Origin of the sequence: Rhizobium sp. 9140, assembly GCF_900067135.1 — a bacterium.
Taxonomy (GTDB): Bacteria; Pseudomonadota; Alphaproteobacteria; order Rhizobiales; family Rhizobiaceae; genus Ferranicluibacter.
This window is the reverse complement of record NZ_FJUR01000001.1, coordinates 2,268,427-2,496,732: the sequence shown is the minus strand read 5'-3', so window position 1 is coordinate 2,496,732 and position 228,306 is coordinate 2,268,427. Positions and strand designations below refer to the sequence as shown.

At 62.1% G+C, this 228,306-nt stretch carries 204 protein-coding genes, 10 tRNA genes, 3 pseudogenes and 2 riboswitches (2 of these 219 cut by a window edge); of the genes and pseudogenes, 102 read left to right on the top strand and 115 right to left on the bottom strand.

Translation table 11 applies throughout. The features are described 5' to 3' along the window. The 7 genes from GA0004734_RS11770 to GA0004734_RS11740 all read right to left on the bottom strand — a co-directional run. Positions 1-766, bottom strand: the 5' portion of a protein-coding gene (locus tag GA0004734_RS11770; RefSeq protein ID WP_175386327.1) for a multidrug effflux MFS transporter. The gene continues 476 nt to the left of window position 1, outside the view; 766 of the gene's 1,242 nt are visible here — the first part of the coding sequence; its start codon is at positions 764-766; its stop codon lies off the left edge, out of view. Between the two features lie 419 nt (positions 767-1,185). Continuing rightward, on the bottom strand, positions 1,186-1,521 hold the full coding sequence (gene grxD, locus GA0004734_RS11765; RefSeq protein ID WP_092933899.1) for a Grx4 family monothiol glutaredoxin: 336 nt from the start codon (positions 1,519-1,521) through the stop codon (positions 1,186-1,188). 167 nt (positions 1,522-1,688) lie between these two features. Continuing rightward, entirely contained in the window at positions 1,689-1,919 is a 231-nt protein-coding gene (locus GA0004734_RS11760; RefSeq protein WP_092933897.1) for a hypothetical protein, read from the bottom strand. A gap of 4 nt (positions 1,920-1,923) precedes the next feature. Next, positions 1,924-2,157, bottom strand: coding sequence for a BolA/IbaG family iron-sulfur metabolism protein (locus GA0004734_RS11755; protein ID WP_062593005.1), 234 nt, complete (start codon positions 2,155-2,157; stop codon positions 1,924-1,926). A gap of 59 nt (positions 2,158-2,216) precedes the next feature. Then, entirely contained in the window at positions 2,217-4,448 is a 2,232-nt protein-coding gene (gene purL, locus GA0004734_RS11750; protein WP_092933896.1) for a phosphoribosylformylglycinamidine synthase subunit PurL, read from the bottom strand. Positions 4,449-4,551: 103 nt separating this feature from the next. Continuing rightward, positions 4,552-5,145 (bottom strand): acyloxyacyl hydrolase, encoded by a 594-nt coding sequence (locus tag GA0004734_RS11745; protein WP_092933894.1) that lies wholly within the window; start codon positions 5,143-5,145, stop codon positions 4,552-4,554. A gap of 66 nt (positions 5,146-5,211) precedes the next feature. Next, positions 5,212-6,621 (bottom strand): aminotransferase-like domain-containing protein, encoded by a 1,410-nt coding sequence (locus GA0004734_RS11740; protein ID WP_092933892.1) that lies wholly within the window; start codon positions 6,619-6,621, stop codon positions 5,212-5,214. A gap of 218 nt (positions 6,622-6,839) precedes the next feature. Here GA0004734_RS11740 and GA0004734_RS26770 point away from each other — a divergent pair, with 218 nt between their 5' ends. Then, positions 6,840-6,983, top strand: a complete 144-nt coding sequence (locus GA0004734_RS26770) for a DUF1127 domain-containing protein (RefSeq protein ID WP_348626089.1) — start codon at positions 6,840-6,842, stop codon at positions 6,981-6,983. Between the two features lie 64 nt (positions 6,984-7,047). On the opposite strand, the gene GA0004734_RS11730 is transcribed toward GA0004734_RS26770, so the two are convergent. From GA0004734_RS11730 to GA0004734_RS26285, 6 genes are all read right to left on the bottom strand, one after another. Next, positions 7,048-7,437 carry a hypothetical protein gene (locus GA0004734_RS11730; RefSeq protein WP_092933889.1) on the bottom strand — a complete coding sequence of 130 codons (390 nt, stop codon included), beginning with the start codon at positions 7,435-7,437 and terminating at the stop codon, positions 7,048-7,050. A gap of 82 nt (positions 7,438-7,519) precedes the next feature. Next, positions 7,520-8,191, bottom strand: coding sequence for a phosphoribosylformylglycinamidine synthase subunit PurQ (gene purQ, locus GA0004734_RS11725; protein ID WP_092933887.1), 672 nt, complete (start codon positions 8,189-8,191; stop codon positions 7,520-7,522). Continuing rightward, a complete protein-coding gene (locus GA0004734_RS11720) occupies positions 8,188-8,445 on the bottom strand; it encodes a hypothetical protein (RefSeq protein ID WP_092933885.1) in 258 nt (85 codons plus the stop codon). Before GA0004734_RS11720 ends, purQ begins: the two co-directional genes overlap by 4 nt. Before the next feature lie 18 nt (positions 8,446-8,463). Then, a complete protein-coding gene (purS, locus tag GA0004734_RS11715; RefSeq protein WP_092933883.1) occupies positions 8,464-8,706 on the bottom strand; it encodes a phosphoribosylformylglycinamidine synthase subunit PurS in 243 nt (80 codons plus the stop codon). A 43-nt stretch (positions 8,707-8,749) separates the two neighbouring features. Then, positions 8,750-9,514 (bottom strand): phosphoribosylaminoimidazolesuccinocarboxamide synthase, encoded by a 765-nt coding sequence (purC, locus tag GA0004734_RS11710; RefSeq protein WP_092933881.1) that lies wholly within the window; start codon positions 9,512-9,514, stop codon positions 8,750-8,752. Between the two features lie 189 nt (positions 9,515-9,703). After that, positions 9,704-10,924 carry a putative bifunctional diguanylate cyclase/phosphodiesterase gene (locus tag GA0004734_RS26285; RefSeq protein ID WP_280949514.1) on the bottom strand — a complete coding sequence of 407 codons (1,221 nt, stop codon included), beginning with the start codon at positions 10,922-10,924 and terminating at the stop codon, positions 9,704-9,706. A 65-nt stretch (positions 10,925-10,989) separates the two neighbouring features. Between GA0004734_RS26285 and GA0004734_RS26400 the strand changes: the two genes are divergently transcribed. Beyond that, on the top strand, positions 10,990-11,442 hold the full coding sequence (locus GA0004734_RS26400; RefSeq protein WP_175386127.1) for a hypothetical protein: 453 nt from the start codon (positions 10,990-10,992) through the stop codon (positions 11,440-11,442). Positions 11,443-11,632: 190 nt separating this feature from the next. Here GA0004734_RS26400 and GA0004734_RS11695 read toward each other — a convergent pair whose 3' ends face one another. The 7 genes from GA0004734_RS11695 to GA0004734_RS11665 form a co-directional block, all read right to left on the bottom strand. Next, positions 11,633-12,190 carry an RBBP9/YdeN family alpha/beta hydrolase gene (locus GA0004734_RS11695; RefSeq protein ID WP_092933875.1) on the bottom strand — a complete coding sequence of 186 codons (558 nt, stop codon included), beginning with the start codon at positions 12,188-12,190 and terminating at the stop codon, positions 11,633-11,635. An 84-nt stretch (positions 12,191-12,274) separates the two neighbouring features. Continuing rightward, positions 12,275-12,577: a PilZ domain-containing protein gene (locus GA0004734_RS11690; RefSeq protein WP_092933873.1), complete on the bottom strand. Its 303-nt coding sequence runs from the start codon at positions 12,575-12,577 to the stop codon at positions 12,275-12,277. Positions 12,578-12,719: 142 nt separating this feature from the next. Further along, positions 12,720-14,021, bottom strand: coding sequence for an adenylosuccinate lyase (purB, locus tag GA0004734_RS11685; protein ID WP_092933871.1), 1,302 nt, complete (start codon positions 14,019-14,021; stop codon positions 12,720-12,722). Between the two features lie 61 nt (positions 14,022-14,082). After that, positions 14,083-14,664 (bottom strand): hypothetical protein, encoded by a 582-nt coding sequence (locus GA0004734_RS11680; protein ID WP_175386325.1) that lies wholly within the window; start codon positions 14,662-14,664, stop codon positions 14,083-14,085. After that, the gene (gene rpe / locus GA0004734_RS11675; protein WP_092933869.1) at positions 14,661-15,338 is read right to left on the bottom strand and encodes a ribulose-phosphate 3-epimerase; all 678 of its coding nucleotides are present in this window, start codon (positions 15,336-15,338) and stop codon (positions 14,661-14,663) included. The genes GA0004734_RS11680 and rpe overlap by 4 nt, the downstream gene beginning before the upstream one ends. Positions 15,339-15,470: 132 nt before the next feature. Then, positions 15,471-16,490, bottom strand: a complete 1,020-nt coding sequence (locus GA0004734_RS11670) for a P1 family peptidase (RefSeq protein WP_175386323.1) — start codon at positions 16,488-16,490, stop codon at positions 15,471-15,473. Between the two features lie 10 nt (positions 16,491-16,500). Beyond that, positions 16,501-17,586 (bottom strand): ABC transporter substrate-binding protein, encoded by a 1,086-nt coding sequence (locus GA0004734_RS11665; protein ID WP_092933867.1) that lies wholly within the window; start codon positions 17,584-17,586, stop codon positions 16,501-16,503. A 318-nt stretch (positions 17,587-17,904) separates the two neighbouring features. Here GA0004734_RS11665 and GA0004734_RS11660 point away from each other — a divergent pair, with 318 nt between their 5' ends. Genes GA0004734_RS11660 through GA0004734_RS11650 form a run of 3 tightly spaced genes read left to right on the top strand, consistent with a single transcriptional unit; the run spans position 17,905 to position 20,912 of the window. Next, complete coding sequence (locus tag GA0004734_RS11660; protein WP_092936230.1) at positions 17,905-18,939, top strand: XdhC family protein; 1,035 nt, start codon at positions 17,905-17,907, stop codon at positions 18,937-18,939. Then, complete coding sequence (locus tag GA0004734_RS11655) at positions 18,936-20,585, top strand: NTP transferase domain-containing protein (protein WP_092933865.1); 1,650 nt, start codon at positions 18,936-18,938, stop codon at positions 20,583-20,585. Before GA0004734_RS11660 ends, GA0004734_RS11655 begins: the two co-directional genes overlap by 4 nt. A 3-nt stretch (positions 20,586-20,588) precedes the next feature. Further along, positions 20,589-20,912 carry a TfoX/Sxy family protein gene (locus tag GA0004734_RS11650; protein WP_092933864.1) on the top strand — a complete coding sequence of 108 codons (324 nt, stop codon included), beginning with the start codon at positions 20,589-20,591 and terminating at the stop codon, positions 20,910-20,912. Here the strand turns inward: GA0004734_RS11650 and GA0004734_RS11645 are convergent. From GA0004734_RS11645 to GA0004734_RS11625, 5 genes are all read right to left on the bottom strand, one after another. Continuing rightward, positions 20,901-21,344, bottom strand: coding sequence for an NUDIX domain-containing protein (locus tag GA0004734_RS11645; RefSeq protein ID WP_092933862.1), 444 nt, complete (start codon positions 21,342-21,344; stop codon positions 20,901-20,903). The genes GA0004734_RS11650 and GA0004734_RS11645 overlap by 12 nt on opposite strands. Positions 21,345-21,459: 115 nt before the next feature. Then, positions 21,460-23,076 carry a DEAD/DEAH box helicase gene (locus tag GA0004734_RS11640; protein ID WP_092933860.1) on the bottom strand — a complete coding sequence of 539 codons (1,617 nt, stop codon included), beginning with the start codon at positions 23,074-23,076 and terminating at the stop codon, positions 21,460-21,462. Between the two features lie 200 nt (positions 23,077-23,276). After that, positions 23,277-24,605, bottom strand: coding sequence for a M23 family metallopeptidase (locus GA0004734_RS11635; RefSeq protein WP_245292404.1), 1,329 nt, complete (start codon positions 24,603-24,605; stop codon positions 23,277-23,279). 91 nt (positions 24,606-24,696) lie between these two features. Continuing rightward, entirely contained in the window at positions 24,697-25,506 is an 810-nt protein-coding gene (locus GA0004734_RS11630) for a ferritin-like domain-containing protein (protein WP_092936228.1), read from the bottom strand. 71 nt (positions 25,507-25,577) lie between these two features. After that, positions 25,578-26,051 (bottom strand): peroxiredoxin, encoded by a 474-nt coding sequence (locus GA0004734_RS11625; RefSeq protein WP_092933856.1) that lies wholly within the window; start codon positions 26,049-26,051, stop codon positions 25,578-25,580. Between the two features lie 354 nt (positions 26,052-26,405). Between GA0004734_RS11625 and GA0004734_RS11620 the strand changes: the two genes are divergently transcribed. Next, on the top strand, positions 26,406-29,870 hold the full coding sequence (locus GA0004734_RS11620) for a YhdP family protein (protein WP_092933854.1): 3,465 nt from the start codon (positions 26,406-26,408) through the stop codon (positions 29,868-29,870). A 100-nt stretch (positions 29,871-29,970) separates the two neighbouring features. Here GA0004734_RS11620 and tyrS read toward each other — a convergent pair whose 3' ends face one another. Next, the gene (gene tyrS / locus GA0004734_RS11615; RefSeq protein WP_092933852.1) at positions 29,971-31,224 is read right to left on the bottom strand and encodes a tyrosine--tRNA ligase; all 1,254 of its coding nucleotides are present in this window, start codon (positions 31,222-31,224) and stop codon (positions 29,971-29,973) included. A gap of 125 nt (positions 31,225-31,349) precedes the next feature. Between tyrS and GA0004734_RS11610 the strand changes: the two genes are divergently transcribed. Then, on the top strand, positions 31,350-32,474 hold the full coding sequence (locus tag GA0004734_RS11610) for an anhydro-N-acetylmuramic acid kinase (RefSeq protein WP_092933850.1): 1,125 nt from the start codon (positions 31,350-31,352) through the stop codon (positions 32,472-32,474). A 9-nt stretch (positions 32,475-32,483) separates the two neighbouring features. Here GA0004734_RS11610 and GA0004734_RS11605 read toward each other — a convergent pair whose 3' ends face one another. From GA0004734_RS11605 to GA0004734_RS11595, 3 genes are read right to left on the bottom strand one after another with little or no spacing between them, the layout of a single operon-like run. Then, positions 32,484-32,693 carry a hypothetical protein gene (locus GA0004734_RS11605; protein ID WP_092933848.1) on the bottom strand — a complete coding sequence of 70 codons (210 nt, stop codon included), beginning with the start codon at positions 32,691-32,693 and terminating at the stop codon, positions 32,484-32,486. Beyond that, positions 32,690-33,115 carry a putative toxin-antitoxin system toxin component, PIN family gene (locus tag GA0004734_RS11600; RefSeq protein ID WP_092933846.1) on the bottom strand — a complete coding sequence of 142 codons (426 nt, stop codon included), beginning with the start codon at positions 33,113-33,115 and terminating at the stop codon, positions 32,690-32,692. Before GA0004734_RS11600 ends, GA0004734_RS11605 begins: the two co-directional genes overlap by 4 nt. A 5-nt stretch (positions 33,116-33,120) precedes the next feature. Beyond that, positions 33,121-33,798 carry an alpha/beta hydrolase gene (locus GA0004734_RS11595; RefSeq protein ID WP_092933844.1) on the bottom strand — a complete coding sequence of 226 codons (678 nt, stop codon included), beginning with the start codon at positions 33,796-33,798 and terminating at the stop codon, positions 33,121-33,123. A gap of 266 nt (positions 33,799-34,064) precedes the next feature. Between GA0004734_RS11595 and GA0004734_RS11590 the strand changes: the two genes are divergently transcribed. The 8 genes from GA0004734_RS11590 to GA0004734_RS11555 all read left to right on the top strand — a co-directional run bounded on the left by GA0004734_RS11590 (position 34,065) and on the right by GA0004734_RS11555 (position 43,151). After that, positions 34,065-35,231, top strand: coding sequence for a cysteine desulfurase family protein (locus GA0004734_RS11590; RefSeq protein WP_092933842.1), 1,167 nt, complete (start codon positions 34,065-34,067; stop codon positions 35,229-35,231). 137 nt (positions 35,232-35,368) lie between these two features. Further along, on the top strand, positions 35,369-36,838 hold the full coding sequence (sufB, locus tag GA0004734_RS11585) for a Fe-S cluster assembly protein SufB (RefSeq protein ID WP_062593059.1): 1,470 nt from the start codon (positions 35,369-35,371) through the stop codon (positions 36,836-36,838). A gap of 134 nt (positions 36,839-36,972) precedes the next feature. Continuing rightward, entirely contained in the window at positions 36,973-37,728 is a 756-nt protein-coding gene (gene sufC / locus GA0004734_RS11580) for a Fe-S cluster assembly ATPase SufC (RefSeq protein ID WP_092933840.1), read from the top strand. A 14-nt stretch (positions 37,729-37,742) separates the two neighbouring features. Beyond that, positions 37,743-39,017, top strand: coding sequence for a Fe-S cluster assembly protein SufD (gene sufD, locus GA0004734_RS11575; protein ID WP_092933838.1), 1,275 nt, complete (start codon positions 37,743-37,745; stop codon positions 39,015-39,017). 43 nt (positions 39,018-39,060) lie between these two features. Then, a complete protein-coding gene (locus tag GA0004734_RS11570) occupies positions 39,061-40,302 on the top strand; it encodes a cysteine desulfurase (protein WP_092933836.1) in 1,242 nt (413 codons plus the stop codon). Positions 40,303-40,312: 10 nt separating this feature from the next. Beyond that, positions 40,313-40,705 carry an SUF system Fe-S cluster assembly protein gene (locus GA0004734_RS11565; RefSeq protein ID WP_092933834.1) on the top strand — a complete coding sequence of 131 codons (393 nt, stop codon included), beginning with the start codon at positions 40,313-40,315 and terminating at the stop codon, positions 40,703-40,705. A gap of 75 nt (positions 40,706-40,780) precedes the next feature. Beyond that, positions 40,781-41,173 carry a Fe-S cluster assembly scaffold SufA gene (gene sufA / locus GA0004734_RS11560; protein ID WP_092933832.1) on the top strand — a complete coding sequence of 131 codons (393 nt, stop codon included), beginning with the start codon at positions 40,781-40,783 and terminating at the stop codon, positions 41,171-41,173. Positions 41,174-41,345: 172 nt separating this feature from the next. Continuing rightward, positions 41,346-43,151: a sensor histidine kinase gene (locus tag GA0004734_RS11555; protein ID WP_092933830.1), complete on the top strand. Its 1,806-nt coding sequence runs from the start codon at positions 41,346-41,348 to the stop codon at positions 43,149-43,151. Between the two features lie 78 nt (positions 43,152-43,229). On the opposite strand, the gene gcvP is transcribed toward GA0004734_RS11555, so the two are convergent. From gcvP to gcvT, 3 genes are read right to left on the bottom strand one after another with little or no spacing between them, the layout of a single operon-like run. Then, complete coding sequence (gene gcvP / locus GA0004734_RS11550) at positions 43,230-46,100, bottom strand: aminomethyl-transferring glycine dehydrogenase (protein WP_092936226.1); 2,871 nt, start codon at positions 46,098-46,100, stop codon at positions 43,230-43,232. An 11-nt stretch (positions 46,101-46,111) separates the two neighbouring features. Next, a complete protein-coding gene (gene gcvH, locus GA0004734_RS11545) occupies positions 46,112-46,474 on the bottom strand; it encodes a glycine cleavage system protein GcvH (protein WP_092933828.1) in 363 nt (120 codons plus the stop codon). Positions 46,475-46,489: 15 nt separating this feature from the next. Next, positions 46,490-47,626 (bottom strand): glycine cleavage system aminomethyltransferase GcvT, encoded by a 1,137-nt coding sequence (gcvT, locus tag GA0004734_RS11540; protein WP_245292508.1) that lies wholly within the window; start codon positions 47,624-47,626, stop codon positions 46,490-46,492. Positions 47,627-47,711: 85 nt separating this feature from the next. Next, positions 47,712-47,786, bottom strand: a riboswitch (glycine riboswitch). A 3-nt stretch (positions 47,787-47,789) separates the two neighbouring features. Then, a riboswitch (glycine riboswitch) is annotated at positions 47,790-47,874 on the bottom strand. 311 nt (positions 47,875-48,185) lie between these two features. On the opposite strand from gcvT, the pseudogene GA0004734_RS11535 reads away from it, so the two are divergent. After that, positions 48,186-48,557, top strand: a pseudogene (locus GA0004734_RS11535) (copper chaperone PCu(A)C); the annotation flags it as partial. Positions 48,558-48,566: 9 nt separating this feature from the next. Here the strand turns inward: GA0004734_RS11535 and GA0004734_RS11530 are convergent. Continuing rightward, positions 48,567-49,685 carry a mechanosensitive ion channel family protein gene (locus tag GA0004734_RS11530; RefSeq protein ID WP_092933822.1) on the bottom strand — a complete coding sequence of 373 codons (1,119 nt, stop codon included), beginning with the start codon at positions 49,683-49,685 and terminating at the stop codon, positions 48,567-48,569. Between the two features lie 177 nt (positions 49,686-49,862). Between GA0004734_RS11530 and GA0004734_RS11525 the strand changes: the two genes are divergently transcribed. Further along, positions 49,863-50,891 (top strand): L,D-transpeptidase family protein, encoded by a 1,029-nt coding sequence (locus GA0004734_RS11525; protein ID WP_092933820.1) that lies wholly within the window; start codon positions 49,863-49,865, stop codon positions 50,889-50,891. 69 nt (positions 50,892-50,960) lie between these two features. Here GA0004734_RS11525 and GA0004734_RS11520 read toward each other — a convergent pair whose 3' ends face one another. After that, a complete protein-coding gene (locus GA0004734_RS11520; RefSeq protein WP_092933818.1) occupies positions 50,961-51,140 on the bottom strand; it encodes a DUF1508 domain-containing protein in 180 nt (59 codons plus the stop codon). Positions 51,141-51,404: 264 nt separating this feature from the next. Between GA0004734_RS11520 and GA0004734_RS11515 the strand changes: the two genes are divergently transcribed. Beyond that, entirely contained in the window at positions 51,405-51,764 is a 360-nt protein-coding gene (locus GA0004734_RS11515) for a DUF4189 domain-containing protein (protein WP_092933816.1), read from the top strand. A 571-nt stretch (positions 51,765-52,335) separates the two neighbouring features. Here GA0004734_RS11515 and GA0004734_RS25965 read toward each other — a convergent pair. Then, positions 52,336-52,476, bottom strand: coding sequence for a hypothetical protein (locus GA0004734_RS25965; RefSeq protein ID WP_175386320.1), 141 nt, complete (start codon positions 52,474-52,476; stop codon positions 52,336-52,338). A gap of 180 nt (positions 52,477-52,656) precedes the next feature. Between GA0004734_RS25965 and GA0004734_RS11510 the strand changes: the two genes are divergently transcribed. After that, entirely contained in the window at positions 52,657-53,754 is a 1,098-nt protein-coding gene (locus GA0004734_RS11510) for an IS630 family transposase (protein WP_092933812.1), read from the top strand. Here the strand turns inward: GA0004734_RS11510 and GA0004734_RS11505 are convergent. Both GA0004734_RS11505 and GA0004734_RS11500 read right to left on the bottom strand, forming a co-directional pair. Continuing rightward, positions 53,751-53,978, bottom strand: a complete 228-nt coding sequence (locus GA0004734_RS11505; RefSeq protein WP_348626088.1) for a hypothetical protein — start codon at positions 53,976-53,978, stop codon at positions 53,751-53,753. The genes GA0004734_RS11510 and GA0004734_RS11505 overlap by 4 nt on opposite strands. A gap of 111 nt (positions 53,979-54,089) precedes the next feature. After that, positions 54,090-54,165 (bottom strand) — tRNA-Lys (locus GA0004734_RS11500). 318 nt (positions 54,166-54,483) lie between these two features. On the opposite strand from GA0004734_RS11500, the gene GA0004734_RS11495 reads away from it, so the two are divergent. Both GA0004734_RS11495 and GA0004734_RS11490 read left to right on the top strand, forming a co-directional pair. Further along, a complete protein-coding gene (locus tag GA0004734_RS11495) occupies positions 54,484-55,230 on the top strand; it encodes a cytochrome c biogenesis CcdA family protein (protein WP_092936222.1) in 747 nt (248 codons plus the stop codon). Between the two features lie 30 nt (positions 55,231-55,260). Further along, complete coding sequence (locus GA0004734_RS11490; RefSeq protein WP_092933810.1) at positions 55,261-56,250, top strand: AEC family transporter; 990 nt, start codon at positions 55,261-55,263, stop codon at positions 56,248-56,250. Here the strand turns inward: GA0004734_RS11490 and GA0004734_RS11485 are convergent. Further along, positions 56,218-57,420, bottom strand: a complete 1,203-nt coding sequence (locus GA0004734_RS11485) for a UbiH/UbiF family hydroxylase (protein ID WP_092933808.1) — start codon at positions 57,418-57,420, stop codon at positions 56,218-56,220. The genes GA0004734_RS11490 and GA0004734_RS11485 overlap by 33 nt on opposite strands. Positions 57,421-57,707: 287 nt before the next feature. Between GA0004734_RS11485 and pcsA the strand changes: the two genes are divergently transcribed. From pcsA to GA0004734_RS11445, 8 genes are all read left to right on the top strand, one after another. Further along, positions 57,708-58,433 carry a phosphatidylcholine synthase gene (gene pcsA, locus GA0004734_RS11480; protein ID WP_092936220.1) on the top strand — a complete coding sequence of 242 codons (726 nt, stop codon included), beginning with the start codon at positions 57,708-57,710 and terminating at the stop codon, positions 58,431-58,433. A gap of 11 nt (positions 58,434-58,444) precedes the next feature. Further along, the gene (locus GA0004734_RS11475) at positions 58,445-59,419 is read left to right on the top strand and encodes a quinone oxidoreductase family protein (RefSeq protein WP_092933806.1); all 975 of its coding nucleotides are present in this window, start codon (positions 58,445-58,447) and stop codon (positions 59,417-59,419) included. Between the two features lie 50 nt (positions 59,420-59,469). Further along, positions 59,470-61,068 (top strand): ABC transporter ATP-binding protein, encoded by a 1,599-nt coding sequence (locus GA0004734_RS11470; RefSeq protein WP_092933804.1) that lies wholly within the window; start codon positions 59,470-59,472, stop codon positions 61,066-61,068. Continuing rightward, a complete protein-coding gene (locus GA0004734_RS11465) occupies positions 61,058-62,167 on the top strand; it encodes an ABC transporter permease (protein WP_092933802.1) in 1,110 nt (369 codons plus the stop codon). The genes GA0004734_RS11470 and GA0004734_RS11465 overlap by 11 nt, the downstream gene beginning before the upstream one ends. 1 nt (position 62,168) lies before the next feature. Beyond that, entirely contained in the window at positions 62,169-63,089 is a 921-nt protein-coding gene (locus GA0004734_RS11460) for an ABC transporter permease (protein ID WP_092933800.1), read from the top strand. 45 nt (positions 63,090-63,134) lie between these two features. Next, on the top strand, positions 63,135-64,205 hold the full coding sequence (locus GA0004734_RS11455) for a BMP family ABC transporter substrate-binding protein (RefSeq protein ID WP_092933798.1): 1,071 nt from the start codon (positions 63,135-63,137) through the stop codon (positions 64,203-64,205). A 266-nt stretch (positions 64,206-64,471) separates the two neighbouring features. Then, positions 64,472-65,230, top strand: a complete 759-nt coding sequence (locus GA0004734_RS11450; RefSeq protein ID WP_092933796.1) for a FadR/GntR family transcriptional regulator — start codon at positions 64,472-64,474, stop codon at positions 65,228-65,230. 144 nt (positions 65,231-65,374) lie between these two features. After that, positions 65,375-66,670 carry a hemolysin family protein gene (locus GA0004734_RS11445; RefSeq protein ID WP_092933794.1) on the top strand — a complete coding sequence of 432 codons (1,296 nt, stop codon included), beginning with the start codon at positions 65,375-65,377 and terminating at the stop codon, positions 66,668-66,670. 184 nt (positions 66,671-66,854) lie between these two features. On the opposite strand, the gene GA0004734_RS25960 is transcribed toward GA0004734_RS11445, so the two are convergent. The 7 genes from GA0004734_RS25960 to GA0004734_RS11415 form a co-directional block, all read right to left on the bottom strand. Next, entirely contained in the window at positions 66,855-67,001 is a 147-nt protein-coding gene (locus GA0004734_RS25960) for a hypothetical protein (protein ID WP_092933792.1), read from the bottom strand. A 100-nt stretch (positions 67,002-67,101) separates the two neighbouring features. Next, complete coding sequence (gene glp, locus GA0004734_RS11440) at positions 67,102-68,319, bottom strand: molybdopterin molybdotransferase MoeA (RefSeq protein ID WP_092933789.1); 1,218 nt, start codon at positions 68,317-68,319, stop codon at positions 67,102-67,104. Then, on the bottom strand, positions 68,316-68,825 hold the full coding sequence (gene moaC / locus GA0004734_RS11435; protein WP_092933787.1) for a cyclic pyranopterin monophosphate synthase MoaC: 510 nt from the start codon (positions 68,823-68,825) through the stop codon (positions 68,316-68,318). The genes glp and moaC overlap by 4 nt, the downstream gene beginning before the upstream one ends. Further along, a complete protein-coding gene (trpC, locus tag GA0004734_RS11430) occupies positions 68,825-69,640 on the bottom strand; it encodes an indole-3-glycerol phosphate synthase TrpC (RefSeq protein WP_092933785.1) in 816 nt (271 codons plus the stop codon). The genes moaC and trpC overlap by 1 nt, the downstream gene beginning before the upstream one ends. A gap of 1 nt (position 69,641) precedes the next feature. After that, positions 69,642-70,661 carry an anthranilate phosphoribosyltransferase gene (gene trpD / locus GA0004734_RS11425; RefSeq protein ID WP_092933784.1) on the bottom strand — a complete coding sequence of 340 codons (1,020 nt, stop codon included), beginning with the start codon at positions 70,659-70,661 and terminating at the stop codon, positions 69,642-69,644. Positions 70,662-70,675: 14 nt separating this feature from the next. Next, on the bottom strand, positions 70,676-72,565 hold the full coding sequence (locus GA0004734_RS11420) for a peptidylprolyl isomerase (RefSeq protein WP_092933782.1): 1,890 nt from the start codon (positions 72,563-72,565) through the stop codon (positions 70,676-70,678). Between the two features lie 116 nt (positions 72,566-72,681). After that, the gene (locus GA0004734_RS11415; protein ID WP_245292403.1) at positions 72,682-74,448 is read right to left on the bottom strand and encodes a hypothetical protein; all 1,767 of its coding nucleotides are present in this window, start codon (positions 74,446-74,448) and stop codon (positions 72,682-72,684) included. A 220-nt stretch (positions 74,449-74,668) separates the two neighbouring features. Here GA0004734_RS11415 and glmU point away from each other — a divergent pair, with 220 nt between their 5' ends. The 3 genes from glmU (at position 74,669) to GA0004734_RS11400 (ending at position 78,832) form a co-directional block, all read left to right on the top strand. Further along, on the top strand, positions 74,669-76,048 hold the full coding sequence (glmU, locus tag GA0004734_RS11410) for a bifunctional UDP-N-acetylglucosamine diphosphorylase/glucosamine-1-phosphate N-acetyltransferase GlmU (protein ID WP_092933781.1): 1,380 nt from the start codon (positions 74,669-74,671) through the stop codon (positions 76,046-76,048). A gap of 128 nt (positions 76,049-76,176) precedes the next feature. After that, positions 76,177-78,003, top strand: coding sequence for a glutamine--fructose-6-phosphate transaminase (isomerizing) (gene glmS, locus GA0004734_RS11405; RefSeq protein ID WP_092933779.1), 1,827 nt, complete (start codon positions 76,177-76,179; stop codon positions 78,001-78,003). Between the two features lie 118 nt (positions 78,004-78,121). Continuing rightward, on the top strand, positions 78,122-78,832 hold the full coding sequence (locus GA0004734_RS11400) for a DUF502 domain-containing protein (protein ID WP_092933777.1): 711 nt from the start codon (positions 78,122-78,124) through the stop codon (positions 78,830-78,832). Between the two features lie 3 nt (positions 78,833-78,835). Here the strand turns inward: GA0004734_RS11400 and recG are convergent, their stop codons facing one another. Next, positions 78,836-80,941: an ATP-dependent DNA helicase RecG gene (recG, locus tag GA0004734_RS11395; RefSeq protein WP_092933775.1), complete on the bottom strand. Its 2,106-nt coding sequence runs from the start codon at positions 80,939-80,941 to the stop codon at positions 78,836-78,838. A gap of 155 nt (positions 80,942-81,096) precedes the next feature. Between recG and GA0004734_RS11390 the strand changes: the two genes are divergently transcribed. The 3 genes from GA0004734_RS11390 (at position 81,097) to GA0004734_RS11380 (ending at position 85,663) form a co-directional block, all read left to right on the top strand. Next, positions 81,097-81,417 (top strand): FAD assembly factor SdhE, encoded by a 321-nt coding sequence (locus tag GA0004734_RS11390; protein ID WP_092933774.1) that lies wholly within the window; start codon positions 81,097-81,099, stop codon positions 81,415-81,417. Further along, positions 81,414-84,920 carry a transcription-repair coupling factor gene (mfd, locus tag GA0004734_RS11385; protein WP_092933772.1) on the top strand — a complete coding sequence of 1,169 codons (3,507 nt, stop codon included), beginning with the start codon at positions 81,414-81,416 and terminating at the stop codon, positions 84,918-84,920. The genes GA0004734_RS11390 and mfd overlap by 4 nt, the downstream gene beginning before the upstream one ends. Positions 84,921-85,009: 89 nt before the next feature. Further along, entirely contained in the window at positions 85,010-85,663 is a 654-nt protein-coding gene (locus GA0004734_RS11380) for a hypothetical protein (RefSeq protein WP_092933770.1), read from the top strand. A 276-nt stretch (positions 85,664-85,939) separates the two neighbouring features. Here GA0004734_RS11380 and GA0004734_RS11375 read toward each other — a convergent pair whose 3' ends face one another. Continuing rightward, positions 85,940-86,605 carry a DsbA family oxidoreductase gene (locus GA0004734_RS11375; RefSeq protein ID WP_092933768.1) on the bottom strand — a complete coding sequence of 222 codons (666 nt, stop codon included), beginning with the start codon at positions 86,603-86,605 and terminating at the stop codon, positions 85,940-85,942. Positions 86,606-86,678: 73 nt separating this feature from the next. Next, positions 86,679-88,478: pseudogene (locus GA0004734_RS11370) on the bottom strand (extracellular solute-binding protein); the annotation flags it as partial. 445 nt (positions 88,479-88,923) lie between these two features. Between GA0004734_RS11370 and GA0004734_RS11365 the strand changes: the two are divergent. After that, positions 88,924-89,553, top strand: coding sequence for an invasion associated locus B family protein (locus tag GA0004734_RS11365; protein ID WP_092933764.1), 630 nt, complete (start codon positions 88,924-88,926; stop codon positions 89,551-89,553). Positions 89,554-89,637: 84 nt separating this feature from the next. Here the strand turns inward: GA0004734_RS11365 and hspQ are convergent, their stop codons facing one another. The 3 genes from hspQ to GA0004734_RS11350 all read right to left on the bottom strand — a co-directional run bounded on the left by hspQ (position 89,638) and on the right by GA0004734_RS11350 (position 91,968). Further along, a complete protein-coding gene (gene hspQ / locus GA0004734_RS11360) occupies positions 89,638-89,967 on the bottom strand; it encodes a heat shock protein HspQ (protein ID WP_092936216.1) in 330 nt (109 codons plus the stop codon). Positions 89,968-90,161: 194 nt separating this feature from the next. Beyond that, on the bottom strand, positions 90,162-91,571 hold the full coding sequence (gene glnA / locus GA0004734_RS11355; protein ID WP_092933762.1) for a type I glutamate--ammonia ligase: 1,410 nt from the start codon (positions 91,569-91,571) through the stop codon (positions 90,162-90,164). Between the two features lie 58 nt (positions 91,572-91,629). Next, on the bottom strand, positions 91,630-91,968 hold the full coding sequence (locus GA0004734_RS11350) for a P-II family nitrogen regulator (protein ID WP_092933760.1): 339 nt from the start codon (positions 91,966-91,968) through the stop codon (positions 91,630-91,632). Between the two features lie 367 nt (positions 91,969-92,335). Here GA0004734_RS11350 and GA0004734_RS11345 point away from each other — a divergent pair, with 367 nt between their 5' ends. Beyond that, on the top strand, positions 92,336-93,871 hold the full coding sequence (locus tag GA0004734_RS11345) for an NAD(P)H-hydrate dehydratase (protein WP_245292402.1): 1,536 nt from the start codon (positions 92,336-92,338) through the stop codon (positions 93,869-93,871). Positions 93,872-93,971: 100 nt separating this feature from the next. Here the strand turns inward: GA0004734_RS11345 and GA0004734_RS11340 are convergent, their stop codons facing one another. Together GA0004734_RS11340 and uvrA are read right to left on the bottom strand one after the other, a co-directional pair. Further along, the gene (locus GA0004734_RS11340; RefSeq protein ID WP_092933758.1) at positions 93,972-94,769 is read right to left on the bottom strand and encodes a DUF72 domain-containing protein; all 798 of its coding nucleotides are present in this window, start codon (positions 94,767-94,769) and stop codon (positions 93,972-93,974) included. A 49-nt stretch (positions 94,770-94,818) separates the two neighbouring features. Next, positions 94,819-97,740 (bottom strand): excinuclease ABC subunit UvrA, encoded by a 2,922-nt coding sequence (uvrA, locus tag GA0004734_RS11335; protein ID WP_092933756.1) that lies wholly within the window; start codon positions 97,738-97,740, stop codon positions 94,819-94,821. Positions 97,741-98,059: 319 nt separating this feature from the next. On the opposite strand from uvrA, the gene GA0004734_RS11330 reads away from it, so the two are divergent. Continuing rightward, positions 98,060-98,596: a single-stranded DNA-binding protein gene (locus tag GA0004734_RS11330; protein ID WP_092933754.1), complete on the top strand. Its 537-nt coding sequence runs from the start codon at positions 98,060-98,062 to the stop codon at positions 98,594-98,596. A gap of 272 nt (positions 98,597-98,868) precedes the next feature. Continuing rightward, positions 98,869-99,585 (top strand): transcriptional repressor LexA, encoded by a 717-nt coding sequence (lexA, locus tag GA0004734_RS11325; protein ID WP_092933752.1) that lies wholly within the window; start codon positions 98,869-98,871, stop codon positions 99,583-99,585. Between the two features lie 1,040 nt (positions 99,586-100,625). On the opposite strand, the gene GA0004734_RS11320 is transcribed toward lexA, so the two are convergent. The 3 genes from GA0004734_RS11320 to GA0004734_RS11310 all read right to left on the bottom strand — a co-directional run bounded on the left by GA0004734_RS11320 (position 100,626) and on the right by GA0004734_RS11310 (position 101,923). Further along, on the bottom strand, positions 100,626-100,958 hold the full coding sequence (locus GA0004734_RS11320; RefSeq protein WP_092933750.1) for a hypothetical protein: 333 nt from the start codon (positions 100,956-100,958) through the stop codon (positions 100,626-100,628). A gap of 675 nt (positions 100,959-101,633) precedes the next feature. Next, positions 101,634-101,707, bottom strand: a tRNA-Cys gene (locus tag GA0004734_RS11315). Between the two features lie 126 nt (positions 101,708-101,833). Next, positions 101,834-101,923: transfer RNA gene (locus GA0004734_RS11310), tRNA-Ser, on the bottom strand. A gap of 202 nt (positions 101,924-102,125) precedes the next feature. On the opposite strand from GA0004734_RS11310, the gene GA0004734_RS11305 reads away from it, so the two are divergent. The 8 genes from GA0004734_RS11305 to GA0004734_RS11270 all read left to right on the top strand — a co-directional run bounded on the left by GA0004734_RS11305 (position 102,126) and on the right by GA0004734_RS11270 (position 110,108). Further along, positions 102,126-102,395 (top strand): hypothetical protein, encoded by a 270-nt coding sequence (locus tag GA0004734_RS11305; RefSeq protein WP_092933749.1) that lies wholly within the window; start codon positions 102,126-102,128, stop codon positions 102,393-102,395. A 199-nt stretch (positions 102,396-102,594) separates the two neighbouring features. After that, entirely contained in the window at positions 102,595-103,692 is a 1,098-nt protein-coding gene (locus GA0004734_RS11300) for a septal ring lytic transglycosylase RlpA family protein (RefSeq protein ID WP_092933747.1), read from the top strand. A gap of 36 nt (positions 103,693-103,728) precedes the next feature. After that, positions 103,729-104,886 (top strand): D-alanyl-D-alanine carboxypeptidase family protein, encoded by a 1,158-nt coding sequence (locus GA0004734_RS11295; protein WP_245292401.1) that lies wholly within the window; start codon positions 103,729-103,731, stop codon positions 104,884-104,886. Positions 104,887-105,089: 203 nt separating this feature from the next. Next, positions 105,090-105,755, top strand: coding sequence for a dTMP kinase (gene tmk / locus GA0004734_RS11290; protein ID WP_092936211.1), 666 nt, complete (start codon positions 105,090-105,092; stop codon positions 105,753-105,755). After that, positions 105,752-106,795 carry a DNA polymerase III subunit delta' gene (locus tag GA0004734_RS11285; protein WP_092933745.1) on the top strand — a complete coding sequence of 348 codons (1,044 nt, stop codon included), beginning with the start codon at positions 105,752-105,754 and terminating at the stop codon, positions 106,793-106,795. Before tmk ends, GA0004734_RS11285 begins: the two co-directional genes overlap by 4 nt. A gap of 142 nt (positions 106,796-106,937) precedes the next feature. After that, positions 106,938-108,488, top strand: a complete 1,551-nt coding sequence (gene metG, locus GA0004734_RS11280; RefSeq protein WP_092933743.1) for a methionine--tRNA ligase — start codon at positions 106,938-106,940, stop codon at positions 108,486-108,488. Between the two features lie 14 nt (positions 108,489-108,502). Continuing rightward, entirely contained in the window at positions 108,503-109,282 is a 780-nt protein-coding gene (locus GA0004734_RS11275) for a TatD family hydrolase (protein ID WP_092936209.1), read from the top strand. Between the two features lie 13 nt (positions 109,283-109,295). After that, on the top strand, positions 109,296-110,108 hold the full coding sequence (locus GA0004734_RS11270) for an MBL fold metallo-hydrolase (RefSeq protein ID WP_092933741.1): 813 nt from the start codon (positions 109,296-109,298) through the stop codon (positions 110,106-110,108). Between the two features lie 7 nt (positions 110,109-110,115). On the opposite strand, the gene GA0004734_RS11265 is transcribed toward GA0004734_RS11270, so the two are convergent. From GA0004734_RS11265 to istA, 3 genes are all read right to left on the bottom strand, one after another. Beyond that, complete coding sequence (locus tag GA0004734_RS11265; RefSeq protein ID WP_348626087.1) at positions 110,116-111,075, bottom strand: phosphoribosylaminoimidazolesuccinocarboxamide synthase; 960 nt, start codon at positions 111,073-111,075, stop codon at positions 110,116-110,118. A gap of 531 nt (positions 111,076-111,606) precedes the next feature. Continuing rightward, positions 111,607-112,365, bottom strand: coding sequence for an IS21-like element helper ATPase IstB (istB, locus tag GA0004734_RS11260; RefSeq protein WP_092930036.1), 759 nt, complete (start codon positions 112,363-112,365; stop codon positions 111,607-111,609). Beyond that, positions 112,362-113,858 (bottom strand): IS21 family transposase, encoded by a 1,497-nt coding sequence (istA, locus tag GA0004734_RS11255; protein ID WP_139056207.1) that lies wholly within the window; start codon positions 113,856-113,858, stop codon positions 112,362-112,364. The genes istB and istA overlap by 4 nt, the downstream gene beginning before the upstream one ends. A gap of 141 nt (positions 113,859-113,999) precedes the next feature. Between istA and GA0004734_RS11250 the strand changes: the two genes are divergently transcribed. Together GA0004734_RS11250 and GA0004734_RS11245 are read left to right on the top strand one after the other, a co-directional pair. After that, complete coding sequence (locus tag GA0004734_RS11250) at positions 114,000-114,386, top strand: DUF4864 domain-containing protein (protein ID WP_092933737.1); 387 nt, start codon at positions 114,000-114,002, stop codon at positions 114,384-114,386. Positions 114,387-114,452: 66 nt separating this feature from the next. Further along, positions 114,453-115,643: a class I SAM-dependent methyltransferase gene (locus GA0004734_RS11245; protein ID WP_092933735.1), complete on the top strand. Its 1,191-nt coding sequence runs from the start codon at positions 114,453-114,455 to the stop codon at positions 115,641-115,643. Between the two features lie 97 nt (positions 115,644-115,740). Here the strand turns inward: GA0004734_RS11245 and tgt are convergent, their stop codons facing one another. The 5 genes from tgt to coaD all read right to left on the bottom strand — a co-directional run bounded on the left by tgt (position 115,741) and on the right by coaD (position 119,694). Then, positions 115,741-116,871 (bottom strand): tRNA guanosine(34) transglycosylase Tgt, encoded by a 1,131-nt coding sequence (gene tgt, locus GA0004734_RS11240; RefSeq protein ID WP_092933733.1) that lies wholly within the window; start codon positions 116,869-116,871, stop codon positions 115,741-115,743. Then, a complete protein-coding gene (queA, locus tag GA0004734_RS11235) occupies positions 116,868-117,947 on the bottom strand; it encodes a tRNA preQ1(34) S-adenosylmethionine ribosyltransferase-isomerase QueA (RefSeq protein ID WP_092933731.1) in 1,080 nt (359 codons plus the stop codon). Before queA ends, tgt begins: the two co-directional genes overlap by 4 nt. A gap of 78 nt (positions 117,948-118,025) precedes the next feature. Next, positions 118,026-118,535 (bottom strand): peptidylprolyl isomerase, encoded by a 510-nt coding sequence (locus GA0004734_RS11230; protein WP_092933730.1) that lies wholly within the window; start codon positions 118,533-118,535, stop codon positions 118,026-118,028. Positions 118,536-118,562: 27 nt separating this feature from the next. Beyond that, a complete protein-coding gene (locus tag GA0004734_RS11225) occupies positions 118,563-119,129 on the bottom strand; it encodes a peptidylprolyl isomerase (protein ID WP_092933728.1) in 567 nt (188 codons plus the stop codon). 67 nt (positions 119,130-119,196) lie between these two features. Then, positions 119,197-119,694 carry a pantetheine-phosphate adenylyltransferase gene (coaD, locus tag GA0004734_RS11220; protein WP_092933726.1) on the bottom strand — a complete coding sequence of 166 codons (498 nt, stop codon included), beginning with the start codon at positions 119,692-119,694 and terminating at the stop codon, positions 119,197-119,199. Positions 119,695-120,008: 314 nt separating this feature from the next. On the opposite strand from coaD, the gene GA0004734_RS25955 reads away from it, so the two are divergent. Next, the gene (locus GA0004734_RS25955) at positions 120,009-120,149 is read left to right on the top strand and encodes a hypothetical protein (RefSeq protein WP_162743107.1); all 141 of its coding nucleotides are present in this window, start codon (positions 120,009-120,011) and stop codon (positions 120,147-120,149) included. A 124-nt stretch (positions 120,150-120,273) separates the two neighbouring features. Here the strand turns inward: GA0004734_RS25955 and gyrA are convergent, their stop codons facing one another. Beyond that, the gene (gene gyrA, locus GA0004734_RS11215; RefSeq protein WP_092933724.1) at positions 120,274-123,099 is read right to left on the bottom strand and encodes a DNA gyrase subunit A; all 2,826 of its coding nucleotides are present in this window, start codon (positions 123,097-123,099) and stop codon (positions 120,274-120,276) included. Between the two features lie 220 nt (positions 123,100-123,319). Here gyrA and GA0004734_RS11210 point away from each other — a divergent pair, with 220 nt between their 5' ends. Next, positions 123,320-123,955 (top strand): MarC family protein, encoded by a 636-nt coding sequence (locus GA0004734_RS11210; RefSeq protein ID WP_092933722.1) that lies wholly within the window; start codon positions 123,320-123,322, stop codon positions 123,953-123,955. Positions 123,956-123,992: 37 nt separating this feature from the next. Here the strand turns inward: GA0004734_RS11210 and GA0004734_RS11205 are convergent, their stop codons facing one another. Further along, a complete protein-coding gene (locus tag GA0004734_RS11205) occupies positions 123,993-124,211 on the bottom strand; it encodes a hypothetical protein (RefSeq protein ID WP_092933720.1) in 219 nt (72 codons plus the stop codon). Positions 124,212-124,398: 187 nt separating this feature from the next. Between GA0004734_RS11205 and GA0004734_RS11200 the strand changes: the two genes are divergently transcribed. Then, a complete protein-coding gene (locus GA0004734_RS11200; protein ID WP_092933719.1) occupies positions 124,399-124,752 on the top strand; it encodes a hypothetical protein in 354 nt (117 codons plus the stop codon). 45 nt (positions 124,753-124,797) lie between these two features. Here GA0004734_RS11200 and GA0004734_RS11195 read toward each other — a convergent pair whose 3' ends face one another. Next, complete coding sequence (locus GA0004734_RS11195; protein ID WP_245292400.1) at positions 124,798-125,157, bottom strand: hypothetical protein; 360 nt, start codon at positions 125,155-125,157, stop codon at positions 124,798-124,800. A gap of 168 nt (positions 125,158-125,325) precedes the next feature. Here GA0004734_RS11195 and GA0004734_RS11190 point away from each other — a divergent pair. The 10 genes from GA0004734_RS11190 (at position 125,326) to GA0004734_RS11145 (ending at position 133,192) form a co-directional block, all read left to right on the top strand. Then, positions 125,326-125,400, top strand: a tRNA-Asn gene (locus GA0004734_RS11190). A 137-nt stretch (positions 125,401-125,537) separates the two neighbouring features. Continuing rightward, on the top strand, positions 125,538-125,720 hold the full coding sequence (locus GA0004734_RS11185; protein WP_092933717.1) for a hypothetical protein: 183 nt from the start codon (positions 125,538-125,540) through the stop codon (positions 125,718-125,720). A gap of 14 nt (positions 125,721-125,734) precedes the next feature. After that, positions 125,735-126,010, top strand: coding sequence for a hypothetical protein (locus GA0004734_RS11180; protein WP_092936204.1), 276 nt, complete (start codon positions 125,735-125,737; stop codon positions 126,008-126,010). Positions 126,011-126,133: 123 nt separating this feature from the next. After that, positions 126,134-127,585, top strand: coding sequence for a cryptochrome/photolyase family protein (locus tag GA0004734_RS11175; RefSeq protein ID WP_092933715.1), 1,452 nt, complete (start codon positions 126,134-126,136; stop codon positions 127,583-127,585). Further along, the gene (locus tag GA0004734_RS11170) at positions 127,582-128,922 is read left to right on the top strand and encodes an NAD(P)/FAD-dependent oxidoreductase (RefSeq protein WP_092933713.1); all 1,341 of its coding nucleotides are present in this window, start codon (positions 127,582-127,584) and stop codon (positions 128,920-128,922) included. Before GA0004734_RS11175 ends, GA0004734_RS11170 begins: the two co-directional genes overlap by 4 nt. Then, complete coding sequence (locus tag GA0004734_RS11165) at positions 128,919-129,818, top strand: DUF1365 domain-containing protein (protein ID WP_092933711.1); 900 nt, start codon at positions 128,919-128,921, stop codon at positions 129,816-129,818. The genes GA0004734_RS11170 and GA0004734_RS11165 overlap by 4 nt, the downstream gene beginning before the upstream one ends. A gap of 42 nt (positions 129,819-129,860) precedes the next feature. Further along, the gene (locus GA0004734_RS11160; protein ID WP_092933709.1) at positions 129,861-131,114 is read left to right on the top strand and encodes an SAM-dependent methyltransferase; all 1,254 of its coding nucleotides are present in this window, start codon (positions 129,861-129,863) and stop codon (positions 131,112-131,114) included. Then, a complete protein-coding gene (locus tag GA0004734_RS11155) occupies positions 131,107-132,468 on the top strand; it encodes an MFS transporter (protein ID WP_092933707.1) in 1,362 nt (453 codons plus the stop codon). Before GA0004734_RS11160 ends, GA0004734_RS11155 begins: the two co-directional genes overlap by 8 nt. 6 nt (positions 132,469-132,474) lie before the next feature. Continuing rightward, positions 132,475-132,879 carry an SMR family transporter gene (locus GA0004734_RS11150; protein ID WP_092933705.1) on the top strand — a complete coding sequence of 135 codons (405 nt, stop codon included), beginning with the start codon at positions 132,475-132,477 and terminating at the stop codon, positions 132,877-132,879. After that, entirely contained in the window at positions 132,866-133,192 is a 327-nt protein-coding gene (locus tag GA0004734_RS11145; RefSeq protein WP_092933703.1) for a DMT family transporter, read from the top strand. Before GA0004734_RS11150 ends, GA0004734_RS11145 begins: the two co-directional genes overlap by 14 nt. Here GA0004734_RS11145 and GA0004734_RS11140 read toward each other — a convergent pair. After that, positions 133,180-134,019, bottom strand: a complete 840-nt coding sequence (locus GA0004734_RS11140) for an SDR family NAD(P)-dependent oxidoreductase (RefSeq protein ID WP_092933701.1) — start codon at positions 134,017-134,019, stop codon at positions 133,180-133,182. The genes GA0004734_RS11145 and GA0004734_RS11140 overlap by 13 nt on opposite strands. A gap of 99 nt (positions 134,020-134,118) precedes the next feature. Further along, positions 134,119-134,769 carry a ChrR family anti-sigma-E factor gene (locus tag GA0004734_RS11135; protein ID WP_092933699.1) on the bottom strand — a complete coding sequence of 217 codons (651 nt, stop codon included), beginning with the start codon at positions 134,767-134,769 and terminating at the stop codon, positions 134,119-134,121. Positions 134,770-135,072: 303 nt separating this feature from the next. Between GA0004734_RS11135 and GA0004734_RS11130 the strand changes: the two genes are divergently transcribed. The 5 genes from GA0004734_RS11130 (at position 135,073) to GA0004734_RS11110 (ending at position 138,976) form a co-directional block, all read left to right on the top strand. After that, positions 135,073-136,116: a cysteine synthase A gene (locus GA0004734_RS11130; protein WP_092936202.1), complete on the top strand. Its 1,044-nt coding sequence runs from the start codon at positions 135,073-135,075 to the stop codon at positions 136,114-136,116. A gap of 10 nt (positions 136,117-136,126) precedes the next feature. Further along, on the top strand, positions 136,127-136,873 hold the full coding sequence (locus GA0004734_RS11125) for an alanyl-tRNA editing protein (RefSeq protein ID WP_092933697.1): 747 nt from the start codon (positions 136,127-136,129) through the stop codon (positions 136,871-136,873). Positions 136,874-136,924: 51 nt separating this feature from the next. Continuing rightward, entirely contained in the window at positions 136,925-137,779 is an 855-nt protein-coding gene (gene sseA / locus GA0004734_RS11120; RefSeq protein WP_092933695.1) for a 3-mercaptopyruvate sulfurtransferase, read from the top strand. A 134-nt stretch (positions 137,780-137,913) separates the two neighbouring features. Beyond that, entirely contained in the window at positions 137,914-138,426 is a 513-nt protein-coding gene (locus GA0004734_RS11115; RefSeq protein ID WP_092936201.1) for a GNAT family N-acetyltransferase, read from the top strand. Positions 138,427-138,502: 76 nt separating this feature from the next. Continuing rightward, positions 138,503-138,976: a DUF1203 domain-containing protein gene (locus tag GA0004734_RS11110; RefSeq protein WP_092936200.1), complete on the top strand. Its 474-nt coding sequence runs from the start codon at positions 138,503-138,505 to the stop codon at positions 138,974-138,976. Between the two features lie 4 nt (positions 138,977-138,980). Here the strand turns inward: GA0004734_RS11110 and GA0004734_RS11105 are convergent, their stop codons facing one another. Both GA0004734_RS11105 and ilvA read right to left on the bottom strand, forming a co-directional pair. Next, complete coding sequence (locus GA0004734_RS11105; protein WP_092933693.1) at positions 138,981-139,295, bottom strand: HlyU family transcriptional regulator; 315 nt, start codon at positions 139,293-139,295, stop codon at positions 138,981-138,983. 48 nt (positions 139,296-139,343) lie between these two features. After that, positions 139,344-140,597, bottom strand: coding sequence for a threonine ammonia-lyase (gene ilvA / locus GA0004734_RS11100; RefSeq protein ID WP_092933691.1), 1,254 nt, complete (start codon positions 140,595-140,597; stop codon positions 139,344-139,346). A 231-nt stretch (positions 140,598-140,828) separates the two neighbouring features. Here ilvA and GA0004734_RS11095 point away from each other — a divergent pair, with 231 nt between their 5' ends. Both GA0004734_RS11095 and GA0004734_RS11090 read left to right on the top strand, forming a co-directional pair. Next, positions 140,829-141,431, top strand: a complete 603-nt coding sequence (locus GA0004734_RS11095; RefSeq protein WP_092933689.1) for a hypothetical protein — start codon at positions 140,829-140,831, stop codon at positions 141,429-141,431. After that, on the top strand, positions 141,428-142,156 hold the full coding sequence (locus GA0004734_RS11090) for an HAD family hydrolase (RefSeq protein WP_245292399.1): 729 nt from the start codon (positions 141,428-141,430) through the stop codon (positions 142,154-142,156). Before GA0004734_RS11095 ends, GA0004734_RS11090 begins: the two co-directional genes overlap by 4 nt. A gap of 60 nt (positions 142,157-142,216) precedes the next feature. Here GA0004734_RS11090 and GA0004734_RS11085 read toward each other — a convergent pair whose 3' ends face one another. Continuing rightward, entirely contained in the window at positions 142,217-142,969 is a 753-nt protein-coding gene (locus tag GA0004734_RS11085; RefSeq protein ID WP_092933687.1) for a competence/damage-inducible protein A, read from the bottom strand. Between the two features lie 153 nt (positions 142,970-143,122). Here GA0004734_RS11085 and wrbA point away from each other — a divergent pair, with 153 nt between their 5' ends. The 3 genes from wrbA (at position 143,123) to GA0004734_RS11070 (ending at position 144,795) form a co-directional block, all read left to right on the top strand. Then, positions 143,123-143,722 (top strand): NAD(P)H:quinone oxidoreductase, encoded by a 600-nt coding sequence (gene wrbA / locus GA0004734_RS11080; RefSeq protein ID WP_062467978.1) that lies wholly within the window; start codon positions 143,123-143,125, stop codon positions 143,720-143,722. A gap of 126 nt (positions 143,723-143,848) precedes the next feature. Then, on the top strand, positions 143,849-144,370 hold the full coding sequence (locus GA0004734_RS11075; protein ID WP_245292398.1) for a DMT family transporter: 522 nt from the start codon (positions 143,849-143,851) through the stop codon (positions 144,368-144,370). Beyond that, positions 144,367-144,795, top strand: coding sequence for a DMT family transporter (locus GA0004734_RS11070; RefSeq protein WP_092933685.1), 429 nt, complete (start codon positions 144,367-144,369; stop codon positions 144,793-144,795). Before GA0004734_RS11075 ends, GA0004734_RS11070 begins: the two co-directional genes overlap by 4 nt. A gap of 12 nt (positions 144,796-144,807) precedes the next feature. On the opposite strand, the gene GA0004734_RS11065 is transcribed toward GA0004734_RS11070, so the two are convergent. Then, the gene (locus tag GA0004734_RS11065) at positions 144,808-145,857 is read right to left on the bottom strand and encodes a metallophosphoesterase (protein WP_245292397.1); all 1,050 of its coding nucleotides are present in this window, start codon (positions 145,855-145,857) and stop codon (positions 144,808-144,810) included. 234 nt (positions 145,858-146,091) lie between these two features. Here GA0004734_RS11065 and GA0004734_RS11060 point away from each other — a divergent pair, with 234 nt between their 5' ends. The 6 genes from GA0004734_RS11060 (at position 146,092) to GA0004734_RS11035 (ending at position 154,235) form a co-directional block, all read left to right on the top strand. Beyond that, on the top strand, positions 146,092-146,337 hold the full coding sequence (locus GA0004734_RS11060; RefSeq protein ID WP_092933683.1) for a DUF2188 domain-containing protein: 246 nt from the start codon (positions 146,092-146,094) through the stop codon (positions 146,335-146,337). Positions 146,338-146,548: 211 nt separating this feature from the next. Further along, positions 146,549-146,633: transfer RNA gene (locus tag GA0004734_RS11055), tRNA-Leu, on the top strand. A gap of 103 nt (positions 146,634-146,736) precedes the next feature. Next, entirely contained in the window at positions 146,737-147,234 is a 498-nt protein-coding gene (gpt, locus tag GA0004734_RS11050; protein WP_092933679.1) for a xanthine phosphoribosyltransferase, read from the top strand. 652 nt (positions 147,235-147,886) lie between these two features. After that, positions 147,887-151,714, top strand: coding sequence for a vitamin B12-dependent ribonucleotide reductase (locus GA0004734_RS11045; RefSeq protein ID WP_092933677.1), 3,828 nt, complete (start codon positions 147,887-147,889; stop codon positions 151,712-151,714). Between the two features lie 173 nt (positions 151,715-151,887). Continuing rightward, the gene (locus GA0004734_RS11040) at positions 151,888-152,202 is read left to right on the top strand and encodes a hypothetical protein (protein ID WP_092933675.1); all 315 of its coding nucleotides are present in this window, start codon (positions 151,888-151,890) and stop codon (positions 152,200-152,202) included. Positions 152,203-152,414: 212 nt separating this feature from the next. Further along, a complete protein-coding gene (locus tag GA0004734_RS11035) occupies positions 152,415-154,235 on the top strand; it encodes a methyl-accepting chemotaxis protein (protein ID WP_092936192.1) in 1,821 nt (606 codons plus the stop codon). Positions 154,236-154,242: 7 nt separating this feature from the next. On the opposite strand, the gene GA0004734_RS11030 is transcribed toward GA0004734_RS11035, so the two are convergent. Next, a complete protein-coding gene (locus GA0004734_RS11030) occupies positions 154,243-155,106 on the bottom strand; it encodes a DMT family transporter (RefSeq protein WP_092933673.1) in 864 nt (287 codons plus the stop codon). Between the two features lie 124 nt (positions 155,107-155,230). Between GA0004734_RS11030 and GA0004734_RS11025 the strand changes: the two genes are divergently transcribed. Next, the gene (locus GA0004734_RS11025; protein ID WP_092933671.1) at positions 155,231-156,658 is read left to right on the top strand and encodes an aminotransferase-like domain-containing protein; all 1,428 of its coding nucleotides are present in this window, start codon (positions 155,231-155,233) and stop codon (positions 156,656-156,658) included. A gap of 30 nt (positions 156,659-156,688) precedes the next feature. Here GA0004734_RS11025 and GA0004734_RS11020 read toward each other — a convergent pair whose 3' ends face one another. Then, positions 156,689-157,783 carry a hypothetical protein gene (locus GA0004734_RS11020; protein WP_092933669.1) on the bottom strand — a complete coding sequence of 365 codons (1,095 nt, stop codon included), beginning with the start codon at positions 157,781-157,783 and terminating at the stop codon, positions 156,689-156,691. Positions 157,784-158,005: 222 nt separating this feature from the next. Between GA0004734_RS11020 and GA0004734_RS11015 the strand changes: the two genes are divergently transcribed. From GA0004734_RS11015 to GA0004734_RS10995, 5 genes are all read left to right on the top strand, one after another. Continuing rightward, positions 158,006-159,466 carry a sensor histidine kinase gene (locus tag GA0004734_RS11015; protein ID WP_092933667.1) on the top strand — a complete coding sequence of 487 codons (1,461 nt, stop codon included), beginning with the start codon at positions 158,006-158,008 and terminating at the stop codon, positions 159,464-159,466. Beyond that, positions 159,466-159,855, top strand: a complete 390-nt coding sequence (locus tag GA0004734_RS11010) for a response regulator (protein WP_092933665.1) — start codon at positions 159,466-159,468, stop codon at positions 159,853-159,855. Before GA0004734_RS11015 ends, GA0004734_RS11010 begins: the two co-directional genes overlap by 1 nt. Before the next feature lie 155 nt (positions 159,856-160,010). After that, a tRNA-Pro gene (locus GA0004734_RS11005) sits at positions 160,011-160,087 on the top strand. 196 nt (positions 160,088-160,283) lie between these two features. Beyond that, on the top strand, positions 160,284-160,589 hold the full coding sequence (locus GA0004734_RS11000) for an ETC complex I subunit (protein ID WP_092933663.1): 306 nt from the start codon (positions 160,284-160,286) through the stop codon (positions 160,587-160,589). A 31-nt stretch (positions 160,590-160,620) separates the two neighbouring features. After that, a tRNA-Arg gene (locus GA0004734_RS10995) sits at positions 160,621-160,697 on the top strand. Between the two features lie 143 nt (positions 160,698-160,840). Here GA0004734_RS10995 and GA0004734_RS10990 read toward each other — a convergent pair. Both GA0004734_RS10990 and GA0004734_RS10985 read right to left on the bottom strand, forming a co-directional pair. Continuing rightward, positions 160,841-161,329 (bottom strand): DUF192 domain-containing protein, encoded by a 489-nt coding sequence (locus GA0004734_RS10990; protein ID WP_092933661.1) that lies wholly within the window; start codon positions 161,327-161,329, stop codon positions 160,841-160,843. Between the two features lie 10 nt (positions 161,330-161,339). Further along, positions 161,340-161,918 (bottom strand): cold-shock protein, encoded by a 579-nt coding sequence (locus tag GA0004734_RS10985; RefSeq protein ID WP_092933659.1) that lies wholly within the window; start codon positions 161,916-161,918, stop codon positions 161,340-161,342. A gap of 196 nt (positions 161,919-162,114) precedes the next feature. On the opposite strand from GA0004734_RS10985, the gene GA0004734_RS10980 reads away from it, so the two are divergent. The 4 genes from GA0004734_RS10980 (at position 162,115) to GA0004734_RS10965 (ending at position 164,393) form a co-directional block, all read left to right on the top strand. After that, positions 162,115-162,555: a VOC family protein gene (locus GA0004734_RS10980; protein WP_092933657.1), complete on the top strand. Its 441-nt coding sequence runs from the start codon at positions 162,115-162,117 to the stop codon at positions 162,553-162,555. 286 nt (positions 162,556-162,841) lie between these two features. Continuing rightward, positions 162,842-163,933, top strand: a complete 1,092-nt coding sequence (locus GA0004734_RS10975; RefSeq protein WP_245292396.1) for a D-Ala-D-Ala carboxypeptidase family metallohydrolase — start codon at positions 162,842-162,844, stop codon at positions 163,931-163,933. A gap of 134 nt (positions 163,934-164,067) precedes the next feature. Continuing rightward, positions 164,068-164,142: transfer RNA gene (locus tag GA0004734_RS10970), tRNA-Glu, on the top strand. A 176-nt stretch (positions 164,143-164,318) separates the two neighbouring features. Beyond that, positions 164,319-164,393 (top strand) — tRNA-Glu (locus GA0004734_RS10965). A gap of 152 nt (positions 164,394-164,545) precedes the next feature. On the opposite strand, the gene recJ is transcribed toward GA0004734_RS10965, so the two are convergent. From recJ to GA0004734_RS10945, 4 genes are all read right to left on the bottom strand, one after another. Continuing rightward, complete coding sequence (recJ, locus tag GA0004734_RS10960) at positions 164,546-166,348, bottom strand: single-stranded-DNA-specific exonuclease RecJ (RefSeq protein WP_092933653.1); 1,803 nt, start codon at positions 166,346-166,348, stop codon at positions 164,546-164,548. Between the two features lie 63 nt (positions 166,349-166,411). Beyond that, positions 166,412-167,737, bottom strand: a complete 1,326-nt coding sequence (locus GA0004734_RS10955) for a homoserine dehydrogenase (RefSeq protein WP_092933651.1) — start codon at positions 167,735-167,737, stop codon at positions 166,412-166,414. Between the two features lie 86 nt (positions 167,738-167,823). Then, positions 167,824-169,041, bottom strand: coding sequence for an LL-diaminopimelate aminotransferase (locus GA0004734_RS10950; protein ID WP_092936191.1), 1,218 nt, complete (start codon positions 169,039-169,041; stop codon positions 167,824-167,826). 311 nt (positions 169,042-169,352) lie between these two features. Continuing rightward, positions 169,353-169,703: an SHOCT domain-containing protein gene (locus GA0004734_RS10945; RefSeq protein WP_245292395.1), complete on the bottom strand. Its 351-nt coding sequence runs from the start codon at positions 169,701-169,703 to the stop codon at positions 169,353-169,355. Positions 169,704-169,849: 146 nt separating this feature from the next. Between GA0004734_RS10945 and phaC the strand changes: the two genes are divergently transcribed. The 4 genes from phaC (at position 169,850) to sthA (ending at position 175,130) form a co-directional block, all read left to right on the top strand. Then, positions 169,850-171,700, top strand: a complete 1,851-nt coding sequence (gene phaC, locus GA0004734_RS10940; RefSeq protein ID WP_245292394.1) for a PHA/PHB synthase family protein — start codon at positions 169,850-169,852, stop codon at positions 171,698-171,700. 206 nt (positions 171,701-171,906) lie between these two features. Beyond that, positions 171,907-172,737, top strand: coding sequence for a type I methionyl aminopeptidase (map, locus tag GA0004734_RS10935; protein WP_092933646.1), 831 nt, complete (start codon positions 171,907-171,909; stop codon positions 172,735-172,737). Beyond that, positions 172,737-173,555: a RadC family protein gene (gene radC, locus GA0004734_RS10930; protein ID WP_092933645.1), complete on the top strand. Its 819-nt coding sequence runs from the start codon at positions 172,737-172,739 to the stop codon at positions 173,553-173,555. Before map ends, radC begins: the two co-directional genes overlap by 1 nt. Positions 173,556-173,720: 165 nt before the next feature. Next, a complete protein-coding gene (gene sthA / locus GA0004734_RS10925) occupies positions 173,721-175,130 on the top strand; it encodes a Si-specific NAD(P)(+) transhydrogenase (protein ID WP_092933643.1) in 1,410 nt (469 codons plus the stop codon). 307 nt (positions 175,131-175,437) lie between these two features. Here the strand turns inward: sthA and tig are convergent, their stop codons facing one another. Continuing rightward, positions 175,438-176,925 (bottom strand): trigger factor, encoded by a 1,488-nt coding sequence (gene tig, locus GA0004734_RS10920; RefSeq protein WP_092933641.1) that lies wholly within the window; start codon positions 176,923-176,925, stop codon positions 175,438-175,440. A gap of 152 nt (positions 176,926-177,077) precedes the next feature. Continuing rightward, positions 177,078-177,162: transfer RNA gene (locus GA0004734_RS10915), tRNA-Leu, on the bottom strand. A gap of 338 nt (positions 177,163-177,500) precedes the next feature. Here GA0004734_RS10915 and GA0004734_RS10910 point away from each other — a divergent pair. From GA0004734_RS10910 to trmFO, 3 genes are all read left to right on the top strand, one after another. Further along, positions 177,501-177,644, top strand: coding sequence for a DUF1127 domain-containing protein (locus GA0004734_RS10910; protein ID WP_092933639.1), 144 nt, complete (start codon positions 177,501-177,503; stop codon positions 177,642-177,644). A 299-nt stretch (positions 177,645-177,943) separates the two neighbouring features. Then, positions 177,944-178,087 (top strand): DUF1127 domain-containing protein, encoded by a 144-nt coding sequence (locus GA0004734_RS10905; RefSeq protein WP_082477357.1) that lies wholly within the window; start codon positions 177,944-177,946, stop codon positions 178,085-178,087. 136 nt (positions 178,088-178,223) lie between these two features. Next, the gene (trmFO, locus tag GA0004734_RS10900) at positions 178,224-179,657 is read left to right on the top strand and encodes a methylenetetrahydrofolate--tRNA-(uracil(54)-C(5))-methyltransferase (FADH(2)-oxidizing) TrmFO (RefSeq protein ID WP_092933637.1); all 1,434 of its coding nucleotides are present in this window, start codon (positions 178,224-178,226) and stop codon (positions 179,655-179,657) included. A gap of 20 nt (positions 179,658-179,677) precedes the next feature. Here the strand turns inward: trmFO and GA0004734_RS10895 are convergent, their stop codons facing one another. From GA0004734_RS10895 to yajC, 5 genes are all read right to left on the bottom strand, one after another. After that, positions 179,678-180,031, bottom strand: a complete 354-nt coding sequence (locus tag GA0004734_RS10895) for a hypothetical protein (protein WP_245292507.1) — start codon at positions 180,029-180,031, stop codon at positions 179,678-179,680. 213 nt (positions 180,032-180,244) lie between these two features. Then, complete coding sequence (locus GA0004734_RS10890) at positions 180,245-181,123, bottom strand: phytoene/squalene synthase family protein (protein WP_092933635.1); 879 nt, start codon at positions 181,121-181,123, stop codon at positions 180,245-180,247. Positions 181,124-181,137: 14 nt separating this feature from the next. After that, positions 181,138-181,524 (bottom strand): Mth938-like domain-containing protein, encoded by a 387-nt coding sequence (locus GA0004734_RS10885; protein WP_092933633.1) that lies wholly within the window; start codon positions 181,522-181,524, stop codon positions 181,138-181,140. Then, a complete protein-coding gene (gene secD, locus GA0004734_RS10880; protein WP_092933631.1) occupies positions 181,524-184,052 on the bottom strand; it encodes a protein translocase subunit SecD in 2,529 nt (842 codons plus the stop codon). The genes GA0004734_RS10885 and secD overlap by 1 nt, the downstream gene beginning before the upstream one ends. A gap of 59 nt (positions 184,053-184,111) precedes the next feature. Continuing rightward, positions 184,112-184,447: a preprotein translocase subunit YajC gene (gene yajC / locus GA0004734_RS10875; protein WP_092933629.1), complete on the bottom strand. Its 336-nt coding sequence runs from the start codon at positions 184,445-184,447 to the stop codon at positions 184,112-184,114. Between the two features lie 244 nt (positions 184,448-184,691). Here yajC and GA0004734_RS10870 point away from each other — a divergent pair, with 244 nt between their 5' ends. Then, a complete protein-coding gene (locus tag GA0004734_RS10870) occupies positions 184,692-185,585 on the top strand; it encodes an ATP-binding protein (RefSeq protein ID WP_092933627.1) in 894 nt (297 codons plus the stop codon). 76 nt (positions 185,586-185,661) lie between these two features. Here the strand turns inward: GA0004734_RS10870 and GA0004734_RS10865 are convergent, their stop codons facing one another. The 13 genes from GA0004734_RS10865 to GA0004734_RS10805 all read right to left on the bottom strand — a co-directional run bounded on the left by GA0004734_RS10865 (position 185,662) and on the right by GA0004734_RS10805 (position 200,871). Next, positions 185,662-187,236: a peptidoglycan DD-metalloendopeptidase family protein gene (locus GA0004734_RS10865; RefSeq protein ID WP_092933625.1), complete on the bottom strand. Its 1,575-nt coding sequence runs from the start codon at positions 187,234-187,236 to the stop codon at positions 185,662-185,664. A gap of 139 nt (positions 187,237-187,375) precedes the next feature. Further along, positions 187,376-188,032 carry a biotin biosynthesis protein BioC gene (locus GA0004734_RS10860; protein WP_245292393.1) on the bottom strand — a complete coding sequence of 219 codons (657 nt, stop codon included), beginning with the start codon at positions 188,030-188,032 and terminating at the stop codon, positions 187,376-187,378. 208 nt (positions 188,033-188,240) lie between these two features. Beyond that, a complete protein-coding gene (locus GA0004734_RS10855) occupies positions 188,241-188,894 on the bottom strand; it encodes a protein-L-isoaspartate(D-aspartate) O-methyltransferase (protein WP_092933623.1) in 654 nt (217 codons plus the stop codon). A 60-nt stretch (positions 188,895-188,954) separates the two neighbouring features. After that, positions 188,955-190,238, bottom strand: coding sequence for a serine--tRNA ligase (gene serS / locus GA0004734_RS10850; RefSeq protein ID WP_092933621.1), 1,284 nt, complete (start codon positions 190,236-190,238; stop codon positions 188,955-188,957). 107 nt (positions 190,239-190,345) lie between these two features. After that, on the bottom strand, positions 190,346-191,164 hold the full coding sequence (gene tatC / locus GA0004734_RS10845) for a twin-arginine translocase subunit TatC (protein WP_092933619.1): 819 nt from the start codon (positions 191,162-191,164) through the stop codon (positions 190,346-190,348). Further along, positions 191,161-191,949, bottom strand: coding sequence for a Sec-independent protein translocase protein TatB (gene tatB, locus GA0004734_RS10840; protein ID WP_092933617.1), 789 nt, complete (start codon positions 191,947-191,949; stop codon positions 191,161-191,163). The genes tatC and tatB overlap by 4 nt, the downstream gene beginning before the upstream one ends. 63 nt (positions 191,950-192,012) lie before the next feature. Continuing rightward, a complete protein-coding gene (locus GA0004734_RS10835; RefSeq protein ID WP_092933615.1) occupies positions 192,013-192,270 on the bottom strand; it encodes a twin-arginine translocase TatA/TatE family subunit in 258 nt (85 codons plus the stop codon). A gap of 249 nt (positions 192,271-192,519) precedes the next feature. After that, positions 192,520-193,215 (bottom strand): SMC-Scp complex subunit ScpB, encoded by a 696-nt coding sequence (scpB, locus tag GA0004734_RS10830; protein ID WP_245292506.1) that lies wholly within the window; start codon positions 193,213-193,215, stop codon positions 192,520-192,522. A 1-nt stretch (position 193,216) separates the two neighbouring features. After that, the gene (locus GA0004734_RS10825) at positions 193,217-194,074 is read right to left on the bottom strand and encodes a segregation and condensation protein A (protein ID WP_175386312.1); all 858 of its coding nucleotides are present in this window, start codon (positions 194,072-194,074) and stop codon (positions 193,217-193,219) included. 39 nt (positions 194,075-194,113) lie between these two features. After that, the gene (gene nagZ, locus GA0004734_RS10820) at positions 194,114-195,130 is read right to left on the bottom strand and encodes a beta-N-acetylhexosaminidase (RefSeq protein WP_092933610.1); all 1,017 of its coding nucleotides are present in this window, start codon (positions 195,128-195,130) and stop codon (positions 194,114-194,116) included. A 162-nt stretch (positions 195,131-195,292) separates the two neighbouring features. Next, the gene (locus GA0004734_RS10815; protein ID WP_092933608.1) at positions 195,293-197,728 is read right to left on the bottom strand and encodes an SPOR domain-containing protein; all 2,436 of its coding nucleotides are present in this window, start codon (positions 197,726-197,728) and stop codon (positions 195,293-195,295) included. A gap of 61 nt (positions 197,729-197,789) precedes the next feature. Further along, on the bottom strand, positions 197,790-199,550 hold the full coding sequence (gene argS / locus GA0004734_RS10810; protein WP_092936187.1) for an arginine--tRNA ligase: 1,761 nt from the start codon (positions 199,548-199,550) through the stop codon (positions 197,790-197,792). Between the two features lie 103 nt (positions 199,551-199,653). Continuing rightward, complete coding sequence (locus tag GA0004734_RS10805) at positions 199,654-200,871, bottom strand: deoxyguanosinetriphosphate triphosphohydrolase (RefSeq protein WP_092933606.1); 1,218 nt, start codon at positions 200,869-200,871, stop codon at positions 199,654-199,656. Positions 200,872-201,070: 199 nt separating this feature from the next. Between GA0004734_RS10805 and erpA the strand changes: the two genes are divergently transcribed. Next, positions 201,071-201,403, top strand: coding sequence for an iron-sulfur cluster insertion protein ErpA (erpA, locus tag GA0004734_RS10800; RefSeq protein ID WP_092933604.1), 333 nt, complete (start codon positions 201,071-201,073; stop codon positions 201,401-201,403). Positions 201,404-201,475: 72 nt separating this feature from the next. Here erpA and GA0004734_RS10795 read toward each other — a convergent pair whose 3' ends face one another. After that, positions 201,476-202,939, bottom strand: coding sequence for a phospholipase D-like domain-containing protein (locus GA0004734_RS10795; RefSeq protein WP_092933603.1), 1,464 nt, complete (start codon positions 202,937-202,939; stop codon positions 201,476-201,478). A 232-nt stretch (positions 202,940-203,171) separates the two neighbouring features. Here GA0004734_RS10795 and xth point away from each other — a divergent pair, with 232 nt between their 5' ends. Next, positions 203,172-203,978: an exodeoxyribonuclease III gene (gene xth / locus GA0004734_RS10790; RefSeq protein WP_092933602.1), complete on the top strand. Its 807-nt coding sequence runs from the start codon at positions 203,172-203,174 to the stop codon at positions 203,976-203,978. A gap of 92 nt (positions 203,979-204,070) precedes the next feature. On the opposite strand, the gene exoR is transcribed toward xth, so the two are convergent. The 9 genes and pseudogenes from exoR to GA0004734_RS10745 all read right to left on the bottom strand — a co-directional run bounded on the left by exoR (position 204,071) and on the right by GA0004734_RS10745 (position 218,212). Continuing rightward, positions 204,071-204,868, bottom strand: a complete 798-nt coding sequence (gene exoR / locus GA0004734_RS10785) for an exopolysaccharide production regulator ExoR (RefSeq protein ID WP_092936185.1) — start codon at positions 204,866-204,868, stop codon at positions 204,071-204,073. 775 nt (positions 204,869-205,643) lie between these two features. After that, complete coding sequence (locus tag GA0004734_RS10780) at positions 205,644-206,900, bottom strand: OmpP1/FadL family transporter (RefSeq protein WP_092933600.1); 1,257 nt, start codon at positions 206,898-206,900, stop codon at positions 205,644-205,646. A 450-nt stretch (positions 206,901-207,350) separates the two neighbouring features. After that, the gene (locus GA0004734_RS10775; RefSeq protein ID WP_092933598.1) at positions 207,351-210,188 is read right to left on the bottom strand and encodes a valine--tRNA ligase; all 2,838 of its coding nucleotides are present in this window, start codon (positions 210,186-210,188) and stop codon (positions 207,351-207,353) included. Between the two features lie 236 nt (positions 210,189-210,424). Next, positions 210,425-211,390 (bottom strand): PopZ family protein, encoded by a 966-nt coding sequence (locus GA0004734_RS10770; RefSeq protein ID WP_092933596.1) that lies wholly within the window; start codon positions 211,388-211,390, stop codon positions 210,425-210,427. A 166-nt stretch (positions 211,391-211,556) separates the two neighbouring features. Then, positions 211,557-212,858: pseudogene (locus tag GA0004734_RS10765) on the bottom strand (TolC family outer membrane protein); the annotation flags it as partial. A 435-nt stretch (positions 212,859-213,293) separates the two neighbouring features. Beyond that, the gene (locus GA0004734_RS10760; protein WP_092933592.1) at positions 213,294-213,953 is read right to left on the bottom strand and encodes a protein-L-isoaspartate O-methyltransferase family protein; all 660 of its coding nucleotides are present in this window, start codon (positions 213,951-213,953) and stop codon (positions 213,294-213,296) included. A gap of 176 nt (positions 213,954-214,129) precedes the next feature. Beyond that, the gene (gene exbD, locus GA0004734_RS10755; RefSeq protein WP_092933590.1) at positions 214,130-214,564 is read right to left on the bottom strand and encodes a TonB system transport protein ExbD; all 435 of its coding nucleotides are present in this window, start codon (positions 214,562-214,564) and stop codon (positions 214,130-214,132) included. 3 nt (positions 214,565-214,567) lie between these two features. Beyond that, complete coding sequence (gene exbB, locus GA0004734_RS10750) at positions 214,568-215,530, bottom strand: tonB-system energizer ExbB (RefSeq protein ID WP_245292505.1); 963 nt, start codon at positions 215,528-215,530, stop codon at positions 214,568-214,570. A gap of 216 nt (positions 215,531-215,746) precedes the next feature. Further along, a complete protein-coding gene (locus GA0004734_RS10745; RefSeq protein ID WP_092936181.1) occupies positions 215,747-218,212 on the bottom strand; it encodes a ComEC/Rec2 family competence protein in 2,466 nt (821 codons plus the stop codon). A 331-nt stretch (positions 218,213-218,543) separates the two neighbouring features. Between GA0004734_RS10745 and gltA the strand changes: the two genes are divergently transcribed. Next, positions 218,544-219,833 carry a citrate synthase gene (gltA, locus tag GA0004734_RS10740; protein WP_092936179.1) on the top strand — a complete coding sequence of 430 codons (1,290 nt, stop codon included), beginning with the start codon at positions 218,544-218,546 and terminating at the stop codon, positions 219,831-219,833. A gap of 155 nt (positions 219,834-219,988) precedes the next feature. Here the strand turns inward: gltA and GA0004734_RS10735 are convergent, their stop codons facing one another. Then, positions 219,989-221,884, bottom strand: a complete 1,896-nt coding sequence (locus GA0004734_RS10735; protein ID WP_092933588.1) for a L,D-transpeptidase family protein — start codon at positions 221,882-221,884, stop codon at positions 219,989-219,991. A gap of 508 nt (positions 221,885-222,392) precedes the next feature. On the opposite strand from GA0004734_RS10735, the gene fumC reads away from it, so the two are divergent. Both fumC and GA0004734_RS10725 read left to right on the top strand, forming a co-directional pair. Then, positions 222,393-223,784, top strand: coding sequence for a class II fumarate hydratase (gene fumC / locus GA0004734_RS10730; RefSeq protein WP_092933586.1), 1,392 nt, complete (start codon positions 222,393-222,395; stop codon positions 223,782-223,784). Positions 223,785-224,097: 313 nt separating this feature from the next. Then, positions 224,098-225,168 (top strand): GGDEF domain-containing protein, encoded by a 1,071-nt coding sequence (locus GA0004734_RS10725; RefSeq protein WP_092933584.1) that lies wholly within the window; start codon positions 224,098-224,100, stop codon positions 225,166-225,168. A gap of 49 nt (positions 225,169-225,217) precedes the next feature. On the opposite strand, the gene GA0004734_RS10720 is transcribed toward GA0004734_RS10725, so the two are convergent. Genes GA0004734_RS10720 through GA0004734_RS10710 form a run of 3 tightly spaced genes read right to left on the bottom strand, consistent with a single transcriptional unit; the run spans position 225,218 to position 227,416 of the window. Continuing rightward, on the bottom strand, positions 225,218-225,796 hold the full coding sequence (locus GA0004734_RS10720; protein ID WP_092933582.1) for a nucleoside 2-deoxyribosyltransferase: 579 nt from the start codon (positions 225,794-225,796) through the stop codon (positions 225,218-225,220). Positions 225,797-225,830: 34 nt separating this feature from the next. Then, the gene (locus GA0004734_RS10715) at positions 225,831-226,976 is read right to left on the bottom strand and encodes a low temperature requirement protein A (protein WP_092936177.1); all 1,146 of its coding nucleotides are present in this window, start codon (positions 226,974-226,976) and stop codon (positions 225,831-225,833) included. Positions 226,977-227,014: 38 nt separating this feature from the next. Next, the gene (locus tag GA0004734_RS10710) at positions 227,015-227,416 is read right to left on the bottom strand and encodes a gamma-butyrobetaine hydroxylase-like domain-containing protein (protein WP_092933580.1); all 402 of its coding nucleotides are present in this window, start codon (positions 227,414-227,416) and stop codon (positions 227,015-227,017) included. 208 nt (positions 227,417-227,624) lie between these two features. On the opposite strand from GA0004734_RS10710, the gene moaA reads away from it, so the two are divergent. Continuing rightward, a protein-coding gene (moaA, locus tag GA0004734_RS10705; RefSeq protein ID WP_175386485.1) for a GTP 3',8-cyclase MoaA crosses the window boundary here: on the top strand, positions 227,625-228,306 show its 5' portion. 368 nt of this gene lie beyond the right edge of the window; the window shows 682 of its 1,050 coding nt (coding positions 1-682); its start codon is at positions 227,625-227,627; its stop codon lies off the right edge, out of view.

The window sequence follows — 228,306 nt, the reverse complement described above, 5'->3', positions numbered from 1 at the left end:
TGCCGAGGCCGAACACGCCGACCATGACCTGCTGGGCCGAATTGATGAAGCCGAACAGCGCGCCGAAGATGAAGGAGATCGACAATGCGTAACAGAGCGCCGTGCGATTGCCGAGAACGATGGCGAAGGAGGTAGAGATACCCTTGATCGTGAAGGGGCGGCGATTCTCCGGCGCAAGCGTTTCCGGCAGGTAGAGCACGACGAGCACGGTCGCGAATAACGCGTAGATGGAGATGACCAGGAAGATCATGTGCCATTCGGCAAACAGCATGACCAGCTGACCGATGCTCGGTGCGATGACGGGCACGACCATGAAGACCATCATGACAAGCGACATGACCTCGGCCATCATGCGCCCGCCATAGATATCGCGGACGATGGAGACGCTGATGACGCGGGTGGCGGCAGCGCCGAGGCCCTGAACGAAGCGCAGAGCGAGCAATGCGCCGAAGCTCGGCACGAAGACGATGGCGAAGGCGCAGAGCGCATAGATCACCAGTCCGGCGATTAGCGGCATCTTGCGCCCGAATCTGTCGGACAGCGGCCCGAAGAAGAGCTGGGCGCTGCCCATGCCGATCAGGTAGGACGTGATCACGAACTGGCGGCTGTTCTCGTCGGCAACGCCGAGGCTCTGGCCGATCTCCTGCAGGCCCGGCAGCATCATGTCGATCGACAGGGCGTTGATCGACATCAGCATGGCCATGATGGCGATGAACTGACCTTTCGACAACGGCATCGCGATAGCGGGTTCCGTGGTGGACGTCATTTTCAAAAGTCCTTCCATCCCGCCGCTTTGCGGCAGGCGATCCGACGGAAGCACGCGGCAGCGCCGCGCATCGGCCGGACGTTCAGCCATAGGTCGTAGCCGAGCCCGAGATCGAGTGATCCTAGGATCATTGGCCCATAGCGCTTTTCAACGAAATCTGCCGGGAACCGGCCATGATGGGAGGCATCACTGCTGTCCCGGTCTGTTTGTGAGAGGACGGATCACCGCATGATTCGCAACCCGAATCAAACATATCGCGGTGCCCGCTGCTTCGGTAGCGCAATCCGGCAACAGCTGCGTGACGACATATCGATCGGCAACTGCCACGGGTTCGCTTTTCGGCCGCTTGTGATGTCGACCCTGAAAACAACGACCCCGGCGCGAGGCCGGGGACCAGATATCTTGCAGAGGAAGCCGGATCAGGCTGAAGCTTTGACCTCGACGCCGTTTTCCTGCAGATGCGTCTGAAGCTCGCCGGCCTGGAACATCTCGCGGACGATATCGCAGCCGCCGATGAACTCGCCCTTGATATAGAGCTGGGGAACCGTCGGCCAGTTCGAATAGTCCTTGATGCCCTGGCGCAGATCCGCATCGGCGAGAATGTTGACGCCTTTGTAGTCGACGCCGAGGTAATCGAGGATCTGCACGACCTGCCCGGAGAAGCCGCACTGCGGAAACTGCGGGGTACCCTTCATGAAGAGCACGATGTCGTTGGTCTTCACCTCGTTGTCGATGAAATCGTGGATGCCGGTCATACTTGAATTCCTTCTCTGTCCCGCTTCAAGGACGGGTGTCGATAACCGTCACATAGCATGGCGCAACGCAGTTTTCACCCATCCTGCTTGAAAAAAGGGCCGGCTTAAAAAAAGGATGGGACCTCCGCATGAAGCGGAAGAAAGGGTGTGACGCCGGAAGATGTGGCTCAGACGCGTTTCTGCTTGCTGCGCGCCGCAGCCGTGCGCTTGCGGCTGACTTGCTTCTTCGGCGCCACCACCTTGATGATGGCATCCTTGACGAGCCCGGTGACGACGCCGGTCGGGGTGCGTGCCTGCCGTCGCGTCCGCTTCGTCGTGCCGGTGCCGCTCTTCTTCAGGATCTCTTTCAAGACCCCGTCTACGACGCCCGACACGAGCATCTTCAACAGACCGGCCATTTGCTCACTCCGGAACCGAGGTTTGAAGGGCAAGGGCGTGAAGCACGCCGCCCATGTTGCCCTGAAGCGCATTGTAGACCATCTGATGCTGCTGCACCCGGCTCTTGCCACGGAAGGCTTCCGCGACGACCTCGGCCGCGTAATGATCCCCGTCTCCGGCGAGATCGCGGATGGTCACCTGCGCGCCGGGAATACCGGTCTTGATCATGTCCTCGATATCGCCCGGTTTCATGGCCATGCGGTGTCCTCCTTGTTCCCGTTAACCCGGTCGGCCGGGGTCCGGTTCATTCTGTGGCTTTATTCGGTCGCGGGCAATTCGCCGGACATGAAGTCAGGGAACCATGATTCATACGCCTTTTGCAATCTCTCGATCGGGACGGGACGGGCCGAGCCGAGCGTGACGGTTGCGCCGCCCGTCTTGCCGATGACGGGGGCGTAAACGCCGCGGATTTCCGCAATATTCTGGATCTCCTCGACATCGTCCGTCTTGACCGTGACGACGTAGCGGGCCTGATCCTCGCCAAAGAAGACGGGAATGGGGTCGCGGCCTTCGACCGGGTCGATCGTGGCGCCGATGTCGGAAGCGATGGCCATTTCGGCGATGGCCAGGGCGAGACCGCCCGATGAACAATCGTGGACCGATGTGACAAGGCGATCACGGATCAACTCGCGGACGAAGTCGCCGGACTTGCGTTCCAGCGCCAGATCCACATGCGGCGGCGGGCCATCGGTGCGGCCGTGAATGTCGCGCATGTAGACGGACTGGGCGAGGTGGGTGCCGAGTTCGACCGGTGCGCCGACGAGCAGGATCGTCTGGCCTTCGCCGGCAAAACGGATACGGGCCATCTTCGACCAGTCGTCGATGAGGCCGACGCCGGCAATGGTCGGGGTCGGCAAGATCGCCTGGCCGTGCGTCTCGTTGTAGAGCGAGACATTGCCCGACACGATCGGGAAGTCGAGCGCGAGGCAGGCTTCGCCGATGCCCTTGATGGCGTGAACCAGCTGGCTCATGATCTCCGGCTTCTCCGGGTTGCCGAAATTCAGGTTGTCGGTGGCGGCCAGCGGCAGGGCACCGGTCGCGGTCATGTTGCGCCAGCATTCTGCGACAGCCTGCTTGCCGCCTTCGAAAGCATCGGCCTCGACATAGCGGGGCGTGACGTCGGAGGAGAAGGCGAGCGCCTTCGTCGCATGGCCCTCGACGCGCACGACGCCGGCATCGCCGCCCGGCAGCTGCAACGAGTTGCCCTGGATCAGCGTATCGTACTGCTCGTAGACCCAGCGGCGCGACGCGTTGTTCGGGGATCCCACAAGCTTCAGCAGCGCGTCGGCAATGTCGGCCTGGGGAATGTCATCCGCCGCGAGGGCAGCCGGTACCTTGGCCGGCGTCCAGGGGCGATCATATTCCGGGGCTTCGTCGCCGAGTTCCTTGATCGGAAGGTTGGCGACCTCCTCGCCCTGATGGAGAACGCGGAAGCGCAGGTCGTCCGTGGTCTTGCCGACGATGGCGAAGTCGAGCCCCCATTTGACGAAGATCGCCTTGGCGACCTCTTCCTTGGAGGGCTCGAGAACCATGAGCATGCGCTCCTGGCTTTCCGACAGCATCATTTCATAGGCCGTCATGCGCTCTTCGCGCACCGGTACCTGATCGAGAATCAGCTCGATGCCGAGTCCGCCCTTGGCGCCCATCTCCACGGCCGAGCAGGTAAGGCCGGCGGCACCCATGTCCTGAATGGCGATGACGGCGCCCGTCTTCATCAGTTCGAGGCAGGCCTCCAGCAGGCATTTCTCGGTGAAGGGATCGCCGACCTGGACGGTCGGACGCTTCTCCTCGATCGATTCATCGAATTCCGCCGAGGCCATCGTCGCGCCGCCGACACCGTCGCGACCGGTCTTCGCGCCGAGATAGACGACCGGAAGGCCAACGCCCTTGGCTTCCGACAGGAAGATCGCATCGGTCTTCGCAAGGCCCGCCGCAAACGCGTTGACGAGGATGTTGCCGTTGTAGCGGGCATCGAACTCGACCTCGCCGCCGACCGTGGGAACGCCGAAGGAATTGCCGTAGCCACCGACGCCGGCGACGACGCCCGAGACGAGGTGGCGGGTCTTCGGATGATCCGGTGCACCGAAGCGCAGCGCATTCATGGCTGCGATCGGTCGTGCACCCATGGTGAAGACATCCCGCAGGATTCCGCCGACCCCGGTTGCCGCGCCCTGATAGGGCTCGATGAAGGAAGGGTGATTGTGGCTTTCCATCTTGAAGACGACGCAGTCGCCATCATCGATATCCACCACACCCGCGTTTTCGCCCGGGCCTTGAATAACGCGCGGACCCTTGGTCGGCAGCGTCTTCAGCCACTTCTTGGAGGATTTGTACGAGCAGTGCTCGTTCCACATGGCCGAGAAGATGCCGAGTTCGGTAAAGCTCGGCTCGCGGCCGATCAGATCCAGGATGCGCTGGTATTCGTCCGGCTTCAGGCCGTGGGAGGCGATGAGGTCCGGCGTGATCGGGCGGGCATTTGAGATGGCCATGTGAAGGTTCCCTGAGACGTTGGGCGGTTCTTAGCCGAAGCCCGCCTGTCGCGCGACAGGAAAATGCCCTGGGAATGTTGCCGAATGACGGGAAAATTCGTTTTCAGAATTGATAACCGACCATCAGGCCTGCCCGCGTGAAGCCGCCGTTCGGGCCGTCGCAGAGCTTTGCGTGAGAGGCGTGTTCAACCTGACCGACGAGGCTCCATTTTTCATCGAGGCGATAGCCGACGGCCGCGTATTCATGGAACAGCAACCGGCATCCGAGACGGGGGCCATCCTCACGTGAACTATCGAGATTGCCATCATGCACAAGGCCGCCGAAGCCGGCGTCGAGAAAGAGCTGGGGGCTGACGTCGAAGGTCCAGTTCAGGCCGGCAAAAGCCAAGTTGGCGCCGCTGCCCGTGCCGATCTCCCCGCCGACATGGACTCGCGGGCGGGCCAGCGCATCCCGCCAACCGGTGGCCGTGTCGCGGTCGAACGGATCGAAGAACAGGGTGGCCGCGGGGAAGGCGCCGTCTTCGTGCAGGTTGCCATCGGCAATGGAAGCCGTTGCGCCAAAGCGCAACTCATCGAAGGTGCCGTCACCGGCGGAGGCCGGCAGTGCAAAGCCAAGCTGCCCGCTGACGAGAAGAAGACGGGCCAGCGCCACGGGGCGGCGGCTCGGCTTCGGCTGGGTGTTGCCGGCAGGAATCATTTTGGTATCCACGCTTACGAAGGTCGTCCGTGGACTGAAGCAGGTCTGTCTTGCGGGAAGCTTGCCTCAGCTGGCGCTGTCGTAGCCGGCAAGGCCGCCGTCGAGAACGTTCCGGAGTTGGTGGAACCCCCGACGGACATCCTCACGTCCGTGATTCGAAAAAGCGATTCGGACCCGGTGGTGCACCTTGTCGGAGCGTCCCGCCTTGAACTCGTCCTCGCCGTCGATCAACACGCCGGCCTCGAAGGCGGCTGCCTTGAACGTGCCCGCCAGCCAAGGCTCGGGCAATTGCAGCCAGAGGAAGGGGATCTGGGGGAGGGACCGGAAATCGTGTCCGCTGAGGATGTCGCGGGCGAGAGCCTCCCGTGCCTCCAGTTCCGCAACGACGCGGCCGAGGATGCCTTTCGCCTCGCCTGACAGAACCAGCCTTGCGGCGCATTCCGCGAGCAGGAAGGCGGTGCCGCCTGTCAGCATCTTGTGGGCGATCTTCACGCGGGCGGCGAAATGCTGCGGGCAGGAAACCCAGCCGCCGCGAACGCCGGGTGCGACGGACTTCGACAGGCCGGACACGACGAAGGTTCGCTCTGGCGCGAGGGCAGCGAGCATCGGCTGGGTATCGTTCGTGAGAATACCGTAGATGTCGTCCTCTATGAGGAGGACATTGTGCCGGCGCGCGATGGCGGCGATCGCCTGACGGCGCGTACGGTCCATCGTGGCCAGCGTGGGATTTTGCAGGGTCGGCATCAGGAAGACGACCGCCGGATGCTGCTGCTGGCAGATCCGCTCGAAATCCTCCGGCACAAGGCCCTGCGCATCGGTTTCCCCGGCGAGGATGCGCCGGCCCATGAGGCTGAGGGCACGGGCGACCTGGCTGTAGGTCATGTTTTCGAACAGGATCCGGTCACCCGGAGCCGTGACCGCGGTAACGACGGAGACGATGGCGGCATGGGCGCCCTGCGTAACGACGATACCCTCGACATCCGGCGCCCAGCCGGCGCGTGCCATCCACGCAGCGCCCGCCTCCTGCCAGTGCGTCAGCGCCGAGCGGGTGTAATCGGCAACATCCGTCGGATGGTCGGCCACGACCTGCGCCAGGATCTCCTGAATAACGTTTGCCTGCCCGACATGGGGTGCGCCGGTCGCATCGAATCGCAGCTTTCCTGTCGGCGCCTCGAAGGGGCGTGTGCCGGCTAAGGATTTCATCGAATCGGACGTCGTGTCGGTCGTGGTTTTCCGTTCGCGAACATAGGTGCCGCGTCCGACCTCGCCGGCCACCAGCCCGCGTTCGTGCACGAGGGCATAGGCACGGCTGACGGTGCCGAGGGTTACGCCGATGTCGAAGGCAAGGTTGCGCTGTGCCGGCAGCTTTTCACCGGGCGGCAAGGCGCCGCTGTCGATCGCAGCCTCGATGGATTGCGCGAGCTTGAGATAGAGCGGTCCGTCGCCGGCCGAGAGATCAGGAAGCCAATTTGTCATGGTGACAATAATGACATTGCTCGATTGTCTTTGTCAATTGTACCCATTGATTTAAAGCTACTTTGCAGCACTTGGAGACGATCATCATGTCGATCAGTCAGTATAATGATACAATCGGAACAATTTATCCCGATGGTTTCGAACGAGAACGGTTGTTCCGGTCGAGTGGCGACATGGTTTCGCCGCCGAGCCCGATCAGGTGCGGCTTTTTCGGACGGATGACGGAAAGATTTGCCGAATGGCGGATGAAGCGTGCGGGACGGCTCGTGCTCAGGGATCTGACGGACGATCAGCTGAACGATATCGGCCTGACGCGCTGGGAGGTTCGTGAGGAGCTTGGCAAGTCGTATTTCATCGAGTGAGTGCCGGCGGCCGTATCGTCAGTCAGCACGTCGCTCGATGCATGAGGGCCGGCGCGCGACGGGATCAGCAGCCTTTGTCGCCGGCCATCCAGCGCTTGATGTCGCTTGTCATGCGTGTGCCGACCGGTTCGCTGAACAGAGGACCGAAGGCGTCGACCTTGGCCGGATGGCCTTCGGCCTGGATGACGGCGAGCGGGCGGGCTTCAGGATTGTTGCGCTTGACGAGCAGGATGCGCGGGCGACCGGAGAAGGAATTGAGTTCCGGCGCCAGGCGGTAGGACTTGAACGCGGCGTCCCCCGACTTGAACCAGCAGGCATTGGCGCTGAGCGCGATGCGCTCCATCGTCGGCAGCGCCGCGACGTTGCGGACCGGTGCTGGTTCCGGTGCCGACTGGCAGCCGGACAGGAGAGCCGCAATGGCGGCAGCGATGGAGGACAGGCAGGCAGGATTCATCGCTGGATCTCGATACGGGGCTGGATCTCGATATGGGTCCGGCTACGCCGGAAGCTGTGTCGGAAAGAATCGCGGCCGATGTTCAGGCCGCGATGACGTCGAGAGCCGAGGCGAACAGGGCGCGACCGTCCGAGCCGCCATGCGCGGCTTCGATCAGGTTTTCCGGATGCGGCATCATGCCGAGGACATTGCCACGGGCATTGGTAACGGCCGCGATGTCGTTCATCGAGCCGTTGGGATTGGTGCCGGCGGCATAGCGGAAGACGACCTGCCCACTGCCTTCGATCTCCTTCAGCGTTTCCGTATCGGCGAAGTAGTTGCCGTCGTGATGGGCGACCGGGCAGCGGATGATCTGACCTTCCGCGTAGGCGCGGGTGAAGTCCGTCGAAGCGTTGACAACTTCGAGCTTGATCTCCTTGCAGACAAACTTCAGCGAGGCATTGCGCATCAGCGCCCCTGGCAGCAGGCCGGCTTCGAGCAGGATCTGGAAGCCGTTGCAGACGCCGAGCACGCGGACGCCCTGTTCGGCCTTCGCCTTGATCGCCTGCATGACGGGCATGCGGGCGGCAATGGCGCCGCAGCGGAGGTAATCGCCATAAGAGAAACCGCCGGGAATGACGATCAGATCGACATCCGGAATTTCGGTTTCCGTCTGCCAGATGGTCACCGGCGGCTTGCCGGAAATCATGGTCAGGGCGGTGATCATGTCACGGTCGCGGTTGAGACCGGGGAGCTGAACGACGGCGGACTTCATGGATGCGGATCGAACCTTGCCTGTGCCTCGGCAAGCTCGCGCAGCTCGAGGCGGTTTTCAATGCGGTCGAGACGGGTCTCGTGGCGTCCGAGGACGCCGTAGATGTTGTGAATGTCCTGCTGAACGGAAACGAGCGTGCCACGCATGCTTTGCATTTCGCTCTTCAGTTCCGTCACGGCGTGCCTGATGTGCGATATATCGCCATTCATCCGCTTGAGGAGTTCATACATCAGTTCGTTCGTGACGTTCGTCATGCCACTCTCCCGCAACCTTCAGTCGAGGGAGATAGTATAGTTCTCGATCACGGTGTTTGCCAACAGCTTATCGCACATGGCCTTTACGTCGGTTTCGGCTTTCGCGCGGTCGTCGGTATCGACCTTGAGGTCGAACACTTTGCCTTGGCGAACCTGGCCGATACCTTGAAAACCGAGGGCGCCGAGGGCGCCTTCGATGGCCTTGCCTTGCGGGTCGAGAACGCCGTTCTTGAGCGTTACGGTTACGCGTGCGGTGATCACTTGTTGTTTTCCTCGAAACTGGATGCTCTCGGGTTCTGGCGGCTTACTTGACCAGAACCGGACCGGAACCGCGCGGCGGCTCGTTTTCGTTCATGATGCCGAGACGGCGGGCGACCTCCTGATAGGCTTCGACCAAGCCGCCCATGTCGCGGCGGAACCGGTCCTTGTCCATCTTTTCCTTCGTCACGACGTCCCAGAGGCGGCAGCTGTCGGGCGAAATCTCATCCGCCAGGATGATCCGCATCATGTCGCCTTCGAACAGGCGGCCGCATTCGATCTTGAAATCGACCAGCTGGATGCCGACGCCAAGAAACAGGCCTGTCAGGAAGTCGTTGACGCGGATAGCGAGCGCCATCACGTCGTCGAGCTCCTGCGGGCTTGCCCAGCCGAAGGCCGTGATGTGCTCTTCGGAGACCATGGGGTCATCGAGCGCGTCGGCCTTGTAGTAGAATTCGATGATCGAGCGCGGCAGCACGGTGCCTTCCTCGATGCCAAGGCGCTTGGACAGCGATCCGGCCGCGACATTGCGCACGACGATCTCGAGCGGGATGATCTCGACTTCCTTGATCAACTGCTCGCGCATGTTGAGGCGGCGGATGAAGTGGGTCGGGATGCCGATGCGGTTCAGATGCGTGAAGATATATTCGGAGATGCGGTTGTTCAGTACGCCCTTGCCATCGATGACGTCATGCTTCTTCTTGTTGAAAGCGGTAGCATCGTCCTTGAAGAACTGTATCAGCGTGCCCGGCTCGGGGCCCTCATAGAGGATCTTGGCCTTGCCTTCATAGATTCGGCGGCGACGGTTCATAGACTCTGTCTCATATTGTTGTGGGCGCTGGGAGATGCGCCTTTTCGTTGGTGCAGTCGGGCATGTTTTTCTCCCGGGTCCATAGCGGAAAAGAAAACATTTCACAATCGGCGTCTGATCTCTCCTCTGGAAACACGAGGGTCTATCGGCGCATTGCAGGCCTGCGCCGGCCTCATGGTGGCGGCGGGATCATTCCGCGGCAGGGGGAGAACCTTCCGATGCAAGACCCGTATCAGCGGTTGCCGGCAGGCGCGCGCGCAGGAAGGCTTCTATGTCCCGTGTCGCCATGGGGCGGGCGAGGGCATACCCCTGCAGGACGTCACACCCCATCGTCCGGAGCAGAACGATCTGCGCCTGCGTTTCGACGCCCTCCGCAACGATCTCGATATCGAGCGCGTGGCCCATTTCGATGATCGCGGCAACCAGGCGACGATGGCGTTCGCCGCGCGTCAGCGGGGCGATGAGCGCCCGATCGATCTTCAGTCGCTTCGGGTGAAGGGTGGTCAGCCCGAGGACGGAGGCGTGGCCGGTGCCGAAGTCGTCGATCTCGATGGCGATACCGGCTTTGCGGATGCGATCGATCGCTTTGGACATCTCGTCGTCGAGGGCGTCGAGGAAGATCGATTCGAGCATTTCGAAAACGAAGGTGCCCTTCGGGAAACTCTGAGTCGGGAAGGAAGCGAGCAACTCGGGATCGAGCAGGCGGCGAGCGGAGATGTTGACGGACATACGGGGGACAGCGAGCCCTTCGAGCCTCCAGCGCAGAAAGTCCCCGCAGGCTTTTTCCGCCAGCGACCGGTCGATGCGCCACATCACGTCGATATCTTCGGCAATCTTTAGAAATCGGTCCGGCGCGAGGACCCCGTGCTTCGGATGCTGCCAGCGCGCGAGGGTTTCGACACCGCTGACCTCAAGCGTCTTTGCATCGAACTGCAGCTGGTAGAACGGCAGGAAAGCGTCGTCGTCCAGCCCGCGCAGGATGTCGTCGGCCGTCTGTTTGATCGCGCGGTTTCGATTTTCCAGCTCTGCCGTGAAGAGAACGGTGCGGCTGCCCTTCTGCGCCTTGGCAGAGGATAGGGCAATCGCGGCGTTGATCAGCGCCTGGCGTCCGTCCACATCGTCGCCGGTTCGGGAAAGCCCGATGCTGACGCCGCAGCGACAAAGGTGACCGTCGCAGGGAATGGGTGCTTCGAGGATGCGTATGACCTCCTCTGCGATCCGGGCTGCATTCTCCGAGCGCTCGCCGGCGCCGAGCACGAATGCGAACTCGTCGCCTCCGATGCGCGCGAGCCACTCGTCCTGACGACGCAAAGCCTCGAGCAGGCCGGCGACGTGAACGATGGCGGCGTCGCCCGCCCTATGGCCGAGCGTATCGTTGATCTCCTTGAAGCGGGAGAGGTCGATATGCAGGATGGCGTGGGCGGGACGGGGACCGTCCGGGGGGCCGGGAGGCTATCCAGCCAACGCAGGAGAGCGTGCCGGTTCGCAAGTCCCGTCAGTTGGTCCTTCAGGGCGCGACGCTCGATCTCGCGCCAAGCACTCTCCAGCGCCTCGTAGCGGGTTTCCGACAGCGTGCGGGCCTGTTCGAGGCTCTGCCGCAGCATGACGTCTTCCGTCACATCCCAATTGGCGCCGAGCAGCCGGAGGTGGCCTTTACCGTCGCGGAAGGTCACCGAGCGGGAGTGGATGTGCCGAACCTCGCCATCGGGCCGGATGATCCGGAAGGCGTTGAAGAAGGGTTCCCCGGAGGCTATTCCCGCATCGATCGTCGCCCAGGTTCGATCGCGGTCTTCGGGATGGACGGTCTTTTCGAGAAGATCACCCTCGCCTTCGTCGGGCCGGTCGCCGTAGCCGAAGATATGTCTGAGGACGGCATCGCGCGTGACGTGGCCGGTCTCCAGATCCGCATCGAACACGCCGATCTTTGAAACATCGAGTGCGAGCCTTAAGCGGCGGGAAACGTCGTCCGGCGGAACCGTGTCGAGGGGAGCGCTGTCGCTCTGGCTGCCAGGTTCGCTCGTCACATCCACGTCCGCCCAGCCCGGAGAGTATCGCCCGAGACAGGTTCGTCTTCAGGCACTTTCCATCTATCAGGATTCACCCAGATATACGGGCAAGTCAAGGCTTTAGGCGGCTGAGAAACTGGGCGAAGACCATCGTGCCCTCGGGCCATGGGCCGTGGCCCGATTCGGCGTTGAGATGACCCGACTCGCCGGCATCCACGAGGGTGGAGCCCCAGGCATTGGCGATGTCGCCCGCATGCTCGTAAGAGCCGAAATGATCGTTGCGGCTGGCGACGATAATGGAAGGAAAGGGAAGCGGGTCGCGCGGGTAAGGTCCGAACGTCATCAGATGCTTCGGGCGAATCTTCGGGTTTTCGACATCCGGTGGAGCGACGAAGAAGGCGCCGGCGATCTTGTGCTGGTTTTCCTTGGAGATGGCATGAACGGCCGTGGCGACGCCGAGGGAATGCGCGACGATGACCACCGGCTTGGTTGCCGCCTCGATCTCCTCGTTCATCCGGGCGACCCAGTCCTCGCGCACAGGCTTCACCCACTCCGCCTGTTCGACGCGGCGGGCCGAGGCGAGCTTGCTTTCCCAGCGGGACTGCCAGTGACCGGGACCGGAGTTGGTATATCCGGGAACGATGAGGATGTCTGCTTCCGAGGCTTTCATGATGTCGCGATGTGCGGCGGCAAACCTTCGTTGTCAAGACCTGAGGGCGTCAGGCATCGCGTTTGGGCATGCCCCGAGCGTCACCTATCGAAAAAATTTATAGTAGGAAGCAATCTTGGCGCTGGTGTTCGACGAGGTCATCAGGCGAACGCCGATCTGATCACCGCGGACCCACTGCACCATGCCGTTCAAGCGTCCGAGCTCTTCGGTGTCCATGATGATCGCCTGGCCCTGCGTTGCCTTGATGTCGTAGGCCAGTTGCAGGCTCATGCCCGCATCCGAGAGATCGACCACGGTTCCGGTGCTCGTCTTGTCCCGGCAGGTGACACGCCCGGTGAGCTTGACGCGGGGCCGCGCTTCTCGTTCCATACCCATTTGTGCCGGCATATTGGTTTTGCTCCCCTCGTCTGCATGTTAGCTGCAGTTTACAAAGTATCGGGAAGCATTCACCAAAGTCTTGCGCAGAACGGTCGCATTCTAGCGAATGCGGCCGTTCCGACAGTTTCGGCACGGATCAGCGTGAGACGGATCAGCCGAAGACGCGGCGGAAGATCGTGTCGACGTGTTTGGTGTGATAGCCGAGGTCGAACTTCTCGCGGATGTCGGCTTCCGGCAGGTAACCCCGGACCTCTTCGTCGGCGAGCAGTTCTTCCAGGAAGTCTTTCCCCTGTTCCCACACACGCATCGCATTGCGCTGGACGAGGCGATAGGCGTCCTCGCGCGAAGCACCGGCCTGGGTGAGGGCGAGGAGGACGCGCTGCGAATGAACAAGGCCCCGGAACTTGTTGAGGTTTCCCATCATGTTGTCCGGGTAGATCAGCAGCTTATCGATGACGTTGGTCAGGCGGGCAAGGGCGAAATCGAGCGTCACCGTCGCGTCCGGGCCGATCATGCGCTCGACGGAGGAGTGCGAGATGTCGCGCTCGTGCCAGAGGGCGACGTTTTCCATGGCGGGAATCGAGAAGGCACGGACCATGCGGGCGAGGCCCGTGAGGTTCTCGGTGAGTACCGGATTGCGCTTGTGCGGCATGGCCGACGAGCCCTTCTGGCCCGGCGAGAAATACTCTTCGGCTTCCAGAACTTCCGTGCGCTGCAGATGGCGGATTTCGGTCGCGACGCGCTCGACTGAGGACGCGATGACGCCGAGGATGGCGAAGTACATAGCGTGGCGATCGCGCGGGATGACCTGCGTGGAGACCGGCTCCGGCTTAAGGCCGAGGGCGGCGGCGACGTGTTCCTCGACGCGCGGGTCGATGTTGGCGAAGGTGCCGACGGCGCCCGAGATGGCGCAGGTGGCGATCTCCTCGCGGGCGGCGACGAGGCGTGCACGGCAGCGCTCGAACTCGGCATAGGCCAGCGCAAGCTTGACGCCGAAGGTCGTGGGCTCCGCATGGATGCCGTGCGAGCGGCCGATGGTGACCGTGTCCTTGTGCTCGAATGCGCGGCGCTTCAGGGCCTCCAGCAGGCGGTCCATATCGGCCAGCAGCAGGTCGGTCGCCTTGACGAGCTGGACGCTGAAACAGGTGTCGAGCACGTCGGACGATGTCATGCCCTGGTGGACGAAGCGGGCGTCCGGGCCGACGATTTCGGCGAGATGCGTGAGGAAGGCAATGACGTCGTGCTTGGTGACGGCTTCGATCTCATCGATCCGGTCGACGTCGAAGATGGCGGCCCCGCCTTTTTCCCAGATGGTGCGCGCGGCTTCCTTGGGAATGACCCCGAGTTCGGCGAGCGCGTCGCAGGCGTGCGCCTCGATTTCGAACCAGATGCGGAACTTGGTTTCGGGCGACCAGATGGCGACCATTTCCGGACGGGAATAGCGGGGGATCATCGGCTGTCAGCTTTCTCTCGGATATCGTTGGCCGAGCGTCTATCAAAGATGTCCGGCAAGCTCAACGCCGAAGGGTGGTTCGACGCCCGCGCTCATCGTCCCGTGTCAGCCAGAAGCTCATGCCGAAAAGTGCGGGAAGACCTATCGGCAGATAGAGCCGGACGCCCATGACGATGAACTGGTAGACGGCGCCCGCACTGGTGAAGGCGAACTGGTAGAACCAGACACGCGTGGCGAAGGGTGCGTGCCAGCGGGAGAAGAACAGGCGATATTGCATGGCGAACAGAAAAGCCGTCATGCCGATTGTCAGAAGCGTCAGGCAGAGGAAGGTGCAGGCAAAGCGTGTTTCGGCGCGGCGGCCGAGCGAAAGTGCCCGCGAGACGAAAATACTGATTGGCCAGGCGAGCATGCCGCCGCCGAAATAGAGGACCAGAACCGACGCCGTGTGGCCGGTGCCGGCGCGCCCGTGCAGGAACAAGGAGGCGAGGGCGCAGAGCGACATCAGGAGCCCCCAGACCGGTGCGAGGAGAAAGTGGCGTCGCATACCCTGCCAGCCGGCGCGCAACCGGTCTGCGACCGTTCTGCCGAGGCTCGGACGTGGGGCGACTGTCGGCAGCCGCGTCGGGCCGCCGTCGCGGGTCATCCGCGACCGCCCTCCGCAAGCGCGCGGAGCTTGTCGATCGCCGTGCGATAGGCCTCCGGAGAGCCGCCGCCATAGATCGCGGATCCCGCGACGAAAACGTTTGCGCCGGCGGCGGCTGCGGTGGCGATCGTCGCCTCGGTGATGCCGCCATCGACCTGGATGTCGATCGGCCGGTCGCCGATCAGGCTGCGGACCCGGCGGATCTTGTCGAGGGTCGGCTCCACGAATTTCTGGCCGCCAAAGCCGGGATTGACGGTCATCACCAGCACGAGATCCACCGTATCGAGCAGGTATTCGACGGTGGCTTCCGGCGTTGCCGGGTTGATGGCGACGCCGGCCTTCTTGCCGAGGTTGCGGATCGTCTGGAGCGAGCGGTGCAGGTGGGGACCTGCTTCGGCATGCACGGTGATGCTGTCGCATCCGGCCCTGGCGAAGGCTTCGAGATAGGGATCGGCGGGGGAAATCATCAGATGGCAGTCGAAAGGAGCATCCGTGGTGGGACGCAGAGCCTTCACGACATCCGGGCCGAACGTGATGTTGGGCACGAAATGGCCGTCCATCACATCGAGATGCACCCAATCAGCACCGGCGGCCACGACGTCACGCACCTCTTCGCCGAGCCGCGAGAAATCGGAGGCGAGAATGGACGGGGCGATACGAATGGGAAGCGGCATGCTCAAATCTCCGGGACGCGTTTCCGTCGCTTCGACGCAAGGAAAACGGCTGCATCATCTCTCCCTGAACCGATTCCGGTCCGAGTGCTGATGCAGTAGCATTGGTGGACGGGAGCGGCAATGTCGGGGCTCTCAGGGCGATGTGGGCTGAAGGTCGCGCCAGCACGGCTTGGTGTCGCCTTCGGCCGGTGTCGCATCATGCACGCCCCGCGCGATCGCCCGCGCCATTGTGGAAGCCGCCGCTGCGCAGAGGCTGAGGAAATCCGCTGGGCTGAGATTGCCGGGCTGTCGGCCCGTTGAGATGGCAAAGACCAGATCGCCATCGAGAGGGGTATGCGACGGCCAGAGCGCGCGGGAAAACCCGTCATGCGCCGCGACGGCGAGGCGCTTGGCTTCGGCTTTCGTCAGGGAAACATCCGTCGCGATGACGGCGATCGTCGTATTCGCCATCGGCGTGACGGCGTCGAGCTTCGTGCGGATGGCCGTGGCGTTTGCCGGCAAGGGCGCGGGTAGGCCCAGCCCGCCAAACTCGTCGTCCAGCTCGAAGGGTGCCGCCCAGAAGCAGGCGGTGTCGCCGATGGTTGCGGAGCCGAGCGGGTTGACGGCGGCGAGCGCGCCGACGGTGATGCCGTTCGCAAGAACGGTCGACGCCGTGCCGAGGCCGCCCTTGACGGTGGCGGTGTTTGCGCCCGTGCCCGCGCCGATGGTCCCTGTCGCGACCTCAGCCGTGGCGGACATGGCGGCGGTGTAGCCGAGGTCGCGATAGGGCGCATAGGTGCCCCAGTTCTTGTCGCCACCATTGTTGAGGTCGAACAGGATGGCCGCCGGGACGATCGGCACGATGGCGGGACCGACTTTCAGCCCGCGGCCCATGGCGCGGAGGGCCGCCTGCACGCCCGATGCGGCATCGAGGCCGAAGGCGGAGCCGCCGGCAAGGCAGACTGCATCGACGGTCTGCACGCTGTTATGAGGCTCCAGCAGGTCGGTTTCGCGCGTGCCGGGCGCGCCGCCAATGATCGAGACGGCGGCAACGGCCGGGGGATCACAGAGGATGACGGTCACGCCGGATTTCAGCCGTTCGTCCTGCGCATGGCCGACCGTGAGCCCGGCAACATCGGTCAGCGCATTTCGTGGCCCAGGTTGCACCGTCATGTCGCGGCCCTCATTCGCCCGGCGGTGGCGCATTCACAAAGCGGCCCTGGCGCCATTCCATCAGCCTGTAGGGATTGTCGGCGAGTTCATGGCCGGCATCGAACCGGATGGTTCCGACGACGGTGGGATAGGGCGCCTTTGGTAGCGCATCGGCCAGCGGCGTACCGTCCTTCAGCGCGCGGTCCTTCGCCTGCTCAGCCAAGGTCATCGCGGCGAAGGCGGGCAGGACATAGCCATCGGGCACGATATTGGCGGCGCGCATCGCCGCCGCAGTGGCGGTCGCCTCCGGCAGGGTCGCGGCTTCCGGCAATGTGACGGCGAGGACGCCGTCCGCCAACGGAACCGGCTGGTCGGCCGCATCCAGCGCTTCGCCACCCAGGAGCGTCAGCGGGATCTTTTCGCTGCGGGCGTCTCTGGCGATGATCGCTGCATCGCTCCGGTCGCCACCGATCAGAACATGAGTTGCCCCGCTGCGGGCGAGGCGGCGCACGAGGCTGATCTGCTGCTCCTGCGCCGGGCGGTAGGTATCGGTGAAAACAGGCGTCAGGCCCGTCTCGGCCAGAGCCGCACGCACGCCTTCCACGAGGTCGCGCCCATGGATCGTGCCGTCGTCGATCAGAGCGAGAGGCTCGCTTTTCCAGCGCTCGATGATGACGCTCGCAATCTTTTCGGCTTCCTTGCGGGCGTTGGGCACCAGACGGTAGAACGGCCAGCCGTTCTTGCGTGCATCTTCCATGAGGATATCGGAGCGGACGCTCAAGGTGACGGCGGGGATGCCAGTACCGGCAAGCGTCGGCAGGACGGCTTCAAGGCTCTCGGTGCAGAGGAAGCCGACCAGCGCTTCTGCGCTCGCCGCAGCGACGGCGGCCTTCAAGGCCTCGGCGTCGGCCGCCTCGCAGGTTTCGGGAATGGCGACGACCTCGGAGCCGCGGGCTTCCGCCTGGAACCGCGCGCCTTCCAGAACCTGCCGGCCGAGCAGAGCGAGCGGCCCTTCGACGGGGGCGACGACGCCGACCTTCAGCCCGGCAGCGGCGGCACCGGATGCCATGCCGGCGGCGAGTGCGAAAGCAGGAATGAGAACGAGGACGCGGGACATGGATCTTTCAGAGCTCGGAGCTGACCGGACGGGTTGGCACTGTTTGCGACGGGACGCCGGTCCTGCATGTTCGGCAATCCGGGGACGCGCGTCAAAGGAAAACGGTCGGTTCTTCCGGAGATGCCCATCTTTCGACTTTGAGAACAGGGTGGAAGACAGCCTCCGGCTGCCTGGAGCGAAAGGACGATGGCGCAAAGCGGTCGCGGAAAATCCGCGGGCGGCATGGCTGAAAACCAGTGGCCCACGCACTATATCGGTCGTCGTGCGGCAACCGCCGGGCTCATGGCCTGTTCCGGTGGCACGATCAGGGATATTTCCATGACGAACGATGCAGATGCGCATGACCCCCTCCTGCTTGCACAGGCCTGGAGCCAGCAGGGCCGGGCGGTTGCTCTTGCCACGGTGATCGAGACGTGGGGGTCTGCACCGCGGCCGGTCGGCAGCCACCTTGTTATTGACGAAGACGGGAATTTCGACGGTTCCGTTTCCGGCGGATGCGTGGAAGGGGCGGTGGTGACGGAAGCGGTGGAGGTGATCGCTTCGGGCGAGGCGCGCGTGTTCTCCTTCGGCGTGGCCGACGAGACGGCCTGGCAGGTCGGCCTGTCCTGCGGCGGGCAGATCCGGGTCCTCGTGCAGACGGTCGGTGCCGGGCTGGACCTGACGTCTCTTAGCCGGCTCAACGAATTGCGCGCCGGCCGACGCGCCGTGGCTTGCCTGACCGATCTTGCGACGGGTCGAACGCGCGTTTTCACCGAGGGCGAAGAAGGGCCTGACGATGTCAAGGCTGCCTTCGTGACCGGCGTGTCGCGGCTGGCTGCCGACGGGCGCTGTTTCGTCAACATCTACCGTCCGCCGCCGCGGCTCGTGATCATCGGCGCCGTGCATATCGCCCAGGCTCTGGTGCCGATGGCGGAGATCGCACGGTTTTCCACCGTCGTCATCGATCCCCGGACGGCCTTTGCGACGCCGGAGCGGTTCGGCGGCGTCGATCTCATTGCGGACTGGCCGGAAGACGTGCTGCCGCAACGGCCGCTCGATGCCTACACGGCGCTTGCGGCCATTACACATGATCCGAAGATCGACGATGCCGCATTGAAGGCAGCGCTGGTGGCCGGATGCTTCTACGTGGGTGCTCTCGGCAGCCGGAAGACGCATGGCAAGCGCGTCGAGCGCCTTCAGGCTCTGGGGCTGACGCCGGATGCCATCGCGCGTATCTCCGCGCCCATCGGGCTCTCCATCGGGGCGGCGACGCCTGCGGAAATCGCGGTATCGATTCTGGCCGATATCATCCAGTCGCTTCGAACGCGGCCTGTTGTGGAGACTGTTTTCGCTCCCGGGGCGGGCGACGTATGAGGTTCGGTCCGGTGCCGCTTGGCGACGCGGAAGGGGGCATTCTGGCGCATGCCGTAGCGCTTCCGGAGGGACGGCTTGCCAAGGGAACGCGCCTTGGCGCCGTCGATGTTGCGGCCCTTGCTGCTATTGGCATGGATCAGGTTGTCGTTGCGCGTCTCGGACCTGATGATATCGGCGAGGACGAAGCGGCGACGTTGATTGCGGCTGGAATCGCGCGGGATACCCTGACATTCTCACCAGCCTCGACCGGTCGCTTGAACCTGCACGCGGCCGTGGATGGCCTCTTCGTCGCGACGCGCGACCGTGTTGACCGTTTCAACCGCATCGACTCCGCGATCACACTCGCTTGTCTTGCCGATCATGTGGCGGTGCGGGCCGGCGACATGGTGGCGACGATCAAAATCATTCCGCTTGCTGTGGATCGGCGACGTGCAGAGCAGGCTGCCTCGGTTCTCTCGGAAGCACCGGCCTTTGCCGTCAAGCCATTCATCCCGCGCGACGTGACGCTCGTCTCGACCTTGCTCCCGTCGCTGAAGGTGCAGGTGATGGACAAGACGCGGCGCGTGCTTGAGGATCGGTTGCGGCGCTCGGGAAGCCGTCTGACGGGTGAAGTGCGCGTGGCGCACGGGCAGGATGCGGTAGCTGCGGCAATCCGCAGCGCCGTGGCGAAACCCTGCAACCGGTCGCGTCTGGTGATCGTGTTCGGCGCTTCGGCTGTGACGGATCGGGACGATGTCATCCCGGCTGCAATCCGTGCGGCCGGCGGCGAGGTCGATCACGTCGGCATGCCGGTCGATCCGGGCAATCTTCTCGTGCTCGGTAGCCTCGACAATGTCAGGATCATCGGCGCGCCGGGTTGCGCGCGCAGCCCGAAGGAGAACGGGTTCGATTGGGTGCTGGACCGGATCCTTGCGGGCGAGACGGTGGGGGCGCAGGAGATCGCGGGCATGGGCGTCGGCGGGCTGCTGGCGGAAATTCCGACGCGTCCGCGTCCACGCGCTCGCAATGAGGTGGATGGGGACGGTGGTCAGGCGATGCGGCCGCTGATCGTGCGCTTGGTGGTGCTTGCGGCCGGTCAGGCAAGCCGCATGGGTGCGGCGGGGCATCACAAGCTTCTGGCGGAATTCGACGGCGTGCCGTTGGTGCGCCGGACGACGGCGGTGGCGCAAGCCGCGAGCCGCGAGCCGGTGACCATCGTGACCGGACATCGAGCGAACGAAATCCGGACGGCGCTGTCCGGGCTTGATCTGGTATTCACGCACAATGACGACTTTGCCTCGGGCATGGCGTCGTCGCTGATCGCGGGCCTCGACGGTATCGGACCTGAGGCGGATGGGATGCTGGTGCTGCTGGCGGACATGCCCGGAGTGACGGCCGGGGATGTCCGGCGGTTGATTGCGGCTTTTGAAGAACAGGGTGGACAGGCGGTCGTGCGCGCCGTCTGTGGTGGCAAGCGGGGCAACCCGGTGATCCTGCCGCGCGCATTGTTTCCGGCGCTCCGCAAGCTCGAAGGCGATGTCGGCGCGCGCCATGTGATCGAAACGGGCGGACTGCCGGTCGTCGATGTTGATATAGGCCCTGCCGCACATCTCGATCTCGACACGCCGGAGGCGATTGCGGCAGTCGGTGGTGTGCTGAAGGGATAGAAAATGGATATCGAAGCGATCGAGGATCTGTTTTCCGGACTTGGCCCGGTGACCATCAAACGCATGTTCGGCGGCAAGGGCGTCTATCGCAACGGGCTGATCGTGGCGATCGATCTCAAAAGCGAGTTGATGCTGAAGGCCGATCACGAGAGCGCGCCCCTCTTCGAGGCGGCCGGTGCCCACCAGTGGAGCTATGAGGGAAAGGCGGGCAAGAAGCCGGTTTTCATGCCTTACTGGTCGATCCCCGACGCAGCGCTCGATGATCCTGATGAAATGACTCGCTGGGCGCTGCTTGCCTATGAGGCGGCGGTTCGCTCAGCCAAGTAGGCTCTGGGTACGGATAGCCGTGATTGCATCCGCCGCAAAACGGGAGAGCGGCGCGGGCAGAGCGTCGAGATCGTACCATCCGATATCCGCGAGCTTGTCCGGCTCCGTTTCCAGAGGATCGCCTTGGGTATCGCGCGTGACGTAGATCAGCGAGATCCAGTGCTGCCGGTCTCCCTCGAAAACATGCTCGCTGACGCAGAGAAAGTCGATGGCGTCGCCGATCGCGAGCCCGCTTTCTTCCTTGCCCTCGCGACGTGCTGCGGAACGGCTGTCCTCCATCATGTCGACCTTGCCGCCCGTGATGGTCCAGTGTCCCCGTTCCGGCGCTTTCAGCCGGCGGCAGAGGAGGATTTGGTTGTTCCGCAGGATAGCGAGGCCGCAGCCAACGCCTGGGAAATCGATACCGGGAGCGGCAGGCTTCGATGGTGTCAAGAGGAACCTCCACTGTCAGGCACGACAACGCAGAGCATTCTGCCTGTACAGCACAACGCAAGAAGCGCAGCGGTCCATGGAACACACTGCGCTCGAGCTGTCTCAGAAAGTCGAATTAAGCCTTGCCGGCAACCAGCATGAAAGCCGGAATTTCGTCGCCGAAACCAACCGGTGTCGGGCCGTCGTCATGGTCGCGACGGTAACGATTGCGGCGGTCGCGATTGTCGTCGTTGGCAGGCGACGCCGGGCGATGGTTCCGGGGGCCGGCGTTCTGCGGCTTCGGGTCTGCCTTGCGTTCTGCTCTCACGGGTTCAATCCTTGGCTGCACCGATTCGGTCTGGAGATGAGTATCGTCTGTCTTGATGTCAGGCTTGTGACCGGGGGCCTTGATGGCTTCCGCCTTCACCGCATCCGGCTTGTAGCTCTCGGCGCTGTAGCCATCCGGCTTCGTACCGTAGGGGCGCTGCGCGTCGGGATTGTGGTCCACGACGTGGCGCGGAGCATGATCGCGCTCCCGTCCGCGTCCGCCGCGCTTGCCGTCACGCCCGCCCTTCTTCTCGGAACGACCGCTGTCGGTGCTCTCCATCGGCGCCGGCAGATCGTCGAGACCGCCATTGTGCCATTCGATCTTCTGGTCGATGAGCTTTTCGATCGCATCCGCCGCTTTCACATCGCGACGGCTCACCAGCGTGAAGGCAGCGCCCGAGCGTCCGGCACGGCCCGTGCGGCCGATGCGGTGGACGTAATCCTCGGCATGGATCGGAACGTCGAAGTTGAACACGTGGCTCACATCCGGAATGTCGAGGCCGCGGGCGGCCACGTCGGAGGCGACGAGCAGCGTGATTGCATTGTCCTTGAAGCCCGCAAGCATCTTGGTGCGCGAGCTCTGGTCCATGTCGCCATGCAGCGCGCCGACGGAAAAGCCGTGGCGGGTCAGCGAGCGGAAGAGTTCGGCGACATCGAGCTTGCGGTTGCAGAAGATGATCGCGTTCTTCAACTCGTCCTGCGAGCGGATGAGATCGCGCAGGATGGCGCGCTTCTCGTAATCCTTGCCGTGGGTGGCGACGAAGCGCTGCGTCACGGTCTTGGCGGTCGAGGAAGGCGGGGCAACCTCAATACGCTCGGGGTTCTGCAGGAAGCGGTCTGCCAGCTTCTGGATCTCCGGCGGCATGGTGGCCGAGAAGAACAGCGTCTGACGCGTGAACGGGATAAGCTTGGCGATGCGCTCGATATCGGGGATGAAGCCCATGTCCAGCATGCGGTCGGCTTCGTCGATGACAAGGATCTCGACGCCGGTCATCAGCAGCTTGCCGCGCTCGCAATGGTCGAGCAGGCGGCCGGGCGTGCAGATCAGCACATCGGCGCCACGTTCCAACTTGCGATCCTGCTCGTCGAACGAGACGCCGCCGATGAGAAGCGCAATGTTGAGCTTGTGATTCTTGCCGTATTTCTCGAAGTTCTCGGCGACCTGCGCGGCGAGTTCGCGCGTCGGTTCCATGATCAGCGTGCGCGGCATGCGCGCCCGGGCGCGGCCCTTTTCGAGCAGCGTCAGCATGGGCAGCACGAAGGAGGCCGTCTTGCCCGTTCCCGTCTGCGCGATCCCGAGAATATCGCGGCGCATCAGCGCCGGCGGAATGGCGTTCGCCTGGATGGGCGTCGGGATCGTATAGCCCGCATCGGTGACGGCGGAGAGAACTTTTTGGCTCAGGCCAAGATCAGCAAACGTTGTCAAAGGGAAATCTGTTTCCGTTCCGGTTCTAACGAACTCTGGTGCCGCGGGCCGCGCTCTCGAGGTCCGTCGTGGGCGCTCATAGGCCCAAGCTTGCGGAAAGTCAAGAAAACTGGCGCTTTGCGGCGATCGAGACGCGTCAAGTCGGGGAATCCGGCTCGAACACCCTGAATATGGGACGGAATTTCTCTTTGGGAAGCGCTTTACTTGATATAGCTGCTGAGCTTCATCCCCGCATTCAGAAAGCGCATCGGATCGACAGCATCGCCGTGGAGCCGGACTTCGTAATGGAGGTGCGGGCCGGTGGAGCGGCCGGTGCTGCCGGAGCGCGCAATCGCGTCCCCCGCCTTCACGACGTCGCCCACATTGACGAGAATGGTCGAGAGATGCCCGTAGCGCGTGCTGACGCCGTTGCCATGATCGATCTCAACCATATTGCCATAGCCTCCGTTGCGCCCGGCAACGACGACCTTGCCGGGCGCCGTCGAGCGGACGCTCGTGCCCGTGGCGACCCGGAAATCGATGCCGGCGTGCAGCGCAAGGCGTCCGAGGAAGGGGTCCATGCGGTTGCCGAACTGGCTGGTGATGTCGCTCTGCGGCGCCGGGTTGCTGAAGGGCAGCTTGCGGACTTCGCCACGCACCTGTTCGAGGCGCACGAGCGCGGTATCGAGTTCGACCAGCTGACGGTCGAAGACGTCTTTCGTTTCCGGCTCGACATAGGGGCCGCCCATGGCGGTATCCGTGCCGCCTTCGCCGCTTCGCACCCGCGCCTCGTCGGCGTCCGCCGGATCAGGCGTGACGGAGAGGCCCGTGCGGGCGACGATGGTCTCGATGGCATCGGTCGCGCTGATGGCGCCGGACGTGAGCGTCGCGATCCTGTCCTTCTGCGAGCGCTCGATATCCTTCAGAGAGTGCGTGACGCGCGAGAAGAGGCGGTCGGCGCGATCGGTGATCGTATCGCCGCCGCGCATGTCGGTGCGGGTGAAGGGGGCGGCGTAGGCAAGCGCCGGCCCCTTGGGGGCGGTCTTTGCGGCAAGGCCCATCAGGCGTTCGATGGCCTGGATCCCACCTGTGGCGTCCGCATGCTTTTCGGTCTCGACCTTGTCGGTGCCGGGATCGGCAAGACCGGATTCCTCGGCGCGCTCGATGAGGGAGCCAAGCTTGCCGTGGCGCGAGGTGAGGGCCTGTTGCTGCTGGAGAAGTTTCTCCACCTTTTCCTCCACCACCTGCTGGTCGAGAAGCTGCCGGCTGGTGACGCGATCGACCTGCGCGCGCAGCGCCGAGATACGATCCTCATAATCGTGCTGCATGCGCGCCTGACGCGCCATGGTGCCGCCGATCAGGTCGTCGCGCAGGACGAGATAGGAGGTCGAGGCGAGGTAGCCGATGGCAAAGAGGGCGCCGAGCGAGACGCCGACGGCGGTCATCCACGGGCGCACCGTCATATGGTGGACGTTTTCACCACGGGCGAGGATCAGGATCGGCTGTTCCTTGCGCTTGCCGAATATCGGGCTTCCCGAACTCTGAGACACAATTTACTCCCGCAGCATGCCCTTAATCCATGCGCGGAGTAGACCTTGTTAAGGTTAATATTTGCTTGATGCTGCCCGGTGAATGCAGGTCTCAGATGTTCACCGAGGCCGTCATCGAGCGGTAGAAGGACGGCGTCAGTCCGGCTTCGGCGCGGGCGACGTCGTTGAACGGCGCCTTCAACGGCCCGCGGAAATTGGCACGAACGAGATCCTGAAAGGCACGGGCCGGATCCTTTCCCTCGCGGGCGCAGAGAAAGCGAAACCATTTCGCACCGACGGCCACATGGCCCTTCTCGTCCTCGTAAATGATGTCGAGAATGGCGGCACTGGCGTCGTCGCCGGATTGGCGCATCTTTTCCTGCAAAGCGGGCGTCACGTCGAGGCCACGAGCTTCGAGGATGAGGGGAACGACGGCAAGGCGCGCGGTCAGGTCGTTGCGGGTGTCGTGCGCCGCCTGCCAAAGCCCGTCATGGGCCGGAAGGTCTCCGTAATCGGCGCCGAGATCGCGTAGACGGTTGCGCACCAGCCGGAAATGCTTCGCCTCCTCGAAGGCGACCCGCATCCAGCCATCGAAGAACGAGTTCGGCATACGCTCCGTCGCAAACCGCGCGACGATGTCGAGCGCGAGATCGACGGCGTTCAGCTCGATATGGGCAATGGCGTGGAGGAGGGCGACGCGCCCGCGCAGGGTCGTCAGCGCGCGACGCGGGACACGCTGGGGCGGGATCAATTCCGGCTTGTCCGGGCGGCCGGGGCGGACGGGTACGGCCGTGTCGAGCGGCGAGCGCAGCGACAGGCGCCGCTCGCTCCACCGGCAGGCAGCCTCCTGGGCGAGATCGGCTTTGAGGTCGAGATCGGAGGCACGAATGGCGAGCGCAGCACCATCGCGCAGCGATCGCATCGCGAGTGATCCCGTGCCTGCGTTGCCGGAAGACAGGGCCTCCGGCGAGCCTCCCGCCATCGCCCCGTCCCTCACGCGGCTGCGGCCTGTACGGCGGCGAGGACCTCTTCGACGTGGCCGGGAACCTTCACCTTCTCCCACACGCGGGTGACGACGCCGTCCGGTCCGATGAGGACGGTGGTCCGCTCCACGCCCATGTACTTCTTGCCGTACATGCTTTTCTCAGCCCAGACGCCGTAGGCTTCGAGGGTCGTCTTATCCTCGTCCGCCGCGAGAATCACGGCAAGTCCGTGCTTGGCGACGAACTTGTCATGCTTTTTCGCCGAATCGGGCGACATGCCGATCACGACCGCGCCGGCGGCCTCGAACGCCGCGATATTCGCCGTGAACGCGATCGATTCGGCCGTGCAGCCAGTGGTGTCGTCCTTCGGATAGAAGAAGAGCACGACCTGATGGCCCGCCTGCTCGGCGAGCGAGACGGTTCCGCCGCCGTCCCGCGGCAGAGTGAAGTCCGGCGCCTTGGCGCCTGTGGCGATGACGGTCATGTTGGCTCCTGTTTTCTGTACGGTGTGTCGGGGGAGATTGATGAAATACGCCGTTCCGACCATTTGTCGCCTCACTTATATGGTGCAAAGCGGTACGCCGTCATCCCCGCCGGGAGAATGCCGATCATGGACGGTGGTTTGACGGCTTGTGTCCTCCATCCTGGTCATGGGCATCATCGTCATGGACGCACACGGTTTTCGTGTTGCAAGACCTAACGCCGGTTGCCGCATCGTTTGCCGAAAGGCAGGATGGGTAGATGGCCTCATTGATTTGTTAAATAGGGCTTACGCCTCGAGCCACGGGATATTGCCGAGACATGCATTTTTCGACCTTCGCAGAGGCCGACACCGCTCATGAGTGAGATCCGGGGTGAAAAGACCGTCTTCCGCAAGGAGGACATCGTCGCGTTGCATTCGCTGCCTTCGGCCCAGGCGCACGATCCCTGCATCCTGCATGGGACCACACGTCGCCGGTGGCCGCGCCGTTGCGTCAAGGGTGTTCTCGGGCTCGTTTCCGTCCTGATCCTGCTTGCCGCCGGCCTCGTCGTCGCCGTGGAAGCCGGCGGGGTCGACCGCATTTTGAACACGCGCGCCCAGGCGGCGCTGAACAATGCGCTCGGCGATGCCTATCATGTCGATGTCGGTAGCACCGTGGTGCGCCTGACCGGTGATGGCGCGCTGGCGCTGAAAGCGCAGGATGTCTCGCTGAAGCGCAATGCTTCCGACGAGCAGCTGCTGACGACCGAATCGGTCTTCATCGAGCTTGATCCGCTTTCGCTCCTGTCCGGCAAGATTTCCGTCTCCCGCATCGAGGCGGAAGGTGCGCGTCTCGCCCCCGCCATCCTGCCGCAAGGCAAGCCTCTCGACCTCACCCGCATCCGTATTGCAGATGTCAGCGGGGCGATGGAGGCGGTCTTTGCGCAGATGGATACGATTTCCAGCCTGATCGCCCGCAGCGGCACGCAGGTGGTGCGGATCGCCGACGTGATGCTGCCGCTTTCCGGGCCACGCAACCGCGTGGTGAAGCTCGACGTTCACTCGCTCGACTTTGCCCGTGCCGAGAACGGGTCCATGACAATCCGCGGCGATGCCGCGATCGACGGGACATCGACGGCGCTGCACCTGACGGCCGACAGCGACAAGGGACGCATCGTCCGCCTCGGCGGCGCCGTGACCGGCCTGCCCACCTCAGCCCTTCTCTACCGCGCGGAGACGGCGACCGAGCCGCCGTTCGGTCTCGATACCAAGGCCTCGATCAACCTGTCTGCCGTGCGGGCCGGGGAAGGCGTTGCGCCCGAACTGACGATGTCGGGCGCTCTCGACCAGGGCGTCTTCGTCGCCAGCGGTCTGCAATCCGATCTCCTGCCCTCCGACGTCAATCTCGCCTATGATTTCGATCGCGGCAGCATCGAGGTGAACACCTCGACAGTCCGGCTCGGCAAGTCGGTGTTCCCGTTCAGCGGCTCCGTCCGCGATATCGATTCGGCGAGCGCGGCATCCATGGCGCCGGCCGCGACGCTTTCGCCGGCAACGCCGCCCCCGGACCCGATGTCGCTGGCCCTGCCGAAGGGTTTCAGTATCGACGTGCTGGTAAAGGGTGGAACATCCGCCCCGATCGATGTCAACGAGCCGCCGCTGGCCTTCGATGCGAAGGTCGCGGGCGACTTCCAGTCCGAGCGGCATGCCATGCTGTTTCGCGAGCTTTCCGTCGCCAGCAACCTCGGCACATTCGCCGGCTCCCTTTCGATCGCGTTTTCGAACACGTCGCCGCAGATCAATTTTGCGGGCCTGACCACGGACATGCAGACGGCCGGCATCAAGCAGCTCTGGCCCTGGTGGGTCGGCAAGAAGGCCCGTGCCTGGGTGATCTCGAATATTTTTGGCGGCACCGTCAACAACGGCAAGATCCAGCTGGCAATCGAGGAAGGGCGTCTGGCGGAGACCGCTGGCCCGGTCGAGTTCGGCGCAGATGAATTGACGATCGATTTCGACATCGACGGTGCGCGGGTCAATATTGCCGGCGACATACCGCCGCTGCGCGACGCGACGGGGCATTTCACGCTGCGGGGCGAGCGCGCCCAGGTGGATATCAACAGTGGTACGGCCTATTTCCCGTCCGGGCGGACAGTGACACTGAATGGGGGAAACCTCATCCTTCCGAATACCTATGCCAAGCCGTTGATGGCGGAACTGAAGCTGCAGGTGACCGGCGAGGCGGATGCGATCGCCGAACTCGTGAGCTATAGGCCTCTGGAAGCTCTGCAGAAGACTCCGTTCAAGGCGGAGGACTTCTCCGGCCCCATGACGGCGGATGTCGGCGCCCGGTTCGGGCTTGCCCGCGACCAGCACCCGCCGCCGCCGGAATGGCAGGCGGAAATGCGGCTGAACGGCGTTTCGCTCAAGACGCCGATGGCCGGCCGGGAGATCTCCGACATCGACGGAACGTTGCGCATCGACCCGCAGCATGCCGTTCTCGACGCAAAAGCCGCGGTCGACGGCGTCACGATGAAGCTCGACGCGGTGGAACCGATCGGAGCGAACAGCCCGGTCAAGCGCAGCCGCACCGTCTCCGGCACCTTGCCCGACGGCGCGCTCGCCAAGTTTGCACCGGGGCTCTCCGGCATCGTCGATGGACCCGTCGGTCTCGACGTGGACCTGCAGGAGGGTGACCGGCAGGTGGTCAAGGTCGATCTGGAAGGTGCAACCCTGTCCCTGCCATGGATCGGCTGGAGCAAGGGGCGCGGCGTGCCGGCGACCTCCAGCCTTTCGGCCGTGACGAAGGACGGGGTAACGTCGATCAGCGACTTCAAGATCTCGGGCGAGAGCTTTGGAGCCGGCGGATCGATCACCATCGACAAGGCCGGCCTGGCCGCCGCCGACCTCACTTCCGTGCGGCTTGCGGCCGGCGACAACTATGCTGTCTCGGTGAAGCGGCAAAAGAGCGGCTACGGCGTGACCGTCAACGGCACTTCCGCGGATATTCGCTCGGTCATCGACAGCCTGAAATCGCCGGGCGCGAAGGGCGACGTTTCCCAGGCCGTGGCCAAGCGCGTCTCGATCGATGCCTCGCTGGAAAGCGTACAGGGTTTTCACTCGGAAACGCTCTCCAACGTCAACCTGACATACACCGCCCGCGGAAAGGCGATCGAGGGACTGAAGCTGAAGGCGGTCACCTCCACCGGACAGGCCGTGGTCGGCGATCTCGTGGCGTCCGGCGCCGACAATATCGTGCAGCTGACGAGCGGTGACGCAGGTGCTCTCGCCCGGTTCGCCGATATCTACGCCAACATGCGCGGTGGCCTTTTGAACCTGAAGCTCCGGGACCGTGGCGGCAATTCCTGGCGTGGAACGCTCGATATCCGCAAATTCGCGCTCGTCAACGAGCAGCGGCTGCAATCCATGGTCTCCTCTCCCTCGACATCCGATGGGCGAAGCCTGAACCAGGCGGTCAAGAAGGATATCGACATGAGCTCGGCGAAGTTCGAGCGCGGCTTTGCCAATCTGGCGCTTGACGGCGGGCAGATCGCCCTCGACAATGGCGTCGTGCGCGGCAGCGACGTCGGTGCGACGTTTCAAGGCGTGGTGCGCGACCCGAACGGCAAGATCGACATGACCGGCACCTTCATGCCGGCCTACGGCCTCAACCGCCTCTTCAGCGAACTACCGCTGATCGGCACCCTTCTCGGCAACGGCCGCGACCGCGGCCTGCTCGGCATCACCTTCAAGCTGACAGGCTCCTTCACCAAACCGAATCTGACGATCAACCCGTTGTCGATCATTGCCCCGGGCGTGTTCCGGAATATCTTCGAGTTCAACTAAGGACGGGGCGTGTGCAGGCGGCTGAACGACAAAGGCATCGGGCAGTAGTTGCTGCCCGATGCCTCTGCGTAGGTCTCGATAAGAATGTTTGTCGCTCGTCTTAAGCCGGCCGAACGAGAATGTGTTTCTTCTTTCCGAGGGAGAGCTTGATCACGCCGTCGGCCGTGAGTTCGCTCGAGCCGATGGCTTTGCGCTCGTCGGAGATCGCGACGTCGTTGATGCGGACGGCGCCGCCCTGGATGTGGCGGCGGGCTTCGCCGTTGGAGGCGGCGAGGCCGGAGCGGACGATCAGGGTCAGCAGACCGAGGCCGGCGTCGAGTTCGGCTGCGGGGATGGAGATCGACGGCAGGTCTTCGGCGAGCGCGCCTTCCTCGAAGGTCTTGCGCGCCGTCTCGGCAGCCGCCTCAGCAGCGGCACGGCCGTGCAGGATCGCGGTTACCTCGGTTGCCAGCGTCTTCTTGGCCTCGTTGATCTCGGCGCCGCCGAGAGCCGTCAGCTTTGCGATGTCGTCCATCGGCAGCGTGGTGAAGAGCTTGAGGAAGCGGCCGACATCTGCGTCTTCCGTGTTGCGCCAATACTGCCAGAAATCATAGACCGGCAGCAGTTCGGCGTTCAGCCAGATCGCGCCGGAGGCCGATTTGCCCATCTTCGCGCCCGACGACGTGGTGAGCAGCGGCGAGGTGAGCGCATAGAGCTGTTGCGTGCCCATGCGGTGGCCGAGGTCGATGCCGTTGACGATGTTGCCCCACTGGTCGGAGCCGCCCATCTGGAGGCGGCAGTCGTAGCGCTTGGCCAGTTCCACAAAATCGTAGGCCTGAAGGATCATGTAGTTGAATTCGAGGAACGACAGCGACTGCTCGCGGTCGAGCCGGGTCTTGACGCTGTCGAAAGAGAGCATGCGATTGACGGAGAAGTGCCGGCCGACGTCGCGCAGAAATTCGAGGTAGTTCAGCGGGCGCAGCCATTCGGCATTGTTGACCATCAGCGCGGCGTTGGCCGGCCTGTCATAGTCGAGGTAATTGGCAAAGCAGCGCTTGATCGAGGCGATGTTCTCCTCGATCGTTTCCACCGTCATCAGCTTGCGGGCTTCTTCCTTGAAGGAGGGATCGCCCACCATGCCGGTGCCGCCGCCCATCAGAGAGAGCGGCCGATGGCCGGTTTCCTGCAGCCAATGCAGCATCATGATCTGCGTGAGATGGCCCACATGCAGGCTCGATGCGGTCGGATCATAGCCGATATAGGCCGTCACGACCTCCTTCTGGAACAGCGCGTCCAGCCCGCTCTCGTCGGAGAGCTGGTGGAGAAAGCCGCGCTCGTCGAGCGTGCGAAGGAAATCGGACTTGAACCTGGACATGGACCTGAACTCTTCAATCTGGCGGAAGCCGGGCCTTTAGCATTGTTTTTTGCGAAGTGCATCCGTCTCGGTCATGAATGTTGCGGACAGGGATCGCGCGCGCGATTCGGCGGGAGTGACACGAGATGACGGCGGTGAAGACGGCGATCGGGCTGATGAGCGGCACCAGCATGGACGGTATTGACATCGCGCTGGTGGAGACCGACGGCGAAGCGATCGTCAGGCGCGGCCCGTCGCATGGGCTTGCCTATGACAGCGGCTTTCGCGCACGGCTGAAGGCAGCGCTTGTGATGGCCGGTGCGATCGGGGTTCGTTCCGAGCGCCCGGGAGACCTCGCGCGCATCGAACGCGACCTGACGCTGCTGCATGCCGTCGCCGTTCACGATTTTCTCCATGCGCACGGGCTGACGGCATCCGATATCGATGTGATCGGTTTCCACGGGCAGACGGTGCTGCACAGGCCAGACGCAGACCTCACCGTGCAGATCGGCGACGGGCCTCTTCTGGCGGCGGAAACGGGCATCGACGTCATCCATGACATGCGGGCCGCCGACATGGTGGCCGGCGGGCAGGGGGCACCGCTCATCCCCGTCTATCATCAGGCGCTTGCCGCCAATCTGCCGGGCGATCTCGAAGGTCCCGTCGTCTTCGTCAACATCGGCGGCATCTCCAATCTGACCTTCGTCGGTGAAGATGGACACCTCTCGGCCTTCGACAGCGGCCCCGGAAACATGCTGATCGACCAATGGATCGAGGCCCATGGCGGCGGCGCGTTCGATGCCGGCGGTGCCATTGCCGCGTCGGGCAAGGTCGTGCCTCGTCTGGCAGCGCGGTATCTGGATCATGCGTTCTTCGCGGGCAATCATCGCCGGTCCCTTGATCGCGGCGATTTCGTGCCGCCGGTCAAGGGCGAGGTCTCGCTCGAAGACGGCGCTCGGACGCTCGCCCATGTCACCGGTGCCGCAATCCTGCGCTGCGCAACCCATCTGCCGGCCCGGCCGAAGACCTATATCGTCTCGGGTGGCGGCCGGCTCAATCCGGTCATCATGGATGAGTTTTCCGCGCTGGCTGCCGAGAGCGGCGCCCGCGTCGTATCGTCCGATGCCGTGGGGCTGGATGGCGGGGCCATGGAGGCGGAAGCCTGGGCCTATCTCGCGGTGCGGTCTCTGCGCGGACTTCCTCTGACGTTTCCGGGGACGACGGGCGTGCGGGAGCCGGTGAGCGGGGGGATCCGTTCATCGTGGCGCTGATTCTGGCTATCAGGGGCGCTTGAGAAGCCCCAGAGCTTGATCGACTTCATGGCGTCCGCGTTCGGCCTGCTCACGGTAGAGCTCGTAAGTTTCGAACTGCTTGGCCATATGGATCGCCACATCCGACATCAGCGCCTCGACGGTAACGCCACGTTCATCTGCTATGCGCGCAACTTTCTCGGCCGTTTCGGAGGATACCGGAATGACGATCGCGTTCATGGCATCATCCTTTGCAGCACGGACTGAGGCGTCTCGATAAGGATATCCGGGAACTTAAGATGCATAGACCGGAAATCGCGGACATTGTTCGTTATGACTGTAGCGCCGTTTGCTGCCACCGCCAATTCGAAAACATGATTATCGGCCTCATCAACGAGGTTAGGACGCCAGTTAAAGTATACGTCTTGCCATCTGCATGTCGAAACGAAGGCACGTAGAAGCAGATCGCGCTCCGGGCCATCCAGACGCGCTCTGCGAAAAATTGTCGCTCGGGACAACACGTCACGGTATTCGAGAAAGAGCGAAGCCGAAAGAACAGGTGTTATTTTCTTCAGCAGGCAGAACTCGACGATCTTTGACGAGGCGCCGCTACCGATACAGGCACTTGTCAGCACATTCGTATCGATAACGACGTTCGCCATCGTCCTTATCGAATACGCTTCGCCGCCGGCTCCGGCGTCAGTTCGCCGTTCAGGCGGCGATCGAGGTAGTCTTCGCACTCGGCCATCAGCGTATCCACCTGCCCGTTGAAGAAGTGGTTGGCGCCGGGGATGGTGCGGTGCGTGATCAGGATGCCCTTCTGGGTCTTCAGCTTCTCGACCAGCGTGTTGACGTCCTTTTCCGGCGCGACCTTGTCGACATCGCCGTTGATGATCAGGCCGGAGGACGGGCAGGGTGCCAGGAACGAGAAGTCGTAGGTGTTTGGCTGCGGAGCGACCGAGATGAAGCCTTCGATTTCGGGGCGGCGCATCAGAAGCTGCATGCCGATCCACGAGCCGAAAGAATAGCCTGCAACCCAGCAGCTCTTGCTGTCGGGATGCATGCTCTGCACCCAGTCGAGCGCGGATGCGGCATCGGACAGTTCGCCGGCGCCGTGATCGAACTCGCCCTGGCTGCGGCCGATGGAGCGGAAGTTGAATCGTAGCGTGGTAAAGCCGCGCTTCTGGAACATATAGAAGAGCTGGTAGACGATCTGGTTGTTCATCGTCCCGCCGAACTGGGGATGGGGGTGCAGAACGATCGCAATCGGGGCATTCTTCTGCTTGGAAGGCTGATAGCGGCCTTCCAGTCGGCCAGCGGGTCCGTTGAAAATGACTTCGGGCATTGGGTCTCCGGCGTGAGCATGGTTCCGATAAGCGGATAAGACGGCCGAGCAGTCTTGACGAAAGCACTCAGCTTTTCTAAAACCAGTTTAGAACCATTCAAAACTTGGCACGGCGTGCGTGCAGGTGTCGTCTCTTACGGCAAGCGACGCGAAAACTTCAAGGAAAATGCGGTGCCTGCTCCGGTTTAGATGGGCCGGCAGGCGCTTTTGGCAAGAACAGATCACCTGACGCATCATGCGTGAGGGAGAGGATACGGACGGTCGATATGGCCATGGCACGGATCTACATGGACTGGAATGCGACGGCGCCGATCTCGGCTGCCGCGCGTGACGCGTTCCTGTCCGCGTTCGACCTGACGGGCAATGGTTCCTCCGTTCACGCGGAAGGCCGGCGGTTGAAGACGGTGATCGAGGCTGCACGCCGCGATGTGGCGGCGCTCTGCGATGCCGATGCCGCCTGCGTCACCTTTACCAGTGGTGCGACGGAAGCTGCCAATATGGTGCTGACCCCGGATTTCCACATGGGCCGGACACCGCTCAGTATCGGGCGGCTTTATGTATCCGCCATCGAGCATCCCGCCGTGCGCGAGGGTGGGCGTTTTCCGAGAGATCGGGTCGAGGAATTGCCGGTAACACAGGCAGGCACGATCGATCTCGATGCGCTCGACGGCGCGCTGGCGGCGCATCCGCGGGAAGAGGGCATTCCGATGGTTGCGGTGATGCTCGTCAACAATGAGACGGGTGTCCTTCAGCCGGTCGCTGAGGTTTCCGAGCGGGTGAAGGCTGCGGGCGGCTTGCTGGTCGTGGATGCCGTTCAGGCGGTCGGGCGCATGCCGGTATCGGTATCGGCGCTCGGTGCGGATTTTCTGATCCTCGCCTCGCACAAGATCGGCGGGCCCAAAGGCGCTGGCGCCCTCGTCGCGCGCGGCGAAGTGCTGATGCCCCGCCCGCTCATCCACGGCGGCGGACAGGAAAAGGGACATCGTTCCGGCACCGAAAATCCGGCAGCCCTTGCCGGTTTCGGAGCGGCTGCACGTGCGGTAAAGGATGCGCTCGATGTTTATCCGTCGCAGGTGACGACCTTGCGCGACAGGCTAGAAGCCGGCATGCGGGAAGCTGCGCCGGATGTTCTGATTCATGGCGCGGATGCCCTGCGGGTCGGGAATACGACCTTTTTCAGTCTACCCGGCCTGAAGGCGGAGACGGGACAGATCGCGTTCGATCTGGAGGGGGTTGCCCTCTCTGCCGGATCGGCCTGCTCCTCGGGCAAGGTGGGGCAGAGCCACGTGCTGATGGCGATGGGGCAAGATCCGTCGCTTGGGGCATTGCGTATCTCGATGGGACCCACGACGACGGTCGAGGAGATCGACCGTGTCATCGACATTTTCGCCCGGATCGCTGGGCGGCGTCGGCTGCATATTGCGGCGGCGTGAAGAAAGCGTGTGAAAGCTGCGTTTCCGCGGCCGAAAAAGGGTGAAACTGCCCGCTCGGCCCATTACATAGACGGCACGACACAATCGTGCCTCACAGAGGGCCGGATCCTTGACATCCGGCAAGACGGGAGAATGACATGGCTGCCGTGCAGGAAACAATCGATCAGGTGAAGCTGATCGACGTTGACCAGTACAAGTATGGTTTTGAATCGATGATCGAGATGGACAAGGCCCCGAACGGTCTGTCCGAAGAGATCATCCGGTTCATTTCCGCGAAGAAGGACGAGCCCGACTGGATGCTCGAATGGCGTCTGGAGGCTTATCGCCGCTGGCTCACGCTGACCGAGCCGGACTGGGCGCGCGTCAACTATCCGAAGATCGATTTCAACGCGATCTCCTACTATGCCGCGCCGAAGAGCACGCCCGGCCCGACCTCCATCGATGATGTCGATCCGGAAATTCTCAAGATCTATGAGAAGCTCGGCATTCCCCTGCGCGAGCAGGAATTGCTGGCTGGTGTGAAGACCTCGAAGATCGCGGTCGATGCCGTGTTCGATTCGGTCTCTGTCGTCACGACCTTCAAGGAAGAGCTGAAGAAGGCCGGCGTGATTTTCATGTCGATTTCGGAAGCCATCCGCGAGCATCCCGATCTCGTGAAGAAATATCTCGGCACCGTGGTGCCGACGACCGACAATTACTATGCGACACTGAATTCGGCCGTCTTCACAGATGGCTCCTTCGTGTTCGTTCCCAAGGGCGTTCGCTGCCCGATGGAACTGTCCACCTATTTCCGTATCAACGAGAAGGGCACCGGTCAGTTCGAACGCACGCTGATCATCGCGGAAGAGGGCGCCTACGTCTCCTACCTCGAGGGCTGCACGGCACCCCAGCGCGACGAGAACCAGCTTCATGCGGCGGTGGTCGAACTCGTGGCGCTCGACGATGCCGAAATCAAGTATTCGACGGTGCAGAACTGGTATCCGGGCGACAAGGACGGCAAGGGCGGCATCTACAACTTCGTCACCAAGCGCGGCGATTGCCGCGGCGACCGGTCGAAGATTTCGTGGACGCAGGTGGAAACCGGCTCTGCGATCACGTGGAAGTACCCCTCCTGCATTCTGCGCGGCGACGACAGCCGCGGCGAGTTCTATTCGATCGCGGTGTCGAACGGCCATCAGCAGATCGACAGTGGCACGAAGATGATCCATCTCGGCAAGAACACCTCGAGCCGCATCATCTCCAAGGGCATCGCCGCGGGTGTCAGCCAAAACACCTATCGCGGTCAGGTTTCTGCCCACCGCAAGGCAACGAACGCGCGCAACTTCACCCAGTGCGATTCGCTGCTGATCGGCGATCGCTGCGGCGCGCACACCGTACCCTACATCGAGGCGAAGAACTCGACGGCCCAGTTCGAGCACGAGGCGACGACCTCCAAGATCTCCGAGGACCAGCTGTTCTACTGCCTTCAGCGCGGCATCCCGGAAGAAGCCGCGATCGCCCTGATCGTCAACGGCTTCGTCAAGGAGGTCATCCAGGAACTGCCAATGGAATTCGCGGTCGAAGCGCAGAAGCTGATCGGGATTTCGCTGGAAGGGTCTGTGGGCTGATTGTCCTGACGTCCGGCAGCTACGATCTGGCTGGCCCGTATGAGGGCCGGCCTCCATCGCTGCGAACATGAATGGAACCGAACGACTGACCCTCTGCACGACAGGTCGGTACCGTTGTACGAAAGAGTGAACCAATGCTTGAAATCAGAAACCTCCATGCCCGGATCGCCGAGGATGGTACCGAGATCATTCGCGGATTGAACCTGACCGTGAAGGCTGGCGAAGTCGCAGCGATCATGGGGCCGAACGGTTCCGGGAAATCGACGCTGTCGTATATTCTCTCGGGCCGCGAAGACTATGAGGTCACCGAGGGTGACATTCTCTACAATGGTGAAAGCATTCTCGAGCTGGACGCGTCGGAGCGGGCGGCGAAAGGTATCTTTCTTGCCTTCCAGTACCCGGTCGAAATTCCGGGCGTTGCCACCATGCAGTTCCTGAAGGTGGCGATGAACGAGCAGCGGAAGTATCGCGGCGAGGATGAGCTGAAGACCCCTGACTTTATCCGTCGGGTCAAGGAAGCCGCAGCCGAGCTGAAGATCAACCCGGATATGCTGAAGCGGCCGCTCAATGTCGGCTTCTCCGGCGGTGAGAAGAAGCGCGCCGAGATCTTGCAGATGGCGCTGCTCGCGCCGAACCTCTGCATTCTCGACGAAACCGATTCGGGCCTTGATATCGATGCCCTGAAGATCGTGTCGGATGGCGTCAACGCTCTTCGTTCGCCCGATCGGGCCGTGATCGTCATCACCCACTACCAGCGCCTGCTGGAATACATCGTGCCGGATACGGTCCACGTCCTCTACAAGGGGCAGGTGATCAAGACCGGCGACAAGTCGCTGGCGCTTGATCTGGAAGCCAACGGCTATGCCGATATCATCGGCGCGGCGGCTTGAAGGAGCGTTTGCTCATGAACATTCAAAACACGATCACGCGGACAGCTGCCGAAACGGCGCTGCTGGAAGCGTATAACCATCAGCTGAGCGACCTGCCCGGCGACGGCGCCGTTCTCTCGGCACGCGACCTGCTCTTGTCCGACCTGAAGGATGCCGGACTGCCGACGCGGCGGCTGGAAGCCTGGCACTATACCGATCTGCGCGCATTGCTGCGCAATGTTCCCGCATTCGACGGCGCTGCCTTTGCGGAAGCCGTCGCACCCCTGGCTGTCGGCTCGTCTGTGCTCACGGTCCTTAACGGCCGGGCGGACGCCGGAGATGCGCCGCAGGGCGTCGTCGTCAAACGGTACGGCGAGAGCCTGCTCGATGGCACGGCTGCCGGCGATCTGGTCGAGCGGAATGCTGAAGACGCCATCGGTCGTATCAACGGCACCTTCGTTCGCGATGGTTTCGAGATCGAAATTCCGGAAGACACAGTCCTCTTGCAGCCGCTGGAACTTCAGATCGTCCAGAGCGCCGGGCAGAGCCACAGCCGCTTTCCGGTGACGTTCGGCCCCGGTTCCAAGGCGACCGTGATCGAGCGGCATCTGTCGGTCGATGGTCGGCAGAGCCTCGTCTCGTCCGTCTCCGATCTCATCATCGAGGCGGGCGCCGAGGTGACGTGGATCCTGCTGCAGCAGCAGGGCGATGACGATACGCATCTCGGCCAGCTCAATTTCGAGCTGGGCGAAAACGCCTCGTTCCGCCTGTTCGTCATCAATGCCGGTGGCAAGCTGGTGCGTCAGGAAGTGCATGGCGTGGTGACGGGCGAAGGTTCGGACTTCAAGCTGCGCGGCATCAACCTGATGGGCGGCGACACCCTGACGGACGTAACGTTCACGCTCGGCCATGACGTTGCCAACACAACCTCGACCGAGATCATCCGCAATGTGCTCTTCGACCGGGCGCGCGGCGTGTTCCAGGGACAGATCCGTGTGGCGCAGGATGCGCAGAAGACGGATGCGAAGATGGCGTGCAACACGCTGCTCCTGTCGGACGATGCGGATTTCTCCGCAAAGCCGGAGCTGGAAATCTTCGCCGACGACGTCCAGTGCGGCCACGGCGCGACCGTGATCGACCTGAACCCGACGCATCTCTACTATCTCCAGGCTCGCGGCATTCCGGAGAACCGGGCGCGCGCCATGCTGGTCAACGCCTTCGTGGACGAGATCGTCGAGGAACTGGAGAGTGAAACGCTGATCGAGCCACTGGAGTTCATCATCTCCGAATGGCTGGCGCGACACGCCTGATCAGATCAGGTACGCGCTCGGACAAGGCAGAAAGCAGGGCATCATGGACCAGACGGTCTCAACACAGGCATATGACGTCGAGCGGATACGGCAGGATTTCCCGATCCTGTCGCGGACCGTTTATGGCAAGCCGCTCGTCTATCTTGACAATGGCGCCTCGGCCCAGAAGCCGCAGGTCGTCATTGACGCGATCAGCCATGCCTATGCCAACGAATATGCCAATGTCCATCGCGGCCTGCATTTCCTGTCGAATGCCGCGACGGACGCCTACGAGCTGTCGCGCGAGAAGGTGCGGCGGTTCCTGAACGCGCCCTCCGTCGATGACATCGTGTTTACCAAATCCTCGACCGAGGCGATCAACACGGTCGCCTATGGCTGGGGCATGCCGAAGCTCGACGCGGATGACGAGATCCTGATCTCGATCATGGAGCACCATTCCAATATCGTGCCCTGGCACTTTATCCGCGAGCGGCAGGGCGCCAAGCTCGTCTGGGCGCCGGTGGACGATCAGGGCGTGTTCCACATCGACGATTTCGTCAAATGCCTGACGCCGAAGACGAAGCTCGTCGCGATCACGCATATGTCGAACGCGCTCGGCACGATCGTCGACGTCAAGGAAATTTGCCGCATCGCGCATGAGCGTGGCATTCCCGTTCTGGTCGATGGCAGCCAGGCGGCGGTGCACATGCCGGTCGATGTGCAGGACATCGATTGCGACTGGTATGTCATGACCGGTCACAAGCTCTACGGTCCCTCGGGTATCGGTGTGCTTTACGGCAAGAAGGAACGGCTGGCCGAAATGCGCCCCTTCATGGGCGGCGGCGAGATGATCATCGACGTCAGCGAGGACGCGATCAGCTACAACGAGCCGCCGCATCGTTTCGAGGCGGGAACGCCGCCGATCGTTCAGGCGATCGGGCTCGGTGTTGCGCTCGATTATATGGACGGGATCGGCCGCGACAAAATCGCGCGGCACGAGGCGGATCTTGCCACCTATGCGGCCGAGCGCCTGCAGGCCGTCAACGCGTTGCGGGTGATCGGGCAGGCGCCGGGCAAGGGCGGTATCTTTTCCTTCGAGATCGAAGGCGTCCATGCCCATGATATTTCCACGGTCATCGACCGGGCAGGCGTTGCGGTGCGGGCCGGCACACACTGCGCCATGCCGCTTCTCAAGAGGTTCGGCGTGACGTCCACCTGCCGGGCCTCGTTCGGGCTTTACAACACGCGCGCCGAAGTCGACGTGCTGGTCGCTGCGCTGGAACAGGCGCGGAAATTCTTTGCGTGAGGATACGAGCATGACTCTAGAGACCCCGGCCGACGCCACAGGCGAAACGACGGATGCCCGTAACGGCATTGTCCAGTCGGCTATCCCGCCGGAAGAGCTGGCGCGGCTGTCGGACGACGTGATCTCCGCGCTGAAGACCGTTTACGACCCGGAAATCCCGGCGGACATCTACGAGCTCGGCCTGATCTACAAGATCGATATCGAGGACGATCGCATGGTGAAGATTGCCATGACACTCACGGCGCCCGGCTGCCCGGTGGCCGGCGAAATGCCGGGCTGGGTCGAGAATGCGGTTGGCACTGTCGAAGGCGTTTCCGGGGTCGAGGTGTCCATGACCTTCGATCCGCCATGGACCCCGGACCGGATGTCCGAGGAAGCGCAAGTCGCCGTCGGCTGGTATTGATCACTGGGCGATAGGGTCTTACATTCGAACGCGAAGCACCGGGCCTTGAACCCGGTTGTTGCAAGGAGAGTTTCCATGGGTTTTGCGGTCATGAGCCTGTCCGACGCGGCGGCACAGCGCGTCAACGCCATCGTCGATAACGCGGGTGGCGACACGAAGGGCATCCGGCTCTCCATCAAGAAGGGCGGATGCGCCGGCATGGAATATGCCGTCGATCTCGTGAGCGAACCGAATGCCAAGGACGACCTGATCGAGCATGCGGGCGCCCGTGTGTGGGTCGCACCGGAGGCCGTGCTCTATCTGCTCGGCACGCGTATGGATTTCGAAGTGACCAAGATGCGGTCGGGCTTCACCTTCAACAACCCCAACCAAACATCGGCCTGTGGTTGCGGTGAATCGGTCGAACTGAAGCCTGCGGATCTCGCAGCCCTTGCCGCCAAGGGCGATGCAGTGGTGCGGGTCGGCTGACGGGCAACCGCGGCGATCCGGCCGACGCCGGGTCCATCCCCTTTCGCGGCGCCGATAGCGCATTGGAGCCTTTCAGGGCTGTCGGCGACTTTATTTTTATCTGGCAGCAAGCGGCCGGACCGTTTGTCCAGATGGTATTATCGATACGCACCGAAGTGGCAGAGGCGCTGACTTGCCCAATCTGGACCGGACGATCCTTGAGACTCTGTATAACGAACATCCCGACGCCGTTATCGTGACGGCGCCGGAAGGCGCGATCCTTTCGGCAAATGCGGCCGCGGCCAGCTTATTCGGGTTCGACGCGCGCCTGATGGTCGGCCGACCTTTCTCGCCGCTGCTCGATGAAGCCTTTCCGGATAGCGCGCGCAGTGCGCATGACGCCTCCGTTCTTTACAAACGCGCAGACGGCACGCGCTTTATCGGCATGACACGCACAATCGCGGTTCCCGCTGGCGATGTGTCGGGAATATCCATCCGGATCATTCGTGCCGAACATCTGCGCGACACCACGGACGAGGTACCGTCGATCCGCACCGTGGATATGGCCCTCGACGTGATCGCAGAGGGCATAGCGATCTACGACAAGGACGAACGGCTGATCCTTTGCAATAGGGCCTATCGCCAGCTGTTCGGCCGTGTCGGAGCGCGGTTGCAGATTGGCATGTCAGCGGCCGATTTCGCGCTGCAACTGCTGTCGGAAGAGGGGATGGCGCTGGGATCGGCCGAGGCCGAAGCCTGGATCCGGCCTCAGATCGAGCTGTTCCGAAGAGCGGATGGGATGCCGCAGATCTTCCCTTACAACAACGGGCGATGGCTGAGAGCCGAGAATACGCTGACCGCCGACGGCAATACCGTTGCCATCCGGGTCGATGTGACCGACCTGAAGCGTGTCGAACAAGAGCTGGATCGGCAGCGGCAGGACTATGCGACGCTGGTCGAAACGATACCCGACTTCATCACCCGCCTGTCGCCCGACCTTGTCTATACCTTCGTCAACCAGCGTTTCGCCGCCTGCATCGGCTTGTCTGCGGACGCAATCATCGGCCGAAGCTGCCTCGATTTCTTCGTCGAGGACGATCCGCTGGTGGATATATTTCGCGGCCTGACGCCGGAAGAGCCGGCCACGGCGAAGGAGCAGTGCCGCGTGTCCGCGAATGGCGTGGAGATCTGGATGCTGTGGTCGAACCTGGCGGTCTTCGACGGTCGGCGCCTTGTCGAATATGTCACGGTGGGCCGCGATATCACCGAGATGAAGCGCCAGCAGATGCGCATTGCCGAGCAGCGTTCGGAGCTGCAGCGGAAGAACGAGGCGCTAGGGCAATTCACCAGCAGCGTCTCGCACGACCTGAAGGCACCGATGCGGCAGATTTCCATGTTCGCGGAGATGATCGCCGACGACATTGCGACGGGCAAACTGGAAGACGTGCCAGTTTACGCAACGCAGCTGCGGAATAAATCGCGACGCCTGATACAATTGGTCGACAGTTTGCTCGACTACGCGCGGATCGCGGACCGGATTTCGAACCCCCAGCGTGTAGGCTTGCGCGATGTGGTCGAGGATGCGCTCGGCAATCTCCAGAACGATATCGTCGAGAGTGACGCGCAGATGACGATCGAGGTTCTTCCCGATGTGATCGGGGATTCGGAGCTCCTGAAGCGCCTCTTTCAGAACATCATCGGCAACGCCATAAAGTACCGCCGGACGGGTGTGGCGCCGGAACTGACGATTACGGGATGGCGAGACGGGCGGTTTGCACAGATCGCCTTTTCAGACAATGGCGTTGGCATCGATCCGCAACATGCCGACAGGATCTTCGACATCTTCCAGCGGCTCCACCGGGATGAAAGCATCTTCCCAGGCACCGGCGTCGGCCTATCGCTCGCTAGGCGCATCGCGGAAAGCCATGGGGGCACGATCGTGCTCGACCCCGACTACCGCGAAGGCGCTTGCTTTATCGTCAGCCTGCCGGCTGCGTGACGGGACGAAAAACCGACGATCGGTCTCCGACTGCTCAACGCGAAAGGCCCGCTCCGGAGAGCGGGCCTTTCTTCATGCTTACTCTGCGGCTTCGGCGTAATCCTCGAGCGGCGGGCAGGTGCAGACGAGGTTTCGGTCGCCATAGACGTTGTCGACGCGGTTGACCGGCGACCAGTATTTGTCGACCCGGAAGGCGCCGGGCGGGAAGCAGGCCTGTTCGCGGGAGTAAGGGCGGTCCCAGTCTCCGACAAGGTCTTCCACCGTGTGCGGGGCGTTCTTCAGCGGGTTGTTGGTCCGGTCGAGACGGCCTTCCTCAATGGCGCGGGCTTCCTCGCGGATGGCCAGCATCGCATCGCAGAAGCGATCGATCTCAGCTTTGGTTTCCGACTCGGTCGGCTCGACCATCAGCGTGCCGGCAACGGGCCAGCTCATGGTCGGGGCGTGGAAACCGCAGTCGATCAGCCGCTTTGCGACATCGTCCACGGTCACGCCGGCGCTTTCGGCCAGCGGGCGCGTATCGATGATGCACTCATGCGCCACACGCCCCTTTTCCGACTTGTAGAGGACGTCATACGCGCCCTTCAGGCGGGCGGCGATGTAGTTGGCGTTGAGGATGGCGACCTTGGTCGCCTGCGTCAGGCCTTCCCCGCCCATCATCAGGCAGTAGCTCCACGAGATCGGCAGGATCGAGGCCGAGCCGAAAGGCGCGGCCGAGACCGCGCCCGTGCCGGCGCTCTCGGGGTTCGAGGGATCACGGGGCAGGTATGGCGCGAGATGCGCCTTGACGCCGATCGGCCCCATGCCCGGACCGCCGCCGCCATGCGGGATGCAGAAGGTCTTGTGCAGGTTGAGGTGGCTGACATCGGAGCCGATATCGCCCGGGCGGGACAGGCCGACCATGGCGTTCATGTTGGCCCCGTCGAGATAGACCTGGCCGCCATGCTTGTGAACGATCTCGCAGACCTCGCGCACGCTTTCCTCGAACACGCCATGCGTCGAGGGATAGGTGATCATGCAGCAGGAGAGCGTGTCGGCATACTGCTCGGCTTTCGCACGGAAATCATCCATGTCGATATCGCCATTGGCGCTGACCTTGACCACCACCACCTTCATGCCGACCATCTGGGCGGATGCTGGATTGGTGCCATGCGCCGAGGTCGGGATCAGGCAGATATCGCGGTGCCCCTCGTTGTTGGCGAGGTGGTAGGCGCGGATCGTCAGGAGGCCGGCATATTCCCCCTGCGCGCCCGAGTTCGGCTGCATCGAAATCGCGTCGTAGCCGGTGACGGCGCACAGCTTTTCGGAAAGATCGTCGATCATCGCCTTGTAGCCGAGCGCCTGATCGGCGGGGACGAAAGGATGAATCTCGGCGAATTCCGGCCAGGTGATCGGCAGCATTTCAGCTGTCGCATTGAGCTTCATCGTGCACGAACCGAGCGGAATCATGGCCCGGTCGAGCGCGAGGTCCCGATCCGACAGCCGGCGGATATAGCGGGTCATCTCGCTTTCCGCGCGGTTCATGTGAAAAATCGGATGGGTGAGGTAGGCGCTGCGGCGCAGCAGCGCCGAAGGCAGGCGGTAGTCCGGCTCGAACTGCGCCACTTGGAAATCGCCGCCGAAGGCGCGCCAGACGGATTCGAGTGTGATCGGGCGCGAGCGCTCGTCGAGGCTGATGCCGATGCGGGTCTCGCCGATCTTGCGCAGGTTGACACCGTCCGCCACGGCCGCCTTCATGATGACGGACTGCAGCTTGCCGACCTCGACGGTCACCGTGTCGAAGAAGGTTTCCGGCTCGACGGCGTAACCGAGAGCCTCAAGCCCCTTTGCAAGCCGAACCGTTTTCTGATGGATGCTCTGCGCGATGGCTTTGATGCCTTCCGGCCCGTGAAACACGGCATACATCGACGCCATGACGGCCAGCAGCACCTGCGCCGTGCAGATGTTGGACGTGGCCTTTTCGCGGCGGATATGCTGTTCGCGGGTCTGGAGCGACAGGCGATAGGCGCGATTGCCGCGGCTGTCGACCGAAACGCCGACGAGGCGGCCGGGCATGGAGCGCTTATGCGTGTCCTTGACGGCCATGTAGGCCGCGTGCGGGCCGCCATAGCCGACGGGAACGCCGAAACGCTGCGTCGAGCCGATGGCGATGTCCGCACCCATTTCGCCGGGCGACTTCAACAGCGCCAGCGCCATCGGATCGGCAGCGACGACGGCAATCGCACCGGTCTGGTGCAGACGCGAGATCAGCCCCGTGAAATCGCTGACATGGCCGTAGGTGCCGGGATATTGGAAGATCGCGCCGAAGACGTCGGCCGACTGCATATCCTCGAACGGATTGCCGACGAGGATCGTCCAGCCGAGCGGCTCGGCGCGCGTCTTCAGAAGCGCGATTGTCTGTGGATGGCAGTTCTCGTCCACGAAGAAGGTCTTCTGCTTGGACTTGGAGACACGCTCCGCCATCGCCATGGCTTCGGCGGCAGCCGTGGCTTCATCCAGCAGCGAGGAATTGGCGACGTCGAGGCCCGTGAGGTCGCAGACCATGGTCTGGTAGTTCAACAGTGCTTCGAGGCGCCCCTGGCTGATCTCCGGCTGGTAGGGCGTATAGGCCGTGTACCAGGCAGGGTTTTCCAGAATATTGCGCTGGACGACCGGCGGCGTGATCGTGCCGTAGTAGCCTTGGCCGATCAGCGACACGAGCGGCTTGTTCATGTTCGCCGTCTCGCGCAGCGTATCAAGCGCTTCACGTTCGGTCAGCGCCGCACCCCAAGCGAGCGGCACTTTCTGGCGGATGGACGCGGGAACGGTGTCGTCGATCAGGGCGTCCAGCGTGGGGTAGCCGATCACCTTCAGCATCGCATCCATTTCGGATGGCGAGGGGCCGATATGGCGGCGGTTGGCAAAATCGTAGGGCTGATAATCCGTAAAGGTGAAATCGGCCGGCGTTGTCACAGGCGTCGTCATCAGGCGATCAGCTCCTTGTAGGCGTCCTCGTCCAGCAGCGCATTGGCGGCGGAGGGGTCCGAAAGTTTCAGCTTGAAGAACCAGCCGGCGCCCTGCGGGTCGCCATTGACGAGGGCCGGGTCCTCGACGATGGCCGGGTTCGTCTCCACAATCTCGCCGTCGAGCGGACAATAGACGTCGGAAGCAGCCTTGACGGATTCGACGGTCGCCGCGCTCTCGCCCTTGGTGAGCGCCGTGCCGGTTTCGGGCAGTTCCACGAAAACGAGGTCGCCGAGCTGGTCGGCGGCGTGCTGGGTGATGCCGACCGTGGCGATGTCGCCGTCGATCTGCAGCCACTCATGTTCGTCGGTGAATTTCAGCATGGGATCGGCTCCTGATCAGCGCTTGTAGGTGGGGGTGATGAAAGGAAGGGCGGAAACGGTCATCGGCAGATACTTGCCGCGCAGTTCCGCAAAAACGGTGGTGCCGGGCGTCGCGAGAGGGGTATCGACATAGCCCATGGCCACAGGATGGCCGACGCTCGGGCCGAAGCTGCCCGAAGTGACCGTGCCGATTTCGGTTGTACCGGTCGCGTCGGAATAGAGGGTAGCGCCACCACGGACCGGCGCCTTGCCGTCCGGCTTCAGGCCAACGCGGCGGATCGCCGTTCCGTTCGTCTGCGCGTCCAGAATGGCGCCGGCGCCCGGAAAGCCACCGCTGCGGGTGCCGCCCGTGCGGCGGGATTTCTGGATGGCCCATTCGAGCGCCGCCTCAATGGGGCAGGTCGTCGTATCGATGTCGTTGCCGTAGAGGCAGAGACCGGCTTCCAGCCGCAGACTGTCGCGCGCACCGAGGCCGATCGGCAGAACGTCGGGATGATCGAGCAGGCGGCGGGCGACATCCTCGGCCTTGTCGGCCGGAATGGAGATCTCGAAGCCGTCCTCCCCGGTGTAGCCAGAGCGGGATACGATGCAGGGAACATCATGGATCAGCGCTTCCGCCACATCCATGAAGCGCATGGCGGCGACATCGGCCCAGAGTTCGGCCAGAACGTCTTCCGCGCGGGGACCCTGCAACGCCAGGAGCGCACGATCTTCGAGCAGGGTGAGTTCGAAGCGGTCGCCGAGATGGGCTTTCAGATGTGCGAAGTCTGCATCCTTGCAGGCCGCGTTGACCACGATCATAAACCGGCCGGGGAGCCGAGCAATCATCAGGTCATCGAGGATACCGCCAGTATCGTCCGTGAAGAGGGCATAGCGCTGGCGGCCTTCGGCGATGCCGAGCACATCGACGGGCACCAGGCCTTCCAGTGCAAGAGCCGCGTCCTCCAGCGTGCCGGAGGTCGCACGCAGTTCCACCTGACCCATATGGGACACGTCGAACAGGCCGGCGGCGGCGCGGGTGTGAAGATGTTCCTTCAGGACACCGGCGGGATACTGAACCGGCATGTCGTATCCGGCGAAGGGCACCATGCGGGCGCCAAGCGAGAGATGCAGGGCGTGCAACGGCGTCTGCTTCAGCGGGGCGTCGTTCAAGGCTGTGTGATCGTCCAAATCCGGTCTCCAGGTTGGCGCCATGCGCGCCGGCTCGTGTCAACGCACACGGATTCGTGACGTCGATTGAGCCCCCTCTGTTCCTGTGCCTGAGATTGTTATCCCTTCGGCGAGCGAAATGCTTCTCTCCAGAGTCCTGCCGGCATCCTGCTGGTTCGTGGGCCTGAGAGTTTCCGGGGCGGTTGCTCCTTCGGCACCAGCTCGAGGCTGGATTCTCCCAACAAGATCGGGTTCAGATAAGAAGGATAGGGCGCCCTTGGCAAGCAGAAAATGTCGCAACGACCAAGATTTTCGTCGCCGCTGGCATGGTGCGAAAGATATGACCGAAGCGCCCGCATGCCTGTTTCGACTTTGCTTTATCACGAGCTCGCGATAGCAATGCGGGCGGATCCACTGCTATCGCGCGGACGCGCATGGAGACGACGACATGCCATCGCTGAAGACCATCATCATAGCCGCTCTGGCGACGGCGCTGCCCTTGGGGGGCGCCACGCCGGCCGCGTCTGCCGAAACCGCCACGAGCGGCGGGCAGGTCGTCGCCGGCGCGCTGACGCTTTCCGACGGAACGGCCAAGCCGATGCCGCCGGGCGCGAAGGTCGGGGGCGGCGGGCTGACGATCGTCAATGCGGGGCCGGCAGACGACAGGCTTGTCGCCGTCGAGAGCCCCGTGGCCGGTCGTGTCGAACTGCATGAGATGACGATGGAAAACGACGTGATGCGGATGCGCAAGCTCGATGGCATCCCCGTTCCGGCCGGACAGACTGTGACGCTTGCCGGCGGCGGCCTGCACCTGATGTTCATGGACGTCGCCGAGCCGTTTCGCCAGGGCGACACGATCCCGCTCACCTTGACCTTCGAGCGCGCGGGAAAGATGGCCTACGATCTTCCGGTGGGAACGCTCGCAGGACAATAATTCGCCGTCTCATACCTGCGCGCGCCACGGTGTCGTGACCGCGACATTGCCGACGGTCTCTGCCGTCTTCAGTTCCGCGCGCAGGTGCGGAAGGGCGGTGGGATAAGTCTGCGCAATGAAGCCGATGATCTTCTCGCGCATCTCGCAACGCAGGTCGAAGGCGCGCGCGGCATTGGATGCCGAGCAGAGAATGCGGATCTCAACCGTCTCCGGCTTGAGGTCCGTCACCGCGATATTGATCACCTGCCCATCCCAGAGCGGAGACGCCGCGGCGATCTTCTCGGCCTCCTTTCTGATGGCATCGACGGGTACGCTGTAGTCGAGATAGACCATCACGGTCCCGATCAGGGCAGCGGTCTCGCGTGTCCAGTTCTGGAACGGCTTTTCGATGAAGTAGCTGAGCGGCAGGACGAGACGGCGCCAGTCCCAGATCTTGACGACGACATATGTCGCGGTGATCTCCTCCACATTCCCCCATTCGCCTTCGATCAGCAGTGCATCGTCCAAACGGATGGGTTGGGTGATGGCGAGCTGAATGCCGGCGAAGAGGTTCTTGAGAACCGGCTGGAGGGCGAGGCCGAGAACGATACCGGCAACGCCCGCGGAGGCGAGAAGGCTGACCCCGTATTGCTGCACGGCCGGAAATGTCATCAGGCAGGCGGCAACGCCGAAGATGATGATGACGAAGCCGGCGATGCGCTCCATGATTCGCGATTGTGTGACGTGCTTGCGGGCGAGGAGATTGTCTTCCGCATCGAGCTTGAAGCGGCGCAGATAGACCGTCGTCCAGATGTGCAGCGTGACCTTGGCAATCCAGGCGAAGACAAGGATGAAGCCGAGCAGCAGGATGTGATGCAGGTTGTCCGCCTGATTGGAGGTCAGCGGCGCGATAGAGACGCCGAAGGAGAGGGCGACCATGATGGCCACCAGCCGGGTCGGGCGCTCCGAGCGCGCCACCAGCGACCGCCAGAACAGATCGTACTTCGCCGCAATCCGCGTCGCGATCTCAAAGAGGATCCTGTGGACGAAGATGCCGACGCCGAACAGCAGCGCGAGAAGAATGACGCTGACGGCCCATGCGGGCACCCAGCGTAGGGATTGGTCCAGCCATGTGATCATATCGCTCATGCGAAGAGGTTAGGGTGCGCTGCAGCATTGTGTAGGCCCGCCGAGGGCTTTTTTGGCGCGCGTGCTCTGGTAGGCGGGGTTCAGGAAAGATTAACCATGTAAGGCAAGTGTGTTAGCGGTGCGCTTCACGCGCCGCTGCGACACAACTTCGTCGCGATTGTGATCGATAGAGGCCGCATGCCAGCATTTCCTCGCCTGAATGCCCTTCGCAAGGCCTGCCTCCGGACTGCCGCTATCGCCGCGCTCGGCATAGCGCTCAGCGGCTGCATGGCGCTCGATATGACGGAAGCGCCGCCGAAGCTGTCGTCGAAGATGGTCGCGGAGATGACGCGCAAGGGCATGAAGGCGGAGAGCCCGGTGCTCGTGCGCATCTTCAAGCAGGAAAGCGAACTGGAGATCTGGAAGGTCGATCGCAGTGGCAAGTACGCCCTATTGAAAACCTACCCGATCTGCCGCTGGTCGGGAGATCTCGGGCCGAAGCGGAAATCGGGCGACCGGCATGCCCCGGAAGGTTTTTACCATGTTACCAAGGGGATGCTGAACCCGAACTCCCAGTTCTACGTATCGTTCAACCTTGGCTATCCCAACCGGCTGGAAAGCGCACTCGGCTATACGGGTGAGGCGCTGATGGTGCATGGCGCCTGCTCGTCGTCCGGCTGCTACGCAATGACCGATCAGGGCATCGGCGAAATCTACGCGATCGTCGCGCGGGCGCTCGAAGGCGGGCAGGCGAGCTTTCAGGTGCAGGCCTTTCCTTTCCGTATGACGGCCGAGAACATGGCGGCACATCGAGGCGATGTCAATCTTGCCTTCTGGCGGGTGCTCAAGGAAGGCTATGATGCCTTCGCCATCACCCGCCGGCAGCCGAAGGTGTCTGCCTGCGGCGGACGCTATGTGTTCGACAAGACGTTCCTGAATGGCGAGCCGGCGGATCCGCTGGCGCCATGCCCGGAAGCCACGCCCGGCATCGAGCCGCAGGCACTTGCCAAGATCGCAGAAGAGAGCCGCGCGATCGATGCTCTCATCGGCGGGCCGGTACCGATCGCCACCTCCATGAGCGCCTATGTCGATGGCGGTATGCATCCGGTTTTCCGCACGCTCCTGAAACAGACGGGCGCAAAGGGGATGGCGGCGAAAGTGTCCGGTACGAAATATCCGATCAGCCGGCCGGACGCGGCTCTCGCCGATCCGTTCGCCGGGAGATAGGGCAACAGCCGGCGCTGGCGCGCCGACCGTCTTGGTCTCAGTGGACGCAACCGCGACAGACCGTGAAGATCAGACCGGCGTGCATGTCATGCCATGGCGCTGGGCGTTCGCCACGCAATCCGACTTATTGACGTAGCTTTCTGTCGATGCGCCGACGATAACGCCGTTGCTGGCCGTGCGGCGCCAACGCCAACCACTGGATGCGTAAATCTCCCACTTGTCGCCGTTGCTGTCCTTGCATTCTGCCATCGTCATCTCCTTGGTTGTGACGATGATGTCTTTAGGTAACCTGCATACCGTTCTCCACCAATCGACCGCTCGCATAGGCTGCATGGGACGCGATCGCGCGTCGTTCACCATGCGCATTAGCTATGCTCGATATTAAAAAGCCGCCGGCTATCACGCCTATATTGTCGAGTCTCATTACCTCCTGTAGCAATCTTTCCCGTGCCCTCGCCATTCCGGCAGGGACGCCCGATGACAATCGGGACATTCGATCTCGGGGGAGATTTCATGAAGACCTTACTTCGTATTGCCTTTGCAACGACCATCCTTCTCGCCGGCCCTGTCAGTTCAGCCTTCGCCTTCGGCGCGATCGCCGTCAACGATGAACAGGGCATGGCCGCCGACGAAGCCGGCTATGGAATGGGCTGGGGAAGCTCCCGCAAGGAAGCAGAACGCAACGCCGTCCAAGAGTGCAAGTCTGCCGGAAATGATGACTGCAAGGTTGCCGTGTGGTTCGAACAATGCGGCGCCTATGCCGGCGATCGCGTCAATTACGGCATTGGCTACGGCTCGACCCAGAAGGCGGCTGAGACGATGGCGACGAAGGATTGCCCGAACTGCAAGATCGTCGTCTCAGATTGTCAGTAGGCTAACCCAACTCTCGTCTTGTTTCGGAGCCTAAAGGCGCTGAATGGACTCAATGTTCGCCCGGGGCGCCGCGGTGCCCCGGTGCGGAACGAGAACGATGGTCAGGACCGTCGCGACGAGCGAGGCTATCAGTATGACGCCGAGGGGGAGGGAAGTGGGTCTCATCATGGCAGCGTCCGATTGGTCGATTGAAGGCGATCGCGCGGCGCTGGGCATCGCCGGATTCGCTTCAAAACATTGATCTCATGCACGCTTTGAGCCCGGTGAGCCGGACGCCTGCGCAGTGATATCATTGTGCCGGGAGAAACTGTCCGCAAGCTGTCCACCGAATGGGCAGGCGCGCGAAGGCCATGCGGAAATCACGAAATGTTGCGCTTGGAATGCTTGCGTGACATTTTTTCGATCTTACATCGGCGCAAATGAAGGATCGTGCGCCATGTACAAGTTCATGATGAAGGAATTGATCGTCGTCATAGCCGCTCTGTGCGCCATATCAGGCCTGACGTTCGCCATGCTTGCCGTGTCGGTATGATACCGGGCGTTATGATACCGTCCGATAAAGCCCACGTTGTTAGAGAACAAACATGCCGATGACCATTGCGATCGGGACGGGAACACCCACCAGCCAAACGAGAAGCTCGCGAATCATAAAAGCACTGTAGTCGTTATGATCTGTGCCTCTTCGCGGCTGTTGTTTTAACGCTTTCAGCATCGCGATCTCCTATTTCAGCCCGCTTACTGCCGCTTCAACCAGGAATACGCGTTTTCGTTCCGCTTCGGATAACACGACGTGAGATGGCTCGTTTCCCAGGATCTACGATCGTCTAGTCACGTGGAACTAAAGTAAGTATCATTTTATTACGCTTCTTTAGCAACGGCAGGAGTGTGATTGATGGTCGGCAGGCAAGCGGACCTTGTCGCTCTGAGCGACGAGGATAGAAATTTTCTTGAATCTCATGTGCGTCGGCACAAGACGCCGCGCTCGTTGTCGGATCGATGCCGGATAGTTTTGTTGTGCGCACAGGGCCTGCAGAGCAAAGATGTTGCCGAACGCCTTGGCGTCCACGAGCACACGGTTGGCAAGTGGCGCCGCCGGTTCGTGCAGGATGGCATTGACGGACTGACCGACGAATATCGCGCAGGTCGGCCACGAACCGTCTCTGACGCGCAGGTAGCTGAGGTGGTCGAACGGACATTGAACACCACCCCCAGGGATGCCACACACTGGTCTATCCGTTCGATGGCAGCCGACCGCGGGCTGTCGCACACCACCATCCGTCGGATATGGACTGCGTTTGGTTTGCAGCCGCACCGTTCGGAGACATTCAAGCTCTCTTCCGATCCGCTGTTCGTTGATAAGGTGCAAGACATAGTCGGCCTTTACATGTCGCCACCGGACCGGGCAGTCGTGCTATGCGTGGATGAGAAATCGCAAATCCAGGCACTGGATCGCGAGCAGCCGGTTCTGCCCATGGCGCCGGGCATCGCCGAGCGGCGCACCCATACCTATGTCCGCAACGGCACGACATCCCTGTTCGCCGCGCTCGACGTTGCGACTGGCGCGGTAATCGGCCAGTGCTACAAACGTCACCGGGCGACCGAATTTCTCGACTTCTTGAAGCGGATTGACGCCGAGATGCCCAAGGGGCCGGACGTGCATTTGGTGATGGACAACTATGCGACCCACAAGACGCCGAGGATCAAGGCCTGGCTCGCACGCCGCCCGCATTGGCATGTTCACTTCACGCCAACGTCAGCCTCCTGGATCAATCAAGTCGAGCGGTGGTTTGCAGAGCTGACGCGCAAGCAGTTGCAACGCGGTGTCCATCGTTCCACCGCCGAACTGGAAGCCGACATCGACGTGTTTATCGCAACACACAACGAAAATCCCAAGCCATACAAATGGGTGAAATCCGCCGACCAAATCCTCGCCTCCGTCAAGCGATTCTGCCAAAAAACAATGAGCCGAACTTCAGATTCGGGTGACTAGGTCTTCGATGACGGAGAGTATCCCCCGGGGATCGCCGTCTCCGTTACGGAGACCGGGTCGCTGGCCGGGAACGTGTCTTCGAACCCTTCCTCCAATGCATCGTCGCCCTTGCCGGAAGCCTTGTCCTGCCGCAAGGACCGAACCGCGGGAGATTCTTCGTCTTCGGTAGGCCGGAAATCCCCGTTCTCGCCGCCCGTCATCGGCACCTTCTTGAACTCGATCATGCTGCCGCCTCCCGTGTCTTCAGGTTTTTCGGAAACGACGTCTGTGACAGAATGTTCCTGGCACGGAACTCCGGTGGGTATGATGTAGAACTGGCTGTCCGAAGGGGAGAGTGGTGAGCGCGCAGGGATTCGAACCCTGGACCTACAGATTAAAAGTCCGTTGCTCTACCAACTGAGCTACGCGCTCCCGCGCCGATCACCAAGGCGGCCGGCGAAAGTTGGCGGAGATATGCATAGGCGCGCGGTTGCGGTCAACCCATAAATCCGAGGATCCCCGATTTCGCGGCGACGGGCAACCCATGGCGCGGGATACAGGGAGGATCGGCATGCCTTCAGGACGTGCGCAAGCCGGATGATGTTCGATGGCGGGTTCGTCCTCGACGCGCGTCACGTCTCCGGCATGCGGCGTCTGGAACCATTGCTGGCGACGCGCTCGCGCGGTAACACCGTCACCAGCCGTGCGGCGCTGTCCTGCCCGCCCGCAATCGTCTCTGAGGAACTGGTTTTGTCGATAGCCGATATCTCGATCTGGACCGCCGTGCTTGCGGGGGCGTTGTCATTCCTGTCTCCTTGCGTGCTGCCTCTCGTGCCGCCTTATCTCTGTTATATGGCGGGCGTCTCCGTGGATCAGTTCCGGGTGACAAACGGCACGGCTGCGGTTGCGACGCGGCGGGCCGTTCTGCCGTCGGCGCTTCTGTTCACGCTCGGCTTTTCCACCGTCTTCATCGCGCTTGGCATCGGCGCCTCGTCGGTCGGTCTTCTTCTGCGGCAGCATATGGACCTCTTTTCGCGCATCGGCGGCATCGTGGTCATCATCATGGGGCTGCATTTCCTCGGCGTGCTGCGCGTAGGCCTGCTCGGACGCGAGGCGCGCTTTCAGGGCGGGGGGAAGCCGGCGACGCTGTCAGGTGCCTATATCATGGGCCTTGCCTTCGGCTTCGGCTGGACGCCCTGCATCGGCCCCGTGCTGGGCACGATCCTCGGCGTCGCGGCAGCGCGCGATACGGTGTCGGAGGGCGCCGTCCTTCTTGCGGTCTACTCGCTCGGCCTTGCCATCCCCTTCTGGATCGCAGCCGCCTTTTCCGGGGCGTTCATGGGGTTCCTGTCGCGCTTCCGCCGCCATCTCGGGCTGGTGGAAAAGATCATGGGCGGCCTGCTCGTCGTGGCGGGTCTCGCCTTCCTGTTCGGTCTCGTCAGCACGGTATCCATCTGGTTCCAGCAGACCTTTCCGGTTCTGATGCAGATTGGTTGAACAGACGGGCGCCGCCTGCGGGATCACGACATGACCAATATTTTCAGCCTCGTGGCACCGTTCTTCGGCCTCATCCTTCTCGGTTATGGAGCGGCGCACCTGTTGGGCCGACGAGACGGAGCGGGTCCGGCGAGGCCCGGCCTCGAAGGCATGAGCTGGCTCAACGTCTACATTCTCTATCTCGCGCTGCCGTCGCTGTTCTTCACCCTCATTTCCCGCACGCCGATACACGAACTGACCCGGTTCGATTTTATCCTCGCCGATGTCGCCGCGACCTATTCCGTCTTCACTCTCATCTTCGTGGTGGCCCTCTGGTTTCGCCGTGCGCCTCTCGCGGAAGCGACGGTGCAGGGGCTGGCGGCCGCCTATGGCAATATCGGCTATATGGGGCCGGGGCTTGCGCTGCTTGCACTCGGGGACCGCGCGGCCGTGCCGGTCGCACTGATCTTCTCCGTCGAGAACGTCGCGCACTTCATCATGGCGCCAGCGCTGATGGCGATTGCGGGAAGCGAGAAGCAGAATCCGGCGAGGCTCGCTCTGTCCGTCCTGCGAAAGATCCTGCTGCATCCCTTCATTCTCGCGACGACAATCGGGGTCGCCGCGGCCGCGTTTCAGGTGCAGCCGCCACTCGCGATCCGCCGGCTGATCGAGGCGCTGGCGCCCACAGCCGCGCCTTGTGCGCTGTTTGCGATGGGCGTGACGCTCGGGCTTCGGCCATTGAAGCGGGCACCGGTGGAGCTGACCTATATCGTTCCAGCCAAGCTGCTGCTGCACCCGGCCGTCATGTACCTCGTGCTGAGCGCTGCCGGGAATTTCGAGCCGATCTGGGTGCAGGCGGCCGTACTGCTCGCGGCGCTGCCGACGGCGACGAACGTGTTCGTCATTGCCGAGCAATACGGCGTCTGGCAGGAGCGGGCCTCCGCGACCATCCTCATCACGACAGCGCTGTCCATGCTCAGCGTCACGGGTCTTCTCTATCTGATCGGATCAGGCGGAGTGCCGGCCGATCTTTTCCCGTAAGTCCCCCAGCATGGACCGGATCGCGCTGCCCGGCCGCAGGCCTTCCTGCATGACGAGGCTGCGCAGGGCGCCAGCCGATGACAGCGCCTGCAGCCCGCCTGTCCGCAGCATCTGTACCGGCAGAAAGCCGGTGAGCAAAGAGCGGTTGAGCAGGTCCACGCTGACGGTACGACTGAGAATATCGGCGCGCCTGCGCCGATCGTAGCGGTCGCCAAGATCCGCCGGGATGACCGGCAGCTCGGCGAGCATGGCGACCAGCGTCATGACGTCGCGAAGACTGAGGTTCAGGCCCTGTGCGCCAATGGGCGGGAAGGCATGGGCGGCCTCGCCCACGAGGATCACGCGGCCCTTGCCGAAGCGTGTGGCGGCCATGCCGGAGAGCGGGAAGGCTTGAGGTTCGGTGTCGACCGTGACCTTGCCAAGCATGGACTGCATCCGCTGCTCCACCGCGCTCGACAGTGCGGCCCTCTCCCGCATCAACACTTCCGCTGCGGCATCGGGCGTCATCACCCAGACGAGGCTGGAGCGGTTGCCGGGAAGCGGAACCTGCGTGAACGGACCCTGACGTGTGTGAAACTCCGTCGAGATGTTTTCATGCGGACGCTCATGGGCGAAATTCAGCACGACCGCCGTCTGCGGATAGCTCCAGTTGCGCGTCTCGATACGGCGCGCCTCGCGAACGAGCGAGCGTCTTCCGTCCGCGCCGATCACCAACGACGCCGTCAGCGAACGGCCGTCGGCCATCGTCAGAGTGCAGCCAGTTGCGGTCTCCTCGAGACGTTCCAGTCTTGAGTCGATGCGAGTGATGGATGGTGCGCTCTCGATGCGGCGGTTCAGCACATCGAGGAACGGTGCGTTCGGGAGATTGTAGCCGAAGGCGTCGAGGCCGATTTCAGCCGCCCGGAAGGTAACAACCGGCGCGCGCAGAAGGCGGTTCGTCCCGTCGATGATGCGCAACGTGGCCAGCGGCGCGCCGAGCGCGCTGACCTCTTCTCCGAGGTCGAGCCTCCTCAGAAAGCCGATCGCCTCGTCCATCAGGGCCGTCGTGCGACGGTCATGCGGGGCGGTCGGCGCAATGAGCGCGACGGTGCGCCCGTCACGGGACAAAGCAAGGGCGGCGAGTGCGCCTGCGAGGCCAGCGCCGATGACGGCGATATCGGTGTGATCCATGATTCGGTTCTCTTCCTTCGCCTCGGGCCGTCTGAGCCCATATCTAGCGCCGACCGCGTCTTTTTGGAATGGTCGCCGTTGCCGCACGTGGTGCGTAAGTCCACAGCGGATTACATACCGAGGACGGCAATCGCTTGTTTTTGCTGGCAGGGCAGGGCAAACGATGCATATTACGGACATGCCGGCAGCGACACTGTCGCGGCGGAGGAGGCGGTGCGGCATGACCTGGCAATATCCGGGTCGCGCACCGGATTTACGCGAAGCGTCAGCACAGGATGCGTCTGCCGATGAAGTTCTTCAATTACAAGCCGGTTCCCTACGCCGAGATCCGGGCCTTCTCGGTTCATGTTCTCACGGCTTCCGGATCGTTTCTCGCGTTCCTCGGCGTCGTGGCCGCAGCGGAACATCGCTTCGTGGATATGTTCTGGTGGTTGGGTCTGGCGCTCGCCGTCGATGGCATCGACGGGCCGATCGCGCGCAAGGTCCGTGTCAAGGAGGTGCTGCCCAACTGGTCGGGCGATACGCTCGACAACGTCATCGACTATGTGACCTATGTGCTGCTGCCGGCTTTTGCGCTCTACCAGAGCGGCATGATCGGCGAGCCCTGGTCGTTCGTCGCGGCAGGCGCCATCGTTATGTCCAGCGCCATCTATTATGCCGATATGGGCATGAAGACCGACGAATACTTCTTTTCAGGCTTCCCGGTCGTCTGGAACATGGTGGTGTTCACGCTCTTCGTCGTGCAGGCGAGCGAGCTTGCGGCGTCCATCGTCGTTTTCGTCTCGGTGCTTCTCACCTTCATGCCGATCAGCTTTCTCCATCCGGTGCGCGTGCGGCGGTTGCGGCCGCTCAACCTCGCGGTCTTCACCGCTTGGTCGGTCCTCAGCGCCTATGCGCTGCTGATGCATTTCGAGACCCCGGCCTGGGTGGTCTGGGGCGTCGTCGGCACCGGCGTCTATCTCTACGTCATCGGGTTCATTCTGCAGATCTTCCCCAATCTCGGACGCGAATAAAGGAACAGGCCATGGCAAGAGCAATCATGATCCGGGAGCTGGGTGGCCCCGACGTCCTGAAGATCGAGGGCGTGACCGTTCCGCCGCCGTCGCGTGGCGAGGTGCAGATCCGCCAGGAGGCGATCGGCGTCAACTTTATCGACGTCTATTTCCGGACAGGTCTCTACAAGGCGGCGAGCCTGCCCTTCATTCCGGGCAAGGAGGGTGCCGGCATCGTGACCGCGGTCGGCGATGGCGTGACATTGTTCTCACCGGGCGACAGGGTCGCCTATGCCGGCGCGGACGGGGCCTATGCCAGCGAGCGCAACATCGACGAGCAGCAGCTGATCAAGGTGCCCGACGACATTCCACTGGAAACGGCCGCCGCGATGATGCTGAAGGGCATGACCGCGCAGTACCTGCTCAACCAGACCTTTGCCGTCGGTCCCGACACGGTTCTCCTGTTCCATGCGGCTGCCGGCGGTGTCGGGCAGATTGCCGGGCAATGGGCCAAGGCGCTGGGCGCCACGGTGATTGGGACGGCAGGATCACCCGAGAAGATCGCGATGGCGCTGGAGCATGGCTACGACCACGTCATCGACTACCGCTCGGAGGATTTCGTCGCGCGGGTAAAGGACATCACCAAAGGCAAGGGCGTCGATGTGGTGTACGATTCCGTCGGCAAGGATACGTATCCCGCCTCGCTCGACTGCCTGAAGCCGCGGGGGCTGTGGGTCAGCTTCGGCAACTCGTCCGGAGCCGTGGAGGCCTTTAATATCGGCGTACTATCCCAGAAGGGATCGCTGTTCGCCACGCGTCCGACGCTCTACACATACACCTCGACACGGCCGGAGCTTGAGGCGTGTGCAAACGCGTTGTTTGATGTTGTGCGGAGCCATAAAGTGCGTATCAATATCAACCAGACCTATGCGCTTGATAATGCCAGCCAGGCTCATGCGGATCTGGAAGCCAGAAAGACGAGCGGAACAACTTTGCTGATTCCCTGAGAAGCCGAAAACGGCGCCCGGGCATCTGCGGCTTGAAAGAGAGGGATGGCGTGGCGGTTGAAGGACCCAGCGCTGACAGCACCCTGCTGTCGGTCAGCAAGCTGACGAAAATTTTTGGGACATTTGCAGCCTGCAACGGGATCGATCTCGATATACGGCCGGGCGAAATCCATGCGCTTCTCGGTGAGAACGGCGCGGGTAAGTCTACCCTCGTCAAAATGCTCTTCGGCGTCCTCGGACCCACGAGCGGGCAGATCAAATGGCGCGGTCAGCCGGTGCGCATCGCGAGCCCCGGTGCAGCGCGGCGCCTCGGCATCGGTATGGTGTTCCAGCATTTCTCCCTGTTCGAGGCATTGACGGTCGCGGAGAACATCGCACTCTCGATGGATCCCGGTGTTTCGCTCAACAAGATCTCGGAAGAAGCCGCCGCCCTGTCGGTCAGCTATGGCCTGCCGCTCGATCCGAAGGCGCATGTCGCGGACCTCTCGGTCGGCGAACGCCAGAGGATCGAGATCGTGCGCGCGCTCCTGCAGAACCCGCAGCTTATTATTCTCGACGAACCCACCTCCGTGCTCACGCCGCAGGAGGCCGACCGGCTGTTCGAAACGCTGGCGAAGCTGAGAGCCGAGGGACGCTCGGTTCTTTATATCAGCCACAGGCTGGAAGAGGTACAGCGCATCTGCGACCGGGCGACCGTGCTGCGCCATGGCAAGGTGACCGGCGCCTGCGACCCGCGGCAGGAAACACCGGCGTCTCTCGCCCGCATGATGGTGGGCAGCGATGTCGCGCATGTAAGCGCGTCGAGTACGTCGGCCAAGGGCAAGGTCCAGCTCGAGGCACGGCACCTCCAGGCTGCGGCCCGTACGCCGTTCGCCGTGTCGCTGAAGGACATCTGTCTGAAGGTTCATGCCGGCGAAGTGCTGGCGATTGCCGGCGTCGCCGGCAACGGACAGGGCGAACTGTTCGATGCCCTCTCGGGCGAATACCCGACCGCCGACAACGACGCCGTCTTGATCCGCGAGAAACCGGTCGGCCGACAGGGCATCAACCAGCGGCGTACGCTGGGTGCCGGCTTCGTGCCGGAAGAGCGTCACGGACATGCCGCCGTCTCCGCTCTGCCGCTGTCGGACAATCTGGTGCTGGCGCGCTACTATTCGGACCGCAAGGCCTTCATCGGTGGTGGTGCGCTCGGTCTCATCCGCAACGGTGCCGTGAAGCGGGCCGCAAAGCGGATTTCCGAGGCCATGGACGTGCGCAAGAGCGGGGAGGATCCACCGGCAGGCTCGCTGTCGGGTGGCAACCTGCAAAAATTCATCGTCGGACGCGAACTCGACCGCCAGCCTTCGGTTCTGATCGTGAACCAGCCGACCTGGGGTGTGGACGCGGGTGCCGCGAGCCGTATCCGCCAGGCGCTGGTGGATCTCGCCAAGGCCGGCTCCGCCGTGCTGATCATCAGCCAGGATCTCGACGAGATCTTCGAGGTGGCAACCGAGATCGCCGTCATCAACGACGGCAAGCTTTCTGAAATGTATCCTGCTGCCTCCCTGTCGCGTGAAAAGATCGGGCTTCTGATGGGTGGCATGCATGGGACGACGGCGTCCGAAGCGGCCGCTGCCGCGACTGTGAAAGAGACGGCCCATGCGCATTGAGCTTGAAAAGCGGCCGAAGGTCTCTCTTCTCTATGCTTTCCTGTCCCCCGTCATCGCGCTCTGCCTGACCATCGTGGCCGGCGCCATCATGTTCGTGTTCCTTGGCAAGGACCCCGGACTGGCGCTTTACAGTTTCTTCATCGAGCCGCTGACGGAAGTCTGGTCACTGCACGAACTGGCAATCAAGGCGGCGCCGCTGATCCTGATCGCGGTTGGTCTCTCCATCTGCTACCGGTCGAACAACTGGAATATCGGCGCGGAGGGCCAGTTCATCATGGGCGCGGTGACGGGCTCCATCGTTCCCGTCGTCTTCCACGAATGGCATTCGGCGCTCGTCCTGCCGCTGATGCTCGTCATGGGTATGATCGGCGGCGCGCTCTATGCCGGCATTCCGGCCTTCCTCAAGGCCCGGATGAACACGAACGAGATCCTGACGAGCCTGATGCTCGTCTATGTCGCCCAGCTGTTCCTGGACTGGCTGGTGCGCGGCCCATGGCGCGATCCGGGCGGCTTCAACTTTCCGGTGACGCGGGAGTTCGCGCCCGAAGCGATCCTGCCGGAGATGCTGGCCTCCGGCCGCGCCAATTACGGCTTCGCCTTCGCGATCCTTGCCGCGCTCGCGATCTGGTTCATGATGCGCTTCACGCTCAAGGGCTTCGAAATCAACGTTCTCGGCCAGTCCGAGCGGGCAGGTCGGTTCGCCGGCTTCTCCTCGCGGCGGATGATCTGGTTTTCCATGCTGCTGTCGGGCGCTTTTGCCGGGCTTGCCGGCATCTCCGAGGTGTCTGGCGCCATCGGCAAGCTCCAGCCGGTGATCTCGCCGGGCTACGGCTTTACCGCGATCATCGTTGCCTTCCTCGGCCGGTTGAACCCGCTCGCCATCATCGTCGCCGGTCTCGTTCTCGGCCTGACATACCTTGGCGGCGAGGCGGCGCAGATCTCTCTCGGGCTGTCGGACAAGGTGGTGCGCGTGTTCCAGGGATTGCTGCTCTTCTTCGTGCTCTCCTGCGACACGCTGATCCAGTACCGCATCCGCATCGTCTGGCGCCGGATGGCTGGCCACGTGACAGAAAGCGCGGCAGCGGAAGGAGCGCATTGACATGGGTATCGTCGAAGCCATTCTCTTGACGGTCATCACCGCAGCGACGCCGCTGGCTATCGCTGCGGCTGGCGAACTGGTGACCGAACGGTCGGGCGTGCTCAACCTCGGCGTCGAGGGCATGATGATCATCGGCGCCGTCTGCGCCTTCGCCGCGACACAGGCGACCGGCTCGCCCTATATCGGCATTCTCGCGGGCATTCTGTCCGGCATGCTGTTTTCCCTGCTCTTCGGCTTCCTGACGCTGACGCTGGTGGCAAACCAGGTTGCGACCGGGCTGGCGCTGACCATTCTCGGCCTCGGGCTCTCGGGGCAGATCGGCGAGCCCTATGCGGGACAGTCGGGTATCAAGCTGCCACAGATCGTCTTTCCCGTCCTCAGCGACATCCCGGTCATCGGCCGGCTGCTGTTCCAGCAGGACCTGATCTTCTACCTGTCGATCGCGCTCATTGCCGGCATCCACTGGTTCCTGTTCCGCAGCCGCGCCGGGCTCAAGCTGCGCTCGGTCGGCGACAGCCATACGTCGGCCCATGCGCTGGGGATCAACGTCATCCGCACGCGCTATCTCGCCGTCATGTTCGGCGGTGCCTGTGCCGGGCTTGCCGGCGCGCAACTTTCGCTCGTCTACACGCCGCAATGGGTGGAGAACATGTCGGCGGGGCGTGGCTGGATCGCGCTCGCGCTGGTGGTCTTTGCCTCCTGGCGACCATGGCGCATCGTTGCCGGCGGCTATCTCTTCGGCGCCGTATCGATTAGCCAGCTTTATGCACAGGGGAACGGCTTCAATGTGCCGTCGCAGCTCCTGTCAGCGCTGCCGTACCTTGCAACGATCGTCGTCCTCGTGCTCATCTCGCAGAACCGCAGAATGACGATGATCAACACGCCGGCTTCGCTCGGCAAACCGTTCGTGCCGGATCGCTGATCCGATCGGCCAAAGACATCTATTCGACAACATGAGAGGTCCAAAATGAAGAAACTTATCCTCGCTCTCGTCGCCACGACGGCGGCCATCGGCTTCGCCGCCTCGGCAAGCGCCCAGGAAAAGGCAAAGATCTGCTTCGTCTATGTCGGCTCCAAATCGGACGGCGGCTGGACGCAGGCGCACGACATCGGTCGTCAGGAGCTGGAAAAGGCGCTCGGCGACAAGATCGAGACGCAGTTCCTCGAAAACGTCCCAGAAGGCCCGGATGCCGAACGCGCCATCGAACGCCTGTCGCGCTCGGGCTGCGGCCTGATCTATACGACGTCGTTCGGCTTCATGGACGCCACAGTAAAGGTTGCCGCCAAGTTCCCGAAGGTGATGTACGAGCACGCAACCGGCTACAAGACCGCACCGAACGTCGCAACCTATAACAGCCGCTTCTACGAAGGCCGCTATATCCAAGGCCAGATCGCTGCCAAGATTTCCGAGAAGGGCGTGGCCGGCTACATCGCCTCCTTCCCGATCCCGGAAGTCGTCATGGGCATCGACGCGTTCCTGATCGGCGCGCGTTCGATCAACCCGGACTTCAAGATCAAGGTCGTATGGGCGAATACCTGGTTCGACCCGGGCAAGGAAGCGGACGCGGCCAAGGCGTTGATCGACCAAGGCGTCGACGTGCTGACACAGCACACCGACACCACCGCACCGATGCAGGTTGCGGCAGAACGCGGCATCAAGGCTTTTGGCCAGGCCTCGGACATGATCGCCGCCGGCCCGAAGACCCAGCTGACCGCGATCAAGGACACCTGGGGCGCCTACTACATCAAGCGCACGCAGGCTTTCCTCGATGGCAAGTGGGCAACGACGTCGAGCTGGGACGGCCTGAAAGACGGCATCCTGACCATGGCGCCCTACACCAACATGCCTGACGACGTGAAGGCGATGGCGGAAGCGACGCAGGCAAAGATCGAGTCGGGTGAATTGAAGCCGTTCACCGGCCCGCTGAAGAAGCAGGACGGCAGCGTCTGGCTGAAGGAGGGCGAGACCGCCGAAGACGGCGTTCTGCTTGGCCTCAACTTCTACGTCGAGGGCGTGGACGACAAGCTGCCGCAATAAGCCGTTGCGAACGGGTCGCCGCGTGGCCCAGTCGCTTCAACGTGCTCCAGCAGGGCCGTCCAAATCGGCCCTGCTGTTTAAGCGACGTGTTGACAAGCGCCGCCCTTTTCCTTCATGCTTCCCAATTTTGTTCCATTCCGTTCAAAAATGAAATGAAAATTCCATCTCTCTCTCCGAGACACGGATATTGTCATATGATATGATTTTTCTGTTGTCTGGGAGGGATCTGGCGACAGAACGTGTATCGAGTCCGACGAGGGGGAAGCATGAAGAGGGGTCCGCTGGAGACGCTGATCACAGGCGTCGATACGCGCACGAGCCATTCGCAGGTCGTGGATGTCCTCGGCCGGGCCATCATTTCCGGAGAGTTTCCCGTCGGCACGATCCTGCCGGGCGATCAGGAGTTGGCCATGCGCTTCAAGGTGTCCCGCACCGTGCTGCGCGAGGCCATGAAGACATTGGCTGCCAAGGGCCTGATCGTGCCGCGTGCGCGGATCGGAACGCGGGTGACCGCCCGCAGCCAGTGGAACCTGTTCGACAGCGACATCCTCACCTGGCACTTCCACAACGGCATCGACGAGGACTTCCTGACGCATATCAGTGAGGTCCGCATGGCCTTCGAGCCGCATGCCGCGGCACTGGCTGCCATCCATGCGACCGAAGCAGAGATCAGCCATATGATGCGGTTGGCCGTCGCTATGGGCGATCCCATGCATACGCCCGAATCGCTGGCCGTCGCGGATCTGCGCTTTCACCTCGCCGTGGCCGAGGCGTCGGCCAATCCTTTCATGCGCAGCGTCGGCAGCCTGATCGAGGCGGCTCTGGTCGGCATTTTCAAGCTCAGCTCGCCCGCAGCCGATCGTGAGGGCATCGAGGACGTCTCGCGCAATCATATCCGCATCGTGGAGCAGATCAGCCGTCGCGACGAGGCGGGAGCCCGCGCGGCGATGGAGGTGGTCATTCGGGTCGGCCGCGCACGTGTTCGTGTGGCCATGGATGACGCGCCCGAAACGGTCGCTGGCTGACAATCGTCGGTCCGTGACGGCAAGAATGGTGAAACTTGCCGTATCGCGCCTTGCTGCATTGCGCGGTTCCGCCTATTTCATGAAAACGATGATATCGCGTGCTGTGAAACCTGCACGGCGCGGAACATCGGTTTTCGAGGATCCATGTCCGAACTGCTCGTCATTTTCGTTCTTCTTCTGATCAATGCCTTCTTTGCCATGTCGGAAATGGCGCTCGTCTCCGTCAGCCGGCCGATGTTGCGGCAAATGGCCCGGCAGGGAAACGTCCGTGCGGAGATGGCGCTGAACCTTGCGGAAGATCCGGGCAAGTTCCTCTCGACCGTGCAGGTCGGCATCACGCTCGTGGGTACGCTGGCCGGCGCCTATGGTGGCGCGACGATCGCCGACAAGCTGGCGCCGGTCCTCAACGATATCAGCTGGATCAACCCCTATGGCAGCACCGTCTCGGTCGCCCTGGTCGTCACGCTCATCACCTATCTCTCTGTGGTTATCGGCGAGCTCATTCCCAAACAGCTGGCACTGCGCAATTCCGAAGGCATCGCCATGTTTGTGGCGCGGCCGATGTCGATCCTGTCCAAGGTCGTCTCGCCGGTCGTGTACCTGTTTGAAGGTTCCGCCAAGGTTTTCATGCATGTCTTCGGCGTGACCAGCAACAAGGATGCGGTGACGGAAGAGGAAGTGCAGGCGATCATGGCGGAGGGCGTCGAGAGCGGCGCCATCGAAAAATCCGAGCATGAAATGCTGCGCCGCATCATTCGGCTCGGCGATCGCAACGTCAAATCCATCATGACTCACCGGACCGAGGTGAGCTTCATCGACGCGAACGACACGCTGGAGGCTGTGCGCGCGAAGATCGAGCAGACCTCGCATTCGCGTTATCCTGTCATGGACACGTCCACGGGAGAGATTCTCGGTGCCGTGCTTGTGAAAGAGGTGCTGAACGTCAGCGACCGCGGGGCTTTCGACATCCGCGTCTTCGTGAAGGAACTGCACGCGCTGCCGGAGACAGCCTCGTGCCTCAAGGCGCTGGAGGCCTTTAAGTCCTCGCGCATCAACATGGCCATGATCGTCGACGAGTATGGCAGCATCGAAGGCATCATCACGATCGCCGATATTCTCGAGGCGATTGTCGGCGTTCTCCCATCGAACTACGACGATATCGAGCACGCGCTGATCCGCCTGCGCGAGGACGGGTCCTATCTCGTGGATGGACGCACGCCGATCGACGAAATCCACCTGACCATCGGCATCGACGAAATCGATTCGGATGGCAGTTATGAGACCATTGCCGGCTTCCTCGTGCAGGAACTGCGCAAGTCCCCCGAAGAGGGCGATGTGGCCGAGGCATTCGGGTACCGGTTTGAAGTGGTGGACATGGACAGCCGCCGGATCGACAAGATCCTGGTGTCGAAACTCGACGTCGCATCGACGGAGCGTTGAGGCAGAGTTTGCCGGATCGCAGCAGGCTCGAGACAAACAAAAAGGCCGGGGGTTGCCCGACCTTCCGTTTTCAGAGTTTCTGTAACCTGCTAGTTCATCCGTAGTCAGATCACCTGACCCTCAGTATCTGCTGGAATGGTTAATAAAGAGTTAACGTGTCCGTTTTACGTCACCCTTCAAATTTTCAGTTTTCCTCAACCGAAATGCCGTTTTCGCCGATCTTGAGTTCTACGCCCTGCGGTTCTTTCTCGCGGTCGTAGATGTAGACGCCCATGACGATGACCAGGACAACCAATGCGCCCAACAGCGCGTAAAGTCCGTTTCGGTTCATGCTGATATCCCCTTCGTTACCGATACTTACCGCTAGACGAGATAGGGCGGGCCGCGGATTTGTGAAGATCGCGGACGGTGCCAAGAGATAGGCGATCGGCCTAAGCGTCGCGGAGAATAAGGACGGTGCAGGCCGATCCTGCTTCAAGCGCTGGTGCGCCCGGTGCTCGAACGATGAGGGCATCCGACTGCGCGAATGTCTGCATCATCGAGGAATCCTGCCGCTCGAAGGCTGTCGCCGACAGGCTGCCATCCGCCAGACGCTCGAGCTTTGCGCGGATATAGTCCTGACGCTTGTCGTTGGCGGCAAGCGGCCCGGCGGTGGTGGCGGCCGCGAGGCGGTTGCGGGCCTTCAGATGAGCGAGGGTGCGGACAAGGGGCTCCAGGAAGAGGAGACCGCAGACGAGGCTCGACACGGGGTTGCCGGGAAGGCCGAGCACCTGCATGTCGCCGAGACGGCCGACCATCAGCGGTTTACCGGGGCGCATGGCGATGCGCCAGAAATCGAGTTCCATTCCCGCACCGACGAGGGTCGACTGGACGAGATCATGATCGCCGACGGAAGCACCGCCGAGCGTGATGAGGATGTCGGCGCCTGTTTCTTGCGCGGTCGCCAATCGCTCCTTGATGCTCGACCTCCTGTCGGGAGCGATGCCGAGGTCGATGATCTCCGCGCCATTCTCCCGTGCGATGGCGGCGATGCCGAGCGTGTTCGATGCGATGATCTGGTCGGGTCCGAGTGTACTCCCGGGTGGCAGAAGTTCGTCTCCTGTTGCGAGAATAGCAACACGGACGGGCCGGAAGACGTCGAGACGGGCATGGTTCATGCCGGCTGCCACCGTCAGGCGACCTGAATCAAGCTGATCGCCGGCGTGGAGAACGACATCACCTTCGTGAAAATCCTGGCCCCGCGGCCGAATATGGCGGCCTTTGGCGGGTACGAACCGGGTCTGGATGCGATGGCCGTCGAGCCGTTCGGCATCTTCCTGTATCAGCACCGTATCAGCGCCTTCCGGCACGGGCGCACCGGTGAAGATGCGCACGGCCTGTCCCGGGAGCACCGTCCCCATGAAGCGATTACCGGCCGCTGATTCGCCAATGACAGTGACGATGGCGCCGATCTCCGCAATATCCTCGGCACGCAGCGCGTAGCCGTCCATGGCGGACGAGTCGAACGGCGGATGGGTGAGGCGGGATGCGAGATCGAAGGCGAGGACGCGGCCATGCGCTTCACCGATGGCGGCCACCTCCGTTTCCGTCACGGGGCGAGCGGCGGCCAGCAGGCGCGCCAGTGCGTCTTCGACGGGAAGCAGGCTCATGGCGATAAGGTCTCGCGGGTCGTCGCTTCGCGCACGTAGTCGCCGGAGCGTCCGCCGGACTTTTTCAGAAGGCGGATGCCGCCGATTTCCATTTCGCGATCGACGGCCTTCGCCATGTCGTAGATCGTCAGGCAGGCGACGCTTGCGGCCGTCAGTGCCTCCATCTCGACGCCGGTGCGGCCGCTGAGCTTTGCCAGTGTCTCGACGCGCAGACCGGGCAGGGTCTCGTCGGGCACGATATCGACCGAGACCTTGGTCAGCATCAGCGGGTGACAGAGCGGGATGAGGCTGGCCGTCTGCTTGGCCGCCATGATGCCGGCGAGGCGGGCGGTTCCAATGACGTCGCCCTTCTTGGCGTCGCCCGCAAGGATGATGCGCAGCGTTTCCGGCTGCATTCGGACATAGCCCTCGGCGACGGCGACCCGCACCGTCTCGCTCTTGTCGCCGACATCGACCATGCTGGCCTCGCCGGTTTCGCCGAGATGGGTCAGCGGCGCCCTCGACATCACTCAGCTGCCTGCGTCGTGGCGGAATCCGATAGCAGGAGCCGGGTTGCGGCCGCCACATCCTCCTGCCGCATCAGGCTCTCGCCGACGAGGAAGGTGCCGATGCTTGCGGCTTTCATGCGGGCGCAGTCGGCCGGGGTAAAGATGCCGCTCTCGCCGACGAGATGCCGGTCGTCCGGCACCATCGGCGCAAGACGTTCGGAGACGGCGAGATCGACTGCGAAGGTCTTCAGGTTGCGGTTGTTGATACCGAGCAGGGGTGACGACAGGCGGAGCGCGCGCTCCATTTCCGGCTCGTCATGCACTTCGACCAGGACGTCCATGCCGAGGTTAAATGCGCAGTCTTCCAGCCGGCGCGCGTCGTCGTCGGCAAGCGAGGCCATGATCAGTAGAATGCAATCGGCGCCCCAGGCGCGGGCCTCATGCACCTGATAGGTTTCGAACATGAAATCCTTGCGCAGTGCCGGCAGATCGCAGGCGGCGCGGGCGGCCGTCAGAAATTCCGGTGCGCCCTGAAAGCTCGGTCCATCTGTCAGCACCGACAGGCAGGCCGCGCCGCCAAGCTCATAGGCCTTGGCGAGTGCCGGCGGATCGAAGTCCGGCCGGATCAGGCCCTTGCTGGGGGACGCCTTCTTGATCTCGGCGATCAGGCCATATTTGCCTGCCGCGCGCTTGGCCTCCAGCGTCTTCAGGAACCCGCGCGGGGCTTCCTGTCCGGCGCTCATGGCCTTGAGGTCATCGAGAGAAACACGCGCCTTGGCGGCGGCGATCTCCTCGCGCTTGTAGAGTTCGATGCGGTGCAGAATGTCGCTCATGTCAGGCCTCCTCTGCATTCGATACGCGTATCAACGCTTCGAGCGCGGTGCGGGCGGCGCCTGTTTCCACAGCCTCGCGTGCCATCGCCATGCCATCCATCAACGAGCCTGCACGGCCGGAGATGACCAGTGCGGCAGCGGCATTGGCCAGCGAAATGTCGCGATAGGGCGTGACGTCGCCATCGAGCACGCCGCTGAGCGCCTTCGCATTGTGCGCGCCGTCGCCGCCCTTGAGGGCTGCGAGATCAACGGTGGGCAGACCGAAATCTTGCGGCGTCAGGTCGAAGGTGCGAATCGCGCCGTTCTCAATGGCGGCAACGTAAGTCGTGCCAGTGGTGGTGATCTCGTCCAGGCCTTCGCCGTGGACGACCCAGACGCTGGCGGAGCCGAGGTCGCGGAGGACTTCTGCCACAGGCACCACCCATTGCGGCGAGAACACGCCGACCAGCTGGCGGCTGACGCCCGCAGGGTTGGAGAGCGGGCCGAGCAGGTTGAAGATGGTGCGCGTGCCGAGTTCGACCCGGGTGGGGCCGACATGGCGCATGGCCGAATGGTGTTGCTGGGCGAACATGAAGCCGACGCCGGCCTCGCGGATGCAGCGGGCGATCGCGTCCGGCCCGATATCGAGCTTGACGCCGAGGCAGGAGAGCGCATCCGCCGTGCCGGACTTGGAACTCAGGGCGCGGTTGCCGTGCTTGGCGACGGGAACGCCAGCACCTGCAACGATCAGCGAGGCGAGCGTGGAGATGTTGTAGGTGCCCGCACCGTCCCCACCGGTGCCCACGATATCGATGGCGTCCGCAGGCGCGTCCACCGTCAGCATGCGGGCGCGCATGGCGCCGACGGCGCCGACGATCTCGTCGACCGTTTCTCCGCGCACGCGGAGCGCCATCAGGAAGCCGCCGATCTGCGACGGGGTCGCGGCGCCCGACATGATGATCTCGAAGGCGGCCCGCGCCTCTTCCCGGTCAAGAGACTGGCCAAGGGCCGCCTTGGCGATGAAAGGTTTGAGGTCCGCCATACGATACCGTCCGCCTACTGCTGTGCCAGCGCCGTTTCGGCCACCTGCTGATTGATCGAAACGCCGTAGCGGGTCTGCAACTCGGTCACCATCTGGTCGAGAATGTCGTCGCCGCTTGCCTGGGCGATGGCGTCGACCTGACGGCTGTCCTGATCCAGCGCATCGCCGGCTGCATTTTCGACGGCCGTCACCTTGAGCAGGATCTGTCCTTCGCCATCGGTGCCGGGCGCGTTCGTCACGAGGCCGTTCGGGCCGCTGAAGGCAGCCGTTACGGCAGCGGGAGAGAGCGCCGCATCCTGTGCCGTGCGGCGGAGACCTGTCTTGGTCTCGACGGCGATGCCCAGTTCCGTCGCAATCGTCTGAAGAGTTTCGCCCTTTTCGACACGTGCCTTCAGGTCCGCGGCGCGCTTGGCCAGTTCGGCACGTTGCTGCTCGGCCGTCCAGTCGGCGACGACCTTTTCACGCGATTCGTCCAGCGTGCGATCGCGGGCGGGCATGACGTCCTCGACCTCGAACCAGACATAGCCGTCGCGGCCGAGATTGATCGGCAGGGTATCGCTGCCTGGGTCGGCCTTGAAGACTTCGGCCAGCAGTTCCTGCGGCTGCGGCAGGTCGGCGATCCTTTCGCCCTGCGCATCGTTACCGCGCGCATCGACGGCGGGAATGGAGACGGCCTTCAGGTTGCTTTCCGTCGCCGCGTCCTGAAGCGTAGCGCCGGAAATACGCGCATCCTCGAACTTGTCGTGGATCGCCGTGATCTCGTTGCTCGCATTGGCAAGGGCGACCTCCTGGCGGAGCTCTTCCTTGACCTCGTCGAAGGACCGCGTGGTCGCGGGACGAATGTTGGTGACCCGCAGAACGACCGGGCCGAAGGCGCCATCGACAACGGGCGTCGTGCCGCCATCGGCGGCCACCGCAAAGGCGGCATCGCCAAGCTTCGCATCCGGGACGCGCTCGCGGGTGAAGTCGCCGAGAAGAACATCGCCGGAGGTCTTGCCCTGCTCGGAAACGAGCGCATCGAAGGTGGTGCCGGCAGCGAGTTTTGCCGCTGCGGCATCCGCGTCCGTGCGGCTGGCAAAGGTGAGCTGCTCGATCGTGCGCGTTTCCGGCGTGCTGAAGGTTGCCTTGCGCTTCTCGTAGTCGGCGCGCAGTTCGTCCTCGGTGACCCCGGCCGGGTTGGCGATATCGGTCGGCTCAAGCTTCACATAGGAGATCTTGCGAAATTCGGGGGCGCGATACTCGGCCTTGTGCTCCTCGAACCAGGGCGCAAGCACGTCGTCGGCCGGTGCCTTGATGGGATCAACATTGGCATTCGAAAGAAGCAGGTAGTCGAGCGAGCGCGTTTCGTTCTGGTAGGTCTTCAGCGCGTCCTTCAGGACCGTCGGCGCCTTGAAACCATCCGACAGGGCCTCGACGATCTGCGAGCGCACCGCAACCTGGCTGCGATTCGTGATGTAATCGACCTCGCGAAGACCAGCATTGCGCAGAACGCTGGAGAAGACGGTGCGATCGAACTGGCCGTTCACGGCGCGGAAAGCCGGGTCCTGGCTGATCAGCGTCGCGAGGCGATCCTGCGACAGGCCGAGGTTCATGTCGCTCGACAGCTGGTCGAGCGTCGCGCCCGCCACAAGCTGCGAATAGACCTGCGCCTCGACTCCGAAGGCGCGGGCCTGATCGCGCGACAGGCGGGTGCCGAACTGGCGGGAAAGCTGGGCCAGCTGCCGCTCATAGGCAAGCCGGAAGTCTGCCGGGGATACCTTGACGTCACCGACGGTCACAACGGCCGTCGACGCACTCGGCGCGATGGAAGACGAGACGCCCCAGACTGCGAACGAGGCGACGAGAACGATCAACAGGCCTTTGACGACCCAGGTCTGGGCGCCTCTCCTCAGCATTTCCAACATAAGACTGCGCACCTCAACCGACAAAACACGCGTTCGCCCCGTGGCAAACCGTGTCGTTCCTTACTGCATAAATTTCCAAATCGGAATCAATTTAAGGAGAAATTGCAATGGCCGTCTTATGGACGCTGCGATCCGTCGGACGTGGGCAGCAGGCCATTGCGGATGAAAGCATCGTAGCAGGGCGTGAGGGAGACCCTGACATGGGTGGGGAGAAGGGCCGGCGCATAGAGGGCGAGCAGGTCGGTCTGCGTCGGCGTGGCGGGACATGTCGGCATCAGCGCGAGATCGACAGCACGGATGGCATCGTTTTCCGCATTGCCCGGAGGCGGTACGGCCCGCGTCGGATCGGCGCCGATGGCGATGTGCCGTGGCGCCTGCCGATCCATCAACCACGGGAACGGATTGACGAAGTCGATGGACATAACGGTTTCGAATCGGATGCCCTGACGGGCTTCATAAGCGCGGACGGCGGAAATGGCGCGATCAGCGTTCTCAAGCCAGGCCCACTGGAAATCGAAGTCACTGAACAGGAGGACGGAGAAGGGTTCGCCGGCAACCGCCAGCGCATCGAAAGCCCTCCGGTTCTCCACGAACATGGCCTCCATACGCCGTGCCCGCTCTGCAAAGGTCGGCCGGATGGCAAACGCGCCCATCGTCTTCAGGTTCTGGTGACCGAGGCGCACCGTTCCCAACATGCCCACCCAGGCGCGACTGGCCTTCTGTATGACGGCGACCGCCGGGGGAATGACGACGGCGAGAGCGAGCACCGCGACAACACCGGAGCGCACCGTGTTGCCGTGGCGGCGGTAATGATCGAGGCCGGTGGCGAGTAGCAGCGGGTAGAGAAAGATCAGAGCTTGGCTGCCGGTATTCTGGCTTTCGAAAAACAGGCCGGCGAGAAGAAAGACAGAAATCCAGACGACGGGAAGATCGAGGAATGCCGAAACCGTCTTCGGCGACGGTGAGGACGCCGCTTTGCGCAAATGCTGGCGGATGAGATCGAGATCGGTGAGAACAAGTGCGAGGCAGAGCCCGGCTGTCGCGAGCGACACGCCGATGTTCATCGAGGCTGCCTTCAGGAGGCGCGGCAGAAGCGTTTCATCGTTGAGCAGGAGGAGGGCGAGGATGTCTCCGATATAGGCCGACACGACGCCGGTCGCCAACTCCAGGCCGATGAGGATCGCAGTGAAGATGCTTGCCGCGATCACGGAGCGCTTCAGGCTCAGCCGTCCGGCGGCAAGCGCCATCCCGCACATCAGTGTGCCGGCAACGACACCGGTGATCTTGATGAAGAAGAGCGCCAGCATGCTGGCCACGACGACGCCGCAGAGCTTTCGACCGTCCTTCATAAAGACCAGGGCCGCAGCGAGGACATAGAGGAGCTGGCAGACCTGGCGGTTGTAGATGCCGAAGCCTTCGGAACCGGGATAGGGATAGAAGTTGCCGATGTTGAACGGCAGCAGGGAATAGAGGAGGAACGGCGCGAGGAGCGCGAAGGCGAGGGCGGTCGAGCGGCGCTGGACGTCGATCAGGACCATCGCCATCAGGGGCGCAGTGACGACGAGGAGCGACCATGCCGACAGGAAAAGCGGATGTCCGTTCGGGAAAAGCCAGCTCACACCGGCAAAGAGGTAGTAGCCGAGAGCACCGACAGGCGCGAAGAAATCGATGGATGGGATCTGCCCGCCCGCGATCCGGTTGGTGGCGTCAAGATAGATGTAGAGGTCCCATATCATCGCGCCCATCGGCTGATGGAGGGTGGTGAGAAGCGCCAAGGGCAACGCGAGCACGACGGCGGCAAGTGCAAGGACCGGCGCAGACGGCTTCAGCCGGAAATAGCGGCCTTCCGGCGCTGCGCGTAGGTCATTCGCGACGGATGCCATGGAACGCCTCACAGCGGCTGAATTTCGAACGGACTTGCTTATCGCATTGTGATCTTTTCATTGCGTTAACGTCGGGTTCGCAGGGCTGCTGCGGAACGGCTTCGTCACCCGGGCCGCCAACGTGCTCCTCCTCAAATCTGCTTCGCAAATCCATCCCTTTTGCTCTATGAGGCTGAAGCAACGTCTGGCGGCCCGGCCGGACGAGACAGGGAGAGACGCCATGAGCACCACCATCACCGACGCCCGTACCTGCCTCGCCGTGGTCCTTGCCGCCGGCGAGAGCACGCGGATGAAGTCCTCGATGTCGAAGGTGCTGCATCCGGTCGCGGGCCGGGCGATGATCGCGCATGTGATGGAGTCGCTTTCCGGGGCCGGCATTCAAGCGGCCGCTCTCGTGGTGGGGCGCGACGCCGAGGCGGTGGCAGCCGCCGCACGCCGCGACGATCTGGCTTTGACGACGCACCTGCAGACGGAGCGGCTGGGCACCGGGCATGCCGTGCTTGCAGCGCGCGCGGCGATCTTGCGCGGTTATGACGATGTGATCGTCGTCTTCGGGGATACGCCGCTCGTCACCGCCGAGCCGTTGAAGGCCGCGCGCGCGCGGCTGGCCGCCGGCGACGACGTCGTGGTCATCGGCTTTCACACCGACCGCCCGACAGGCTATGGCCGTCTCATCATCGAAAACGATGCTTTGCTGGCGATCCGAGAGGAAAAAGACGCCTCGGAGGCGGAGCGGGCGATCACCTATTGCAATGGCGGGCTGATGGCCATGAAGGGCGCGCGGGCGCTCGAATTTCTCGACGCGATCGGGAATGCGAACGCCAAGGGCGAATATTACCTGACGGATGTGGTGGAAGTCGCGCGCGCCGCCGGCGCCCGCACAATCGCCATCGAAGCGCCCGAGACCGAGCTGATGGGCTGCAACAATCGGGCGGAACTGGCGGCCATCGAAGCCGTCTGGCAGGCGCGGCGGCGCCATGCGCTGATGGTCTCCGGCGTTTCGATGATCGCTCCTGAAACCGTGTTTCTCTCCTACGACACGCAACTCGCGCAGGACGTGCTGGTCGAGCCGAATGTCGTGTTCGGCCCCGGCGTGACCGTGGAGCGCGACGCCGTCATCCACGCGTTCTCGCATCTGGAAGGCGCGCATGTCTCGGCCGGCGCCACCGTCGGCCCCTATGCGCGGCTTCGTCCGGGCGCCCATCTTGGTGAGAATGCCAAGGTCGGCAATTTCTGCGAGGTCAAGAAGGCCGAGATCGGCGAGGGGGCCAAGATCAACCATCTGACCTATATCGGCGACGCTTTCGTGGGCGCGGGCACCAATATCGGCGCCGGCACCATCACCTGTAACTATGACGGTGTGAACAAGCATGTCACACGCATCGGCGCGCAGGCCTTCATCGGCTCGAATTCCTCGCTGGTCGCACCCGTCTCCATCGGTGACGGCGCGCTGGTCGCATCCGGCAGCGTCATTACCGAAGACGTGCCGGCCGATGCAGCGGCGTTTGGACGGGCTCGGCAGACGGTGAAGCCCGGACGCGCGAAGCTGCTGCGCGAGCGGTACTTGGTCGAGAAGGCCGCCAAGAGCGGAAAGGCCTGACCCGGCCGGCCGCGGCTGGCGGCGTTACCGGCTGATACCGAAAGTGACGATATGCCGGTTGCTCCCGGCGCAAAAAACAGTAGTCAGCTTGAGGCTCAAGGTCTGGGCTCGAAATATCGGAGAAGTTCATGTGCGGCATCGTCGGCATCGTCGGGGCACGGCCCGTTTCGGAGAGGCTGGTCGATGCCCTCAAGCGGCTCGAATATCGCGGCTATGATTCGGCCGGTGTGGCGACGATCCATGACGGCGAGCTGGACCGTCGGCGCGCCGAAGGCAAGTTGTTCAATCTTGAAACGAAGCTCGTCGGCGATCCGCTTCCTGGCCTGATCGGCATCGCGCACACGCGCTGGGCGACGCATGGCGCACCGACGGAGAACAACGCCCATCCGCATTTCACCGATGGTGTCGCCGTCGTGCACAACGGGATCATCGAGAATTTCTCGGAGATCAAGGACGCTCTGATCGCGGACGGCGCGACGTTCTCGACGCAGACGGACACAGAGGTCGTCGCGCAGCTTCTTGCCAAGCTTCGGCGGGACGGGCTCGACGGAAGACAAGCCATGCAGGCGATGCTGCGGTCCGTTACCGGTGCCTACGCGCTGGCAGTCCTGTTCGCCGATATGCCGGGCACGATCCTCGCAGCTCGTTCCGGTCCGCCGCTTGCGGTCGGCTACGGCGAGCAAGAGATGTTTCTCGGCTCGGACGCCATCGCGCTTGCGCCCTTTACCAATGAGATCACCTATCTGAACGATGGCGACTGGGCCGTGCTGACGGCGGATAGCGTCGAAATTCTCGACCATGACGGCAACTCTGTGACGCGTCCGCGACAGGTGTCGATCGCCGCCGCCTACATGGTGGACAAGGGCAACCACCGGCACTTCATGGAAAAGGAGATCTACGAGCAGCCCGAGGTCATCTCGCATGCACTCGGCCACTACGTCGATTTCACGGAAAACCGTGTCAGCGCCGCTGCCTCAGCCATCGATTTCGCCGGGATACCGAGCCTTGCCATCTCGGCCTGCGGCACGGCCTATCTTGCCGGGCTGATCGGCAAATACTGGTTCGAGCGCTATGCGCGGCTGCCGGTGGAGATCGATGTCGCTTCCGAGTTCCGCTACCGCGATATTCCCCTCTCGCCCGATGCTGCCGCGCTGTTCATCTCCCAATCCGGTGAGACGGCGGACACGCTGGCGTCGCTGCGCTACTGCAAGGATCTCGGCCTGACGATCGGCGCGGTCGTCAACGCAAGTGAATCGACCATCGCCCGCTCGTCGGATGCCATCTTCCCGATTCTCGCCGGTCCTGAGATCGGCGTCGCCTCCACCAAGGCCTTCACGTGCCAGCTGGCCGTGCTGGCGGCGCTTGCGGTCGGGGCAGGGCGCGCGCGCGGCACCATTTCCATTGAAGAAGAGCGCGTTCTCGTGCGGCATCTCGCCGAGATGCCGCGGATCATGGCGAGCGTGCTGAACGCCATTCAGCCTAAGATGGAAAGCCTTGCGCGAGAGCTCTCCAAGTGCCGAGACGTTCTCTATCTCGGCCGTGGCACCAGTTTCCCACTCGCCATGGAAGGCGCGCTGAAGCTGAAGGAGATTTCCTACATCCATGCCGAAGGCTATGCCGCCGGCGAACTGAAGCATGGGCCGATCGCCCTCATCGACGAAAACATGCCGGTGATCGTGATCGCGCCGCACGACCGGTTTTTCGAGAAGACCATTTCGAACATGCAGGAGGTCGCAGCCCGCGGCGGCCGGATCATCTTCATCACCGATGAGCGGGGCGCGGCCGCTTCCAAGTTGGAGACCATGAGCACGATCGTGCTGCCGAACGTGGACGAACTGATCGCGCCGATGATCTTCTCGCTGCCGATCCAGCTTCTGGCCTATCATACCGCCGTGTTCATGGGTACGGACGTGGATCAGCCAAGAAATCTCGCAAAGTCCGTCACGGTCGAATAGCGGCATTGCCGCGCAGCTGCAGCATGCACGGTTGCAGTGCAGCTTTTGCCATTGTCCGCCCGACGGCAACGCCATATCATTCGTTTGCGGCCGCGAACCGAGTGCCGATGGAATCAGCATGACCGAAGCTCCGACGCGCATCTCCCTTGCCACCCGTCTGCGAAACAACTTTCTCGCGGGGCTGGTGATCTGCGCGCCGATCGCCATCACGCTCTGGCTGACATGGAGCTTTGTCCGCTGGGCCGACAGCTGGGTGAAGCCCTATATTCCCGCGCGCTACAACCCGGACAGCTATCTGAATTTCGCCGTGCCGGGTTTCGGTCTTCTGATCGCGCTGATCGTCATCACCATCATCGGCTTTCTCGGCAAAAACCTGATCGGGCGATCGGTCGTCAACCTCGGAGAACAGGTGCTGAACCGCACGCCGCTCGTACGTGGTCTCTACAAAAGCCTGAAGCAGATTTTCGAGACGGTGCTGAAGGAACAGGGCACGCCGTTCAACAAGGCGGCGCTGATCGAGTATCCGAGCGCCGGGCTCTGGTCGCTGGTGTTCATAGCCACGGATGCCAAGGGCGAGATCGCCTCGAAGTTCGACGCGATGGGGCGTGATATGGTGGCCTGCTTCATGCCGCCGACCCCGGTGCCGACGGCCGGATTTCTCGTCTTCGTGCAGCGCGAGAAGATCGTACCGCTCGACATGAGCGCCGAGGATGCCGCGAAGATCGTCATTTCCGTCGGGCTGGTCACGCCGCCGGAAGGCGGGCCTGTGACGACGACGCGCAAAGGCCGCAAGGCTGCCGAGGCCGCTCCGGTTATCATCGAATCCTGACGTTCATCCGGCCCGCAGGAACCGGATCGCCTCATCGCGGCGATGAAGATAGAGCAGCGTTCGCAGGGCTTCGCCACGCGGCGTCCTGAGATCGGGATCGCGCTCGATCACATAGGCTGCATCCTTGCGCGCGATCTCAAGAAGGTCCGCATGGGCTTCGAGGCTTGCGATGCGGAAGCCCGGCGTGCCGGACTGACGCGTGCCAAGCAACTCACCTTCGCCCCGAAGCTTCAGGTCTTCCTCCGCGATCACGAAGCCGTCCTCCGTGTCGCGCAGGATCGACAGGCGCGAATGGGCCGTCTGACTAAGCGGACCCTTGTAGAGCAGGATGCAGCTCGACGCCTGATCGCCACGGCCGACGCGGCCGCGAAGCTGGTGAAGCTGGGCAAGGCCGAAACGCTCGGCATGTTCGATGACCATGATCGTCGCATCCGGTACATCTACGCCGACTTCCACGACAGTAGTGGCGACGAGAAGGCGCGTTTCGCCGTTCTTGAAGGCCAGCATGGCGGCGTCCTTATCCGGGCCGGCCATGCGGCCATGGATGAGGCCGGCGACGGCGCCGAGGCGGGCGACAAGGATCTGGAAGCGCTCGTCGACGGACATGAGGTCGGAGACTTCCGACTCTTCCACAAGCGGGCAGATCCAGTAGATCTTCTTGCCTTCCTCGATTGCCGCACGCAGCCGTTCGACGATATCGTCCAGCCGCTCGGTCGGCAACGTCACCGTCTGGATCGGCTTTCGGCCGGCCGGCTTCTCCGTGAGCTTGGACACGTCCATGTCACCGAAGGCGGCGAGCACCAGCGTGCGCGGGATCGGCGTTGCCGTCATCACAAGCATGTGCGGCGACACGCCCTTGGCCGTCAGGCGCAAGCGCTGATGGACGCCGAAGCGATGCTGCTCGTCCACCACGGCCAGCAACAGGCGATGGTAGGAGACCGTGTCCTGGAAAAGCGCGTGGGTGCCGATGACGATATCGGTTTCGCCGGAGGCCAGCCGTTCGAGCACAGCGTCGCGCTCGCGGCTCTTGGTGCGGCCGGTCAGTACGTCGATCTTCACGCCTGCGGGGCCGGCGAGCCGGCTGAGCGTCGTAAAGTGCTGGCGGGCCAGAATTTCTGTTGGCGCCATGAGCGCGGCTTGGCCGCCTGCCTCGATGGCAGCCAGCATCGCCATCAGCGCGACGGCCGTCTTGCCCGAGCCGACGTCGCCCTGAAGGAGCCGAAGCATGCGCTCCTCGCGGGCCATGTCGGCGAGAATATCCGCGACCGCTGCCGTCTGGCTGCCGGTCAGGGAGAAGGGCAGGGCCGAGATGACGGGGCCGCTCAGCACGCCGGTCGCCTTGACCGGCGTTCCCGGCACGGTGCGCAGGCGCTGGCGGACGAGCGAGAGGGACAGTTGCCCCGCCAGAAATTCGTCATAGGCCAGCCGTCGCCGCGCCGGTGCGCGCGGATCGATATCCGTCGCGTCGCGCGGTTCGTGGAGGGCGATGAAGGCATCCCGGGCCGTCAGAAAGTCCTGTTTCTCCAGAAGAGCCTCGTCCAGCCATTCCGGGAAATTCGGTATGCGCGTCAGGGCCGCCTCGATGGTGCGACGCAGCGTTTTCGGGGAGAGGCCTGCCGTCAGTCCATAGACCGGCTCGACCAGCGGCATGTTCTCCGCGTCCTCCTCCCGCACCATCAGGTCGGGATGGACCATGGAGGCGCGACCGTTGAACCAGTCGACCTTTCCCGAGACGATGACGATGTCGTCGACCGGCAGCTGCTTCTCCAGCCAGTTGCCCTTGACCTTGAAGAAGGTCAGCGCCAGCTCGCCGGTATCGTCCTGCAGGAAGACACGATAGGGCATGGAGGAGCGGCCGGGCGGCGGCGGCTGGTGGCGATCGATCCGGCCCTTGATGGTGACGATGGCGCCGGCAAGCGCGTTCTCCACGCCCGGTTGGTGGCGGCGATCCACGATGGAGTGCGGCGCGTGGAAGAGCAGGTCCACCACGCGGCAATCCTCGATGCTCTCGCGACCGAACAGGCGGGCTAGAAACTCGCCCACTTTGGGGCCGACGCCGGGCAGCGTGTCGAGCGAGGCGAAAAGCGGATCAAGAAGGGCAGGGCGCATCGGGGAACTTCACTTGACGAAACGGACTTTGGCAAGGCTGACAAGTCGTTGTGCAGCGTTTATAGGAGCGGCGGGACCGTGGCAGCAAGGCTCAATTTCGGCTCGTCCCGAACGACGGTCACGGCACCGGTCATACGCCGCAAGAGGGACAGTCCATGACAGGCATCACCCGCACCAGCGCCGACCTCGATCTGCGCCGCCGCAAGATCCTCTTCCGGGCGTGGCATCGGGGCTTGCGCGAGATGGATCTCGTCTTCGGGCAATTTGCCGATAACGAGCTTGCCGACCTGCCGGATGGCGATCTCGACGAGCTTGAGCGCATCATGGCCGAGGAAGACAACGACCTCGTGAAATGGATCCTTGGCGAACGCGATTTGCCGGATCATTTCCGCACGCCGCTCTTCGCCCGCATCTCCGCCTACCGTCCGGACTTCGAACCGCAGACGCGACCGACTGCCACAGGACCTCATGAATGATAGCCGGATTTGACAAGAAGAAGATCGCGGGTGTCGCGCGCGAGATCACCATCGGCCCGGTGCCAGCCGGTGTCGAGCCGCTGCTTCTTGCCGAGATTGCGCGTGCGGAGGGGCCGGTCGCCTACATTCTGTCCGACGGGCAGCGCCTCGCCGACATCGAGCAGATGCTCGGCTTTGCAGCGCCCGATATTCCGGTTCTCACGCTGCCGGGCTGGGATTGTCTCCCCTACGACCGCGTCTCGCCGAGCGCCGATGTGTCTGCCCGGCGCCTCTCCGCGCTGAGCGCGCTGATCGCGCATGCGCGCAAGCCGCATCCAGCCATCGTGCTCGTGACCGTGAATGCGGCGCTTCAGAAGATGGCGCCGAAGGACGTGATAGAGGGCCTTGCCTTCTCTGCCCGGCCGGGCGCGAACATCCGCATGGACGATGTGGCCGGACTTTTGTCTCGCAACGGGTTCGAGCGGGTGGCGACCGTCCGCGAGGTCGGCGAATACGCCGTGCGCGGGGGCATTCTCGATGTCTTCGTTCCCGGCAGCTCGGAGCCTGTGCGACTGGACTTCTTCGGCGATACGCTGGAGAGCATCCGCTCCTTCGACCCCGCAAGCCAGCGCACGACGGGGCAGGCGCGATCGCTCGACCTCAATCCGATGAGCGAGGTGTCGCTGACGCCGGAGACGATCAGCCATTTCCGCACGCGCTATCTCGCACTGTTCGGCGCGACCACGCGCGACGATGCGCTCTATCAGGCGGTTTCCGAAGGCCGGCGCTATGCCGGCATGGAGCACTGGCTGCCGCTGTTCTACGATACGCTCGACAGCGTGTTCGACTATCTCCCGGGCTTCCGGATCGTCACGGACCATGTGGTGCGGGAAGCCGCGGCCGAACGCTCCAAGCTCGTGCACGACTACTACGATGCGCGACGTGACTCGGGAGCGACGGGCAAAAACCAGGTATCTCAGGGCACGCCCTACAAACCTGTGCCGCCGGAGCAGCTTTATCTCACAGTGGACCAGTTTTCCGCAGCCCTTGCCAGCGGCAACGCCATTCGCCTGTCGCCCTTCTCCGAGCCGGAAGGCGAAGGTCGCAAGGTCGTGACCATCGATGCGCGCCTCGGGGTGCGCTGGGCTAAGAATGCCAATGAGAGCGCGCCGGAGGGCGAGCGCGTCAATGTGTTCGACCAGGCCGTCAAATACATTGCCGACAAGCGCGCCAAGGGCGCCAAGGTGCTGGTCACCGGCTGGTCCGAAGGATCGCTCGACCGGCTGCTCCAGGTGCTGGCGGAGCACGGTCTCGGAAATATCAAGCCGGTCGCCTCCTTCGGTGAGGTCGGCAAGCTGAAACCGGGCGAGGCGGCCGCCGCCGTCCTCAGCCTCGAAAGCGGCTTCGAGAGCGGCGACCTCGTCGTCATCGGCGAGCAGGATATTCTCGGCGACCGGATGGTGCGCCGCTCCAAGCGCCGCAAGCGCGGGGCGGATTTCATCGCCGAGGTGGCCGGGCTGGACGAGGGCTCGATCGTTGTTCACGCCGAGCACGGCATCGGACGCTTCGTCGGGCTTCGGACCATCGAGGCCGCCGGGGCTCCGCATGCCTGCCTGGAGCTCGTCTATGCCGACGATGCCAAGCTCTATCTGCCCGTCGAAAACATCGATCTCCTTTCTCGCTACGGCTCGGAAGGCAGCGATGCCATTCTCGACAAGCTGGGCGGTGTCGCGTGGCAGGCGCGCAAGGCGAAGCTGAAGAAGCGGCTGCTGGACATGGCCGGCGGCCTCATCCGCATCGCCGCCGAGCGACTGACGCGGCGCGCGCCCGTGCTGACGACGCCGGAAGGGATCTACGACGAATTTGCCGCGCGCTTCCCCTATGACGAGACCGAGGACCAGATGACCTCGATCGAGGCCGTGCGGGACGATCTCGGCGCCGGCCGGCCGATGGACCGGCTCGTCTGCGGCGACGTCGGCTTCGGCAAGACCGAGGTCGCGCTGCGCGCCGCCTTCATCGCCGCGATGAACGGCGTGCAGGTCGCGGTCGTCGTTCCCACGACGCTTCTGGCACGGCAGCACTTCAAGTCCTTCACGGAACGTTTCCGGGGACTGCCGATCCGGCTGGCGCAGGCCTCGCGCCTCGTCGGCTCCAAGGAACTGGCGCTGACGAAGAAGGAGGTTGCCGAGGGCAAGACCGATATCGTGGTCGGCACCCATGCCTTGCTCGGCAGCGCCATCAACTTCGCCAATCTCGGCCTGCTTATCATCGATGAGGAGCAGCATTTCGGCGTGAAGCACAAGGAGCGGCTGAAGGAGCTGAAGTCGGACGTTCACGTGCTGACGCTTTCGGCGACGCCGATCCCGCGCACACTGCAACTGGCCCTTACCGGCGTGCGGGAGCTTTCGCTGATCACGACGCCGCCGGTCGATCGCATGGCCGTGCGCACGTTCATTTCGCCCTTCGACGCGCTGGTGATCCGCGAGACGCTGATGCGCGAGCATTATCGTGGCGGCCAGAGTTTTTACGTCTGTCCGCGGCTGGCCGATCTCGGTGACGTGCAGGCCTTCCTCCAGTCCGACGTGCCGGAACTGAAGGTCGCCGTCGCCCACGGGCAGATGCCGGCGACCGAACTTGAGGACATCATGAATGCCTTCTACGAGGGGCGGTACGATGTGCTTCTATCGACCACGATCGTGGAGTCAGGTCTCGACGTTCCCCGCGCCAACACGCTGATCGTGCACCGGGCCGATATGTTCGGACTGGCGCAGCTCTACCAGTTGCGCGGCCGCGTCGGCCGGTCGAAGGTGCGGGCGTTCGCGCTGTTCACGCTGCCGGTCAATAAGACGTTGACGGGTCCTGCCGAACGGCGGCTCAAGGTGCTGCAATCGCTCGATACGCTCGGCGCGGGCTTCCAACTGGCGAGCCACGACCTCGACATTCGCGGCGCCGGGAACCTGCTCGGCGACGAACAGTCCGGTCATATTAAAGAGGTCGGTTTCGAGCTCTACCAGCAGATGCTGGAGGAAGCGGTTGCGGAACTGAAGGGCGACGATGAGGTGACCGACAGCGGCTGGTCACCGCAGATCTCAGTGGGTACACCGGTGATGATCCCGGACGAGTATGTGCCAGACCTGCATCTCCGTCTGATGCTCTACCGCAGGCTCGGGGAAATCACCGAGCTTGCCGATATCGACGCCTTCGGCGCCGAGTTGATCGACCGGTTCGGGCCGTTGCCGATCGAGGTTCAGCACCTGCTGAAAATCGTCTACGTCAAGTCGCTCTGCCGGACCGCCAATGTCGAGAAGCTGGATGCCGGGCCGAAGGGTGTCGTCGTGCATTTCCGCAATCGCGATTTCCCGAATCCGGCGGGCCTCGTCGGCTATATCGCCAAGCAGGGAACGCTCGCCAAGGTACGACAGGACCAAAGCATCTTCTTCCAGCGGGATTACCCGACGCCGGAGAAGCGGCTTGGCGGTGCCGCGATGCTGATGACGCAGCTTGCAGGCATAGCAAAGGGATAAACCTCTCTACATGAGGAATATCTGATTTACAGGATTGACACGCTATTGGTGTCGCGCAACATTGTCTCTCGTCAGGCGGGAGAACGACAATGGATGAGTGGCTTGTGCTTGCAAAGACAATCGTGCCGGGCCTTGAAAAGGCGTTGGCGGAGGATCGGTCGGGAACGCTCGCGGCGGATATCGTCGTGCTTCTGAAGGCTGTGCCGGGCGTGATGGTGCCGGCAGACGCCGCGGTCATCCTTGACAGCGATCCTGCACTCCGGGAGCGTGTCGCCACGCAGATATCGTCGTTGACCGAAAAGAGCAGGGGGACATCGACTGCTCCGGTTGGCCCGGTCGCACCGGTGGTTCCGGATGAGCCGGCGGTTCCGGATGAGATTGCGCAGAAGCTGCGACGTCTCGATGCAGAGTTCGAAAAGCTGGAGCAGGCACGGCGGTTCTATCTGGAACTACAATCGCGAAATGCCAAGCATGTCTGGGTGAACCCGGCTCTTTCCATCGGCATCACCGGCGGATTTATCCTCCTCGTCTACATCGTCGCCTTTTGCGAAGTCGAAACTAAAAACTCGGCCGTCTTCAACATCATCCTTGGTGCGTTCGCCACTGCATTCGCAACTGTCATCAGCTTCCATTTCGGATCGTCCATCGGCTCGAAAGACAAGGATCAAGACAAGCGCAGAGAGGCTATGGAGCAGGCGTCCGCCGTGGATGCTGCGGCGATTGCACGAATTGCGGCGACCTGAGGCAGACGAGCGGGTGGCTGCGGGCAATAGTCACCCCAAGTGACCGGCGCCCGGAGTTGGCAGGTCACGCCGGGCCTGATCGGCTCTCGAAGGGTGCCGTTTTCGGCCATCGCGCCTTCTCTGTTCGCCGAGCGGGTTCTTTGCGTCCGGTGCAGAGGCTTTAACCGAGTGTCCCTGAGGCACGGTTTTCCTCATGCACATCGGCTATTCGTGACCGGCTCAGAGCACGAGGCCTGACGACCATGCATCGTGCGTTGGCGGACACGGCGATGTGTCTCAGTTGATATTCGCCTGGTTCTTCATCTGGGCGATGTCGCGCAGGGCGCTGATGAGCACCTCGACCGACTGGGCACCCATCACCGCGTACTTGCTCTCGATGATGAAGCAGGGGACACCGGTGACGCCCATGTCGCGTGCCATGTCGATTTCCGTCTTGACGTCGGCCGTGTCGGCGTTGGAGGCAAGCAGAGTGGTGACGACGGCGCGGTCGAGGCCGCCCGCTTCTGCGATGTCGATCAGGGTCTCCCGGTCTCCGACATTGCGGCCTTCCTCGAAGTTGGCACGAAACAGGCCCGTCACGACATTTGCCTGTATGTCGGCACCTTCCGCCTGAGCCCAGCGGATCAGCCTGTGCGCGTCGAGTGTGTTCGGCGAGATCTTCACGGCGTCGAAGTCGAAGGCCACGCCATCGGCGTGCCCAAGTGCCTTGAGGGTTTCGTGCGCCCGCGCAACGGCAGCGTCCCCGCCGAGCTTTGCGGCCAGGTGTGTCTTGTGATCGACGCCTTCCGGCGGCAGGTCCGGATTGAGTTGGTATGGGCGCCAGGTGACCGTGACGAGGATCTCGTTTGCCAACGCCGCGATGGCCTTGTCCAGCCGCGCCTTGCCGAGATAGCACCATGGGCAGACGACGTCTGAGACGACGTCGATGGTGACGTGTTCCATGGTGTTACTTCCCTTTCTGGCTTTGCTGGCCTTGCGGCACCGCAGGCGGCTGTGCGGCCGGTGAGGCTGTTGTCTGCGCATCGGCATCCCACCAGGTCGGCAGGCTGTAGCCGTAGAGCGGAACGGTGTTCGGCCGACCGATGCGCTTGTGGCGGCCGACCCACTGCGAGGCCACGTGATAGAGCGGCACCGCGTAAAAGTTGGAGACGAGCATCCTGTCGTGGGCGCGAACGGCGGCGGTAAAATCCTCCTGAGAACGCGCCTGCAGAATGTTGTTGATCAGCGTGTCGATATCCTTGTCGGCAACGCCGGAAAAATTGTCGCTGCCCTGACGGTCGCGCGATTGCGACGACCAGCGGCCAAGCTGCTCGATGCCGGGCGAGAGGGACGACGGGAAGGACTTAATGATGACGTCGTAGTCGAAGGACTGGCTGCGTTGCTGATACTGCGAATCATCGACCGTACGGACGCCCGCGCGAATGCCGAGCGCCGCCAGGAAGCGCTGGTAGGCCAGCGCCATCTTTTCCTGACCTTCGTTCTGGGTCATGATCTCGAACGCGAGCTGCTGTCCATCGGCATTCTTCATCTGGCCGTCGCGGATCGTATAGCCGGCTTCGCGCAGCAGCGTCACCGCTTCGCGCAAGACGTTGCGGTCCCGCCCTGAGGCGTCGGTGACGGGCAGGCGGTAGGTTCCATCGAGCACGCCGGGGAGGATGCGGTTGCGGATATCGCCGAGCAGGCCCAATTCGCGGTCGTCGGCCGGCTGGCCGAGGTAGGAGAGGCCGGAATTCTGCCAGTAGCTCTGCGTGCGCGTATAGGCGCCGTCGTAGAGGTTCTTGTTGACCCACTCGAAATCGAAGACGAGCGCAAGACCCTGCCGCAGTTTCGGGTTGTCGAACATCGCCCGACGGGTGTTGAAGACGAAGCCGAGCATGCCTGAGGGCGTCTTCGGCGAAAACGTGTCCTTGATGACCTCGCCGGATTGTACCGCCGGAAAATTGTAGCTGCGCGCCCAGCGGTTGGGGCTACCTTCCGGGTAGATGTCGATCTCGCCCTTCTTGAAGGCTTCGAACAGCGAGTTGTCTTGCAGGAAATACTCGACGGAAACGCGGTCGTAATTGTCTTGGCCGATCTTGGACGGCAGATCCTTTGCCCAGTAGTTGGGGTCGCGCTCGTAGACGATCCGTTCGCCCGGCGTGACCGAGGCGACTTTGTAGGGGCCGGATCCGATCGGGAATGTCAGCGTCGTCTGGTCGAAGGTCTCGACCGGCGTCGCGTGCTTCGGCAGAATCGGCGTCATGGCGATGAGGAGCGGGAATTCGCGGTCGCTCTTCTCAGTGAAAGTGAAGCGAACGCTGCGGTCGCCGACCTTTTCCATCTTGGCAACCTTGTCGAGCCTTGACGCAAAGGGCACGCGCCCCTTGTCGCGGAAGATTTCGAAGGTGAAGATGACATCGTCCGGCGTTACCGGCTGGCCGTCGGACCAGCGTGCCTTTGGATTGAGATTGAACTGGATGAAGGTCCGGTCTTCATCCCAGTCTACCGTTTCCGCCAAGAGTCCGTAGAGCGAGAACGCCTCGTCGCGCGAGCGCGTCATGAGCGAATCATAGATGAGGTTGCCGTATTCCGGATCGAGCATGCCGCGCGCCGTCGTGCGCATGCTTTTAAGAATGAAGGGATTGAGGTTGTCGAAGGAGCCCACGACGCCATAGGAGATGTGGCCGCCCTTCTTCACCTGCGGATCGACATAGGGAAAGTTCTTGAAGTCGGCGGGCAGGGCCGGCGTTCCGTGCATGGCAATGCCATGAACGGGCTCGGCGATCGCCGCGCCAGCGGCCGACAGGGACGTGAAAAGGGCGAGGCCCAGAAACAATGCGCGCACACGGTTCTCCGATGCGGACGGCCCGGCAAGAGTTCGAGCGGATCCAGAAACGATTCCTGTCGACCCTATCATGTCGAGCCGTTTTTTGAACCTTGCCGTCCGCGAAATGGCGCTCGCATCATATCGCCACAGCGAAATGTCATGCCTGACGCCGCTATTTTCAGTCGGCCTGCTGGATTAGGCAGGCGCGACGCTGTAGGAGAGGGAACCGCCACTTGACGGGTCATGTAAATGCCTCAATTGACCAACAGAGGAGCGGGCGGCCGAGCACTCGACATTGGGATGAGCGGATTGCTTGGATGGTTCTCAGGATCGTAAATGGTCCCGTGCAGAACGATCGCAACCGATCCTGTAGTGAACGTGATGTTGCGCGTCTCTTTCAAGGAGCGCTGCACCCGAGCCGCAGAAACGATGAATTCAGGAGACGGATATCGTTATGACCTTCAAGCCCACACTTACCAAGAAAGTCGCCATTTCGGCTTTCGCCGGCGCCGTGGCGGCCGCTGCAATGCCGTCGGCCTCTTTCGCGCAGCAGGCATCCCAGCGCCCGCCGCAGGGCTGGTTCAAAGTCTGCACCAAGCAGGAAGATAACGACGTCTGCATCGTGCAGAACCTGCTTTCCGCCAATAACGGCCAGCTCATCACCGCAGCCGGCCTCATCAGCGTTCAGGGCAAAGTCAACCGGAAGATCCTTCAGGTCTCCGTTCCCTCCGCGCGCCTGCTTCCGCCCGGCGTCCAGGTCCAGATCGACGGTGGCAAGCCGATCAAGCTCGATTATGCCATCTGCATGCCCGACAAGTGCGTTGCTGAAGCGCCTCTGTCGGACGCCGTCATCGCCAGCCTGAAGAAGGGCAGCGAAGTGGTCTTCACGTCGATCAACTTCCAGCGCGCACCGAACCCCATCAAGATGTCTCTTGAAGGCTTCACCGGCGTTTTCGATGGCGAGCCGATCGAGCAGTCGAAGCTTCAGGAGCGCCAGCGCCTGCTGCAGGAAGAAATGCAGAAGAAGGCGGAAGATGCCCGCAAGAAGCTTGAAGAAGCCCAGAAGGCTGCAAAGCAGAACTGATCAGGGTTATTGCCCAAGAAAAGAGCCCGGATCTCGCGATCCGGGCTCTTTCTTTTTCAGATCCATGCAGGACATGCAGGCTGATCAGTGCGTAACGACGGCCTTCGGCTTGTATTGGCCTATGGTCTCCGGATCAAAGAACGTCTCGACCTGAGAGTGGCGAACCGGTGTTCCCGTCTCGTCGGACATCAGGTTCTGCTCGGAGACGTAGGCGACATACTCGCTCTCGTCGTTTTCCGCCAGGAGGTGATAAAATGGCTGATCGCGATCGGGCCGAACTTCGGCGGGAATGGCGTTCCACCATTCCTCCGTATTCGCGTACTCCGCATCGACATCGAAGATCACGCCGCGGAACGGGAAGAGCCGGTGGCGAACCACTTGTCCGAGCTGGAACTTTGCATCTCTCTGTTTCATCATGACAGTATTCCTTTCCATGAATATGTGGGACGAAACGGCGGAAGATCAAGGGACGGGCGGATAGCGCGCCAGCGTTATGCCACGAAAAAGGCACTGCATTTTCTGGCGGCAGCGCGCTTTCCGATAATGCGTCATCGGCAACAAAAAAGGCCGGCGCTGAGGCGCCGGCCCTTTTCGTCTTTTTGCGGCACTCAGGCCGAATAGTACATGTCGAATTCGACCGGATGCGGCGTCATGTCGTAGCGCATGACTTCCGCCATCTTCAGTTCGATATAGGCATCGATCTGGTCGTCGTCGAACACGCCGCCCGCGGTCAGAAACTTGCGGTCGCGATCGAGATTTTCGAGCGCTTCGCGCAACGAACCGCAAACCGTCGGGATCTTCTTCAGTTCCTTGGCTGGCAGGTCGTAGAGGTCCTTGTCCATCGCCTTGCCGGGATGGATCTTGTTACGGATACCATCGAGACCGGCCATCAGCATGGAGGCAAACGCCAGATAGGGGTTTGCCAGCGGATCGGGGAAGCGAACTTCCACGCGCTTGGACTTGGCGCCCGAGCCGAACGGAATGCGGCAGGAGGCCGAGCGGTTGCGGGCAGAGTAGGCCAGCAGAACCGGCGCCTCATAGCCCGGGACCAAACGCTTGTAGGAATTGGTCGTCGGGTTGGTGAAGGCGTTGATCGCCTTGGCGTGACGAATGATGCCGCCGATGTAGAACAGGCAGTTTTCCGAAAGGCCTGCATATTCGTCGCCCGCAAAGGTCGGCTTGCCGTCCTTCCAGATCGACTGGTGCACGTGCATGCCCGAGCCGTTATCGCCGAAAATCGGCTTCGGCATGAAGGTCGCCGTTTTGCCATAGGCATTGGCCACCTGATGCACGACATATTTGTAAATCTGGATCTGGTCGGCGCTGCGCACCAGCGTGTCGAACTTGACGCCGAGCTCATGCTGGGCGGCCGCCACTTCGTGGTGCTGCTTCTCGACCGTTACGCCCATCTCGGAGAGAACCGTGAGCATTTCCGAGCGCATGTCCTGGCAGCTGTCGATCGGCGGGACGGGGAAATAGCCGCCCTTGACGCGCGGACGGTGGCCGAGATTGCCGGTGTCGTAATCGGTGTCGTCATTCGACGGCAGTTCCGACGAATCGAGCTTGAAGCCGGTGTTGTAGGGATCGGCCTTGTAGCGCACGTCGTCGAAGATGAAGAATTCCGGCTCGGGTCCGACGAAGACGGTGTCGCCGATGCCGGAGGACTTTAGATAGGCTTCCGCTTTCTTCGCCGTGCCGCGCGGGTCGCGATTGTAGGCTTCGCCCGAGATCGGGTCGAGAATGTCGCAGACCACCACCATGGTCGACTGTGCGAAGAACGGGTCCATATGCACCGTAGCCGCATCCGGCATCAGCACCATGTCGGACTCGTTGATCGCCTTCCAGCCGCCGATGGACGAGCCATCGAACATGACGCCATCGACGAACATATCTTCATCGACGCAGGACACATCCATGGTCACGTGCTGAAGCTTGCCCTTGGGATCGGTGAACCGAAGATCAACGAACTTGACGTCGTTTTCCTTGATCTGCTTGAGGATGTCGCTCGCAGTCGTCATATCGGAGATGTCCTTCCCTGACGGTTATGGGCCGCCGCGCGAATGCGGCGGCATGAAATCAGATGGCGTCGACGCCGGTTTCGCCCGTGCGGATTCGGATGACCTCTTCCACATTCGAAACGAAGATCTTGCCGTCGCCGATCCGCCCGGTCTGGGCGGCGTTGCGTATCGCCTCGATGACCGCATCGGCATTCTCGTCCGCGAGAACAACCTCGACCTTCACCTTTGGCAGAAAATCCACGACGTATTCCGCGCCGCGGTACAATTCGGTATGGCCCTTCTGCCGTCCGAAACCCTTGGCTTCCGTCACCGTAATGCCCTGGAGCCCGACTTCCTGAAGGGCCTCCTTCACTTCATCCAGCTTGAATGGCTTGATGATCGCTTCGACCTTTTTCATGAAAAAATGTCTCTCCGCTTCTCCCGTTGGAACAGGGGAATCCCCGCTCGCCCCACCATATGCATTTAGCATGCCATGTCTTCAAAATCTCGACGCATTTGCCCTGAGGATGCGAGGATCGGACGTTGTTTTCATCAATCCGATCGATCATTGCAGGAGAATGCCTATTTCTTGTGAAATGCGAGCGGTTTACGGCAATTTGATGCACTGCAGAAGGAATGTTGCCAGCTTTAGCATGATATTTGAGCGCCAAATATATGCAGATGCTCAGTTATTGGTCAATACGCATTCCCGTGAGATGCTTGATTTCTGACCTTGGCCTCTGCACTGTAAGACGAGGATCACGTATTTGCACAAGGATGGCAAGATGGGCGTCGAGACAGATATGGCTGGCTGGATCCTGACGCCGGCGGGCATGGCGGAGGTTGATCGCGATGCTGCCGCCTCCGGCATCTCTTCCTTCGGGCTGATGCGCGCTGCGGGCCATGCCGTCGCGGCCTCGGCGCTCCGCCATTATCCCGAAGCGATGCGTTTCGTCTGCCTCTGCGGATTCGGCAACAATGGCGGCGATGCGCTGGTCGCTGCATCAGCGCTTGTCGGCAGCGGCGCGTGCGTTGCGGTCTACCTCATGGGCGATCCGGCGCGCTTCACGGGAGATGCTGCCCGCGCATTCGCGGCGGTCTCCATTCCCGACCAACCGCTCGCCACTTATGTCCCCACGGCAGGCGACGTCGTCATCGACGGTCTGTTCGGTGCAGGGCTTTCGCGCGCGGTTTCCAGCGATGTCGCGGCGCTGATGAGGACGGTCACGGATCTGGCTCTGCCCGTCATCGCGATCGACCTGCCGTCAGGCGTGGATGGCAGATCCGGGCAGGTGCTTGGGGACAGTTTTCGAGCGACGCAGACGGTGACGTTTATGACGCGCAAGCCTGGACATCTCCTGCTGCCGGGCCGGACCTTGTGCGGCGCGCTGGAGGTGGTCGATATCGGCATTCCCGCCCGCATCGTGACGTCGCATCGGGCATCTCTCGTCGAGAACAGGCCCGCGCTCTGGCACGAGGCCGTAAGGGTGCTCGATTCTGCCGCTCATAAATACCGCCGCGGGCATCTCGTCGTCTTTTCCGGCGCGGCGCCAAGCAGCGGCGCAGCACGCATGAGCGCGACCGCCGGGCTTTCCGCCGGTGCCGGACTGGTCACCATGGTCGCGCCGACGGAGGCCTTGCCAACCCTTGCCGCCCATCTGACCGCGATCATGCTGAAGCCGGTCGATACGGACGACATGCTCTCCGACCTCGTCGAGGACACCCGCCTGAACGCCTTCGTGCTCGGCCCCGGCTTTGGTGCACCAGACCGTGCCCGCCGCTACGTCGCAGCCTTATCCGATCGATCGCTGGTGCTCGACGCGGACGGCATCACGGCCTTTCGCGATGATCCCCAATCCCTGTTCGCTGCATTCTACGGACCCGTCCGCCTCGTCCTGACGCCGCATGATGGAGAATTTTCCCGGCTCTTTCCGGACCTCGCTGTGGACACAGCGCTTTCCAAGATCGACCGCGCGACCATGGCGGCCAAGCGGAGCAATGCGATCATGATCCTCAAGGGCTCGGACACCGTTATTGCGGATCCGAACGGGCGTGTCGCTGTCAACGCCAATGCCCCGCCATGGCTTGCGACAGCCGGCTCCGGTGATGTGCTCGCGGGAATCGTCGGCGCCCATCTCGCGCAGGGCATGCCACCCTTCGAAGCAGCGACGAGCGCCGTCTGGCGCCACGGAGCGGCGGGACACGAGGCCGGAGAAGGCATGACCGCCGAAGATCTGCTGCGTGCCATCCGGCCGTTGCCGCGAATGCCTTCGAGCCTAGCGCGTCCAACATGCTGCACCACCAGCCCTGCAGACAGCTAGATTTCAAAAACCGTATAACTCTAAGAAATCTGTGCTTTGCAAGATCATCATAATGTGACAGATGATCCAGTAGCTCAATATCTGCGCGGCTCCAACTTCGCTATTCGAACCGCTTCTGAAGTGCTATCGCCCCGTTCGGGGCATTGACCTTCCCCTCATGAATGAAAAAGGCGAAGACGTCGCGAGGCTGTTTCGGCAGCGGGTCAGCCAGCAAGGGAAGCCCGTCGGCCACGCCCCCAGATCTCCAAGTATTGAGACGCGTTTCCCAGTCTGCCAGGCGTTTCTGGTCGTAGCAGGTTTCGACATCATCGCTACCGGTCTGCAAACGGGCATAGACGAAGTCGGCCGTCACGTCGGCGATCAGCGGATACTCGGCGTGATCCGCACAGACGATGGCAACGTTATGCCGGCGGGCCATTTCGACGAACTCCGGAACCTGAAAGGAGTTGTGGCGAACCTCCACGGCATGGCGCAGCGCCAACCCATCCTGCGTTTCCGGCAGCAGGCTTAGAAACGCCTCGAAATCCACAGCATCGAATTTCTTCGTCGGCATGAACTGCCAGAGGATCGGTCCGAGCTTGGCACCCAACTCCGATAGCCCCTGGCTCAGGAACCGCGTGATCGACTCCCCGGCCTCCGCCAGCACTTTCTTGTTCGTGGCATAACGGCTCGCCTTCAGCGTGAAGACGAAACCGTCGGGAACTTCCGATGCCCATTTCGCAAATGTCTCGGGTTTCTGGGAGCCATAATACGTCCCGTTCACTTCGATGACCTTCAGCGCCTTGCCGGCAAACTCGAGCTGACGCTTCTTCGCGAGTCCCTCTGGGTAGAAGGTCCCCTCCCAGGGATCGAACGTCCAACCGCCGATGCCGACCCGAATCGTACCCGCCTTACCCATGCAACCCATCCCCTCTGACTGTTACCTGGCCAGCCCGCTCTATCCCGCTCTATTCTGCCGCAATGGCCTTGCGGACCGGGCGGCGCTCGAGCAACTCCTTCAGGAAGTGGCCGGTGTGAGAGCGCTTTTCCCGGACGATCTGCTCCGGCGTCCCCTCGGCCACAACCTGGCCGCCGCCATCCCCGCCTTCCGGACCAAAGTCGAGGATCCAGTCGGCCGTTTTGATGACCTCCAGATTGTGCTCGATCACGACAACGGAATTGCCCTGGTTGACGAGTTCGTGCAGCAATTCCAACAGTTTTGCCACATCGTGGAAATGCAGGCCGGTGGTCGGCTCATCCAGAATATACAGCGTTCGTCCGGTCGATCGCTTTGACAGTTCCTTGGCCAGTTTCACGCGTTGCGCTTCGCCGCCCGACAGCGTGTTGGCCTGCTGCCCGACCTTAATATAGCCGAGTCCAACCTCGTTGAGCGTCACCAGCTTGTCGCGCACGGCCGGGACCGCCGCAAAGAACTCGACGCCTTCCTCCACGGTCATGTCCAGCACGTCGGCGATCGACTTGCCCTTGAAGGTAACATCGAGGGTTTCGCGATTATAGCGTTTGCCATGGCAGACATCGCAGGTCACATAAACGTCCGGCAGGAAGTGCATTTCGATCTTGATGACGCCGTCGCCCTGGCACGCCTCGCAACGCCCGCCCTTCACATTGAAGGAGAATCGCCCTGGCTGGTAACCGCGGGCCTTCGCCTCCGGCAGGCCGGAAAACCAGTCGCGAATGGGGGTGAACGCGCCGGTATAGGTGGCGGGGTTCGAGCGCGGGGTGCGGCCGATCGGCGACTGGTCGATGTCGATGACCTTGTCGATATGCTCGAACCCGTCAATACGGTCGTGATCGGCCGGGATCTCCCGCGCGCCCATCACGCGACGAGCGGCCGCCTTGTAGAGCGTTTCGATGAGAAAAGTGGACTTGCCGCCGCCGGAAACGCCGGTAACCGCCGTAAAGACGCCGAGCGGAATAGACGCGGTAACGTTTTTCAGGTTGTTGCCGCGCGCGCCGACGACCGTCAGCTCCTTCTTTTTCTTCGGCTTCCGCCGCTCTGGAGGCACCAAGACTGAGAGATCGCCCGAGAGATACTTGCCGGTCAACGACGTCGGATGATCGATGATCTCCTGCGGCGTGCCGGAGGCGACGACCTGTCCGCCATGAATGCCGGCCGCGGGACCGATATCGACGACGTAATCCGCCGTCAGGATCGCATCCTCGTCATGCTCGACCACGATGACGGTATTACCGATATCGCGCAAATGCCGCAGCGTATCAAGCAGCCGGGCATTATCGCGCTGATGCAGCCCGATCGACGGTTCGTCCAGCACATAGAGGACGCCTGTCAAGCCGGAACCGATCTGCGAGGCGAGCCGGATGCGCTGGCTCTCGCCACCCGACAGCGTCCCGGAATTTCGTGACAAGCTCAGATAATCCAGCCCGACATCGTTCAGGAATCGCAGCCGATCACGGATCTCTTTCAGGATACGGACGGCGATCTCGTTCTGCTTGTCCGTCAGACGCACAGGCAGATCCTCGAACCAGTCGCGCGCAACACGGATCGACATGTTCGTGACCTCGCCGATATGAAGGCGATCGATCTTGACCGCCAACGCTTCGGGCTTCAGCCTGAAGCCCTTGCAGGCGGGGCAGGGGGCCGCCGACATATAGCGCTCGATTTCCTCACGCGCCCAGGCCGACTCGGTTTCCTTCCAGCGCCGCTCAAGATTGGGAACGATGCCTTCGAACGTCTTCGTGGTGTTGTAGGAGCGCGCGCCGTCCGCATATTGAAAGACGATCTTGTCGTCCGTGCCGCGCAGGATCGCCTTCTTCGCAGAGTCCGACAGTTCAGCCCAAGTGTTGCTCAACTTGAAGTTAAACGCCCTGCCGAGCGCTTCCAAAGTTTGATTGTAATAGGGGGAGGAGGATTTGGCCCAGGGGGCGATCGCACCGTTCTTCAGCGTTCGATCATGCTCCGGCACGATCAGCGCCTCATCGATCTTCTGCTGGCTGCCGAGACCATCGCAGGTCGGGCAGGCGCCGAAGGGATTGTTGAACGAAAACAGTCGGGGCTCGATCTCCGAAATCGTGAAGCCGGAAACGGGGCAGGCAAACTTTTCCGAGAACAGCACGCGCTCATGCGTCTCGTTCAGCGATTTGTTGGCGGAACCGCCGGCGGATGTCTCCTTCTCCGGCAGCGGCTTGTCGGCAAATTCCGCAATCGCCAAGCCATCCGCAAGCCGCAGTGAGGTCTCCAGACTGTCCGCAAGTCTTGCCGCGATATCGCCGCGCACCACCAATCTGTCGACGACCACATCGATGTCATGCTTGTACTTCTTGTCGAGCGCGGGAACATCGGCAATCTCGTAGAACTGACCATCCACCTTGACGCGCTGAAAGCCCTTCTTCATGAGCTCCGCGAGTTCTTTCTTGTACTCGCCCTTTCGCCCTCGGATCATCGGCGCGAGAATGTATAGGCGCGCACCTTCCTCCATCCCTAGAACGCGATCGACCATCTGACTGACCGTCTGGCTCTCGATCGGCAGACCTGTCGCCGGCGAATAGGGCACGCCAACGCGCGCAAACAAAAGGCGCATGTAGTCGTAAATCTCGGTGACCGTTCCCACCGTCGAGCGCGGATTTTTCGACGTCGTCTTCTGCTCGATGGAAATCGCCGGCGACAGGCCTTCGATCAAATCGACGTCCGGCTTCTGCATCATCTCGAGGAACTGTCGGGCATAGGCCGAAAGGCTCTCGACGTAGCGGCGCTGCCCTTCGGCATAGATCGTATCGAATGCGAGCGACGACTTCCCGGAGCCGGAGAGGCCCGTCATCACGATCAGCTTGTTGCGCGGCAGATCGAGATCGACGCCCTTCAGATTGTGCTCCCGCGCACCGCGGATCGAAATGGTCTTGAATTCGCTCATGGTCGGACGCTCTGCTTGGGGACGAAGCCCTTACTTAAGATCATTACTTCATATGTCGAGGCGTGTTTTCGGGAAACCGCTATTCCTTTGTCGCGGTGAACCGCTGTCTGTTGTCACAACAAACCCCAGTCTGTGATCCCCTCTGCGGCCTGGAAAGGCCTCGCTTGACAGGATCATACCCAAGACATAGAACAAATAAAGAACAAATTTGTAAACTGTTGTGGATTGCTGCTGGCCGAGGGCGAAATGCCGCGTTCAACAGCGTAGACTTGGCACACGATGCGGATCGTTGAGCCGCTTTTAGGAGACAGGGAAAAAGATGGCTGGTAGCGTCAACAAGGTGATCCTCATCGGCAACGTCGGGGCGGACCCGGAGATTCGGCGGACACAGGATGGCAAGCCGATCGCAAACCTGCGCATCGCGACATCCGAAAGCTGGCGTGACCGGAACTCCGGTGAGCGGCGCGAGAAAACGGAGTGGCACACCGTCGTGGTCTTCAACGAAGGCCTATGCAAGGTCGTAGAGCAATATGTAAAGAAGGGCGCCAAGCTGTATCTGGAGGGTGCGCTGCAGACCCGCAAGTGGCAGGACAAGGACGGAAACGACCGTTACTCCACGGAAGTGGTGCTCCAGGGCTTCAACTCGACGCTGACGATGCTTGACGGTCGCGATGGTGGAGGCAGCGGTGGCGGTGGCGGAAGCCGTGGCAGCTCGGAATATGGTGGCGGAAGCGGTGGGGCAAACTACGGCGACGATTACGATCGCCCCGCCCAGTCCTCGGGTGCCCGATCGGGTAGCACCGGCGGATCAAGCGGCGGCTTCTCTCGCGACCTGGATGACGATATCCCGTTCTGATTCGCGCAAGGTTGCCGCGGGTTGATACCTAAATTCGATGTCTCTTTCGCGCCGTCATGGGTAAGCTCATGGCGGCGTTGCTATTGTGAAGCTGAGGGAGGTTGTGCGTCGCCAACAGTTCCTCTTTTCGTGGAGTTCAAAAGCAACGCTTACGACGAGCGCCCGCTGTTGATCCTTCCAGATGTGGTTTAACCACAATGCCACTTGCAGAACACATGAGGAACATATAACACTGTTCTTGCTTTGTTTCGTGACTCTGGAGTCGATTGATTATGCTGACCCGCAAGCAACAGGAACTGTTGATTTTCATTCATGAGCGCATGAAGGAATCGGGTGTTCCCCCCTCATTCGATGAAATGAAGGATGCACTGGATCTCGCGTCCAAGTCCGGCATTCACCGGCTGATCACGGCCCTTGAAGAGCGCGGATTCATCCGGCGCCTGCCCAACCGGGCACGAGCGCTTGAGGTCATCAAGCTGCCTGACGCGTATCTGGCGGCAGTCCCGCCCAAGCGCGGTTTTTCGCCGAGCGTGATCCAAGGAAGCAGGGGAAGCTCCGCACCTGACAATGCGCTGAAGTCAGCGGCTGAGGTTGGCAACGACAATAGCGTGTCGGTTCCGGTGATGGGGCGCATTGCCGCGGGCGTCCCGATTTCCGCCATCCAGAACAATACGCACGATATCTCCGTTCCCGCCTTTATGATCGGCAATGGCGAGCACTACGCTTTGGAAGTCCGAGGCGACTCGATGATCGAAGCGGGTATTCTGGACGGTGACACCGTGATCATCCGGAATGCCAACAGTGCCAGCCCCGGTGAGATCGTCGTTGCCCTCGTGGATGACGAGGAAGCGACCCTTAAGCGTTTCCGCCGCAAGGGCGCCTCTGTTGCTCTTGAAGCAGCCAATCCAGCGTATGAGACACGAATTTTCGGCCCAGAACGCGTGAAGGTGCAGGGAAAGCTCGTCGGCTTGATTCGCCGTTACCAGTAAGAGGCGAGGACGTCGCCATCGGGAGGATTGATCGAAGTCTTGTTGTCCTTAGGTTCCTGCATATGGAGCTTTTGCAGCGTGCTTGTTAAGGTTCAGGTTTTCCACGGTCCTGGTTGATGACTGTCCCGGCGACAACAGACAAAATCGTAACCGTCACATTTTGCAAATGGAAGATTTGAGGGTTGAGCCATCAGCCTCCTTGTCAGTCCGGCCTTGAGCCGGAGCTTGGCTACCTGACGTCCGTGAGATGAGGAGACACGTTTGAGCGCGCGGACGTGACGTCGCTGGATGCCGCATCCAGTAGGGGATGACGAAGGGGTCATTGGTGGCTCATGAAATCTCGTGGTGTGAGATCTGAGCAAATCTTCGTCATTTATTAAGTTACCAACCGGCCGGAAATTTGCGCCACCTGTCGTCCTGTTCGTAAACAATTAGGCGGAACGCGTTCAGTTCTGAGGCTTGCCAGCTTTAACGATATCTGCACGTGAAAGTCTATGGAACTGCATGGACAGGCCGGCGTTTACCGGGTGAACACAGCGGAGGCGAGCATGTCTGGAATATTGCAAATATTTCGGGCAGTCATTTTTGACCTTTAGGAAGGTGGCTTTGTGGGAGGTGCGATGTTGTGAGTATGCACAACCCCAGACGAAGTTCCGGATTTGGCAAAAGACTGTTTGTAGCCGACACAGAAACTACTTGGTTTTCTAGTCCGGGTGAAGCGGTGGCAGGTAAAAACCAATCAAATCTCTGCCTTGCCGAATTACGGTCGGGTTAGAGATTTCAATTCGCTTTTTTTGGTGTTGCTTACAGCCTATTTACGAGAAACGCGCATTCTTATGCGATAAGGACGTCATTATGAGAATGATTTTTGTCGGGATGCTTGCATCCGTCCTCAGTATACTTGTGATCAAATATGCAAACAACGATCTGGGAAACAGTGTCCTGTTGACGACTGTCGGAGCAGCTAGCTCGCTGTAATATCCGGGCATGTCGGCCAGCTACTCCGATATATTAAAGGCGTTATTCGAACATCGGGCTCATCATTCGTGGATGGTGTAGGACCCCATTTCGCATAAATTTTGCTTGTCCTCCGTCGTTGCGAGATCTGAACCCTCTTCGAATTCGAAACGCATGTCGTAGTTACAAACGTCTCTACCGTCTGCAATCGTGAGCTCGATTGTCTCACCGGGATTGAGAACCTGCTCGCCGAACACGTCTCCCTCCCAATCACTAACACCGACAGGTGACGTGTAGAATCGCGTGAGAACGGATGTCGTGCTGTTCTTCAATGTGAACACAAGATCCTCGGCCTGCGCTGCCCCGGACATAAAAATGGCGCTGATGATAATCGCGCCTGTCGTAGTGATTTTCATTGTTCCCCCCGTAAATCTAATATGTCGCCAATGGATTGACGATGAAGGGATATTACCGAGTCTCTTGTCGGATTCAACTGGATTGTGGACGTTTGATAAACAGACGAGCGCTGTTCAAACGTGCTGCAATTTCCGAATGCGCGTTCTCACCATCATTCATGCAGCAGTTCGGCCGTTATCTTGCACGCCAAACAGATGTAAAGATTGCGCAGCGCATTCATTTCGAAATCTGCGGCGTTCCACTGACTGGCAGCGCTCGCCTACGTTCGGAGAATGCAAACTGGACGGCCGCCGTGATCTCGTGGCAACGACGTGACGTCAATCTGTCGCCCGACCCCGTTCTTGAATTAACGGCAGTCGCGTCCGAGCCCCTTTTGCCAGAACAAATACGCTGCGTCCACCGTGCGTGTCGTTGAAGATCACACTAGACCATAGTGTTCAGGTGGAAGACGGCGAGCGATGGCCGAGTATGCTGCTGTTCGCCAAGCGAACACTGCGTAGCCCGAGCCACCGCTGGTATCGAGCTAGGCCCAGGAGTGGTCTTGCAATGAGAGGGCAGAAAGTAAACGGATCGCCACACCGCATTTCCGTGTAACGGAGCTTTAAGCGGCCAGATTGCCACACCTAAGAAACTGCAGGCATTTTCAGGCCGTTACAGGTGCATGAAAGGTGCGTTGGAGGCCTCGCCCGGAATTGAACCGGGGTGCAAGGATTTGCAGTCCTCTGCGTCACCACTCCGCCACGAGGCCTCATCGGGTCGAATTAACGAACCGTGGCCAGCGTTTAGAATCATCCTAGACGAAGCGCAAGAGGTTCGATCCGATTTCGGTACTTTTCTTGGATCCAACCAGTTTCACAATTGAAGTTTCCCGCGCTGGCGGAAGAGGTGGGATTCGAACCCACGGTACGGTCTCCCGCACGCCGGTTTTCAAGACCGGTTCCTTAAACCACTCGGACACTCTTCCTGAGGCTTTTCGCCTTGCGAGGGTTTGGTTGGATTAGCGGTTGGAGGGCGGGTCGTCAACTCGGGGTTTAGGCAGCTGTCGACATGGGCCGCGGGGGAGCCGCTGCACGGTCCATCCAAACACTATTGGCACTAAGGTTTGGAACAAAGAAAGATTGGAGGTGTTCCAAAAGCAGATAACCCGCCGTAACGGAGATCGAAAGATGCGGAACGCTTTAATTTGCGCAGTTTTTGGCGTTGGTATTGCTGTTTCTCAACCGGCAATTGCCGCGCTTGGCGATCCGTCGTCTTACCCGAGTGGGGGTATCGTCGTGGCAAACCTCGACTATTCGACGCTAAAGGGGAGCATTGCCAACGACCGGACCGGGGACCTCTGTGTTCCGCCGGAGGAGCAGTACATTCCTTCCTTCGTACGTGATATGCGGGGCCGGATCGTCGGCGTGAATTACACCGTAATCGAATATGTCTGCTGAGATCGCCTGCCATCAGGGTTGGTTGACCGTAACCAAGCATTAACCATAAAAACCAATTCCGTGACGTGTGCGAACCCTGTGTTCGCATTTATGCCACGTTGCTGTCATTTTTGACGACTGTATCTTTTTGGTACGATCGACGCGCCTGCAAGGGGCTCAGGCGTTCCGGTTTCGTCAGACAAACGGCAATGTGGGACAGATGACTTTCAGACAATACGCACGTTTCCTTGCGAGAGGCGCAGGCTTTGTGGCCGTTCCCGCGATTTGCCTGGCGCTGACGTCCTGCGGAACCACGGCGCAGGTCGAGGCTCCGAAGAAGCGGAGCAAAGAGTATTTTCCGGAGTCGGTCTATGGCGTCAAGGCGAGCCCCCGCGTCGCCGAAGGCAAGAACATTCCGAAGGGCGGCGGGCGTTATCAGGTCGGCAAGCCCTACAAGGTCAAGGACAAGTGGTACACGCCGAAGGAAGACTTCGGCTACAACAAGGTCGGCGTTTCCTCCTGGTATGGATCTGCGTTCCACGGTCGTTTGACCGCTAACGGCGAAGTTTACGATACAGCGCATCTCTCTGCTGCCCATCCGACTTTTCCCCTTCCCAGCTATGCCCGCGTGACGAATGTCGAAAACGGGTCTTCGGTCATTGTTCGCGTAAACGATCGTGGCCCGTACGAGTACGGGCGTATCATCGACGTCTCCTCCAAGACGGCCGATCTCCTGGACATCAAGCGCAAGGGTAGCGCGCAGGTACGGGTGCAGTATGTGGGCCGTGCGCCGCTCGAAGGCAACGACATGCCCTATCTCATGGCGTCCTATGCGGCCAAAGGTAGCCGCGTGCCTGGTATCTCTCCGGAAGGACAGATCGCGTCCGGCGTCATGGTCGCTTCAAACGAACCTCTGTCGCGACAGATGAAGAACCTCGGATCTTCGGATCTTGGAACGGTTTCAGTTCCGGCCAAGGCGCCCGTGCCGCAAGCGGCGCGCAATCAGGCGGCGCCGTCTGCAAACCCTTCGCTCGACAACGCATCATCGATAACGGCCCTTGCCGAGACGCAACATGTCCTGCGCGCGCCGGGCGCCATGGAGGCCCTGGAGGCTTTCGTGACGTTGCCGGACATCGGCCCCATTCCCGCAGAACGACCAGGCAGTTACGGCAAGCCGGGTAACGGCATTCTGTATGCCGCGGCCTACGTGGAAGCGCGCGTCAGCGCCTCGGAAACCGCGTTCGATGCCATCATGGTCGATCCGCAGGCTTTGACCTCATCCGCCATCATCGCGCATGCCAAACGCAACGCTCGCTGAGACCGGCGGGATGAGGGCGGCCCCCTGGGAGGCTTCGTGAAGCGGCGCACGCTCGGCAAGACAATGGCGCTGACGATCGCGCTTGCGCTCGGTAGCACCACCTCCGGCGCACAGGAATTCGACACCGCGGCGCGCCAGGCGCTGGTCATCGATGCGCTGACGGAAACCGTTCTCCTTGAGAAAGCGGCCGACGAGGCCGTGCCGCCGGCTTCCATGGCCAAGTTGATGACCGTCGAACTGGTGCTCTCGGCCCTGAAGGACGGGAGCCTTTCGCGCGATACGCTTTTTCCGGTCAGCGAACATGCTTGGCGGACTGGCGGCGCGCCATCCGGCACATCGACAATGTTTGCCGGGTTGAATTCCAGAGTCTCGGTCGGCGATCTGCTTCAGGGCGTCGTCGTGCAATATGCCAATGATGCCTGTATCGTCCTGGCGGAGGGCATGGTGGGCAGTGAGGCCACCTTCGCAGAGCGCATGACGACGCGGGCGCGGGCGATCGGGCTGAAAACCTCGACATTCGCCAATCCGACCGGCTTGCCGGCGGAAGGCAATTTGACGACGATGCGGGACCTCGTGACGCTCGCGCGCCATCTCCGCGCGGCCTATCCCGATGATATGCCACTCTTTCGGCAAGCCGAGTTCGAGTGGAACAAGATCCGCCAGCGAAACCGGAATCCGCTGATATCCGCGAATGTCGGCGTTGACGGGTACGTCACGGGTTTTGCCGAGGGTTACGGCTACGGCATCGTCGCGTCTATGGAGCGGGATGGGCGCCGCGTCGATCTGGCGCTGAACGGGCTTGCCACGGACAAGGATCGCGTGGCCGAGGCAAGGCGTGTGTTCGACTGGGCCATGACGAACTTCTCGGAAAAGCGGCTGTTCGCTGAGGGCGAGACGGTTGCGGAGGCGAGCGTTTACGGAGGCGACCGACCCGCCGTCGGGCTGGTGACCGCGGGGCCTGTCGATATCCTCCTGCCGGTGAAGTCGCCGGCGAAGCTCACCGCACGTGTCGTCTATCGCTGGCCGTTGACCGTGCCTGTGCGGGCAGGGCAGGTCGCAGGCACGCTGCGCATCTGGAACGGGGAGCAGTTATTGCGGGAAGTGCCGCTGAAGACGGCCGCGTCCGTCGAGGCCGGCTCGCTAACGAGCCGCGCTGCGGATGCCCTGCAGGAACTGTTATTTTTCTGGCTTTGATGGTTCGTGTCGATGGTACTGCGGTGTGTTGTCCAGCGGCTCCGCGCCCTTTTCCAGCGCGCATGTTTTCAGACGCAGAGCAATAGGCTACTGGATCTTATCCGCTTGGAATGCTCTCCGCGTCTGCGCGATGCGGGGTGGCATTTGCGGCGTCAGGACTGGAAATCGCGGCTATAGAGGCAAATGAATTGACGGCAGGTGCGATGTTCGTGACATTCGAAGGCGGCGAGGGGGTCGGCAAGTCGACTCAGATCCGCCTTCTGGCCGGTGCGCTTGAAGCGCAGGGCCATGCCGTGCGCATCACCCGCGAACCTGGTGGCTCCGGCGGGGCCGAGGCCGTGCGGCATGTGGTCCTGTCGGGTGCTGCTGAATCCCACGGCGTTCGCATGGAGGCACTGCTTTTTGCCGCCGCACGGAGCGACCATGTGGAAACATTGATCCGCCCGGCGCTTGACGGTGGCAGCATGGTCCTTTGCGACCGCTTCATGGACTCCTCCCGCGTCTATCAGGGCATCACCGGAAATCTTCCCGAACCGCTTATCGATGGCCTGGAACGGCTGGCTATCAACGGTCTGCGACCTGACATCACTATCATTCTGGACATGCCTGCGGCCGATGGCCTCGAGCGGGCACGAGCCCGTGCTTCCAAGGCCGCCGAGGTAGCGAATGCCGTGCCGGATCGCTTCGAGAAGGAAGAACTGGAGACACACGAGAAGCGCCGCGAGGCCTTTCTGGACATTGCTGCGCGCGATCCCGTTCGGTGTCGTGTCGTTGATGCCTCTCGTTCGGTGGAAGCCATCGCGCGCGATGTGCTGGCAGCCGTGGAAGCGCGCATCGCCGAGCGGCAGGATGCAGGAGTAGAGGCATGAGCGACGGTCGATCCGATGTTCTCGACGGTGCTATCGTGCCATCCAACAACAGCGCACTGTTCGGGCACGAAGAGGCACAGGCTTTTCTCGCGGCGGGCTATCGTTCCGGCAAGGGGCATCACGCCATCCTCATCGAGGGGCCGGAGGGCATCGGCAAGGCGACGCTCGCCTTTCGCTTTGCTAACCACATCCTCAGCCATCCCGAGCCGGCCGACGCACCGGCTGTGATGGCAGATCCCGACCCGGGTTCCGTGGTCAGCCGGCAGATCGCCGCGGGTTCGTCCCACAATGTCCTGCACCTCACACGTCCGGTGGACGAGAAGACGGGCAAGGTGAAAAGCGCGATCACCGTCGACGAGGTGCGGCGGGCAGGTCGTTTTTTCGCGCAGACCTCGGGCACCGGAAATTGGCGCATCGTCATCATCGACCCGGCCGACGATCTCAATCGTAACGCGGCGAATGCCATTCTCAAGATCCTCGAAGAGCCGCCGAAGCGGTCGATGTTTCTCGTCCTCACGCACACGCCCGGCCGCCTGCTGCCGACCATCCGCTCGCGCTGCCTGCCTTTGGCGCTAAGGCCCCTTGCTGATGCCGATATGACCCGGGCGCTGGCGCATCTCGATATCCGGCTGGAGGGGGGGAGAGGCGTGCGTGTGCTTGCAGCCGCAAAGGGCAGCGTCTCGGAGGCGCTGAAGCTCGTCAATTATGGTGGCCTCGACATCATCGACGCGTTCGACCACATGCTCGGCCATCCCGACGACGCGCCGGCGCGGCGCGAGATGCACAAGCTCGGCGATATTCTTGCCGCCAAGGACAGCGATACCATCTTCGACTTCTTCGCAACGCTTGTTGCCCGCCATGTGAACGCTCAGGCCAAAGCGGCGGGCCTTGGCGGCGATCTGGCCGCGGCCGAACGTTTCGCGCGGCTTTCGTCGGAGTTGTCCGAGAGGCTGACGGTTGCCGACGCCTACAATCTCGACCGCAAGCAGACTGTTCTTTCCATTCTCGACGACCTCCGGACGGCGGGAACCGTTGTTTGAGACGCTGCGCTGGATGGTTCTCGATCCGCCTTAGGGCAGGGGTTGGTTTTTCACCCTCTTGCATTCCCTCCGCTTCGCGATTGGTTTAAGGACGTTGCACGCTCGCAAGACGCCCGACACCCCGACCTGCAGAAGTCCCGCCATGACAGACACATCTCCCTTCTACATCACCACCGCCATCGCCTATCCCAACGGGCGACCGCATATCGGCCATGCCTATGAGCTGATCGCAACCGATGTCGTGGCGCGGTTCGAGCGGCTGGATGGACGCGATGTCTTCTTCCTGACGGGAACGGACGAGCACGGGCAGAAGATGCAGCAGACGGCGCGCCGGGAGGGCCTGACGCCTGGGGAACTGGCGGATCGCAACGCGGCCGAATTCCAGAAGATGGTTAAGCTGCTCGAAGGGTCGAATGACGATTACATCCGTACGACGGAACCACGCCACCATGAGGCGGTGAAGGTCATCTGGAACAGGATGGCTGAGGCCGGCGACCTTTACAAGGACGCCTATTCCGGCTGGTACTCGGTGCGCGACGAAGCCTACTATCAGGAAAGCGAGACCGAGATCCGCGCCGATGGCGTGCGCTATGGACCGCAGGGAACGCCCGTCGAATGGGTGGAGGAGGCGAGCTACTTCTTCTGTCTCTCCGCCTATCAGGACCGGCTGCTTCAGCATTACGAAGACAATCCGGATTTCATCGGTCCCGCCGAGCGCCGCAACGAGGTCATCTCCTTCGTGAAATCCGGCCTGAAGGACCTTTCCATGTCGCGCACGACGTTCGACTGGGGCATCCCGGTGCCCGGCGATCCGGCCCATGTCATGTATGTCTGGGTCGATGCGCTGACCAATTACCTCACCGCCACCGGTGCACTGACGGACCCGGACGGCCCGCGCGCAAAATACTGGCCGGCGAGCATCCACATGATCGGCAAGGACATCATCCGCTTCCACGCCGTCTACTGGCCCGCCTTCCTGATGTCGGCCGGCCTGCCGTTGCCGAAGAAGGTTTTCGCCCACGGCTTCCTGCTCAACAAGGGCGAGAAGATGTCGAAATCCCTTGGCAACGTCGTCGATCCCGTCAATCTGGTGGAGCATTTCGGGCTCGATCAGATCCGCTATTTCTTCATGCGCGAAGTCTCCTTCGGGCAGGACGGAAGCTATAGCGAGGAGGCGATCGCCACCCGGATCAATTCGGATCTCGCCAACGGCATCGGCAACCTTGCGAGCCGCTCCCTGTCGATGATCGTCAAGAACTGTGACGGCGCTATTCCGGTCTGTGGGCCTTTGAACGAAGCCGATGAGGCTATGCGTGCCTCGGCGGATGCCCTGCACGCCTCGACGCGCACCGATATGGACGCGCTCGCCATCCACAAGGTTCTCGCCTCCATCATTGCTGTGGTGTCGGAAGCCGACCGCTATTTTGCGGGGCAGGAGCCTTGGGCGCTGAAGAAGACGGACCCCGCGCGCATGGCAACGGTTCTTTATGTGACGGCGGATGTGGTGCGCCAGGTGGCGATCCTCCTTCAGCCGTTCATGCCCGGCTCCGCAGCCAAGCTGCTCGATCTCGTGGCCGTGCCTGAAAACCAGCGCAGTTTCGCCTTCCTCGGTGATGCCGGCCGGCTTGCCTCGGGAACGCCGCTCGAAGCGCCGAAGCCGGTTTTTCCGCGTTACGTCCCGCCAGAGGTATGATCGTGGTTCGTCCCTTGCTGATCGACACGCACTGCCACCTCGACTTTCCGGATTTCGAGGCCGAGCGGGATGACATCGTTGCCCGGGCGGCCGAGATCGGCGTCCACAAGCTGGTCACGATCTGCACCCGCGTCAAACGGTTCGACACGATCCTTGCGGTCGCCGAGCGATACGACAACGTGTTCTGCTCGGTCGGGACCCATCCGAACAATGCGGATGAGGAACTGGACGTGACGACGGAGGATCTGGTTCGGCTGTCGGCGCATCCGAAAGTGGTTGCCATCGGCGAGGCGGGCCTCGACTATTTCTACGATACGCAGAAGCCGGAGGACCAGAAGATCGGCCTGCTTCGGCATATCGCCGCTGCACGGGAAACCGGCTTGCCGCTGGTCATCCACAGCCGCTCGGCAGACGACGACATGGCGGAGATCCTGACGCGCGAGACAGGGAAGGGGGCATTCCCCTTCATCCTCCATTGCTTCTCCTCTGGCCCCGATCTCGCCCGGATCGGCGTGGAGCTTGGCGGATACATCTCGTTCTCCGGCATTCTCACGTTTCCGAAATCCGAAGACCTCCGCGCAATCGCCCTCACCGTGCCGCATGACCGGTTGCTGGTGGAAACCGATGCGCCCTACCTTGCGCCGAAGCCCTTTCGCGGCAAGCGCAACGAACCGGCTTACGTGGCGCATACGGCGCAGGTCCTCGGGGAAACGCTCGGGCTTTCCATCGACCGGATCGCCACGGTGACCACCGACAACGCCTTTCGCATCTTTTCCAAGATGCCGCGCTCCTGAACCGGTGACAGCGATGGCGGCACGGCGGATTTTCACCATTCTCGGCTGCGGATCGTCTCCGGGCGTGCCACGCATTACCGGAGACTGGGGCGCCTGCGATCCGCAGAACCCGAAAAACCGCAGGCTGCGGGCGGCCTTGCTGGTCGAGCAGGTGGCAGAGGATGGCGGCAGGACTTCGGTGCTGATCGATACCGGGCCGGATCTGCGCGAGCAGCTTCTATCTGCCGGTGTGAAGGACCTCGACGCTGTGGTCTACACCCACTCGCATGCCGATCACCTCCATGGCATCGACGATCTCCGGGGCTTCGTCATCCACAACCGGCGTCAGACACCCATCTGGGCCGACGCCTTTACCCTTGCTCGCATCCGCGACGGATTCGGCTATTGTCTGGAATCGCCGCCGGGAAGTAACTACCCGCCGATCATCCGGGACTGCCTGATCGAGCCGTCGCTCCAACCGTTCCAGGTCGAAGGCGCAGGCGGTACGATCGCGTTCCAGCCGCTGCTGCAGATGCACGGTTCGATCCACTCGCTCGGCTTTCGCGTCGGCGATGTCGCCTATTGTACCGATGTCAGCGATTTTCCGCCGGAGACGGTCGACAAGCTCGGCGGATTGCAGACACTCGTCATCGATACGCTGCAATATCAATACCATCCGAGCCATCTCTCGCTCGACCAGTCGCTCGCCTGGATCGAGACGATCGCGCCGCAACGCGCCATCCTGACCCATATGCATGTGCCGCTGGATTACGAAACGGTCATGCGCGAAACGCCGGCTCATGTGGAGCCGGCCTATGATGGCTTGCAGATCGTGGTCGAAGACTGAACCGACTTTACGCAAAATAGGGCGTGAGATTGTCCCGGACGCGGTCGAGCACGGTTGCGCCGCGCAGATCGGGCTCAAAACGTTCACCGGTGATCGTCTCATAGGCCTCGATATAGACCTCCGACGTCTGCTCGATCAGTGTGTCCGGGATTGCAGGGATCGGATCCTTGTAGGGATCGCAACGCTCGGTCACCCAGGCGCGCACGAAATCCTTGTCGAAGCTCTTCGGCCGTCCGCCGGCCGCGAAACTCTCCGGATAGCTCTCTGCGATCCAGTAGCGGCTGCTGTCGGGCGTATGGATCTCGTCGGCCAACACGATGCGCCCGGACGCGTCGGTACCGAACTCGTACTTGGTATCGACGAGGATCAAGCCACGCTTTGCCGCGAGGTCCTGTCCGCGCTGGAAGAGCGCCAGCGCGTAGGATGAAACCGTGTCCCATTGCTCCGGCGTCAGAAGCTTCTGCGCAAGGATCTCCTCAGCCGAAAGCGGCTCGTCATGGCCGCCGTCGAAAGCCTTGCTCGTCGGCGTGATGATGGCGGTCGGGAGCTTCTCGTTGTCCTTCATTCCGTCGAGTAGTCGCGTCCCGTACATGGATCGCTCGCCATTGCGATACTTCGTCAGGATCGACGTGCTGGTCGTTCCAGCGAGATAGCCGCGCACGACGATTTCCACGGGCAGGATGTCGAGCCGTGTTCCAACGACGACATTCGGATCGGGATATTCAAGCACATGGTTCGGGCAGATATCCGCCGTCTGCTCGAACCAGTACCGCGCCGTCTGCGTCAGCACCTGACCCTTGAACGGGACCGCAGTGAGCACGACGTCAAACGCGCTCAACCGATCCGTCGCAATGATAATCCGCCGCCCGTCCGCCAGATCATAGTTCTCCCGGACCTTGCCATTGTAGCGCCCGGGAAGCTCGGCAATGAAGGCATCGGACAGGATACGCTGGTTGGTGTCGGTCACGGGCAATCTCATCGCTTTGGGAAGAAAAGTCTCTCAGTGGATTAGACGTGCTGCTGCCATTGCGTCAAGAGAATGGGAATTGGTCGGCAGACGTCTCTTCCTCGAAATACGCGCTGCAACATGGCATGCTGAGGCATTTGAACCTACAATCTGTTCCATAATCTATCTTATGTGATTGCGATGTGTAGCGGGGTACATTCTATTTCCAACTGCGACATGCCGATCTTCAGCTCGTGCATCTTCACCCTCGACTCGTGCATCTATAGCCCCTTACCGCTTTACCTCCAGCGCAGCACTAATCGACGCGACGTCCCGCCTCTTCCCATCAGGCATATTCGGCGTAAGCTCAGGTCTACGACTTCGGTTGATGGAGATGGTGATGGCGCGTGTGATGTTGGGTGTCAACGGCGGAGTAAAATCCTGCCACGCGGCGGCGCAAAAGTCGGCCACTTGTGGCGCGCGCATGAGACCGCCGGGAGGGCTTAGGCCCGAGCGGGGGTCTCATGCGCGCGTTGCGATTTTCGAAGGGCGTCAGCCGGCCTTTCGGGCGCGGCTTTGGGCGAGACGATAGCTGTCGCCGTTCATCTCGAGGATGCTGACGTGATGGGTGATGCGGTCGAGCAAAGCGCCGGTCAGGCGCTCGGACCCCAAGGTTTCCGTCCATTCGTCAAAAGGAAGGTTGCTGGTGATCAGGGTCGCGCCTCGCTCGTATCGTTGCGAGATCAGCTCGAACAGCAATTCCGCGCCGGTCTTTGACAGCGGCACGAAGCCCAGTTCATCGATGATCAACAGCTGGTAGGCGGCCATCTGCTTCTGGAACCGGATGAGACGCCGCTCGTCGCGCGCCTCCATCATCTCGCTGACCAGTGCGGCCGCTGTCGTGAACCCAACGGACAGGCCCTTCTGGCAGGCGGCCAGGCCGAGGCCGAGCGCCACATGGGTCTTGCCCGTGCCGCTGGGGCCGAGAGCGATAACGTTCTCCCTGCGCTCGATCCATTCGCAGCGCGCCAGTTCCAGCACCTGCATCCTGTTCAGCTTTGGGATGGCGGCGAAGTCGAAACTGTCGAGGCTTTTGACGACCGGGAACCTGGCCGCCTTGATGCGACGCTCGACCTTGCGACGGTCCCGTTCGATCATCTCCCGCTCGGCAAGCCGGGTGAGGTATCCGACATGATCGACGCCTTCGGTGGCGCACAGCCGGGCCAGCTTCTGGTACTCGCGCTGGAAACTCGGCAGCTTCAGGGTTTTGAGATAATGGGTGAGAAGGATCTCGGGTGCTTGGGTGTTCATGCGACTTCTCCCGCATCCGACGACAGGAGACGCATATACGCCTTCGCCGATGTCGTCTCGACCGTCGCCCTCGGCAAATACGGGTAGATGGACAGGTCCAGTCTGGGCGGCCGGCGTTCCACCCGGCACAGGATCAGATGCTTGACGGCGTCAAAGCCAATGGCGCCAAGCTGGATCGCCTGCTTCACCGCCGCATGCAGATCGGCGAGTTCGAAGCTCTCCAGCAGGCGGAGGACCTGCACGTACTCACGCCGGCCGTGTTTGGCCATGCGGCCTTCCATCAACCGGCGCAGCGTAGCGAACTCTTGCGGCAAGTCCCAGCCCTGGAGGGGCGCTGCCTGATCCAGCGAATTGATCTTCTGCTCGATCAGCGGCAGGTAATGGACAGGATCGAAGACGACGTCTTCCCGTTCCCAGCACCGAGGATGGCGGGCGATGATCTCGCCACGGCCACCAATGACCACTTCGTTGACATAGCCGCGCACCCACACATCCTGATGGCCATAGGCGACCGGGACGGAATAGTCGTTGGTCTTGTAGCGCACCAGCGACTGCGCCGTCACCTTGGCACTTGCCTGGTCGCAGGCATCAAATGGCGAGGCTGGCAAGGCGCGCATGGCAGCCAGATCGCGCCGCAAGCGCTCGCCGATCGTCTCGCTCTCGCCGCGCAGCCTGTCGCGCTGGCGCTTCCGGCACTGCTCCTCCAGAAAGGTGTTGAACGCCTCCCATGTCGCAAACTGCGGGATCGGTACCATGAAGTTGCGCCGGGCATAGCCGACGAGACCCTCGACGTTCCCCTTGTCGTTGCCCTTGCCGGGACGGCCATAGCGATCCCGGATAAGGTAGTGGGACAGGAAGCCGCTGAACAACGTCGCGCGCTTGCGGGTGCCGTCAGGCAAAATCTTCGCCACCAGGCAACGGTCGTTGTCGTAGACGATCGATTGCGGCACGGCGCCGAAGAAAGCGAACGCATGGACATGGCCATCGACCCAGGCCTCGGCCACTGCCGCCGGATAGGCCCGCACGTAGCAGCCGTCGCTGTGCGGAAGGTCGAGCACGAAGAAATGCGCCTTCTGCTCGACACCGCCGATGACCACCATCGCCTCACCGAAATCGGCCTGCGCATGGCCGGGCGGATGCGACAGCGGCACGAACACTTCCTGGCGGCGCTGATCCCGCTCGCGCATGTAATCCTTGATGATCGTATAGCCGCCAGTGAACCCGCATTCGTCTCGAAGCCGGTCAAACACCCGCTTGGCCGTATGGCGCTGCTTGCGCGGCACTTGTCTGTCTTCGTCCAGCCAGTGATCGATCGTCGAGACAAACGCATCCAGCTTGGGCCGCCGGATCGGTGATTGTCGCTGATAGCCAGGTGGCGTCGAATAGGACAGCATCTTGGAAACGCTGTCGCGCGATATGTTGAAATGCTTTGCAGCCTGACGCCGGCTCATGCCTTCCGAGCAAGCCAGTCGAACCTTCAGATATAATTCCACGGTATAGATCCCCAGGCCCTCCTGCGCTCATTGCAGAAGAGAAATAGGTGGCCGACTTTTACGCCGCCCGAAGCGGGACAATCCCGCCGCTACCGTGGTCTAATTTTGCACCGCCGCTCTCAGTTGGGCGTTGGATTCGTGATGGCCTTGGCGCTGTCGTCACCGGGACATGCCGTCGAACCGGTGGACACCGCGCGGTCCATTATCGGGCAGCAGATCGAGGCGTTTCTGAATGACGATGCGACGGCGGCGTATTCGTTTGCGTCGCCTCAGATCAAAGGGCTGTTTCCGAGCCAAGACCTGTTTTTCGAGATGGTGAAGCGCGGATATGGGCCTGTGTACCGGCCCGGAAATTTCGCCTTTGGCCGGAGCAAGGTCGATGGCTCGACGGTCGTGCAGGAAGTCCTGATCTCCGGGCCGGATGGCAAGGACTGGACCGCGCTTTACTCCCTGACGCTGCAGCCCGACGGGACATACAAGATCAATGGCGTACAGATGCTGCAACAGGCGCCGGGTCCGCAAATCTAAGAGTCGTGAAGGCATTGACCACCAGCGCGTGCATTCGCTAGGTTCGCTTTCCAAAGGGGACCAACGATGCCACTGTCTTTGCAAAAGGTGTGCGATATCCACGACTTCTTCGAGCCGGAGATCGACGCCATCATTCGGCGCGATCTTCGGTCCGTGCCGTTCGGCTCGCGCCGGGCGTGGGAATTCGCCATGATCTTCCGGGCTCTTGCGGCCAAGGGCAAGCTGCAGGGCAGCGCGCACGGGCTCGCGATGGGTGCCGGAACGGAAAAGCTGATCTATGCGATCGTTCCGCGCGTCGCCAAGACGGTCGTTACCGATCTCTATCTGCCCGATTCCGGTTGGATCGGCGTTCGCACCGAGAGCCCGCGCGACCTTATCCGCAAGAAGGCGCCTTGGCCCGTCGATTTCGACAAGGTCGATGCTATGGCCATGGACATGCGGGATCTCAAATTTGCTGACGAGAGTTTCGATTTCTGCTGGTCGACGGGGTCGTTCGAACATATCGGGCATGACGAGGATTTCCTGCAGCATTTCCGGGAGGTCGATCGCGTTCTGAAACCCGGCGGCGTCTATGCCTTCACGACGGCCGTCACATTCGGCGGCGTCACCGAGCGCATCCCCCACAACTATTATTTCGACCCCAACCATCTGGTCGATCTGATCCACGCCTCGCCGCTGCATGCCGAACCCGTGTTCGATTGCTACGTCCAGGACCACCTGTTCAACCGCCCTCACCCCGAGCGTTACCAGAGCTATGGCTTCGCCGCCGGCAACCAGATCTCCAAGCCGATCGTGTCCTTCCGCCGCGGCGTGACGCTGACGGCCAATGTGATGGTGCTGACAAAGGCTCCCGAGAGCGCAAAGGTTCGGCCCCGCGTCGAGGGCCTCGAGCGATCGCGTGCACGCTTGACGGATCAGGCCAACCACCTCATTCGCGAAACCTGGGCTCGCCCGCAATATCTTGAGACCACGATCACGGGGCGAACGCTCAAGGTTCAACCCCAGGTTTTCACCGATGGCCAAGCCGAGTTCGACGTGATCGTCCCGCAAGGGGCGCCAGCAAAGTACAAATGGGTTGTCAAGCGCAGACCCGTCACCTCGGTCTATACGTGGGAGACGCATGCAAAAGGGAACGTGACAGCGCAAACCGCCACATTCAGCTTCCCGACGCGTCGCGATTCTCTCTATTCGGTGAAGCTCGAGGCTGTCGGGGAAGGCAGTCTCGATCGCGTGATCATCCGCGCCAAGGCTGCGTAGATCTTTGAGAAACCGGAGGCGACCGCCAAGCGGTTCACGCGACAGTCTAACCGCTCTGCGACACGCGGTCAGATCTCATTGCGTTGGAGAACCTTGCTCAAACCGGAGCGAGGTCACCCCTCGCCCATTCTTCCTGCGTCTCCGCCATGAAGTCGGCGTAGCGACCGTCCTCGATCGCCTTGCGGATACCCGCCATGAGATCCTGGTAGTAGGAGAGGTTGTTCCACGTCAGAAGCATGCCGCCGAGCGACTCGTTTGATCGAACGAGATGGTGGAGATAGGCGCGGGAATAGTCGCGTGCCGCGGGACACGTGGATTGTTCGTCCAGCGGGCGCACGTCCTCGGCGTGACGGGCGTTGCGCAGGTTGACGCGTCCCCGGCGGGTGAAGGCGAGGCCGTGGCGGCCGGAGCGGGTCGGCATGACGCAGTCGAACATGTCGATACCGCGGGCGACCGATCTCAAGATGTCGTCCGGCGTTCCCACGCCCATCAGGTAGCGCGGCTTTTCGAAAGGCAGTTCAGGGCAGGTCGTGTCCAACATGTCAAGCATCACTGCCTGCGGCTCGCCAACGGCAAGGCCGCCGACCGCGTAGCCCTTGAGATTGAGGCCCGCCAGCGCCTGGGCGGATTTGACACGAAGCGCGGGGTTGTCGCCACCCTGCACGATGCCGAACATCGCCTTGCCCGGCTGGTCGCCGAACGCCGTCTTGCAGCGCTCGGCCCAGCGCAGCGACATCTCCATCGCACGCTCGATTTCGCGCGGCTCGGCCGGCAGGCGAATGCACTCGTCGAGCTGCATCTGGATGTCGCTGTCGAGCAGGCCCTGAATCTCGATGGAACGCTCCGGCGACATGTGGTGCAGGGCGCCATCGACGTGGCTCTTGAAGGTCACACCTTGCTCGTCGAGCTTGCGTAGGCCGGAGAGCGACATGACCTGGAAGCCGCCGCTATCGGTGAGGATCGGCCCCTGCCAGCGGATGAGGTCGTGAAGGCCGCCGAGGCGCGCGACGCGTTCCGGGCCGGGGCGCAGCATCAAGTGGTAGGTGTTGCCGAGGATGATATCGGCGCCAAGTTCCTTGACTTGGTCGAGATACATCGCCTTCACCGTGCCGACCGTTCCCACGGGCATGAAGGCCGGCGTGCGGACGGTGCCGCGCGGCATGGAAACCGCACCGTGCCGCGCGTTGCCATCGGTGGCGGTCAGATTGAACTGGAAAGTCTCTGTCATGGTTCGTTCCGGAAAAGCAGGCTGGCATCACCGTAGGAATAGAAGCGATAGCCGTCCGCAATGGCGTTGGCATAGGCGTCGCGCATGGTGTCGAGGCCCGAGAAGGCGGAGACGAGCATGAACAGCGTCGATTTCGGCAGATGGAAATTGGTCATCAGAATATCAACGGCGCGGAACCGGTAGCCGGGCGTTATGAAGATTCCGGTCGGTCCCGACCAAGGCTCGATGCGCCCGTCGTCCGTCGCTGCACTCTCGATCAGGCGCAGCGAGGTGGTGCCGACGCAGACGATGCGGCCGCCCCTCGCCCGCACGGCGTTCAGCCGCTCGGCAACCTCCGCCGAGACGTGACCGATCTCCTGGTGCATCTTGTGGTCGCTGGTATCATCCGCCTTCACAGGCAGGAACGTACCGGCCCCGACATGCAGCGTCACGAAATGCCGTTCGACGCCGCAGGCATCCAGTGCGGCGAAGAGACGGTCTGTGAAATGCAGCCCGGCGGTGGGCGCGGCGACCGCACCCTCCTCCCGCGCGTACATTGTCTGGTAATCCTGCCGGTCCTGCGCGTCCTCCGGTCGCTTGGAAGCGATGTAGGGCGGCAGAGGAATGTGGCCGACGGTGGCAATGGCCGCATCGAGCGCGGGTCCCGAGAGGTCGAAGGCGAGCGTGACCTCGCCGCCTTCCGTCTTCGCCTCCACGGTCGCATCCAGCGTGCCGAGGAGGCAGGCGTCGCCGCCGTGGCCGAAACGGATGCGGTCGCCGGGCTTGATGCGCTTGCCCGGCCGCGCAAAGGCCTTCCACCGGTCGGGTGCGATGCGCATGTGGAGCGTGGTCGAGACGGCTTGTTCGGTCGCGCCTTCTCTTAGACGAACGCCTTCGAGTTGCGCGGGAATCACCTTGGTGTCGTTAAAGACAAGCGCATCGCCCGGCTGCAGCAGAGACGGAAGATCGATGACGCTGCGGTGTTCGAGCGGGCCTTCCGGACGGATGACGAGCATACGGGCGCTGTCGCGCGGGCTGGCGGGCCGGAGGGCGATGTTGTCGTCGGGGAGATCGAAGTCGAAGAGATCGACGCGCATGAACGAGCATTTCTCAAAACGGACAAGGCCCGCCCGAGGGCCTGAACGGCGATCGGGCGGGCCTTGCCATAGCCTGAATCAGGCGTTGGCGGCAATCTTCATCGAAACGATGCTGTCGGGATCCTTCACCGGCTCGCCGCGCTTGATGTTGTCGATGTTTTCCATGCCTTCAACGACCTGACCCCAGACCGTGTACTGCTTGTTCAGCCACGGGCTGTCGGTGAAGCAGATGAAGAACTGCGAGTTGGCCGAGTTCGGCATCTGGCTGCGTGCCATGGAGCAGGTGCCACGCACATGGCTGGTGGCCGAAAATTCAGCCTTAAGGTCGGGCTTGGACGAGCCACCCATCCCGGCACGGGCCGGGTTGAAGTCCTTGCCACCCTGCTTGCCGAACTGCACGTCGCCGGTCTGCGCCATGAAGTCGTCGATGACGCGGTGGAACACAACGCCGTCATAGGCGCCTTCGGCGACCAGTTCCTTGATGCGGGCGACGTGGCCCGGTGCCAGATCGGGCTTCAGTTCGATCACGACCTGACCCTTGGTCGTTTCCATGATGATCGTGTTTTCCGGATCCTTGATCTCGGCCATGCTCTTCTCCTTCAAAGAATTGGGGTGTTACTTGCCGACCTTGACGCTGATCATGCGGTCGGGATTGGTGACGGAGCCGCTGTCGCCCTCGCCTTTCTTGATCTTGTCGACATTCTCCATGCCGGACACGACCTCGCCCACGACGGTGTACTGGCCGTTGAGGAACGAGCCTTCGTCGAACATGATGAAGAATTGCGAATTTGCGGAGTCGGGGCTCTGCGAACGGGCCATGCCGACGGTTCCGCGCTTGAACGGGGTCTTGGAGAACTCGGCAGGCAGATCAGCCTTCGAAGAGCCGCCCATGCCGGCACGACCGGCCTCGAAGTTCTTTTCGAGGTTGCCGTATTGAACGTCGCCCGTCTGGGCCATGAAGCCGGGGATGACGCGGTGGAAAGCGACGTTGTCATAGGCGCCCTCTGCGGCCAGTTCCTTGATCCGCGCGACATGCTTCGGCGCGATCTCGGGAAGCAGCTCGATGACGACGGGGCCGCTTTTCAGCGTGATCGTCAGAAGGTCCTTGGCCTGGGCGATGGCTGCGCCGGTGAGCACCGCCAAGGATACTGCGCCTGCTAGGGCAAGCTTGAAGAATGTCATGATGGCTCCGTGTTTCGTCTGCGGATTTGCATGTGGCCGTATCGATATAGCGCCCGAAGTGCCGATGTCAGCGCTGCGCCTTGCGAATGCCAAGCGCCTGAACCACCACCTTCGGCACGAACGGGCCGACATCGCCGCCCATAGCGGCGATCTGACGGACCAATGTGGCCGTTATCGGCCGCGAAGCCGTTGCGGCGGGAATGAAAAGGGTCTGGATGTCGGGCGCCATTTCGCGGTTCATACCGGCCATCTGCATCTCATAGTCCAGATCCGTGCCGTCGCGCAGCCCGCGAATGAGCACCGAAGCTCCGTGACGTCGGGCAGCGTTAACGACGAGATCGTCGAAGGACACCACCGAGACATCGGCGCTCCGCTCGGGCATCGCCTCACCAATCGCGTGGCGGATCAGCGTGGCGCGCTCGTCGAAGGAGAAGAGCGGCGTCTTGCCGGGATGAACGCCGATAGCGACGATCAGGCTCTGCGCCACGTTCAGCGACTGGGCGAGGATATCGAGATGTCCGTTCGTGATCGGATCGAAGGAGCCGGGGTAGAAAGCTGTCGTCATCGCACCGTGTTCCGTTTGGGCAGTCTTCTGTCACGCCCGGCAGGGCGGCGCAAGATGCTCTGCCTGTTCCCCGGAAGCCATTCCGCTCGCTTGAAGACAGTACACACAAGAATAGTCTCACAAGGTCTCTGGAACTTTTTTCCGTGATGCCTCGTTGAAGGTGCAGAAAGGATGACCGCCATGGGATTGATGCTGTTTTCGATGCTGATGTTTTTCACAATGATCTTTGCGACTGTGCATGCACTTCGCTCGGAAGTCGGTTCGAAGCCAAAGCCTGCCCGCCGGTTTGTCGTCACCAGATAAGGAAACGCGACATGGCCGTTATCATGATGATCGTGTCAGCAGTGATTAGTATCGTGTTCCTGTTTGACTTTACGAAGACCATTCTTCAGCTCAAGCGAGACCGCGAGGCCATCCGAGCGTCCCGCCGCCACAGTGAAGGTTTTTCGATCTAATATTCTCATTTATCCCAATGCGACCTCCAGCGCTACGGGATACAAAAAAGCCGGACGGTCCCCTGCCCGTCCGGCTTTTCCTATTCTTGCTTTTACAGTTCCGGCGTTTGTTGCACAGCCGAAATTATTCGGACATCGGATCCGGATCCCCAGTCGTCTCACGGGCTGCAGATGTGTCCTCCTGAACAAGCTGCTCATCGAGGATCGCAACGGCTGCCTCATCATCTTCAGGCTCACTGATACGCTCGACGGAGACGACCTTTTCGTCCTTTGCTGTCGAGAAGATCGTGACGCCCTTCGTCGCACGGCTCGCGAGGCGGATGCCGCCGACGGGAACGCGGATCAGCTGTCCGCCGTCGGACACCAGCATGATCTGGTCCGCATCTTCCACCGGGAAGGCAGCGACGAGAACGCCGATCTCGTTGGTCTTCGACGTATCGGTGGCCCGGATGCCCTTGCCGCCACGGCCAGACGTCCGGAAATCGTAGGTCGAAGACCGCTTCCCATAGCCCTTTTCCGAGACCGTCAGCACGAATTGCTCCTGTGCCTTTAGTTCGTCATAGCGCTCCTGCGAGAGTTCGCCAAAGACGTCGGCCCCCTCTTCGCCGACCAGCGTGATCTCATCGTCTTCGCCTGCAACAACTTCGCCAGCGACGAGACGCCGTTCGACGGACGCGCGTTTGAGATAGGCGGCGCGTTCCCAAGGCTCGGCATCGACATGGCTGACGATGGTCATGGAGATAATGCGATCGTCCTTCCCGAGCGAAATGCCGCGGACGCCGATTGAATTGCGTCCGGCAAATACACGGACGTCGTCCACTGGGAATCGAATGCACTGGCCGAACGCGGTGGTGAGGAGAACGTCGTCGCGGTCGGTGCAGGTTTCCACTGACAGGATCTCGTCGCCATCTTCCTCCAGCTTCATCGCGATCTTACCGTTGCGATTAACCTGGATGAAGTCCGACAGCTTGTTGCGGCGAACCGTGCCGCGCGTCGTGGAGAACATGACGTCGAGATTGGCCCAGCTTGCCTCGTCCTCGGGCAGCGGCATGATCGTGGTAATGCGTTCGCCCGCTTCGAGCGGCAGCATGTTGATCAGCGCCTTGCCACGCGATGTGGGGGTCCCGATCGGCAGACGCCAGACCTTTTCCTTGTACACGATGCCGCGCGAGGAGAAGAACAGAACGGGCGTGTGCGTATTGGCGACGAACAGGCGCGTGACGAAATCCTCATCGCGGGTCGACATGCCGGAGCGGCCCTTGCCGCCGCGGCGCTGCGCCCGGTAGGTCGTCAGCGGTACGCGCTTGATGTAGCCGAGATGCGACACGGTGACGACCATGTCCTCGCGCGAAATCAGGTCCTCATCGTCCATATCGGGACCGCCCTCGACGATCTCGGTACGCCGCGGCGTGCCGAATTCCTCGCGGATCGCCGTCAGCTCGTCCTTGACGATCGTCATGATTCGCAGGCGCGAGCCAAGGATCTCGAGGTAGTCGCTGATTTCGGAACCGATCTTGTTCAGCTCGTCGCCGATTTCGTCACGACCCAGCGCCGTGAGGCGGGCGAGACGCAGCTCGAGGATGGCACGGGCCTGTTCCTCGGAAAGATTGTAGGTGCCGTCCTCGTTGATCTTGTGGCGGGGATCGTCGATCAGGCGGATGAGTGAGTCCACGTCATGGGCCGGCCAGCGGCGCGTCATGAGCTGTTCGCGAGCGGTGGCCGGATCGGGGGCCTCGCGGATCAGCTTGATGATCTCATCGATATTGGCAACCGCGATGGCGAGACCGACGAGCACATGGGCGCGTTCGCGCGCCTTTCGCAGCAGATACTTGGTGCGACGGCTGACGACCTCCTCGCGGAAGGCGACGAAGGCGCGCAGCATGTCGAGCAGCGTCATCTGCTCCGGCTTGCCGCCGTTCAGCGCCACCATGTTGCAGCCGAAAGACGTCTGCAGCGGGGTATAGCGATACAGCTGGTTGAGGATGACCTCGGCATTGGCATCGCGCTTCAGCTCGATGACGACGCGGTAACCCTGCCGGTCGCTCTCGTCGCGCAGATCGGAGATGCCCTCGATACGCTTGTCGCGCACCAGCTCGGCCATCTTCTCGATCATCGTCGCCTTGTTCACCTGGTAGGGAACCTCGGTCACGATGATCATTTCGCGATCGTTGCGCATCGGCTCGATATGCGCCTTGCCCCGCATGATAACCGATCCGCGGCCGGTCTCGTAGGCAGAACGAATACCCGAGCGGCCCATGATCATCGCGCCGGTCGGGAAGTCCGGACCCGGAATGATCTCCATCAATTGCGGCAGTTCGAGCGCGGGATCTTCGATCAGCGCGATGCAGCCCGTGATGACTTCGGACAGGTTGTGCGGCGGAATGTTCGTCGCCATGCCGACCGCGATGCCGCCGGCGCCGTTGACGAGCAGGTTCGGAAACTTCGCCGGCATCACGACAGGCTCGGACAGCGTGCCGTCATAGTTGTCGCGGAAATCGACGGTTTCCTTGTCGAGGTCGTCGAGAAGCGCGTGCGCCGACTTCTGCAGGCGGCACTCGGTGTAGCGTTCGGCTGCCGGCGGGTCGCCGTCGATGGAACCGAAGTTGCCCTGCCCGTCAATCAGCGGCAGGCGGAGCGACCAGGGCTGCGCCATACGCGCCAGCGCGTCATAGATCGCGAGGTTGCCGTGCGGGTGATACTTACCCATCACGTCCCCGGTCACGCGGGCGCATTTGACGTATTTCTTGTTCCAGTCGATTCCGAGTTCGCTCATGCCGAACAGGATCCGCCGGTGCACCGGCTTCAGTCCGTCGCGAACGTCGGGGAGCGCACGGCTGACAATGACGCTCATCGCGTAATCGAGGTAGGAGCGCTGCATTTCCTCGATGATGGAAATGGGCTCAATGCCTGGTGGGTTCTTGCCGCCGCCGGGAGGTGTTTGCTCAGTCAATTTGGGTCACGATCGTTGGTCAGAATCAGAGGGCTACATATAATCCATACAGCGCCCTTGCGCTAATTTGCGCGCGGGGTTGTGAACAGTCTTATGCCTTTCTGGCAGCAAAAGGGCGGCTTTCCAAGGTAAACTTGCAGCGCGGGCATCCTGCCTCTTTACCCGAAACGTCACTTGCGCCTAACTGGCCGCTCGCGCGAAACGCGCCCCGGAGAGCGGCATGCCCGATACCGACCTTCTCATCAACGCCTTGACCACGATCCTCGTCACCATCGACCCGCCGGGCCTTGCACCGATCTTTCTCAGCCTGACCGCCGGTATGAGCCGGAGCGAACGCAAGCAGGTGGCCTGGCGCGGCAGCCTCATCGCGTTCTGCATCCTTTCGGTCTTCGCGCTTTTCGGCGACAGCATTCTTGGACTGCTCGGCATTTCCATGGGTGCGTTCCGCATCGCCGGCGGGCTTCTGTTGTTCTGGATCGCCTTTGAGATGATATTCGAGAAGCGCAACGAGCGGAAGGAGAAGACCGGGGAAACGGCAACCCTGAGGGATCACATCGAAGATATCGCGGTCTTTCCGCTCGCCTTGCCCCTTATCGCGGGACCGGGCGCGATTTCGGCCACGATCCTGCTCGCCGGCTCCTATCCCGGCACCGTCGGGCGTCTCCAACTGATCCTCGTCATAGGAGCGTGTGTGGCAATCCTGTTTGCAGCGCTCGTCATCGCCGAACGCATCGATCGATTTCTCGGGCAAACAGGGCGCGCGATTCTCACGCGCCTCCTGGGCGTCATCCTCGCCGCGCTGGCGGTCCAGTTCGTCGTGGATGGCGTGACCTCCGCATTCGCGCTGAAGGTTTGACATCTTCCGGCAGGCAGCGTCGCGATGGTCGAAAATCCTACTGGTAGAAGAAGCAGACGCAGTCGGCCTTCGCCGCATCCTCATCAGCCCAGACGCGGGCCGCAAGACGACTCGCCTCGCCGCTATCGCCCAGGCGCAACCCAAGAAGCGACGTTGCCGCCAGCTTGGCGTTGACGGCATCGATCTCGACGATCTTGCCGACCTGATGGACGCCGTCGCGCGGTGTCCAGGTGAAAAGTTGAACATTGTAATGCATGGCGTTCCTCCCGCTCATACCGACGCGGTCGCTCCTCAACGACCGCTTGAAGACCATACCATAAAATCGCGCAAATCCATATGGCTTAGGCGCTCACGTGCCCTTGGCGGAACTTACGGGTCTGCTGCCCGTTGCTCTTGTCGAGATGAGAGGAGCGCATCGTCGCTCCGGACCCAAGGAGACGGTTATGGCGAAAATAGTGGACGAACGCGGCGACGTGCGCTCGACGCAGGAACTGAACAAGAAGGTCACCGTCAACCCGACGGAAGCGCGTCAGGGTGGTGCCGGCCGTCCGGTGCTGATGGTTCTGATCGGCGGCCTTTTTCTCGCGCTGATCGCGTGGGGTGCGGCAGAAATGTTCGGCGAGAACACGGACAATGACGCGGCGACCGATCGTCAGCAGACCGAGCCCGCGCAGAACGGTCAGGCAACGCCGGCAAATCAGGGCACAATCGACAACACGCCGGCGAATGGCGAGCAGATGCAGCCGGCACCTGCCGACCGTGATCCCACACCGCAGACGGGCACGACGAACGGATAAACTGCTTCTGAGGATTGAAAGAAGGCCGGTTCGACCCGGCCTTTTTCATATGCGCTCAACGCGAGCGGCCTTCGCGGCGGCTTTCGCCTGCTTCCGGCGGCCCCACCAGACGGCCATGCAGCGGCGCTTGCGGCGGATGTAGGCTGAATCATGCGACAGCACGACGAGACCGAGGGGCACCATCCAGAAGCCAAGAATCGGCAGGAAGCCGAGGATGCCGCAGACGACCAGCAGACAGCCAAGAAGGACGCGAAGCCATTTCTGGCGCGGCAGCGGCATATGCCATGAACCGATTGAGAGTTGTGGGCCATGCGGGCGCGGCGAAGCCGTCTTCGTGTCTGTACCAGCACCATCCTCGTGGGTGCTGCCCGACGGGCGTGCGACTACGTCAACCTCGTTCATCATCGTCCAGTCCGGCCTCATCCACTTAAAACGACCCCTGTCGCCCATATTGGCCCTGAGGTGTGCTTCGCATCCGTGTTTGTCCACAGCGAGACGCGATTTTTTGAAAAAAGCGCTTGGCAAATCGAAAAAGCACCCGTATTAGCAGCCTCACTTCTGCAGCGCAGATGTTCCCTGGTAGCTCAGCGGTAGAGCATTCGACTGTTAATCGACAGGTCGCCGGTTCGAATCCGGCCCGGGGAGCCATTTTCTTAATCAAGATCATGGCATGTGGCTTAGGTCACACGACGACCGCCTCCCCTATTGCGACTATTCTGTTCCTCCATACAAGCCGGAACATTTGTCTTGACCCCGTGTTCTCCGGTTACCACGGAGAACAGATCATGGGTAACAGCGACCAGAACAGCACGTCCGAGCAGAAGCGTCCGACTGATGTCAATACGACAGCGGATGATGCTGCCGTAGATGATAACGACTCCATCGCCCCGACATTCGCCAAACCCGCAGACGAGAAAGATGCCAGCGAACGGCCCGTGGTCAATCCCGTGACGGGCGGAGCGCTTTAGGAATGCGAACGACGATGAAAGTCGGGACACTTGTGATTGGCAGTGCTTTGTCCCTCACGGCATGCAAGCCCTCCGACGTTCAGCCGATTCCCGGGAGCATCACCTACGGCGGGCATCAGCCGCGAACGAAGCTGACGAAGTCTCCGATTGGCAGCACGTTCACCAACCAGATTACCGATGAATACGGCTGTATGGCGATGGAGACCTATCGGATCGAACCGGACAGATCATTGAAACTCCTTCGCCGTTCACGCTTGGCCTCTTCCGGCGGGTTCGGCTTCTCCTGCTGAGCGTTGAGAGTGTTCGCCGGGCATATGACAGGGTCTATCCCAGTATTCGTTTGTTTTTGAAACCTTCTTGATCCACACGCCGTCCCTGATCGTAAGACGGGCAAAGGAAACAGACGGATCAAGATGGACGACGTGCATCAACGGGACCAGAGCCCGATCATTGTATGGTTTCGCAAGGACCTTCGCACAGATGATAATCGTGCGCTGTCATCCGCAGCCGAAACAGGTCGTCCTGTCATTCCGCTCTATATTCGCGAAGATAATACTGAAACCGGCCCGCTTGGTGAAGCGCAGGCCTGGTGGCTTCACCATTCGCTCACCTCGCTTTCCGCCCAGTTCGAATCTTGTGGCTCACGTCTCATTCTGATGAGTGGTGAAGCCGAGGTGGTTTTGCGGCAGGTTATCAAGGAAACCGGCGCCTCCGCCGTCTTCTGGAACCGGCGATACGATCCTGCCGGCATCAAGATCGATACGAAGCTGAAAGAGGTCTTCTCCAAAGACGGGATGGAGACGGCAAGCTTTGCCGGAGCGCTCATGCATGAGCCGTCTCGCGTGAAGACAAAGACCGGCGGTCCGTACCGGGTCTACACACCTTTCTGGCGTGCCATAGAGGCCAGTGGCGAGCCGCCCGAGCCCGTAGACGCCCCCGAAACATTGCCGGCGCCGAAGACGTTTCCGCGGTCGGAGACGCTTGAGGACTGGGGCCTGTTGCCGAAGCTCGAATGGGCTGCAGATTTTTTGCAGCGCTGGGCGCCGGGCGAAACCTCCGCACATGAAAAGCTAGAGGATTTCACGGACGGCACGATCGACGGATATCGCGAGTCGCGTGAGCGGACCTGGGAAGCGGGAACGTCGCGGCTCTCGCCGCATCTGGCAATGGGCGAGATTTCCCCGGCCCGTATCTGGCACGCGACGCGCGGTCTGTCGAAGGCCGACTCGGCAGATGTCATCACGTTCCGCAAGGAGTTGGTCTGGCGGGAGTTCGCCTATCATCTCCTGTTCCACAATCCTGACATGCCGACCGAGAGCCTGAACCGGAAATACGACAAGATCGGCTGGACGGATGGCGAGGAGGATTTCGATCTTTGGAAGACGGGCATGACCGGTTTTCCGATCGTGGATGCCGGCATGCGTGAACTCTGGCGCTTCGGCACAATGCACAATCGCGTTCGCATGATCGTGGGGTCATTTCTGGTGAAGGATCTGCTGATCGACTGGCGGCGGGGCGAGCGCTGGTTCCGCGATACGCTCGTGGATGCCGATCCTGCGAGCAATGCCATGAACTGGCAGTGGGTCGCCGGTTGCGGTGCCGATGCCTCGCCCTTCTTCCGCGTCTTCAACCCGATCACGCAGGGTGAGAAGTTCGATTCCGACGGGCTGTACGTCCGTGAACACGTGCCGGAACTTTCCGACATGCCGAGCGACTGGATCCATCGCCCGTTCGACGCACCGTCCGCTGTTCTTGCCAAGGCCGGCGTGACGCTGGGCGAAACCTACCCGAATCCGATCGTCGACCATGCCAAGGCGCGGGATCGCGCGCTTGCCGCCTACCGCAACATCAAGGATGCCGCATGACGTCTTCTGTTTCCACCGGCATCTCTTCCGCGCATGGCCGGCTCTCGATCGCTGTTGTCGGCTCGGGCATTTCCGGCAGTTCGGCGGCCTGGGCGCTGCGTGACGTTCACGACGTGACATTGTATGAGAAGGCCGAGAGGCCTGGCGGGCATACGGCTACTGTGGAGGTCGATTACGACGGGCAGCGGATCTCGGTCGATACGGGTTTCATCGTCTATAACGAGCCGAACTATCCGAACCTGAAAGCGCTTTTCGCCGAACTCGACGTCGAGACGCTGCCGAGCAGCATGAGCTTTGCGCTGTCGCTCGACCATGGCGCGCTTGAATGGCGCGGCGGTCCGTTCACAGGGCTCTTTGCGCAGAAGCGGAACATGCTGCGTCCGTCCTTCCTCCTGATGTTGCGCGAGATCCTGCGCTTCAACAAGATCTGCCTCGTTGATCGCGATGCGGGCCGGCTTTCGGAGATGTCGATCGGGGACTATCTCGACTGGCGCCGTTTCTCGCCCGGCTTCACCAACAACTACCTGCTGCCGATGGCTGCGGCCATCTGGTCTGCGCCTGCCGCCAAGATGCTGGAGTTTCCGGCGGATCACTTCATTCAGTTCTTCGACAATCACCGCCTCGTCTACGCGACGCCCCATCCGTGGCGCACGGTGGCAGGCGGTAGCCGGGTCTATCTCGACAAGCTGCTGGCTCCGCTCGGCGACAGGCTGAGGCTAAACTGCGGCATTCGGTCGATACGGCGCGACGGGCGGAAGGTTCATGTGACGGAGGACGATGGCACGGTGCGGGTCTACGACAAGATCATCATCGCATCCCATTCGGACCAGGCTCTCGCCATGCTCGCGGACGCGACGCCGCAGGAGCGCGCCGTGCTGGAAGCCGTGCCCTACAAGCCGAATCGCGTCGTGCTGCACCGGGATGTGGCCCTGATGCCGAAGCGGCAGAAGGTCTGGGCGTCGTGGAACTACCTACGCTCGACACGTCCGGGGGCTGACAGCCAGGTTGCCGTGACATACTGGATGAACAGCCTTCAGGCGATCGACCCCGCCTGCCCGCTCTTCGTCACATTGAATCCGGAACGCGAACCCGATCCGCGCCGGGTTTTTGCAGAGTACACCTACGACCATCCGCAGTTCGATGCCCGCTCCATCGATGCACAACGGCGGCTGAAGATCTTTCAGGGCGATAACAACACGTTCTTTGCCGGCGCCTGGACAGGTTACGGCTTCCATGAAGATGGCCTGTCGTCCGGCTTGTCAGCGGCGGAAACGCTCGGCGGCATCATACCGTGGCGGCTTGCTCCGACCGCGATCTTCGCCGAAGCTGCGGAATGACCGATACGCCTCCCGATGTCGGACGCCTGCATGCTCCGCCAACGGAGCCGGCGCTGCTCTATGCTGGCGACGTCATGCATCAGCGCATGAAGCCGCTCGGGCACAGGTTTTCCTACAGCGTCTTTTCGCTGATGGTGGATCTCGACCGGCTCGATGCAGCAGACACGCAAAGCTGCGTGTTTTCCGTCGATCGCTTCAATATCCTCTCGTTCCACCAGAGCGACCATTCCGGGCGCGTGGACATTTCGCTGCGCGCCTATGTCGATGGCCTGCTTGCCGATGCCGGTGTTTCCGCGCCTGCAGCTCGGGTGCTCCTCGTCTGCTATCCGCGCATTCTCGGCTGGGTCTTCAATCCCCTTGCCGTCTATTACGCCTATGACACGTCCGATGCGCTGGTGGCGCTGGTTTACGAGGTGCGCAACACCTTCGGCGAGCGACATAGCTATGTCTGCCCGATTTCATCCGGGCAGGTGACCGATGCCGGCGTTCGGCAGGAATGCGACAAGATCTTCCATGTGTCACCTTTTATGCCCATGGCCATGCGCTACCGGTTTCGCATGGTGCCGCCGGGCAAGGATATCCGCTGGCGAATTCTTGAGACGGATGCCGAGGGGCCTGTGCTTTCGGCGACCTTCTCCGGCCATGCGCAACTGCTGACGACGGGCAATATTCTGCGTCTCGTCGGCCGTATTCCGCACCTTACTTTGAAGATCGTGGCTGGCATTCACTGGGAGGCGGCGAAGCTGTGGTGGAAGGGGGCGCGATATATCTCCCGGCCCGCACCACCCGCACCGACCAGCGTCTGGACCGACGATATCCGCTGCGACGAGCCGGCACCGCGCCGGCTGTCGCCACAACCCACCTCCCACCGAGAGACTTGCAGCCCTGCCGAATAAGGCTATTTTGTGTAAGTCCGATGTTTGCCGAAAGGTTGTGCGATGCGTTCAGCTGAAACATGGCGCGATGAGAAGTCGCCCGCAGAGCGTCTGTCCAAGGACAATATTTCCCGTTTCATCAAAGGCTTGCCGGCGAAGGCCCAGATGGTGCTTCGCGGCTTGGTCAATATGGAGGCCGGCTGCCTGCAACTGACGCTGCCCGATGGACGAACCGTCGTCATCAAGGGCCGGGCACACGGTCCGGAGGCAGCCGTGACGTTGCACAATTGGAACCTGCCCCAGCGTGCGCTGACCAACGGAACCATCGGTGTGGCCGAAAGCTACATGGCTGGCGACTGGGACAGCCCTGATGTGGGGGCATTCCTCGAGCTTTTCCTCGTCAATGCGGAGATGGGCCGGCACTTCCCGAACGGGGCTCGCGGCATTTTGCGCTTCGTCGAGAAGATGCGTCACTGGATGAACGCCAACACGAAGGCAGGCTCCAAGCGCAACATCTCCGCCCATTACGACCTTGGCAACGCGTTCTATGCGCAATGGCTCGATCCTTCCATGACCTACTCCTCGGCGCTCTACGCGACGGGCGCGAACGACCTCCAGTCTGCCCAGCGGGCGAAGTACAAGGCGTTGGCCGATGCCGCGGATATCGGGCCGGGCGACCATGTGCTCGAAATCGGCTGCGGCTGGGGTGGCTTCGCAGAATATGCGGCCGGCGAAATCGGCTGCCGCGTGACGGGCCTGACGATCAGCCGCGAGCAACTCGATTTCGCCCGCGCCCGGATGGAAAAGGCCGGTCTCTCCGACAAGGTCGACATCAAGTTCCAGGACTATCGCGACGAGGCGGGAACCTATGACAAGGTCGTCTCCATCGAGATGTTCGAGGCCGTCGGCGAAAAATACTGGCCGACCTATTTCTCGCAGGTCCGCCGCTGCCTTAAGCCGGGCGGTCGGGCCGGCCTGCAGATCATCACCATCAAGCCGGAATCCTATCGCGAATATCGCGCCAATCCCGACTTCATCCAGAAATATGTCTTCCCGGGCGGCATGCTGCCGACGCGCGAGCATCTGGTTTCGCTCGGCTCCAAGGTCGGGCTGAACATGGTCGGAGATCTCGGCTTCGGCCTAGACTATGCCCGGACGCTTGCCGAATGGCGGGAGCGCTTCTGGTCGGTCTGGCCGAAGATCGAGCCGCTAGGCTTCGATATCCGCTTCAAGCGGCTTTGGGAATTCTATCTGTTCTATTGCGAAGCCGGGTTCCGCGCGAAGAATATCGACGTCCGACAGGTCGTCTATGAATGATCTCCCGGACGGGACGCGCGCATCCGCCCGTTTTTCGGACGCAAAGCTCCCGGTACGCGCCCTTCTGGCCTACGCCCTGCCCGCCGCACCGCTGGCAGCCCTCGGCCTTCCCCTCTACTCCCTCGTGCCGACCTATTACACGGAGACGCTGGGCGTGCCGATCGCGACGGCTGGCTGGGTGATCCTGTTGATCCGCCTGTTCGACGCGATCTCGGATCCCTTGGTCGGGTATGCCGCAGACAGGATGGATCCCGCATTCGGCCGCCGCCGGCTGCTGTTCCTGATGTCGCTTCCAGTCGCGGCCCTTGCCGCCGTGATGCTCTACTGGCCGGCAGAGACGGCGGGTGCCGGATGGCTCGGGTTCTGGGGATGTGTCGTCTCGCTTGGCTCCACCATGGCCATGGTGCCATACTCCGCCTGGGGCGCGGAGCTTGTCGGCGACTATCATGGGCGCACCCGTCTCTCCGCCTTCCGCGAGACCTTCACGCTGATTGGTACGCTGATTGCCATCGTCCTTCCTTTTGCCATCGGCTTCGAGCAGAAGGGGCTTTCCGGTCTGGCGGTGCTCGGCATCGTTGTCGGCCTTGGCCTGCTTATCCTCGGCGGCCTGACCGTCCGTATGGTGCCCGAACCCGCGAACCGCACGCAGGAGCGGCTGTCCCTGCCGGATGCGCTGCGCTTTCTCGCGAGAAACAAACCTTTTCTGCGGCTGGTCCTTGCCTATTTTCTCAACGGGCTTGCAAACGGCATTCCGGCGACACTGTTTCTCTACTTCGTTTCCGCACGGCTTGGCCTGCCGGACATGCGCGGACCGCTGCTGTTTCTCTACTTCCTTTGCGCCATCGGCGGCGTGCCACTTGCCAGCGCCTGCGCCGCCCGCTTCGGAAAGCACCGCGCCTGGTCGGTCGGCATGCTCGTCGCCTGTGCCGTCTTCCTGCTGGCGCCGCTCTTGCCGCCGGGTGGCCTCTACGGCTTCGGGGCCATCTGCGTCGTCACGGGCATTCTCCTCGGGTTCGATCTGGCACTTCCGCCATCCATCCAGGCCGATGTTATCGACGCGGATACGGCCGTCTCCGGCGAGCAGCGGGGCGGCTTCTACTTCGCGGCCTGGGGGCTGGCGACGAAGCTTTCGCTGGCGATCGGCGCCGGGCTGGTCTTTCCGATTCTGTCTGCGGCCGGATTCGACCCCGCGGCAGGTGCCGACAACAGCGCCGATGCGCTGTTCGCGCTCGCAGCGCTCTATGCCTGGGTGCCGGTCGCGTTGAAACTCTGCGCCATCGCACTGATGTGGACATTTCCGCTGGACGAACGCATGCAGCGTCAGCTACGCGAGGCGATCGCACCGACCGCCTGAGAGATCATGACACACGAACCGTCTCTGCCCGCCGGCCTGCGCGGCGCTCGCCGGCTTGCCTGGCTCTACCTTGCGCTCGCCATCGTCATCGAGGTGATCGGCCTCACCGTCATGAAAGCCGCCAGCGTTTCCGGTGGAATGGACGGCTATATCGTCATGTATATGGCGATAGCGCTTTCCTATGTCTGTCTGGCGAAGGCCGTGCGAACGCTGCCGGTCGGCGTGGCCTATGCCATCTGGGAAGGGTCGGGCATTGCGCTGATAACACTCGTGTCGGTGTTCTTCTTCCACCACGATCTCAGCCTGCGGGAGTTCATCGGGCTCGCCATGGCGGTTCTCGGCATCATTCTCGTCAATGCGGGCGAGGACCATGAAACCGCACCTGCGGAGGCCACCAATGAGCCTGCCTGAGTGGCCCTTCGTCCTCGCTGTCCTTGCGGGTCTGTTCGATGTTGCCGCAAACCTCGCCTCCAGCAAATCCGAAGGCTTCTCCCGCAAGGGCTGGGGTGTTCTATCGATCCTGCTGGTGCTGGTGGCTTTCGCGCTTCTGGCGGAAGCCGTGCGTCGCATGGACCTCGCCGTCGCCTACGGCATTCTCGGCGCGACCGGCATCTTCGGAACCGCCATCAGCGCGCGGTTGCTGTTCAAGCAGACATTGAAGCCGATCGGCTGGGTCGGGCTGGCGCTCGTGTTTGGCGCCGTGCTCGTGCTTCACACGGCCTGAGGCTCTTCCGGCTTGCCGCGCGGCAGCCGCGCCTTGACGGACGGGCGCTTTTTCCAACCCGTTGCAGCATTGATGAGAGGGAAATACAGCCAATAGGGCAGGATGTTGATGAACTTCAGCACATAGGTAAAGCGCTTCGGGAAGGTGATCTCGAAACCCGAGCCCTGAAGTCCTGCAACGATCGCGCCTGCCGCCTCTTCCGGCGAGACCAGTGCCGGCATGGGGAAGGCATTTTCCTTGGTTGCCGGCGTATCCACGAAGCCAGGATTGACCACCTGGATGCGGATGCCCTGCTTGTCCAGATCGAACTTGAGACTCTCCGCCATATTGATGAGGGCGGCTTTCGTCGCACCATAAGCGCCGCTCGTCGGCAGACCGCCATAGCCGGTGACAGAGGAGACGATGGCGATCTGTCCCTGCCCGCGCACCTTCATGTGGCGGATCGCTGGCAGCAGGCAATTCACCACACCGTTCAGGTTGACCGAGAAGGTTTCCTGAAAGTCTTCGAGATGCAGATCCTCGCCATGAACCGGTTTGAAGACGCCAGCATTGAGCGCCACCAGCGCCAGCGTGCCGTGATCATATTCGATCGAAGCGATCACCCTTTCCATATCTTCGGGATCGGTCACGTCACCATCGAGCACGATGATGCGACCGGGACCCGTCGCCTCTCGCTGCAGGGCCACCAGCTTGTCATGGCTTCGCGCGGTGACCACCACGCCGAAACCTTCGGCCACCAGCTTTAGAGCGAGCGCCCGACCTATGCCCGAGCTGGCGCCCGTGACCCAGGCAAGACCATGTTCCGGGCGTGCAATGAAAGACGACATGTTCCGTTTCTCCCAGGCGCGCGATATGCCTGTTTTCATTGATCTGGTGATGACGTAGAGCGGTGGCAATATCCGGAAAGATGCTTGCCCTGCGGCGTTTCAGCCAATCAGGTCGCTGAGGCGGCGGCTGAGAGAGCCACGCAATTTGACCGGTGCATCGGTCACCGCGAAAACGATACAATGTTCGCCGCTCTCGGCGACCGGACGATGATCCAGACTGTCATCGGCAACGGAGATGTCGCCCCGACCAAAACGGCCCCTTACATCGCTGAACGCGCCGTGCAGCACCAGGGAAAGCTCGAAACCCTCATGCGTATGCTCTGGAATGGCCCGGCCCGGTCGGATGCGGTAGAACGAAACATCGCAGCCGTCGATTTTGCCCAGCGCATATTCTTTCAACCCGGGAAGCTTCCAGCGCCAAGGAATATCGTCCCTGTCGAAGCCGGCAAACGCGCGCAACACGCCTGGCCATTCGTCGTTATCAATATGCTGGAGGCTCGGCGCTGTAGCGAGCGATAAACGAGGGCTTGAAACAATAGCAGCGATAGTTTTTTCGGGATCGGACAGCGGCAACGGGTCGATCGCCTCGATGAGGTCTCCGGCCGCTGCCTCGAATGCCGCCACAGTTTGCCGATTGGCAGACTGCAGTTCGAGATGCGCGGCAACGAGAACGCGAGCAGGCTCTGGCAAAATGCCAGATGCATAATGCGCCATCAGCGCATCTACCGTATCGAGCTCACTCGTCGTCATCACTCTCTATCCACCGCCCTCGCAAGGGCCTCCCTCATACGATAATGATTTCTTACGATCCTGTCTTCGCCGTGGATCACCGAATTGTGCTTTGTGCGCTTCAAGACAAATATTGCGCCGAAGCGCCGCCTTGCAAAACCGTTTTCCTTGCAGCTTGGTCTTTGCAGCGGCAAAAGAAGTCAACACCATACCGCAGAATTCGTCTGCCTTCCCTGCCGGCCTTGCCGCCACCTCGCGTCCGGCTATGTTGCGCTGAAGCCCGCCAATGCTTCCATTGCGATTCTCCTTCAAGAGGTCCCACACATGTCCGCACTGAATTCCGTTCTCGACGCCATCGGCAACACGCCTCTCATCCGCTTGAAGGCGGCATCAGATGCGACCGGTTGCACGATTCTCGGAAAGGCCGAGTTTCTCAATCCCGGGCAGTCTGTGAAGGACCGTGCGGCGCTCTTCATCATTCGCGAAGCGGAACGTCAGGGCACGTTGCGCCCCGGTGGCGTTATCGTCGAGGGAACGGCCGGCAATACCGGAATCGGACTCGCGCTCGTGGCGCAGGCGCTGGGCTATCGCACCGTCATCGTCATCCCGGAAACGCAGAGCCAGGAAAAGAAGGACGCGCTGAAGCTGCTGGGGGCCGAGTTGGTCGAGGTTCCCGCCGTTCCCTACCGCAATCCGAACAATTACGTAAAACTCTCCGGCCGCCTCGCCGAGCAGCTGGCGCGGACGGAACCGAATGGGGCGATCTGGGCCAACCAGTTCGACAACACGGCCAACCGGGCAGCGCATATCGAGACGACGGCGCCGGAAATCTGGCGCGACACCGACGGCAAGGTCGATGGCTTCATCTGCGCCGTCGGCTCCGGCGGAACGCTTGCTGGCGTTGCGGAGGGCCTGCGCGGATTCAATCCGGATATCAAAATCGGACTAGCCGACCCGGAAGGGGCCGCCCTTTTCAGCTACTACACCGAGGGCGAGTTCTCGGCGCCGGGCAGTTCGATCACCGAAGGCATCGGTCAAGGCCGTATCACGGCGAACCTCGAAGGGTTCACGCCGGACTATTCCTACCGCATCCCTGACGCCGAAGCTGTTCCGCTGGTGTTCGACCTGATCGAAAAGGAAGGTCTCTGCCTCGGCGGCTCATCCGGTATTAACATCGCCGGCGCGATCCGGATGGCGCGGGATCTCGGGCCGGGACATACGATCGTGACGATCCTGTGCGATTATGGCAATCGCTACCAGTCGAAGCTGTTCAATCCGGATTTCCTGAAATCCAAAGGCCTGCCGGTTCCAGACTTCCTGAGCCGGCACAGCAAGATCGACGTTCCCTACGAAGCGGCAAGCGCCTGACGTCATGACAATGTCCACACACAAAACCGAAGCTCTGTTCCGCGAAGATTTCTATCTCTCAACCTGCGAGGGACGGGTGATCGACGTGTTGGAAGACGGCGGTATCGTGCTCGATCGCACGCCTTTCTATGCGACATCCGGCGGGCAGCCCGGCGATCGGGGTTTTATTGAACGTTCCGACGGCAGCCGGATCGAGATTACCACCACACGGACGGGTGCGACCAAGGAGGTGATCGTTCATGTGCCCGGCGAAGGCCAAGCGCGGCCGGAGGTCGGCGAAGATATCGTGGCGCATATCGACTGGCCGCGCCGGTACAGGCTGATGCGGATGCATACAGCCTGCCATCTCCTTTCGGTCGTCTGCCCCTACCCGATCACGGGCGCGGCGGTCGGCGAGGACGAAAGCCGGGTCGATTTCGACATGAGCGAGACGATCGACAAGGACGCGGTCACCGCGAAGATGATGGCGCTCGTTCGCGACAATCATCCGATCACGCTGCGCTGGATCACGGATGACGAGCTTCTGGCCAATCCGGACATCGTCAAGTCGAAGAACGTGCGCCCGCCTGTCGGCCTCGGGTCCGTAAGCCTCGTCTGCATCGGCGAGGATGCCGCCATCGACAGCCAGCCCTGCGGCGGCACGCATGTGTCCGAGACGCAGGAGGTGGGCGACATCCACATCGCGAAGATCGAGAAGAAGGGCAAGGAGAACCGGCGCTTCCGCATCCGCTTCGGCCCTCCGGAGACCACAGCCTGAACCCTTCCATCCCTGAACCGAGACCCCTGAACCGAGAACGGATCTGCCAGTATGCGTGAAGACAAAAGCCCCTTCGTCGTCAACGGCGATTGGCTGCAGGAGCGTCTCGGCGGCGCCACCCTGCGCATCGTCGATGCCTCCTGGTACCTGCCGGCGCACAAGCGCGATCCGAAATCGGAATACGCAGCCGGTCATATTCCGGGGGCGATCTTCTTCGACCACGATGCACTGTCAGATGCGACGAGCGGGCTGCCGCACACCCTGCCGGCACCGGAATCTTTCGCTGCATCCGTCGGCACCTTGGGGATAGCGGATACGGACACGATCGTCGTCTATGACGGTCCCGGATTCTTCTCCGCACCCCGCGCCTGGTGGATGTTCCGCGTGATGGGCGCAAAAGAAGTCTACGTGCTCGACGGCGGGCTCGACGGCTGGAAAAGCGAAGGCCGGCCAGTGACGACCGAGACGTCGCCCGTCTTTCCGGCCGTGTTCAACCCGACCTTCGACGCGCGCGCGGTCACGTCCTTTACCGAGATGACGCATGTCGTCGGCGAGGGGCGCCGACAGATCGCGGATGCCCGCAGCCCTGGCCGGTTTACGGGCGAGGAGGCCGAGCCGCGCGCCGGCATGCGCTCTGGCCATATGCCGGGCGCCCGCAGTCTGCCGGCCGGAGGTTTTGCAGCCAATGGCCGCTTCAAGTCCCTGCCGGAGTTGCAAAAACTCGTTGCTGAGGCCGGAATCGATCTCGACAGGCCCGTGGTGACTAGCTGCGGCTCCGGCATCACGGCCGCGATCATCACACTGGCGCTGCAATCCCTTGGACATACCGATAATACGCTCTACGATGGTTCCTGGTCGGAATGGGGGAGTCGCGCTGACACCGCGATTGCAACCGGTAACCCTTAGACGGGAAGAGTGGAACACGCATGGAATTGGTAGACGCAGTCGCAGCAAACGGGACGGAAACCAACGCACCGGTGGATGCCGGGATCACGCTCGTGCCGGGACGGCCGGCCACGATCCACATCACCGAGCTGGAAATGACGGCAGCGCCGAAGCAGAGCCTGCCGTTTCCGGTCAATATCCAGACGGCGCTGATGCGGGTGGTGGATATCCCGCCGGCCTACTACCGGTTCCTCTATCTGCAGGTCGGCCGCCGCTGGCATTGGGTCGATCGCCTGCGTCTCGACGACGAGGCGCTGACTGCGGTTTTGCACGACAAACGCAATTGCGTGACCGTACTCTACGTCAACGGCGCTCCGGCCGGCTTCTTCGAAGTCCTGCACGTGGATGACGACACCGTCGAGTTGACGCATTTCGGTCTCTTCGAGCGTGCCCTCGGTCTCGGCCTTGGCAAGTGGTTCCTGTTGCAGGCGCTCTATGGCTGTTGGAGCTATGGCCCGAAAGTGGTCAAGGTCCAGACGAACAATCTCGACCACCCTCGCGCCATCCAGCTCTACCAGCGGTTCGGCTTCTCCCCGGTCGCAACGCGGGAAGGCGAACTCGTGCCCCTGACCGAAGACGAAATGCTCGACCTCGTTCGGAAGCTCTGACGGCAGACCGTCCGGAAACGGGTGTCGGTCGTGGGCCTGTCTCGTCATGATCCTTGCAACCAGCAAGGAGACCATCATGACGAAGATCCGCTTTACTGCCATGCCGACTGACGATGCGATGCACATCTGGAACGGCGGTGCCGATGCTTACGGTCTTATGCCGGAACGCTTCATATCGGATGGTGAAGGCAACCCGTGCCGGCATTGCCTTGAAGATATCGCAGGCGACGAGCCTGCCCTGCTCTTTGCCTACCGCGCGTTTCCAACGCGACAGGCCTTTGCAGAGACAGGGCCGATCTTCCTGCATGCCACTCCGTGCGCACGCTATGTTGCGGAGGAATGCCTGCCGCCGATCTTGAGCAGCCCGGATTATATTGTAAGAGGCTATGACCACGCGGATCGGATCGTTTACGGGTCAGGCGCAGTGACGCCAACAGCCGACATCATCGACCGAGCGTTGCATATTCTGGAGCGGCCGGAGATCGCCTACGTGCATGTGCGCTCGTCGCGCAATAATTGCTATCACTGCCGGATAGACCGCTCAGCCTGACGGATCAGACCTGGCGACTGGCAGCGCCGTCCGAGAACAGCGAAAGACCGTTCTCGTCGATGATCTGATGCGCCTTGCGCAGGGCCGCAGACGAGGCTTCGTCCGTTGAGGAGAACATGTCGGCACGGATGAAGCTGCGCGAAAGTTTCTGACCGCCCACGTCTTTCTCGATGACGCCGGACAGCCTGTACTGGCTGCCCTCCTTCATCGGCGTCGCCCGGATCAGGCAATCGCCATAGGATTCGGTCGAGCCGGAGGCGGCTTCAGGAGCGGGGTCGGACGAGGAGCGGCCGAAAAGACGGGAGAAAAACGATGCCATGGAAAAGATTTAGCCTCCTGTCCTGTCGTTGTCAAAGTCCGTAAACGATCAGATGACGAGGTTCGACAGGATATCGTTGTCGGTGATGTCCTGATATTTCAGACCTGCGGCATCGAAGGCCATCATCAGCCTGGGGAAGTTTTCCGGCCGCTTGGTTTCGATGCCGATGAGGATCGAGCCGAAGTTGCGGGCAGACTTCTTCAGATATTCGAAGCGGGCGATATCGTCCTCTTCACCGAGCAAGCCGAGAAAATCCTTCAAGGCGCCCGGCCGCTGCGCCATGCGCAGGATGAAGTACTTCTTCAGCCCGAGATGCCGCATTGCCCGTTCCTTGACGTCGGGCAGGCGCTCGAAGTCGAAATTGCCGCCGGAGACGACGGCCACGATGGTCTTGCCGGCAAGCTGTGCTGCGTCCAGTTCGGCAAGCGCGGTAATGGCAAGGGCGCCTGCCGGCTCCAACACGACACCCTCAAGGTTGAGCATTTCTGTGATGGTTACGCAGATCGCGTTTTCAGGCAGAAGAAGCGTCTGGCTTGCCGAAAAGTGCTTCAGGCGCTCGAAGTTCAGGTCGCCGATGCGGCCGACGGCGGCTCCGTCCACGAAGTTATCGACCTGCTCCAGCGTCACCACGGCGCCCGTTTCCAGACTGCGCTTGAGGCTCGGAGCACCTTCCGGCTCGCAGAAGACGAAGCCGGTCGGATCGACTCGACCTGCGAAATAGCCGGTCATGCCGGCGGAAAGGCCGCCACCGCCAACCGGCATGATCACCATGTCGGGCACGACACCTTCGGGCAATTGAGTCGCAACTTCCGCGGCGACGGTCGCCTGCCCCTCGATGATATCGGCATGGTCGAAGGGCGGCACCATCATGCCGCCGGTCGCCTCCACATGATCCCGCGCCGCCTTGTAGCACTGGTCGAAAATGTCGCCGACGAGCTTGATGGTGATGAACGGACCGCCGAACATGCGCGTCTTGTCGATCTTCTGCTGCGGCGTCGTCACGGGCATGAACACGATGCCTTCGACGCCGAAATGGCGGCAGACGAAAGCGAAGCCCTGGGCGTGATTGCCGGCGGATGCGCAGACGAAAATCCGATCCCGCACACCGGCCGCAATGGCCTTGCGGAAGAAGTTGAACGCGCCGCGGATCTTGTAGGAGCGAACGGGCGAGAGGTCCTCGCGCTTGAGGTAGATCTTCGCGCCGTATCGGGCACTCAGGTGATCGTTGAACTGCAAGGGCGTTTCGGGAAAGAGATCGCGCAGCGCCAGCGCTGCCGTGTCCACATCCTGCGTGAAGCTCATCGTTCCGTCCTTGCTGTTCCCGGCGCATTCGCAATGGAATCCCGCCCGACGACATCCGTCTCTGTGCAGGTTGCTATGCCACAGACCGCTCGCGGATGCCATGCGGAGGAAAGGTCGCTCGACGAGGCTTGACTCGTTCCCGCAAATTGCGAAACTTCGTGCGAGGTCAGGCAGTTATGCCGGGTGGCATCGGTTGGATGATGCCGCTGAAGCTTTGGGAGAGTGGGGGAAATGCAGTCGATCTTCAAAACGGCGCGAGCGTTCGGTCTTGCGGTTCTGGTTCTGGGCATCCTGCCTGTCGGCGGCGCTATCGCCGGCCCGTTGGTGGATGCCGCCACCCGTGCCGAGCAGATGGCCGCCTCCGGCGATGTTGCGGGTGCCCGCGCTGCCATCCGGAATGCCGTCAGCGACTTCTCGGCCGGCCTGCCTTTTGCTGTTGGCACCGCAACCTTCGTGGCAAGAGACCCCTCCGGCTTCGGCATGTTCGAGCCGCGCGCCAACAGCGTCTTCAAGCCGGGTGAAAAGATCGTGGCCTATATCGAACCCATGGGACTGACCTGGAAGCCGGCGCAAGTGCCCGACAAAATGGAGACACGATTCACGGTCGATTTCGACCTGCTGGATGCCGGCGGCACCGTTCTCGGCAGCCAGAAGGCCTTCGGAAACTTCACCTTCACCGGCGTCAGCAAAAATGCAGAAATCTTCGCGACCCTGACGCTGGATGTCAGCGAAGCACCCGTCGGCAGCTACGTGCTGCGCTATCACCTCGATGATACGAATTCCGGAAGGACCGCGGCGGTCGATCTGCCCTTCTCCATCGCGGTCGCGCCTTGACGATCGTGCCACGTTCGTCGCTGTCGGTTACCCGCCCGCTGCTCGTTGGGTTCGATGCGGACGATACCCTTTGGGAGAACGAGCAGTTCTACCGCCTGACGGAGGAGGCTTTCGCCGCCCTGCTTGCCGATCACTGCGAGGCCGCCCATCTGTCGGAACGCCTGCTGGCCGCTGAGCGGCGCAATCTCGAGCTCTACGGCTTCGGCATCAAGGGCTTCACCCTGTCGATGATCGAGACGGCGCTGGAACTGACAGACGGCGAATTGCCAGGACATGTCGTCGGACGTATTCTGGAAATCGGTCGCGAGATGCTGCGCCACCCGGTGGACCTGCTACCGTCGGCGCGCGAAACGCTGGATGCGCTTTCCGGCCGGTACAGGCTGGTCATGATTACGAAAGGCGACCTGTTCGATCAGGAGCGCAAGCTCGCCGCATCCGGCCTCGGTCCGCTCTTCGATGGCATCGAGATCGTCAGCGACAAGACGGAAGACATCTACAGAGGCATCTTTGCCCGGCACGGCACGGAGCCGGGCCGCTGTGTCATGATCGGAAACTCACTGAAATCCGATATTCTGCCGGTTCTTGGCGCCGGGGCATACGCTATCTTCATTCCGCACGACCTCACATGGATCCACGAACATGCGGAGACGCCCGAAGGCGATCCGCGGTTCTACCAGGCGGCGGATCTCTCCGCCGTGCCCGGAATTCTCGCAGGGATGGGCTAGGCATTTCCAGGCGACGCGTCTTCGCTTCGCCGTCGGACAAAGTTGTCGGAACGGAAAGCTCTACGTCCGCCGGCTCGCGGCGATGCCGTCCAGCATGGCCTTCACATCGGCTTCCGCTGCGACCAGGATAGCCGCGTCGCGGGCGCGGATGACGAGTTCCGTCGAGAAGGACGTTCCGTCGAACTTTGGATAGGAGCCAATGCTCGTTTCCGGATGCGCCTTCTGGACCTCGCCCAGGGGGCCACCGATATCGCCCTCGCCGAACGGCGACTGGACGGAACGCGAGAGCACCGTGGCACCCGTCTTCAGTGTCGGTAGGACGGCTTGGAGCATCGCCTGGAACACCTGCGGTACGCCGGCCATGACATGGACATTGCCGATGACGAAACCCGGAGCCGTGGAGACGGCATTCGGGATATGGGTGGAGCCGTTCGGCATGCGCGCCATGCGACGGCGCGCTTCGGTGAACTCCATGTTGCGGCGAGCATACATGTCGCCGAGCAGCGTCATGGCCTCTGGATCGTGGATGCACTCGACGCCGAAGGCGCGAGACACGGCATCGGCCGTGATGTCATCGTGGGTGGGGCCAATGCCGCCGGATGTGAAGACGTAATCGTAGTGGCCGCGAAGGCCGTTCAGCGCGGCAACGATCGCTTCCTCGTCATCGGCGACGATTCGCACCTCCTTCAGGTCTATGCCGGAGATCGTCAGGAGGTCGGCGAGGTGGCCGATGTTCTTGTCCTTGGTCCGGCCGGAGAGAAGCTCGTCGCCGATGGCCAGCATGGCGGCCGTTACGATCGTGTCCGTGGTCATCGTGCATGTCCTTGTCAAAACGCGCATCGTTCATCCCGAACGATGCATTGTCAATATTAGTGAACAGTCTGTTATCCCAAGCGTTTCTGACAGCGCCTGCTCGACGTGGTAAAGCAGCGCTACGCAAAGACGCCGATCCTTGAGGAGATCACGATGGCAAAAGTTCTGGTTCTCTACTACTCGGCCTATGGTCACATCGAAGCCATGGCCTATGCGGTCGCGGAAGGCGCGAAGGCAGAAGGCGCCGACGTCGTCGTAAAGCGCGTGCCGGAACTCGTTCCCGATGATGTCGCCAAGGCATCCCACTACAAGATGGATCAGGCCGCACCGATTGCAACGGCGGCGGAACTGGCTGACTACGACGCGATCATCTTCGGCTGCGGCACCCGTTACGGCGGCTTCGCCTCGCAGATGCGCAACTTCATCGATCAGACCGGCGGCCTCTGGTTCTCCGGCGCGCTGGTCGGAAAGGTCGGCTCGGCCTTTACCTCCTCGGCCACGCAGCATGGCGGCCAGGAATCGACGCTCCTCTCCTTCATCCCCACCCTTCTGCATCATGGCATGGTCGTCGTCGGCCTGCCCTATGCTTTCCAAGGCCAGATGGGTCTTGAGGAAATCAAGGGTGGCACGCCTTATGGCGCCTCCACGATCACCGGCGGCGACGGCTCGCGTATGCCCTCCGAGGTCGAACTCGAAGGTGCGCGCTTCCAGGGCGCGCACGTCGCCAAGATCGCGGCCAAGCTGACCGCCTGATCGATAACTGCCTCCCAAGGCCATGCGAAGGCCGTCCGCAGTGTCCTGCGGGCGGCCTTTTGTGTTTTCGTCCGAAACCGGAAACCCGATGATCGGGCTTGCGCGACTCTGAGGGATCGCAGACGTATGGCGCATCCGCATCGCCTTTCCGGGATCGTCATGACCTCCACCGCACCCATCGACAACCCGCATCCTCTCTTCTTCCTCGCCGCCTTTGCGACCGGCGGATTGCTGACGCTGATGGTGCATTTCAACGGCGAACTCGCCCGCTACGGCAACCCACTCTTTTCCTCCTGGACGGCGCATGGCACCGGCACGATTGCCGCCCTCGCCTTTCTCGGCCTTCTCTACCGGCGCGGCCGCGTGAAACCGGTGGGGCAGCCGCCGGCGCCGATCTGGGCTTATCTCGGTGGCATCTCCGGCGCTGCGACGGTCATGCTGACCTCTACCGCCGTAAACTCGCCGCTGGCCCTTGCCGGTACGCTGGCGCTCGGCCTGTCGGGACAGGCGATCTTCAGCCTCGCGGCGGATCACTGGGGTTTGTTCGGGCTGGCGAAGCGGCGGCTGACGATCCGCAATCTTGGCGCCCTCGCGCTTATTCTGGCCGGAAGCGCCCTCATCATCCTCGAAGGTCGGAGCGCCGCATGATCGTCGCAATCCTTCTTGCCTGCTCGGCCGGCGTCCTCATCGGCATCAGCCGCCAGATCAACGGACGGCTGAGCCTGTCGACCTCTCCGCTGATCGCTTCCTTCTGGAACCACATCGTCGGCTTTGCCTTCCTGACGGTTCTTGGCCTCATCCTCGGCGATCTGCTGCCGGCCGGTGCCGAACAGGTGCCGTGGTACGACTATCTCGGCGGGCCGATCGGCGTCGTCTTCGTCGCTGCAGGAAGCTGGGTCATCGCCCGGATCGGCGCTGTCAACACGGCGCTGATGATGATCGGCGGGCAGATGGTGTCGGGCGTCGTCCTCGACCTCGCTCTGTCGGTCCCGACCGCTCTCGGGCCAACGGCGCTTGGCGTCGTCCTGGTGCTGGCCGGCATCGCGCTGTCGCAGGGCAAGCGACGGGCGTGAGAGGCTGGTTTGCTATTCGCCGGCAAGGTTTTTCGAGAAGGCGGTCGTAAACGCTACGCCGCCCTGATCGTCTGAAGCTTCCCCGAGGACCACGTCCATGGCCGTATCGGTCACTCGGATGACCGCGAAGCCACCCTTGAAGGCAGCCTTCGGCTTGAACACGTCGATGCCGCCAGCCTTGTAGGCCATCGGCGTATCGTGCTCGTGGCCGTGAAAGATGCCGATGACGTTGTACCCCTTGAGCGTGTCCAGAAGTGCGGTACGTTCGGCCTCGCTCCACCAGTGCGGGTCGCCCGTTCCCTGATCGTCGAAGGTCTCGTGACCGGCATCCCAGCGCTCGATGGAAAACGAGTCCCATCCGTAATGCTGGAACAGCACTACGGGGCGGCCGTCCGCGGCTGCTGTCGCCAGATCCTTCTTCAACCAATCGAGCCCGCTGACGGCACCCTTCCGGTCGTCGCCGCCAAAGCGCTGGAGCTGCACGAGATGCAACCGGCCCCAGTTCCAGGAATAGTTGTCCGAATCCACATCGTAGTTGTCGGCGGGAATGGACGGCGTGAAGAAGACGCTCGGGCGATGGTTGACCTCGACGTAGTCGCGAAGCTCCCGCCGGTACCAGTCAGGATGGCTCGGCGGGCCATCCTGATCGAGATCGTGATTTCCGAGCCCAACATAGACCGGCATATGCACATGCTGCGCGTCCATGCCTTGCGCATAGCGCTGGCTGAACTGGCGCAGCTGCCACCCCTCGCCCGGCACCGCGACCTGCCCGCCGCCATCGTCGGTAATATCTCCGCCCATCACGAGACCGGCGGGTTCGCCGAGCAGCCGGCCGGCGCTGGCAAGCCCGCTCGACGTGTCGGAGACCGTCGCGGGCCAGACTTGCTTGGAAAGAGCGTTCAATGCCCGGATATGCCGCAACAGCGCCGCATCCGTCTTGCCCTCCTGTTCGCAATCCGGCGACAGGCCTTCCGCCATACGGCAGGCATGGACATCGGTGGCGAAGACGAAGGTCACATCCGTGGGTCCCTGTTCTGCCAGCGCCGGAAAGGAAACAAACATGATCAGTACCAAGGTGATACAAGGCAAACCGATCTGCCAGCCAAAACCATCTCCGCCGGAATACCGCATTGTCATTCCCTCCCCGGTCTTTCGGCAAGCGCTGTGAAGCTACTGCTAGCACGAACCTTTGCCGGCGCAAAAGCTGGAGGCCTTGCCGCACGGGAACGATCGCCGACCGTTGCCCGTTATCCCGGCAGGCACGAACCGCCTCAACAGCAAGATTGGGAGATAAGTATGGTCAAGGTCGTCTACGATATCGTCGAGCACGACGGCGGATGGGCCTACAAGGTCGGAGACGTCTTCTCGGAAAGCTTTCCAACGCACGAGCATGCTTTGCGCGCTGCAAAGGCTGTGGCTGCCGAGCAGCAGGTCGGCGGATCGGACGAAGAGATCAGCTTTCAGGACGCCTCCGGCCAGTGGCATGATGAACATGCCAGCGGAGGAGATCGCCCGGAAGCCGTCGTCGAGGACAAGGGATAAGATCAAAAATGAATGGCGCCTCTCTCCTTGAGGGAGAGAGGCTAAAAGCATGCGTCATGAAAATCGTCGATATGCGGATCGACAGTTTCTCTATCGCCCACGGGTTGCTTGCCTGCAACGTGAAGCTGTTATTAAGCTTTACGGGGACGGTTAATCCCGGGGCGCTCCGGCTTGACGAACGCCTTCGGTTATCGGAAAGACTGTAGCCACTGCGGACGTGGCGAAATTGGTAGACGCAAGAGACTTAAAATCTCTCGAGGAGACTCGTACGGGTTCGACCCCCGTCGTCCGCACCAGTCTTTGCCGTGGGTGAACGTCATCCCCTTCTTGAAAATGTTCGGGCTTTGCCGCAAAACCGCTTTTTGCGTCAGATACGCCCAGACACGCTCGGAGCCCGCCATGTCCCTTCCTGAAAAAGCCTTCCCCGTTTCCTGGGACCAGTTCCACCGAGATGCGCGCGCGCTTGCCTGGCGCCTGGCGGATCAGGGAGTGGAATGGAAGGCGATTGTCTGCATCACGCGCGGTGGACTCGTACCGGCAGCGATCATTTCGCGGGAACTGAACATTCGGATGATCGAGACGGTCTGCGTCGCGTCCTATCATGACTATTCATCTCAAGGGCAGATGGAGGTCATCAAGGCGATCTCCGAGGAAATCCGTGCCGATGGCGGCGAGCGCGTGCTGATCGTGGACGATCTTACGGACACCGGCAAAACCGCCGCCATCGTGCGGGCCATGCTGCCGAAGGCGCATTTTGCTGCCGTCTATGCCAAGCCGAAGGGGCGCCCACAGGTCGATACGTTCGTGACCGAGGTCAGCCAGGATACATGGATTTATTTTCCATGGGACATGGGCTTTTCCTATCAGGAGCCGATCGCCAAGGGATCGCGCGGGTAAACCGATGCCGGTAACAGGCTTTGAGGATTGCTCATATCAAGGGGGCTTGGAGGCGGTGCGTCCACCCTCCACCCTGCGTTCTTTGTTAGCGCTTAGCCCGGCAATGCGTGGCTTTTATGACACCATGTTGACCGAGGCGGATGATCTCAACAAGTTTTTGTCCACAAGTTTTCATGGAACGAATGGCCCAATCGGTAAGTGTAGACCACAAGTGACTGATTTCCTTAGGTCACTCAGTTTCTTCCTATTTCCACAAGATATAGTCGGCAGTGGACGATAAGACGCAAGCCCTTGACGGTGCCACCGGACTCGCGATTAATCATAATCGAGACTGGCATGAGGCCAGACGACGGCCCAGTCGGCGGCTTGCCCCGGATTGCGCCATTATCCTGAACTTGTTGGAGATCCTGCCTTCACGGCGGGAACGCGTGTTAAAAAATGAACTTTAAAAATAAAATCACGCTTGCGCGACCAGCAAACAGCTCGATAGTTTTATCTACATCTGGTAGATTGAGAGCCTAAAGAACACCATATATCGGATTCCATGATTGGCATCCATCGAGACGCACCACCGGCCGGCAATGTCGCGGCTCGGAAGGACTTTTGCGTGCCTGAAAAGCGCATGCCACGGACAGAATAAGGATCGGGACAGATGCAGATCGAACGTCGCTTTACCAAGGCGGGCCAATCGGCCTATGCAGACATCGCATTCCGCAAGGCGGTGAGCGAGATCAAGAACCCGGACGGTTCCATCGTCTTCCGGCTTGCCGATATCGACGTGCCCACCCAATTCAGCCAGGTCGCAGCCGACATTCTGGCTCAGAAGTATTTCCGCAAGGCCGGCGTTCCCGCGCGCCTGAAAAAGGTCGAGGAAAACTCGGTCCCCTCGTGGCTGTGGCGTTCGGTCGCCGATGAGACTGCGCTGAAGGACCTCCCGAAAGACGAGCAATACGGCTCGGAAACCGATGCCCGGCAGGTCTTCGATCGCCTTGCCGGCACATGGACCTACTGGGGCTGGAAGGGCAATTACTTCGCCTCCGAGGAAGATGCCCTCGCCTTCCGCGACGAGCTTGCCTACATGCTGGCGACGCAGCGCGTGGCACCGAACTCGCCACAGTGGTTCAACACCGGCCTGCATTGGGCCTATGGCATCGACGGCCCCGGCCAGGGCCATTTCTACGTCGATCCTTTCACGGGCAAGCTCGTCAAGTCGAAGTCGTCCTACGAGCATCCGCAGCCGCATGCCTGCTTCATCCAGTCGGTCGGTGACGATCTCGTCAACGAAGGTGGCATCATGGACCTGTGGGTGCGCGAAGCGCGCCTCTTCAAGTACGGTTCCGGCACCGGCTCCAATTTCTCCTACCTGCGCGGCGAAGGCGAAAAGCTTTCGGGCGGCGGCAAATCCTCCGGCCTGATGAGCTTCCTCAAGATCGGCGACCGCGCAGCCGGCGCCATCAAGTCGGGCGGCACCACGCGCCGCGCCGCCAAGATGGTCGTCGTCGACATCGACCATCCCGATATCGAAGACTACATCAACTGGAAGGTGAAAGAGGAGCAGAAGGTTGCGGCGCTCGTCACCGGCTCCAAGATCGTTGCCATGCACCTCAAGGCCATCATGAAGGCCTGCGTGAACTGCGAGGGTCCTGACGGCGCTTGCTACGATCCGAACGAGAACCCTGCGCTGAAGCGCGAGATCAAGGCCGCCAAGAAGGATCAGGTTCCGGAAAACTACATCCAGCGCGTCATCCAGTTCGCGCGTCAGGGTTATAAGGATATCGACTTCAAGACCTATGACACGGACTGGGATTCCGAAGCCTACCTCACGGTCTCCGGCCAGAACTCCAACAATTCCGTTTCGCTGCGCGACGACTTCCTCAAGGCCGTCGAGGCCGACGGTGACTGGAACCTGACCGCCCGCAAGGACGGCCGCGTCATGAAGACGCTGAAGGCGCGCGACCTGTGGGAGAGCATTTCCTACGCCGCCTGGGCCTCGGCCGATCCGGGGCTGCACTTCAACACGACCATGAACGACTGGCACACCTGCCCGGCCGCCGGCTCCATCCGCGCGTCCAACCCGTGCTCGGAATACATGTTCCTGGACGATACGGCCTGCAACCTCGCATCGCTGAACCTGCTTCAGTTCAAGGATCAGACCACCAAGAACATCGATATCGCCGACTACGAACACGCCGTCCGCCTCTGGACGATCGTTCTCGAAATCTCGGTGATGATGGCGCAGTTCCCGTCGAAGGAAATTGCAGAGCGCTCCTACGAGTACCGTACGCTGGGGCTCGGCTATGCCAACATCGGCGGCCTGCTGATGTCGTCCGGCATTCCTTATGACAGCAAGGAAGGCCGCGCCATCGCCGGCGCTCTGACCGCCGTCATGACGGGCGTCTCCTATGCGACGTCTGCGGAAATCGCCGCCAAGCTCGGCCCGTTCCCAGGTTTCAAGCCGAACCGCGACAACATGCTGCGTGTCATCCGCAACCATGCCCGCGCTGCCCGTGGCGAAGCGAACGGCTATGAAGGCCTGTCGGTCGCGCCCGTGCCGCTCGTCCATTCCGAGTGCCCGGACCAGACGCTGGTCACGCATGCCGTTGCGGCCTGGGAGAAGGCTCTGTCGCTCGGCGAGCAGCATGGCTACCGCAATGCCCAGGTTTCGGTCATCGCGCCGACCGGCACGATCGGTCTTGTCATGGATTGCGACACCACCGGCATCGAGCCCGATTTCGCTCTGGTAAAGTTCAAGAAGCTTGCCGGCGGCGGCTACTTCAAGATCATCAACCGTGCCGTTCCCGAAGCCCTGCGCACGCTCGGCTATTCGGAAAGCCAGATCGCCGAGATCGAGGCCTATGCCGTCGGTCACGGCAACATCAATCAGGCGCCGGCCGTCAATTCCGGCTCGCTGCGTGCCAAGGGCTTCACGGATGACAAGATCGAGGCGATCAACGGCGCAACGAAGGCCGCGTTCGACATCAAGTTCGTCTTCAACCAGTGGACGCTCGGCGTCGATTTTCTGAAGAACACGCTGAAGGTCAGCGACGAGCAGCTTGCCGACATCAGCTTCAACCTGCTGGAGCACATCGGCTTCTCCCGCAAAGAGATCGAAGCGGCGAACGTACATGTCTGCGGCGCGATGACGCTGGAAGGCGCGCCGTTCCTGAAGGACGAGCACCTGCCGGTGTTCGATTGCGCCAACCCCTGCGGCAAGATCGGCAAGCGCTACCTCTCGGTCGATAGCCACATCCGCATGATGGCGGCCGCCCAACCGTTCATCTCCGGTGCAATCTCCAAGACGATCAACATGCCGAACGAGGCGACCGTCGAGGACTGCAAGAACGCCTACATGCTCTCCTGGAAGCTCGCGCTGAAGGCCAACGCCCTCTACCGCGACGGCTCCAAGCTCTCGCAGCCGCTGAATGCCTCGCTGATCGAGGACGAAGAGGACGAGGACGCTCTGGAAACGCTGATCCAGCAGCCGGTGGCGGCACAAGCCGTTACGGTCACGGAAAAGATCGTCGAGCGCGTGATCGAACGGATCACCCGCGAGCGCGAAAAGCTGCCGAACCGCCGTCAGGGTTATACCCAGAAGGCGATCGTCGGCGGACACAAGGTCTACCTGCGCACTGGCGAATTCGGCGATGGCCGGATCGGCGAGATCTTCATCGACATGCACAAGGAAGGTGCTGCCTTCCGTGCGATGATGAACAACTTTGCCATCTCCATCTCGTTGGGTCTCCAGTACGGCGTGCCGCTTGAGGAGTTCGTGGAGGCCTTCACCTTTACGAAGTTCGAGCCGGCCGGCATGGTGCAGGGCAATGACGCGATCAAGAACGCGACGTCGATCCTCGACTACGTGTTCCGCGAGCTTGCCGTCTCCTATCTCGGTCGTCACGACCTTGCCCACGTCGATACCTCCGACTTCGGCAACACGGCGCTCGGCAAGGGCATCCAGGAAGGCAAGACCAACCTGCTCTCGACGGGTTGGACACGCGGCCACAAGCCGACACTGGTATCCGGTGCAACAACGACCGGTGCCGGCATCGACCGCGCAAACAGCGAGCCCAAGGGATCGGCAACAACGGCCCCTGCCCGCGGTGCGTCGCCCAGTGGCACGGTGACCCCGTTTGCAGGCTCCGCCGCGCGAAAGCTGGAGCCGGCAACGTCGATCTCCACGTCGGAAGTCGTCGCCTTCAAGCGCGACTACGAGGAACGGATCGCCGAAATCGTCGAGCAGGTCACGACCGAAGTCGCCGAGCCGCCACGCGACGTGACCGCTCTCTTCTCCGACAAGGCCGCCGCGGAAGCTGCCGCTGCGAAGTCGGATGCCAAGAAGCGCGAGACAGAACGCCGCATGCGCTCGATCGCACAGGGCTACACCGGCAATATGTGCTCGGAATGCCAAAACTTCACGATGGTCCGCAACGGCACCTGCGAGAAGTGCGACACCTGCGGCGCGACCAGCGGCTGCAGTTGAGCAGACCGGAGCCGTTAGACGGTCCGGTCCGGTAACGACCACGACACGGACAACCCGCCGATGGCAGCATCGGCGGGTTGTTTCGTTTTGGCGGTTGGCTCTTTCCAAACGCCCGCCACGGGAACAGGCGAGGCCTGTGAGGGTTTCGTCATGACCGAACGACGGAGCGACCCTTGACCACTTCGTATCTTCACACGCCGGACGGTCGGTACTTCGTGGTTCGGGGCCGTCTGTGGCGGACGAGCAATCCCGATCTTGCTGAGGACGATCGCGTCAGGTTGGTGTCGGAACTCATGTCCGCGCGAAGAGCGATTCGCGATGCGGGCGAGGATCGCGCACGGATGGCCGAGGCACGGCGTGGGGTCGAGGCGGCGAAGGTCGCGCTGGGTGAAAGAGGCCCTGCCTGGTGGACGGATGGCACGCCGGATTATAATCGCCATCTCGTCAAAAACACGCCTTACGCAGCCTGGTTCTCTGACTTGAATTGAATGTGAGCTACACGCATAGGCAGCGCTATCGCACGGTTCCTTGGCGTCGCCTGTTTCCAGCGGAAAGCCTCGGGGATTATCTTTCACGAAACCCTAGAATTGGTGTTTTTACCTCGAAACGTTCACGAAGTTTTAGAGTGCGGGGCTCATCACTAATCCAAAGCATGGATCGCGGCGGTTGGCGTCTGCGCATGCGCGATCTTGGAGATCACATGTCGAGCCTGACAATTTCTCGCTTGCTGGTGGTGTTCGGAGTCGTCGTCACGGGCGGTCTCGTTGCCTCTATAGGATTGCAGACGATGACCCTGCAGGAACTGAAGGTCGGTGGACCCGTCTATACGGGGATCGCCAATGGCAAGGATCTTGTGGCCGACATTCTCCCGCCGCCGCTCTACGCTCTGGAAGCCTACATGTTGGCGAACGAGACCATGGCGCACCCGGAACGCGCCGGTTCCAACCTCGAAAAGATGAAGGCGCTCCGCGCGGATTTCGACGCGCGCAAGGCGTTCTGGGTGTCGGCGGATCTCGACAAGACGCTTCGGGCCGGCCTGACCGATCAGGTCGTTGCCAGCGGCGAGGCGTTCTGGTCGATGGCCACGGTTTTCGAAGAGGCCAAGGTTCGCGGGGAAACGGCAGACCTCCAACCCGTCATGGACGCCTTTTATATTCATGACGCAAAGGTTCGTGATCTGGCAAAGATGGCGACCGCAACGCTGGAGACGGCCGTAGCGAAAGCCGACAGTGCGGGAACCGAATATACGATGATCGGCGCGCTGAGCAGCGCTGCATCCGTCCTTCTCTTTCTCGCCGGCCTCTGGTTCGTCCGGCGTCGCGCCATCACACCGCTCGTCGAGATCGGCAACGCCATGAGCGTGCTTTCCGGCGGTGACTACACGGCCGAGGTTCCGTTTGCCAAGCGCACGGACGAGATCGGCGCCATGGCGCGTGCCCTCGCCGTCTTCCGTGCGGGGGCGATCGAGCGCCAGCAGATGCGCGCGGCCGCCGAACAGGATCGGTCCCTGTCGGAAGCCCAGCGTCTCGAACAGCAGCGCCATCGCGAGCGGGAAGCCGAGGAACTGCGCACCGTCGTGGAAACGCTGGGTGCCGGACTCGGACGGCTTGCCGATTGCAATATTCGCAGCCCGCTCGACCAGCCTTTCGCTGACCGCTTCGAGCCGCTTCGCGTCGATTTCAATCAGTCGCTCGCAACCTTCCAGCTGACGTTGGAGCAGGTTCTCGGCAAGACATCCGAACTCTCTGGCAATGCGAGCGAGATGTATCAGGCGGCAGACGAGCTTTCCAAGCGTACCGAGCAGCAGGCGGCAGCGCTGGAGCAGACATCCGCGGCCCTCGACGAAGTCACTGCCACCGTCAAATCCTCGGCCGACCGCGCTGCGGAAACGCGCAGCCTCGTCGGTGCGGCCAACCAAAGCGCGACATCCTCCGGCCAGATCGTGCGGGATGCGGTCGAGGCGATGCGGCGTATCGATGCGTCGTCGAACCAGATCGGGCAGATCATCCATGTGATCGACGAGATCGCTTTCCAGACCAACCTGCTCGCGCTCAACGCCGGGGTCGAGGCCGCGCGCGCGGGGGATGCCGGCCGCGGATTTGCCGTCGTTGCACAGGAGGTTCGCGAACTCGCTCAACGTTCGGCCGCTGCGGCCAAGGATATCAATGCGCTGATCCGAACATCTTCGGGCGATGTCTCCGACGGCGTGCGTTTGGTCGACCAGACGGGTCGTGCGCTCGCCGAGATTGCACGATACGTGATGGAGATCGACACCAAGGTCGAAGCGATCACGACGGGCTCGAAAGAGCAGTCCGTGGGGCTGCTGGAGATCAGCACGGCCGTGAACGCGATCGACCAGATGACCCAGAAGAACGCCGCCATGGTCGAGGAGACCACGGCCATCAGCAGCAATCTCGCCTCGGATGCGACGGCGCTGTCGGCGATCGTCAACCGGTTCCAGCTCAATCCCGGCAGGCAGGGCACGGCACCGGCGGTCGCCACGCGGCATCGGGCCGCCTAGGCCGTTTTCAGCGCCCGAACCGGCGGGCGCCGAAGACGCACAGGATGACGCAGACGGTGATGCCCAGCATCCCCGAAGTGACCGGCTCGTGCAGAAGGGTCGCCGCCAGTACCAGCGCGAAAAAAGGTTGCAGCAGTTGGAGCTGGCCGACGGCGGCGATGCCGCCTTGGGACAGCCCGCGATACCAGAAGATGAACCCGATGAGCATGCTGAACAGCGAGACATAGGCAAGCCCGAAAAGGGCCGGCGGCTCGATGCCGGCGAAGCTTGCAGGCATCGTGAACAACGCCAGACCAAGCATCGGCGGGAGCGAAAGAACGAGCGCCCAGGAAATGACCTGCCAGCCGCCAAGCGTTCGCGACAGCTTTCCCCCTTCGGCATAGCCGAGTCCGCAGACGATGATCGCCACAAGCATCAGGAGGTCGCCGAGCGGGGATGCGCTGAGCCCCTGTGCCAACGCATAAGCGGCAACGAGTGTGCTTCCCAGGAGAGAAAAGATCCAGAAGGCGGGTTTGGGCCGTTCACCACCTCGGATGACGCCGAAAATGGCGGTCGCCAGCGGCAGCAGCCCGATGAAGACGATCGAGTGCGCGGATGTGACATGCTGCAGCGCCAGCGCGGTCAAGAGGGGGAAGCCGACGACGACGCCCAGCGCGACGATCACCAGAGAGGCGACGTCTCGCGGTGCCGGCCATTTCTGCCGCAGCAGCAGCAGAAGCCCGAGCGCCAGAAGACCCGCGATTGCCGCACGGGCGACCGTGAGGAAGACGGGATCGAACTGCATCACGGCGAGGCGTGTGGCGGGCAGCGATCCGCTGAAGATCAATACGCCGATCATTCCATTCAGCCAGCCGGCCGTTCCCCGATCCATCAGACACTCCTTCGACAAACCTGTCCCGTTCGACAAGATGATCCTTATTGACCCGCTTGCCCGGCAGTGCCAGAAACGGTTGTGTACAGTTCATCGAAACTGTTATGGTAAAGAAGCATTACAGATGGATCATGTTGCACCGTCTCCAAACCGCACGACCATGGTGATGGAGACGATCCGTCTGCGGATCGCCAGCCGTGCGCTGTTGCCGGGCGCGAAGCTACCCTCGATCCGCAAGCTTGCGGCGGCGCTGAAGGTCTCCACATCCACCGTGGTGGAAGCCTATGAGCGACTGGTCGGCGATGGCACGATCCAGTCGCGACCGGGCTCGGGCTTCTATGTAACGCATCAGGCGGCCGCGACCACGATTCCCTTTTCGGTTGCCGATGCCGGGCCAAAGCGTGATCGGGCCATCGATCCCTTCTGGGTGTCCCGCCAATCGCTGGAGGCCAATACGGAGGATGCAAAACCCGGATGCGGCTGGTTGCCACCAAGCTGGCTGCCGGAAGATGGAATACGGCGTGCTTTGCGCACCTTGTCGCGCGCCAAAAGCCCGGTGCTTTCGGAGTACGGCTCTCCCCTCGGCCTCAGCACCCTTCGTCAGCTCATCGGCCGGCGCATGGGCGAACGCGGCATCGAGGCTTCCCCGGACCAGATCCTGCTGGCGGAATCCGGCACACAGGCGATCGATCTCCTCTGCCGCCTCCTGCTGGAACCCGGGGATACGGTGCTGGTGGACGATCCCTGCTACTTCAATTTTCACGCCTTGTTGCGCGCGCATCGCGCGCAGATCGTCGGCGTTCCCTACACCCCGACCGGCCCGGATATCGACGCCTTCACGAAAGCGGTCGCGGATCACCGGCCCCGGCTCTACATCACCAACTCCGCCATCCACAATCCGACCGGCGCGATCCTCTCGCCGGTCACCGCACATCGGGTCCTGAAGATCGCCGAGCAAGGCAACGTCGTCATCATCGAGGATGACATCTTCGCCGATTTCGAGCGCAGCCCCGCCCCGCGGCTGGCAGCCTTCGACGGGCTCGATCGTGTCATTCACATCGGCAGCTTTTCGAAGACGCTGTCCGCCTCGGGACGCTGCGGCTTCATCGCTGCAAAGCCCGAATGGATCGACAGCCTGACCGATTTGAAGATCGCGACGACCTTCGGCGGCGGTCGAATGACGGCCGAGCTCGTCTATGGCGTCCTCAGCGACGGCAGCTATCGAAAGCACTTGGAGACGCTGCGCCAGCGGCTGGCGACCGCGATGCAGACCGTCTCGACCCGGCTCCGGAACCTTGGCGTCACTCCGTGGCTCGAGCCGCAGGCAGGCATGTTCCTCTGGTGCCGGCTTCCGGGGGACAGGGACGCCGCCGACGTGGCGCGCAGCGCCCTGCGGCGGGGTCTCGTGCTTGCACCCGGCAACGCCTTCAGCCTCTCGCAGAGCGCAACGACCTTCATGCGCTTCAACGTTTCACAAATGCAGGAGCCGAAGGTCTTCGACGTCCTGCGCGATGTTCTGAAAGCGCCGCAAGGCCGAAGAGATAGCCTCTGAGCCATCATCTCCGGGGTGTCGCGCTCAGGATCATTTCCAGCTCGTGTAATCGCTGGCCGTGCATCCGAACGGTGCACGCTGGTCTCCGAAACGCTTTTGCAGCTGGTCGCAGCCCCATTCGTTGACCGGTGCCGGCATCATATTGTTGATGTCCATGCCCGGCGACTGGAACTGCGTGTCGGAGGCGAGGACGTACCAGAGCCAGAAACCGACGACGCCGACCACGATGAGAAGCAGAACGCCGAAGACCATCTGCAGCCGCTTCCACATTGACACCGTTTTTTGCGGAGTTTCCACGAGCAGCGAACGACCGTCGTGCTCGTCGGCTGCCCTCGCGAAGGGCAGAAGGGCCTCTGCGCGCTCCGCATCGGTCAGCTCGATCCGCATCAGGCGATCGTCGAGCAGCACGGGGAGAGCGGTGTTTCCGTGCCGGACGGCAAGAGCGACGGGCTTGGTTCCGCTCGTTCCGACGATCAGCGGCTCCTCACCGTTCCGCATCCGCGTATAGGCCGAGCGCTTGGTCTTGTCGTCCGCGACCGTGTCGTTATAGGTGATCGAGAGGATGCTGCGCTTTCGGTCGAACGCGGCGATTTCCACCGGCACCGGAACCAGCATAGCGGGATGCCGCAACTGCCCGCGGACACGCCAGATCCGCAGGCTGAGGAAGATCATCCCGATGCCCAGACCTCCGAGAAACAGAACGAAGAGCGTCAGCGTTATGAAGCGGTTCCAGAGCCTGTCGAGGCCGAGGCTTATCGTCGCCAGTTCCGGATGATCGCCCGAGATGACGAGCCCCGTCTCATAGTCCCCGACATGGAAATCGACGAACATGATCTCGACGTCCGACGCGTAGTCCTTGCCGCCATAGCTGTAGACGAGGCGGGCTTCGCAATCGGTAAAGATGGCCTTGCGGGTCGTGCAACGGCCGTTCTGGACGTCGCCATCCTCGATGAGTACCGGATTCTGGCTGATGGCAAAATCGCGCAGCACGCCCGGCCCTTCCCAGACGAGCAGAAAGACGCACAGTGCCAGAATGATCGGCGTCGACCAGTAATAGGCTCGAGGCGTGGAAATGACATCAGGCGCCAGTTTCAACGGACGGCGGGGAAGCGAGAGTTCGGGCAAATCGAAACCTTTCCTGTGCGTCGCTTTCAGCGTCCATGGCACAGACGAACCCTGCGGGAAAGCCGTAATTCTTCACTTACACACACCTGTCTCGCTCTTGCCGACATTGATATCCCCTGAGGGATGGAGAGATGAGACTGGAAGATTTACCGCCATGGCGCTACATCGCGGAGAATATCGGGCGCTTGCTGAGGCCGGCGCCTGCCGAATGAAGGACTCTCGATGTTTCCTGCCAATCCCGACTGCGGGATCCTGTTCGATGAGATGGACTGGTCACGGACACCGCTCGGGGCGCGGGAGGACTGGAGCGTCGAGCTGAAAACGCTGACCAACGTCATGCTCGGCTCGCTCCAGCCGATGCTGATCGTCTGGGGGCCACAGCAGACCACGCTTTACAATGATGGCTATGCCGCCATGTGCGGACATCGGCATCCCGCTGCCTTCGGGGGGTCGTTCCGCGCGCTGTGGCATGACATCTGGGACGCCGTCGAACCCATCATCACCGATGCCTATGCGGGGCGTGGCACGTCGATGGACGACATCGAGTTCACCATGCACCGGAACGGCTATCCGGAAGAGACGCACTTCGCCTTTTCCTACACGCCGGTGCGGGACCCTTGGGGCACGGTGCTCGGCATGTTCTGCGCCTGCACGGAAATCACCGCCCAGGTCATGGTGCGCCGTGCGGAGCGGACGCAGCGGGAGCGTTTCCGGCAGGTGTTCGAACTCAGCCCCGGCGGCATCGCGATGCTCGTCGGTCCGAACCATGTCTTCGATTATGCGAACGAAGAATATTACACGATGATCGGCGTCGGTCGGGATATCATCGGAAAGACCGTGGCGGAAGCCGTGACCGAGGTTGTGCGCCAGGGGTTCATCGATATCCTCGATAACGTCTACCGGACCGGCGAAAGCTTCATTGCGCGCGATCTGCCGATCCAGCTCAATCGTGGTCCCGATGGCGAAATGCAGCGCAGGCTGATCGACCTCGTCTACCAGCCGATGCGGCAAGAGGACGGCACGATCAACGGCATCCTCGTGCAGGCCCGCGATGTGACCGACCTCCGGGCGGAGGAGGCCAGCCGGGAGCTTCTCTCGCACGAACTCGGACACAGGTTGAAGAACCAGCTCGCCATGGTTCAGGCGATCGCCTCGCAGACCCTTCGCAATGCGCCCGACATCGCCTCGGCACGCCAGCGCCTCTCCGAGCGGCTCGCGGTGCTCAGCGCCGCGCATGATACGATTCTCGAAGGCGGGCGCGGAACATCGACGGTGCGCCAGCTCGTCCAGCAGATGACGGATCTGCACGACGACCCCGCCGCGCCGCGCTTCGCGACGTCAGGCCCCAACCTCAAAATCGGCTCCCGCCCGTCGCTCTCTCTGTCGCTGATCCTGCATGAACTCGCGACGAATGCGGTGAAGCACGGTGCGCTCTCGTTACCCTCGGGCAGCGTTGATCTGCGCTGGCGCGTGGTGCTGCCGGAGGCCGACCGCTTCGAGATGATCTGGACGGAACGGGGCGGCCCGACCGTCGCGGAGCCGCTCGTCAAAGGCTCTGGCTCGCGTCTGATTTCAGCGGGCTTGAACGGCACGTCCGACGGTCATGTGGACATGATCTATGCGCCGGACGGCCTGCGCTGCATCGTGACCGCCGACCTTGAGAGCTTCCAGAAAGAACATTGATGCCCGATCATCCGCGCTCCCCTCCCGTCCTCGTCGTGGAAGACGACGGCCTGATCCGGATGGATCTTGCCGATCTCCTCTCAGACATGGGTTTGGCCGTCATCGAGGCCGGAAATGCGGATCAGGCGCTGAAGATCATGGACACCCTGCCCGCGATCTCCGCGCTGCTTACCGACATTGACATGCCCGGCTCCATGAACGGTATCCAGCTGGCGCATCTCACCGCAACCCTCCACACCAACTGTCCCCTTGTCATCATTTCCGGCCGCTACAACCCGGCCGACGGCACGCTGCCGGAGGGCGCGGTCTTCCTGTCAAAGCCGATTTCGGAGCCGATGCTGAAGCGTACGCTGGCGGCGATGAAGCTGACGACGGGCGATTCGGGGTAGCATCTCGCCTCTTCAACCTGTTCGCGACAGGATCACTTTTCCTGCGATACCGTCTCCTTGGTAGTGGAACGCGACATCGTCGCGATAATTCGAAGGCAGTCCGCCTTTCGCCCTTGCGGCCCTGCCATCGAGCGTGTATTGCCCGCCCATCGGCACGGAGTGTAGCGCAGCCTGGTAGCGCATCTGGTTTGGGACCAGAGGGTCGGGAGTTCGAATCTCTCCACTCCGACCATTTTCCCCCTATAAAATTGTATCGCCTCGAATGTGAGGGTCTCTTCGCCCACAGCACAGCTGCGAGCCGATATGGCCCCTTTACGAACGGAAAATTTGGTCGAGCTTACATCAAGGTCATTCCGTTTTCAGCATTTGTGCGTTATGCCACAGGAAAGCCGGCTGAGCCGGCAGTTGCCATGCTTGGAGTTTGAGGAATGTCCGCCAAGATTTATCGTCCCGCCAAGACCGCGATGCAGTCAGGCAAGGCCAAGACCAATCTTTGGGTGCTCGAATTCGATCAGGAGACGCCCCGCACGATCGATCCGATGATGGGTTATACCAGTTCGGCCGACACCCGCCAGCAAGTCAAGCTCACCTTTGAAAGCGCAGAAGCCGCCGTCGCCTATGCCGAGCGTAACGGCATGGAATATCGCGTCATCGCACCGAAGGACCCGACCCGGAAGAATGTCTCCTACAGCGACAACTTCCGCTACAGCCGCATGCAGCCCTGGACGCACTGACACCACCCGTGCCGCTTAGAGCAGCGCCAACGGCCCCTTAGCTCAGCTGGATAGAGCACCTGCCTTCTAAGCAGGTTGTCGCAGGTTCGAGCCCTGCAGGGGTCGCCACATTTTCCAACGAAAAACTTTAAGGTCTGATACGTCGCATTCTCATATGCTGCGGAAGCGTGCGTTGCTTTACGAGCAGACCGTCAAGCGATTCTGATCTGGATCTCAACATGCGCTGAGAAACCCTCGATGGGCTCCACCCATCAATCCGGCTTGGCTGCCGGAAGCTGCGATGGCAGCACGACGCGAGCGCCGGGGGTGATCGACAAGGTCTTTGCCACGCCTGCGTTCAGTTCGACGACATAGGCGACGGGGACGCGGGAGTCGATGATGGATTCGGAGTGCGGGACGGCGTTTTCATGGATGGTTTCCACCTTGCCGTCTTTCGAAACGAACAGCATGTCCAGTGAAAGAAACGTGTTCTTCATCCACATCATCACCTGACGCGTCTGGCCGAAGTCGAAGACCATGCCGTGATCGGCGGGCATTTCGCGGCGGAACATCAGGCCCTGGGCGCGCTGGTTGCTGTCGAGCGCGAGTTCCACGGTGAAGGTATGCATCTTGCCGTCGGTCGTGGCGATCGTCAACTGCGCCTTCTCGAACGTTACGTCCGCGGCATAGGAAGGTACTGCCGCCAGCAGCATACCGGCCATGAGAATGCTGCGGCGTGCAGCCTGGCGCAGGCTTAGCATGTGACGTCCGTCAATGCGCGCGGCCGGCGGGTGCGGGCACGTCGGGATGTATTTCCGCGGCCATCAGGCCCTTGTCGCCATCGCCGAAACGCACGAGCACCGTCTGGCCGGGGCGCAACTCGGTGAGACCAAAGCGCCGCAGGGTTTCCATATGTATGAAGATGTCCTCCGTGCCGTCGCCACGCGTCAGGAAGCCAAAGCCCTTGGTGCGGTTGAACCACTTCACGAGCACGCGCTCAAGCCCGCTGGTGGGTGTCACCTGAACGTGGGTCTTCACGGGCGGCAGTTGCGAAGGGTGGATGGCAGTCGATTGATCCATCGAGAGAATGCGAAAGGCCTGGTATCCCCGATCGCGCTTCTGGATCAGCGCGACGATGCGCGCACCTTCCAGAACCGTCTGGTAGCCATCGCGGCGCAGGCAGGTCACATGCAGAAGAACGTCGTGCATGCCATTATCCGGAATAATGAATCCGAAGCCCTTGGCGACGTCGAACCACTTGATAACACCGGTGATCTCGATCAGATCGAGCGCGTCACCGCCGAAATCTTCATCTGGTGCGACATCTTTCGCCGAAATCCTGTCCACCATTATATGCCAGCCCCTCGAATACGCATCACGATTGCTGCGGTTAACTGATTCTTGAGCATCAGAATAACATCGTCCCGCCGCTTTTGGGCAAGCCCTAAGGACGAAATTTGCCGCTTTCGGTAAGCTATGACTCCAGCCTTGTGTCTGGCTGGCGCAGCGCTAGATAGGAGTGATAACAACAGGAGAGAGGGCTTTCATGCGCTATCTGCACACCATGGTTCGGGTTAAGGACCTTGATCAGGCACTGCATTTTTACGGCACACTGTTCGGACTGCAAGAGGTGCGCCGCACGGAAAATGAAAAGGGGCGCTTTACGCTGGTCTTCCTGGCCGCGCCCGGCGACGTGGATCACGCGCAGTCGCGGCTGTCCCCGTGCCTTGAGCTGACCTACAACTGGGACACGGAGGATTACACGGGCGGTCGCAATTTCGGCCATCTCGCCTACGAGGTCGATGATGTCTATGCCATCTGCCAGAAGCTGATGGATGCCGGCGTGACCATCAACCGTCCACCCCGCGACGGCAATATGGCCTTCGTTCGCTCCCCGGACGGGATCTCCATCGAGATTCTGCAGAAAGGCGAGCCGCTCGCGCCGCAGGAGCCGTGGTCATCAATGGAAAACACCGGCGCCTGGTGATCGCTTACGCGTAACCGCCGCATGTTGAAGACGCTCTGCGACGAGGGTCCACCTCCGCAGGGTCATGGCGCAAGCTCCACGCAACGGGGCTGGCGCATATCTCTCCCTCGAGATCTGCCCGGACATACGGTTTTCGGGCATCGGCCATGATGGCGCGGCCCTGCCCCTTGCGATGGATCGGGGCCGTCGCTCGGGAGATGTAGCGTTGCGATACGGCCCTTCGTCCAAACCCTTTCTCGCAAGCGTTGGCTGTGCGGTGGTCGCTGCACTGCTTTTGACGGGCTGCGTGACGGGGAAGCCGGTTCCGGAACAACTGGCGGAAGGCATCATTGCGCCCGACGTCGGCGAAACGGATGTGCCGGTCGTCGCATCGGGTCCAGCTTCCGCGACATCTTCAACCGACCAAGCCTCAAGCCGTCCAGCCGCTGCGCAGCAGAGTTCACAGCCGCTGGCGCCTGCGCAGCCGGGGGCTATCGTCATGCAGGGAACAGGACTGCAAGCCACGTCGAGCAGCATCTTCTCCGTCGGCGGCACGGCGGGTGCCTCGCCCGTTTCCGGCGGCGGGTCGTCGCCGGCAAGCCTTTTCCGCGCGGCCCCACAGGGTCAGGCAATGCCACCCGTATCCTCGCAACCGTTGCCGCTTCGGTCCACGGATGCCGGCTATCAGGTCCAGGGCGCAGCAACGCCTGCATCGACGAACGAGATGCCGGCCGAGGCTGCACTGGCCAGCCTGAGGCCCGCGGCGGTGCCGCAGAGGGTTGACGCAACGCCGGGATCGTCCTCCCTGATTGGGCTGTTCGGCAAGTCCCGGGGCGGCGCCGACATGGGTGCACCCGGTAAGCCGGCTCATAACAAGGCGCTTCCAGGCATGGCACCGCAGCAGGTAGCGGCGCTCAGCTATACCGCCCTGCCCGGCATCCGCGCGCGATCGATGTTTGCGACGGTGGACGATACGGCCGAGAATCACGATGACAACAGCCCCAAGGTCCAGATGGCCTCGCTCTCCGGTCTCGCCCGCCTGGCGCCCAGCGGCCTCCTCCTACAGACGGAAACGGTGGAGACCGGCTGCTTCAAACCGCAGTTGTTGAACATTCTGAAGTCGGTGGAGCGGCATTTCGGCAAGAAGGTCCTCGTGACGTCCGGTCGGCGTAGCCTCAGCCACAACATCAAGGTGGGCGGTCGGCCGCAGTCCCGGCATTTGACCTGCGAAGCGGCCGATATCCAGGTGGCGGGCGTCAGCAAGTGGGATGTCGCGACCTTCCTGCGCGGGTCCGAAGGGCGCGGTGGCGTGGGCACGTATTGCCACACCCAGTCCGTCCATATCGACATCGGACCGCGGCGCGACTGGAACTGGGCCTGCGGCCCGCGGGATGCATAAGCGGCTGATTTGACAAACTTTTTTTGAACGTTTTCTGTCATCGTCCACAGCCATGATATTTTTACGACAAAATGACATTTGCGGCTTGCGGTCCCCAAAACCGCTGACTATAAGACGCCCACCGCAAAGCGACTGCGCCCTTCGTCTATCGGTTAGGACACCAGATTTTCATTCTGGGAAGAGGGGTTCGACTCCCCTAGGGCGTACCACTTTGCGGTTAAAACATCTCTCCTTTCCTTTTGATTTCAAGCTTTAGCGCTACAGCGCATCGCGTTGGTATTGCGTCGGAAATACGCCTGAGCGCATGTCACGAAATTCTTGACTTGCGGCGTTTTTCCTCTTGCCTCCGGATGATCCTCAGCCTATAAGCCGGCCACCAGCGAATGCGCCCTTCGTCTATCGGTTAGGACACCAGATTTTCATTCTGGGAAGAGGGGTTCGACTCCCCTAGGGCGTACCACCTGGCTTTCCCTATTTTTATGATCCACGCGATGACGGTGTTACGGACGTGTAGGACCCGTTGTCCGGGCACGTCATCACGCGATATCGCGGCGTTGCGATAGGCTGAATCGGCCGACCGTCACCGAGTTCGTTCCGATGTCTATGCTCTGCCTACAAGGCGCGTGCAGCATCGAGAATGCGCAGCTGGACCCGGCGCGTACCCTGCCAGATATCGGCCGAAAGGCTCCCAGCGAGATGGATGGTCATTCCTCGTGAGGCGAGAAGAAAGTCGCCGAGAGGCGTCTGGAAGGCGCGGAAGGCTATGGCATCGAGTCGCGCGCCATCCTGCCCCTCCAGCGTCACCTTCACATGGTCCGTTCCGATCTGCCGAACATCCCGCACCCCGTGTGCAGGAATGGCGAAGACCGGCTGCGGATGACCGGAACCGTAGGGACCCGCCTGCTCAAGCCGATCGATCAGCTCGATGGTCGCGCCGGAGGCAGCGAGTGCTCCATCGATCTTCACGGTTTCCGCGGCCACCAGATCGTGAACCGTGCGGGCAGCGCGCTCCTCGAGGAAGTGGCGTAGGCGCCCGAGATTGGCGCGCTCGACGGTCAGGCCCGCTGCCATGGCGTGGCCGCCACCCTTGACCAGAAGCCCCTCTTCGACCGCCGCACGAACGACCTTGCCGATATCGAAACCGGCGATCGAGCGGCCGGAGCCGGTTCCACGACCATTGAGGTCGAAGGAAATGGCGAAGGCCGGGCGGCGGAAGCTCTCCTTCAGACGGGCCGCGAGCAGGCCGACGATGCCGGGGTGCCAGTTTTCGCGCGCCGTCACGATCACGGCGGCGCCGTCGCCATTGCCGTACTCGGCCAGCGCCTCGGCTTGGGCCTCCATCAGCATCACCTGCTCGATTGCCTGGCGCTCGCGGTTCAGTTCGTCGAGACGGGCCGCGATGGCGTCGGCCTCGTTGGTGTCGTCCAGCGTCAGCAGACGGCTGCCGAGAGCGGCATCTCCGATGCGCCCCCCGGCATTGATGCGCGGGCCGACGAGAAACCCGAAATGGTAGGGCGTGACGGGGCCGCTGAGGCCGGCTTTGCGGAAGAGTGCGGCGAGACCGGGGTTCTTCATGTGGCGCGCGGCAATCAGTCCCTTGACGACATAGGCCCGGTTCAGACCCTTCAAAGGCACGACGTCGCAGACGGTCGCAAGGGCGACGATGTCGAGATGGGACAGGAGATCGAAACTGCCGGCTCTGAGGTCGCCACGCTCGCGCAGGACACGCAGCAGGTTGACGAGCACCAGCATGACGACACCGGCGGCGCAGAGATGCCCCTGCCCCGAAAGGTCGTCTTCCCGGTTGGGATTCACCAGCGCCACGGTCGGCGGCAGTTCGCCGGAGACTTGGTGGTGGTCGATGACGACGACGTCGATGCCGCGCTCCCGCGCGCGTTGCAGCGATTCGTGGCTGGTCGAGCCGCAATCGACCGTGACGATCAAACCCGCACCGTTATCGATCAGCTTGTCGATGGCGCCCGGGTTCGGGCCGTAGCCTTCGAAGATCCGGTCGGGAATGTAGATTTCCGCCGTGACGCCGAAATGAACGAGCAGGCGATAGAGAATGGCGGATGACGCCGCGCCATCGACGTCGTAGTCGCCGAAGATCGCGACGCGCTGCCGGCTCGCGATCGCGTCGGCGATGCGGACCGCCGCTTTCCGGCAGTCGGTCAGCGTGTCGGGGTCCGGCATCAGCCTGCGGATGGTGGGGTCGAGGAAGGCGACCGCATCCTCCTGCTGGACGCCCCGCCCCGCAAGAACGCGCGAAATCAGATCGGGAAGTCCGTGGACCTGGCTGATCGCCAGCGCCCGGTTCTGGCCCGCCTGATCCAGCCGTGACACCCACCTCTGGCCGGTAACCGACGTCTCGACGCCAAGGAACGCGCGCGGAACCGGATCCGGAAATTCGCTCATGCGCGCCCGTTCCCGTCTGGCAAGGGCCGCGCGGCCGACAGTGCGGACGAGGCGGCGGCGATATCAGTAATCCTTCGGCCGCTCGATGCGGATGACCTGCGGCTCGCCGACGAGATAGCCCTCGCCCTTGATCGCCGCCACGGCATCGCGAACCGAATGTTCGGCCGTCGCATGCGTCACGAGAATGATCGTCTGCGGCTTTCCGGTTTCCTGCGTATGCTTGGAATGCTGCATGATCGATTCGAGCGAGATGCCATTCTCCGCCATGCGGGATGCGACACTGGCGAAGACGCCGGCACGGTCGATCACCTTCAGCCGGATGAAATAGCCGCCTTCATGGCTCTGGATCTGCGCGCGGGTATAGGGGATGAGTGCGGCAACCGGGCGGCCGAAGGCTGGAACGTGCTGGGCGCCGGGGCGGCTTTTGGCAATATCGGCGATATCGCCGAGCACGGCAGAGGCCGTCGCATTGCCGCCGGCACCGGGGCCGACCATCAAAAGCTCGCCGAGGATGTCCGACTCGATCGCCACCGCATTGGTGACGCCATCGACCTGGGCGATGACGGAGTCGAACGGCACCATGGTCGGGTGCACCCGCTGCTCGATGCCGCCGCTGTCGGTGCGCTGGGCGACGCCGAGAAGCTTGATCCGATAACCGAGATCGGACGCCGCCTGGATGTCCTCGATCGAGATATTGGTGATACCTTCAAGGTAGATATCGTCAGCCGCGATGGCGGTGCCAAAGGCAAGGCTGGTGAGAATCGCCAGCTTGTGAGCCGTGTCGTTGCCCTCGATATCGAAGGCCGGGTCGGCTTCGGCATAGCCGAGGCGCTGAGCCTCCTTCAGGCACGCCTCGAAGCTCAGGCCCTCCTTCTCCATCTTGGTCAGGATGTAATTGCAGGTGCCGTTCATGATGCCGTAGACGCGGGCGATGGTGTTGCCCGTCATCGACTCGCGCAGCGCCTTGATGACGGGAATGCCGCCGGCCACCGCCGCCTCGTAGTTCAGCAGAGCGCCATGCTCTTCGGCAATGCCGGCCAGCTCGATGCCGTGGGCCGCAAGCAGTGCCTTGTTGGCGGTCACGACATGGATGCCGCGGGCGAGCGCTGTCTTGACGGCAGAGTAGGCCGGATCGCCCGCGCCGCCCATGAGCTCGACGAACACGTCCATCTCAGCGTCCGCAGCGAGCGCTCCCGCGTCTGCGAACCATATGTCATCGGCAAGCGCGATGCCGCGATCCTTGGCGCGATTGCGCGCCGTGACCGCGACAACCTCGATCGGGCGGCCGCAGGTCGTGGCAAGCGAGTCACGGCGTTCGGTGAGGATGCGGACCAGAGAGGCGCCCACGGTGCCCAAGCCCGCAATGCCGATTCTCAGCGCGTCTGCCATACTCATCATCCCTACTGTCTGAAAATTGTCCCGCCGACGCTGCGGCGGGAAGAGGTGTTTTCGATTGCCGATCGCGACGCGAACCCCTAGCGGCGGGCGTTGAGCGAAATCACGTTGTGCAGCGTGTCGTCGGCGGTGGACAGGAACTTCTTCAGGTTCCGTGCCGCCTGACGAATACGGTGCTCGTTCTCGACCAGCGCGATGCGGACGTAGTCGTCGCCCATCTCACCGAAGCCGATACCGGGGGCAACCGCAATGTCGGCCTTCTCTACGAGCAGCTTGGAAAATTCGAGCGAGCCGAGATGCCGGAATTTCTCCGGGATCTTGGCCCATGCAAACATCGTCGCTTCCGGCGGCGGCACCTCGAAACCGGCCTTGCCGAAGCTCTCGACCAGCACGTCGCGGCGGCGCTTGTAGACGGCGCGGACTTCTGAAATGTCGGAGCCATCGCCATTTAACGCGTGTGTGGCCGCCACCTGAATCGGCGTGAAGGCGCCGTAGTCGAGATAGGACTTCACACGCGTCAGAGCCGATATCAGGCGCTCATTGCCGACGGCAAAGCCGATACGCCAGCCGGGCATCGAGAACGTCTTCGACATGGAGGTGAACTCGACGGTGCAATCCATCGCGCCGGGAACTTCCAGAACGGACGGCGGCGGCGTGTCGCCGAAATAGATCTCGGAATAGGCGAGGTCCGACAGGATGACGATGTCGTTGCGCTTGGCGAAGGCGACGACGTCCTTGTAGAAATCGAGCGTTGCCACATGCGCCGTCGGGTTGGACGGATAGTTGATGATCAGCGCGATGGGCTTCGGGATCGAATGCTTGATCGCCCGTTCCAGTGGCGGAAAGAACGTATCGTCCGGCTCCACCGAGATGGAGCGGATGACGCCGCCGGTCATCAGGAAGCCGAAGGCGTGGATCGGGTAGGTCGGGTTCGGGCAGAGCACGACATCGCCGGGCGCCGTGATGGCCTGCGCCATGTTGGCGAAGCCTTCCTTGGAACCGAGCGTGGCGACGACCTGCGTGTCCGGATTGAGCTTCACGCCGAAACGACGAGCGTAATAGGCCGCCTGCGCCCGGCGAAGGCCGGGAATGCCCTTGGAAGAGGAATAGCGATGGGTGCGCGGATCGCGCACGACCTCGCAGAGCTTGTCCACGATGGCCTGAGGCGTCGGAAGATCGGGATTGCCCATGCCGAGATCGATAATGTCGGCGCCGCCCGCTCGCGCGCTCGCCTTCAGGCGATTGACCTGTTCGAAGACGTAGGGCGGCAGACGCCGGACTTTATGAAACTCTTCCATCTCTCTGACCTTGTTCAGAACGCCTGCGTCCGGCCGGACGCGCGTGGGGGCGTTCTCTTTGATGTAATGTAACCAGCGCATCGGCAAAATGATGGCGCGTTCTTCAGCAGTATGACCGTCGCACCCTTTCCGAAGCTGGCGTTTCTGTCAGCGCACCGGAAACACGACGACAGGAGAGATCTGCAAACATCGCCGGACGTATTCTACGGCCTGCAACGCTGCAGCACGACCGGAAACGTCTCATGAAAACGCCTGATCCACCCCTTGGTCGAGGTTCTGGCTTTGCGTCCAAACGGCTCGAAAGGCAAGCCTTAATTGCGAATCTCGTTGAGCGTGTCGGCACCATGATGTTCGGCGAGCGCGTTCAGTTCGGCGAGCCGGCGACGGTATTCCGCCTCGGAGATCGCGCCGGATGCGCGGCGGGCCGAGAGTGCGCTCAGGCGCGTCGAAACACTTGTGGCCTCCTCGTTCGTCATTTGCGGCGCTGCGGCGGAGAGCTTACCCTCGATGCGCGGATAGACATCCGTCGGCACCGGGCGCGCCATCGTGGAGGTATATGCCGGCGTACGATCTGCCTGAGGAGTCGTGCAGCCGACGGCAGTGGCGCAGAGCGCGCTGATCGCCGCAATGCGCAGCATCGAATGTCCCGACAGCAATTTCATGGCATCCCTCTATAACCCAGATCGTCCGGTGGTTGCCGATGTGCGTGGCGCTTCCCGGCCCCGCATGGCAACATCCGCTGGCACTTGTAGTGATATTCCGGCAGAATGTAAAAAGCCAAAACAAAGAGATATGGCGGGAGGATTTGGTGGGAGACGACAAGACGACCGGCAACGGCGGACGCGCTTTTCCGGGTTTCGACGCCAAAGCGGTCGAAGCCTATCTGATCAAGGATCCCGAGGCGCTGACCGTCAACCTTGCCCGCTCGCTGGAGCATGTGGGCAAGGCCGCGTCCGCCTGGCTTGCGCCGCGCGAAAGCGGCGAGAAGGTCGATACGATCGCCGATCCGATGACGGATCTCGTGAAGACCCTCTCCAAGGTTTCCGAGTACTGGATGTCGGATCCTCGCCGATCCTTCGAGGCGCAGACGCATCTGATGACCAGCATGATGGGTATGTGGACGCGCAGCCTGCAGAAAGTCAGCGGCCTCGACATACCGCCAAGCGAGACGCCGGCAGCCGAGCCATTGCGCGACAAGCGCTTCGCCGACCCCGACTGGGTCGCCAACCCCTTCTTCGACATGTTGCGGCAGGCCTATCTCGTCCTCTCCGATTGGGCGGAGAAGATGGTGACGCAGACGCAGGGACTGGACGAGCACACGCGCCACAAGGCCGCCTTCTATGTTCGGCAGGTCACGGAGGCCCTTTCCCCGTCCAACTTCATTGCGACCAATCCGCAGCTCTACCGCGAGACGGTCGCCGCCAATGGTGCCAATCTCGTCAATGGTATGCGAATGCTGGCCGAGGACATTCTCTCCGGCAAGGGGGATTTGCGCCTGCGCCAGAGCGACACGAGCAAGTTTGCGATCGGCGAGAACATCGCGCTGACGCCAGGCAAGGTGCTGGCGCAAAGCGACGTCTGTCAGGTCATCCAGTACGATGCGACGACGGAAACGGTGCTGAAGCGCCCTCTCCTCATCTGCCCTCCCTGGATCAACAAATTCTACGTTCTCGATCTCAATCCGCAGAAGTCCTTCATAAAATGGGCCGTAGACCAGGGCCACACGGTTTTCGTCATCTCCTGGGTGAACCCCGACGAGCGCCACGCGGCCAAGGATTGGGAATCCTATGCGCGCGAAGGTATTGGCTTCGCGCTCGACACGGTGAGGCATGCAACGGGGGAAGACGAGGTCAATGCAGTGGGCTACTGCGTCGGTGGCACGCTGCTCGCGGCGACGCTTGCGCTGCACGCGCAGGAAGGCGACCGGCGTATCCGGTCCGCAACCCTGTTTACGACTCAGGTCGATTTCACCCATGCCGGCGACCTGAAGGTGTTCGTCGATGAGGATCAGATTTCGCAGATCGAAAAGCGCATGAGCGAGAAAGGTTATCTCGAAGGGTCGAGCATGGCGCTTGCGTTCAACATGCTGCGCGCTTCCGAACTGATCTGGCCCTACTTCGTCAACAACTACCTGAAGGGCGTCGAGCCCTCGGCCTTCGACCTTCTCTATTGGAACGCCGATTCGACCCGCATGCCGGCGGCGAACCACTCGTTCTACCTGCGGAATTGCTACCTCGAAAACAAACTCAGCCGCGGCGAGATGGTGCTTGCGGGCAAGACGCTATCGCTCAAGGACGTGACGATCCCCGTCTACAACCTCGCGACGCGGGAAGATCATATCGCGCCGGCGAAATCCGTCTTTCTCGGCAGCGGCGCCTTCGGCGGCGAGGTCACCTATGTCCTGTCCGGTTCCGGCCACATCGCCGGCGTGGTCAATCCGCCGGACAAGCGGAAGTACCAGTTCTGGACGGGCGGCCCGCCGGTCGGAGAACTGGAAGACTGGATCGCGAGCGCCAAGGAAACATCGGGCTCGTGGTGGCCGAACTGGCATGACTGGGTGGTCTCGCTCGATGGCCAGCGGGTTCCTGCCCGACGAACGGGCGGCTCGATGAACTCGATCGAAGAAGCTCCGGGCTCCTATGTCCGGGTTCGCGCCTGAGCGAACGGGCGGTGCCCGCAGGTAGGGCAAATATTTCCAGAACTTCGACGGTTTGGACGGTGGTTTTCTGATCGCCTTCATTGCCGACATTCGTCCTTGCCTTTAGCATAGACTTGAGGTCGGCTTGACATCCCCCAAGGCGTCGCCCAGGCGGGATCTCCAGAACCGCAGAAGACACAAGACAGGCAAGCAGGAAGAGTCGGGCTATGGTCAACTACATCGAAGCGGCGGCCGCGCCCACGCGAAACACCGGCGTCATTCGACTGCACGCGCCAGAGGATTTCGAGGGGATGCGGCGGGCCTGCCTCATCACCGCGCGCTGTCTCGATGCGCTGGTCGATATCGTCAAGCCGGGCGTCACCACGGATGCGATCGACCGATTCGTGTTTGATTTCGGCATTGAGAATGGCGTTCTCCCCGCGACGCTGAACTATCGCGGCTACACCAAATCCTCCTGCACCTCGATCAACCATGTCGTCTGCCACGGCATTCCCAACGACAAGCCGCTACGCGAGGGCGACATTGTCAATATCGACGTGACCTATGTGGTGGACGGCTGGCACGGAGATTCGAGCCGGATGTATCCGGTCGGCGAGATCAAGCGCGCGGCACAGCGGCTGCTGGAGGTGACGCATGAGTGCCTGATGCGCGGCATCGCCGCGGTGAAGCCCGGCGCACGCATCGGCGCGATCGGCGAGGCCATCCAGACCTTTGCGGAGGCAGAGCGCTGCTCCGTGGTGCGGGATTTCTGCGGCCACGGCGTCGGGCGGCTGTTCCATGATGCACCGAACATTCTGCATTACGGCCGGGCCAGTGACGGACCCGAGATGCGTGAAGGCATGATCTTCACCATCGAGCCGATGATCAATCTCGGCCGGCCGCATGTGAAGGTCCTGGCGGATGGCTGGACGGCGGTCACGCGCGACCGGTCGCTGTCGGCCCAATACGAACATGCCGTCGGCGTCACCGCCGATGGCTGCGAGATCTTCACGCTCTCGCCCGCCGGTCTCGACCGACCTGGCTTGCCGGCGGCCTGATGGGCACGAAACCTCCCTTCGATCTCGACGGCGACGCGCCGGAGCCTGCGGATGAGCGCGGCTTCTTCGCCGACCAGCCGGCCCGCCCCCCGTCACCATCGAGACAGGGAAGGTTTACGCCAAAACCGCCTGCGAAAGATGCCGACGAGGCGCATTATCACGGACATCGCGACAGGCTGAGAAGCCGTTACCGCGACAATGGCGATACGGCGCTTGCCGATTACGAACTGCTCGAACTTTTGCTGTTCCGCCTCATCCCGCGCCGCGATACCAAGCCGATCGCCAAGGCGCTTCTGGACCGGTTCGGCACCCTCTCCGGGGTCCTTGGTGCGCCGCCGGCGCTGCTGCAGGAGATCAAGGGCATCGGCGAGGCCGTAGCTCTCGACCTGAAGCTCGTCTCGACCATTGCCCACCGCATGCTGAAAAGCGAGCTGCGGGGCAAGAAGGTACTCTCCTCCTGGTCGCAGGTGATCGACTATTGCCATGCGGCCATGGCCAATGAGACGCGCGAGCAGTTCCGAATCCTGTTCCTCGACAAGCGCAATGCCCTGATTGCCGACGAGGTCCAGCAGACAGGCACGATCGACCACACCCCCGTCTATCCGCGCGAAGTCGTCAAGCGGGCGCTGGAGCTTTCGGCGACCGCCGTCATCCTCGTCCACAACCACCCCTCGGGAGATCCGACGCCGTCACGGGCGGATATCGACATGACGAAGACCATCATCGACACGGCCAAGCCGCTCGGCGTCACGGTCCACGACCACATCATCATCGGCCGCGACGGTCATGCGAGCCTCCGGGGCCTGCGCCTTATCTAGGGGCTTTCCTGCGCGCGGCCGCTCAAGCTCGCGCAGGGCTTGCCGCGCTGTCGGTTTCTCGCCAATTTGCGTCGTTCACACAGTCTCCATGATTGACCTATAGGGCATTGACGCGCGACATTTACCGCAACGCACAACGATTCATCCTCCTATCGGAAACATTCCATGATGCAGTATGACCTCATCGTCGTCGGCAGCGGCCCCGCCGGCCGTCGCGCCGCCATCCAGGCCGCCAAGCTCGGCAAGAAAGTGGTGGTGATCGAGCAGGGCAAACGCGTCGGCGGCGTTTCCGTGCACACCGGCACCATTCCCTCGAAGACGATGCGCGAGACGGCGCTGAACCTCTCCGGCTGGCGCGAACGCGGCTTCTACGGGCGCGCCTATCGCGTCAAGGAACAGATCAGCGCCGAGGACCTGCGCCGCCGCCTGATCATCACCCTCGACCACGAGGTCGAGGTACTGGAGCACCAGTTCGCCCGCAACCGCGTGCAGCATATCCGCGGACGCGCGAGCTTCGTCGACGTCAACACCATGCAGATCGTCAAGGAAGACGGCGAGGTGGTGCAGATCACCGGCACGAGCATCCTGCTTGCCGTCGGCACGAAGCCCTTCCGCCCCGACTACATTCCCTTCGACGGCAAGACCGTGCTGGACAGCGACGAGCTTCTCGACATCGAGGAACTGCCGCGCTCCATGGCCGTTATCGGCGCTGGTGTCATCGGCATCGAATATGCGACGATCTTCAGCGCGCTCGATACCGCTGTGACGATCATCGACCCGAAATCGACCATGCTCGACTTCATCGACAAGGAGATCGTGGAGGACTTCACCTATCAGCTGCGCGACCGCAACATGAAGCTGCATCTCGGCCAGAAGGCCGACAAGGTGGAGCGATTGCCGGACGGCAAATGCCAGATCACCCTCGACAGCGGGCGTGTGATCATCTGCGAGATGGTGCTGTTTGCAGCCGGGCGCATGGGGGCGACCGAGTCGCTCAACCTTGCTGCCGCCGGCCTGCAGGCCGATACGCGCGGACGGCTCAGCGTCAACCCCGAGACGTTCCAGACCTCCGTGCCCAACATCTACGCGGCGGGCGACGTCATCGGTTTCCCGAGCCTTGCCTCAACCTCCATGGAACAGGGCCGGATCGCGGCACGTGTGGCCGTTGGCGCCATCGCCAAAGAGCCGCCAAAATTCTTCCCCTACGGCATCTATGCCGTTCCCGAGATCTCGACCTGCGGCCTGACCGAGGAAGAAGTAAAAACCCGCGGCATTCCTTACGAATGCGGCATCGCGCGCTTCCGCGAGACCTCGCGCGGGCACATCATGGGCCTCGATTCCGGTCTCCTGAAACTAATCTTCTCGCTCAAGACCCGCCGCCTTCTCGGTATCCACATCGTCGGCGAAGGTGCAACCGAACTCGTCCATATCGGCCAGGCCGTCCTCAACCTGAAGGGCACAGTCGAGTATTTCGTCGAGAACACCTTCAACTACCCGACGCTCGCGGAAGCCTACAAGATCGCCGGTCTCGACGCCTGGAACCGCATGGGCGACCTGAAGAGCAGCACGCCCTGAGAATGGGTGAAGCACCGGCTGCAGACGAAGTCCCCCTCATCCCGCTGCCGCGACTTTCTCCCGCGCGCGGGGCGAAGGGACGCCGCGTCAGCCGCCTGCACCTGCCTGCGTGATCTCGGAGAAGAAACCGAAAGCGCAACCGCGTCCCCTCTCCCCGCATGTTGGAAGAGGGCTAGGGTGAGGGGCAGCCGCGCATAAGAGGGCTGAATTCAGCTTTGCAAGCCAACATTTAAAGCCAAACACCCCCAAAACGAAAAACCCCGCCGGCGAAACCGGCGGGGTTTTCCATATCCGGACTGCGCGCCGATTACTCGGCGGCGCTGTCGTCCGTGGCCTTCTTCTTGGAAGCGGCCTTCTTCTTCGGTGCAGCGGCTTCGGCAGTCTCTTCGCCTTCGGCAGCTTCGGCCTTGGCAGCCGACTTTTTCTTGGCAGATGTCTTGGCCGACTTGTCGTTGCCGTCCTCGTCATCTGCCATCAGCTCTTCCTTGCTGACCGTCTTGTCGGTCACGCTGACTTCAGAAAGGAGATGATCGACCACCTTTTCTTCGAACAGCGGGGCGCGCAGCGAAGCGGCAGCACCCGGGGTCTTCTGGAAGTAGTCGATGATCTGCTTTTCCTGGCCGGGGAACTGGCGCAGCTGGTCGAACAGCGAACGCTGCATTTCTTCGTCCGTCACGGTGACGCCGGCCTTTTCGCCGATTTCCGAGAGAACGAGGCCGAGACGAACGCGGCGTTCCGCAAGCTTGCGGTATTCGACGCGGGCTTCTTCTTCCGTCGTTTCTTCATCGGCAAAGGTCTTGCCGGCCTGTTCCAGATCGGTGTTGATCTGGCGCCAGATGTTTTCGAACTCGGCATCGACGAGGCGCTGCGGCGTATCGAACTGGTACATTTCGTCCAGCTGATCGAGCATCTGACGCTTCACCTTCTGGCGCGTCATCGAGCCGTACTGGCTCTCGATCTGGCCGCGGACGATTTCTTTCAGCTTGTCAGCCGATTCGACGCCGAGCTTGGTGGCCAGTTCGTCGTTGATCTCGACAGTGCCGGGGGCGGCAACCGACTTGACCTTGATGTCGAAGGTGGCTTCCTTGCCGGCAAGGTTCGCAGCCGGATATTCGGCCGGGAACGTGACGGTGATCGTCTTCTCGTCACCGGCAGACGCGCCGACCAGCTGCTCTTCGAAGCCGGGGATGAACCGGTTGGAACCGAGAACCAACTCCGCGTCTTCGTCCTTGCCGCCGTCGAAGGCTTCGCCATCGACCTTGCCGAGGTAGTCGATCGTGACGCGGTCGCCATTTTCGGCTGCACCGGCCTTGTCTTCGAAGGTGCGTGCGCTTTCCGCGATGCGCATGATCTGCTCGGTAACTTCGTCTTCGGTGATATCGACCACTTCACGCGTGATCTTGATGCCGCTGACGTCCTTCAGCTCGATGGCCGGGATGACTTCATAGGCAAGCGTGAATTCGAAATCGGCTTCGGCGCTCAGGATCTTTTCGGCTTCCGCCTCGTCCTCGGTCATCGCCACTTCCGGCTGGGTCGCAGACTTTTCGCCGCGCTCCGACAGGATCTCGGTGGGCTTGTCGCGGACCAGCTCGTTGACGAGCTCGGCCATGATCGACTTGCCATACATCTTCTTGAGATGTGCAACCGGTACCTTGCCCGGACGGAAGCCGTTGATCTTGACCTTGTCCTTGGCATCGGCGAGGCGCTCGTTCATGCGCGCCTGCATGTCCTTTGCCGGGATGACGACCTTGAGTTCGCGCTTCAGCCCATCCGCGAGCGTTTCGATAACCTGCATGTTCCAACCTTCATTTCACGTTGACAGGGCTCTGCCATTGAATGCTTCAGGCGAGCCGATCCGGGTGCCGGGAGTGGCTTTACGCAAATCGAACGCCATTTTGCAAGCAAAACAGCGCTGCCGCCGGATCTATACCGACCCATTCGTCTATCTGGTGCGGGTAGAGAGACTTGAACTCCCACGCCTTACGGCACCAGAACCTAAATCTGGCGTGTCTACCAATTTCACCATACCCGCGTTCAGAAGCGGCTGCCTGGTCTCTACGGATGAGCGGAAATGACGAGATTCCTGCTGCAACCGGGTCCAGGCCTTCCCGAGCGCGGCGTCTCTATAACACCCGTTCCCTGGGGATCAAAGGGAAAATGCGGTTTTCCGGTGATCGCGCGCAGGGATATCACCTTCTCCTTCCCGAGCCCTCGTCCTCACCGCCCGCTCCTTCCCCTTGGCGAGGTTTGCGCGGGCCGCATGGGTGCGATGCAGCAAACACCCTGCCTCTAATCGATTTGATTGGCTATATCAGCGTCATGACCACGCGCCGGTGCGACATGCCGGCACTTCCAAAAAGGAAACCGGACATGAACATCACCCGCTCTTTCTCCACATGGCGCAAGTATCGTCAGACCGTTTCGGAACTCGGCCGCATGAGCGATCGCGAACTGAACGACCTTGGCATCGGCCGCAGCGAGATTCTCAGCGTTGCTCGCAAGGCTGTTCGCTAAGCACTATCAGCCGAAAGGCTTCAAAGATTCAAACGCCCTTCGGTCCTGCCGGAGGGCGTTTTCGTTTGTCAGATCAAAGCGCTCCGACGTTGCTCTCTGACCCGTCCCGGGTTCTGTCAATGATACGCTACAAAATTGGTCAGACAGACTGGATGCGTGCTAAATGTGCAGGCATCTGCACAAATGCATGGCAGATGCATAGTCTTTGCACTCCACCTTCCCAAACCATGGGCGTATAACCAGCGTCAACGAGATGGCTGAAATGCATGCCGCTCACCATGATACCGAAGGATAAGACCATGAACCCCATTCGCATCGCCAAGAGCTGGATCAACTACCGGCGCACTGTTGCCGAACTCGGCAACCTGTCGAACCACGCCCTGTCGGACATCGGCATTACGCGTTTCGACATTCGTAACATCGCCTCGCGCTCCTACCGTTAATCGGCGGATTTACGAGACTGTATGCCAGCGGCGCTCTTCGGGGCGCCGCTTTCGTTTGTAAAGGGCGCGCGCAGAGATGCGGCACCGCGACGTGCCCACCCTTCCGGGCCGATCCGTTTTGCTCTATGAACGCGCCATGACGAAGCACAGCTCCTACTCCCCCATTCATGTCATCGGCGGCGGCCTGGCCGGCAGTGAAGCCGCGTGGCAGATCGCCCAGTCCGGTATTCCCGTCATCCTGCACGAGATGCGCGGCGTGCGCGAAACCGAGGCACACAAGACGGACCATCTTGCCGAGCTGGTCTGCTCCAACTCCTTCCGCTCCGACGATGCCACCAGCAACGCCGTCGGCGTGCTGCATGCCGAGATGCGGCTTGCGGGCTCGCTGATCATGGCGTGCGCCGACCGCAATCAGGTGCCGGCTGGCGGCGCGCTTGCGGTCGACCGCGAAGGTTTCTCGGCGGCGGTCACGCAGGCGATCAGCGACCATCCGCTTATCGAGCTGACGCGGGAGGAAGTCTCCGCGCTGCCGCCCGAGGCTTGGGATCTCGCCATCATCGCCACCGGCCCCCTGACCGCGCCGGCGCTCGCCGAGGCCATCCAGGCGCAGACGGGCGCGGACGCGCTTGCCTTCTTCGACGCCATTGCGCCGATCATCCATACCGAGACGATCGACATGGATGTCTGCTGGTTCCAGTCGCGCTACGACAAAGTCGGTCCCGGTGGCACGGGTAAGGACTACATCAACTGCCCCATGGACGAGGCGCAATACAATGCGTTCGTGGATGCGCTGATCGCCGGCGACCGGATCGGCTTCAAGGAATGGGAGGGAACGCCCTATTTCGACGGCTGCCTGCCGATCGAGGTCATGGCGGAGCGCGGACGCGAGACGCTTCGCCATGGTCCGATGAAGCCGATGGGCCTCACCAATGCGCACAACCCGACCGTAAAGCCCTATGCCGTCGTGCAGCTTCGGCAGGACAACGCGCTCGGCACGCTCTACAACATGGTCGGGTTCCAGACGAAGCTGAAATACGGCGCGCAGGCCGACATCATCCGTATGATTCCCGGCCTGGAGCGGGCTGAGTTCGCGCGCCTCGGCGGCCTGCATCGCAACACCTATCTGAACTCGCCCGTCCTGCTCGATCATTCCCTGACGCTGAAATCGCGTTCTGGCTTGCGTTTTGCAGGTCAGATCACCGGCTGCGAAGGCTATGTGGAGAGCGCCAGCATCGGGCTTCTCGCCGGTCGGTTCGCGGCAGCCGAACGCAAGGGAGAGGCTCCGCATCTACCGCCGCCGACCACGGCCTTCGGCGCACTTCTCGGTCACATCACCGGCGGGCATATCGTCTCGGACGAAGAGCCAGGCAAGCGCTCCTTCCAGCCGATGAATGTGAATTTCGGTCTGTTCCCGCCACTCGATCCCGGCGCCATCGTCAAGCCGGAGGGCGTGAAGCGCTTTCGCGGCAAGGACAAGGCGATCGTCAAGAAGGGCCTTGTCGCGAACAGAGCCCTTGCGGATTGCGCCGCCTGGCTTGGTGAGGACAAAGGACTGCTCAAGTCCGCCTGAGTCTGGCCTGTCCGTCCGGTTCAGGAACTGAAGCTGCCGAGGATCCAGAGAGAGACCTCGGCGGCCGTTTCGGCATTGGCAAACTCGTAGGTTCCATCGAACGTCGCCGTGTCGTTGAACGACAAAGCGAGGCCGCGGCCGCTTTGGGCATGGGTAATCCGTACCTTGCCGGGAACGATCAGGTGACAGAGGTAGTGCCGCCCCTGCGACAGCACGATGCCCGCCTTGCCGTCATGCAGCCTCACGAAGAAGGCATGGCCGTCGGCTGTGGGATGGATAGCCCGGATCGCCTCATCGGGGAAGGCGCGGCCGAAATCGAGAATGGCCTGCCCCTCGTCCGGTACCGACAGATCCTCGGCTTCCTGCCGCTTCATGCGCTGGTAGATGTAGGCCGCTGCAAACAGCGATGCGACGATGGCAAACCAGGATATCATCGCGTCTTTCCATTCTCCGGACAAACGTAACACGAACCGGCCTCACCCCGATGTTGATGCCGCCGTTATCGCTTGCCGCACACCGCAGGCAATCTCCGGCAACCCGATCGAGAATTTCTGTAGCGCGCGTGGCTTGCGCGAATGTGCCGCAGGCTACCAGCGACCGCTTTGGGCTGCGCGCCACATCCACCATTGCCGCCGCCATTGCGGTGGAACGATGGAATGGTCGAAAATATCAGCGCCCGCCGTCTCCGCACGCACGAAAACCTTCTCGGCGAGCGCCACCGTCGCAAAGGCGGGCCGATTCTGCCGCGAGATGGACGGCAATGCCGCCCGCGCCTTGCCGAGGTGCTCCCGTCCGAGACCGGCCAGAGCCTGTACCGCCCGTGTGACGGCCGCACGATCCGCACCATTCAGGAAGGATGTCCGGTCGAGCCCGGTGGCTGTCAGGAGGTCGGCCGGGAAATAGACCTGGCCGCGCTGTCGGTGAATGGGTGCGAGCATCAGGAGCCCGGCAATCGTCTGAGCGACGCCCGCATGGCCGGCCGCATCAGCCAAGCCGCGCGCCGCTTCCGGATCAAGGATGAGGCAGGCAAGCTGGATCATGGCCGAGGCAGTTTCGCCGGCATAGCCTTCCAGTGCGCTCCGGCTCTCCATCGGGTCGTCGTAAAGATCGAATACGCGGGCGTCGATCATGTCGAGCAGTACGCCGATTGGCAAATGTGCGTCGCGGATGGTGTGCAGCAGGGCTTCGGCGAGCGGATTGCCATCCGCTTTGGCGCCGGTCGTATCCTCCAGCGCATCGCGCCACCATTGCAGACGAATTTCGCCGGGAAGCGGCTCGCGCACGACATCGCGGACCCGGGCGATCTCAGCGTGGAACGCGTAGAGTGCAGCTAGCGGCCCCTGTTTTTCCGGGGGCGCAAGCAGACAGGCGAGATAGCGGTCGCGATCGCTTTCGCGGAGTGCGGCGAGGCTTGCTGAAAAATCGGGCGTGCCGGGTGCGGTGTCAGGCGTTGATGTATCGGACATGGGAATCGTTCACGTCAAACGGCAATGAGAGCGGCAGCGACGTTGCGCTCTTCGGCCAGCATGATGTTGTAGGTCCGAACCGCTGCACCCGTGCTCATCGGATCCGATGAGATGGATCGACTGCGAAAGGCCGTTTTCACGTCTCCCGAAAGCGGCCGGATGTTGGCGCCGGTTCCGACAAGGATAACCTCGATGTCGCCAGCCTCGGCGATCACGCGATCGAAATCAGCAGCGGTCAGTGGCTCGCCTTCTTGCTTCTCCCACCCATAGATTCCCGAGGGAAGCAGCAAGAGCGAGCCGCGATGCGACATGCCGGCAAAGCGGAAACCGCCATTGCCATAGGCATCGATCGGCGCGCGGCCGGGAAAATGGGCATTGCGAACTTCAATCGGTCGGCGCATCACGCTGCTCCCTGCATGTCGCGCGCCCGGGCGCGGGCACGCTTCAGCCGGAAGAGGATGAGCACCGGCCCAGCGACATAGATGGAGGAGAAGGTCGCCACGGCCACCCCGAACATTAGGACGACGGCAAACGGCCGTATCGTATCGCTGCCGAAGAGGCTGAGCGCCGCCAGAGCCAGAAGCGTCGTTGCGCCCGTCAGCACGGTGCGCGACAGCGTCTGGTTGATGGCGGTATCGATCAGGATCGGCAGGGGCATGCGCGGGAAGCGATTGAGATTCTCGCGAATGCGATCATAGACGATAACGGTGTCGTTCAGCGAATAGCCGACAATGGTCAGAAGCGCCGCCACGCTGGTGAGGTTGAACTCCATGCCGGTGACGACAAAAAGTCCCATCGTCAGGATGACGTCATGCAGCGTCGCGACGATGGCGCCGGCCGCGAACTGCCACTCATATCGCGCCCAGATGTAGAGAAGGATACCAAGCAATGAGATGGCGACGCCGATGGTGGCGGAACGGGTCAGGGTTTCTGACACCGTCGGACCGACGACCTCGACCCGGCGAAGCTCGTAGGTACTGTCCAACTCGTCGCGGATCAGAATGACCGCGGTCTGCTCGGCATTCTCTCCGCCATCGCGCGACTGCACGCGGATGACGGCATCGCGTGGCGAACCATAAGTCTCGACCGAAATGTCGCCGAGATTGAGCTGGTCGAGCCGTGCGCGGATTTCCCCGATATTCGCATTGCCCTCGCGGGCCTGAACCTCGATGACCGAACCGCCGGAGAAATCGATACCGAGATTGATGCCGAACAGGCCGAACAGCACGACGGTGAGGATCGACAGCGCAGCCGTGACGGAGAAGACGTAACGGCGCGCCGCCATGAAGCGGAACGAGAGGTGATCGAACATCGCGGTCTTGATGCCGCGCGGCAAACGCTTTCGCGGACGCCGACGCTGCCACGCCTCCAGCATCACGCGGGTGAGCGTAAAAGCGGTGAAGAGCGTCGTGACGATACCGATGGCGAGCGTGACGGCGAAGCCGCGAATGGAGCCGCTGCCGAGATAGAGAAGAATGATCGCGGCGATCAGCGTGGTGATATTGGCATCCACGATGGCGCCGAAGGCGCGGGCGAAACCGAGTTGGATTGCCTGGCGGAAATCACGGCCGGCGGCCGCCTCTTCTCGAAACCGCTCGAAGATCAGCACGTTGGAATCCACCGCCATACCGACCGTCAGCACGATGCCGGCGAGTCCGGGAAGCGTCAGCGGCAGGCCGGTTGCGGTGAGGACGGCAACGATCATCACGACGTTGAGGACGACGGCAATGCTGGCAACGACACCGAAGCGTCCGTAGAAGCCGACCATGAAGGCAATGATGATGACCGTGCCGATGGCGCCGGCGATGAGCATGGACTCGATGCTGTCGGAGCCGCGGCCAGCGCCGATGGTGCGCTCCTCGGCAACGGAGATCGAGGCCGGCAGGGCGCCGGCGCGCAGAACAAGCGCGAGATCCTGCGCCCCCTCCGGCGTCATGTCGGCAACGACCCGGATGCGGCCGTCGGTAACGGCGTCGCGAATGAGAGGGGTGGCAATGACCGAGCCATCGAGAACGACGGCCATGGTGGTACCGGCAACCGCCTTGGTCGCCTCGGCAAACCGACGTGCACCGTCTTCGGTAAAGACCAGATCGACCACCGGAACGCCATTCTGCGTGTCCGTCGTGGCTGTGGCATCCGCGATATCGGCGGTCGTTACCGCCGGCTGGCGCCGTACGAGCGTGGCAACCGGTGGATCTTCTGCCGAATAGAGAACCTCGGAGCCGGCAGGCGGCGAACCCGTCACGGCCTGTTCGGCCGTCGTGGACATATCGACGATGCGGAACGAGAACGCGCCGCCCTGCCCCAGAACGGTCTTCAACTGCTCGGAATCATAGAGCCCGGGAACCTGCACCACGATCCGGTCGGCACCCTGGCGCCCCAGCCGCGGCGCAACCACGCCCAGCTCCACGAGGCGCCGCTCCAGAACGCCAATGCTATCGGCAACCGCGTCGGCGAGACGCGCATCGATGCCTTCCGGCGTCAGGGCCAGCCGCGACTGGCCATCGGTGGTGCCGACGAAACGCAGCTCGCTGACGGCCTTGCCGCCACGACCGCGATCGACCGCGCCAGTCAACGGTGCCAGAACCTGCGGCAGGTTCGCCGCCCGGGCGGCATCCTGAAGAGAGAAGGTAACTTCCTCGCCGGTGCCAGAAAGGTCGGTATAGGCGAGGTTGGCATTGCGCAACTGCGCCGCGACGGCGTCCGTCGCGGCCTGCAGCCGGGTCCTGGCCACATCGTCGCGCTCGACCTTGAGAACGATGCGCGAGCCGCCGGAAAGATCGAGCCCGAGCGCAACCTGGCGGGCTGGAAGCCAGTCCGGCAGGCTAACGAGAAGCGAACGTGGCAGCACGTTCGGCAGGGCCACGACGAGACTCGCGAGAACGACGAGCCAGACGAGGACAGTTCCCCAGCGTGAGGTTTGCGGCATGACGCTCCCGGCGCTTCGCAGTGGATCGATCGGATCGTCGTCTTCGCCGCAGCGGCCCGTTATTCCTTGACGGGTTCGCCCTTGACGCGGACTTCGGTCACACCACTGCGTACCACACGAATCTTGATGCCGTCAGCAATTTCCACTTCGAGTTCACCGTCGTCGATGACCTTCGTGACCTTGCCGACGATGCCGCCGCCGGTGACGACCTGATCGCCACGGCGGATGTTCTTCAGCAGTTCCTCACGACGCTTCAGCGCCGTGCGCTGCGGACGGATGATCAAAAAGTACATCACGACGAAGATCAGCAGGAACGGCAGGATGGACATGAGAATGTCCGCGCTGCCGGCGCCGGTTGCACCTGGCGTCTGCGCGAAAGCTTCCGTAACGAACATCGATCACTCCTCAAATAACAACAATTGCGGCCGGATGGGCGGAACGCCCTTTCGCGGAATGGCCGCACTATAAGAATGGCCGCTGCGATTGCAACGCGCCGAACCCTGCCTCTCGCATAGTTTATCCCGGCGCAGAAGGACTTTTCGGCCGGCAAGTGACCTTTCCCCAGATCAAGACGCGTGTTAGCGCAGCCGGATGAGGTGCAGTCGCACCTCGGGGCACAGCGGACCGGAGGAGACCGACATGAGCGAAGCGACACTCGAACGGCTGATGGACGAGGTTCGCCGACTGTCTGCGGCAGTGGAGCGCATTGCCGGCCCCGCACCTGCGGTGAACGATCTCGACGCGGCGGAATGTTTCGTCTGGGCGCCTGCGCGGGCTTATCTGCAGCCGGTCGCGCGGCCGAACCGGATCGATCTCTCCCTCATCCAGAGCGTCGATCATGTGCGCGATATCCTTCTCGACAACACACTGCGCTTTGCAGAAGGTTTTCCAGCGAACAACGTGCTTCTCTGGGGCGCTCGGGGCATGGGCAAGTCATCGCTTGTGAAGTCCGTGCACGCCGCCGTCATACTTCGGACGGGCGTTCCGCTCAAGCTGGTCGAGGTGCATCGCGAGGATATCGCCACCCTGCCGCAGCTTATGGAAATCCTGAAGGCGGCATCCATTCCCTTCATCGTCTTTTGCGATGACCTGTCGTTCGATCATGACGACACCTCATACAAATCGCTGAAAGCCGTGCTGGACGGCGGCATCGAAGGGCGTCCGGGCAATGTGCTTCTCTACGCAACTTCGAACCGCCGCCACCTGCTGCCCCGCGATATGATGGAGAACGAGCGCTCGACCGCGATCAATCCTTCGGAAGCGGTGGAGGAAAAAGTCTCCTTGTCGGATCGATTCGGCCTTTGGCTCGGCTTCTACAAATGTAGCCAGGAGGACTATCTCGCCATGATCGACGCCTACGCCCGGCATTTCGCCATCGCAATCTCCAGGGAAGAGTTGCATGCGCAGGCGCTCGAATGGAGTACGACGCGCGGCGGCCGGTCCGGTCGTGTGGCCTGGCAGTTCATTCAGGATCTCGCGGGCAGCACGCGCACGCGGATTACGGATACCGACATTGGCTCATCAGCGCAGTAAGCGACACAAGTCCTGATATGCAAAATCCCCGGCAAGCCGGGGATTTCTTTGTTTTCAGTCCGTGGAACGGCGGAGCCTATTCGAGATAGGTCGCCGGGTTGACCGCTGTTGCGTTCTTGCGGACTTCGAAGTGCACCTGCGGCTGGGTCGCGGTGCCGCTCATGCCCGACGCAGCGAGTGTCTGGCCGCGCTGGATTTTCTGGCCGCGCTGCACTTTCAGTTCGGAAGCATTACCATAGACGGTGACCGTGCCGTCGTCGTGGCGCACGAGAACCGCGTTCCCGAGCTCTTTCAGGCTGCTGCCGGAGTAGATGACCACGCCGTTTTCGGCTGCCTTGATCGGGGTTCCCTCGGGCACCGAAATGTTGATGCCGTCATTGCGGTTGCCCTCGACATTGGCGCCGTAGCCGGCCACGACCGCACCGCGCACCGGCCAGCGATACTTGCTGATGCCCGTTGCCTTCGGCGCATCGGAACCATCGTCCTTGGCGGCGACTTCATTGACCGACTGCTTGGCAACGGCCGGGGTGTACTCCGTCGGCTTGGAAGCATCTGCCTTGGCCTGCTCGACCTTTGCCGTCTTCGGCTCGATCTTCGGGGCTGTAACCTTCGGGGCGACCGATGCCGTGGTGACATCGTCGGTACCGGGCTGAGCCGTATTGCGGGCAACCGAGGTCGTCTTCGGCAGCTTCAGAGCCTGGCCGACACGGATAGCGCCATTCGTCAGGCCGTTCTCAGCACGCAGCTGATCGACGGAGACACCATTGGCCTTTGCGATCCGGTTCAGCGAATCGCCAGCCTTCACCGTGTACGTTCCGGCCTTGTCGCCTTCGCCGGCCACCGGCTGCTTACCGGCCGTGGTGCCGTTCGCCGTCGAGCCTTTTTCACGGCTCTGCGTCTGGGTCGGCAAGATGGCGACGTCGCGGTTTTCCGGCAGGACCGGCTTGTTCTTCTGCTTATCGACATCGAGGGCCGTCGCAGCCTGTGACGCCGACGCCTTGGCAGCGCTACCGGCCGCACCGTAGGTGGGGATCAGAATGCGCTGACCCGGCTCAGCGTCGGAGCCGCGCTTCAGGCCGTTGGCCTTCAGGATCTCCTTTTCCGGCACGCCGAAACGGGTTGCCAGCGATGCCGTCGTATCGCCCTGACGCATCAGCACAGCCGGAGCGTTGACGGTAGACCAGCCGCTGGAGGAGCGAACGGTCGCGGTATTCACTGGATCGGGCGTCGCCAATGCCGGCGCGCCGCGCTGTGCGGACGACGTTTCAGACGGGAAGGGCTGAGCGCTCGGACGACGGGTCGGCTCGGGGGTTGGTTCAGCAAGGGTCGTTCGCTGAACGTTCATCGGCGTCGAGACGACGCGTGTGCGGGAAACCGGCGTCGCGTTGACCGGATCCGGGAAAGACTGACTGACCGCCGCCTGGCGTGTGTTCGACATCGGCGGCATGTTGCCGCTTCCGTCGATATCTCCACGCGGAACCGGCACGGAAGCGCTCGGAATGGAATTTGTCGTCAGGTCGGATGAGCGGGAAAACAGCCCTCCGAACCGGGACGAGTCCGAACTGCAGCCACTCGCCGCGCTCGCCAGGAGAACGGCCACTCCCAGACGGATGACCGATTTATGAACAGATGACGATACACTCAAACGCATGACGCTTACCTACTTGGAACATAGCCCCGATGTAGGTTTATTAAAGCGTATTAGAGTTACCGGCGGGTTAAGACCCGGTCATACTTTGTGGTTTTCACCGTGTGCGTGCCCATCACGATCGTCGGAATCCACAGAAGGATCAAAAGCTTTCTCGGTAGAAGCGCTCGATCTCGGAATGTTCGGCGCGGCTTTCGGTGACGTCCTCGTAGGAGACAGAGCCACTGTCCCAACCGAACATGTCGCCCGTGATCATCACGCCCGGCGCATCGCCGGCTTGATCCGACGCCGTGGGCTTCTCACCGTCCAAAAGCACGTCGACCAGCGTCTGGAAACCACCTGCCGCGTCGAGTCCGGACTCATCCTCGTATTCCGTGGAGCGCAGCCCGGCGACAGCGGCGTCGCGGGTGCCGAAATAGCGAAGGCTGTGCTGATCGTCCGGACGCAGGTTGTCGTAATAGTCGATGAAGCCGCGGTAATAGGCCTTGTAGTCGCCGGTTTCCCCGTACTTTCCGAAGGCCTGGTATTCGCGGGCGGCCAGTTGCGGCGAAAGCTTGTTATTCCATTCGTCGCGCGTCAGCGGCGGGTATTTTTCCTGGGCACGCCGCGTTCGAGAGAGGAAGAGCAAGGTTTCAGCAGAAAGGGAGACGCGCGAGGACGGATCGTAATTGCCGCCGATGACGACCGGGGGGACCGAGGCTTCACGGCTGCCCGCATCCGGCCGAACTAGGACCTGCGGACGCACATTGCGCTGGCCGGTATCATTGGTCGCGGTGATCGTCTTGTCTGCAATCTGCATGGATACGCTCCTTGCGCCTCAACGCCTCCGGAGCCTGCACCTCTGCAAAGCTCTGTGAGGTCTGCCTCTGGGGTAGATCCCAAGGCTTGCGCGAGACTGGATCACGTTAACGCTGCGTTAACCCGTTGAATTGCCAGAAGACTGTTGCAGACATTGCGAATGAATACGGATGGCCCCGCTCGTCATGCAACGAGAAGACTGCGTGATTCTAGAGGAATGCCGCCATTTTGGGGACGATCGGGAGGTATGGCGCCTCGAACAGATCCTCGCGATCGAAGCGGCTTCCCGTCCGGGTGAGGCGCACCATGCGGCATTCGGTTTCGCTGACCATGATGGGCACGAGCAGGATGCCGCCGGATACGAGATGGTCGGAGAACACGCGGGGCAGGCTGTCGAAAGCCGTGGTCACAAGAATACGGTCGAAGGTCCCCTCTCCCACCAAGCCGGCACTGCCATCGGCCTGCCGCACGACGACGTTGCGGATGCCGGCCTTGTCGAGGCTCGCCTGGGCATTGGTCACCAGCGTCTTGTAGCGCTCGTAGCTCAAGACGCGCTCGGCGATCCGACCCATGACGGCCGCCGTGAAGCCGCTGCCGGTGCCGATCTCGAGAATGCGCTGCCCGGGCTTTACACCGAGAGCATGCAAGGTGCGCACCGCAAAGTCGAAGCCTTCCATGAAGGATCCGCAGTCGAGCGGGACGATGCGGGAGGAAAGTGCCTCTTTCTGGTAGGGAGCAGGCGCAAACAGGGTGCGTGGCGTTTCCTCGACGGCGTTCAGCAGGCCCTTGTTGGTTATACCTTCGGCACGCAGACGCAGCACCAGCGCGGCAAATCCCTCCTGCTCCAGCAATCGTGTCGCCATGCGCCCATCCTCCCCCTTCATCGGCAACGCGGCGCCGGGGCGGGGCCGCGTTACCACGCATCAACGCGCCGCTTCGATCCGCGTCAGCCCACCCATATAGGGCTGGAGAACGTCGGGCACGGTGACCGAACCATCCTCGTTCAGGTAGTTTTCCATAACGGCGATCAGCGCGCGGCCGACGGCTGTACCCGAACCGTTCAGCGTGTGGACGAACTTCAGCGCCTTCTCGTCCTTCGAGCGGTAACGCGCATTCATGCGCCGACCCTGGAAATCGCCGCAGACGGAGCAGGAAGAGACCTCGCGGAAGGTGTTTTGACCCGGCAGCCAGACTTCGAGATCGTAGGTCTTGCGGGCGCCGAAGCCCATGTCGCCGGTGCAGAGCGTGAGGACGCGGTAATGCAGGCCGAGACGCTTCAGCACCTCTTCCGCGCAAGCCGTCATCCGTTCGTGCTCTTCGATCGACGTCTCGGCGTCTGTGATCGACACAAGCTCACATTTCCAGAACTGGTGCTGGCGCAGCATACCGCGGGTATCCCGACCGGCAGAACCGGCTTCCGAACGGAAGGACGGCGTCAGCGCCGTATAGCGCAGCGGCAGTTTTTCGGCGTCGACGATCTCCTCGCGCACGAGGTTGGTCAGCGTCACCTCGGCCGTCGGGATCAGCCAGCGGCCGTCCGTCGTGCGAAACAGATCCTCGGCAAATTTTGGAAGCTGGCCGGTGCCGAACATGGCATCGTCACGCACCATCAGCGGCGAGGAAACCTCGGTGTAGCCATGATCGCCGGTGTGGAGATCGATCATGAACTGGCCGAGCGCCCGCTCCATGCGGGCCAGCGGGCCGGTCAGCACCGTGAAGCGGGAACCGGACAGCTTGGCCGCACGTTCGAAATCCATGTAACCAAGCGCTTCGCCGATTTCGAAATGCTCCAGCGCTTTGTGGTTCCAACCAGGACGCGCACCGATCGCGCGGGTCACGATGTTCGCGTGTTCGTCGGCGCCGACGGGGACATCGTCCAGAGGGATATTGGGGAGGCGGGAGAGGACGTCGAGAAGTTCCGCATCGACCGTGCGCGTCTGGTCCTCGAGCGCCGGCATCGCGGTCTTGAGCTCGGCGACCTCGGCCTTCAGGCGATCGGCAAGCTCGGCGTTCTTCCGCGCCATCGCCGCGCCGATTTCCTTCGATGCGGAATTGCGACGGGACTGCATGTCCTGCAGCGCCTGCACGAGGCCGCGCCGCTTTTCATCCAGCGCAATCAGGCTTGCCGCCTGAGCCGGGGCGCAGCGTTTCGCCAGTGCCGCGTCGAGCGCTTCGGGATTATCCCGCACCCATTTGATATCGAGCATCGATAAGTCTCCGGACGTGAGAGACCCGACATTCCGCAAAGGACGCGGACGAAGACGCCGAGGACCTTCCGAGCCACGTGAAGACCACAGCATCCCCTTATGGAGGATCAATCCGTCTTCTCGTCGGCTTCCGCAAGCTCCCGCGACGCAGCATCTTTGGCGCGCTGGCGCTCGATGAGTCGGGCCGTATAGATGGAAATCTCGTAGAGAAGGATCGCAGGGATCGCAAGGCCGATCTGGGAGACGGGATCCGGCGGGGTCAGGATGGCTGCGGCGATGAACGAAATCACGATCGCATATTTGCGCTTCGCCGCCAGCGTATCGGCCGTGACGAATCCCACACGCGCCAGAAGCGTGGTGATGACCGGTAGCTGAAAGACGAGGCCGAAGGCGAAGATCAGAGACATGATCAGGCTCAGATATTCCGAGACCTTCGGCAGGAGCTGAATCGACACCTCACCCTGCCCGCCCTCCTGTTGCATGTTCAGGAAGAACCACATCACCATCGGCGTGAAGAAAAAGTAGACGAGCGCCGCACCGAGCAGGAACAGAAGCGGTGAGGCGATCAGGAACGGCAGGAACGCGGCGCGCTCGTTCTTGTAGAGGCCGGGCGCGACGAACTTGTAGAGTTGCGTCGCGATCATCGGGAAGGCGATGACCAGAGCGCCGAACATCGCCACCTTGATCTGCGTGAAGAAAAACTCCTGCGGTGCCGTATAGATCAGGCCCGCAGCGCGGTGATCCAGCCCTGCCCAGGACACGGCCCATTTGTAGGGTTGCACGAGAACGTTGAAGATCTGTTTGGCGAAGAAGAAGCAGACCAGGAAGGCAACGAAGAACGCGCCAACGGCCCAGATCAGCCGGGTGCGAAGCTCGATGAGATGATCGAGAAGCGGCTGGGGCTTATCTTCGATATCGGCGCTCATGCGTCGTCTCCGCTCTTCGGCGTCATCGGTGTATCAAGCGGTACATCGGCTTTTACCGGCTTTTTCCGCTTGGCTAACTTCGCGCCGATCTCCGCAACATCGGCATCGCCGATCGGCGCAGAGGCGCGCTTGCGAGGCTTGGCCGTCGTGGTCTCACCCGTGACCTTTGCCGCCTTCTTCCGCGGCAATGCAACTGCGAGGCCATTGACCGCACCGGCCTCCGCTTCGTCAGCCTCTGCCTTTGCGGAGCGCTTGCGGGGCTTGGAGCCCACGAGCGTGTCGGCGACAAGGGGTGCTGACGTTACGGGCGTAACGGGAGCGGAGGCCATGGTATCCGTGGCAGCTGCGGCTGCAGCGACGCCATTTGCGGCGACTGCGGGCTGTTCGGCCGGCATCGCAACCGAGGCCGGCATCGCAACCGAGGCAGCCATCTCCGGCGTCGGCGGAATGTCCGAAGCGGCGGCGGCCGGTTTTTCATCCGGGCGGGTCGCCTTCTGCAGGTCGGCCTTGATGTCGTTGCCCATCTGGCGAAGCGGGTTCATCGCCTCGCGCAGGCTGTTTGCCGGGTTGAGTTTCTGCGCGTCGCTCAGCGTCTTGCGCACATCGTCGAGATCCGCCTCGCGCAGGGCCTCGTCGAACTGATGGCGGAAATCGGTGGCCATGCCACGCATCTTCGACATCATCCTGCCGAAGGTCCGGAGCATCGGCGGTAGGTCCTTCGGGCCAACGACGATGATCAGGACGATGGCAATGACAACAAGCTCGGTCCAGCCGACGTCAAGCATACTCAGGAACTCCGCACATCATGATGGGACGCGCGGCATGTGCTGCGCGCCCGGACTGGCTGATCAGCGGACTTCGTCGGATTTATGTTCGACGGTCCGCGGGTCGATGGGGGCGCCCTTATCATAAGGGGGCTTGTCATAGCCGGGCTTGTCGTAACCCGGCTTGTCGGCGGCATCCGTCTCGTCGTCGGTCATGCCCTTCTTGAAGCTCTTGATGCCTTTGGCGACATCGCCCATCAATTCCGGAATCTTGCCGCGACCGAAGAGCAGCAGGACGACGACGAGCACGATGAGCCAGTGCCAGATGCTGAATGAACCCATTCTCTTAAAACTCCCTGCAAATCCGACAAACTCATCCGGGATGGCCTGCCTGCCCTGTTCCACTTTACTGCGCTTTCAAGCCAGCGTCACCGCCCTGCCCTCAGCCCTCGTCTTTGTCGGCGGATGCGATTCTCGTTAAGGAAACGCAATCCTGCTTTTCGGGCAAAGATCTAAAGGAAACGGTGTTGTCACGCAATGCTCACGCTGTTCAATCCCGCGAGAGCATCACACTGCCGATCATGGTGAATATCAGGCAGGCTCGTCGCCGCTCGGCGGCAGAAGGCCCAACTCCTCCAGATCGAGGGGAGTGATCGGATCTTCGTCATCCGACAGGTCGTCGCCGCCTGATGGCAAGGGGACATGGAAGTTGGGCGGAATGCGGCCCGCTAGCAGGCCCGCACCTTTCAGCTCCTCCAGTCCGGGTAGATCGCGCAGTTCTTCCAAGCCGAAATGGTCGAGAAAATCGCGTGTCGTCGCAAAGGTTACCGGTCGGCCGGGCGTCCGGCGACGTCCACGAAATCGCACCCATCCGGCTTCCATCAACACGTCGAGCGTACCCTTGGAGGTCTGCACGCCGCGGATGTCCTCGATTTCGGCACGCGTAACGGGTTGATGGTAGGCGATGACCGAGAGAATTTCGAGCGCGGCGCGCGAGAGTTTGCGCACCTCCTGCGCATCCGACGACAGGGCGAAGGAGAGATCGGCCGCGGTGCGGAACGCCCAGTGATCCTCGACCTGCACGAGGTTGACACCACGCGTCGCGTAGGAGGCCCTCAAGCGAAGCATGATGCTGCGAACATCCGTGCCGCTCGGCAAGCGCTGGGCGAGATAGGCCTCCGACACGGGCTGAGTTGCGGCGAAAACCAGAGCCTCGGCGATTCGCTCCAGTTCGTCGGCCCGATGCGCGTCGTCTCTCTCGCGAACAAAGGCGTCGTCACCGTACACCTCAACCACTGCGCGCTTCCAGTTCTGCGATCTCGTCCTCGGTCATCGGGTTGTCGCCGAGCCGGACGTAGATGGGCGCGAAGGCTTCGTCCTGCCGGATCTCCAGCCGCCCTTCGCGGACCATCTCCAGCGACGCGGCAAAGGCGCTGGCGATGGCACTGACGCGCTGGCGGGGATCGCCGACATAACGCAGAAGGTAATCGTCGAGCGCAGTCCAGTCCGACAGGCCACCCATCAGCCGCGCGAGAATGAGGCGCGCATCTGCCAGCGACCAGACCTGCCGGCGCTCGATCGTCACCTGCATCACCGCTTCACGCTGGCGCAGGCTCGCATAGGCCTGCAGGAGATCGTAGAGCGACGCCTCGAAAGCAGAGGTTCGCTCGACCGGGATGTGCTCCGGTGCGCCGCGCGCAAAGACATCGCGACCCAGCCGACTGCGGTTGACAAGCCGGGTTGCGGCGTCCCGCATGGCTTCCAGCCGTTTGAGCCGGAAGGCCAGTGCCGAGGCCATTTCCTCACCCGACGGCCCATCGTCCTTGTGCGGCTGCGGAATGAGAAGGCGGGACTTCAGAAAGGCGAGCCAGGCCGCCATGACGAGATAGTCGGCTGCCAGTTCCAGCCGAATCGAGCGGGCGCTCTCGATGAAGGCGATGTACTGCTCGGCGAGCGCCAGCACCGAAATGCGGGATAGATCGACCTTCTGGTTTCGTGCGAGGTGCAGCAAGAGATCGAGCGGACCTTCGAAGCCGGCGATATCCACCACCAGTTCCGCCTCATGCAGCGCCCGCTCGTCCGCCTGCCAGTGTGCATCCATCGGCACGTCGCCGCGCACGCGCTCGCGACCATCGGCCGGGCTCATCCGGCGACGTCCAAAATGGTTGCTGCTGACAGGGACGCGTCAGACATTCGGGATCATCTCCAGGAATTCGGCACGCAACGTCGCCTCGTCGGCATCATCCGGCTTCCGGAAGCTCGCCATGGCCGCTTCCGCGCGGCGGAGGGAATCGCCCGAGAGGATCGGCACGACACGCGATACGGCCTGCATCTCCTCCCTGATCCCGTGGCAGTGGAGGACGAGATCCAGCCCGGCCTCGACGATGCTCCTCGCCCGCGTTTCCATGTCGCCGGCAAGCGCGTTCATCGACACATCGTCGGACATCAGCAGTCCGTCGAAACCGATATGCCCTCGGATGACCTCGTCCACGACCTTCCGCGACGTCGTCGCAGGGCGATCGGGATCGATCGCCGTGAAGACGATATGGGCGGACATGGCCATGACTTCGGATTTAAGGGCGACGAAGGGCACAAAGTCGCTGACGGCAAGTTCCGCGAAGGTGCGGTCAACAACCGGCAGCTTGTGATGCGAATCGACGAGCGCCCGGCCATGGCCCGGCATGTGCTTCATGATGGGTAGCATGCCGCCGGATTTCAGGCCCTCCGCCGCCGCGGCGCCGAGGGCTGCGACCGCCTGGGGATCGGAGGAATAGGCCCTGTTGCCGATCGCCTCGCTCATTCCGTCAGCCGCCACATCGAGCACCGGCAGGCAATCGACGTTGATACCGTAGCGCATCAGGTCGAAGGCATGGAGACGCGACATGAGCCATGCCGTCCGCAACCCCTTTTCGGGGTCGGCGTGGAACAGGGCGCCGATGGTGGCCGCATTCGGATAGGCGCCGGCAAGCGGTGGGCGAATACGCTGCACGCGGCCGCCCTCCTGATCGATCAGCACGGGTGCTTGGCTATTGCCGATGCTGTCGCGAAGGCTGGCGACGAGATCCGAGATCTGTGCCGCTTCCCCGATGTTGCGGGCGAACAGGATGAAGCCCCAGGGGCGCTCGTCGGCGAAGAAGGCCTTCTCGTCGGCGGTTAGCGAGAGGCCCTTGCAGCCGGAGATGAATGCTTTCGATCCGCTCATGGCGTCACCCTCATGCCTTTTGTTTTCGTTCGTCGCGTTCGGTTTAAAGACGGATCGCGCTGGAGAGCAAGAGGCTTGCGATTCGGCCTTGCTCGTCGCCGCCCCCAAACGCGCAAGGGCGCAGCCGAAGCCGCGCCCTTTTCTCAAAGCGTGGTGTAACCCTTAACGGGTGACCAGGCAGCTGCCGCCGGCACTTTTCAGGCGCGAGCAGAGAGCGTTCGCTTCATCGCGGCTGCCGGCCGGGATGCGGACGCGGTAGTAGGTGCCCTTGCCGGCGATGTCGGCTTTCTTGATATCGACGCCGCGGCCGGCGATGACGCTGCCATATTTGCCGGAGAGGTTTTTGTAGGACTTCTGCGCCTCGGCCTCGGACGGCAGGGATGCGACCTGCACGACATAGCTGCCGGGGGCTATCGATGCCGTCTGGACGGGCGAAGCGTCCGTCGGCACGGCGGTTGTCGCTACAGCAGGCGTCGCGAAGGTATCGACCGGTTTGCGTGTCGCCCTCGCCGTCTCGGCCGGCTTTGCTTCCGGAAGCGGTTGGGTCTTGGCGACTTCGGCAGACGGCACGGCTGCATTGGCAGCGGCCGCCAACGCACCGACATCGTCCTGTGCAGCCGTGGCGAGCGCCGGTGTTTTCGGCTTCAGCGCGGTGGTCTTGACCGGCTTGGTCACAGGCTCCGCTGCGGCAACGACCGCAGCCTCTTCCGGGTCGAGATCTTCACGGGCAACGAGCGTTCCGTCCGGCCTGACGATCATGGTACGGACCTTGCGCGGCGCGACGGCGGGTGCTGCATCCTCGTTCGCGGCACTTGCCTGCGTATCGCCATCATCCGGCATCAGGCGGTCTGCGCCCTCGTCATCGGCCGGCGACATGCCGTCGAGTCCGTTCATCCCTTCGAGCGGCAGGCTTTCCGGCGTCAGCGTGCGCTGGACGACGTCGATCGGCTCCTCGGTGGAGGAAACCAGCGTGCCCTGCTGCGGCGCATCTTCCTGCGCGCCGGCAACACGGTCGTAGACGGCCTTATCCTGGTTCGGCACGGTTTTGCCGCCCTTCTCAACAGGCACCATCTTGGTCGGCGTCTTGTCGGCAAGAATGATCTGCGGCTCGCCGCTGGTAAAGGACGACCCGACGTTGCCCATCAGCGTGTAGGCACCTACGCCGCCGGCGATCAGCACGATGGCGGCCGCACTGGCGAGAAGGAGCAGCTTGCCGCGCGGGCGGGCTTCGTTGTCATTGCCATAGGTGGGCTCGGCATAGCGGTCGCCCTGCCCGATGACTTCCTGGCGCTGGCTGATCGAACGGCGGAAGTCTTCTTCCATCGCCCGCTCGAAATCGGCGAACTCTTCGTGCGACGCACGGGCCGGGGCTGCAGCACCAGCAATGCCGGCAGCCGTTGCGGCCTGCATGCCACCATTGTCACGCTCAGACGCCTGACGACCGGCACTGAAGATCTGTGCCATTTCGGCATCGATATCGAGATCGTAGTCGCCGGGATCGAGCGGATGGTTCTGCTCCTCGATGACGGGTAGCTGCGGCACATCAATCTCGCCGGTCGCCACGACGCCGTAATCGGCTTCGGCAATCATCGAGGGATCGAAGGGAAGTTCCGTTTCCACGAAGGGCTCGACCGGCTCTTCGATCGCGGCAACCTCTTCCGTCGCCATATCCAGCTCAAGCTCGATGTCGGAGAGGTCGATCTCGAAATCGTCGAGGTCGAAGTCCGGCTCGGCTTCCGCGGCTGCAACCGGAGCCGGCTGCGGCACAGGTGGGGCGACCGGTACCGGGGCGACGAATGCCTCGGGAGCGGGAGCCTGCATCACGGGCGCAGCGGCGACGGGCGCTTCTGCAACGGGCGCTGGCACAACCGGGACAACAGGCGCCAGCGGCGTTGCGAATGTGCGCGGCGCACCGCCGTTCAATGCGACGGGCGTCGCGCGGCTGAAATTCGGCGTGAACGGAAAATTGTTTTTCCGCGCGGCTTCCGCGGAAACGGCGGGGCGAACCGGCGTGCTCGGCACGGCGAAATGCTCGACCGTATCCAGCAATGGATCGACCCGAGGACGCACAGGCTGCTGAACGGGCGCAACGGCTGCAACCGGCGCGGGGCGAACGGGCTCGACCGGCATCTGCTGCACGTGGACCGGCTCCGGCGCGGAGCCGAGCGACATTTCCAGTTCATGACCGAGGTCCAGCGACCGGTCGGGCTGTGCGTGGAAAACGGGCTCCGGACGCGGATCGAAGGTCGGCTCGACCGGGCGCGGCGCCTGCTGAACGGGTGGCTGCACCTGAACCGGCTGATGGTGCTGTTGTACCGGGGGAGCAGCGACGACGGGCTCGACAAAGGACTGAGACTGCGAGACAGGTTCAGGGGCCGCTGGCGTATCGAACGCCTCGAACTCCCGCATCAGCTCTTCTTCCAGATCAACGATCGGGTCGTAGCGAACCGCTTCCCGATGGCGCTCCAGCTCCTGGAGCTGTTGCAGGGCGGGACGATTGTCGTAGCCGACGATGCGGGCCAGCTCGCTCAACGGATCTTCATCCGGGAACACGTTCGGGTCCACATCCGTGCTTCGTGCCAACTGTTTGTCTGCCATTCGCTCCACTCACATATACTGGGCCGGTCGTGCCAGTCCAATATGGGGAAATGGTGACATGCTACCGCATCTCGTTCGGGGCGTCCGTCCCTGTAATACCAAGGCCGGACCTCAAAACGGAGGCAACCGCATGCACCAGTCCTAGTCTGGCAAGGCTCAATTCTCTACTTTTATCGTTAATAAAGCGTAAGCCCGGAAAATCTTTGCCCTTGTTCCAATGCCCGTGGAACGCGCTGGCCAGATCATAGAGGTAAAATGCGATGCGATGCGGCTCTTGAGCCAGCGCTGCCGACTCGATTACCCTAGGGTATTCTGCCAGCTTCGCGACCAGCTGCAACTCGTTGGGATCCGCGATATGCGTTCCCAAAGCATGTGTGTAGTCGATGGCATCGAGATCGAGATCCGGAAACGCTTCCGCAGCCTGCCGGAAGATCGAGCGGCAGCGCGCGTGGGCATATTGAACGTAGAAGACCGGGTTGTCCTTCGACTGTTCGGTGACCTTGGCGAAATCGAAATCGAGCGGCTCGGAATTTTTCCGGTAGATCATCATGAAGCGCACAGAATCCCGGCCGACCTCGTCCACGACATCGCGCAGCGTGACGAAATCGCCGGATCGCTTCGACATCTTCACCGGCTCGCCGTTACGGTACAGCTTGACGAGCTGGCAGAGGAGCACGGTGAGTTTGACCGAGCCGCCGGAGACCGCACGCGCCAGCGCTTCCAGCCGCTTGACGTAGCCGCCGTGGTCCGCGCCCAGCACGTAGATCATCTCGTCGAAAGAGCGGTCGAACTTGTCCTTGAAGTAGGCGACGTCGGCTGCAAAGTAGGTGTAGGAGCCGTCGGACTTGATGAGCGGGCGATCGATATCGTCGCCGACATCCGTCGAGCGGAAGAGGGTCTGCTCGCGATCCTCCCAGTCTTCCGGCACCTGCCCCTTCGGCGGCGGCAGGCTTCCTTTGTAGACGTGACCCTTGAACGTCAGATCGTTGATGGCGGAGCGGATGCGCTGGGCGCCGTCGGCATGCAGCGTACGCTCCGAGAAGAAGACGTCGTGATGGACGTTGAGTGCGGCCAGATCCTCACGGATCATCGCCATCATCGCCGCGATGGTGCGCTCCTTGACGAGCGGCATCCAGGCGTCTTCGGGCATGCCGAGCAGGCTCGAACCGAACTCGTCCGCGAGCGCCTGCCCGACCGGCACGAGATAATCGCCGGGATAGAGACCTGCCGGGATCTCCCCGATCGTTTCGCCCAGCGATTCGCGATACCGCAGCATGGCGGACTTGGCGAGGACGTCGATCTGCGAACCCGCGTCGTTGATGTAATATTCCTTGGTTACGTCCCAGCCGGCAAAGCCGAGCAGGTTGGCCAGCGTGTCGCCCACCACGGCGCCCCGGCAGTGGCCGACATGCATGGGACCGGTCGGATTGGCCGAGACGTACTCGACATTGATCCTGCGTCCGGCGCCGACCTGGCTCCGGCCATAGGTGTCGCCGGCGGTGACGATCGCCGCCAGAAGCTTCTGCCAGTAGCCGACCGACAAGCGGATGTTGATGAAGCCCGGGCCAGCGACGGAGACCTCGGCGATATCGGCATCTTCCCGGAGCGCTGCGGCAATGGTTTCGGCAAGCGCGCGCGGATTGGTACCCAGCGGCTTTGCCAGCACCATGGCGGCATTGGTCGCGACGTCACCATGGCTCGGGTCGCGCGGAGTCTCGACAGCAACACGCTGGAAATCGACCTCTGAGCGCTTTTCCTTCACCGCATCAACGGCTTCAAGGACGTTCTTCACTCTGGTTTCGAGGTCGGTGTAAATGTTCATGGTATCCATCGTCCGGGAGGGTGCGCCTCATCAGGCCGCGTTCCGCATCAAGGTGGCCCGGCTCTGACAGACTACGATCTGCAACCGGGGGGTGGCTGGCGCTCTAGCGCAAATCCGGGGTGTGGTCAAACAAACGCCGATGCGTGGAAATCGCGTATGTATCGGTCATTCCGGCGATGTAATCGGCGACGTGACGGGCCTTTGCCGGCTCCGCGAGCCCGGCGATTTGATCGATCCAGTAGTGCGTCTGCATCTCGCGCGGCTCGGCCATGAACGCATGGTAAAGATCGACGACGATCCTCGCGGCGTTCTCGCGCACCCGCATGACGTCGGCGTGCCGATAGATGCGGGTCATCAGCATGCGCTTGATCTGCCGGTCGGTCTCCGCCATCTCGGGAGAAAAGGTGGCAATGACGCGTCCGGCCATGCGGATATCGGTGGCACTTTCCGGGCGGATGTCGCGCAGGTTGCCTTGCGCGATCCCGATGACATCTTCGACCATCGCGGTGATCTGCCGGCGCATGATCTCGTGGGTGAAGCGGGCCGCCTCCAGACCCGGATATTTCGCCCGGACTTCCTGCATGAGGCTGGCGAGAAACGGGATCTCTTCCAGCATGTCGAAGGTCAGGTAACCCGAGCGCAGGCCATCATCGATGTCATGCGTGTTGTAGGCGATATCGTCGGCGATGGCCGCCACCTGTGCCTCAAGGCTGGCGAACGTGCCAAGCTCCAGATCGTGCAAAGCGCAATAATCGAGGATCGGCTGCGGCACGACGGGATGGCGCGGGTCGGCCGCCGGCCCCGTTAGAGGTCCGTTGTGCTTGACCAGCCCCTCCAGGCTCTCCCATGTGAGATTCAGCCCGTCGAACTCGGCGTAGCGCCGCTCCAGCTTGGTGACGATGCGAAGCGACTGGGCGTTGTGATCGAACCCACCATGCGTCGAGAGCACCTCCTGAAGGGCATCCTCGCCCGTGTGACCGAAAGGGGTATGGCCGAAATCGTGGACGAGCGCGACACCCTCCGCCAGATCCTCGTCAAGGCGCATCGCGCGTGCGAGCGCCCGCGCGATCTGCGCGACCTCGATCGTGTGGGTCAGCCGGGTGCGATAGTGATCGCCATCTGCAGCGATGAAAACCTGTGTTTTATGCTTCAGCCGGCGGAAGGCCGTGGTATGGACGATGCGATCGCGGTCACGCTGGAAATCGGAGCGGGTCGTGCTGGTGCCCTCGGGGTAGAGGCGCCCCCTGTTCGTCCAGGGATCGGACGCGAAAATCGCCCGCTGTCCGGTGCCGAAACCCAGTGCATCCTTGTCCAAAGCCATTTGCATGCAGCATCCCATTGACGCGGTTTTAAAGCCTTCATACCTATAGTGTCGGCCGCATGAAAGCATGGACTGTTACTCTACGTCATGATCCGTTCAAGATCATGACGTTGGCGGCCGCAGCGCAGACCATGGATACAGATTTCGCCGTAAGCAGTGACAAACTCTCCGGATCTTGACCCCGGCAGGAGACACCAGAATGACCGAGACCACCGTTACTCTCTCCGATTCCGCCGCAAAGCGCATCGGCACGATTCTCAAAGGCGATAGGCATAAGCACGCGATGCGTGTTTCCGTCGAGGGCGGCGGCTGCTCCGGATTCTCCTACAAGTTCGATCTTGTCGATGATGGCTCGGACGACGATCTCGTTCTGGAAAAGGGCGAGGCGAAAGTGCTGATCGATAGCCTATCGCTCGTCTATATGGAGGGGTCCGAGATCGACTTCGTCGACAACCTGCTCGGCCAGTCCTTCCAGATTCGCAATCCGAACGCGGTTGCGAGTTGCGGCTGCGGGACCAGCTTCTCTATCTGACGTTTGGAATCGTCGGATTCGAATCGAATGTTTCAGATCCGAAAACATCTATAACGTACTGTAAGATCTCCCTTACAAGTATGGCGACCCCAGCCAGAAGACGCGGTCGAGAAGTCGTGTCACGAATGGCCGGGCGCGAAGCGCGGCCAGAGTCACATCCGCCGATGCGCCGCGCACGACTTCGAAACGGCGCTCGAGATCGGCAGCGAACGTCGTATCGAGCACTTCGAGGTCGATCTCGAAATTGAGCCGCAGCGATCTTGGATCGATGTTCGAGGAGCCGATATAGGACCAGCGACCGTCGATGGTCAGCAGCTTGGAATGGTTGAAGGTGCCCTGCGCCCGCCAGACCCGGCATCCGCCTTTCAGAACCTGATCGAACTGCGCGGTCATCGCCCGATCGACGAGCGTCAGGTTGTTGACGGCGGGCACGATGATGTCGACCTCGACGCCACGCAGTGCCGCCGTCACCAAGGCACTCACCAGTTCCCGATCCGGCAGGAAGTAGGGCGACATGATCCGGATACTTTTGCGGGCGACCGAGATCGCCCCCATCAGCATCTTGTGATTGGCCTCGTTGGCGCGGTCCGGCCCCGTGGGTATGGCGCGCAGGATCATCGGCGACTTGCGCTCGCTGTCCGGCGGCGGATCGACTCCCCAGATGTCGCCTTCCAGCACCTCGCCAACGGCGAACTGCCAGTCCTCGCAGGCGACATGCAGCAGATCGGCGACCACGGGACCCCGCACCTCGAAATGCGTGTCATGCGCCTCTTCTCCCGCGGCGAATTCCGATGTGAAGCCGGCGCGGATGTTCATACCGCCGGTGTAGGCGACACTGCCATCGACCACGAGGATCTTCCGGTGTGTGCGGAGGTTCGCATAGGGCAGACGCAACCCCATGACGATATTGCCGTTGAAGGTTCGGGTGGTCACGCCGCCCTTGCGCAGATGGCCGACAATGCTCGGCACGGAGTAGCGCGCACCGACCGCGTCGATCAGCACCCGTACCTCAACGCCACGCTCGCCGGCCGCAATGAGCGCATCGGCAAAGCGCAGGCCGATCGGGTCCCGGTCGAAAATGTAGGTCTCCAGCAGGATGGAGCGCGTGGCGCCGGCGATCGCCTCCAGCATGCGGGCGTAGGCGATATCGCCCCCTTCCAGCATGGCGATCCTGTTCCCGGCCGACATATGGTGACGGCTGACCTTGTCGCCGAGAACCTTCATCGAGCAGAAGCGCTGGCCGAAGCGTTCGGCAACGAGCGCATCGTTGACATCGAAACGCCGCAACACGTCGGCCGTCCGATCCTTGACGAGCGAGCGCTGCAGGCCGATGGAGCTGCGCCGGATGCGGTTGATACCGGCGACGGCATAGATGATGGCGCCGAGGACCGGAGAGAGAACGATGACGCCGACCCAGCCGAGCGCCGCCCGCACCTCATCCTTGGTCATGGTGGCATGGATGGCAGCGGGAACGCCGATGACCACCGAGAGAACGGCAAGAATGTGCGGCCAGTAGGTGGCAAGCGTCTGGATCATGCTCCCCGGTCTATCCCTTCTCATCGGCAGTGCGTGCCGTGTCGGTGACGTCATCTGCTGACTTAGCGCATCGGAACGTAAACGTGTATCTCAGGCCGGAGATTATTGGCGTTCTCCTATCTGCTCACTCTCTCGGGCATCGGATACCGGGAACAGCGATTTTCCGCCGACGCGTTTGTCAAAGCGTGCGGTGCGCTTTAAGACGAGACGGCAGCCACGGGAGACAGAGACCATGAAGATCGCGACCTGGAACATCAATGGCGTCAGGGCTCGCATCGACGCTCTCCTTGCCTGGCTGCAGGAATCGCGACCCGACATCGCTTGCCTGCAGGAGATCAAGACGGTCGATGAGGGCTTTCCCCGGGCCGAGATCGAGGCGCTCGGCTATCATGTCTTCACCCACGGCCAGAAGGGCTTCAACGGCGTCGCGCTGCTGACGCGCATCAAGCCGGACGAAATCAACAACGGCCTTGCCGGCGATGACGAGGATGTGCAGTCGCGCTTCATCGAAGGTGTCTTTTCCGTCGAAGGCGGGGTTATCCGGGTCTGCTCGCTCTATCTGCCGAACGGCAACCCGCCGGAAACGGAGAAATACACCTACAAGCTCGGCTGGATGGCGCGATTGCAGGCCTTCGCCGCATCACGGTTGGCGCTGGAAGAGCCGCTGATCCTTGCCGGCGACTACAATGTGATCGCGGAGCCGCATGACTGCTGGGACCCGCGCGTCTGGGAGAACGACGCCCTCTTCCTGCCGCGCACGCGGGCCGCCTTTCGCCGACTGGAACAGTTGGGCCTCACCGACGCCGTGCGTGCCACGACCGATGCGGCCTCACACTATTCCTTCTGGGATTATCAGGCAGGCGCCTGGCCCAAGAACCACGGCATTCGCATCGACCATCTGATGCTGTCGCCGGAGGCGACCGACAAGCTCATCTCCACCGATATCGAGAAGCATGTCCGCGCTTGGGAAAAGCCGTCCGACCACGTGCCGGTTATAGCACATTTCGACTTCACACCGATCGACGTCGTTGCTGCCTGACGACGTCTTGCGTCGAACGGTTATGATCGGAGGTGACGCCGTATCGGCGCTCAACAGCATTCTTCAGAATCCGTTGAGCGGCGACGGAGTGCTCAGTCCGCTTCGCCCGGGCGGATCGCGTGGGACATGTTGATTGCGACGCGGCGATCGGACTCGGTGGCGAGCGAGAAGGCCTGCTCCTGCATCGGCTGCAGCCACTGACGGTCCTTCGGCGAGCACTGGTCGAGCGCTGCCGTCATGTAAGCGAGGCCGCGAACGGTTTGGCCTTCCTGGAAAATGACGTTGCCGAAGACGCCCATAGCGCCGGCATGGCCCTTCTTGCGGGCGCGGTTCAGCCATTTCTTTGCCTGCTGGACATTGACGCTGCCGCCATCGCCGGACAGCAGCATCTTGGCCAGCTGGAACTGGGCTTCCGCGACACCGAAGGTCGAGGCGGCCTGGAAGTAGAGCTGACGCGCCTGGCTGAGGTTGGCGGAAACGGGTGTATCGGGAATGCCGCGGCGGTAATAGCCGGCGAGAGAGATCAGCGCGTTGACGAAATAGCCCGTATCCTGCGAACCCGGCTCAACGCCATTCTCGGCGATCTCGCTGTAGATCTTGAAGGCTTCGAGATCGTTTTCGGTGACGCCGTCACCATCGGCATACATGTTGGCCAGAGCCCAGCGGGACGCCGTATGGCCCTTTTCGGCGGCGTAGCGATAAGCCTCGACGGCCTCATCCTTGCGACCGTTCTTGTAGGCGGAGAAGCCGAATTTGAAGAGTGCGAACGGGCCGGATTCCTTCGTGACGCCGGCGTTGGGGTCAAAGGCGCGAACCGCACCGCAAGACGCCCCAAGCGCTGCCGCCAAACTCAATACCACAAACGTCAACGACCTGCATTCGCGTAGCATATTCGTCAAAATCTTCCGTTCAACCCGGCTCGCCTCATGTTCGATCCGGCGCTTCCCCACTCGGTCCATGCCTGCCGAAATGCCGCAGCGACCCCTCGCCCGCATTCCCCTGTCGCAACCGCTTCCGGCTGCCGTCTCCTTGAGTGCCCAAGCCAGGCTAGCGCCGATTTTCGGCGACACTGCGGCCCTGTCTCGATCCTCTGTAGATCCAGGGTTTCCCATACTGGTTCCACCCGTCGATGTTCTCGAAGATCGCCATGTAACATCATGAAACATCACTACTTCGTTTCACCTGCCGAAAATTGTTCCCCGTGGCGCACTCTAGGTTCGCTCGGGGTTCAACTTCCTGCGGCAGGAGATCGATGCTCTCTGTTTGTGGCGGGAAATAGACTGAAACAAGGGCCTGCCGGGGCTGCCAAACCATTCAAACCGCGTGTTGCGGAATCGTCACAAAATGCGTGTGTCCGGAGGCGATTTCCCGTCGCGCTCTTCGCTTTCCGGTTCTGCTGCACCCTTCAGGTGGCGCCCGAGAAAAATATCCGCGAGACGGCGGTTGAACGCCGATCGATATCGTGAGCATCGAGCCCTGACGGTCGGCACGGCACGCGGTCGGCGGCGCTGCGTCATCGTTCCCACAGCGCATCGCAGAGGCCGGCTCGCCGACATACCACCGCCCTACCCGAATAGAGTTCGCCTCACGCACCTGCGTCTCCAAACGCCAAAGCGCCCGGCTTCGAACCGGGCGCCTTCATTTCTTGCATCTGGTCACGATGGATCAGAAGCGAACCTTCAGCGACGTCGAGACGGCGGTGACGACGTCGTTGCCGTAATCGTAGCTGACATTGCTGCCGTAGGGTACGCCGTTGATCGTAGTCGAGCGGGACGAACCGCTGGTCAGGATGCCGACGGCACCTGCCAGACGGAACTCGACGTTTTCGACCGGCTTGTAGGCAACGCCTGTGCCGAGCGTCCAGGTGTCGCTCTGCGCGTTGATGACCGTGCTTGTACCACGATCCCAGGTCAGGCTGACAGCGCCGCTCCACTGATCGTTGAACTTATGACCGACACCCGCCGTGACGGTCAGGCCGTCGCGGTAGAGCAGGTCGAGGCTGGTGCAGGGGGTCAGCGGGCTTGCCGTCGCCGGGCAGAAGGCGACTGACTGCAACACGCTCCAGTCCGTCCACTTGATCGAGCCGAAGGCCAGCCAGTCGGGTGCGATGCCGCTCTGGATCTTGTACTCCAGCGACTGCGGTACAGATGCCTCGCCGGTGACGGCGTACTTGCCGAACTGAATCGGACTGGCCGGTCCAAGCGGACCGGGTACGCGCACTTCGCTGAGGTCGATCGTGCCTTCGATATCGTCGAACTTGACTTCGCTGTTGTAAACGAGGCTCGTCAGGAAGGCATATTCCGGAACTTCATAGGCCAGGCCAACGCGACCGCCCCAACCGTTGTCCTCAAGATCCAGGCGGCCGATGCCGTTGCCGGTACCGTAGAAGTTCGGTGCGACCAAACGCTCCTTGAAGCCGTTGACCTCCTGGTAGAAGCCGCCACCGATGACCCGGATCTTACCCGGACCCATGGCCCACTTATAGGAACAGGTTACCGCATAGTTATCGGTTTCGATCTTGGTTTTGGTGTTGTCGTTGGCACCGATCCAGTTGCGGCCCGGATTGGTGTAGGCACCAAACGGCTGCGAATAGTCGGCCATGCAGTCGATGCCGCTATCGCCGAGCGCTGCCTTGATGCCGACACGCGGTACCCAGTAGCTTTCCGTGTCACGCGTCGATGTCGAACCGCCGCCGCGACCGTCAGCGCCAAGGCCGTTCGCGGGATTGGTGTCGCGGCCGTTCTCCAGGTCGCGCTGCGGATTCACGTATGTCGTCGTGGCTTCGAGAGCATAGGCAGAAGGATCGAACAGAAGATCGATGTTGTAGCCGCCGCGCTCCAGACCACCTGCGTGAGCCGACGTCGCTGTCATCGCGGCGAGAACTGCCATGGCGACGACAGACCGTGTATGTTTGAAATTCATGTAACCTCCCACTCAACGTGACGACACGCCCTCGGATGCCGCCTTATTGAACATGAGAATATGTGAATACAAACCGAATGCAATTCCCATAAATTGATGGTCACATCTGGTTGCGTGCAAAAATTGACGTAAGAATTTCGTCTGCACGTCGAATATTCGGTGATTTGGAAATTTTTTTCTAGTGAAGTAAGGTTTTCCGATGGAGCGGGTATGAATTTGCTCCTCTTCCTGCACTGTCACCCACATGCCACAACCTGCCCTTTTTCAGACATGTTTCGCTCCTGCCTGCGTATCGGACGGAACTTTCCTCGTGTGACACCATCTCTTCGCGACGTCTTCGCATCGCTGAGTCGCTGGATCCAAGAGCTCGAACGTGAAAAGGGGCCTCGACGACGTCGCGGCCCCTTCGATGCTCATGTAAGGCTAGATGCGATAGCCCGGTTGCAAGCCTCAACTCGCATCCGCAATGCGTCCGAGGGCGACATCGAGCGCGGCCTTTTGGCCGTCGAGTTCGACCAGTCGTTCGCGCTCGGCCTCGACGACCTCCGGCTTGGCATTGGCCACGAACTTCTCGTTCGACAGCTTGCCGAGGATACGCTGGCGTTCGATTTCGACCTTGTCGATCGCCTTGCCAAGGCGTGCCTTTTCGGCAACCAGATCGATCAGAGCACCGAGCGGCAGGCAGAATGTTGCCTCGCCGACCACGATCTGCGCGCTGCCCTTGGGCGCCATCGTCGCGACGTCGATCGCATCGACGCGGGCGAGCCGGCGGATGGCGGCGGCGTGACGCTCCAGCCGCTCGCGCGTGGGAATGCCGGCATCGACCACCACCAGCGGCGCAATCGCCGACGGGGGCACGTTCATCTCCGAGCGAACCGAGCGGATGCCTGAAACAAGATCGATCAGCCAGTTGATTTCCGCCGCCGCATGCTCGTTGGCAAAGCCGGCAACGGGCCAGGCCGCGTGGCAAAGCAGGTCGTCCCGCTGGGCGCCCTCGTCTGCCGTCCAGAGCTCCTCTGTCATGAAGGGCATGAACGGATGCAGTAGCTTATAGGCCGCTTCGAGAACATAGGCGACGCAGGCCTGGGACTCGGCCTTGGCAGCTTCGTCCTCGCCGGCAAAGACCGGCTTCAGCAGTTCCAGGTACCAGTCGCAGACCTGGTTCCAGACAAAACGATACAGGCTACCGGCGGCCTCGTTGAAGCGGTAGGTTTCGATGGAGGCAGTAACGTCCCGAACCGTGCGCGACAGCTCGGTCAGGATCCACTGGTTGACCGGGAGGACGCAGGCCTCCGGCAGGAAGGACGGATCGGCCTTCACACCGTTCATCTCGGCAAAGCGCGTCGCATTCCAGAGCTTGGTGCCGAAATTGCGATAGCCGGCGATCCGAGCAGGATCGAGCTTCACGTCGCGCCCCTGCGCCGCCATGATGGCAAGTGTAAAGCGCAGAGCGTCGGCTCCGTATTCGTCGATCAGGTCGAGCGGATCGATGACGTTGCCCTTCGACTTCGACATCTTCTGCCCGTTCTTGTCGCGAACGAGAGCGTGAACATAGACGGTATGGAACGGCTCGACCGGGTTGCCGCTCTCGTCCTTCATGAAGTGAAGGCCCATCATCATCATTCTGGCGACCCAGAAGAAGATGATGTCGAAACCCGTAACCAGAACGTCCGTCTGGTAGTACTTCGCCAGTTCCTTGGTCTGATCGGGCCAGCCAAGCGTGGAGAAGGGCCAGAGCGCGGAGGAAAACCACGTATCGAGAACGTCTTCGTCGCGCGTCAGGATCTCGCCGACGGCAAAGTTCTCAATCCGGTCCTGAACGAAAGCCTTCATCGGGCCTTCATGCGACAGATAATGCTGGATAGCGGCGTGCAGCGCCTCTTCCTCGGATTTCTCGACGAAAACCTGACCGTCCGGTCCGTACCACGCCGGGATCTGGTGTCCCCACCAGAGCTGACGGGAAACGCACCATGGCTGGATGTTTTCCATCCACTCGTAATAGGTCTTCTCCCAGTTCTTCGGAACGAAGTTGGTCCGGCCCTCGCGAACGGAAGCGATGGCGGGCTTTGCAAGCGTCGCCGCATCGACATACCACTGCTCGGTCAGGCGCGGCTCGATCGGCACGCCCCCGCGATCGCCATGGGGAACCATGTGCTTGTGCGGCTCGATCTTGTCGAGCAGGCCGCGTTCCTCGAAGAGAGACACAATGATCTTGCGGGCCGCGAAACGCTCGACGTTCTCGAGGATTTCAACCAGTGCATCGAGTTCGCCGGTCGCCGGCAGGCCTTCAAGGAAGTCCTCGTTGTCCTTCAGCGTCACATGGCCATCGATCGTCAGAATGTTGATCTTCCGCAGATCATGACGGCGCGCGACCTCGAAGTCGTTAAAATCATGAGCCGGCGTCATCTTGACGGCGCCAGTGCCTGCCGTCGGATCGGCGTAATCGTCGGCAACGATCGGAATGCGACGACCAACCAGCGGCAGCACGACATGCTTGCCAACGATCGCACGATAACGCTCGTCTTCGGGATTGACCGCGATGCCGGTGTCGCCAAGCATGGTCTCCGGCCGCGTCGTCGCGACGACCAGATAGTCGCGCGTCTCGAATTCGGTGGGTTCGCCCTCTTCGTTGAAAACAACGGGGTGCTGGTAGGTGACGCCGGGCTCCAGCGGATAGCGCAGATGCCAGAGATTGCCGGCAACCTCGATCTGCTCGACCTCGAGATCGGAAATCGCGGTCAGGAGCTTCGGATCCCAGTTGACCAGCCGGTTATCCTTGTAGATCAGGCCCTGCTTGTAGAGCGTGACGAAGACCTCGAGAACTGCCTTCGAGAGCCCTTCATCCATGGTGAAGCGCTCGCGCGACCAGTCGCAGGAGGCGCCGAGGCGCTTCAGCTGGTTGAAGATCAGACCGCCCGATTCTTCCTTCCAATCCCAGATCCGGTCGATGAAGGCATCGCGGCCCATATCGCGCCGGCCGGGAAGCTGACGTTCCATCAGCTGGCGCTCGACGACCATCTGGGTCGCGATGCCGGCATGGTCCATGCCGGGCTGCCACAGAACATCCTTGCCGCGCATCCGCTCGAAGCGGATCATGATGTCCTGCAGCGTGTTGTTGAGCGCATGACCCATATGCAGAGAACCGGTCACGTTCGGCGGGGGAATGACGACACAGAAGGGCTCGGCGCCGGGCTTGGCGCCCGCACCGGCGCGAAAGGCGTCGGCATCGTCCCAAAGCTTGGCGATACGCGGTTCGACCGCAGCGGAATCATAGGTTTTGTCAAGCATTTCGGAGCCAAACGTGCTGGTTAATGTGGGAGGCTTGTAAACCGGAACCGCGCAAGCGCGCAACATTCCGCCCCGCGAATATGGGGTGCGCTGACCGAGAACGCCATAACTGCGGATGTCGGGAGACGAGCAGAAGACGGATCAGCCGCGCCTGAACACCCTGCGGCTTATGGCCTGGCGTCGGCATGTCGAACGCGCAAGAATGCGCCCCTGCCGGACGCATCGATCGAAAGTGGCTAGCGGCGCGGGCCGCGCGCCACGCGTTCGATTTCTTCGCGCACGAGGCGCTCCACCAGCGTCGGCAGATTGTCATCGAGCCATTCATGAAGCATCGGGCGCAGCATTTCTTCCGCGATCTCGTCGAAGGAACGGCGCGGGCTGCTGTCGATTGCCAGCGCCAGTTCATCGAACGAGCGGGAAACCTGCTCGCTGACCGCATCCGAAAGGATGGCGGTGACGTCTTTTTCCCGCACCTGCGACGATGCATCGGTCGACGCAATCTGCGTTGCGGCTGGCGTTTCCGGCTGTGTCGTCACGTTCGTTCCAGCATTGGCGGTCTCGGGGGCGGTCACCTCGTTTGCCACGACGTGCGGCGTGACGACATCGCGCGCCATGGCGCGAATGGATGCCTCCACCTCGGCCTGATGAGCGAGGTCCTGCTCGCTCTGTGTCTCCTCGACAGCCGGTTCGCGATACGCCGTCACGCGAGTCGGCTCCGGCTGGGAAGCCGCTGCGACGTTTGCCTGAGGCAGAGGTTGCTGCATGTCCTGCCGCGGTGCGGTGGTCTGGGGTGCCCTCGCCTGCTGATCGCGGGGTGCGGCAACGGCTTCGCGCGGCATCGTCTGGCGCTCGGATGCAGCACGCACGCGCGCGGCAACATCTGCCAGCGAGAGCGGCGCAGAGGGCACGGCGCGGGGCGGTTCTTCCATCGCGTAGGACGGGGACGGCACCTGCCGATGACCGGTATCTGCCTCGGATGCATCGAAATCCGGGAAGACGGTGTCGTCGATCGTCAGCCGGATGTCTTCGGCCTGCTCTTCGTCGAGGTAGGCTCGGTCGCTGGCGTAATATCCGTCCGACATCGGACCATGATCATTGGCAGGAAGACCGGGGCCGGTCGCCTCGTTGCTCTCGATGATCTTGCGGATCGAAGCGAGAATTTCGTCCATCGACGGTTCGCGCGCCAGGTTCGATTGTGCCATTGCAGATCCTCGTTTCATTCAACGCGCGCCGCCGCTTTGCGCAGAGCCTGATGACCCTTAAGCGACTTGTCCTTTAGGCGAAATGCCGCGAATCATCCTCCCGCGATGATGCACAGATTTGTTTCTCCCGTCATCCGGTCCTTGCAGGCAAACGAGACTTCGGCGGTCAACGCCCCTCCACAGGGCTCAAGCCGAACCATTTGTTCTTCACTGCCTCGTAGTGCTCTTCCGGGCGGTATTCCGCAACGTTCAGATTCTGACCTCGGACGGTGAGCGCGCCCATGCTGGCGAGCAGAGAATAGCTCGCGACGACGGCGTTGCGCTGTGATGCCGCGAGGCTTTCGCGTGCCACAAGCACCGATTGCTGGGCGTCAAGGACGTCGAGCGTCGTGCGCTGCCCCACCTTGCGCTCCTCGATGACACCGGCCAGCGCCTGGTTCGCAGCCCGAATCTGTTCTTTGTTGGCCGTAATGGAAGCGCGGGCGGCATCCAGCTGGGCGTGGGCGCTGACGACCGTCTTCTCAACGTCGAGCCGGACACTGTCGACGACGATGCGTTGCTGGCCTGCCCGCTCCTTGGCCTGCCGCACCTGGCCGTATTCGGCGCCGCCCTGGTAGATGGGCACCTGAAGGCGCGCCGTAATCGACCCCGAGGTGTTGTCGATACCGCCATTGTTGAAGGAATCGCCGGTATTGCGGCTGACCGAGCCCTGGATCGTCACGCCGGGCAGCATGGTGCCCTCCGCCTGCTTCACCCGGTAGCCGGCTGCATCGACGGCATATTCCGCGGCGATGATCTGCGGGTTATCCCGAAGGCCTGCGGCGACAGCCTGGTCGAGCGTGCGCGGCATGCCGATCTTGGCGGGTGACGCCGCCTTGATATCGCGGGGCGCGCCGCCGACGATCTGGACGTAGACCGCCTGGCTCTGCTTTAACTGCGATACCGCCGTGGCAAGCAGCGCCTTGGCACTTGCGAGTTCCGCCTCGGCCTGGCTGACATCCGTGCGGGTGCCTTCACCCACCGTCAGCCGGGCATTCGCGGCCTTCAGCTGCTCCTTGAGGAAGGCGAGGTTCTGGCGGCGAATGCCGACGACCTGCTGGTCGCGGACGATATTGGCATAGGCTTCCGCAGCCGATAGCAGAATCGAGATCTCGTTGGCTTTCAGGCTTTCCCGATTGGAAAGGACAGTCGATTCGGACGCACGGACGTCGTTCAGGGTCTGGAAACCGTCAAAGATCTGCTGGGTGATCGTTAGTCCGGCGGCCCCCTGATGAAAGTCTCGCGGGCGTCTCTGCAACTCGCTATCAAAGCGCGTCTGCGTGCCGCTCGCCACCGCCGAAACCTGGGGCCGGTAACCGGACTTCGCGATCGTGACGGATTCGTCCACAGCCCGAAGACCGGCGCGCGCCGCGTTCAGGTCCGGATTGTTGGCATAGGCCTTCGCCATGGCGTCCGCGATCGTCTCGGCGGAGGCCGGCGAAGCAAAAGCCAGTCCGAGTATGGCAGCGGTATGCAGCATTTTCATGCGATGCCTCCAGTATGACAGGACCCAGCAATCCGGTACCCGCACATCGACGTCAGAGTTTCCGCGGCATGTGCCATACCGACGGCGGGAACAGCGACGACCGCAGGATGTTTCGATGCCAGCCCTGCAGCCACGTGCGCAAGACGGACACGGCTCTGCGTAACCTTACAGTGGCGTAGCGTTGCTGTCGCGCATCAGGACGCCCTAAAGCCAGACCGGTATTCAAGCTAGACCTAATTGGCCAGCATGGCGCCGGGCTGACCATAGCATGTTCGAACGAACCGCGGCGGCTTGCGGGCGTTCGACCGCTCATGAAAAAGCCGGGCGCTTCTCAGCGGCCCGGCTTGTCGTATCCATCGAAGATCAGCGATCAGGCGATCAGAACACAAATTCCTTGGCGACGCGAAAGCCCGGCAGCGGCTTGACGGCCGTGTTGAAAGCTTTGCGCTCGGATGCCTTGCCACCCTCGCGCATGAAAACCTTGGCGCGCGAAGCATTGCCGAAGCCGACGACGGCGATCAGGCGACCACCGTCCCTCAACTGGGACGTCAGGGCCGCGGGAACTGTTTCGATCGCGCCATTCACGAAGATCACGTCATACGGTGCCTTGCCGGGATAACCGGCTTCAAGGGGACCCGTCACGACATTGACGTTCGTGTAGCCGAGGCTGGACAGGTTGGTTTTCGCCTGGGCGGCCAGATCCGCGTCGCATTCCAGCGCGATCACATCCTTGCCCAGCAGAGACAGGAGGGCCGAGGTATATCCGGTCGTGCAGCCAATCTCGAGAATGGAGTCGGTCACGGTGATCTCGCCGAGCTGCAGCAGCTTCGCCAACGGCGACGGCTCCATGACATAGCGGCCGCCATCGGCCTGGGACACGGCGATATCTGTGTCGATATAGGCGAGTTGCTTGCGGTTTTCCGGAACGAACGCTTCGCGGGGAACCGCCAGGAACGCGGAAAGGACCGTATGAGAGGTGACATCCGTCGTGCGAACCTGGTTGTCGACCATCTTGATACGTGCTGCTTCGAAATCCATCGCGCGTGCCTCTTCGATCCGCTTTGAACGCCGCCCTTGTGGACCACTGTCCGGACGGCCTGCGTCCGCCGCATTGGCGGGCTGCCTTGCAAAGCTCATAAATCGCCGCTTCGTGCGTTTCAAGCGGCGAATGCAGGGATCGGAAAATCGCTCTTCGTCTCGTGCGCTCGAAGACCTCAGGGCGCGGCCGGTGCACCCTCGAGGCCGACCAGTGCGATCTTGCTGTACCCTGCCTGCTGGATTCTGTTCATCAGGTCCATCAATGCGCCGTAATCGACCGTCTTGTCGGCCCGCAGGAGGATGCGTGTCTGTTTGTTACCTTCGGTCATACCGTCGAGATCCGCAGCGAAACGCGTTTCGTCCGTGGCCTCGTTGCCGAGCGCGAGCGTCAGGTCGGACTTCAGCGTGATGAAAACAGGCTTGTCGTCGCTGCGTGGAGTTGGCTTTGCAGCCGATTGCGGGAGATCCACCTTCATATCGACGGTGGCCAGCGGTGCTGCGACCATGAAGATGATCAGAAGCACCAGCATGACATCGATGAAGGGGGTAACGTTGATCTCTGCGTTTTCCTCAAGATCGCCGCCACCACTGTCGCCAAGTCGCGTTGCCATGGTCTACCTCGCCCGTGCAACGGGCGTTTCGCCCTGCTTGATGGTGTCGGCCAGCCGCGGCGCGGTGCGGCGGGCCAGGCGGAAATCGAGGTCGCGGCTGACGAGACGATCGACAGCCGCGGCCGTGTCCGCGAGAATCAGGCGGTAGCCGGCGATGGAGCGGGCGAAGTAATTGTAGATGACCACGGCCGGGATCGCCGCGACGAGACCGATCGCCGTTGCCAGAAGCGCCTCGGCAATGCCGGGCGCCACGATGGCAAGGTTGGTGGTCTGGGCCTGGCTGATACCGATGAAGGAATTCATGATGCCCCAGACGGTGCCGAACAGGCCGACGAAGGGCGAGATGGAACCGACGGTGGCCAAGATGCCCGTGCCGGACGCGATCTTCTTGCCAGCACCGGCTTCGATGCGCTGAAGGCGCGAAGCGACGCGTTCCTTGACGCCTTCACCCGGCACGAGATCGAGGACCGCTTCGGATTTGGTCAGTTCCTGACCGGCCGCCGTCAGCATAGCCACAGCCGGTCCGCTGCGAACTGCACGGCTTTCGGACGCGTCCCGCAGACCTGTGGCATCGGTGAGATGGGCGAGCGCCCGGCGCAAGCGCGCCTTGGCTGCCGAGAGTTCGAAAACTTTGAAGACGAGAATCGACCAGGTGGCGACCGAGGCGAGCGCCAGCGCGATCATCACGCCCTTCACGATATAGTCTGCCGCCAGGAACATGCCGACGGGCGACAGATCATGCGGGAGCGCCGGATCGGCGCCGTCTTCAGCGGTGAACTCCTGAAGCTCCGTCGGGGGTTCGCCGGGCGCGGGCGTGGCCGGTGCCGTTTCGGATGCTGCCGGTGTCGTTGCCTGTGGCGCCGGTGCCGTTGGGGCGGGATCGGTGGGAGCCGGCTGCGCCGAAGGCACCGGCTCCGTGGCGGGTGCCGGAGGGACAGCCGTCTGGGCATAGACCGGCAGGGACATCGCGAGGCCCCCCATCAGGGCGGCGGCGAAAAAGGGGGTGGAAAACTTGCGGTTCGACATGATCCGTCCATCTCAAGCGATCCATCCGTGCCAAGTGGCAGAGGATGATCTCGGGCGCCGGCCGCAGCCGGTTTCGTCACCTCTGTGACGTCGTTCGCGCTCTCATATGACAGAGGCGGTGTGGAAGGCAAGATTTGTAGAGTTTTTTCATCATGATTATTCGCCGACGGCAGACTCAGAGGCTTCGCCGCTGGCTGGCACGTCATCCGGAAACGAATCGAGCCGCCAATCATAGGCGCGGTGGCGCTGCCACGGACGGCTGAGCCCTTCCATCGCCGGGACGATCCGTCTGCCGTCCGGCGCGCCTGAGTCAGCGTAGATTTCGAGCGCGCCCGTTTTCCGGAGCATGCGGGCACCGGCGAGGAATGCTCCGGACCGGCAGGTGGCGAAGGTAAGGCTCGCGGATGTCACGACGAGATCGGCGAGGTCACAGGCCGCACCGACGAGCCTCCGATCCTCGACCGTGACGACGACCCAACCCTGACGCGACGTCGTGGCACACCATTGTTCGGGGACGCAGGAGAAACGGCCCTTTTCGCCTTCGCCGATCAGCCGGCTGAGAGCAGCACGGGCTGCGGAGGGTTCGAAGGCCGGCCGGTTCCGCCTGTCGGTGGTCGGCGATGGCGGCTCGGGCAGAGCGAGATCGGCTCGGGCAGTCGGTGCATCGTGTCTGTCCAGACGGAGCGCCCGCGTCCACTGGCCATAGATGAAGGCAGGTGGCCGGGTTCGATTGCTGGCGCCGGCCGTGCCGTCGATGATCGCGGCAAACCGTCCGTCCTCGGCGATCACAACACCCGGACGTTCGGACGGAGCAGCGATAGCAATACAGAGGCCTAGGATTGCGAGCCCGAGACCTGCGAGCGCGAGTCGCGTTCGCAACAGGCAGAGGACAACACCTCCAATGGCGATCAGCGCAAAGGCCGCGTGCGGCAGGCGACCGGTCATGATCTGGCCACCGAGCGACGAGACGAAGCGGGCGACCGCCAGCATAACCTCCAGCCCGTATCCCATCACGATCAGCGGCAGCGTATCGAGCCCAAGCGGCATCAGCAGCATCGCGATGAGCCCGGCCGGCATCACCACGATACCGATGACCGGCATGGCCAGCATATTGCCGAGCAAGCCGTAGGCGGGCAGCTGGTTGAAGTGTGCCGCGGAGTAGATCATCGTCGAGACGCCACCGATCAGCGAACTGAGAAACAGGCCAGCAAGGAAACCGCGGATGCCGGCGAGCACTTCGTTTCCTTCACGCCGGCCGGAGGGCACCTCGCGCTCCCTCCAGCGGGCATAGCCGGCGACCAGGGCCAAAGTTGCGGCAAAGGACATCTGGAAGCCGGGACCGGAGACGGCTGACGGGTCCACAGCCAGAATCACCAGCGCCGCGATGGCGACATTGCGCAGGCTGATCGACGGGCGATCGAAAAAGACGGCGACAAGCATGATGACAATCATGATCCACGACCGGACCGCGGAAACGGCACCTCCGGAAATCAGGATATAGAAGCACACCATCAGCAAAGCCCCGGCCGCCGCGATTTTTTTGATCGGCATGCGGTGCGCGAGGCCGGGCACAAGGCTGAGACCCGTTCGCAGGCCGACCAGCAGCGTGCCGGCGGCCAGCACCATGTTGAGCCCGGAGATCGCCAGAACATGACCGAGGCCGGAATTTCGCAAGGCCGCAATGCTGTCGCGGCTGATCGCCCGCTCCTCCGCCGTGACCAGCGCCGCCGCGATAGCGCCCGCATCGCCGGGAATCGTCGCGCGGATCCGCATGCCGATCGCTTCGCGCCACACGGCCAGGCCGGCCCAGCCCCTGGCGATCAAGGACGCATTGCCCGTCTCTCGACCGCCAGCATCGGCAAGGATCTGCGGTTTTCCATAGGCATAGCCCACGGCGCCAATCCCCTTAAAAAAGCTGTCGAAGCCAAAATCGTTGAGGCCGGCGAGTGCGGGACCGGAGGGCGGCGAGAGACGCGCCCTGCCCTTGATGACATCGCCGACCTCCGCCGCACCGCCATTGCGAACGACGAGCGTCAGGGTCGTCGGCGACCGCCGCAGCGTCGGCGCCTCGGTGCGCTGAAGGGTGACGATGTAGCGATAGGCATTTCGTCCGGCGATCTCCCGGCTAAGGATTCGCCCGGTCATCGTCGTCGTCACCGGCGAGTCCAGCATGACGGTGGCCGTCCGGGCGGCCTCGAAGGCCGCGGACGTTGCGCCCAGCAGCAGGCCCGTTGCCATGAGCACGACCAGACGCAGCCAGCCGGGCCGCGACAGGAGCGCGCCAGTCGCTATGCAAAAAACACATGCCAGCACTGCAACATTGACGAGACGGGGCGGGTGGCGTGCGGAAAACCAGAGAAGAGCCCCTAATGCGATCAGCAGCGGCAGGAAGAGAAACGGATGCCCGAAAGCCGCTTCCTCTTCCCAGGCAGCGCGGCAACGATCTGGCCAGGTGGAAGGGCGCGGCCGCAGGACGACGATCCGGCGACCTAGCGCCTGCACCGACAGCTGCGGAAATCGCGGGAAAGTCCGGCTGGCCGGGGACAACACCACCAGCAGGTGTTCCTCAGCACCCGGCTCATGAAGAGCGTGATCGGCTGGCCGAGGGCGGATGTCCGTCATCGTTTCGGGCACCTTACGCATTACATGCATGCCCCCTTTCACCACCGTTGGAAGATGTTGCAGAAAACAGGCTGATTTACAATTTCGCGTTACTGCCTAATTCTTCATCATGTCGCCGATCAAGCGCGGAAAGCCGCGACTTTCCTATGCAGCTGCGATTGGAACTGCCGACAATCCATGCAACTATCGCGCCGCAAGATGTTTATGCTGCATCGCAAAAGGTAAGCCCCCGAGCGCTTGGCAGGGGGTATCAAATGCGGTAGCACTGAGGCAACAACGATGAATTGCGGCACGCTTTCGTGCCGTTTCGGTGCAAATGGAGGATCGCTATATGGCAGGCAAAAGCGCAACGGTGACGGTCAACGATAAATCGGTCGAGCTGCCGGTGCGGTCCGGGTCCATCGGCCCAGAGGTCGTCGATATCGGCACGCTCTACAAGCAGACGGGCCAGTTCACCTACGATCCGGGATTCACATCGACCGCGTCCTGCGAGTCCAAGATTACCTATATCGACGGTGACGAAGGCATTCTTCTCCACCGCGGCTTTCCCATCGAGCAGCTCGCCGAACAGGGCGATTTCCTCGAGGTCTGCTATCTTCTTCTCTACGGCGAACTGCCGACCAAGACGCAGAAGATCGACTTCGATCACCGCGTCACGCACCACACGATGGTGCACGAGCAGATGTCGCGCTTCTTCACCGGCTTCCGCCGCGATGCCCACCCGATGGCCGTCATGTGCGGCTGTGTCGGCGCGCTCTCGGCGTTCTACCACGACTCGACGGATATCACCGATCCGCATCAGCGCATGGTCGCAAGCCTGCGCATGATCGCGAAGATGCCGACGCTTGCCGCCATGGCCTACAAGTACCATATCGGCCAGCCCTTCGTTTACCCGAAGAACGACCTCGATTACGCATCGAACTTCCTTCACATGTGCTTTGCGGTTCCGTGTGAAGAGTACAAGGTCAACCCGGTGCTCGCACGCGCCATGGACCGGATCTTCATCCTCCATGCCGACCACGAGCAGAACGCATCGACCTCAACGGTCCGTCTCGCCGGTTCCTCCGGCGCAAACCCCTTCGCCTGTATCGCGGCCGGCATTGCCTGCCTCTGGGGTCCGGCGCACGGTGGCGCCAACGAAGCGGCTCTCAACATGCTGGCGGAAATCGGCACGGTCGATCGCATTCCGGAATATGTCGCCAAGGCCAAGGACAAGAACGATCCGTTCCGTTTGATGGGTTTCGGTCACCGCGTCTACAAGAACTACGATCCACGCGCCAAGATCATGCAGAAGACCACGCATGAAGTGCTGGCCGAGCTCGGCCACAAGGACGACCCGCTTCTGCAGGTCGCCATGGAACTCGAGCGCATCGCGCTGACCGATCCCTACTTCATCGAGAAGAAGCTCTACCCGAATATCGACTTCTACTCGGGTATCACGCTGAAGGCGCTTGGCTTCCCCACGACCATGTTCACCGTGCTGTTCGCTTTGGCCCGCACCGTCGGCTGGATCGCGCAGTGGAACGAAATGATCGAGGATCCGGAACAGCGCATCGGCCGTCCGCGTCAGCTCTATGTCGGCGAACCGAAGCGCGATTACATCCCGGTCTCCAAGCGCTGACATTCAACATTTCGTTGAAAGACAAGCCGCGGGTGCACAGCCCGCGGCTTTTTCGTTTCCGCCTTCGGATGAGGATTCGCGCACACGAAAAAGCCGGCCCGTTCAACGGGCCGACTCAGATAAGAGTTCACAGAGGGCTGGCGCGATACGAAGGCTTAGCCTTCGATGCGGCGGACCTGGCGTGTCGCGTCGAACGCGCGGTTCATGTACATGTCGCGATCGTAGACATCGTCGAAATAGGCGATGCGTCCATCCTTGTCCGGCCACGCCGTGAAGTAGGCGACGTAAACGGGAATGCGACCCGGAACCGAGACGCCCTTGTTGCGGCCGCCAGCGATCTGCTTGGCGACATCGTCCACCGTCGTTCCGAGCACGGCAGCGGCCATGCGGCGAGGGTCGGCGAGCCGGACGCAGCCGTGGCTGAGCGCCCGCATGTCCTTCTTGAAGAAGCTCTTGGACGGCGTGTCGTGCATGTAGATCGCATGCGCATTGGGGAACAGGATCTTCAGTTCGCCCAGCGCATTGTCATCGGACGGCGGCTGGCGCACGGAGACGCCCCTGGTGGAGCCGTACCAATCGACGTCGTAGGACGACACGGCGCGGCCGGCGACTTCCACCTGATAGCCCAGACGGTCGAGATAGCCCGGATCGCTGCGCAGCTTCGGCAGCATTTCGTTGATGATGATCGACTGCGGCACGCCCCAATAGGGGTTGAACTCGACGGTCTGGATCTCATCCTCGAAGAAGTACGTCTGGTTCGTTTTCGAACCGACGACGACGCGCATATTGAACTGCTCGACGCCGGCATCATGATAGGACGCCGTGAAGGCCGGCTGGTTGATGAAGACGTAGCGGCTGCCGAGGTCGGCGGGAAGCCAGCGGGCCTGCTCCATGGCGATGCGGAGCTTGGCGATCTTGTCAGCATTGCTGTCGCCGCCGCTCAGGATGCGGATCGAGGCGCGTCCGACGATGCCATCCGGCTTCAGGCCGTTTTCCTTCTGGAAACCCTCGACCAGTGCGACGAGATCCGGCGTATAGTCCTCGCTGCCCTGATAGGCGGCGAGTGCCGCGGCATGGTCCATTTTCAGCGCGTCGGAGCCCTTTACCTTGATAGCAGCGACGACGGCTGGCAAGCCGGGATCGGCGATACCCGGCTTCAGGAGTGTGCCTTCCGGTATCTCGATGCGCGGCTCGCCGTCGGCGGTCGCCTCCAGCCGCTTCAACTCATCGCGAAGGGCCTTGAATTCGGGGTTCGAAGGTGTCTGCGTTGCCAGGAAGGCAGCAACATCGTGGCTGGCGCCGATAACGCGCAGCTTGCCGGCGAGATTGACGTCCTTGCGCTTGAAATCGTGATAGCCGGAAATCGCGTTCGGATCGATGCGACCGCGAACCGTATCCTGCACATAGGTCATCACCGCCGCGCTCAGTCGGATCTCGAAGGAGACGAGGGATTTTTCGCGGGCGGCCATATCGGTCACATCCGGCATTTCCGATGGAAGCGTGACAGCGTAATCCTGCGGATCGAGGCCGATGCTGGCGGCGTCCGCCAGCACGGCCATGGCGGCACGCGCGCGGTTATTCACGCCGGCGGCGTCGATCCAGATCAGCGCATCCGTCCCGGCGTAATAGGCCTCAATCGTCTTGGCGACATCGGGAGCCGCGTAAGCGGTGACGGACGGCATGTAAGCCCTGATATCGCTGAGCGGCGTCGTTTTGCCGGTCGATACCAGATCGGGGCGGAGCGAGCCGGTGACGACCGGATCGACCAATCTGTCGGTTTCGATGCGGCGCGGGGCTTCAGCCTTGTAGGTGTAATATTTGGGACCGACGACACGGGGTGCCGGCGCTGACGACGCACTCCGCCGAGCCGGTGCGGACTGCTCCTGAGCGGGTGCCGGAGCAACCTCCGGCAGCGTCTGAAGGGTCTCTGGCGCACGGTTGCGACGGAACAGATCCATCAGCGTCATGGCGTCGGCATGACCGACGTGGAGCGTGGTCAGGGCGCACCCCGACATGAGGGTGACGATCGCTGCTGTCTTCTTCAATGTCATAGCCGAACTTTCCGTATCGCAGTGCCGCCTCATGGCGGGTGGCGCCCGATGCCGTTCATGTCACCAAGCATCCGACTTATAAGAAATGTTGGTGAATGAAAAGGAAACGCGCGCGGCGGAATCAGGCGGGTTCGTACGGAAAAAACCCGCCTCGATGAAGAGTGGAACAGGTCAAGAAACTGATAGTCCTTGCTTTTCGCCTTGTTGGTTTCACAACGCCATACGGGATTCTGGTCGGCTTGCGGCCAAGCGTTTTCGAGAGACATTCAGCCTGTGTTACAAAAGGCACAGAACGCGCCTGCGAACCCTTGTTGCCGGGACGTGTCGAGTCCTTCATCGCCCGAGATCTTTCAAACGATTGTACGGCCAGCGGCCCTCTCCTGCCTCTTTACAACCGGGCGGCTCCTGGGCCACAGAAGACCCCAGCCCGGCCGGGCCTTGTCGCGGCCGGCTCCGAGGATCTTGCAGCGCTCGACGGTGCCGCATCAGACGAAGCAGGGAAGAGACGATGACAGCCACCCGCACGGAAACAGATACATTCGGCCCGATCGAGGTCCAGAACGACCGCTATTGGGGCGCACAGGCCCAGCGTTCCCTCGGCAATTTCAAGATCGGCTGGGAAAAGCAGCCGTTGTCCATCGTACGTGCGCTCGGCATCGTCAAGCAGGCGGCGGCCAAGGCCAACATGGCGCTGGGACGACTCGACCCCGCCGTCGGCGAACCCATCATCCGCGCATCACAGGAAGTGATCGACGGCAAGCTTAACGATCACTTCCCGCTCGTCGTCTGGCAGACCGGCTCCGGCACGCAGTCGAACATGAATGCGAACGAGGTCATCTCCAACCGGGCGATCGAGCTGCTGGGGGGCGTCATGGGCTCCAAGAAGCCCGTCCATCCGAACGACCACGTCAATATGAGCCAGTCGTCCAACGACACGTTCCCCACCGCCATGCACATTGCCTGCGCGGAACGCGTGGTGCACGACCTGCTGCCGGCGCTGAAGCATCTGCACGCGGCGCTGGAAGCCAAGGTAAAAGCTTTCGACCACATCATCAAAATCGGTCGCACGCACACGCAGGACGCAACCCCGCTGACGCTCGGCCAAGAGTTCTCGGGGTATGCAGCGCAGGTGGCCTCCTCCATCAAGCGCATCGAGATGACTCTTCCCGGCCTGCAGGAACTCGCCCAGGGCGGCACGGCGGTCGGCACCGGGCTCAACGCACCGATCGGCTTTGCCGAAAAGGTCGCCGAAGAGATCGCCGCTATCACCGGCATCGCCTTCACCTCCGCACCGAACAAATTCGAAGCGCTAGCCGCGCATGATTCCATGGTATTCAGCCATGGCGCCATCAATGCCACCGCCGCCGCTCTCTTCAAGATCGCCAACGACATCCGGCTTCTCGGCTCCGGCCCGCGCTCGGGTCTCGGCGAGTTGTCGCTGCCGGAAAACGAGCCGGGCTCGTCGATCATGCCGGGCAAGGTCAATCCCACGCAGTGCGAAGCGCTGACCCAGGTCTGCGTACAGGTCTTCGGCAACCATGCGTCGCTGACCTTCGCCGGCAGCCAGGGCCATTTCGAGCTGAACGTCTACAATCCGCTGATGGCCTACAACTTTCTGCAGTCTGTCCAGCTGCTGGCGGACGCCGCCGTATCCTTCACCGACAATTGCGTCACCGGCATCGAGGCTCGCGAAGACAACATCAAGGCTGCCCTCGACCGGTCGCTCATGCTCGTTACGGCGCTCGCGCCGAAGATCGGCTACGACAATGCCGCCAAGATTGCCAAGACAGCCCACAAAAACGGAACGACACTCCGCGAGGAAGCCGTAGGCGGCGGCTATGTGACGAACGAAGAGTTCGACGCCGTGGTTCGTCCGGAAACGATGATCAGCCCTTCGTGATGTCGATCACAGCCTGATCCGCTGAAACAAAGCACGCGGCCGCTTGCGGGCGAGCGGCCGAAACAACTGCTTCAAAAGCCTCGCTGGCCTCCAGCAAGGCTTTTTTGTCCGTATACGAGAAGCCCTGGTCGTTGATGGGTTAATGAATGTTTTGAACAATCGTTAAACTTTCTCTCATCTTTTCCTCCCTAGAATAGGCCATTGCAGAACGCCTCCTCTGATCGATCGAGAGGCGCACCTGCAGCTAGGTGCGTTCGCGGAGCGACAATGACGTCGCTCCCGATGCCCGGGTCAGGAAAACAGGAGGGCGTTCGTGCAGCCTGCGACATCACCTAAGGGGCAAGCTCCGGATATTGCGGCGCAGGTCACCTTTGCGATGCGGATCATGGGCATTGCCCCGATCCCGCGCAATTACGAGCTCTATTACGAAGCCTACATCGGCTCGAACCCGCGCCTGACGAAAGAGCTGGCCGCCCTCGGCAGCAAGGCGACGCAGGAAGAACTTGACGAGATCGGCGCGCGCTACTTCGCCCATATCCATCACGCTGCCGGCGTCGAGCGCGCGCATAGCCGTCTTGCCGCGCAGTTGAACGATCTGCTGGCCCTGATGCGCGACGAGCAGTTCGCGCTCGAGAGCTACAATCGCGTTCTTGGGGAAGCCGCCGACAACATCAACAACAAAAGTGCTGCGAGCGTCGAGATCCTTCGCAGTGCGGTGACGCTGCTTTCCCGCGCAACCGAAGACACGATGAGCCAAGGCAAGGAACTGGTCGAGAACGTCTCTCTGAAATCAGTGGAGATGGATGTCATCCGGCAGGAGCTGGACGAGTATAAGCGGATCGCCAACACCGATTCCCTTACCCGTCTCGCCAACCGACGGGCCTTCGACGAGAAGCTGTCGTCGGTCTACAATTCGGATCAGATCAAGACCTATACCGGGCTTCTGATCGCCGATATCGATCACTTCAAGAAAGTCAACGACACGTTCGGCCATCCGGTCGGCGACAAGATCCTCGCAACAGTCGGCACGGTCATACGCTCGAACCTGCGCCGGGAAGCCTTCGTCGCGCGCACCGGCGGCGAAGAGTTCGCCATCATCCTCAACGACCAGACCGTCGAGGAATGCGTGCAGGTCGCCGACCGCATCCGCACGGCGCTGGCCAACACGCCGTTCAAGAATTCGAAGACGGGCGTGAACTACGGTCCGATCACGCTTTCCATCGGCGTCTGCCAGGCCTCCCTCGCGGAAGACCCCGTTGATCTCTACAACAAGGCCGACGTAGCACTCTACTGCGCCAAGAATGCCGGGCGCAACCGGACCATGCTGTTCGAGGACGGCATGAAGAAGGACACCGGCCGCAACTGGCTTCTCTATCGCCGTTAGAGCGCCACGCGTCATTCCTGACGCGCTAAGATCGATCGAGGATCGATGGTCAGGCCGTCGTGCCCTGCTGCTCGGCGAGTAGGCGAAGGCATTCCTCGAAGGCGGCAAGGTCCGTGTAGAGAGCATCGGCCGCCGCATTTCCCACCACCAGCGCGCCACCGCGCGCGGCGATGCCGCCATCCAGCATCAAATTGTCGGCCATGTCGAAGTTCTCGATGGAGATGCCGTCAGGCCCACGATGCCGGCCATCTGTCGTCTCGCGAATCTCGCCGCCATAATAGGCCGAGCAACGGTCGTAGTGGGATCGGGCGATGTTCGTGTAGGCATAGACAAGCTTGCCCTGCGCGCACATGAAACCGACCTCGAAGGCAGTGCCGACGTCGGCGGCAACGCCGCGGAACGGGGTGAGGTTGGCGATAACAGCATCGGCCGCGCGCATCATCCCTTCATTGATCTGGCTGATCGCGAGACCCATGCCGAACTTCGTTTCGGCAGGGGGAATGGCGAGATCGCCCGGGCTCAGAGGCTCGAATCCTGCAGCCCTCGCCCGATCCGCCTTGAGATCAAGGATCTTCCGCGCGTTGGGGAGGAAGACTTCGGGACCGGCGAGGTAGACTTTGAGAGGCATTGTTCTTCCAGTTACAGATGGGTTCGATGTGGGTTCAACGCACGGATTTCAGCGTCAGGTATTCCCAGACGGCGACGATGACGAGAATGACGAAGGAGATGATCAGGAGGACATGCGGCTCGACCACGAAAGCAAGTGGTGCCGCGAGCACAAACAGTCCGATGCCCGCGAAATGCGAGACCGACAGGCGCGGCGCGACGGAACTCTTGATCCAGACATTGCCGGCCAGGAACACGATGGGGCCGCCGATGATGGCGCTGGCCGTCTTCAGGTCGATCGCGCCATGGGGATGGGCGAGCACGAACTCATCGGCAACGGCACAGAGAATGATGCCTGTGACCACCGGGATATGGGCGTAGGTGAAGATGGTGCGCGCGACTTCGCCGGGCGACTCATCGCTCTCGATCTGCGCAGCCGCCCGCTCCTGCCCGAACCGGAAATAGATCCACCACATCGTGACTGTCGACCCGAAGCTGCTGACGGCAAGAACGAACACGAGCGGCGTCACCTCCATTTCGGCAAGCGTGCGGCCCGTCACGAGAATCGTTTCGCCGAGGCAGATCAGCACGAACAGAGCGCAGCGCTCGGCCATGTGTGCGCCAAGCACATCCCAATCGTCGAATTCGGAACGACCCAATCCGGGCACACGGAAGCCGACGGCAGGCGAGACATATTCGATGGTGAGCGCGGCGATCCAGATGAACAGTTGTGCTTCGCCGCCGATCAGCGCGCCCGCGATCCAGAAAACGCCGGAGAGGACGAGCCAGCAGGTGATACGCAGGAAATCGCGCGCGTTATCAGGGCTGTGCCCGTGCATCGCATAGACCGTGAACAGCGACCGGCCAACTTGCATGGCGACATAGGAGATGGCGAACAGCAACGCCTTGTCGCCAAAGGCGTCGTTGATCGCAGTCGATAGCAGCAGGGCGCCGAACATCAGGGCGAACAGCATGGCGCGAACCGGCATTCGATCCGGATCGAGCCAGTTCGTGACCCAGGTGGTGAAGATCCAGACCCACCAGACAGCGAGAATCATCAAGAGCGCTTCGAGCGCGCCCATGAGGGAGTAATGACCGGCAAGCGTGTGCGATAACTGGATCAGAGAGAAGACGAAGACAAGATCGAAGAACAGCTCGGGAAAAGCGACCTTGTCGTCCTCTCCCTCACGACGCTCGCGCATCCAGCCGGCCCGATCCCGAAGCGACTGGAACAACGTGCTCATCGCGCCGCGCCCTCACTCGTACCCTGCCCGCTGCGAACAGGGCCGCGGTCGAGGCCCTTGGCACGCAATTCCTGTTCGTAAGCCGCGAAGGGCGTGGCACCGTCGATGCTGAGTTCCCGCAGGTAGGCCCAGGTGAAGATGCCGGTGTCGTGGCCATCGTCGAAAGCGATCCGCACGGCGTAGTTTCCCGTCGGCGTCATCGCGGCAATGGCGACGTTGCGCTTGCCGGGCACGGTGACCTTCTGGCCTGGACCATGCCCCTGGACTTCCGCCGATGGCGAAAGCACGCGCAGCATCTCGGCGGGAAGGACGCCGGCGACCCCGTCATTGAAGGTCACGGTCAGCGTCCTCCGGTCCTTGGAGACACGCAATTCCTTCGGCCAGATCTCGCTCGTCATGTCCGTCCCTCCGCGCCCGTTACGCCCGTGCGTCAGCCACCGCTTGATTTTTCAGAGACCTAGCGCAGTTTCCCTCTCAAGGAAACTGACACAGCCCGCATTGGATGGCCTCATTGCAGGCCGCCGACCACAGCCGGCCTTGACGGGTGTCGTCCCAGGCACGATGTTTGTGGGCAGGACGACGGAGACGCTTGTGAACACCATCATTATCGACAGACGCCCGATCGACAAGCGCGGAGCCATGGCGCTCGCGAACTCCACCGCGCCGATGATCGATCCGTTCGGCCGGGCGGTCACTTACCTTCGTGTCTCCGTCACCGACCGCTGCGATTTCCGCTGCACCTATTGCATGGCGGAGAACATGAACTTCCTGCCGAAGAAGGATCTCCTGACGCTGGAAGAGTTGGAACGCATCTGTTCCGCCTTCATCGAAAAGGGCGTGCGCAAACTGCGGCTGACCGGCGGTGAGCCTCTGGTGCGCAAGAACATCATGCATCTCGTGCGGGCGCTGGGCAAAAAGATCGAAGAGGGAACGCTGGACGAGTTGACCCTGACCACCAACGGCTCGCAGCTCGCGCGCTATGCACAGGAACTGGCAGACGCCGGCGTGAAGCGCATCAACGTGTCAATGGATACGCTCGACCCGGTGAAGTTCAAGGAGATCACCCGCTGGGGGGATCTGTCAAAAGTGCTCGAAGGCATCGATGCCGCGCAGGCGGCAGGCATCCACGTGAAGATCAATGCTGTCGCTCTTAAGGGCTTCAACGATCTTGAGATCCCCGACATGATTCGCTGGGCGCACGGCCGCGGCATGGACCTGACGCTGATCGAGACGATGCCGATGGGAGAGATCGAGGAGGACCGGACGGATCGGTACATGCCGCTGTCCG

What these genes read in the sequence shown, in the direction of transcription:
- grxD (WP_092933899.1), bottom strand. Translation starts at nt 1,521, where the DNA reads ATGACCGGCATCCACGATTTCATCGACAACGAGGTGAAGACCAACGAC.
- GA0004734_RS11760 (WP_092933897.1), bottom strand. Translation starts at nt 1,919, where the DNA reads ATGGCCGGTCTGTTGAAGATGCTCGTGTCGGGCGTCGTAGACGGGGTC.
- GA0004734_RS11755 (WP_062593005.1), bottom strand. Translation starts at nt 2,157, where the DNA reads ATGGCCATGAAACCGGGCGATATCGAGGACATGATCAAGACCGGTATT.
- purL (WP_092933896.1), bottom strand. Translation starts at nt 4,448, where the DNA reads ATGGCCATCTCAAATGCCCGCCCGATCACGCCGGACCTCATCGCCTCC.
- GA0004734_RS11745 (WP_092933894.1), bottom strand. Translation starts at nt 5,145, where the DNA reads ATGATTCCTGCCGGCAACACCCAGCCGAAGCCGAGCCGCCGCCCCGTG.
- GA0004734_RS11740 (WP_092933892.1), bottom strand. Translation starts at nt 6,621, where the DNA reads ATGACAAATTGGCTTCCTGATCTCTCGGCCGGCGACGGACCGCTCTAT.
- GA0004734_RS26770 (WP_348626089.1), top strand. Translation starts at nt 6,840, where the DNA reads ATGACGGAAAGATTTGCCGAATGGCGGATGAAGCGTGCGGGACGGCTC.
- GA0004734_RS11730 (WP_092933889.1), bottom strand. Translation starts at nt 7,437, where the DNA reads ATGAATCCTGCCTGCCTGTCCTCCATCGCTGCCGCCATTGCGGCTCTC.
- purQ (WP_092933887.1), bottom strand. Translation starts at nt 8,191, where the DNA reads ATGAAGTCCGCCGTCGTTCAGCTCCCCGGTCTCAACCGCGACCGTGAC.
- GA0004734_RS11720 (WP_092933885.1), bottom strand. Translation starts at nt 8,445, where the DNA reads ATGACGAACGTCACGAACGAACTGATGTATGAACTCCTCAAGCGGATG.
- purC (WP_092933881.1), bottom strand. Translation starts at nt 9,514, where the DNA reads ATGAACCGTCGCCGCCGAATCTATGAAGGCAAGGCCAAGATCCTCTAT.
- GA0004734_RS11695 (WP_092933875.1), bottom strand. Translation starts at nt 12,190, where the DNA reads ATGAAAGCCTCGGAAGCAGACATCCTCATCGTTCCCGGATATACCAAC.
- GA0004734_RS11690 (WP_092933873.1), bottom strand. Translation starts at nt 12,577, where the DNA reads ATGCCGGCACAAATGGGTATGGAACGAGAAGCGCGGCCCCGCGTCAAG.
- purB (WP_092933871.1), bottom strand. Translation starts at nt 14,021, where the DNA reads ATGATCCCCCGCTATTCCCGTCCGGAAATGGTCGCCATCTGGTCGCCC.
- GA0004734_RS11680 (WP_175386325.1), bottom strand. Translation starts at nt 14,664, where the DNA reads ATGACCCGCGACGGCGGCCCGACGCGGCTGCCGACAGTCGCCCCACGT.
- rpe (WP_092933869.1), bottom strand. Translation starts at nt 15,338, where the DNA reads ATGCCGCTTCCCATTCGTATCGCCCCGTCCATTCTCGCCTCCGATTTC.
- GA0004734_RS11670 (WP_175386323.1), bottom strand. Translation starts at nt 16,490, where the DNA reads ATGACGGTGCAACCTGGGCCACGAAATGCGCTGACCGATGTTGCCGGG.
- GA0004734_RS11665 (WP_092933867.1), bottom strand. Translation starts at nt 17,586, where the DNA reads ATGTCCCGCGTCCTCGTTCTCATTCCTGCTTTCGCACTCGCCGCCGGC.
- GA0004734_RS11660 (WP_092936230.1), top strand. Translation starts at nt 17,905, where the DNA reads ATGACGAACGATGCAGATGCGCATGACCCCCTCCTGCTTGCACAGGCC.
- GA0004734_RS11655 (WP_092933865.1), top strand. Translation starts at nt 18,936, where the DNA reads ATGAGGTTCGGTCCGGTGCCGCTTGGCGACGCGGAAGGGGGCATTCTG.
- GA0004734_RS11650 (WP_092933864.1), top strand. Translation starts at nt 20,589, where the DNA reads ATGGATATCGAAGCGATCGAGGATCTGTTTTCCGGACTTGGCCCGGTG.
- GA0004734_RS11630 (WP_092936228.1), bottom strand. Translation starts at nt 25,506, where the DNA reads ATGCGATCGCTGCGCGATGGTGCTGCGCTCGCCATTCGTGCCTCCGAT.
- GA0004734_RS11625 (WP_092933856.1), bottom strand. Translation starts at nt 26,051, where the DNA reads ATGACCGTCATCGCCACAGGCGCCAAGGCGCCGGACTTCACTCTGCCG.
- GA0004734_RS11620 (WP_092933854.1), top strand. Translation starts at nt 26,406, where the DNA reads ATGAGTGAGATCCGGGGTGAAAAGACCGTCTTCCGCAAGGAGGACATC.
- tyrS (WP_092933852.1), bottom strand. Translation starts at nt 31,224, where the DNA reads ATGTCCAGGTTCAAGTCCGATTTCCTTCGCACGCTCGACGAGCGCGGC.
- GA0004734_RS11610 (WP_092933850.1), top strand. Translation starts at nt 31,350, where the DNA reads ATGACGGCGGTGAAGACGGCGATCGGGCTGATGAGCGGCACCAGCATG.
- GA0004734_RS11605 (WP_092933848.1), bottom strand. Translation starts at nt 32,693, where the DNA reads ATGAACGCGATCGTCATTCCGGTATCCTCCGAAACGGCCGAGAAAGTT.
- GA0004734_RS11600 (WP_092933846.1), bottom strand. Translation starts at nt 33,115, where the DNA reads ATGGCGAACGTCGTTATCGATACGAATGTGCTGACAAGTGCCTGTATC.
- GA0004734_RS11595 (WP_092933844.1), bottom strand. Translation starts at nt 33,798, where the DNA reads ATGCCCGAAGTCATTTTCAACGGACCCGCTGGCCGACTGGAAGGCCGC.
- GA0004734_RS11590 (WP_092933842.1), top strand. Translation starts at nt 34,065, where the DNA reads ATGGCCATGGCACGGATCTACATGGACTGGAATGCGACGGCGCCGATC.
- sufB (WP_062593059.1), top strand. Translation starts at nt 35,369, where the DNA reads ATGGCTGCCGTGCAGGAAACAATCGATCAGGTGAAGCTGATCGACGTT.
- sufC (WP_092933840.1), top strand. Translation starts at nt 36,973, where the DNA reads ATGCTTGAAATCAGAAACCTCCATGCCCGGATCGCCGAGGATGGTACC.
- sufD (WP_092933838.1), top strand. Translation starts at nt 37,743, where the DNA reads ATGAACATTCAAAACACGATCACGCGGACAGCTGCCGAAACGGCGCTG.
- GA0004734_RS11570 (WP_092933836.1), top strand. Translation starts at nt 39,061, where the DNA reads ATGGACCAGACGGTCTCAACACAGGCATATGACGTCGAGCGGATACGG.
- GA0004734_RS11565 (WP_092933834.1), top strand. Translation starts at nt 40,313, where the DNA reads ATGACTCTAGAGACCCCGGCCGACGCCACAGGCGAAACGACGGATGCC.
- sufA (WP_092933832.1), top strand. Translation starts at nt 40,781, where the DNA reads ATGGGTTTTGCGGTCATGAGCCTGTCCGACGCGGCGGCACAGCGCGTC.
- gcvH (WP_092933828.1), bottom strand. Translation starts at nt 46,474, where the DNA reads ATGCTGAAATTCACCGACGAACATGAGTGGCTGCAGATCGACGGCGAC.
- GA0004734_RS11530 (WP_092933822.1), bottom strand. Translation starts at nt 49,685, where the DNA reads ATGAGCGATATGATCACATGGCTGGACCAATCCCTACGCTGGGTGCCC.
- GA0004734_RS11525 (WP_092933820.1), top strand. Translation starts at nt 49,863, where the DNA reads ATGCCAGCATTTCCTCGCCTGAATGCCCTTCGCAAGGCCTGCCTCCGG.
- GA0004734_RS11520 (WP_092933818.1), bottom strand. Translation starts at nt 51,140, where the DNA reads ATGGCAGAATGCAAGGACAGCAACGGCGACAAGTGGGAGATTTACGCA.
- GA0004734_RS11515 (WP_092933816.1), top strand. Translation starts at nt 51,405, where the DNA reads ATGAAGACCTTACTTCGTATTGCCTTTGCAACGACCATCCTTCTCGCC.
- GA0004734_RS25965 (WP_175386320.1), bottom strand. Translation starts at nt 52,476, where the DNA reads ATGCTGAAAGCGTTAAAACAACAGCCGCGAAGAGGCACAGATCATAAC.
- GA0004734_RS11510 (WP_092933812.1), top strand. Translation starts at nt 52,657, where the DNA reads ATGGTCGGCAGGCAAGCGGACCTTGTCGCTCTGAGCGACGAGGATAGA.
- GA0004734_RS11505 (WP_348626088.1), bottom strand. Translation starts at nt 53,978, where the DNA reads ATGATCGAGTTCAAGAAGGTGCCGATGACGGGCGGCGAGAACGGGGAT.
- GA0004734_RS11490 (WP_092933810.1), top strand. Translation starts at nt 55,261, where the DNA reads ATGACCAATATTTTCAGCCTCGTGGCACCGTTCTTCGGCCTCATCCTT.
- GA0004734_RS11485 (WP_092933808.1), bottom strand. Translation starts at nt 57,420, where the DNA reads ATGGATCACACCGATATCGCCGTCATCGGCGCTGGCCTCGCAGGCGCA.
- pcsA (WP_092936220.1), top strand. Translation starts at nt 57,708, where the DNA reads ATGAAGTTCTTCAATTACAAGCCGGTTCCCTACGCCGAGATCCGGGCC.
- GA0004734_RS11475 (WP_092933806.1), top strand. Translation starts at nt 58,445, where the DNA reads ATGGCAAGAGCAATCATGATCCGGGAGCTGGGTGGCCCCGACGTCCTG.
- GA0004734_RS11465 (WP_092933802.1), top strand. Translation starts at nt 61,058, where the DNA reads ATGCGCATTGAGCTTGAAAAGCGGCCGAAGGTCTCTCTTCTCTATGCT.
- GA0004734_RS11460 (WP_092933800.1), top strand. Translation starts at nt 62,169, where the DNA reads ATGGGTATCGTCGAAGCCATTCTCTTGACGGTCATCACCGCAGCGACG.
- GA0004734_RS11455 (WP_092933798.1), top strand. Translation starts at nt 63,135, where the DNA reads ATGAAGAAACTTATCCTCGCTCTCGTCGCCACGACGGCGGCCATCGGC.
- GA0004734_RS11450 (WP_092933796.1), top strand. Translation starts at nt 64,472, where the DNA reads ATGAAGAGGGGTCCGCTGGAGACGCTGATCACAGGCGTCGATACGCGC.
- GA0004734_RS11445 (WP_092933794.1), top strand. Translation starts at nt 65,375, where the DNA reads ATGTCCGAACTGCTCGTCATTTTCGTTCTTCTTCTGATCAATGCCTTC.
- GA0004734_RS25960 (WP_092933792.1), bottom strand. Translation starts at nt 67,001, where the DNA reads ATGAACCGAAACGGACTTTACGCGCTGTTGGGCGCATTGGTTGTCCTG.
- glp (WP_092933789.1), bottom strand. Translation starts at nt 68,319, where the DNA reads ATGAGCCTGCTTCCCGTCGAAGACGCACTGGCGCGCCTGCTGGCCGCC.
- moaC (WP_092933787.1), bottom strand. Translation starts at nt 68,825, where the DNA reads ATGTCGAGGGCGCCGCTGACCCATCTCGGCGAAACCGGCGAGGCCAGC.
- trpC (WP_092933785.1), bottom strand. Translation starts at nt 69,640, where the DNA reads ATGAGCGACATTCTGCACCGCATCGAACTCTACAAGCGCGAGGAGATC.
- trpD (WP_092933784.1), bottom strand. Translation starts at nt 70,661, where the DNA reads ATGGCGGACCTCAAACCTTTCATCGCCAAGGCGGCCCTTGGCCAGTCT.
- GA0004734_RS11420 (WP_092933782.1), bottom strand. Translation starts at nt 72,565, where the DNA reads ATGTTGGAAATGCTGAGGAGAGGCGCCCAGACCTGGGTCGTCAAAGGC.
- GA0004734_RS11415 (WP_245292403.1), bottom strand. Translation starts at nt 74,448, where the DNA reads ATGGCATCCGTCGCGAATGACCTACGCGCAGCGCCGGAAGGCCGCTAT.
- glmU (WP_092933781.1), top strand. Translation starts at nt 74,669, where the DNA reads ATGAGCACCACCATCACCGACGCCCGTACCTGCCTCGCCGTGGTCCTT.
- glmS (WP_092933779.1), top strand. Translation starts at nt 76,177, where the DNA reads ATGTGCGGCATCGTCGGCATCGTCGGGGCACGGCCCGTTTCGGAGAGG.
- GA0004734_RS11400 (WP_092933777.1), top strand. Translation starts at nt 78,122, where the DNA reads ATGACCGAAGCTCCGACGCGCATCTCCCTTGCCACCCGTCTGCGAAAC.
- recG (WP_092933775.1), bottom strand. Translation starts at nt 80,941, where the DNA reads ATGCGCCCTGCCCTTCTTGATCCGCTTTTCGCCTCGCTCGACACGCTG.
- GA0004734_RS11390 (WP_092933774.1), top strand. Translation starts at nt 81,097, where the DNA reads ATGACAGGCATCACCCGCACCAGCGCCGACCTCGATCTGCGCCGCCGC.
- mfd (WP_092933772.1), top strand. Translation starts at nt 81,414, where the DNA reads ATGATAGCCGGATTTGACAAGAAGAAGATCGCGGGTGTCGCGCGCGAG.
- GA0004734_RS11380 (WP_092933770.1), top strand. Translation starts at nt 85,010, where the DNA reads ATGGATGAGTGGCTTGTGCTTGCAAAGACAATCGTGCCGGGCCTTGAA.
- GA0004734_RS11375 (WP_092933768.1), bottom strand. Translation starts at nt 86,605, where the DNA reads ATGGAACACGTCACCATCGACGTCGTCTCAGACGTCGTCTGCCCATGG.
- GA0004734_RS11365 (WP_092933764.1), top strand. Translation starts at nt 88,924, where the DNA reads ATGACCTTCAAGCCCACACTTACCAAGAAAGTCGCCATTTCGGCTTTC.
- hspQ (WP_092936216.1), bottom strand. Translation starts at nt 89,967, where the DNA reads ATGAAACAGAGAGATGCAAAGTTCCAGCTCGGACAAGTGGTTCGCCAC.
- glnA (WP_092933762.1), bottom strand. Translation starts at nt 91,571, where the DNA reads ATGACGACTGCGAGCGACATCCTCAAGCAGATCAAGGAAAACGACGTC.
- GA0004734_RS11350 (WP_092933760.1), bottom strand. Translation starts at nt 91,968, where the DNA reads ATGAAAAAGGTCGAAGCGATCATCAAGCCATTCAAGCTGGATGAAGTG.
- GA0004734_RS11345 (WP_245292402.1), top strand. Translation starts at nt 92,336, where the DNA reads ATGGGCGTCGAGACAGATATGGCTGGCTGGATCCTGACGCCGGCGGGC.
- GA0004734_RS11340 (WP_092933758.1), bottom strand. Translation starts at nt 94,769, where the DNA reads ATGGGTAAGGCGGGTACGATTCGGGTCGGCATCGGCGGTTGGACGTTC.
- uvrA (WP_092933756.1), bottom strand. Translation starts at nt 97,740, where the DNA reads ATGAGCGAATTCAAGACCATTTCGATCCGCGGTGCGCGGGAGCACAAT.
- GA0004734_RS11330 (WP_092933754.1), top strand. Translation starts at nt 98,060, where the DNA reads ATGGCTGGTAGCGTCAACAAGGTGATCCTCATCGGCAACGTCGGGGCG.
- lexA (WP_092933752.1), top strand. Translation starts at nt 98,869, where the DNA reads ATGCTGACCCGCAAGCAACAGGAACTGTTGATTTTCATTCATGAGCGC.
- GA0004734_RS11320 (WP_092933750.1), bottom strand. Translation starts at nt 100,958, where the DNA reads ATGAAAATCACTACGACAGGCGCGATTATCATCAGCGCCATTTTTATG.
- GA0004734_RS11305 (WP_092933749.1), top strand. Translation starts at nt 102,126, where the DNA reads ATGCGGAACGCTTTAATTTGCGCAGTTTTTGGCGTTGGTATTGCTGTT.
- GA0004734_RS11300 (WP_092933747.1), top strand. Translation starts at nt 102,595, where the DNA reads ATGACTTTCAGACAATACGCACGTTTCCTTGCGAGAGGCGCAGGCTTT.
- tmk (WP_092936211.1), top strand. Translation starts at nt 105,090, where the DNA reads ATGTTCGTGACATTCGAAGGCGGCGAGGGGGTCGGCAAGTCGACTCAG.
- GA0004734_RS11285 (WP_092933745.1), top strand. Translation starts at nt 105,752, where the DNA reads ATGAGCGACGGTCGATCCGATGTTCTCGACGGTGCTATCGTGCCATCC.
- metG (WP_092933743.1), top strand. Translation starts at nt 106,938, where the DNA reads ATGACAGACACATCTCCCTTCTACATCACCACCGCCATCGCCTATCCC.
- GA0004734_RS11270 (WP_092933741.1), top strand. Translation starts at nt 109,296, where the DNA reads ATGGCGGCACGGCGGATTTTCACCATTCTCGGCTGCGGATCGTCTCCG.
- istB (WP_092930036.1), bottom strand. Translation starts at nt 112,365, where the DNA reads ATGAACACCCAAGCACCCGAGATCCTTCTCACCCATTATCTCAAAACC.
- GA0004734_RS11250 (WP_092933737.1), top strand. Translation starts at nt 114,000, where the DNA reads ATGGCCTTGGCGCTGTCGTCACCGGGACATGCCGTCGAACCGGTGGAC.
- GA0004734_RS11245 (WP_092933735.1), top strand. Translation starts at nt 114,453, where the DNA reads ATGCCACTGTCTTTGCAAAAGGTGTGCGATATCCACGACTTCTTCGAG.
- tgt (WP_092933733.1), bottom strand. Translation starts at nt 116,871, where the DNA reads ATGACAGAGACTTTCCAGTTCAATCTGACCGCCACCGATGGCAACGCG.
- queA (WP_092933731.1), bottom strand. Translation starts at nt 117,947, where the DNA reads ATGCGCGTCGATCTCTTCGACTTCGATCTCCCCGACGACAACATCGCC.
- GA0004734_RS11230 (WP_092933730.1), bottom strand. Translation starts at nt 118,535, where the DNA reads ATGGCCGAGATCAAGGATCCGGAAAACACGATCATCATGGAAACGACC.
- GA0004734_RS11225 (WP_092933728.1), bottom strand. Translation starts at nt 119,129, where the DNA reads ATGACATTCTTCAAGCTTGCCCTAGCAGGCGCAGTATCCTTGGCGGTG.
- coaD (WP_092933726.1), bottom strand. Translation starts at nt 119,694, where the DNA reads ATGACGACAGCTTTCTACCCCGGCTCCTTCGATCCGATCACGAACGGA.
- GA0004734_RS25955 (WP_162743107.1), top strand. Translation starts at nt 120,009, where the DNA reads ATGGCCGTTATCATGATGATCGTGTCAGCAGTGATTAGTATCGTGTTC.
- GA0004734_RS11210 (WP_092933722.1), top strand. Translation starts at nt 123,320, where the DNA reads ATGCCCGATACCGACCTTCTCATCAACGCCTTGACCACGATCCTCGTC.
- GA0004734_RS11205 (WP_092933720.1), bottom strand. Translation starts at nt 124,211, where the DNA reads ATGCATTACAATGTTCAACTTTTCACCTGGACACCGCGCGACGGCGTC.
- GA0004734_RS11200 (WP_092933719.1), top strand. Translation starts at nt 124,399, where the DNA reads ATGGCGAAAATAGTGGACGAACGCGGCGACGTGCGCTCGACGCAGGAA.
- GA0004734_RS11195 (WP_245292400.1), bottom strand. Translation starts at nt 125,157, where the DNA reads ATGATGAACGAGGTTGACGTAGTCGCACGCCCGTCGGGCAGCACCCAC.
- GA0004734_RS11185 (WP_092933717.1), top strand. Translation starts at nt 125,538, where the DNA reads ATGGGTAACAGCGACCAGAACAGCACGTCCGAGCAGAAGCGTCCGACT.
- GA0004734_RS11180 (WP_092936204.1), top strand. Translation starts at nt 125,735, where the DNA reads ATGAAAGTCGGGACACTTGTGATTGGCAGTGCTTTGTCCCTCACGGCA.
- GA0004734_RS11175 (WP_092933715.1), top strand. Translation starts at nt 126,134, where the DNA reads ATGGACGACGTGCATCAACGGGACCAGAGCCCGATCATTGTATGGTTT.
- GA0004734_RS11170 (WP_092933713.1), top strand. Translation starts at nt 127,582, where the DNA reads ATGACGTCTTCTGTTTCCACCGGCATCTCTTCCGCGCATGGCCGGCTC.
- GA0004734_RS11165 (WP_092933711.1), top strand. Translation starts at nt 128,919, where the DNA reads ATGACCGATACGCCTCCCGATGTCGGACGCCTGCATGCTCCGCCAACG.
- GA0004734_RS11160 (WP_092933709.1), top strand. Translation starts at nt 129,861, where the DNA reads ATGCGTTCAGCTGAAACATGGCGCGATGAGAAGTCGCCCGCAGAGCGT.
- GA0004734_RS11155 (WP_092933707.1), top strand. Translation starts at nt 131,107, where the DNA reads ATGAATGATCTCCCGGACGGGACGCGCGCATCCGCCCGTTTTTCGGAC.
- GA0004734_RS11150 (WP_092933705.1), top strand. Translation starts at nt 132,475, where the DNA reads ATGACACACGAACCGTCTCTGCCCGCCGGCCTGCGCGGCGCTCGCCGG.
- GA0004734_RS11145 (WP_092933703.1), top strand. Translation starts at nt 132,866, where the DNA reads ATGAGCCTGCCTGAGTGGCCCTTCGTCCTCGCTGTCCTTGCGGGTCTG.
- GA0004734_RS11140 (WP_092933701.1), bottom strand. Translation starts at nt 134,019, where the DNA reads ATGTCGTCTTTCATTGCACGCCCGGAACATGGTCTTGCCTGGGTCACG.
- GA0004734_RS11135 (WP_092933699.1), bottom strand. Translation starts at nt 134,769, where the DNA reads ATGACGACGAGTGAGCTCGATACGGTAGATGCGCTGATGGCGCATTAT.
- GA0004734_RS11130 (WP_092936202.1), top strand. Translation starts at nt 135,073, where the DNA reads ATGTCCGCACTGAATTCCGTTCTCGACGCCATCGGCAACACGCCTCTC.
- GA0004734_RS11125 (WP_092933697.1), top strand. Translation starts at nt 136,127, where the DNA reads ATGTCCACACACAAAACCGAAGCTCTGTTCCGCGAAGATTTCTATCTC.
- sseA (WP_092933695.1), top strand. Translation starts at nt 136,925, where the DNA reads ATGCGTGAAGACAAAAGCCCCTTCGTCGTCAACGGCGATTGGCTGCAG.
- GA0004734_RS11115 (WP_092936201.1), top strand. Translation starts at nt 137,914, where the DNA reads ATGACGGCAGCGCCGAAGCAGAGCCTGCCGTTTCCGGTCAATATCCAG.
- GA0004734_RS11110 (WP_092936200.1), top strand. Translation starts at nt 138,503, where the DNA reads ATGACGAAGATCCGCTTTACTGCCATGCCGACTGACGATGCGATGCAC.
- GA0004734_RS11105 (WP_092933693.1), bottom strand. Translation starts at nt 139,295, where the DNA reads ATGGCATCGTTTTTCTCCCGTCTTTTCGGCCGCTCCTCGTCCGACCCC.
- ilvA (WP_092933691.1), bottom strand. Translation starts at nt 140,597, where the DNA reads ATGAGCTTCACGCAGGATGTGGACACGGCAGCGCTGGCGCTGCGCGAT.
- GA0004734_RS11095 (WP_092933689.1), top strand. Translation starts at nt 140,829, where the DNA reads ATGCAGTCGATCTTCAAAACGGCGCGAGCGTTCGGTCTTGCGGTTCTG.
- GA0004734_RS11085 (WP_092933687.1), bottom strand. Translation starts at nt 142,969, where the DNA reads ATGACCACGGACACGATCGTAACGGCCGCCATGCTGGCCATCGGCGAC.
- wrbA (WP_062467978.1), top strand. Translation starts at nt 143,123, where the DNA reads ATGGCAAAAGTTCTGGTTCTCTACTACTCGGCCTATGGTCACATCGAA.
- GA0004734_RS11075 (WP_245292398.1), top strand. Translation starts at nt 143,849, where the DNA reads ATGGCGCATCCGCATCGCCTTTCCGGGATCGTCATGACCTCCACCGCA.
- GA0004734_RS11070 (WP_092933685.1), top strand. Translation starts at nt 144,367, where the DNA reads ATGATCGTCGCAATCCTTCTTGCCTGCTCGGCCGGCGTCCTCATCGGC.
- GA0004734_RS11065 (WP_245292397.1), bottom strand. Translation starts at nt 145,857, where the DNA reads ATGTTTGTTTCCTTTCCGGCGCTGGCAGAACAGGGACCCACGGATGTG.
- GA0004734_RS11060 (WP_092933683.1), top strand. Translation starts at nt 146,092, where the DNA reads ATGGTCAAGGTCGTCTACGATATCGTCGAGCACGACGGCGGATGGGCC.
- gpt (WP_092933679.1), top strand. Translation starts at nt 146,737, where the DNA reads ATGTCCCTTCCTGAAAAAGCCTTCCCCGTTTCCTGGGACCAGTTCCAC.
- GA0004734_RS11045 (WP_092933677.1), top strand. Translation starts at nt 147,887, where the DNA reads ATGCAGATCGAACGTCGCTTTACCAAGGCGGGCCAATCGGCCTATGCA.
- GA0004734_RS11035 (WP_092936192.1), top strand. Translation starts at nt 152,415, where the DNA reads ATGTCGAGCCTGACAATTTCTCGCTTGCTGGTGGTGTTCGGAGTCGTC.
- GA0004734_RS11030 (WP_092933673.1), bottom strand. Translation starts at nt 155,106, where the DNA reads ATGGATCGGGGAACGGCCGGCTGGCTGAATGGAATGATCGGCGTATTG.
- GA0004734_RS11025 (WP_092933671.1), top strand. Translation starts at nt 155,231, where the DNA reads ATGGATCATGTTGCACCGTCTCCAAACCGCACGACCATGGTGATGGAG.
- GA0004734_RS11015 (WP_092933667.1), top strand. Translation starts at nt 158,006, where the DNA reads ATGTTTCCTGCCAATCCCGACTGCGGGATCCTGTTCGATGAGATGGAC.
- GA0004734_RS11010 (WP_092933665.1), top strand. Translation starts at nt 159,466, where the DNA reads ATGCCCGATCATCCGCGCTCCCCTCCCGTCCTCGTCGTGGAAGACGAC.
- GA0004734_RS11000 (WP_092933663.1), top strand. Translation starts at nt 160,284, where the DNA reads ATGTCCGCCAAGATTTATCGTCCCGCCAAGACCGCGATGCAGTCAGGC.
- GA0004734_RS10990 (WP_092933661.1), bottom strand. Translation starts at nt 161,329, where the DNA reads ATGCTAAGCCTGCGCCAGGCTGCACGCCGCAGCATTCTCATGGCCGGT.
- GA0004734_RS10985 (WP_092933659.1), bottom strand. Translation starts at nt 161,918, where the DNA reads ATGGTGGACAGGATTTCGGCGAAAGATGTCGCACCAGATGAAGATTTC.
- GA0004734_RS10980 (WP_092933657.1), top strand. Translation starts at nt 162,115, where the DNA reads ATGCGCTATCTGCACACCATGGTTCGGGTTAAGGACCTTGATCAGGCA.
- recJ (WP_092933653.1), bottom strand. Translation starts at nt 166,348, where the DNA reads ATGAGCGAATTTCCGGATCCGGTTCCGCGCGCGTTCCTTGGCGTCGAG.
- GA0004734_RS10955 (WP_092933651.1), bottom strand. Translation starts at nt 167,737, where the DNA reads ATGGCAGACGCGCTGAGAATCGGCATTGCGGGCTTGGGCACCGTGGGC.
- GA0004734_RS10950 (WP_092936191.1), bottom strand. Translation starts at nt 169,041, where the DNA reads ATGGAAGAGTTTCATAAAGTCCGGCGTCTGCCGCCCTACGTCTTCGAA.
- GA0004734_RS10945 (WP_245292395.1), bottom strand. Translation starts at nt 169,703, where the DNA reads ATGAAATTGCTGTCGGGACATTCGATGCTGCGCATTGCGGCGATCAGC.
- map (WP_092933646.1), top strand. Translation starts at nt 171,907, where the DNA reads ATGGTCAACTACATCGAAGCGGCGGCCGCGCCCACGCGAAACACCGGC.
- radC (WP_092933645.1), top strand. Translation starts at nt 172,737, where the DNA reads ATGGGCACGAAACCTCCCTTCGATCTCGACGGCGACGCGCCGGAGCCT.
- sthA (WP_092933643.1), top strand. Translation starts at nt 173,721, where the DNA reads ATGATGCAGTATGACCTCATCGTCGTCGGCAGCGGCCCCGCCGGCCGT.
- tig (WP_092933641.1), bottom strand. Translation starts at nt 176,925, where the DNA reads ATGCAGGTTATCGAAACGCTCGCGGATGGGCTGAAGCGCGAACTCAAG.
- GA0004734_RS10910 (WP_092933639.1), top strand. Translation starts at nt 177,501, where the DNA reads ATGAACATCACCCGCTCTTTCTCCACATGGCGCAAGTATCGTCAGACC.
- GA0004734_RS10905 (WP_082477357.1), top strand. Translation starts at nt 177,944, where the DNA reads ATGAACCCCATTCGCATCGCCAAGAGCTGGATCAACTACCGGCGCACT.
- trmFO (WP_092933637.1), top strand. Translation starts at nt 178,224, where the DNA reads ATGACGAAGCACAGCTCCTACTCCCCCATTCATGTCATCGGCGGCGGC.
- GA0004734_RS10895 (WP_245292507.1), bottom strand. Translation starts at nt 180,031, where the DNA reads ATGAAGCGGCAGGAAGCCGAGGATCTGTCGGTACCGGACGAGGGGCAG.
- GA0004734_RS10890 (WP_092933635.1), bottom strand. Translation starts at nt 181,123, where the DNA reads ATGTCCGATACATCAACGCCTGACACCGCACCCGGCACGCCCGATTTT.
- GA0004734_RS10885 (WP_092933633.1), bottom strand. Translation starts at nt 181,524, where the DNA reads ATGCGCCGACCGATTGAAGTTCGCAATGCCCATTTTCCCGGCCGCGCG.
- secD (WP_092933631.1), bottom strand. Translation starts at nt 184,052, where the DNA reads ATGCCGCAAACCTCACGCTGGGGAACTGTCCTCGTCTGGCTCGTCGTT.
- yajC (WP_092933629.1), bottom strand. Translation starts at nt 184,447, where the DNA reads ATGTTCGTTACGGAAGCTTTCGCGCAGACGCCAGGTGCAACCGGCGCC.
- GA0004734_RS10870 (WP_092933627.1), top strand. Translation starts at nt 184,692, where the DNA reads ATGAGCGAAGCGACACTCGAACGGCTGATGGACGAGGTTCGCCGACTG.
- GA0004734_RS10865 (WP_092933625.1), bottom strand. Translation starts at nt 187,236, where the DNA reads ATGCGTTTGAGTGTATCGTCATCTGTTCATAAATCGGTCATCCGTCTG.
- GA0004734_RS10860 (WP_245292393.1), bottom strand. Translation starts at nt 188,032, where the DNA reads ATGCAGATTGCAGACAAGACGATCACCGCGACCAATGATACCGGCCAG.
- GA0004734_RS10855 (WP_092933623.1), bottom strand. Translation starts at nt 188,894, where the DNA reads ATGGCGACACGATTGCTGGAGCAGGAGGGATTTGCCGCGCTGGTGCTG.
- serS (WP_092933621.1), bottom strand. Translation starts at nt 190,238, where the DNA reads ATGCTCGATATCAAATGGGTGCGGGATAATCCCGAAGCGCTCGACGCG.
- tatC (WP_092933619.1), bottom strand. Translation starts at nt 191,164, where the DNA reads ATGAGCGCCGATATCGAAGATAAGCCCCAGCCGCTTCTCGATCATCTC.
- tatB (WP_092933617.1), bottom strand. Translation starts at nt 191,949, where the DNA reads ATGCTTGACGTCGGCTGGACCGAGCTTGTTGTCATTGCCATCGTCCTG.
- GA0004734_RS10835 (WP_092933615.1), bottom strand. Translation starts at nt 192,270, where the DNA reads ATGGGTTCATTCAGCATCTGGCACTGGCTCATCGTGCTCGTCGTCGTC.
- GA0004734_RS10825 (WP_175386312.1), bottom strand. Translation starts at nt 194,074, where the DNA reads ATGAGCCCGGCCGATGGTCGCGAGCGCGTGCGCGGCGACGTGCCGATG.
- nagZ (WP_092933610.1), bottom strand. Translation starts at nt 195,130, where the DNA reads ATGAGCGGATCGAAAGCATTCATCTCCGGCTGCAAGGGCCTCTCGCTA.
- GA0004734_RS10815 (WP_092933608.1), bottom strand. Translation starts at nt 197,728, where the DNA reads ATGGCAGACAAACAGTTGGCACGAAGCACGGATGTGGACCCGAACGTG.
- argS (WP_092936187.1), bottom strand. Translation starts at nt 199,550, where the DNA reads ATGAACATTTACACCGACCTCGAAACCAGAGTGAAGAACGTCCTTGAA.
- GA0004734_RS10805 (WP_092933606.1), bottom strand. Translation starts at nt 200,871, where the DNA reads ATGGCTTTGGACAAGGATGCACTGGGTTTCGGCACCGGACAGCGGGCG.
- erpA (WP_092933604.1), top strand. Translation starts at nt 201,071, where the DNA reads ATGACCGAGACCACCGTTACTCTCTCCGATTCCGCCGCAAAGCGCATC.
- GA0004734_RS10795 (WP_092933603.1), bottom strand. Translation starts at nt 202,939, where the DNA reads ATGATCCAGACGCTTGCCACCTACTGGCCGCACATTCTTGCCGTTCTC.
- xth (WP_092933602.1), top strand. Translation starts at nt 203,172, where the DNA reads ATGAAGATCGCGACCTGGAACATCAATGGCGTCAGGGCTCGCATCGAC.
- exoR (WP_092936185.1), bottom strand. Translation starts at nt 204,868, where the DNA reads ATGCTACGCGAATGCAGGTCGTTGACGTTTGTGGTATTGAGTTTGGCG.
- GA0004734_RS10780 (WP_092933600.1), bottom strand. Translation starts at nt 206,900, where the DNA reads ATGAATTTCAAACATACACGGTCTGTCGTCGCCATGGCAGTTCTCGCC.
- GA0004734_RS10775 (WP_092933598.1), bottom strand. Translation starts at nt 210,188, where the DNA reads ATGCTTGACAAAACCTATGATTCCGCTGCGGTCGAACCGCGTATCGCC.
- GA0004734_RS10770 (WP_092933596.1), bottom strand. Translation starts at nt 211,390, where the DNA reads ATGGCACAATCGAACCTGGCGCGCGAACCGTCGATGGACGAAATTCTC.
- GA0004734_RS10760 (WP_092933592.1), bottom strand. Translation starts at nt 213,953, where the DNA reads ATGGATTTCGAAGCAGCACGTATCAAGATGGTCGACAACCAGGTTCGC.
- exbD (WP_092933590.1), bottom strand. Translation starts at nt 214,564, where the DNA reads ATGGCAACGCGACTTGGCGACAGTGGTGGCGGCGATCTTGAGGAAAAC.
- exbB (WP_245292505.1), bottom strand. Translation starts at nt 215,530, where the DNA reads ATGTCCCTGCCGGTCTATGCCCAGACGGCTGTCCCTCCGGCACCCGCC.
- GA0004734_RS10745 (WP_092936181.1), bottom strand. Translation starts at nt 218,212, where the DNA reads ATGACGGACATCCGCCCTCGGCCAGCCGATCACGCTCTTCATGAGCCG.
- gltA (WP_092936179.1), top strand. Translation starts at nt 218,544, where the DNA reads ATGGCAGGCAAAAGCGCAACGGTGACGGTCAACGATAAATCGGTCGAG.
- GA0004734_RS10735 (WP_092933588.1), bottom strand. Translation starts at nt 221,884, where the DNA reads ATGACATTGAAGAAGACAGCAGCGATCGTCACCCTCATGTCGGGGTGC.
- fumC (WP_092933586.1), top strand. Translation starts at nt 222,393, where the DNA reads ATGACAGCCACCCGCACGGAAACAGATACATTCGGCCCGATCGAGGTC.
- GA0004734_RS10720 (WP_092933582.1), bottom strand. Translation starts at nt 225,796, where the DNA reads ATGCCTCTCAAAGTCTACCTCGCCGGTCCCGAAGTCTTCCTCCCCAAC.
- GA0004734_RS10715 (WP_092936177.1), bottom strand. Translation starts at nt 226,976, where the DNA reads ATGCGCGAGCGTCGTGAGGGAGAGGACGACAAGGTCGCTTTTCCCGAG.
- GA0004734_RS10710 (WP_092933580.1), bottom strand. Translation starts at nt 227,416, where the DNA reads ATGACGAGCGAGATCTGGCCGAAGGAATTGCGTGTCTCCAAGGACCGG.